241 protein-coding genes, 3 pseudogenes, 4 riboswitches and 2 other annotated features (2 of these 250 running past the window's edge) are annotated in these 229,466 nt (G+C 43.5%); of the genes and pseudogenes, 71 read left to right on the top strand and 173 right to left on the bottom strand.

The window, feature by feature from the left end; genetic code table 11:
• Positions 1 to 35: the start of a winged helix-turn-helix transcriptional regulator gene (locus DESDE_RS08115; RefSeq protein WP_014793557.1), read on the bottom strand. It extends 304 nt beyond the left edge of the window; 35 of the gene's 339 nt are visible here — the first part of the coding sequence; it begins with the start codon at positions 33 to 35; the stop codon falls past the left edge of the window.
• A gap of 131 nt (positions 36 to 166) precedes the next feature.
• On the opposite strand from DESDE_RS08115, the gene DESDE_RS08110 reads away from it, so the two are divergent.
• On the top strand, positions 167 to 562 hold the full coding sequence (locus DESDE_RS08110) for a pyridoxamine 5'-phosphate oxidase family protein (protein WP_014793556.1): 396 nt from the start codon (positions 167 to 169) through the stop codon (positions 560 to 562).
• A 62-nt stretch (positions 563 to 624) separates the two neighbouring features.
• Here DESDE_RS08110 and DESDE_RS08105 read toward each other — a convergent pair whose 3' ends face one another.
• Positions 625 to 1,230: a TetR/AcrR family transcriptional regulator gene (locus tag DESDE_RS08105; protein WP_014793555.1), complete on the bottom strand. Its 606-nt coding sequence runs from the start codon at positions 1,228 to 1,230 to the stop codon at positions 625 to 627.
• 185 nt (positions 1,231 to 1,415) lie between these two features.
• On the opposite strand from DESDE_RS08105, the gene DESDE_RS08100 reads away from it, so the two are divergent.
• From DESDE_RS08100 to DESDE_RS08090, 4 genes are all read left to right on the top strand, one after another.
• Positions 1,416 to 2,201 carry an ABC transporter ATP-binding protein gene (locus DESDE_RS08100; protein ID WP_014793554.1) on the top strand — a complete coding sequence of 262 codons (786 nt, stop codon included), beginning with the start codon at positions 1,416 to 1,418 and terminating at the stop codon, positions 2,199 to 2,201.
• A complete protein-coding gene (locus DESDE_RS08095) occupies positions 2,191 to 3,207 on the top strand; it encodes an ABC transporter permease (protein WP_014793553.1) in 1,017 nt (338 codons plus the stop codon). The genes DESDE_RS08100 and DESDE_RS08095 overlap by 11 nt, the downstream gene beginning before the upstream one ends.
• 254 nt (positions 3,208 to 3,461) lie before the next feature.
• Complete coding sequence (locus DESDE_RS21095; RefSeq protein ID WP_242831370.1) at positions 3,462 to 3,683, top strand: hypothetical protein; 222 nt, start codon at positions 3,462 to 3,464, stop codon at positions 3,681 to 3,683.
• Between the two features lie 163 nt (positions 3,684 to 3,846).
• Entirely contained in the window at positions 3,847 to 4,851 is a 1,005-nt protein-coding gene (locus DESDE_RS08090; protein WP_014793552.1) for an HlyD family secretion protein, read from the top strand.
• A gap of 395 nt (positions 4,852 to 5,246) precedes the next feature.
• Here the strand turns inward: DESDE_RS08090 and DESDE_RS08085 are convergent, their stop codons facing one another.
• The 4 genes from DESDE_RS08085 to DESDE_RS08070 all read right to left on the bottom strand — a co-directional run bounded on the left by DESDE_RS08085 (position 5,247) and on the right by DESDE_RS08070 (position 9,522).
• The gene (locus DESDE_RS08085; RefSeq protein WP_014793551.1) at positions 5,247 to 6,398 is read right to left on the bottom strand and encodes a DUF4179 domain-containing protein; all 1,152 of its coding nucleotides are present in this window, start codon (positions 6,396 to 6,398) and stop codon (positions 5,247 to 5,249) included.
• 2 nt (positions 6,399 to 6,400) lie between these two features.
• Positions 6,401 to 6,973 carry a sigma-70 family RNA polymerase sigma factor gene (locus tag DESDE_RS08080; RefSeq protein ID WP_014793550.1) on the bottom strand — a complete coding sequence of 191 codons (573 nt, stop codon included), beginning with the start codon at positions 6,971 to 6,973 and terminating at the stop codon, positions 6,401 to 6,403.
• Positions 6,974 to 7,213: 240 nt separating this feature from the next.
• Positions 7,214 to 8,929 (bottom strand): methyl-accepting chemotaxis protein, encoded by a 1,716-nt coding sequence (locus tag DESDE_RS08075; RefSeq protein WP_014793549.1) that lies wholly within the window; start codon positions 8,927 to 8,929, stop codon positions 7,214 to 7,216.
• A 59-nt stretch (positions 8,930 to 8,988) separates the two neighbouring features.
• Positions 8,989 to 9,522, bottom strand: a complete 534-nt coding sequence (locus tag DESDE_RS08070; protein ID WP_014793548.1) for an HD-GYP domain-containing protein — start codon at positions 9,520 to 9,522, stop codon at positions 8,989 to 8,991.
• A gap of 232 nt (positions 9,523 to 9,754) precedes the next feature.
• Between DESDE_RS08070 and DESDE_RS08065 the strand changes: the two genes are divergently transcribed.
• Both DESDE_RS08065 and DESDE_RS08060 read left to right on the top strand, forming a co-directional pair.
• On the top strand, positions 9,755 to 11,347 hold the full coding sequence (locus DESDE_RS08065; protein WP_014793547.1) for a helix-turn-helix domain-containing protein: 1,593 nt from the start codon (positions 9,755 to 9,757) through the stop codon (positions 11,345 to 11,347).
• A gap of 108 nt (positions 11,348 to 11,455) precedes the next feature.
• The gene (locus DESDE_RS08060) at positions 11,456 to 12,295 is read left to right on the top strand and encodes a histidinol-phosphatase HisJ family protein (RefSeq protein ID WP_014793546.1); all 840 of its coding nucleotides are present in this window, start codon (positions 11,456 to 11,458) and stop codon (positions 12,293 to 12,295) included.
• Between the two features lie 105 nt (positions 12,296 to 12,400).
• Here the strand turns inward: DESDE_RS08060 and DESDE_RS08055 are convergent, their stop codons facing one another.
• The 5 genes from DESDE_RS08055 to DESDE_RS08035 form a co-directional block, all read right to left on the bottom strand.
• The gene (locus tag DESDE_RS08055) at positions 12,401 to 14,737 is read right to left on the bottom strand and encodes an ABC transporter permease (protein ID WP_014793545.1); all 2,337 of its coding nucleotides are present in this window, start codon (positions 14,735 to 14,737) and stop codon (positions 12,401 to 12,403) included.
• Positions 14,734 to 15,417 (bottom strand): ABC transporter ATP-binding protein, encoded by a 684-nt coding sequence (locus DESDE_RS08050; protein ID WP_014793544.1) that lies wholly within the window; start codon positions 15,415 to 15,417, stop codon positions 14,734 to 14,736. The genes DESDE_RS08055 and DESDE_RS08050 overlap by 4 nt, the downstream gene beginning before the upstream one ends.
• A 63-nt stretch (positions 15,418 to 15,480) precedes the next feature.
• On the bottom strand, positions 15,481 to 16,710 hold the full coding sequence (locus DESDE_RS08045) for a sensor histidine kinase (RefSeq protein ID WP_014793543.1): 1,230 nt from the start codon (positions 16,708 to 16,710) through the stop codon (positions 15,481 to 15,483).
• Positions 16,707 to 17,405, bottom strand: a complete 699-nt coding sequence (locus tag DESDE_RS08040) for a response regulator transcription factor (protein WP_014793542.1) — start codon at positions 17,403 to 17,405, stop codon at positions 16,707 to 16,709. Before DESDE_RS08040 ends, DESDE_RS08045 begins: the two co-directional genes overlap by 4 nt.
• 22 nt (positions 17,406 to 17,427) lie before the next feature.
• Complete coding sequence (locus DESDE_RS08035; protein ID WP_014793541.1) at positions 17,428 to 17,955, bottom strand: methylated-DNA--[protein]-cysteine S-methyltransferase; 528 nt, start codon at positions 17,953 to 17,955, stop codon at positions 17,428 to 17,430.
• A gap of 316 nt (positions 17,956 to 18,271) precedes the next feature.
• Here DESDE_RS08035 and DESDE_RS21905 point away from each other — a divergent pair, with 316 nt between their 5' ends.
• Positions 18,272 to 18,466 carry a hypothetical protein gene (locus tag DESDE_RS21905; protein ID WP_162470823.1) on the top strand — a complete coding sequence of 65 codons (195 nt, stop codon included), beginning with the start codon at positions 18,272 to 18,274 and terminating at the stop codon, positions 18,464 to 18,466.
• A gap of 131 nt (positions 18,467 to 18,597) precedes the next feature.
• Here the strand turns inward: DESDE_RS21905 and DESDE_RS08030 are convergent, their stop codons facing one another.
• Positions 18,598 to 19,167 (bottom strand): bifunctional transcriptional activator/DNA repair enzyme AdaA, encoded by a 570-nt coding sequence (locus tag DESDE_RS08030; protein ID WP_014793540.1) that lies wholly within the window; start codon positions 19,165 to 19,167, stop codon positions 18,598 to 18,600.
• Between the two features lie 464 nt (positions 19,168 to 19,631).
• Between DESDE_RS08030 and erm (DESDE_RS08025) the strand changes: the two genes are divergently transcribed.
• The 5 genes from erm (DESDE_RS08025) to DESDE_RS21830 all read left to right on the top strand — a co-directional run bounded on the left by erm (DESDE_RS08025) (position 19,632) and on the right by DESDE_RS21830 (position 25,482).
• The gene (erm, locus tag DESDE_RS08025) at positions 19,632 to 20,426 is read left to right on the top strand and encodes a 23S ribosomal RNA methyltransferase Erm (protein ID WP_014793539.1); all 795 of its coding nucleotides are present in this window, start codon (positions 19,632 to 19,634) and stop codon (positions 20,424 to 20,426) included.
• A 110-nt stretch (positions 20,427 to 20,536) separates the two neighbouring features.
• Positions 20,537 to 21,298, top strand: coding sequence for an SDR family NAD(P)-dependent oxidoreductase (locus tag DESDE_RS08020; protein WP_014793538.1), 762 nt, complete (start codon positions 20,537 to 20,539; stop codon positions 21,296 to 21,298).
• Positions 21,299 to 21,603: 305 nt separating this feature from the next.
• Positions 21,604 to 23,796, top strand: coding sequence for a catalase/peroxidase HPI (gene katG / locus DESDE_RS08015; protein WP_014793537.1), 2,193 nt, complete (start codon positions 21,604 to 21,606; stop codon positions 23,794 to 23,796).
• Positions 23,797 to 24,317: 521 nt separating this feature from the next.
• A complete protein-coding gene (erm, locus tag DESDE_RS08010) occupies positions 24,318 to 25,184 on the top strand; it encodes a 23S ribosomal RNA methyltransferase Erm (protein ID WP_014793536.1) in 867 nt (288 codons plus the stop codon).
• Between the two features lie 37 nt (positions 25,185 to 25,221).
• Complete coding sequence (locus tag DESDE_RS21830; RefSeq protein ID WP_158309861.1) at positions 25,222 to 25,482, top strand: hypothetical protein; 261 nt, start codon at positions 25,222 to 25,224, stop codon at positions 25,480 to 25,482.
• Here DESDE_RS21830 and DESDE_RS08005 read toward each other — a convergent pair.
• Together DESDE_RS08005 and DESDE_RS08000 are read right to left on the bottom strand one after the other, a co-directional pair.
• The gene (locus tag DESDE_RS08005) at positions 25,465 to 26,289 is read right to left on the bottom strand and encodes a DUF3102 domain-containing protein (RefSeq protein ID WP_014793535.1); all 825 of its coding nucleotides are present in this window, start codon (positions 26,287 to 26,289) and stop codon (positions 25,465 to 25,467) included. The two genes, DESDE_RS21830 and DESDE_RS08005, sit on opposite strands and share 18 nt — an antisense overlap.
• A gap of 15 nt (positions 26,290 to 26,304) precedes the next feature.
• Complete coding sequence (locus tag DESDE_RS08000; RefSeq protein ID WP_014793534.1) at positions 26,305 to 26,712, bottom strand: type II toxin-antitoxin system HicB family antitoxin; 408 nt, start codon at positions 26,710 to 26,712, stop codon at positions 26,305 to 26,307.
• 207 nt (positions 26,713 to 26,919) lie between these two features.
• Here DESDE_RS08000 and DESDE_RS07995 point away from each other — a divergent pair, with 207 nt between their 5' ends.
• Complete coding sequence (locus DESDE_RS07995; protein ID WP_014793533.1) at positions 26,920 to 27,144, top strand: DUF1659 domain-containing protein; 225 nt, start codon at positions 26,920 to 26,922, stop codon at positions 27,142 to 27,144.
• Positions 27,145 to 27,179: 35 nt separating this feature from the next.
• Entirely contained in the window at positions 27,180 to 27,419 is a 240-nt protein-coding gene (locus tag DESDE_RS07990; protein WP_014793532.1) for a DUF2922 domain-containing protein, read from the top strand.
• 149 nt (positions 27,420 to 27,568) lie between these two features.
• Here DESDE_RS07990 and DESDE_RS07985 read toward each other — a convergent pair whose 3' ends face one another.
• Positions 27,569 to 27,850: a sporulation initiation factor Spo0A C-terminal domain-containing protein gene (locus DESDE_RS07985; RefSeq protein ID WP_242831369.1), complete on the bottom strand. Its 282-nt coding sequence runs from the start codon at positions 27,848 to 27,850 to the stop codon at positions 27,569 to 27,571.
• Positions 27,851 to 27,956: 106 nt separating this feature from the next.
• On the opposite strand from DESDE_RS07985, the gene DESDE_RS07980 reads away from it, so the two are divergent.
• The gene (locus tag DESDE_RS07980) at positions 27,957 to 28,265 is read left to right on the top strand and encodes a helix-turn-helix domain-containing protein (RefSeq protein WP_014793530.1); all 309 of its coding nucleotides are present in this window, start codon (positions 27,957 to 27,959) and stop codon (positions 28,263 to 28,265) included.
• Between the two features lie 29 nt (positions 28,266 to 28,294).
• Here DESDE_RS07980 and DESDE_RS07975 read toward each other — a convergent pair whose 3' ends face one another.
• The 3 genes from DESDE_RS07975 to DESDE_RS07965 all read right to left on the bottom strand — a co-directional run bounded on the left by DESDE_RS07975 (position 28,295) and on the right by DESDE_RS07965 (position 31,620).
• Complete coding sequence (locus DESDE_RS07975; protein ID WP_014793529.1) at positions 28,295 to 30,247, bottom strand: DUF2075 domain-containing protein; 1,953 nt, start codon at positions 30,245 to 30,247, stop codon at positions 28,295 to 28,297.
• A 1-nt stretch (position 30,248) separates the two neighbouring features.
• Positions 30,249 to 30,581 carry a nucleotide pyrophosphohydrolase gene (locus DESDE_RS07970; protein WP_014793528.1) on the bottom strand — a complete coding sequence of 111 codons (333 nt, stop codon included), beginning with the start codon at positions 30,579 to 30,581 and terminating at the stop codon, positions 30,249 to 30,251.
• 151 nt (positions 30,582 to 30,732) lie between these two features.
• Complete coding sequence (locus DESDE_RS07965; protein ID WP_041917368.1) at positions 30,733 to 31,620, bottom strand: SPL family radical SAM protein; 888 nt, start codon at positions 31,618 to 31,620, stop codon at positions 30,733 to 30,735.
• Positions 31,621 to 31,835: 215 nt separating this feature from the next.
• Here DESDE_RS07965 and DESDE_RS07960 point away from each other — a divergent pair, with 215 nt between their 5' ends.
• Positions 31,836 to 32,258 carry a pyridoxamine 5'-phosphate oxidase family protein gene (locus DESDE_RS07960; protein WP_014793526.1) on the top strand — a complete coding sequence of 141 codons (423 nt, stop codon included), beginning with the start codon at positions 31,836 to 31,838 and terminating at the stop codon, positions 32,256 to 32,258.
• A gap of 91 nt (positions 32,259 to 32,349) precedes the next feature.
• Positions 32,350 to 32,547 (top strand): DUF4177 domain-containing protein, encoded by a 198-nt coding sequence (locus tag DESDE_RS07955; RefSeq protein WP_014793525.1) that lies wholly within the window; start codon positions 32,350 to 32,352, stop codon positions 32,545 to 32,547.
• 176 nt (positions 32,548 to 32,723) lie between these two features.
• Here the strand turns inward: DESDE_RS07955 and DESDE_RS07950 are convergent, their stop codons facing one another.
• The gene (locus tag DESDE_RS07950) at positions 32,724 to 33,173 is read right to left on the bottom strand and encodes a MarR family winged helix-turn-helix transcriptional regulator (protein ID WP_014793524.1); all 450 of its coding nucleotides are present in this window, start codon (positions 33,171 to 33,173) and stop codon (positions 32,724 to 32,726) included.
• A gap of 35 nt (positions 33,174 to 33,208) precedes the next feature.
• The gene (locus DESDE_RS07945) at positions 33,209 to 33,532 is read right to left on the bottom strand and encodes a DMT family transporter (RefSeq protein ID WP_014793523.1); all 324 of its coding nucleotides are present in this window, start codon (positions 33,530 to 33,532) and stop codon (positions 33,209 to 33,211) included.
• A 211-nt stretch (positions 33,533 to 33,743) separates the two neighbouring features.
• Between DESDE_RS07945 and DESDE_RS07940 the strand changes: the two genes are divergently transcribed.
• Positions 33,744 to 34,436 carry a class I SAM-dependent methyltransferase gene (locus tag DESDE_RS07940; protein WP_014793522.1) on the top strand — a complete coding sequence of 231 codons (693 nt, stop codon included), beginning with the start codon at positions 33,744 to 33,746 and terminating at the stop codon, positions 34,434 to 34,436.
• A 114-nt stretch (positions 34,437 to 34,550) separates the two neighbouring features.
• On the opposite strand, the gene ald is transcribed toward DESDE_RS07940, so the two are convergent.
• Positions 34,551 to 35,666, bottom strand: coding sequence for an alanine dehydrogenase (gene ald / locus DESDE_RS07935; RefSeq protein ID WP_014793521.1), 1,116 nt, complete (start codon positions 35,664 to 35,666; stop codon positions 34,551 to 34,553).
• Between the two features lie 213 nt (positions 35,667 to 35,879).
• On the opposite strand from ald, the gene DESDE_RS07930 reads away from it, so the two are divergent.
• The 3 genes from DESDE_RS07930 to DESDE_RS07920 are packed head-to-tail and all read left to right on the top strand — an operon-like array spanning position 35,880 to position 39,226.
• Complete coding sequence (locus DESDE_RS07930) at positions 35,880 to 36,680, top strand: hypothetical protein (protein WP_174270163.1); 801 nt, start codon at positions 35,880 to 35,882, stop codon at positions 36,678 to 36,680.
• Positions 36,681 to 36,694: 14 nt separating this feature from the next.
• Complete coding sequence (locus DESDE_RS07925; RefSeq protein WP_014793519.1) at positions 36,695 to 37,822, top strand: ATP-binding protein; 1,128 nt, start codon at positions 36,695 to 36,697, stop codon at positions 37,820 to 37,822.
• 6 nt (positions 37,823 to 37,828) lie between these two features.
• Positions 37,829 to 39,226: a vWA domain-containing protein gene (locus DESDE_RS07920; RefSeq protein ID WP_014793518.1), complete on the top strand. Its 1,398-nt coding sequence runs from the start codon at positions 37,829 to 37,831 to the stop codon at positions 39,224 to 39,226.
• Between the two features lie 22 nt (positions 39,227 to 39,248).
• Here DESDE_RS07920 and DESDE_RS07915 read toward each other — a convergent pair whose 3' ends face one another.
• The 21 genes from DESDE_RS07915 to DESDE_RS07815 all read right to left on the bottom strand — a co-directional run bounded on the left by DESDE_RS07915 (position 39,249) and on the right by DESDE_RS07815 (position 59,658).
• The gene (locus DESDE_RS07915; RefSeq protein ID WP_014793517.1) at positions 39,249 to 39,761 is read right to left on the bottom strand and encodes a cysteine hydrolase family protein; all 513 of its coding nucleotides are present in this window, start codon (positions 39,759 to 39,761) and stop codon (positions 39,249 to 39,251) included.
• A 106-nt stretch (positions 39,762 to 39,867) separates the two neighbouring features.
• Positions 39,868 to 40,524, bottom strand: a complete 657-nt coding sequence (locus tag DESDE_RS07910; protein WP_014793516.1) for a hypothetical protein — start codon at positions 40,522 to 40,524, stop codon at positions 39,868 to 39,870.
• Positions 40,487 to 40,849 (bottom strand): PadR family transcriptional regulator, encoded by a 363-nt coding sequence (locus tag DESDE_RS07905; protein ID WP_014793515.1) that lies wholly within the window; start codon positions 40,847 to 40,849, stop codon positions 40,487 to 40,489. Before DESDE_RS07905 ends, DESDE_RS07910 begins: the two co-directional genes overlap by 38 nt.
• Positions 40,850 to 41,196: 347 nt before the next feature.
• Entirely contained in the window at positions 41,197 to 42,444 is a 1,248-nt protein-coding gene (locus tag DESDE_RS07900) for a cation:proton antiporter (RefSeq protein ID WP_014793514.1), read from the bottom strand.
• A 1-nt stretch (position 42,445) separates the two neighbouring features.
• Entirely contained in the window at positions 42,446 to 43,069 is a 624-nt protein-coding gene (locus tag DESDE_RS07895) for a TetR/AcrR family transcriptional regulator (protein ID WP_014793513.1), read from the bottom strand.
• Positions 43,070 to 43,578: 509 nt separating this feature from the next.
• Positions 43,579 to 44,025 carry a MarR family winged helix-turn-helix transcriptional regulator gene (locus DESDE_RS07890; RefSeq protein ID WP_014793512.1) on the bottom strand — a complete coding sequence of 149 codons (447 nt, stop codon included), beginning with the start codon at positions 44,023 to 44,025 and terminating at the stop codon, positions 43,579 to 43,581.
• Between the two features lie 160 nt (positions 44,026 to 44,185).
• Complete coding sequence (locus tag DESDE_RS07885; protein ID WP_014793511.1) at positions 44,186 to 45,733, bottom strand: efflux RND transporter periplasmic adaptor subunit; 1,548 nt, start codon at positions 45,731 to 45,733, stop codon at positions 44,186 to 44,188.
• Between the two features lie 35 nt (positions 45,734 to 45,768).
• A complete protein-coding gene (locus DESDE_RS07880; protein ID WP_014793510.1) occupies positions 45,769 to 47,655 on the bottom strand; it encodes an ABC transporter ATP-binding protein in 1,887 nt (628 codons plus the stop codon).
• Positions 47,652 to 49,385 carry an ABC transporter ATP-binding protein gene (locus tag DESDE_RS07875; protein WP_014793509.1) on the bottom strand — a complete coding sequence of 578 codons (1,734 nt, stop codon included), beginning with the start codon at positions 49,383 to 49,385 and terminating at the stop codon, positions 47,652 to 47,654. Before DESDE_RS07875 ends, DESDE_RS07880 begins: the two co-directional genes overlap by 4 nt.
• Before the next feature lie 35 nt (positions 49,386 to 49,420).
• A complete protein-coding gene (locus DESDE_RS07870) occupies positions 49,421 to 49,855 on the bottom strand; it encodes a MarR family winged helix-turn-helix transcriptional regulator (RefSeq protein ID WP_014793508.1) in 435 nt (144 codons plus the stop codon).
• Positions 49,856 to 50,058: 203 nt separating this feature from the next.
• Positions 50,059 to 50,241 carry a FaeA/PapI family transcriptional regulator gene (locus DESDE_RS07865; protein ID WP_014793507.1) on the bottom strand — a complete coding sequence of 61 codons (183 nt, stop codon included), beginning with the start codon at positions 50,239 to 50,241 and terminating at the stop codon, positions 50,059 to 50,061.
• Positions 50,242 to 50,316: 75 nt separating this feature from the next.
• The gene (locus DESDE_RS07860) at positions 50,317 to 51,687 is read right to left on the bottom strand and encodes an aldehyde dehydrogenase (protein ID WP_014793506.1); all 1,371 of its coding nucleotides are present in this window, start codon (positions 51,685 to 51,687) and stop codon (positions 50,317 to 50,319) included.
• Entirely contained in the window at positions 51,684 to 52,901 is a 1,218-nt protein-coding gene (locus DESDE_RS07855) for an iron-containing alcohol dehydrogenase (protein ID WP_014793505.1), read from the bottom strand. The genes DESDE_RS07860 and DESDE_RS07855 overlap by 4 nt, the downstream gene beginning before the upstream one ends.
• A gap of 198 nt (positions 52,902 to 53,099) precedes the next feature.
• The gene (locus tag DESDE_RS07850) at positions 53,100 to 53,648 is read right to left on the bottom strand and encodes a DUF2680 domain-containing protein (RefSeq protein WP_014793504.1); all 549 of its coding nucleotides are present in this window, start codon (positions 53,646 to 53,648) and stop codon (positions 53,100 to 53,102) included.
• Between the two features lie 175 nt (positions 53,649 to 53,823).
• Positions 53,824 to 54,969 carry a hypothetical protein gene (locus DESDE_RS07845; RefSeq protein ID WP_014793503.1) on the bottom strand — a complete coding sequence of 382 codons (1,146 nt, stop codon included), beginning with the start codon at positions 54,967 to 54,969 and terminating at the stop codon, positions 53,824 to 53,826.
• A 161-nt stretch (positions 54,970 to 55,130) separates the two neighbouring features.
• Complete coding sequence (locus tag DESDE_RS07840; protein WP_014793502.1) at positions 55,131 to 55,838, bottom strand: hypothetical protein; 708 nt, start codon at positions 55,836 to 55,838, stop codon at positions 55,131 to 55,133.
• Positions 55,835 to 56,539, bottom strand: a complete 705-nt coding sequence (locus DESDE_RS07835) for a fluoroquinolone export ABC transporter permease subunit (RefSeq protein ID WP_014793501.1) — start codon at positions 56,537 to 56,539, stop codon at positions 55,835 to 55,837. Before DESDE_RS07835 ends, DESDE_RS07840 begins: the two co-directional genes overlap by 4 nt.
• Positions 56,536 to 57,390 (bottom strand): ABC transporter ATP-binding protein, encoded by an 855-nt coding sequence (locus tag DESDE_RS07830; protein ID WP_014793500.1) that lies wholly within the window; start codon positions 57,388 to 57,390, stop codon positions 56,536 to 56,538. Before DESDE_RS07830 ends, DESDE_RS07835 begins: the two co-directional genes overlap by 4 nt.
• The gene (locus DESDE_RS07825) at positions 57,387 to 57,977 is read right to left on the bottom strand and encodes a TetR/AcrR family transcriptional regulator (RefSeq protein WP_014793499.1); all 591 of its coding nucleotides are present in this window, start codon (positions 57,975 to 57,977) and stop codon (positions 57,387 to 57,389) included. The genes DESDE_RS07830 and DESDE_RS07825 overlap by 4 nt, the downstream gene beginning before the upstream one ends.
• Positions 57,978 to 58,152: 175 nt before the next feature.
• Positions 58,153 to 58,857, bottom strand: a complete 705-nt coding sequence (locus DESDE_RS07820) for a transglutaminase-like domain-containing protein (RefSeq protein WP_014793498.1) — start codon at positions 58,855 to 58,857, stop codon at positions 58,153 to 58,155.
• A gap of 48 nt (positions 58,858 to 58,905) precedes the next feature.
• Positions 58,906 to 59,658, bottom strand: coding sequence for a helix-turn-helix domain-containing protein (locus tag DESDE_RS07815; RefSeq protein ID WP_014793497.1), 753 nt, complete (start codon positions 59,656 to 59,658; stop codon positions 58,906 to 58,908).
• A gap of 207 nt (positions 59,659 to 59,865) precedes the next feature.
• Between DESDE_RS07815 and DESDE_RS07810 the strand changes: the two genes are divergently transcribed.
• Positions 59,866 to 60,207, top strand: a complete 342-nt coding sequence (locus DESDE_RS07810; RefSeq protein ID WP_014793496.1) for a DUF2680 domain-containing protein — start codon at positions 59,866 to 59,868, stop codon at positions 60,205 to 60,207.
• An 82-nt stretch (positions 60,208 to 60,289) separates the two neighbouring features.
• On the opposite strand, the gene DESDE_RS07805 is transcribed toward DESDE_RS07810, so the two are convergent.
• The 9 genes and pseudogenes from DESDE_RS07805 to DESDE_RS07775 form a co-directional block, all read right to left on the bottom strand.
• Positions 60,290 to 60,997: a cytochrome c biogenesis CcdA family protein gene (locus tag DESDE_RS07805; protein WP_014793495.1), complete on the bottom strand. Its 708-nt coding sequence runs from the start codon at positions 60,995 to 60,997 to the stop codon at positions 60,290 to 60,292.
• Between the two features lie 136 nt (positions 60,998 to 61,133).
• On the bottom strand, positions 61,134 to 61,901 hold the full coding sequence (gene lgt / locus DESDE_RS07800; protein WP_014793494.1) for a prolipoprotein diacylglyceryl transferase: 768 nt from the start codon (positions 61,899 to 61,901) through the stop codon (positions 61,134 to 61,136).
• Positions 61,902 to 61,913: 12 nt separating this feature from the next.
• Entirely contained in the window at positions 61,914 to 62,288 is a 375-nt protein-coding gene (locus tag DESDE_RS07795; RefSeq protein ID WP_014793493.1) for a NusG domain II-containing protein, read from the bottom strand.
• Between the two features lie 23 nt (positions 62,289 to 62,311).
• Positions 62,312 to 62,638 carry a hypothetical protein gene (locus DESDE_RS07790; protein WP_014793492.1) on the bottom strand — a complete coding sequence of 109 codons (327 nt, stop codon included), beginning with the start codon at positions 62,636 to 62,638 and terminating at the stop codon, positions 62,312 to 62,314.
• 216 nt (positions 62,639 to 62,854) lie between these two features.
• Positions 62,855 to 63,214 carry a NifB/NifX family molybdenum-iron cluster-binding protein gene (locus tag DESDE_RS07785; protein WP_014793491.1) on the bottom strand — a complete coding sequence of 120 codons (360 nt, stop codon included), beginning with the start codon at positions 63,212 to 63,214 and terminating at the stop codon, positions 62,855 to 62,857.
• Entirely contained in the window at positions 63,207 to 64,055 is an 849-nt protein-coding gene (locus tag DESDE_RS07780) for an Mrp/NBP35 family ATP-binding protein (protein ID WP_014793490.1), read from the bottom strand. The genes DESDE_RS07785 and DESDE_RS07780 overlap by 8 nt, the downstream gene beginning before the upstream one ends.
• A gap of 19 nt (positions 64,056 to 64,074) precedes the next feature.
• The gene (locus DESDE_RS21825) at positions 64,075 to 64,221 is read right to left on the bottom strand and encodes a hypothetical protein (protein WP_158309860.1); all 147 of its coding nucleotides are present in this window, start codon (positions 64,219 to 64,221) and stop codon (positions 64,075 to 64,077) included.
• A gap of 34 nt (positions 64,222 to 64,255) precedes the next feature.
• Positions 64,256 to 64,366 (bottom strand): annotated as a pseudogene (locus DESDE_RS21090) (NifB/NifX family molybdenum-iron cluster-binding protein); the annotation flags it as partial.
• A gap of 14 nt (positions 64,367 to 64,380) precedes the next feature.
• Positions 64,381 to 64,761 (bottom strand): DUF134 domain-containing protein, encoded by a 381-nt coding sequence (locus tag DESDE_RS07775; protein ID WP_014793489.1) that lies wholly within the window; start codon positions 64,759 to 64,761, stop codon positions 64,381 to 64,383.
• Between the two features lie 259 nt (positions 64,762 to 65,020).
• Between DESDE_RS07775 and DESDE_RS07770 the strand changes: the two genes are divergently transcribed.
• Entirely contained in the window at positions 65,021 to 67,264 is a 2,244-nt protein-coding gene (locus tag DESDE_RS07770; RefSeq protein WP_014793488.1) for a HelD family protein, read from the top strand.
• 20 nt (positions 67,265 to 67,284) lie between these two features.
• Here DESDE_RS07770 and DESDE_RS07765 read toward each other — a convergent pair whose 3' ends face one another.
• Positions 67,285 to 67,956 (bottom strand): DNA alkylation repair protein, encoded by a 672-nt coding sequence (locus DESDE_RS07765; protein ID WP_014793487.1) that lies wholly within the window; start codon positions 67,954 to 67,956, stop codon positions 67,285 to 67,287.
• Between the two features lie 299 nt (positions 67,957 to 68,255).
• Between DESDE_RS07765 and DESDE_RS07760 the strand changes: the two genes are divergently transcribed.
• The 7 genes from DESDE_RS07760 to DESDE_RS07730 all read left to right on the top strand — a co-directional run bounded on the left by DESDE_RS07760 (position 68,256) and on the right by DESDE_RS07730 (position 77,274).
• Positions 68,256 to 70,829 (top strand): molybdopterin-dependent oxidoreductase, encoded by a 2,574-nt coding sequence (locus DESDE_RS07760; protein ID WP_014793486.1) that lies wholly within the window; start codon positions 68,256 to 68,258, stop codon positions 70,827 to 70,829.
• A 19-nt stretch (positions 70,830 to 70,848) separates the two neighbouring features.
• Positions 70,849 to 71,424, top strand: a complete 576-nt coding sequence (locus tag DESDE_RS07755; RefSeq protein WP_028305500.1) for a DMSO/selenate family reductase complex B subunit — start codon at positions 70,849 to 70,851, stop codon at positions 71,422 to 71,424.
• A gap of 2 nt (positions 71,425 to 71,426) precedes the next feature.
• On the top strand, positions 71,427 to 72,260 hold the full coding sequence (locus tag DESDE_RS07750; protein ID WP_014793484.1) for a dimethyl sulfoxide reductase anchor subunit family protein: 834 nt from the start codon (positions 71,427 to 71,429) through the stop codon (positions 72,258 to 72,260).
• Between the two features lie 51 nt (positions 72,261 to 72,311).
• Positions 72,312 to 74,888 (top strand): molybdopterin-dependent oxidoreductase, encoded by a 2,577-nt coding sequence (locus DESDE_RS07745; protein WP_014793483.1) that lies wholly within the window; start codon positions 72,312 to 72,314, stop codon positions 74,886 to 74,888.
• Between the two features lie 19 nt (positions 74,889 to 74,907).
• On the top strand, positions 74,908 to 75,483 hold the full coding sequence (locus tag DESDE_RS07740; protein ID WP_041917367.1) for a 4Fe-4S dicluster domain-containing protein: 576 nt from the start codon (positions 74,908 to 74,910) through the stop codon (positions 75,481 to 75,483).
• Positions 75,484 to 75,485: 2 nt separating this feature from the next.
• Positions 75,486 to 76,319 (top strand): dimethyl sulfoxide reductase anchor subunit family protein, encoded by an 834-nt coding sequence (locus tag DESDE_RS07735; RefSeq protein ID WP_014793481.1) that lies wholly within the window; start codon positions 75,486 to 75,488, stop codon positions 76,317 to 76,319.
• 244 nt (positions 76,320 to 76,563) lie between these two features.
• Positions 76,564 to 77,274 (top strand): DUF421 domain-containing protein, encoded by a 711-nt coding sequence (locus DESDE_RS07730; protein ID WP_014793480.1) that lies wholly within the window; start codon positions 76,564 to 76,566, stop codon positions 77,272 to 77,274.
• A 128-nt stretch (positions 77,275 to 77,402) separates the two neighbouring features.
• Here the strand turns inward: DESDE_RS07730 and DESDE_RS07725 are convergent, their stop codons facing one another.
• The 3 genes from DESDE_RS07725 to DESDE_RS07715 all read right to left on the bottom strand — a co-directional run bounded on the left by DESDE_RS07725 (position 77,403) and on the right by DESDE_RS07715 (position 84,995).
• Positions 77,403 to 77,606, bottom strand: coding sequence for a hypothetical protein (locus DESDE_RS07725; RefSeq protein WP_014793479.1), 204 nt, complete (start codon positions 77,604 to 77,606; stop codon positions 77,403 to 77,405).
• Positions 77,607 to 77,834: 228 nt separating this feature from the next.
• The gene (locus DESDE_RS07720) at positions 77,835 to 78,629 is read right to left on the bottom strand and encodes a class B sortase (RefSeq protein ID WP_014793478.1); all 795 of its coding nucleotides are present in this window, start codon (positions 78,627 to 78,629) and stop codon (positions 77,835 to 77,837) included.
• A gap of 51 nt (positions 78,630 to 78,680) precedes the next feature.
• Positions 78,681 to 84,995, bottom strand: a complete 6,315-nt coding sequence (locus tag DESDE_RS07715; RefSeq protein ID WP_014793477.1) for a DUF4073 domain-containing protein — start codon at positions 84,993 to 84,995, stop codon at positions 78,681 to 78,683.
• A gap of 271 nt (positions 84,996 to 85,266) precedes the next feature.
• Here DESDE_RS07715 and DESDE_RS07710 point away from each other — a divergent pair, with 271 nt between their 5' ends.
• Positions 85,267 to 86,679 (top strand): hypothetical protein, encoded by a 1,413-nt coding sequence (locus DESDE_RS07710; protein ID WP_014793476.1) that lies wholly within the window; start codon positions 85,267 to 85,269, stop codon positions 86,677 to 86,679.
• A 20-nt stretch (positions 86,680 to 86,699) separates the two neighbouring features.
• Positions 86,700 to 87,557, top strand: coding sequence for an AAA family ATPase (locus DESDE_RS07705; RefSeq protein WP_014793475.1), 858 nt, complete (start codon positions 86,700 to 86,702; stop codon positions 87,555 to 87,557).
• 129 nt (positions 87,558 to 87,686) lie between these two features.
• Here the strand turns inward: DESDE_RS07705 and DESDE_RS07700 are convergent, their stop codons facing one another.
• From DESDE_RS07700 to ade, 7 genes are all read right to left on the bottom strand, one after another.
• Positions 87,687 to 89,378 carry a methyl-accepting chemotaxis protein gene (locus DESDE_RS07700; protein WP_014793474.1) on the bottom strand — a complete coding sequence of 564 codons (1,692 nt, stop codon included), beginning with the start codon at positions 89,376 to 89,378 and terminating at the stop codon, positions 87,687 to 87,689.
• 250 nt (positions 89,379 to 89,628) lie between these two features.
• Positions 89,629 to 90,513, bottom strand: a complete 885-nt coding sequence (locus tag DESDE_RS07695) for a hypothetical protein (protein ID WP_014793473.1) — start codon at positions 90,511 to 90,513, stop codon at positions 89,629 to 89,631.
• Positions 90,514 to 90,594: 81 nt separating this feature from the next.
• Positions 90,595 to 91,992, bottom strand: a complete 1,398-nt coding sequence (locus DESDE_RS07690) for a sensor histidine kinase (RefSeq protein WP_014793472.1) — start codon at positions 91,990 to 91,992, stop codon at positions 90,595 to 90,597.
• Positions 91,989 to 92,642, bottom strand: coding sequence for a response regulator transcription factor (locus tag DESDE_RS07685; RefSeq protein WP_014793471.1), 654 nt, complete (start codon positions 92,640 to 92,642; stop codon positions 91,989 to 91,991). Before DESDE_RS07685 ends, DESDE_RS07690 begins: the two co-directional genes overlap by 4 nt.
• A 429-nt stretch (positions 92,643 to 93,071) precedes the next feature.
• Positions 93,072 to 94,355, bottom strand: a complete 1,284-nt coding sequence (locus DESDE_RS07680; RefSeq protein WP_014793470.1) for an IS110 family RNA-guided transposase — start codon at positions 94,353 to 94,355, stop codon at positions 93,072 to 93,074.
• Between the two features lie 273 nt (positions 94,356 to 94,628).
• Positions 94,629 to 95,591 carry an alpha/beta hydrolase gene (locus tag DESDE_RS07675; protein ID WP_014793469.1) on the bottom strand — a complete coding sequence of 321 codons (963 nt, stop codon included), beginning with the start codon at positions 95,589 to 95,591 and terminating at the stop codon, positions 94,629 to 94,631.
• A 157-nt stretch (positions 95,592 to 95,748) separates the two neighbouring features.
• Entirely contained in the window at positions 95,749 to 97,449 is a 1,701-nt protein-coding gene (gene ade / locus DESDE_RS07670) for an adenine deaminase (RefSeq protein ID WP_014793468.1), read from the bottom strand.
• An 85-nt stretch (positions 97,450 to 97,534) separates the two neighbouring features.
• A riboswitch (purine riboswitch) is annotated at positions 97,535 to 97,631 on the bottom strand.
• A 128-nt stretch (positions 97,632 to 97,759) separates the two neighbouring features.
• Between ade and DESDE_RS07665 the strand changes: the two genes are divergently transcribed.
• The 4 genes and pseudogenes from DESDE_RS07665 to DESDE_RS07645 form a co-directional block, all read left to right on the top strand.
• Positions 97,760 to 98,251: a GNAT family N-acetyltransferase gene (locus tag DESDE_RS07665; RefSeq protein ID WP_014793467.1), complete on the top strand. Its 492-nt coding sequence runs from the start codon at positions 97,760 to 97,762 to the stop codon at positions 98,249 to 98,251.
• Between the two features lie 333 nt (positions 98,252 to 98,584).
• Positions 98,585 to 99,292 carry an MBL fold metallo-hydrolase gene (locus tag DESDE_RS07655; RefSeq protein WP_014793466.1) on the top strand — a complete coding sequence of 236 codons (708 nt, stop codon included), beginning with the start codon at positions 98,585 to 98,587 and terminating at the stop codon, positions 99,290 to 99,292.
• Positions 99,293 to 99,301: 9 nt separating this feature from the next.
• Positions 99,302 to 99,904 carry a TetR/AcrR family transcriptional regulator gene (locus tag DESDE_RS07650; protein ID WP_014793465.1) on the top strand — a complete coding sequence of 201 codons (603 nt, stop codon included), beginning with the start codon at positions 99,302 to 99,304 and terminating at the stop codon, positions 99,902 to 99,904.
• A gap of 92 nt (positions 99,905 to 99,996) precedes the next feature.
• Positions 99,997 to 100,161, top strand: a pseudogene (locus DESDE_RS07645) (SDR family oxidoreductase); the annotation flags it as partial.
• Positions 100,162 to 100,184: 23 nt separating this feature from the next.
• On the opposite strand, the gene DESDE_RS22030 reads toward DESDE_RS07645, so the two are convergent.
• From DESDE_RS22030 to DESDE_RS07635, 3 genes are all read right to left on the bottom strand, one after another.
• Positions 100,185 to 100,352 carry a hypothetical protein gene (locus tag DESDE_RS22030; RefSeq protein ID WP_014793464.1) on the bottom strand — a complete coding sequence of 56 codons (168 nt, stop codon included), beginning with the start codon at positions 100,350 to 100,352 and terminating at the stop codon, positions 100,185 to 100,187.
• 209 nt (positions 100,353 to 100,561) lie between these two features.
• Positions 100,562 to 100,981 carry a DUF2178 domain-containing protein gene (locus DESDE_RS07640; RefSeq protein WP_014793463.1) on the bottom strand — a complete coding sequence of 140 codons (420 nt, stop codon included), beginning with the start codon at positions 100,979 to 100,981 and terminating at the stop codon, positions 100,562 to 100,564.
• 2 nt (positions 100,982 to 100,983) lie between these two features.
• Complete coding sequence (locus DESDE_RS07635) at positions 100,984 to 101,181, bottom strand: helix-turn-helix transcriptional regulator (protein ID WP_014793462.1); 198 nt, start codon at positions 101,179 to 101,181, stop codon at positions 100,984 to 100,986.
• A gap of 329 nt (positions 101,182 to 101,510) precedes the next feature.
• Here DESDE_RS07635 and DESDE_RS07630 point away from each other — a divergent pair, with 329 nt between their 5' ends.
• The 3 genes from DESDE_RS07630 to DESDE_RS07625 are packed head-to-tail and all read left to right on the top strand — an operon-like array spanning position 101,511 to position 102,687.
• Positions 101,511 to 101,810: a DUF2089 family protein gene (locus tag DESDE_RS07630; protein WP_014793461.1), complete on the top strand. Its 300-nt coding sequence runs from the start codon at positions 101,511 to 101,513 to the stop codon at positions 101,808 to 101,810.
• 2 nt (positions 101,811 to 101,812) lie between these two features.
• A complete protein-coding gene (locus tag DESDE_RS22025; RefSeq protein ID WP_014793460.1) occupies positions 101,813 to 101,980 on the top strand; it encodes a hypothetical protein in 168 nt (55 codons plus the stop codon).
• 29 nt (positions 101,981 to 102,009) lie between these two features.
• Complete coding sequence (locus DESDE_RS07625) at positions 102,010 to 102,687, top strand: YjjG family noncanonical pyrimidine nucleotidase (RefSeq protein WP_014793459.1); 678 nt, start codon at positions 102,010 to 102,012, stop codon at positions 102,685 to 102,687.
• Here the strand turns inward: DESDE_RS07625 and DESDE_RS07620 are convergent.
• From DESDE_RS07620 to DESDE_RS07605, 4 genes are all read right to left on the bottom strand, one after another.
• Positions 102,682 to 103,035 (bottom strand): DUF6198 family protein, encoded by a 354-nt coding sequence (locus DESDE_RS07620; protein ID WP_486599223.1) that lies wholly within the window; start codon positions 103,033 to 103,035, stop codon positions 102,682 to 102,684. The genes DESDE_RS07625 and DESDE_RS07620 overlap by 6 nt on opposite strands.
• 203 nt (positions 103,036 to 103,238) lie before the next feature.
• Positions 103,239 to 103,931, bottom strand: coding sequence for an LrgB family protein (locus tag DESDE_RS07615; protein ID WP_014793458.1), 693 nt, complete (start codon positions 103,929 to 103,931; stop codon positions 103,239 to 103,241).
• Positions 103,932 to 104,306, bottom strand: coding sequence for a CidA/LrgA family protein (locus DESDE_RS07610; protein WP_014793457.1), 375 nt, complete (start codon positions 104,304 to 104,306; stop codon positions 103,932 to 103,934). It abuts the gene before it with no gap.
• A gap of 208 nt (positions 104,307 to 104,514) precedes the next feature.
• Complete coding sequence (locus tag DESDE_RS07605) at positions 104,515 to 105,402, bottom strand: LysR family transcriptional regulator (RefSeq protein ID WP_041917237.1); 888 nt, start codon at positions 105,400 to 105,402, stop codon at positions 104,515 to 104,517.
• Between the two features lie 268 nt (positions 105,403 to 105,670).
• On the opposite strand from DESDE_RS07605, the gene DESDE_RS07600 reads away from it, so the two are divergent.
• From DESDE_RS07600 to DESDE_RS07575, 6 genes are read left to right on the top strand one after another with little or no spacing between them, the layout of a single operon-like run.
• Positions 105,671 to 106,393 (top strand): glycosyltransferase family 2 protein, encoded by a 723-nt coding sequence (locus DESDE_RS07600; RefSeq protein ID WP_014793455.1) that lies wholly within the window; start codon positions 105,671 to 105,673, stop codon positions 106,391 to 106,393.
• Positions 106,393 to 106,740, top strand: coding sequence for a DUF2304 domain-containing protein (locus DESDE_RS07595; RefSeq protein WP_014793454.1), 348 nt, complete (start codon positions 106,393 to 106,395; stop codon positions 106,738 to 106,740). Before DESDE_RS07600 ends, DESDE_RS07595 begins: the two co-directional genes overlap by 1 nt.
• Positions 106,737 to 107,081 carry an EamA family transporter gene (locus DESDE_RS07590; RefSeq protein ID WP_014793453.1) on the top strand — a complete coding sequence of 115 codons (345 nt, stop codon included), beginning with the start codon at positions 106,737 to 106,739 and terminating at the stop codon, positions 107,079 to 107,081. The genes DESDE_RS07595 and DESDE_RS07590 overlap by 4 nt, the downstream gene beginning before the upstream one ends.
• Before the next feature lie 26 nt (positions 107,082 to 107,107).
• The gene (locus tag DESDE_RS07585) at positions 107,108 to 108,382 is read left to right on the top strand and encodes an ArnT family glycosyltransferase (protein ID WP_242831368.1); all 1,275 of its coding nucleotides are present in this window, start codon (positions 107,108 to 107,110) and stop codon (positions 108,380 to 108,382) included.
• Positions 108,351 to 109,052, top strand: coding sequence for a response regulator transcription factor (locus DESDE_RS07580; RefSeq protein WP_014793451.1), 702 nt, complete (start codon positions 108,351 to 108,353; stop codon positions 109,050 to 109,052). The genes DESDE_RS07585 and DESDE_RS07580 overlap by 32 nt, the downstream gene beginning before the upstream one ends.
• The gene (locus DESDE_RS07575) at positions 109,036 to 110,463 is read left to right on the top strand and encodes a sensor histidine kinase (RefSeq protein WP_148269910.1); all 1,428 of its coding nucleotides are present in this window, start codon (positions 109,036 to 109,038) and stop codon (positions 110,461 to 110,463) included. The genes DESDE_RS07580 and DESDE_RS07575 overlap by 17 nt, the downstream gene beginning before the upstream one ends.
• 27 nt (positions 110,464 to 110,490) lie before the next feature.
• Here the strand turns inward: DESDE_RS07575 and DESDE_RS07570 are convergent, their stop codons facing one another.
• The 12 genes from DESDE_RS07570 to DESDE_RS07515 all read right to left on the bottom strand — a co-directional run bounded on the left by DESDE_RS07570 (position 110,491) and on the right by DESDE_RS07515 (position 120,914).
• Positions 110,491 to 111,288 (bottom strand): ABC transporter permease subunit, encoded by a 798-nt coding sequence (locus DESDE_RS07570; protein ID WP_014793449.1) that lies wholly within the window; start codon positions 111,286 to 111,288, stop codon positions 110,491 to 110,493.
• A 12-nt stretch (positions 111,289 to 111,300) separates the two neighbouring features.
• Entirely contained in the window at positions 111,301 to 112,095 is a 795-nt protein-coding gene (locus tag DESDE_RS07565) for an ABC transporter permease subunit (protein ID WP_014793448.1), read from the bottom strand.
• 5 nt (positions 112,096 to 112,100) lie between these two features.
• Positions 112,101 to 112,985 carry an ABC transporter ATP-binding protein gene (locus DESDE_RS07560; protein ID WP_041917236.1) on the bottom strand — a complete coding sequence of 295 codons (885 nt, stop codon included), beginning with the start codon at positions 112,983 to 112,985 and terminating at the stop codon, positions 112,101 to 112,103.
• A gap of 67 nt (positions 112,986 to 113,052) precedes the next feature.
• On the bottom strand, positions 113,053 to 114,192 hold the full coding sequence (locus tag DESDE_RS07555) for an amidohydrolase (protein WP_014793446.1): 1,140 nt from the start codon (positions 114,190 to 114,192) through the stop codon (positions 113,053 to 113,055).
• Positions 114,193 to 114,544: 352 nt separating this feature from the next.
• A complete protein-coding gene (locus DESDE_RS07550; protein WP_014793445.1) occupies positions 114,545 to 115,393 on the bottom strand; it encodes a dimethyl sulfoxide reductase anchor subunit family protein in 849 nt (282 codons plus the stop codon).
• Positions 115,372 to 115,968, bottom strand: a complete 597-nt coding sequence (locus tag DESDE_RS07545) for a 4Fe-4S dicluster domain-containing protein (RefSeq protein ID WP_014793444.1) — start codon at positions 115,966 to 115,968, stop codon at positions 115,372 to 115,374. Before DESDE_RS07545 ends, DESDE_RS07550 begins: the two co-directional genes overlap by 22 nt.
• A 12-nt stretch (positions 115,969 to 115,980) precedes the next feature.
• Positions 115,981 to 118,293: a molybdopterin-containing oxidoreductase family protein gene (locus DESDE_RS07540; protein ID WP_014793443.1), complete on the bottom strand. Its 2,313-nt coding sequence runs from the start codon at positions 118,291 to 118,293 to the stop codon at positions 115,981 to 115,983.
• A complete protein-coding gene (locus DESDE_RS22980) occupies positions 118,271 to 118,525 on the bottom strand; it encodes a 4Fe-4S binding protein (protein WP_019849985.1) in 255 nt (84 codons plus the stop codon). Before DESDE_RS22980 ends, DESDE_RS07540 begins: the two co-directional genes overlap by 23 nt.
• A gap of 176 nt (positions 118,526 to 118,701) precedes the next feature.
• Entirely contained in the window at positions 118,702 to 119,121 is a 420-nt protein-coding gene (locus tag DESDE_RS07530; RefSeq protein WP_014793442.1) for a DUF2292 domain-containing protein, read from the bottom strand.
• A gap of 37 nt (positions 119,122 to 119,158) precedes the next feature.
• Positions 119,159 to 119,722 carry a TetR/AcrR family transcriptional regulator gene (locus tag DESDE_RS07525; RefSeq protein WP_014793441.1) on the bottom strand — a complete coding sequence of 188 codons (564 nt, stop codon included), beginning with the start codon at positions 119,720 to 119,722 and terminating at the stop codon, positions 119,159 to 119,161.
• 186 nt (positions 119,723 to 119,908) lie between these two features.
• Positions 119,909 to 120,187, bottom strand: a complete 279-nt coding sequence (locus tag DESDE_RS07520; RefSeq protein ID WP_014793440.1) for a GNAT family N-acetyltransferase — start codon at positions 120,185 to 120,187, stop codon at positions 119,909 to 119,911.
• A gap of 31 nt (positions 120,188 to 120,218) precedes the next feature.
• A complete protein-coding gene (locus DESDE_RS07515) occupies positions 120,219 to 120,914 on the bottom strand; it encodes a pirin family protein (RefSeq protein ID WP_014793439.1) in 696 nt (231 codons plus the stop codon).
• A 123-nt stretch (positions 120,915 to 121,037) separates the two neighbouring features.
• On the opposite strand from DESDE_RS07515, the gene DESDE_RS07510 reads away from it, so the two are divergent.
• On the top strand, positions 121,038 to 121,373 hold the full coding sequence (locus tag DESDE_RS07510) for a winged helix-turn-helix transcriptional regulator (protein WP_014793438.1): 336 nt from the start codon (positions 121,038 to 121,040) through the stop codon (positions 121,371 to 121,373).
• A 20-nt stretch (positions 121,374 to 121,393) separates the two neighbouring features.
• Positions 121,394 to 122,368, top strand: a complete 975-nt coding sequence (locus DESDE_RS07505) for a DapH/DapD/GlmU-related protein (protein ID WP_014793437.1) — start codon at positions 121,394 to 121,396, stop codon at positions 122,366 to 122,368.
• 51 nt (positions 122,369 to 122,419) lie between these two features.
• Here DESDE_RS07505 and DESDE_RS07500 read toward each other — a convergent pair whose 3' ends face one another.
• Complete coding sequence (locus tag DESDE_RS07500; RefSeq protein ID WP_014793436.1) at positions 122,420 to 122,953, bottom strand: nitroreductase family protein; 534 nt, start codon at positions 122,951 to 122,953, stop codon at positions 122,420 to 122,422.
• 131 nt (positions 122,954 to 123,084) lie between these two features.
• Between DESDE_RS07500 and DESDE_RS07495 the strand changes: the two genes are divergently transcribed.
• Positions 123,085 to 123,411, top strand: coding sequence for a winged helix-turn-helix transcriptional regulator (locus DESDE_RS07495; protein WP_014793435.1), 327 nt, complete (start codon positions 123,085 to 123,087; stop codon positions 123,409 to 123,411).
• Here DESDE_RS07495 and DESDE_RS07490 read toward each other — a convergent pair.
• From DESDE_RS07490 to DESDE_RS07415, 16 genes are all read right to left on the bottom strand, one after another.
• Positions 123,408 to 124,214: an MBL fold metallo-hydrolase gene (locus tag DESDE_RS07490; protein WP_014793434.1), complete on the bottom strand. Its 807-nt coding sequence runs from the start codon at positions 124,212 to 124,214 to the stop codon at positions 123,408 to 123,410. The genes DESDE_RS07495 and DESDE_RS07490 overlap by 4 nt on opposite strands.
• Positions 124,211 to 124,978, bottom strand: coding sequence for an energy-coupling factor ABC transporter ATP-binding protein (locus DESDE_RS07485; RefSeq protein WP_014793433.1), 768 nt, complete (start codon positions 124,976 to 124,978; stop codon positions 124,211 to 124,213). The genes DESDE_RS07490 and DESDE_RS07485 overlap by 4 nt, the downstream gene beginning before the upstream one ends.
• Before the next feature lie 8 nt (positions 124,979 to 124,986).
• The gene (locus DESDE_RS07480; RefSeq protein WP_014793432.1) at positions 124,987 to 125,754 is read right to left on the bottom strand and encodes an energy-coupling factor transporter transmembrane component T family protein; all 768 of its coding nucleotides are present in this window, start codon (positions 125,752 to 125,754) and stop codon (positions 124,987 to 124,989) included.
• Positions 125,755 to 125,816: 62 nt separating this feature from the next.
• A complete protein-coding gene (locus DESDE_RS07475; protein ID WP_014793431.1) occupies positions 125,817 to 126,836 on the bottom strand; it encodes an energy-coupling factor ABC transporter permease in 1,020 nt (339 codons plus the stop codon).
• 192 nt (positions 126,837 to 127,028) lie between these two features.
• Complete coding sequence (locus DESDE_RS07470; RefSeq protein ID WP_014793430.1) at positions 127,029 to 127,511, bottom strand: pyridoxamine 5'-phosphate oxidase family protein; 483 nt, start codon at positions 127,509 to 127,511, stop codon at positions 127,029 to 127,031.
• 301 nt (positions 127,512 to 127,812) lie between these two features.
• A complete protein-coding gene (gene menH, locus DESDE_RS07465) occupies positions 127,813 to 128,679 on the bottom strand; it encodes a 2-succinyl-6-hydroxy-2,4-cyclohexadiene-1-carboxylate synthase (RefSeq protein WP_014793429.1) in 867 nt (288 codons plus the stop codon).
• 127 nt (positions 128,680 to 128,806) lie between these two features.
• Positions 128,807 to 129,055 (bottom strand): hypothetical protein, encoded by a 249-nt coding sequence (locus DESDE_RS07460; protein ID WP_041917235.1) that lies wholly within the window; start codon positions 129,053 to 129,055, stop codon positions 128,807 to 128,809.
• A 76-nt stretch (positions 129,056 to 129,131) separates the two neighbouring features.
• A complete protein-coding gene (locus DESDE_RS07455) occupies positions 129,132 to 130,022 on the bottom strand; it encodes a PhzF family phenazine biosynthesis protein (protein WP_242831367.1) in 891 nt (296 codons plus the stop codon).
• A 17-nt stretch (positions 130,023 to 130,039) separates the two neighbouring features.
• The gene (locus tag DESDE_RS07450; RefSeq protein WP_014793427.1) at positions 130,040 to 130,657 is read right to left on the bottom strand and encodes a helix-turn-helix domain-containing protein; all 618 of its coding nucleotides are present in this window, start codon (positions 130,655 to 130,657) and stop codon (positions 130,040 to 130,042) included.
• 32 nt (positions 130,658 to 130,689) lie between these two features.
• Positions 130,690 to 131,706, bottom strand: a complete 1,017-nt coding sequence (locus DESDE_RS22195; protein ID WP_242831366.1) for a vWA domain-containing protein — start codon at positions 131,704 to 131,706, stop codon at positions 130,690 to 130,692.
• Between the two features lie 68 nt (positions 131,707 to 131,774).
• Positions 131,775 to 132,887 (bottom strand): AAA family ATPase, encoded by a 1,113-nt coding sequence (locus DESDE_RS22190; RefSeq protein ID WP_041917234.1) that lies wholly within the window; start codon positions 132,885 to 132,887, stop codon positions 131,775 to 131,777.
• Positions 132,888 to 132,889: 2 nt separating this feature from the next.
• On the bottom strand, positions 132,890 to 133,231 hold the full coding sequence (locus DESDE_RS07435) for a GIY-YIG nuclease family protein (RefSeq protein ID WP_014793426.1): 342 nt from the start codon (positions 133,229 to 133,231) through the stop codon (positions 132,890 to 132,892).
• Positions 133,232 to 133,388: 157 nt separating this feature from the next.
• Positions 133,389 to 134,147: a class I SAM-dependent methyltransferase gene (locus DESDE_RS07430; protein ID WP_014793425.1), complete on the bottom strand. Its 759-nt coding sequence runs from the start codon at positions 134,145 to 134,147 to the stop codon at positions 133,389 to 133,391.
• A gap of 67 nt (positions 134,148 to 134,214) precedes the next feature.
• Entirely contained in the window at positions 134,215 to 135,807 is a 1,593-nt protein-coding gene (locus tag DESDE_RS07425; RefSeq protein ID WP_014793424.1) for a diguanylate cyclase, read from the bottom strand.
• A gap of 169 nt (positions 135,808 to 135,976) precedes the next feature.
• A complete protein-coding gene (locus DESDE_RS22265; RefSeq protein WP_014793423.1) occupies positions 135,977 to 136,246 on the bottom strand; it encodes a hypothetical protein in 270 nt (89 codons plus the stop codon).
• Positions 136,247 to 136,284: 38 nt separating this feature from the next.
• Entirely contained in the window at positions 136,285 to 137,025 is a 741-nt protein-coding gene (locus DESDE_RS07415; RefSeq protein ID WP_014793422.1) for an SDR family oxidoreductase, read from the bottom strand.
• A 33-nt stretch (positions 137,026 to 137,058) separates the two neighbouring features.
• Here DESDE_RS07415 and DESDE_RS21080 point away from each other — a divergent pair, with 33 nt between their 5' ends.
• Positions 137,059 to 137,262: a sigma factor gene (locus tag DESDE_RS21080; RefSeq protein WP_083838545.1), complete on the top strand. Its 204-nt coding sequence runs from the start codon at positions 137,059 to 137,061 to the stop codon at positions 137,260 to 137,262.
• A 110-nt stretch (positions 137,263 to 137,372) separates the two neighbouring features.
• Here the strand turns inward: DESDE_RS21080 and DESDE_RS07410 are convergent, their stop codons facing one another.
• From DESDE_RS07410 to DESDE_RS07395, 4 genes are all read right to left on the bottom strand, one after another.
• Entirely contained in the window at positions 137,373 to 139,148 is a 1,776-nt protein-coding gene (locus DESDE_RS07410) for an oleate hydratase (protein WP_014793421.1), read from the bottom strand.
• 140 nt (positions 139,149 to 139,288) lie between these two features.
• The gene (locus DESDE_RS07405; protein ID WP_014793420.1) at positions 139,289 to 139,864 is read right to left on the bottom strand and encodes a TetR/AcrR family transcriptional regulator; all 576 of its coding nucleotides are present in this window, start codon (positions 139,862 to 139,864) and stop codon (positions 139,289 to 139,291) included.
• Positions 139,865 to 139,971: 107 nt separating this feature from the next.
• Complete coding sequence (locus DESDE_RS07400; protein ID WP_014793419.1) at positions 139,972 to 140,709, bottom strand: MerR family transcriptional regulator; 738 nt, start codon at positions 140,707 to 140,709, stop codon at positions 139,972 to 139,974.
• Positions 140,710 to 140,825: 116 nt separating this feature from the next.
• A complete protein-coding gene (locus DESDE_RS07395; RefSeq protein WP_083838544.1) occupies positions 140,826 to 141,230 on the bottom strand; it encodes a DUF3102 domain-containing protein in 405 nt (134 codons plus the stop codon).
• Positions 141,231 to 141,305: 75 nt separating this feature from the next.
• On the opposite strand from DESDE_RS07395, the gene DESDE_RS07390 reads away from it, so the two are divergent.
• Positions 141,306 to 141,539, top strand: coding sequence for a DUF1659 domain-containing protein (locus DESDE_RS07390; RefSeq protein ID WP_014793417.1), 234 nt, complete (start codon positions 141,306 to 141,308; stop codon positions 141,537 to 141,539).
• A gap of 132 nt (positions 141,540 to 141,671) precedes the next feature.
• On the opposite strand, the gene DESDE_RS07385 is transcribed toward DESDE_RS07390, so the two are convergent.
• The 5 genes and pseudogenes from DESDE_RS07385 to DESDE_RS07365 form a co-directional block, all read right to left on the bottom strand.
• Positions 141,672 to 143,177 carry a L,D-transpeptidase family protein gene (locus tag DESDE_RS07385; RefSeq protein ID WP_242831365.1) on the bottom strand — a complete coding sequence of 502 codons (1,506 nt, stop codon included), beginning with the start codon at positions 143,175 to 143,177 and terminating at the stop codon, positions 141,672 to 141,674.
• Positions 143,161 to 143,592 (bottom strand): annotated as a pseudogene (locus DESDE_RS07380) (ABC transporter permease); the annotation flags it as partial. The gene DESDE_RS07385 and the pseudogene DESDE_RS07380, both read right to left, overlap by 17 nt.
• Before the next feature lie 128 nt (positions 143,593 to 143,720).
• Positions 143,721 to 144,005 (bottom strand): alanyl-tRNA editing protein, encoded by a 285-nt coding sequence (locus tag DESDE_RS21075; RefSeq protein ID WP_083838543.1) that lies wholly within the window; start codon positions 144,003 to 144,005, stop codon positions 143,721 to 143,723.
• Between the two features lie 179 nt (positions 144,006 to 144,184).
• A complete protein-coding gene (locus DESDE_RS07370; protein ID WP_014793415.1) occupies positions 144,185 to 144,667 on the bottom strand; it encodes a pyridoxamine 5'-phosphate oxidase family protein in 483 nt (160 codons plus the stop codon).
• A 63-nt stretch (positions 144,668 to 144,730) separates the two neighbouring features.
• Complete coding sequence (locus tag DESDE_RS07365) at positions 144,731 to 145,561, bottom strand: prenyltransferase (RefSeq protein ID WP_014793414.1); 831 nt, start codon at positions 145,559 to 145,561, stop codon at positions 144,731 to 144,733.
• 362 nt (positions 145,562 to 145,923) lie between these two features.
• On the opposite strand from DESDE_RS07365, the gene DESDE_RS07360 reads away from it, so the two are divergent.
• Complete coding sequence (locus DESDE_RS07360) at positions 145,924 to 147,336, top strand: hypothetical protein (protein ID WP_014793413.1); 1,413 nt, start codon at positions 145,924 to 145,926, stop codon at positions 147,334 to 147,336.
• A 38-nt stretch (positions 147,337 to 147,374) separates the two neighbouring features.
• Here the strand turns inward: DESDE_RS07360 and DESDE_RS07355 are convergent, their stop codons facing one another.
• Both DESDE_RS07355 and DESDE_RS07350 read right to left on the bottom strand, forming a co-directional pair.
• Positions 147,375 to 148,457, bottom strand: a complete 1,083-nt coding sequence (locus tag DESDE_RS07355) for a DUF1648 domain-containing protein (RefSeq protein WP_014793412.1) — start codon at positions 148,455 to 148,457, stop codon at positions 147,375 to 147,377.
• Positions 148,450 to 148,842: a GntR family transcriptional regulator gene (locus DESDE_RS07350; RefSeq protein WP_014793411.1), complete on the bottom strand. Its 393-nt coding sequence runs from the start codon at positions 148,840 to 148,842 to the stop codon at positions 148,450 to 148,452. Before DESDE_RS07350 ends, DESDE_RS07355 begins: the two co-directional genes overlap by 8 nt.
• A 372-nt stretch (positions 148,843 to 149,214) precedes the next feature.
• Positions 149,215 to 149,363, top strand: a riboswitch (FMN riboswitch).
• Between the two features lie 140 nt (positions 149,364 to 149,503).
• Between DESDE_RS07350 and DESDE_RS07345 the strand changes: the two genes are divergently transcribed.
• Positions 149,504 to 150,466: a DMT family transporter gene (locus DESDE_RS07345; protein ID WP_014793410.1), complete on the top strand. Its 963-nt coding sequence runs from the start codon at positions 149,504 to 149,506 to the stop codon at positions 150,464 to 150,466.
• Between the two features lie 77 nt (positions 150,467 to 150,543).
• On the opposite strand, the gene DESDE_RS07340 is transcribed toward DESDE_RS07345, so the two are convergent.
• Entirely contained in the window at positions 150,544 to 151,206 is a 663-nt protein-coding gene (locus tag DESDE_RS07340; protein WP_014793409.1) for a Dph6-related ATP pyrophosphatase, read from the bottom strand.
• Positions 151,207 to 151,368: 162 nt separating this feature from the next.
• Complete coding sequence (gene serS / locus DESDE_RS07335) at positions 151,369 to 152,649, bottom strand: serine--tRNA ligase (protein WP_014793408.1); 1,281 nt, start codon at positions 152,647 to 152,649, stop codon at positions 151,369 to 151,371.
• A gap of 85 nt (positions 152,650 to 152,734) precedes the next feature.
• Positions 152,735 to 152,930, bottom strand: a binding site (T-box leader).
• Between the two features lie 756 nt (positions 152,931 to 153,686).
• Between serS and DESDE_RS22485 the strand changes: the two genes are divergently transcribed.
• Together DESDE_RS22485 and DESDE_RS22020 are read left to right on the top strand one after the other, a co-directional pair.
• Entirely contained in the window at positions 153,687 to 154,145 is a 459-nt protein-coding gene (locus tag DESDE_RS22485; protein WP_242831364.1) for a hypothetical protein, read from the top strand.
• A gap of 48 nt (positions 154,146 to 154,193) precedes the next feature.
• Entirely contained in the window at positions 154,194 to 154,355 is a 162-nt protein-coding gene (locus DESDE_RS22020; protein WP_014793406.1) for a hypothetical protein, read from the top strand.
• 170 nt (positions 154,356 to 154,525) lie between these two features.
• Here the strand turns inward: DESDE_RS22020 and DESDE_RS07325 are convergent, their stop codons facing one another.
• On the bottom strand, positions 154,526 to 155,524 hold the full coding sequence (locus DESDE_RS07325) for a DUF2935 domain-containing protein (RefSeq protein ID WP_014793405.1): 999 nt from the start codon (positions 155,522 to 155,524) through the stop codon (positions 154,526 to 154,528).
• A 396-nt stretch (positions 155,525 to 155,920) separates the two neighbouring features.
• Here DESDE_RS07325 and DESDE_RS07320 point away from each other — a divergent pair, with 396 nt between their 5' ends.
• Positions 155,921 to 156,163, top strand: a complete 243-nt coding sequence (locus tag DESDE_RS07320; protein ID WP_242831363.1) for a hypothetical protein — start codon at positions 155,921 to 155,923, stop codon at positions 156,161 to 156,163.
• Between the two features lie 167 nt (positions 156,164 to 156,330).
• Here DESDE_RS07320 and DESDE_RS22975 read toward each other — a convergent pair whose 3' ends face one another.
• The 7 genes from DESDE_RS22975 to DESDE_RS07290 all read right to left on the bottom strand — a co-directional run bounded on the left by DESDE_RS22975 (position 156,331) and on the right by DESDE_RS07290 (position 160,833).
• Positions 156,331 to 156,558, bottom strand: a complete 228-nt coding sequence (locus DESDE_RS22975; protein WP_427846209.1) for a hypothetical protein — start codon at positions 156,556 to 156,558, stop codon at positions 156,331 to 156,333.
• Positions 156,482 to 156,955, bottom strand: coding sequence for a Rossmann-fold NAD(P)-binding domain-containing protein (locus DESDE_RS07315; protein ID WP_242831362.1), 474 nt, complete (start codon positions 156,953 to 156,955; stop codon positions 156,482 to 156,484). The genes DESDE_RS22975 and DESDE_RS07315 overlap by 77 nt, the downstream gene beginning before the upstream one ends.
• 29 nt (positions 156,956 to 156,984) lie before the next feature.
• Positions 156,985 to 157,506, bottom strand: a complete 522-nt coding sequence (locus DESDE_RS07310; RefSeq protein ID WP_014793403.1) for a dihydrofolate reductase family protein — start codon at positions 157,504 to 157,506, stop codon at positions 156,985 to 156,987.
• A gap of 198 nt (positions 157,507 to 157,704) precedes the next feature.
• Positions 157,705 to 158,106 (bottom strand): DMT family transporter, encoded by a 402-nt coding sequence (locus tag DESDE_RS07305; RefSeq protein WP_014793402.1) that lies wholly within the window; start codon positions 158,104 to 158,106, stop codon positions 157,705 to 157,707.
• Positions 158,107 to 158,293: 187 nt separating this feature from the next.
• Positions 158,294 to 158,770 (bottom strand): HXXEE domain-containing protein, encoded by a 477-nt coding sequence (locus tag DESDE_RS07300; RefSeq protein ID WP_014793401.1) that lies wholly within the window; start codon positions 158,768 to 158,770, stop codon positions 158,294 to 158,296.
• A gap of 431 nt (positions 158,771 to 159,201) precedes the next feature.
• Positions 159,202 to 159,828, bottom strand: a complete 627-nt coding sequence (locus tag DESDE_RS07295; protein ID WP_014793400.1) for a flavodoxin family protein — start codon at positions 159,826 to 159,828, stop codon at positions 159,202 to 159,204.
• Positions 159,829 to 160,230: 402 nt separating this feature from the next.
• Positions 160,231 to 160,833 (bottom strand): class I SAM-dependent methyltransferase, encoded by a 603-nt coding sequence (locus tag DESDE_RS07290; RefSeq protein ID WP_014793399.1) that lies wholly within the window; start codon positions 160,831 to 160,833, stop codon positions 160,231 to 160,233.
• 291 nt (positions 160,834 to 161,124) lie between these two features.
• Between DESDE_RS07290 and DESDE_RS21060 the strand changes: the two genes are divergently transcribed.
• Complete coding sequence (locus DESDE_RS21060; RefSeq protein ID WP_014793398.1) at positions 161,125 to 161,430, top strand: YmaF family protein; 306 nt, start codon at positions 161,125 to 161,127, stop codon at positions 161,428 to 161,430.
• Between the two features lie 52 nt (positions 161,431 to 161,482).
• Here DESDE_RS21060 and DESDE_RS07285 read toward each other — a convergent pair whose 3' ends face one another.
• The 3 genes from DESDE_RS07285 to DESDE_RS07275 form a co-directional block, all read right to left on the bottom strand.
• A complete protein-coding gene (locus DESDE_RS07285; protein ID WP_014793397.1) occupies positions 161,483 to 162,070 on the bottom strand; it encodes a pyruvoyl-dependent arginine decarboxylase in 588 nt (195 codons plus the stop codon).
• Between the two features lie 476 nt (positions 162,071 to 162,546).
• Positions 162,547 to 163,317, bottom strand: a complete 771-nt coding sequence (locus tag DESDE_RS07280) for a sulfite exporter TauE/SafE family protein (protein WP_014793396.1) — start codon at positions 163,315 to 163,317, stop codon at positions 162,547 to 162,549.
• A gap of 167 nt (positions 163,318 to 163,484) precedes the next feature.
• Complete coding sequence (locus tag DESDE_RS07275; protein ID WP_014793395.1) at positions 163,485 to 163,823, bottom strand: winged helix-turn-helix transcriptional regulator; 339 nt, start codon at positions 163,821 to 163,823, stop codon at positions 163,485 to 163,487.
• Between the two features lie 180 nt (positions 163,824 to 164,003).
• Between DESDE_RS07275 and DESDE_RS07270 the strand changes: the two genes are divergently transcribed.
• Together DESDE_RS07270 and DESDE_RS07265 are read left to right on the top strand one after the other, a co-directional pair.
• A complete protein-coding gene (locus DESDE_RS07270) occupies positions 164,004 to 164,555 on the top strand; it encodes a flavodoxin family protein (protein WP_014793394.1) in 552 nt (183 codons plus the stop codon).
• Between the two features lie 153 nt (positions 164,556 to 164,708).
• Positions 164,709 to 165,899 (top strand): IS256 family transposase, encoded by a 1,191-nt coding sequence (locus DESDE_RS07265; protein WP_085938409.1) that lies wholly within the window; start codon positions 164,709 to 164,711, stop codon positions 165,897 to 165,899.
• 308 nt (positions 165,900 to 166,207) lie between these two features.
• Here the strand turns inward: DESDE_RS07265 and DESDE_RS07260 are convergent, their stop codons facing one another.
• The 6 genes from DESDE_RS07260 to DESDE_RS07235 all read right to left on the bottom strand — a co-directional run bounded on the left by DESDE_RS07260 (position 166,208) and on the right by DESDE_RS07235 (position 169,425).
• Positions 166,208 to 166,657 carry a GNAT family N-acetyltransferase gene (locus DESDE_RS07260; RefSeq protein WP_014793392.1) on the bottom strand — a complete coding sequence of 150 codons (450 nt, stop codon included), beginning with the start codon at positions 166,655 to 166,657 and terminating at the stop codon, positions 166,208 to 166,210.
• 28 nt (positions 166,658 to 166,685) lie between these two features.
• A complete protein-coding gene (locus DESDE_RS07255; RefSeq protein WP_014793391.1) occupies positions 166,686 to 167,204 on the bottom strand; it encodes a GrpB family protein in 519 nt (172 codons plus the stop codon).
• Positions 167,201 to 167,761 carry a GNAT family N-acetyltransferase gene (locus tag DESDE_RS07250; protein WP_014793390.1) on the bottom strand — a complete coding sequence of 187 codons (561 nt, stop codon included), beginning with the start codon at positions 167,759 to 167,761 and terminating at the stop codon, positions 167,201 to 167,203. The genes DESDE_RS07255 and DESDE_RS07250 overlap by 4 nt, the downstream gene beginning before the upstream one ends.
• A gap of 171 nt (positions 167,762 to 167,932) precedes the next feature.
• Positions 167,933 to 168,514: a phosphatase PAP2 family protein gene (locus tag DESDE_RS07245; RefSeq protein ID WP_014793389.1), complete on the bottom strand. Its 582-nt coding sequence runs from the start codon at positions 168,512 to 168,514 to the stop codon at positions 167,933 to 167,935.
• A 74-nt stretch (positions 168,515 to 168,588) separates the two neighbouring features.
• Complete coding sequence (locus DESDE_RS07240; protein ID WP_014793388.1) at positions 168,589 to 169,095, bottom strand: DUF5680 domain-containing protein; 507 nt, start codon at positions 169,093 to 169,095, stop codon at positions 168,589 to 168,591.
• Positions 169,096 to 169,104: 9 nt separating this feature from the next.
• A complete protein-coding gene (locus tag DESDE_RS07235) occupies positions 169,105 to 169,425 on the bottom strand; it encodes a TIGR04076 family protein (RefSeq protein WP_014793387.1) in 321 nt (106 codons plus the stop codon).
• A 368-nt stretch (positions 169,426 to 169,793) separates the two neighbouring features.
• On the opposite strand from DESDE_RS07235, the gene DESDE_RS07230 reads away from it, so the two are divergent.
• From DESDE_RS07230 to DESDE_RS07215, 5 genes are all read left to right on the top strand, one after another.
• On the top strand, positions 169,794 to 170,411 hold the full coding sequence (locus DESDE_RS07230; RefSeq protein ID WP_014793386.1) for a TetR/AcrR family transcriptional regulator: 618 nt from the start codon (positions 169,794 to 169,796) through the stop codon (positions 170,409 to 170,411).
• Between the two features lie 11 nt (positions 170,412 to 170,422).
• Positions 170,423 to 173,092: a PEP/pyruvate-binding domain-containing protein gene (locus DESDE_RS07225; protein ID WP_014793385.1), complete on the top strand. Its 2,670-nt coding sequence runs from the start codon at positions 170,423 to 170,425 to the stop codon at positions 173,090 to 173,092.
• 288 nt (positions 173,093 to 173,380) lie between these two features.
• Positions 173,381 to 174,307, top strand: a complete 927-nt coding sequence (locus tag DESDE_RS07220) for an alpha/beta hydrolase family protein (protein WP_014793384.1) — start codon at positions 173,381 to 173,383, stop codon at positions 174,305 to 174,307.
• 335 nt (positions 174,308 to 174,642) lie between these two features.
• Positions 174,643 to 174,775: riboswitch (molybdenum cofactor riboswitch) on the top strand.
• 88 nt (positions 174,776 to 174,863) lie between these two features.
• Positions 174,864 to 175,019 carry a hypothetical protein gene (locus DESDE_RS22480; RefSeq protein ID WP_019849939.1) on the top strand — a complete coding sequence of 52 codons (156 nt, stop codon included), beginning with the start codon at positions 174,864 to 174,866 and terminating at the stop codon, positions 175,017 to 175,019.
• A gap of 9 nt (positions 175,020 to 175,028) precedes the next feature.
• Entirely contained in the window at positions 175,029 to 175,550 is a 522-nt protein-coding gene (locus tag DESDE_RS07215; RefSeq protein ID WP_019849938.1) for a hypothetical protein, read from the top strand.
• Positions 175,551 to 175,679: 129 nt separating this feature from the next.
• On the opposite strand, the gene DESDE_RS07210 is transcribed toward DESDE_RS07215, so the two are convergent.
• The 3 genes from DESDE_RS07210 to DESDE_RS07200 all read right to left on the bottom strand — a co-directional run bounded on the left by DESDE_RS07210 (position 175,680) and on the right by DESDE_RS07200 (position 179,559).
• On the bottom strand, positions 175,680 to 176,507 hold the full coding sequence (locus tag DESDE_RS07210; protein ID WP_014793383.1) for a DUF3102 domain-containing protein: 828 nt from the start codon (positions 176,505 to 176,507) through the stop codon (positions 175,680 to 175,682).
• A gap of 188 nt (positions 176,508 to 176,695) precedes the next feature.
• Positions 176,696 to 177,826, bottom strand: coding sequence for a response regulator (locus DESDE_RS07205; protein WP_014793382.1), 1,131 nt, complete (start codon positions 177,824 to 177,826; stop codon positions 176,696 to 176,698).
• Positions 177,823 to 179,559 carry a sensor histidine kinase gene (locus DESDE_RS07200; protein ID WP_014793381.1) on the bottom strand — a complete coding sequence of 579 codons (1,737 nt, stop codon included), beginning with the start codon at positions 179,557 to 179,559 and terminating at the stop codon, positions 177,823 to 177,825. The genes DESDE_RS07205 and DESDE_RS07200 overlap by 4 nt, the downstream gene beginning before the upstream one ends.
• Before the next feature lie 356 nt (positions 179,560 to 179,915).
• Between DESDE_RS07200 and DESDE_RS07195 the strand changes: the two genes are divergently transcribed.
• The 3 genes from DESDE_RS07195 (at position 179,916) to DESDE_RS07185 (ending at position 183,129) form a co-directional block, all read left to right on the top strand.
• On the top strand, positions 179,916 to 180,857 hold the full coding sequence (locus DESDE_RS07195) for an HD domain-containing phosphohydrolase (RefSeq protein ID WP_014793380.1): 942 nt from the start codon (positions 179,916 to 179,918) through the stop codon (positions 180,855 to 180,857).
• A gap of 78 nt (positions 180,858 to 180,935) precedes the next feature.
• Complete coding sequence (locus tag DESDE_RS07190) at positions 180,936 to 181,361, top strand: chemotaxis protein CheW (RefSeq protein ID WP_014793379.1); 426 nt, start codon at positions 180,936 to 180,938, stop codon at positions 181,359 to 181,361.
• Between the two features lie 49 nt (positions 181,362 to 181,410).
• Positions 181,411 to 183,129: a methyl-accepting chemotaxis protein gene (locus tag DESDE_RS07185; protein ID WP_014793378.1), complete on the top strand. Its 1,719-nt coding sequence runs from the start codon at positions 181,411 to 181,413 to the stop codon at positions 183,127 to 183,129.
• A gap of 148 nt (positions 183,130 to 183,277) precedes the next feature.
• Here DESDE_RS07185 and DESDE_RS07180 read toward each other — a convergent pair whose 3' ends face one another.
• From DESDE_RS07180 to DESDE_RS07080, 22 genes are all read right to left on the bottom strand, one after another.
• Positions 183,278 to 184,555 carry a 4Fe-4S dicluster domain-containing protein gene (locus tag DESDE_RS07180; RefSeq protein WP_014793377.1) on the bottom strand — a complete coding sequence of 426 codons (1,278 nt, stop codon included), beginning with the start codon at positions 184,553 to 184,555 and terminating at the stop codon, positions 183,278 to 183,280.
• Between the two features lie 138 nt (positions 184,556 to 184,693).
• Positions 184,694 to 185,404, bottom strand: coding sequence for an MBL fold metallo-hydrolase (locus tag DESDE_RS07175; RefSeq protein WP_014793376.1), 711 nt, complete (start codon positions 185,402 to 185,404; stop codon positions 184,694 to 184,696).
• Positions 185,405 to 185,590: 186 nt separating this feature from the next.
• Complete coding sequence (locus tag DESDE_RS07170) at positions 185,591 to 186,649, bottom strand: hypothetical protein (protein WP_014793375.1); 1,059 nt, start codon at positions 186,647 to 186,649, stop codon at positions 185,591 to 185,593.
• 1,017 nt (positions 186,650 to 187,666) lie between these two features.
• Entirely contained in the window at positions 187,667 to 188,857 is a 1,191-nt protein-coding gene (locus DESDE_RS07165; RefSeq protein ID WP_014793374.1) for a hypothetical protein, read from the bottom strand.
• Between the two features lie 154 nt (positions 188,858 to 189,011).
• A complete protein-coding gene (locus tag DESDE_RS07160) occupies positions 189,012 to 189,632 on the bottom strand; it encodes a hypothetical protein (RefSeq protein ID WP_014793373.1) in 621 nt (206 codons plus the stop codon).
• Between the two features lie 453 nt (positions 189,633 to 190,085).
• Entirely contained in the window at positions 190,086 to 192,494 is a 2,409-nt protein-coding gene (locus DESDE_RS07155) for an AAA family ATPase (protein WP_014793372.1), read from the bottom strand.
• Complete coding sequence (locus tag DESDE_RS07150; protein WP_014793371.1) at positions 192,494 to 193,291, bottom strand: ABC-three component system middle component 1; 798 nt, start codon at positions 193,289 to 193,291, stop codon at positions 192,494 to 192,496. The genes DESDE_RS07155 and DESDE_RS07150 overlap by 1 nt, the downstream gene beginning before the upstream one ends.
• Positions 193,284 to 194,864, bottom strand: coding sequence for an ABC-three component system protein (locus DESDE_RS07145; RefSeq protein WP_014793370.1), 1,581 nt, complete (start codon positions 194,862 to 194,864; stop codon positions 193,284 to 193,286). The genes DESDE_RS07150 and DESDE_RS07145 overlap by 8 nt, the downstream gene beginning before the upstream one ends.
• Positions 194,861 to 195,103 (bottom strand): single-stranded DNA-binding protein, encoded by a 243-nt coding sequence (locus DESDE_RS07140; RefSeq protein WP_014793369.1) that lies wholly within the window; start codon positions 195,101 to 195,103, stop codon positions 194,861 to 194,863. Before DESDE_RS07140 ends, DESDE_RS07145 begins: the two co-directional genes overlap by 4 nt.
• Positions 195,104 to 195,214: 111 nt before the next feature.
• On the bottom strand, positions 195,215 to 195,577 hold the full coding sequence (locus tag DESDE_RS07135; protein ID WP_014793368.1) for a hypothetical protein: 363 nt from the start codon (positions 195,575 to 195,577) through the stop codon (positions 195,215 to 195,217).
• A 248-nt stretch (positions 195,578 to 195,825) separates the two neighbouring features.
• Positions 195,826 to 197,067 carry an IS256 family transposase gene (locus DESDE_RS07130; RefSeq protein ID WP_014793367.1) on the bottom strand — a complete coding sequence of 414 codons (1,242 nt, stop codon included), beginning with the start codon at positions 197,065 to 197,067 and terminating at the stop codon, positions 195,826 to 195,828.
• Positions 197,068 to 197,221: 154 nt separating this feature from the next.
• On the bottom strand, positions 197,222 to 197,350 hold the full coding sequence (locus DESDE_RS22725; RefSeq protein WP_282433509.1) for a hypothetical protein: 129 nt from the start codon (positions 197,348 to 197,350) through the stop codon (positions 197,222 to 197,224).
• Between the two features lie 275 nt (positions 197,351 to 197,625).
• Complete coding sequence (locus DESDE_RS07125) at positions 197,626 to 198,159, bottom strand: hypothetical protein (protein WP_014793366.1); 534 nt, start codon at positions 198,157 to 198,159, stop codon at positions 197,626 to 197,628.
• Positions 198,160 to 198,574: 415 nt separating this feature from the next.
• On the bottom strand, positions 198,575 to 199,804 hold the full coding sequence (locus tag DESDE_RS07120) for a hypothetical protein (RefSeq protein ID WP_014793365.1): 1,230 nt from the start codon (positions 199,802 to 199,804) through the stop codon (positions 198,575 to 198,577).
• 52 nt (positions 199,805 to 199,856) lie between these two features.
• Entirely contained in the window at positions 199,857 to 200,399 is a 543-nt protein-coding gene (locus DESDE_RS07115) for a helix-turn-helix domain-containing protein (protein WP_083838540.1), read from the bottom strand.
• A gap of 506 nt (positions 200,400 to 200,905) precedes the next feature.
• Positions 200,906 to 202,165, bottom strand: coding sequence for a recombinase family protein (locus tag DESDE_RS07110; RefSeq protein WP_014793363.1), 1,260 nt, complete (start codon positions 202,163 to 202,165; stop codon positions 200,906 to 200,908).
• A gap of 129 nt (positions 202,166 to 202,294) precedes the next feature.
• A complete protein-coding gene (gene rlmD / locus DESDE_RS07105) occupies positions 202,295 to 203,617 on the bottom strand; it encodes a 23S rRNA (uracil(1939)-C(5))-methyltransferase RlmD (RefSeq protein ID WP_014793362.1) in 1,323 nt (440 codons plus the stop codon).
• 12 nt (positions 203,618 to 203,629) lie between these two features.
• On the bottom strand, positions 203,630 to 204,403 hold the full coding sequence (locus DESDE_RS07100) for a CPBP family intramembrane glutamic endopeptidase (protein WP_014793361.1): 774 nt from the start codon (positions 204,401 to 204,403) through the stop codon (positions 203,630 to 203,632).
• 152 nt (positions 204,404 to 204,555) lie between these two features.
• The gene (locus tag DESDE_RS07095) at positions 204,556 to 205,017 is read right to left on the bottom strand and encodes a hypothetical protein (RefSeq protein WP_014793360.1); all 462 of its coding nucleotides are present in this window, start codon (positions 205,015 to 205,017) and stop codon (positions 204,556 to 204,558) included.
• 97 nt (positions 205,018 to 205,114) lie between these two features.
• A complete protein-coding gene (locus DESDE_RS07090) occupies positions 205,115 to 206,482 on the bottom strand; it encodes a diguanylate cyclase domain-containing protein (RefSeq protein WP_014793359.1) in 1,368 nt (455 codons plus the stop codon).
• A 162-nt stretch (positions 206,483 to 206,644) separates the two neighbouring features.
• On the bottom strand, positions 206,645 to 208,237 hold the full coding sequence (locus DESDE_RS07085) for an ABC-F family ATP-binding cassette domain-containing protein (RefSeq protein WP_028305482.1): 1,593 nt from the start codon (positions 208,235 to 208,237) through the stop codon (positions 206,645 to 206,647).
• Positions 208,238 to 208,305: 68 nt separating this feature from the next.
• Positions 208,306 to 208,917 (bottom strand): hypothetical protein, encoded by a 612-nt coding sequence (locus DESDE_RS07080; RefSeq protein WP_028305481.1) that lies wholly within the window; start codon positions 208,915 to 208,917, stop codon positions 208,306 to 208,308.
• A 236-nt stretch (positions 208,918 to 209,153) separates the two neighbouring features.
• Between DESDE_RS07080 and DESDE_RS07075 the strand changes: the two genes are divergently transcribed.
• The gene (locus DESDE_RS07075; protein ID WP_014793356.1) at positions 209,154 to 209,531 is read left to right on the top strand and encodes a PH domain-containing protein; all 378 of its coding nucleotides are present in this window, start codon (positions 209,154 to 209,156) and stop codon (positions 209,529 to 209,531) included.
• 31 nt (positions 209,532 to 209,562) lie between these two features.
• Here the strand turns inward: DESDE_RS07075 and DESDE_RS22260 are convergent, their stop codons facing one another.
• The 9 genes from DESDE_RS22260 to DESDE_RS07030 form a co-directional block, all read right to left on the bottom strand.
• Positions 209,563 to 209,742, bottom strand: coding sequence for a hypothetical protein (locus DESDE_RS22260; RefSeq protein ID WP_019849919.1), 180 nt, complete (start codon positions 209,740 to 209,742; stop codon positions 209,563 to 209,565).
• 211 nt (positions 209,743 to 209,953) lie between these two features.
• Positions 209,954 to 210,865 carry a hypothetical protein gene (locus DESDE_RS07065; protein ID WP_014793355.1) on the bottom strand — a complete coding sequence of 304 codons (912 nt, stop codon included), beginning with the start codon at positions 210,863 to 210,865 and terminating at the stop codon, positions 209,954 to 209,956.
• Positions 210,866 to 211,300: 435 nt separating this feature from the next.
• A complete protein-coding gene (gene nspC, locus DESDE_RS07060; protein ID WP_014793354.1) occupies positions 211,301 to 212,431 on the bottom strand; it encodes a carboxynorspermidine decarboxylase in 1,131 nt (376 codons plus the stop codon).
• 4 nt (positions 212,432 to 212,435) lie between these two features.
• Positions 212,436 to 213,641, bottom strand: coding sequence for a saccharopine dehydrogenase family protein (locus tag DESDE_RS07055; protein ID WP_014793353.1), 1,206 nt, complete (start codon positions 213,639 to 213,641; stop codon positions 212,436 to 212,438).
• A gap of 76 nt (positions 213,642 to 213,717) precedes the next feature.
• Entirely contained in the window at positions 213,718 to 214,536 is an 819-nt protein-coding gene (gene lgt, locus DESDE_RS07050) for a prolipoprotein diacylglyceryl transferase (RefSeq protein WP_014793352.1), read from the bottom strand.
• 145 nt (positions 214,537 to 214,681) lie between these two features.
• Complete coding sequence (locus DESDE_RS07045) at positions 214,682 to 215,287, bottom strand: hypothetical protein (RefSeq protein WP_014793351.1); 606 nt, start codon at positions 215,285 to 215,287, stop codon at positions 214,682 to 214,684.
• Between the two features lie 114 nt (positions 215,288 to 215,401).
• On the bottom strand, positions 215,402 to 216,595 hold the full coding sequence (locus DESDE_RS07040; RefSeq protein WP_014793350.1) for an ABC transporter permease: 1,194 nt from the start codon (positions 216,593 to 216,595) through the stop codon (positions 215,402 to 215,404).
• A complete protein-coding gene (locus DESDE_RS07035) occupies positions 216,592 to 217,329 on the bottom strand; it encodes an ABC transporter ATP-binding protein (RefSeq protein ID WP_014793349.1) in 738 nt (245 codons plus the stop codon). The genes DESDE_RS07040 and DESDE_RS07035 overlap by 4 nt, the downstream gene beginning before the upstream one ends.
• Positions 217,313 to 218,584 carry an efflux RND transporter periplasmic adaptor subunit gene (locus DESDE_RS07030; RefSeq protein WP_014793348.1) on the bottom strand — a complete coding sequence of 424 codons (1,272 nt, stop codon included), beginning with the start codon at positions 218,582 to 218,584 and terminating at the stop codon, positions 217,313 to 217,315. Before DESDE_RS07030 ends, DESDE_RS07035 begins: the two co-directional genes overlap by 17 nt.
• 283 nt (positions 218,585 to 218,867) lie before the next feature.
• Between DESDE_RS07030 and nagB the strand changes: the two genes are divergently transcribed.
• Positions 218,868 to 219,683: a glucosamine-6-phosphate deaminase gene (gene nagB / locus DESDE_RS07025; protein ID WP_014793347.1), complete on the top strand. Its 816-nt coding sequence runs from the start codon at positions 218,868 to 218,870 to the stop codon at positions 219,681 to 219,683.
• An 11-nt stretch (positions 219,684 to 219,694) separates the two neighbouring features.
• On the opposite strand, the gene DESDE_RS07020 is transcribed toward nagB, so the two are convergent.
• Positions 219,695 to 220,615 (bottom strand): nucleotidyltransferase domain-containing protein, encoded by a 921-nt coding sequence (locus DESDE_RS07020; RefSeq protein WP_041917232.1) that lies wholly within the window; start codon positions 220,613 to 220,615, stop codon positions 219,695 to 219,697.
• Between the two features lie 208 nt (positions 220,616 to 220,823).
• Between DESDE_RS07020 and DESDE_RS07015 the strand changes: the two genes are divergently transcribed.
• Both DESDE_RS07015 and tyrS read left to right on the top strand, forming a co-directional pair.
• The gene (locus DESDE_RS07015; RefSeq protein ID WP_014793345.1) at positions 220,824 to 220,970 is read left to right on the top strand and encodes a small, acid-soluble spore protein, alpha/beta type; all 147 of its coding nucleotides are present in this window, start codon (positions 220,824 to 220,826) and stop codon (positions 220,968 to 220,970) included.
• Positions 220,971 to 221,239: 269 nt separating this feature from the next.
• Positions 221,240 to 221,496: a binding site (T-box leader), on the top strand.
• Positions 221,497 to 221,585: 89 nt separating this feature from the next.
• Positions 221,586 to 222,827 carry a tyrosine--tRNA ligase gene (gene tyrS, locus DESDE_RS07010; protein ID WP_014793344.1) on the top strand — a complete coding sequence of 414 codons (1,242 nt, stop codon included), beginning with the start codon at positions 221,586 to 221,588 and terminating at the stop codon, positions 222,825 to 222,827.
• Here tyrS and DESDE_RS07005 read toward each other — a convergent pair.
• The 10 genes from DESDE_RS07005 to DESDE_RS06975 all read right to left on the bottom strand — a co-directional run bounded on the left by DESDE_RS07005 (position 222,772) and on the right by DESDE_RS06975 (position 229,192).
• Entirely contained in the window at positions 222,772 to 223,350 is a 579-nt protein-coding gene (locus DESDE_RS07005; protein ID WP_014793343.1) for a TroA family protein, read from the bottom strand. The two genes, tyrS and DESDE_RS07005, sit on opposite strands and share 56 nt — an antisense overlap.
• Before the next feature lie 15 nt (positions 223,351 to 223,365).
• Complete coding sequence (locus tag DESDE_RS07000; RefSeq protein ID WP_014793342.1) at positions 223,366 to 224,160, bottom strand: ABC transporter ATP-binding protein; 795 nt, start codon at positions 224,158 to 224,160, stop codon at positions 223,366 to 223,368.
• Positions 224,160 to 225,053, bottom strand: coding sequence for a FecCD family ABC transporter permease (locus DESDE_RS06995; protein WP_242831401.1), 894 nt, complete (start codon positions 225,051 to 225,053; stop codon positions 224,160 to 224,162). Before DESDE_RS06995 ends, DESDE_RS07000 begins: the two co-directional genes overlap by 1 nt.
• A gap of 243 nt (positions 225,054 to 225,296) precedes the next feature.
• Positions 225,297 to 225,782, bottom strand: a complete 486-nt coding sequence (locus DESDE_RS22470) for a molybdopterin-binding protein (RefSeq protein ID WP_242831358.1) — start codon at positions 225,780 to 225,782, stop codon at positions 225,297 to 225,299.
• Positions 225,783 to 225,788: 6 nt separating this feature from the next.
• On the bottom strand, positions 225,789 to 226,301 hold the full coding sequence (locus DESDE_RS22465; protein WP_242831357.1) for a molybdopterin-binding domain-containing protein: 513 nt from the start codon (positions 226,299 to 226,301) through the stop codon (positions 225,789 to 225,791).
• A gap of 36 nt (positions 226,302 to 226,337) precedes the next feature.
• Positions 226,338 to 227,288: a nitrogenase component 1 gene (locus tag DESDE_RS06985; RefSeq protein ID WP_242831356.1), complete on the bottom strand. Its 951-nt coding sequence runs from the start codon at positions 227,286 to 227,288 to the stop codon at positions 226,338 to 226,340.
• Between the two features lie 221 nt (positions 227,289 to 227,509).
• Positions 227,510 to 227,707: a hypothetical protein gene (locus DESDE_RS22460; protein ID WP_242831355.1), complete on the bottom strand. Its 198-nt coding sequence runs from the start codon at positions 227,705 to 227,707 to the stop codon at positions 227,510 to 227,512.
• Positions 227,691 to 228,233 carry a nitrogenase component 1 gene (locus DESDE_RS22455; RefSeq protein ID WP_242831354.1) on the bottom strand — a complete coding sequence of 181 codons (543 nt, stop codon included), beginning with the start codon at positions 228,231 to 228,233 and terminating at the stop codon, positions 227,691 to 227,693. The genes DESDE_RS22460 and DESDE_RS22455 overlap by 17 nt, the downstream gene beginning before the upstream one ends.
• Positions 228,187 to 228,441 carry a hypothetical protein gene (locus tag DESDE_RS22450; RefSeq protein ID WP_242831353.1) on the bottom strand — a complete coding sequence of 85 codons (255 nt, stop codon included), beginning with the start codon at positions 228,439 to 228,441 and terminating at the stop codon, positions 228,187 to 228,189. The genes DESDE_RS22455 and DESDE_RS22450 overlap by 47 nt, the downstream gene beginning before the upstream one ends.
• The gene (locus DESDE_RS06975) at positions 228,434 to 229,192 is read right to left on the bottom strand and encodes a nucleotide-binding protein (protein WP_014793341.1); all 759 of its coding nucleotides are present in this window, start codon (positions 229,190 to 229,192) and stop codon (positions 228,434 to 228,436) included. The genes DESDE_RS22450 and DESDE_RS06975 overlap by 8 nt, the downstream gene beginning before the upstream one ends.
• A gap of 207 nt (positions 229,193 to 229,399) precedes the next feature.
• Positions 229,400 to 229,466: riboswitch (molybdenum cofactor riboswitch) on the bottom strand; it runs 66 nt beyond the window's last position.

Here is a 229,466-nt window from a genome sequence, read left to right as displayed (position 1 = left end):
ACATAGGGGCAAATCCCATATAAATCTTTTTCCATACCTTCTCCTCAGTATCCTATTTTAGACTTACTATACTAAATGATCGTACTTGAATTAACTATCCCATCATGTTTCAATAATAGCGATAAAGGGATTCCTAGTCAATCCCTAAGAAACGGAGGATTCAAGCATGCGGGAAGTCTATGAGTTTTTGAAACAGTGCGGAACCTATTACCTGGCAACTCAAGAGGGCGATCAGCCCCGCGTCCGGCCTTTCGGCACCGTCAACATTTTTGAAAACAAGCTCTATATTCAAACCGGCAAGGTCAAAGATGTCTACCGACAGTTAAAAACCAATCCCAAAATCGAAATCTGCGCCGTCCTCGACGGCAGCAAGTGGATTCGGGTAGCAGCGGTGGCTGTTGAGGACGACCGTCTGGAAGCCAAGCAGGATCTGCTGGATGCCTACCCTTCCCTGCAGGGAATGTATAAAGCGGACGATGACAACACCATCGTCTTTTACCTGAAAGATGCTACTGCGACATTCTCCTCCTTTACCGAAGCTCCCCGGGTGATCACTTTTTAACCTTTTAATTAAACAGAAGTTGAACAAACGGCGGCCGGTTCAGTCCGGTCCGCCGTTTGCTTTTAAGTGAAGATTCCGGCTGCAAAGAGCGGGCCGTGGAAGGTGATGTTGACAAGAATTTTTGCCATTTCCTCCGGTGTTTCCCGCCGTCCTCTATCCAGCCATTCCTGAATCACCCCAAAATGAGCGGAAGCGATATAAGAAACCAGATACTCGCTGGGTACCAATAGCTTTTCTTTTTTGATTAATGTGACATAATTCTTTTCGAATATATTGCTCCACATTAATTTTTTAATTTGAGTTTGTAAAGCATAATTCCCTTTTGTTGATAATATGGCTTGCATTAAGGAGGCATTGTCATTGAAATACTCAAACAATCTGACCACGATTGTCAGGGGTATTCGCGTATCGACAAAATCCGCTGTGGAGAGAGTCGTGATTTTCAAGATAATATTCTCCATGTCCTTGGTGACCTCTTCCAGAGTCTTATCCAGCAGATCAAACTTATCCTTATAGTGGAGGTAAAAAGTACCTCGGTTGATATTGGCTTTCGCTGTAATATCCTTGACGGATAAAGCGTCAAATCCCTTTTCTTCGATCAAGGCAACCAAAGCATTGCGAATGGCCTCTTTGGTCCGGATAATGCGCCGGTCTTCATTCGGATTCATGAGCGATTCCTCCCCTTTGCTTAAAACTTTTGCATATAAATGAACAAATTAAAGCAAAATGTTTATTAACCGTCATAAGGCCCTGTTTTGTCTCTTGAAGGCTTATTATGGTTTGATTATAATCAAATCAGGAAAATAATCAACTCATTGTTCAATAAATAGGCTTGCCTTTAGGGGGGACAGAGATGCTGAAAACACTGATGAAACAGAATAAGAGCAAAAATAATTCTCCCGGTCCGGAAGATCCCCATGGCGTCGTCGTGCAGCATGTGAATAAATTCTTTGGCAAAAAGCATGTCCTCAAAGATATTGACCTGGAAATTCTCCATGGTCAGATTTATGGCTTGCTTGGCCCTTCCGGCTGCGGCAAGACCACCGTCGTCAAAATCATCGCCGGAATCCTGGAAGCTACTTCAGGGGAAGCGTATGTCCTCGGTGAGAAAATGCCCCAGCTGAGCTTAATGAACAAGGTGGGCTATATGGCCCAGTCCGATGCCCTCTATGGTTCTTTGACTGCGGAGGAAAATCTGCAGTTTTTCGGAGCAATTTACGGAATGAGCAAGGGAGAAATCAAAAAAAGGACGGTTGAAGTCATGGAGCTGGTCAATCTTACGGAACATCTCCACAAACCGGTTCAGGCTTTTTCCGGCGGCATGAAACGGCGGCTCTCCCTGGCTATTGCCATTCTCCATAATCCGCCGGTTTTAGTTTTAGATGAACCTACGGTAGGAATTGACCCTCTCTTAAGAAGAGATATCTGGGCAGAATTGAACACATTGGCCGGGCAGGGGGTTACCATCTTGGTCACAACCCATGTGATGGATGAAGCGGATAAATGCCATAGCCTGGCTATGATGAGGGATGGGCGCCTGATCGCCAAGGGCACTTCCCGGGAGCTTCAGGAGAGGATCGGAGTCAACAGCATCGAAGAAGCTTTCATCTATTATGGAGGACAGCACAATGAGAGTTAGAGCTTTAGCCTTCCGGATTTTAAATCAATTGCGGCATGACCGGCGCACACTGGCTCTGATGCTGGTAGCCCCTGTGTTTCTCCTCACCCTGGTTTATTTTATTCTGGCCGATACCGTTCCTGTTGTGAATGTGGCCGTAATCAATGCCCCGGCGGGATTTGAGGATAGACTTGAGGAACAAAACGTCAGAGGCTTACGGTACAGCGAGAGTGAAGCCCGCCGGGCTCTGGAGCAGGGGGAAGTCATTGCCACGATCAGCATCAGCGGCGGGAAATCCACGATTGAAGTGGACGGCAGCAATCCCACCAAGGCCAAAGTCGCTCTGGCCGCATTGGAGCAGGCTAAGATGTCCTCTATGCTCTCCAGGCCGGATCTTAAGTCTGAGGTCAATTATGTCTATGGCCAGGAGGATTTGCCGAGTTTTGATAACTTTGGCGCGACTTTAATCGGCTTTATTATTTTCTTTTTTGTCTTCCTGGTTTCGGGTATTTCTTTCTTGCAGGAGAGAACCTCAGGGACCCTGGAGAAACTTCTTTCCACTCCGGTCCGACGCTGGGAGATCGTGGTGGGCTATGTCCTGGGTTTCGGTCTTTTTACGATCCTGCAATCCTTCCTCATCTCCTGGTACTGTGTCTATGTCCTTAAGGTGATGATGATCGGTTCCTTTGCTTTGATTCTGCTCATTACCCTCCTGACGGCCATGATCGCCCTGACTTTAGGAATCCTGGCCTCCACTCTGGCTAATAATGAGTTCCAGATGATTCAATTTATCCCCCTGATTATCGTCCCCCAGGTTTTCTTTTCCGGTTTATTTGATCTGCCTGCCGGTATGCAGGTCGTGGGTTACGCTATGCCTCTCTATTATATCGCCGATGCGCTGACCGCAGTGATGATCAAGGGCAGCGGTTTTGCGGTCATCGCCGGGGATTTGGGGATTATCCTGGCCTGTTCCGTGTTGTTCATAATTTTGAATACCTTGCTTCTTAAGAAATATCGGCGGATCTAGGGTGAAATGTGTTGTCCGGGTCGGGTAGCTTTACGCACAACGCTCTCTTCATAGCTCCAGGGCTGGTCAACTCGCTTTCTTAACAGCTCCGCCAAACCTCCGGGTAATACCTGATGTAAACCGGTGGCTCCGCTATGTTAAAGAAGCCTCATTGACCTGGACGCCCCTCCGCTAAATCCATTCGCTTTTGTGCGTAAAGCTACGCTTATCGGTCTTTTTCGATTCTTTTCCAGGTCTTTTCAAGTTAACCGTCTATGCCGCAGGCGGCACCGGCTGGGGATGAAAAGTATTGTCTGGTCCGGGTAGCTTATCCTACATCCGCGCCGCTCAAGCCCGAAAGCCAGCCCAAGGATTTTGCTTTAAGGCAGAGAACGGATTCTAAGCGAGCTGGTAAGCAATCTTCGCGAAAAGACTACAGCGGAGTCGGGTTGGAAACAGGACGTTTCCAACCGGCTATGAGGCAGGAGCCGATTTAGCCGGGAACCCGACGGAGCGGAGGTCTTGAGCGATTAGATTGCTCCGCGCAGCTTATGGAGTGAACGCCGAAAGCAAAATCCTGGAGAATCAACTTACATTGATATCTTTTTCAGAGCAGATAATGTGCACAAACCTAATCGAACTGAGGAGGAACATAAGGTTATGAATATGCGAACACTACACTCAGGGCTTATTTTCACCGGACTTATGGCCATGATCTTAACCGCAGTTGGCTGTTCTCCTACCTCCGGCCTGGTCTTGGAAGGAATCGTGGAGACAAGCATCTATGCCCATTACAGCGAAGTGTCCGGGAAAATCAGCCAACAGGCTGTGGAGCTTGGCCAAACCGTTAAAGCCGGTGACGTTCTGGCCGTGCTGGATGACCGCAATGAACGGTATGCTCTGGAACAGTTGGAGCAGACCCTGGCCAGGAAACAGGCGATCCTGGCCGAATTAAAGACCGGAGCTGACCCTGAGGCCTTGAAGCAGTCTGCAAATAGCGTGAAGCTGGCGGAAATAGCCAATGCCAATGCCCAGCTGGCTCAGGACCGGACCAGGAAAGATTATGAAGATGCTCAGGTTCTCCAGAAAGCCGGCGCACTCCCTCAGGCTGAACTGGATAAGCTCAAATACCAGGTGGATCTGGCAGAAGCCGCCGTTACCACGGCGGCCCTGCAATTGGATAATGCCCGCCAGCAAATGACCTTGCTGCAAAAAGGAACTCCCCAGGAAAAAATCGCCGCCGCTCAAGCCGATGTAGCTTTAACTGAAGTACAAATCCGCCAGACCAAGGATAATTTAGCTAAATACACCCTTACCGCTCTTCAGGACGGAACGGTTATCAGCAGGAATTATCTGCCCGGAAATATGGTCTCCCCCGGATTTGATCTCATCGATATCGCTTCGGAAACAGAAAAACACCTGGTGGCTTATCTGCCCAAGGAGTATCTGCCCAAAATAAGCTACGGACAAAACGTGGTCATCCACTCCGGAGAGAAGGAATACTCAGGAACCGTCAGCTTTATTGATGTTAAGGCCCAATATACCCCCAAGGACATGCAGACTTCTGCCAATAAGAATAAAGAAAGCATGAAGATCAAAGTCAACCTGGCCCCCGAAACCCCCTTAAAAATCGGCGAAAAAGCGGAGATCGTCCTTCCCGACTGATTGACTTCGCTGAAAATGCCACAAAACGAGGAAGACCCGTCCTTAGATGGAACAGGTCTTCCTCGTTATCTTGTGTGCAAAGCTAAGCTCGCGGATCTTTCTCAGAGTAGGCTCCACGCCTCTTGCGACATCATCAGATGATGAAAAAGACTCCTCGGATCGGGTAGCTTTATCCCACATCTGCACCGCTCAAGCCCGAAAGGCAACCCCAAGGATTTTGCTTTAAGGCAGAGAACGAATTCTAAGCGAGCAGGTAAGCAATCTTCGCGAAAAGACTGCAGCGGAGGTCTTGAGCGATTAGATTGCTCCGCGCAGCTTATGGAGTGAACGCCGAAAGCAAAATCCTGGAGACTTAACTTTCAAGAGGTCTTTTTCAAGGCAGAATGTATAAGGCTTTAGTTCACAGCGCTAAGGTCTACGCTAATCGGCTTCATCGTCCACTCTCCGGCAGTGACCCCCTCCGGCAGCCCTTCGTAGCTGAACCGGGTTTCATGGCCGTTTTCATCAAATTCCACACCGCCACCCTGGGTAGGAACCAGTTTCAAGGTCGGCGTGATCAACAGGGTTTTCGCCTTGGGATCAAGGCGTTTAAAGGTGATAATATGTTCCATTTCAGTCATTTTATCACCAACTTTGCCATGCCCCCCATTCCCTTCATACTCATAGACATTGCCCAAATCATCCTTGATTTCCCAATCCATCTGGGCTGCATGGGAAAGAGTGTTAGGAACTATCTCGGAGTAGTAGAGAAGGGTATTGATGGGGGTTATGGAGAGGCGGTTTAAGCTGATAGCCACATTCTGAACCTGATCCTGATTGGCATCAATCTTGACCACGGTATAGTCCAGAGTATTTAAGGATACGCTGAAATTCAGCTTGCATGGTGTCTTTTTATTTTCTTTGGGTTCTGCTCCCTCCTCCATGTTTGTCATCCCGGAAATCTTCCAGCGGAAAGAAATCGAATCCCGGGCTTCCTCCTCACTGAAAAATGTATAGTTGCTTTGCCCCACATAGACGCCGGGACTGACTCTCTTTAACTGCTCGCCGCCTGTGGAGCCCTGGGCAAAATCAACATCAACTTCGCTATTCAAATAGGGTCTTTCCCCAAAATCCTTTTCCGTTTTTATGGTATAGGTGAAAGATAAGGTTTTTCCGTCATAAACGCCTTGATTCAGCGTCACTTCGATGCCATTGTCTGCTTTGACCATATCGATGTCCAAGGCCTTTTCCGTATATAAATCATACACCCCCGTACGTCCGTCATCTAAAAATCGAAAAATATCGCCGATGACAGGAACTTCCTTGGCATAAGCGGGAAAAGCCAAACCAAAACCGGAGAGTCCTACCGTCATAATCATGGCAGCAGCTACAGCCACCATTCCCTTGCTTTTTCTCCGTTTCTTCAGTCCGCCCGAATGACCGGTTTCGGCAATCCTTTCTCTTACCCTTTTTTTGACTCTCGACTTTTCCAGCTCATCCACCTCCGCCTCTTCAAACTCATTCAAGTCAATATCTATCTCATTAAAAAATTCATAGAGATCTTTCACGGTTAATTTCCCCCTTCTCCTATGCTCAAAACACCTTTTACCAGCTGTTTTTTACTCCTGTAAATACGATTATCGACAGCAGATTTCGTCAGTCCTAATTTCCTGGATATCTCTTCAGAGGGCATACCCCAAAAGAATTTCATAATAAATATGTTGCGGTCCGTAGAAGAAAAGGAGTTCAGCAGCTTTTTCATTTCCTTTGTGTTCTCCTTAAACAGCACCTGCTCCTCTGCTGATTCTTGGGGCGGAAACAAATCTATCCCCTTACGATCGGAAGAAGGAATTTCAACGCATTTTCTTTCCCGGCGATAAAAGTCAATAGCCCTGTATTTGGCGATGGCGCAGAGCCATTTGCGGAAATCCTCCTCCCCTTCCCCCTTAAATTTTTCCGCATGATGCCAAACGGCAAGGAAAACATCACTGATGCATTCCTCCGCCAACTCCCTACTTCCTATAGGAAGCAGGACTTGACGGACAATCCCCTTCACTAAAGGGAAGTATTCATCCATAATAAATTCCAGAGCATCTTCCTCTCTATTTTTCAAGCGCCCTATGACATTGTTATTGGTCTTCATGGTTTCCCCCTTTTCCTTGTAAAAGCTCTTACACTCTATACAACGAAGTCAAAAGCAACTTTTCGCAAAACTTTTTAAAAAAAATTTACCGTTGTCTGGTACTATTATCATACCAGTAATTAAAATGAATCATAAAGACAAGGAGTAAAAAATTAAAAAACAGCGCCTTTACGATTCAATTGAAACATAAAGGCGCTGTTTAATGCTATTTTAAATCCCTGAGGCCATATCCCAAATTTTCTATATCCTGAACTTCCTAACCGAGCTCTGCAGCTCTTCCGCCATTTTAGCCAGTTCCTCGCTGGATGCCGCTATTTCTTCCATAGATGCGGACTGTTCTTCGGTAGCAGCCGAAACGGTCTGAGTTTGACTGGATGCTTCCTTGCTGATGCGGTCAATATCCCGTACCGAATCCACAATTTGTTGACTTCCGGAAGCCATCTGCTGAATGGCTGCTGAGATTTCCCTGACTTGGGTGGAAACTTCACCGATCAGGCCTACGATCTCGTTAAAGGCCTCTCCGGCAGAGTTCACCACTTCCGATCCGACCTTGACTTCATGGGTACCTTCGTTCATAGCCTTGACCGCGCTATCGGTCTCCTTCTGGATCTCCGCGATCAGATCGGCAATTTGCTTAGCCGCTTCTTGGGATTGCTCCGCCAGCTTGCGTACTTCCTCGGCAACGACGGCGAACCCTCTGCCTTGATCACCGGCACGAGCCGCCTCGATTGCCGCATTCAGTGCCAGGAGATTAGTTTGGGCGGCAATTCCGGAAATAGCATCCACAATCTGACCGATTTCTTTCGATCGCTCCCCTAGCTGCGTCACGACCTGTGCCGTGCCTGCTACCGTTTTTTCAATGTTTTTCATCTGGTTCACGGCGGCGTTCACCGCCTTGTCCCCTTGACCGGCCGCATGGGTTGTCATATCGGCAGACCTTGAAACACTATTGGCATTAGCTGCGATCTGCTGAATGCCTGCCGACATCTGTTCTACAATTGAAGCTGTATCATCAACAGCGGTTTCCTGCCTGGTTGCTCCTGCCGCCACCTCGGTAATGGTTGCGGCGATCTGATTCGTAGCCGAGGCAGACTGCTCGGCACTGGCTGTCAACTCCTCTGACGAAGCTGCGACTTGCTCCGCTGTGTGGGTTATATTTTCAATTAAAACTCTTAAATTTTCCGTCATAGCATTAACTTCCGCAGCCAGTTGGCCAATCTCATCTTCAGAAGATATATCCAATTTTTCAACGGTTAGGTTCCCCTGGGAGATTTCCATAACGGTACCTTCCAACTGAATCAGGGGATTAGAAATCATCCTGGCGATAAACCGACCAATACCCACAGCCAGAACAATGGCAGCCAAAGTCAAACCCACCATAAACTTAGTTGTCATGGATGCCGTCGACTTGCTTTTTATCTCTGCCTCATCGGCAATCTGAGCATTATAATCGGCAAGTTCCTTCAAAACAACATTCACAACATTGATATTGTCTGCAGCATTGGCAGAAAAATATCTAAAAGCCTCATCCTGCTTCCCCGCTATTGCCATATCTACGGCTTTATCTCTTTCGACACGGTAGGCCTGCAATTCATCCATCAGCTTCGGAAACCGTTCTTGTTCGTATGGATCCGTAACTTCCTTGCTAAAGTCACTGAGAAGGGTATCTACTTCCGCGACCCGCTCTTGAATGTCCTGGAGAATCTCTTGCTGCCTATTTTGATCCTGAGTGATAAATAATTCAAGAGTCAGAGCCTCCACTGCCCTGGTTTGTCCCCGGGCCCCATTCAGCCACTTGATAGGGAGCAGGTTATTTTGGTACATACTTTCCATCGAAGCGGCCAAATTATGGGCGGAATATATCCCTACAAAGCCGACAAGTCCAAGAAATACCGCCATGAGCAGTATTAAACTATTAATTTTTGAGGCCGTTTTCATATTGCGAAATCGTTGCATTGTTTGTTACCCCCTTTTGTTTATGTTTCGCGCCTTATAAGCGTGGCTTGCAAGCTGCCCTACAGTGTCTTAATAAATTCCCCCACCAGCTCCGGATCAAATTGTGTCCCTGAATTCCTTAATAACTCCTGGATAGCCGCTTTCTTGGATAGGGCCTTGCGGTAGCTCCGGTTGTTAGTCATGGCATCATAAGCATCGGCCAGACCGATCACACGGGAATATAAAGGAATCTCTCCGCCTTTGAGCTGCCGGGGATAGCCCTTGCCGTCCCAACGCTCGTGGTGATAAAGCACAAATTCCGCCATGTTTTCCATTCCTCTGACCGAACCGAGGATTCTGTATCCTATTTCCGAGTGACGCTTTATCTCCGTATACTCTTCTGTGGTCAACTTTCCGGGTTTTTCAAGAATAGCTCTGCAGACAGCTATCTTGCCAAGATCATGAAAAAGCCCCGCAATACTGAGTTCTGTGATAGCCCTTTCCGTTAAGCCTAATTGCCTTCCCATACTTACACAAAGCCGGGAAACTCTATATCCATGCTGACCAATGATGCCTTCAGCATTTATAGTTTTTATCACGGTTCTGTCTTCCATCTTTATCACCTTAATCATTAAAGTCATCGGGAAGAAAAGTTTGCTTAATGTCGTTTCCAGATAAAATATGTCGTTAATCTTCATATAAGAATCATATTATAATGTTATCTGGAAGAATGAAACGATTTTCACTCAGATGTCATAACCATGGCTATGACATCTGAACATCTTTTTAAGACAAATATCCATAAATCTTTATAATGAAAAAGAAGGAAATAAAGAAGGTATATGCATGAACACATCCGTTGATTTTGCCCATTGTCTGAAATACCTGCTTTCTGCACTGGGAGTGAGTATCAACAGACTTTCAAAAGCTCTTAATGTGGATGGCTCCCTTGTTAACCGATGGGTAAATGGGAAAAGGATTCCATCGTATAACTCGAATTACATAGAAGCAATCACACAGTTTTTATCAGCCAACATTAAGAACTCTTTGCAAATCCAGCTCATTAACGAGCTATTTGAAAGAGTTTTTAGTGTTGATGCTGGAACGGACTGCAATGAAGAAAAGATTAAAAAAGTGCTTTTTGAAGCCCAGGGGATTTCCCTCAGCAATCATAAAAAGCACACTAAGGAATCTAAAAAATTGCTTAAATACAAAAAAACAATGGCGAATCCGCCTTTTTTTAATGAAGTGGTCAGTATGTCCCATGAGGACAAGATCATTGCCGGAACCCATAATGTTGCTTCAGCCTTCAGGCATCTTTTAGGCTTGGCACTGCAAACCCATAAAAGAAAAAAAGTAATATACATCACTTATTTCAATGATGTATTTTTTTATATGTCCAGCGAAGAAGATCTCCGACACTTCCAAACCATGCTGTTGGACTTAATGACTCAGGGCTGTGAAGTCCACTATCTGCTGCGAATCACTCATGACGTACAGCGGATGATGGATTTGCTCAATTTTTTAAAACCTCTAATTGGAACAGACCAACTTTATCTCTACTATCTCAAAAGCTACGACTCCTTGGCTCTCGGCAAGGACTATATTATCGTTCCTGAAACCGGGGTCCTGTCTTGTTTTTTTACTCAGGTCAATAACTGCTGCGCTCTCTATCTCAAAAACCCTCTGGCCATCTCCTTCTATGAAGAGTATTGGGTTAGGCTTACCCAGGCTTCCGCAACCCCTTTGCTTATGAACTATCCGGCAGAAAAAGAAGAGAGTTTCTACAGCTCGTATATGGAGTGCGAAGAAGCCATCGGCAATCGGTTCCTTTATAAAGATGGTTTCAGTACCTTTACCCTTCCTCTTCCTCTCTATAAGAAGCTTTTGCAGAAAAGAAAGGCCTCCCAGCAAGAAATGGTTTCAGCCATAGCTTTCCACCAAAAGTGTCTGGAATCTTTCCAGTCCAACATTGAAATCTACGAATACAAAGATATCTATACACTTGATAGCTTAAGTTATCTCGTGAAAAACCGGCAATTTTTCCTCTATGATTCCATCGGGTTCTCTGCGGTGGATCTGGAAATGGAAGAAGTGGTGGACTTCCTGCAACATATGATCTCCCTTCTGAAGACCTACGATCATTACTCTATCGCCTTTGTCAGGAAGAACGCGATCATTCCCGGATTTGAGAAAAATGTATCTTGCTTGCTTAAAGAAAGGCATGCCGCCATCGTCGAGATCTTGGGACCAGCGAATACTGCACCCATGCGTTTTTCCATTCACGAGCCCATGACGGTCAACGCCGTAGAGGAGTATTTCCAAATACTCTGGCAGCAAATCGCCCCCGTGATGAAAAAAAAAGCAGAGGTTATCGCCTGGCTCCAGCAGGAAATCGATTCTCTCAAATCCGCCTTATATCTGAAATCAGATTCATAATCCTTGAATCCATCCAATTTTAACCGTCCTTTAATAGAACCATAAAGGCCGGTTAACAATGCCCTGCTATAGTAGAAGAGGAAAATAATAAACTATATGGAGGACACTATGTTTTTAATGGATTATCACATGCATTCCCTGAACTCAAGCGATGCCCATGATGAGATTACGACCCTCTGCGATAAAGCCATCGCCCGTGGTTTGCAGGAAATCGCCATAACCGATCACTTCGAGCCCTCTTCAGGTAATGAACAGTATTTGCAGTATAATGGGAAAAAGTATTTTTCCGAGATCTCTGAAGCCCGCCAGCGCTTTGAGGGGAAAATAAAGATCAAGAGCGGAGTGGAGTTGGGCCAGCCTCATCGTTTTTCCAAGCATTCACTTAAGCTCATTGAAGAGTACCCCTATGATTATGTTCTCGGCTCTGCCCATCGCCTGCCGAATAACGTGGATTTTGGAGAAGTACACTACACTCCGGAAAACCTGGCCACCTATTGTGCCATCTACCTGCTGGAACTCAAAACCTTAGCCCAATGGGACCATTACGATTGTCTCGGGCACCTGGATCTGGTCAAGCGCTATGCAGCCAATTACCAGCTGCGCGCCAACCTTATGGATTATCAGGAACAGTTGGCAGAGATTCTTAAGATCGTCATTCAAAAAGGCAAAGGGATCGAAGTGAACACTTCCGGGCTCAGACAATCCTCTAAGGAATGCTTGCCGGGCTTGGATATTATCCGCCTCTACAAGGAGCTGGGCGGAGAGATTATTACGGTGGGTTCGGATGCCCATTGGGCTGAAGATGTGGGCAAAGGCATCCCGGAAGGTATGGAACTGATCAGAAGAGCAGGATTTAATTACGTGACCGTCTATACCAACAGAAAGCCAACCATGATAAAAATAGGAGATAAACCGACAGTCTTTACTAGAGGAGGTTTATCGGCATGACATTATCGCCAAGGTAAAAACCCGGTCAACTTTAGTCGAACCGGGTTTTTTCCATTAATCTTCTTTTTTGAGTCTTCCTTTGATATAGGCAACAAGAGTATCCATTTACTTGGCACTTATGGTATCCACAATCGACATAGTGTGAATTTGTTTGGCCGGACCATGGACGGCAAGAAGTGATGTGATCATGACAATGGCCACGATCAGACTAAGTTCCCCAAGGGGGAGCTGCCAGGGATCACCCCAATGGGAGGTAATCATTTTCTCGAACACCAGTTTATGCAGAGTCACCCCCAAAATGCAGCCGACACTACTTCCGGCGGCGGCATAGGTAATTGCCTCCGCTCTTACCATTTTGACAAGCTGATGGTCACTCATGCCGATAGCCCGCATGGCCCCATACTGTTTCAAACGGGCCGCCACACTCATAGCCACACTGTTCACGATATTGAAGACGGTAATGAGCAGGATCACCGCCAAAAAGCCATAGATGAATAAAGCCATGGAGTAAAAAGCTCCCCTCCCTTCACGGTTGCCGGCCCGCTGATCGGAAAACCGGACATCGGGACCGGCCAAAGAGCGAATCTCATCCACATCTTCATCCGTTGCCCCTGAGGAAAGCTGAATATCGATAATCGTGTAGTTCCTTTCACCAGTCAATTCCCGGAAGGTCCCTTCCGAGCAAATCACCGAATCCACACCCTCCACACTGGAAAAAGGACTGGTGGAAAGCACTCCCGCTACCCTAACCTCTTTTGGGACCTCTCCGAAACTAAGGGCGAGCTGGTCCCCCACCTGCAACGGATTTTCTGAATCGTAAACAACCCATACCTGATCTTTCTTCTGAGCCCCTTCATCCAGAGAACCTTCGATCAGGCTGTCCTGCGCCCATGTGAACTGATAATCTTCATAAGAAATCAGGTTGATGGTCCTCTCTTGCCCCTTCACTTTGACCGGGATATCATAGGCGAACATCCGGCCATATGCCCGCTTAACTGCCCTATGGTCACGCAGCTCTTCCAGAAGACCATTGGATACTGAGGGGGTATTATCCGTGCTCACGATGGAAAGATCCGGTGTCCATGGTTTTAATGGCCTGACGGCATGATGCATAAAATCAACGGTAGCTGAAAAGGAAAGAAAAAGGATAATGCTGAGCGAGAAAGAGCCCACCATCAATAGGAAATTCTTTTTGCTTGATGTGGCATGATGGATACCAAGGGCGGTTTCGATTTTAAAAAGAGTGGTATTGGCCGCTCCGGAGATGGGCTGAACAGAGTTTGCATTCCCTGAAACTGCGGCCAGGGGTGAAACACGGGCCGCTTTTTTGGCCGGGGATTGGGCGGCTAAGAGCACCGTAACGATACCTACCGCTATACCGGACAGGATACTGATCCAACTGATGCCAAAGGTCGGCAGCTCGGAAAAATAACCGGGGCTTAAAATTTTCAGAACCCCGCAAAGCGCCCACACGACCATGATTCCCATGCCTAGTCCCAAAGGGATAGCCGTTTTGCACCATTGCATCCCTTCCCGGCGGACAAACCTCATAATTTGCTTTTGGGTCGCTCCCAGACAGCGCAGCATCCCAAAAAACTCCGTCCTTTGCATGACATTGCTGTTCAGACTGCCGGCAATCATGAGAACCCCAGCCAGCAAGACCACGATGAACAAAACCCCGGCGATACCATAGAGTCCAAGCACATAATTGTTATCGCTTTGGCCCAGCACCGCCAGCAAATTTCCATTTTCCAGGACTTGCTGATCGGCAAGTCCGTATTGCTTTGTTATATCGGCAATCACTTTTTGCATAGTGCAGTAGGGAGAGAGCTGAACCATATATTGGCTTGTGTAGCCCTCCTGGGGAATGGAGGAACGCAATCCCTCGGTGGTAAGGAGCAAGGCATGGGTATCCTGCTTCAGCAATTGGGAAGTCCCTTCAACGAAACCCACCACAGTAAGCTGTACCGGTTCAGAACCGGAATGCTCCAGTGTGATGATATCCCCCAGGTTGATCCCCATACCACTTTTCGCGTTTACAGTCAGGGCAGCTTCATTTTCTCCGGTTGGGTAGACTCCCTCCGTGATCTGCGTAGGGAGCATTTCCTCAAATGTATTCTTATCTAAACCAACGGCAGCCACGGATTTTCCGGAAAGGGTATACTCCTCTTTCTCACCAAGATAGGTATACCAACCCGAGAATTTAACCTCCGGCCTGGCGGCGATCATGGCGGCAGTGTGTTCATCAATACCGGAGAACAATACATGCCAGTTGCCGCCTTTTTTGATCTCCTGCAATTGTTGGCTGCGTAGTTCCATATCAGCCATACCGAAAATAGCGGTAACCAGAAATACGGCCAGAACAATACAAATCCGGGTCATTCTGCTCTGTTTTTTATGAACCTTGGCGGAAATAGGGATGAGGTCCAGATAGCTTTTCATCCCCTCATCCCTCCCAGATCGGCAAGCACACCGTCCGTTACCTTCAGGACGCGATCTACCGAGGAAGTCAGATTAATATTATGAGTAATCATCAAAATAGTCTGCTGATAGTGCCGGGAGGCTTTCAGAAGCAAATCCATGACATCCCGGCTGTTCTTGCTGTCCAGGTTCCCCGTGGGCTCGTCGGCCAGGATCAGCATGGGCTTGGTAATCAAAGCACGGCCAATAGCCGTCCGTTGCTGCTGACCGCCGGAAAGCTGGCTGGGAAGATGATTCCTGCGTTCCGTCAGCCCCAATACCTCTAAAATCTCCTTGACTGAACCGGGATCAGGTTTTTGATAGTCCAGCAGAAGGGGAAAAATAATATTCTGCTCCACCGTTAATTCCGGGATCAATTGAAAGGACTGAAAGACAAAGCCAATATTTCTACGTCGGAAAACGGTCCGCTCTCTTTCCTTCATACTGAAGAGATTTCTGCCCTCCAGAAAGACTCCGCCGGAGGTGGGGTTATCCAAACCGCCGATGCAGTTCAGCAAAGTGCTTTTGCCGGAGCCGGATTCACCGACCACCGCCGCAAATTCCCCTTTTTCCATAGTAAAAGAAACCTCTTTTAAGGCCTGGACCTGGGCTTCTCGTGTTCCATAGGTTTTACAAAGCTTTTCAACCTTCAGAATGTCCATAACTTCCTTACCTCCTTCCCTTAAAAGATAAGGGATACAGCTTACATTGAGGTGAATCTCACCTTACAATTCCGTAAGGAAGGATATCGTAAAGGTTGTGCCCGCATTTTGCATGCTTTGAACGGACAGGACTCCTCCCTGCCCCTCAATAATGGCTTTGGCCAAGGCCAGGCCGAGACCGGCTCCCTGGGTATCTTTGGCCTGTTTGCTGCGGTAAAACCGTTTGAAAATATGGTGAAGATCCTCCGGAGCAATACCCGTTCCATCATCGGCAATAGCAATCCGCACCATGGCCTGAGAGCGTTCCCAGGAAATGTGGATATGACCGCCGGGAGCGGTGTGATCCAAGGCATTCTTGATAATATTTCCCACAGCCTCCCTCGTCCACTGCAGGTCACAGCTAAGCTCTTCCTCCGGTTGTCCGCTTACACTGATCTTTTTGTCTTCACTCCCGGCACGTGTGGTTAATTCCTCAACCGCTTGAGCTATGATCTCAGAGATCCGCCGGGGTGCTTTTTCAAAGGCTATACTTCCTGCATCAAGGCGGGTGATTTTGAGAAGGGACTGGATCAATTGCTCCATACGGCTGAGAGCCGCCTTTGTTTTTCGGGAAAACTCTGTGATGATGGCGGGATTATCCGGCTCTTCCCAGATAATCTCGTTGTACATCGTAAGGGCGGTCAGGGGTGTTTTCAGCTGATGAGAAATATCCGAGATGGTGCTTTTTAAAAACTCCTTGACCTTGTATTCAGTTTCCCCCTTGGCCTGCAGTGCCGAGGCAAGGCTCTCCACGGCAGCAAAGAGCCGGGACAAAGTTCCCTCATCGGAGCGCGGCAAATGGGCTGTAAAATCTCCTTCGGAAAACCCGCCGATGACTTGTAAAGCCTGACGATACAGCCGTTCCCTTCTTATAAGAAAAAGCCAGCAGAAAGCAAGGAGAAGGAGGATAAAGATGAATGTACCCGAAAGAACAAATTGAAAGGTAGCTCCTGCAAAACCGGAGACGGCGGGCAGGTAATGAGAGGCGGTTTGTTCTGTATAACCCAGCTGTCTGAGTAAGCTTTTCCCTGCTCCATCATCTTGGGTGCTCCCCACCGCGGAGGCGATCACATCCGGTGGTACACCTTGCTTCAGAAGAGCACCGACCATGGCACTATCGTGGGACAAGAGCATTTCCTTGGCAGCTTGGGTCTGACCCATGCACAAAAGCCAGCTCCAGCCCAGCAAAAGAGTGGAAAGAAGGATTAAACCATAACAGAAATGACGGGATTGTTTTTCTCGCCAAAAACTCATTCCGACACCTCTCTCCATTGGTAACCGAAACCCCGGACCGTTATCAAATGTTCAGGATGGGACGGGTCGTCCTCCACCTTTTCCCGCAGACGGCGGATATAAACGGAAAGGGTATTATCGTCCACAAAGTCCCCGGTGCCATCCCATAATTCATTCAATATAACGTTGCGGGTGACCACACGTCCGGCGTTGCGCACCAATAAGCATAGCAGCCGGTATTCGGCATGGGTTAATTCCAGCGGTTTGCCTTTAAGGAGAACACGGCTGCCCAGCAGATCAATGGAAAGATCGCCACAAGCAAGGGTTGATGATGGAGAGGGCTGGGAAGCTCCGGCACGGCGCAGAAGGGCCCGGATCCGCGAACATAATTCCCCCAGCTTAAAGGGCTTGGTAATATAATCGTCCCCGCCGCTGTCTAAGCCGCGGATGACATGGACTTCTTCATCCGCAGCGGTCAGGAAGATAATGGGGACCTGACTCCCCTTCTCCCTCACCTCTTCGCATACCGAAAAGCCTGTCCCGTCCGGCAAGGTAACGTCAAGGAGCAACACATCGTAGTGCTCCTTGGCTAGACATTCCCTGGCCTCCTGGACTGTACGGGTGATTTCGACCTCAAATCCATTTCTTTTCAAAGCATATTGCAAACCATCAATCAGGCTTATATCATCTTCTAAAAGTAAAATCTTCTGTTTCATCACCGCTTCTCCTCTGATTTCTTCAGACTTCAAACAGCTTTCTGGATGTAAGGTCCGCCTCCTCAAGCCGGAGCAAAGCCTTCTTCTTTTCCAGACCTCCCGCATAACCGGTCAGGCTTCCGCTAGCACCCACCACCCTATGACAGGGTATAAGAATAGAGATAGGATTATGCCCCACCGCACCACCTACAGCCTGGGCGGACATGGAGGATAACCCCCTGGTGGCGGCCAGCTTTTTACCAATTTCCCCATAGGTGGTAAGGCGGCCATGGGGAATCTCCAGAAGGATGTCCCAAACCGCTTTTTGAAAATCCGTCCCTTTGGGGGCCAGCTCGGGAAAGGGGACGGCAGCACTTTCTCTGCCGGAAAAATAATTGTCCAGCCAGGTCTGCAGAGTCTGAAAAACCCGATGCTCCGGTTCATTGTCCCAGGCATCCGTTTGAGCGGGATAATATTTTTGTCCGATAAACCAAAGCCCGGTAAGGGCTTCTTCTTCAGCAGATGCTGTGGCGGGGCCGAGAGGGGTACTGATGGTGCATGTATAAATCATTTCTTAAATCACTCCTTTAGAAGGTGAAAAAGTTGCTTGGGGAGAGTAGCTTTACGTACAACGCTCTCTCCATAGCTCCAGGGCTGGTCAATTCACCTTTCTTAACAGCTCCGCCAAACCTCCGGGTAATACCTGATGTGAACCGGCGGCTCCGCTATGTTAAGAAAGCCTCATTGACCTCGTCGCCCTTCCGCTTAAAGAAAGCTTGGCTTATGGTGAGTGAAGCGAAGCAGAAGCCTTAGCTGCCTTATACACAGTGAAATCCGTTCGCTTTTGTGCGTAAAGCTACTCTTGCGGGTCTTTTTCGGCTTTTCTTTTGAGTTCTTTTTGTGCTTTCTTCAGGGTAGGCGGCCATGCCGCAGGTGGTGGCAAAAGACAGCCCAAGGATTTTGCTTTAAGGCAGAGAACGGATTCTAAGCGAGCAGGTAAGCAATCTTCGCGAAAAGACTGCAGCGGAGTCGGGTTGGAAACAGGACGTTTCCAACCGGCTATGAGGCAGGAGCCGATTTAGCCGGGAACCCGACGCAGCGGAGGTCTTGAGCGATTAGATTACTCCGCGCAGCTTATAGAGTGAACGCCGAAAGCAAAATCCTGGAGAATCAGCTTTCAGGCCAATCCCCCCACAGCCACTAGCACCAATGCTCACCGACTTTCCTCCCTCCGGAGAACGGAACAACGATATTCTTTGGGCGACACCCCGGTCAACCGCCGAAACTGAGTGTAAAAGGTGGAAAGACTCTCAAACCCGCTTTGCAGAGCAATTTGCAAAGTGCTGCCCTGGGTATGGATCAGCAGCTTTTGAGCAGAGGCAATGCGCAACGTATTCAGATACTCCCCCGGAATCTTCCCATAGTGTGCATAAAACACCTGACTCATACGGTTCCGGCTGACGCCAAGCTTTTTCAGTTCTTCCCGTACCCGGCCGTGATCGGAATAATAAAGGTCGTATACCCCTTTGATTTTTTCAGCCAGCTCTTTTTGCGGTTGGAATTCCGCCAAATCAGGCCGGCAGCGTTTACAGGGCCGCAGTCCCCAGGCCCGCGCCTCGGCAGCGGTGTCAAAAAAAATCACATTCTCCCGCTTAGGGTTTTTAGATTTACAGGAGGGACGGCAGAAAATCCCCGTGGTTTTTACGCCGTAAAAAAACTTTCCATCATAGATCGGATCGCAATCAAGCACAGCTTTCCATCTTTCTTCTTCACTGAGCGTCATCCGGACACCTCCTTAAGTTACTTGCGTTACATAAGGTGAATCTGTCTTTCGATTCCTGGTCCACCTGTTTATTATGCCACACTTCCCCATTTCATGGCATGACATCTTCACTCACTTTTGTAGCTTTTATATAGGAAGGGAAATTTGATTTCAGCCACTGGGACAAACGGCGGCTATTCCACCTCCACTATAATCGATTTTTGGGGAGGCTGTCTTCCGATATTGCATCATTCAATTTTTGCATAGAATCCGATATGAACAAGGATTGTATTGACAATACCTTTGTTTTTTGTATAATGATCCTATAATTTGATTGGGAGGCTTCAATACACCTATGTTTGGTATTTGGTTTATTCGGATTCGTTAATAAGGTGTGCGGAACAATAAGGGAAGTATAAACACTCTTCCTCTGTTTTCGTGCACCTTTTTTCGACTCGAATAGAACAAAAAGAGGTGTATTTTTTATGTCCAAAAATAGAAGCCAAGGGCAAACCTTGCCCCTTTGGGTATCTCAAAACTACTTGACCAGATATAAAACCATTAAAAGCCTGCTCTCTCGAACCACAATCGGCGCCAATGATCATGTCATTGAAATTGGTCCGGGAAAAGGCCATATAACCGGCTTGCTTGTTGAAAGCTGCCGGAAAGTAACCGCTATTGAGATCGATGAAAAATTATATGATAGGCTTCACCAAAAATTTAACGATTCTGCAAATCTGCACCTATATCATCAAGACTTCCTGAAATGGCGGCTCCCCGCTTCTGGAGACTATAAAGTCTTTGCCAATATTCCTTTCTGTCATACCACCGCTATTCTTCGTAAGCTGACAGAAAGCCGAAATCCGCCGGCAGAAGCGTGGCTGACCATGGAAAAAGGTGCAGCCAGGCGCTTTATGGGCAAACCCCATGAAACACTGAGATCGCTCATGATAAAGCCGGTGTTCGATCTGAAGATCGTCTACCATTTTCTTCGGGAGGATTTCCATCCCAAGCCTGGTGTGGATGTGGTACTGCTTCACTTAAAGAAAAAGACACAGCCGGATATATCCCCCGCTCAATGGCGCAATTATGAGCACTTTATTACACGCGCTTTACAAGGCAATCGGGCCGGACTCAGGCGTATATTTACCCAAAAACAGTTATCCCGGGTTTTTCGGGAAGCAGATATTAGTGATTTTGTAACCGGCGAAATCCTTTATGTGCAGTGGCTTTGCCTTTTCCGCTCCTATTGCAAGCATGTGCGTTGCAGCAAACAATAAACATGGATAATCTAATTATTAATCCTTCTTCTATCATTACTTTTGTCCTTGCAGTGCATACTAAGTTCACAAATACAATGAATTACTGTTAACTATAGGAGGATAAGAACATGTTTAATTTGCAAGGCCGTGTGGCTGTTATTACCGGAGCGTCCAGTGGATTAGGTATGCAAATGGCTCATGGGCTGGCTGAACAAGGTGCCGATGTGGTGCTGCTGGCCCGCCGTGAAGACAGATTGCGTAAAGTCGCAGAAGATATAGAAGGTCAATATGGTGTTAAGGCTTATCCAATTCCTTGTGATGTGACTCAACTGGCTTCTGTCCAAGCTGCCGTTCAAGCTGCTCTAAACCGGTTCGGCAAAGTGGATATACTCATTAACAACGCCGGAATCGGCTCCGTTATGCCCGCCGAAAAAATGGACGATGAAGTATGGGAACACAATCTATCCGTCGACCTGACCGGTGTCTTTCGTACCGCCCGTGAATTTGGTAAAGTCATGCTGGAAGCCGGTTATGGGCGCATTATCAATATTTCCTCCATGTACGGAATGGTAGGAAACTCAGCTACACCTGCTTCCGCCTATCATGCAGCTAAAGGTGGGGTCGTCAACCTCACCCGCGCCTTGGCAGCAGAATGGGCTGACCGTGGTGTCACCGTAAATTGTATCTGCCCAGGTTATTTTGAAACGGAATTGACCGCCGATACTCTGAAGACGGAAGAATTCAAGGCTTATATGGAGCGTACCGTCCCCCTTAAACGTTACGGAAATTCCGGTGAATTGAATTCAGCCGCTTGCTTCTTAGCGGCTGATGAATCATCCTATGTAACCGGAGCCATTTTACCCATTGATGGGGGTTACACCTGCGTTTAAATTTAGATGCAGATCGTAGACTACATCACCCTTTCTTCTCTGCCTGCCCAAGCAAAAATCCTAAACTTTAGTACCAAATGAACAGGAGAATAGTAATGGGATGGAGAAGAAATATAATCAATAACACATAAATCATCAGTTCATCTGATGATTTATTTTATAAGTTTTAAATTTATCTTTACCATCTTGTAATCCCCAAATATTAATATATAATATAGATTGTAATGATTATAATTTGCATTTATCTCCCAAGTGATGAGATAATGCAGTTTTTCTCAAGATTATTTATAGAAGGAGGTAATTTAATGGATGAAAAGAGATGCCCGGTGACCGGCCACACACAAAACACCAATGCAGGCGGTGGCACTAAAAACAAAGACTGGTGGCCCAATCAGCTGAACCTCAGCGTTCTTCATCAAAACTCCGTTCTAGGCAATCCCATGGATCCTGACTTCAATTATGCTGAAGAATTTAAGAAGCTTGACCTGGAGGCCGTAAAGAAAGACCTTTATGCCCTGATGACCGACTCTCAGGATTGGTGGCCTGCCGATTACGGTCACTATGGTCCCCTCTTTATACGAATGGCCTGGCATAGTGCCGGTACATACCGCCTGAACGACGGACGAGGGGGCGCAGGGAACGGAACCCAGCGCTTTGCTCCCCTCAACAGCTGGCCGGACAATGTGAACCTGGATAAGGCCCGCCGTCTGCTCTGGCCCATTAAGCAGAAATATGGGAAAAAAATCTCCTGGGCTGACCTGATGATCCTGGCCGGGAATTGTGCTCTGGAATCCATGGGATTCAAAACCTTCGGCTTCGCAGGCGGCCGCGAGGACGTTTGGGAACCCCAGGAAGATATTTATTGGGGTTCTGAAGGAGAATGGCTGGGCGACCAACGCTATTCCGGGGACCGGGATCTTGAGAATCCTCTCGCCGCAGTGCAAATGGGCCTCATTTACGTCAATCCGGAAGGTCCCAATGGACAACCCAGCGTCCTTGCTTCCGGCCGGGATGTGCGGGATACCTTTAAGCGCATGGCCATGAATGATGAAGAGACTGTGGCACTGGTTGCCGGCGGGCACACCTTCGGCAAATGCCATGGTGCCGGTCCCGCATCCCATGTTGGTCCTGAACCTGAGGGCGCCGACCTTGAAGATCAGGGTTTAGGCTGGAAGAGCACCTTCCGCAGCGGCAAAGGGGGCGATACCATCGGCAGCGGTATCGAAGGTGCCTGGAAACCCAACCCCACCACATGGGATATGGGCTATTTAAACACCTTGTTCAAATACGACTGGGATCTGGTGAAAAGTCCCGCCGGAGCGTGGCAGTGGGTTCCGACTGACCCAGCTGCGGTAGATACCGTGCAGGATGCCCATGATCCTTCCAAACGGCATGCACCCATGATGACCACGGCGGATCTCTCCCTGCGAATGGACCCGATTTATGGACCGATTGCCAAGAGATACCGGGATAACCCTGCGGAATTCGCCGACGCTTTCGCCCGGGCCTGGTTCAAGCTGACCCATCGCGACATGGGACCCCGCTCCCGTTATCTCGGTCCGGAAGTTCCTGAGGAAGAACTGATTTGGCAGGACCCGGTACCCCCGGTGGATCATAAATTAATCGATGAACAGGATATCGCCACTCTCAAAGCTAAGATCCTGGCCTCCGGCCTTTCCGTCTCCGAGCTGGTCTCCACTGCCTGGGCATCCGCTTCCACCTTCCGGGGTTCGGATAAACGGGGCGGCGCCAATGGAGCACGGATCCGCCTGGCACCTCAGAAAGATTGGGAAGTCAATCAACCCGCTCAGCTGGTCACGGTACTGGCAACTCTGAAAATAATCCAAGCTGAGTTTAATAGCTCCCAATCCGGTCAAAAGAAGGTTTCCCTGGCTGACTTAATCGTTCTGGGCGGTGCCGCCGGTATTGAGCAGGCCGCCAGGAATGCCGGCAGCACTCTGGTTGTTCCCTTCAAGCCAGGCCGCACCGACGCCTCCCAGGAGCAGACCGAAGTGTATTCCTTCGCCGTCATGGAGCCTAAAGCCGATGGTTTCCGCAACTATCTGAAAGGTAAATCTTCCGCATCGGCAGAGGAATTGCTGGTTGACCGGGCCCAACTGCTGACCCTGACCGCTCCGGAAATGACCGTTCTCATCGGCGGTCTGCGGGTTTTAAATATCAATTACGGACAGTCTCGGCACGGTGTCTTCACCCAACGTCCGGAAGCCCTCACCAATGACTTTTTCGTCAATCTCCTCGACATGAGCACTGAATGGAAAGCCGTATCGGAAGAAAGAGCCCTGTACGAGGGCCGGGATCGGGCCACAGGAAAACTGAAATGGACCGGCACCCGGGTGGATCTGGTCTTCGGCTCCAACTCCCAACTCCGGGCCCTGGCTGAAGTCTATGCCTGCGGTGACTCTCAGGATAAGTTCCTCCAGGACTTTGTATCGGCCTGGAATAAAGTAATGAACGCCGATCGCTTCGATCTGGCTTAAGACAACAGCAGATTAGATCTGAAATAACCGCCATCCGCTAGGGGCGGTTATTTCTTTTGGGTATTCGGATTATCAGCAAGTAATGTTTTCATTGACTTTATCTATAGTTAAAATTATAATGTACACGGCATTTAACGTAATTAAACTAAGGAGGGTTGTTAAAAACTATGGGTGTTATTATTACTTTCCGTGCTTTGAACTGGTAATTTAATAAGTTCGAAGGCTCTGTTTTCGCTTACAGAGTAAACGGGATAAGTCCGCCCATTTTTAACAATCTTCATTAAAATATTTTTGTTAATGAGAGGAAAGACTGATTATTCAATCTTTCCTTTTATATTGTTATGAGCACTTTCTTTAGCTTTTAAGCTATTGAAAGTCTATTTGGTGCTATTCAGTTTTTTAATACGCCACAATTCATTTTGTCTTACCACAAAATTGATCCTGTTTACTGGAAGCCACAGACGCCTATGTCTGTGGCTTTTTTTGCGTTCAGAGCCTTAAAGTAAGAAAGGGTTGTTTGAATGACAAGAAGAAGGAAAAAGAATCAAAATAGAAAATTTACCACTGGGAATTCCCCCAATTTTAGCGGGCAACATTTGATTCATAATAAGAAGCTGATTAATGAGATTGTAGATCAAGCAAAAATCAGCACTCATGATATAGTTTTAGACTTAGGTGCCGGAAAAGGGGGATTGACATTGGTTTTAAGTAATCAAGCAAGAAAGGTTGTCGCTGTTGAATACGATCAAAAGTTTATAAAGAAATTAAAACAGCTTGAAATGAAAAATACAGTGATAATCGAGCAGGATATATTAAAAATTTCGCTACCTCGAGAGCATTTTGTAGTTGTTTCAAATATTCCATATGCCATTACAACACCGATTATGAAAATGCTTCTTAATAACCCATCAAACGGTTTTCAAAGAGGAGTTATCGTAATGGAAAAAGGTGCAGCCAAAAGATTCACGTCAAATTTTGTGAAAGATCCATATGTAATCGCTTGGAAAATGTGGTTTGATATTCAGTATGTTAAAGCGATTTCAAGTAAGAATTTCTCTCCACCACCAAGGGTTGATTCCGCAATGATTACCATAAACAGAAAAGCTAAACCGATTGTACCTTATAGCGATTATTTAATCTTTTGGGGATTAGTCGCTTATGTGCTTAAAAACCCCCAATTATCTATCGATTTAGCATTGAGAGGTGTATTTACACCACCTCAAATTAAGCATTTAAAAACTAGTCTTCGCATAAAGAATGAGGTTACAGTTGCGACTTTATCGGAACGGCAATGGGGACTCATATTTGAAACAATGGTGAAGCATGTTCCAAAATTCAGATGGCCGAAGATAAAAAAAGCTGTGTTGCTCCTCTCCCCCTCCAGATAGTGCGGCTGCCAGCATTGCCGAATATTATAGCGATTATGTGACACCCGAGCTGCTGCAACAATGGCAGGCTGATCCGCAAAGGGCTCCGGGCCGCATGGTTTCCTGCCCGTGGCCCGACCGTATCGATATTCTAACAACAGAAATGCATGCTATAGACCAATGTACAGTTCACGGGGAGATCATCGAGGTCACCAGCTTGGAAATGGTACAGGGTGGAGCTGAAATAAAATACCCCTTTATCCGTATATTTACCATTCGGATAAAGGGGTTTCATTTTATTTTACATTTTCGCTTTTAAGCCCTCCGCCAAGAAATTTACGATCTTATCTTTGTAGACTTTATAAGTGTCCGGCTCCTGCTTGGCAAATTCCTTCAACTCCCACAAAAGTTCCCTGAAGTTCCGGTCCAGGCTCTCGTATAAAAAGGCAACTTTATTGGCCTTGCTCTTGTGGTAAGCCTGATCAAGCCTGTTGCTCATCCGGTCGATGGCCTGGGCGGAAGTATCATGCTTAAGGTTTTTCAGATCCAGGCTTAGCTTCTCGGCCCTGGCCTCGCTCTTTGCTTTGGCTTGATTCAACTCTTCCACTTTTGTTATTAGGTTGTCCCGTTCGTCGCTCAGCCGAGTTATCTGGCCGTCCTGGTCCGCCAGGGCTTGCTGAAGTTCTGTCTTTTCTTGCAGGGCCCGGTCCCGTTCTTCCGCAGCCCGGTTCCGCTCTTGAACCGCCTTTTGCAGTTCCCTTGTTGACATGCTTTCCAGATCCAGCTCTGCAATAAACTGAGCCCGTTCCTCCTCCGGGACGCCCAGAAGAATGATTCCCTGGGTGTAGTTCAGTTTGGCAAGCGCTTGCGAATCTTGTAAAGCAGGCTGATTGGATCCATACTCCTCAAACAGGCGGATCAGGTTGTTTGCTGTTCTCTGAGAGTAACTTACTGATTCTTCCAGCCACTTGCCCCATTCCCCATAGGGGATCAGACTTTTGGCCTCCGCCAGGCGGCAGCCGATCTCGATGGCACTGAAGAGAAGAACTTTGCTCACCTGATGTTTAATCGTATTTATTTCAGCCGCAATTAAAAGCGGCGTGCGTTCTATGCTCAAATCCTCCATCAAGGTTCCCTGCCTTTAATCGGGAATTCCCAGCTCATCCATTAACCCTTCCTTCAGGATTCGGACGAAATCCACACCATTTTCTTCCCCCAGATCCTTTAACCATTTAGGAATCATGATACATTTGGAAACCGATTTCTTATCAAGGGCCCGCCGGACCTCCAACATATCAGCTTCCAGCACAATGACCACGGCGTCCTCCCGCTTTTGCCAGTTTGCAGGATCGGAGGCTTCCGGGACCTGTTTCTTGTCCTTTTCCATACGATATAGATAAATCTCCAAAGAAAGCTCCGCCTGGTGAAAAGCGTCTTCCGGTGTTTCCCCCTGGCAGATAAGGTCCGGCAGATCCGGGAAAATGACGATATACCTGCCCGATAGGGCATTGTACTCGACGATGGCCGGAAAGACATAGTTCATGATCATGATTACCGCGTCCTTTTTGGTTAATCTATTCATAGACTATGCGGTCAAGGTCTTAAGTGTGACGAACCAAATGATATTTTTAAGAATAACCCTTCCTTAACAAAGCCGTCCTTGCCTCTGTCACCTCCGGATGAACAAGCCCATAAGATAAACGGACAGGACGGGTTCTCCCGGCCGGTCAATACTGCAGAAAGGAGGGTGACGCACATGGGTGTAGTAGCTTATCCATTGAGTTCGACGGTAGTGATAAGATATCAAGTGGGCGAAACCCCCTCCGGCACTCCGATCATCAGGCAAAAAAGCCTGAACAATGTCAAAGCTAACGCCACGGACCAAGATATTTATGATGTGGCGGCAGCTTTATTCGGCCTGAGCGAACGCCTGGTGATTCAGACGATTCTCAGGAAGAATTTCGATCTGATAGACGAGTAACTCTCGGAAGCATTGACCAGAAAGGAGGTGCAGCGATGGCCATCATAAACAAAACGGTTCTGCGGTTGACCTTTAATACGACGGGTAACAAAGCGTTTTCCTTCAGCCTGGATGACCCCAGGCCGGACTTGACCAAAGGTGAAATCGAAGCCGCTATGGATACGGTTATTGAAAAGAATATCTTTCTTTCCGCCAGCGGAGAGCTGACCGGAAAGAGAGATATTCGGATCGTGGGAACGATGACCAATGACATGTACGATCCCCCTCAAGCTTAAACGGGGGCTCAGCAGGGTCATTGGTCGTGCTCTAAATCAAGAGGCGGCCGTCTGGCCGCCCCTTGATCTTCTTAAGCTGCTATTTTTCCGAAAGTCGTGCTGTCTACCTTTTCCGCCTCAGCATCTCCAGCACCTTTTTTAAGTTCAATTCAGCCTCTCTCAGCTTTTACCATCTCCTTTAGCAATTTATGAGCTACAGATTCAACAAATTCACCCGCTGTAGGTACTTCACTCCTACGAGGTATACTCTCTTGCATCATCTTTTCACGATCGGATTTGTCAGTTTTTGTGTAAGCAAGATCAATAGCTGCCTGCATGCCCTTTTTAACTTCTGCAACAGTTACACCATGTTTTTTTGCAGTTTTACGATATATATTTCTCATATTCATACCGGTTTGCCACCCTTCACGCCTTCTAATATTGTAATTCATTCAATATTACAATATTTAATATTGTACGTCAATTAAAACAGGACTTCAGATATTGTGAATATATCTTTAATGAAATGTACAATATTGTATATAGGTGGTGGTACATATGTATGAAAAATTTCTATCTGAGCGAATTGCCAAACTGAGAACTATGAAAAAGGTTTCTGCCCGTGATATGAGCTTATCCATTGGGCAGAATGAAAACTATATCAATCATATTGAAAACGGAAAATCCATGCCCTCTATGCAAGTATTCTTTTATATCTGCGAATACTTCAAAATCTCCCCCAAGGAATTCTTTGACGAAAGCACAAGCTATCCGGCTTTAATAAGGGAGATCATCGAGGATTTAAAGACCTTGGACGAAAAGCAAATAACCAACATTCATGAAATAATCAAAGGCCTAAAAAAATGAAGCAGTACTAGCACCTGCTTCATTTTTTATTATTCTCTTCCTTTATACTTCTTGTTAGGCTCTTCTGCCGCCATTGAATAGCTCTTTTCATTACAGCTATAACGGGGACCACTAATCCTGCTTTTCAGATATTCGGCTAATTCTCTATTACAGCAGTAAACATAACACCCCTTTTGCCCTCGCGTCATCAGTACCTTATAGGTATTCCGAATGACCTCATCCGCCATGAGCTTCGCCTTTTCCACAACAGAGGGATCCTTATCCTTTATCATCGTTTTATAGCCTCGAAGGGTTTTATTGGCATCCACTTTGTCACGGGCTTCAGGTTGGGTTACGATCACACCATCCTTAACGATCAGATCCTCACCGATAATTACACCGACGTAATCAAACTCGAGTCCCTGGCAAGTATGAATACACCCTATCTCCTCAATTGAATCTTCCGCAATAGCCCACAGAGATCCATCACTGCTTTTGTTCCATCTGACCTGATAATCTCCGATATTGATATCTGTAGCTATGGGATTTTTCTTGCTGGCCCATGGCCAACAATACCCCGCAACCATTCTCGACCCGCTTCCGAAATTCACCGACACATTTTTTTCGCGAATCAAGCGGTGTAATTCAGCGGGAGAGTCTATTATCCTGAAATCGTAATCAATACCTTCAAGGGTCATATTTGCCGTTTCACGAATGCCAAGCGTAGTGTCAAGCCATGCAAGATAGCCATCAGATCCATTGCAGCGGAACTGAGATGGCAAATCCTTTACCGTCACTTCCGCGCCGAAAGCCTTTGCCTGTTTGACGATTTCCTCTTCACTGCCAATATCCTCGATCAGTACTTTTTGTGCTTCGTCCAGGAAAAATACGGTTAGCTTCGCAGCATTGATCAGGTCCTTAACTTGATTTCCTTTATACGTATTGAGGAGGTTACGAGCACTCAAGCGATGCGCCTCATCAACGATCAATACATCCATGGCATTTTCCTCTAAACCCTGATAAACGGTTGCCCCCTTGAACATATTGGAGATACGGGTTTTGCGCATCTCACCGGATAGTCTCGCCTCGTATATCGCCCGCGGGGCCGCGTTGCTTGTCACGTAGTGAACCAGCTTTTCCCGCTTCGTCAATTCAACGATTAAATTAATTGCAACAACAGATTTCCCTGTTCCCGGTCCTCCTCTGACAATGAGTACACGCTTCTTCTTTCCGGTCACTGTATCAGCTAAAGCCAATGCCGTTTCATAAACGGTTTTTTGTTCTTCGATAAGAACGAATTCCCGTTTGCCCGCCATCAAAGAGGCGAGACAATTGGCCAGATTTTTGGACGGGCGAATCTTACCGGCATCTATTTTATAAAGCACTTCTTTTTTATCGCCATGTTTGATGAACCGTTTGATGAAACTGCGCAATTTTTCACTGTCATTCTTCAGAAAAGCTGGGGCTTCACGCAAATACTCTTCGTAGAATGAATTTCTGATAACCGGTACGTTTTCATCTTCTTTATAGTTATGAAGATAAGCACACGGATATAAGCCAATCTGCTCCTGTTGAATGGTCGTATTGTAATCCTCCATAAGTGTTTTATAGGACCAGGCCTGATATGAAGGATGTCGGACATCACCGTATGGCGCGACTTGAACGTGATCGTTCAATCTTGACAATTTCGCCTCATCCCATTGTTTAAGCTCAATAATGATGACATTTCCGCTTCTATTCTCGTCATATCCCGAAATAATGAAGTCGATTCTTCTTCCGGTCTGCGGAATATTATATTCAATTGCAATTCCCGAATTATCCGGAATTGCTGTGTCGTCGAGAATGTTGCGCATAAACTGCAGGGAAACCTGCCAGGACTGCTGTTCAGATCTTCCAACTCCGCGCCCGAATTTCCGTTTCATAGAATCAAGGATCATATCGGAGATCCGGTTATCCCGAACGTGCTGCATAAAGTCTTTTTTTAATTCAGCATAAACAAGCATGTCATAACTCCGTATACTTTTCTTTTTTGCCAAAGGCTTTTTCAATAGGATATTTTTGGTTATTCATACTGAGCTTTTCCATGATAATATCGTTCAAGTCCAGGCCAACCGCCTCGGCAAACAGCACCGAATAAATCAGCACATCCGCAAGTTCTTCTCTAATGTTAGGAATCCGTTTACTAACAGCCTCTTCGGAAGATGACCATTGAAAGTTCTCCAATAGTTCCGCTACTTCCAGAGAAAGGGATATGGCGAGATCTTTAGGATTGTGATATTGTTTCCATCCACGTTCATCACGAAATTTTAGTATTTCCGCAATTATTCTTTCATCCATTTCTGCCTCCGAAACGCTATACGCTTTTGAATTTCCGTCTTATAAGTATTCATCTAAATTATATCACCCCCCTCCTATTCTGCTACAATATCATTGCGGAAAAGCCTGGTGTCATAGTGGAGGGTTTTGATTGTAAACCATTCAGAAGGGCTTACTCAAACAACGAAAGTTGTTCCATCCGGCAAGACCCTTTGTAACCCGCTATGATGTCCGGCATTTTGTAAAGAATCCCGTATTGGTCGCATTTATCCCGAAATAAACTCCACAATTCCCTGGCCTTAAGGGAACGGCATTCATAAGCGTTCCCATAGCTCTCTATGTACTTTTCTTTAATGGATGGAAATAATTCATCCAATTTTCTATAGTACCATGCCCTTTGATTCTGTCTTAAGGTTACTCCGAAAGCAGGATAGATAAATTTTGCCCCTTTTTGATGAGCAAGATCAATAATCCGGCTGATATTCTCCTCTGTATCTTCAATAAACGGCAGCACAGGCATTAATAATATACCGGCAAAAATCCCTTCTTGAGTCAGCTTTTCAATTGCTTCAAGCCGCCGGGATGAAAGGGCTACATGAGGTTCGATTTTACTGCACAGCAAATCATCGGCAGTGGTAACCGTTATCTTTACCAGCACCGGTGAATGCTTGCCTATCTCCTTAAGAAGTTCTATATCCCGGACAATCAGATCACTTTTTGTAGCAATCGCCGCACCAAATCCATACCGGTTGATCAGCTCCAAAGTACCTCTTGTAAGCTCATATTCTTTTTCAAATGGATTGTATGGATCACTCATGGCTCCTGTGCCGACAACGCCCTTTTTACGTTTTGAGTTGAGCTCGCGCTCAATTAAGGCAAGGGCGTTATCCTTAGCTCTTACCTCATCGAAATGATCCACTCTGTAGCATTCGCTCCGGCTATCACAGTAAATGCAGCCATGACAGCAGCCTTTGTAGATATTCATAGTATAATTGCAGCCAAACCAAGGGTTGTTTTCAGCATACCCGGATAGAATCGTTTTGGCAGGAATGAATTCCATCATAATCGCAGCTCCTTAGGCAGTATCCTTGCATTACCCCCATATCTATACCCTTTACATATATTCCAACATCATTATAGCTTTTTTACCTATGATGGGACAATAATTTAAGGGTTAATTGCTTTTATCGGCTAACCAATAAAAGCGGGTAATTTACCATTTGGAAATGATGAGTTATAATTGCCTCAAATAGACTGATAAGGGGCTGATAGAGGATGATGAAGGATATAAAGCAGACCATCGGCAATTTAATTGATAAACAAAGTGTTTCTTTCATAGGTTCGGTTGATGACGAAGGCTTTCCAAACTTAAAGGCCATGTTGCCGCCAAGAAAACGAGATGATATCAAAACTTTCTATTTCACAACCAACACTTCATCAAAGCGTGTGGCTCAATACCGTGAGAATCCCAAAGCATGTATATACTTTTGTGATAAAAGATTTTTTCGTGGTGTCATGCTTAAGGGTGTGATGGAAGTATTGGAAGATGCGGCCAGCAAGGAAATGATATGGCAAGAGGGTGACACTATGTACTATCCGCAAGGTGTTACCGACCCAGACTATTGCGTGTTAAAATTTACGGCAAATACAGGACGGTACTATACTAATTTTAGTTCGGAAGATTTTATTATTGAATGAACCACTCGGGATACACGGTTTACAGTTTATTTATTATTATGTTTTGGGGTAATATGTCATTTTAAAACAGCTATAATTGGAGCGTGAGACTATGGAAAATTTCGAGTACAAAACACTGTTTACTGATGCTAAAGGAATATTAGGGGGTAAAGTTGACAAAAATACATTCCAAAATGAACTGAACCAATTAGGTTCACAAGGATGGGAACTAGTAAGCACAGTGGCTGCCGCTCAAAGCTATGGCAGTACAAGGTGGATTATCTCGACATTTAAACGCAGGATAAAATAAGTAAACCTATTTTGTTTGGCAGCTATCCTGTGAATTATAAGGATAGCGTTTCTTTTTGAGGTGATAGCATGAATATTTCTCAAGCGGTAATTCGCCGTATAGAAGAGCTGATCCAACCTCTAGTCTGAGAATAACCTTCTCACATTAACCTTATAAATTAAACCGCTTGGAATGAACTATCCCAAGCGGTTTAGAGAAGCTTTGCTTAAAGACCCTGCCAGCAAAGAAAATGTTTCCGATATCGCCAGGCGCTTTTCCGGCGGAATACTGGCGAAGGCTTCTAATTCCATGGCTCTGAGTTCGTCAAGTATGCCGCGTGCATAGTGAGCACCTTGTTCTGTAAATTTAACAATCTTGTTTCTGCGGTCGCTGGGATTGGGTTCCCTCACAATATATCCCTTTTTCTCAAGTCCGGAAAGGACGATGGAAACCGTTTGTTTCGGCAAAAAAAGTTTATTTCCGATTTCATTCTGGGTACAAAAAGGTGCGCCGGCATCAATGACATGAAGTATAAATACCGTCGTTTCATTGGTATTATGTTTCTGTGCCCAAACACGATAGATATCGTTAATCTGGAACCAAAAATCATAATAAGTATCAATCTGTTCCAGAATATTATCATCCATATCCATAATCTCCTTCATGAATGATGCTAAGCTGATTAATGAGCCGTACCGCTTAAGTTCAAACCCACCACTCCCGCTACAATAAGGACTATGGATACAACTTTCAGGGTGTTGATGGTTTCTTTGAACACCAGAATTCCTATCACCGATATAATTACAATTCCCACTCCCGACCATACGGCGTAGGCCACGCTAACGGGTATTTTCTTTAATGCCAAGGCCAAGGAACCAAAACATAAAGCATAGGCCAGGAACATTCCTGCGGTGGGCAGCATTTTAGTCAGTCCATCGGACATTTTCATTAGTGTTGTCCCAAAAATTTCAAGTAAAATAGCCAGGGCTAAATAAACCCATTGCATAGAAATCCTCCTCATACAAAAATAGTCCAACTATGGACTATATTATCATATGATTTGATTGAAGATTTGTCAATGCGCGCCCCCCTTTCTATCCCCTTTTTCAAAATCGTTTACGCCATGAAATGAAGTCGACTAAAAGCTCACTGAAGAAGGAATTAAAAAGCAAGAAGTAGAAACTTAAACTTAAAAATAAGACAGAGGGTGATCACCAATGAATAAAGCACTTTTTGACCCCGTTGCAGCACATTATGATTCCTGGTATGATACCGAGCTTGGCTCCGTCTCCGATCAAGTCGAACGTCACCTGGCCCAGTCCATGTTCAAAGCCCCAGGTCCCAAGGTTCTGGAGATCGGCTGCGGTACCGGACAATATACAAGCTGGCTCGTCCAAGAAGGCTACGAGGTCACTGCTATAGATATTTCCGGAGAAATGATGGATCTGGCCCAAAAGAAAATCGCGGCTCTTCAGGAAACCACTCCCCAAACCAAACCTGTGCACTGGTGGCACGCGGATATTACCGAAATTCTGGATCAGCTGGAGACCTATGATGGGATTTTTTCCATGACCGCCTTTGAATTCGTCCCGGAACCGGAAAAGGTCCTGCAAAAACTGTTCAATCATTTAAAGCCCGGGGGTTGTCTGCTGATCGGACTTATCGCCGGTGAGAGCGCCTGGAGCGACTACTATGAGGAGGCAGTCCGCAGGAAGCCGGATTCCGTCTTTGCCCGTGCCGCCCTTTATACCAAAGAAGAGATATCTTCCTGGCAGATCGGGGCACCTGCCGAAATCGGGGAATGTCTTTTCTTCCCGCCGAATATTCAAACAGCAGCCGAGGCTCTTCTTCTGGAGAAGAAAAGGGAGGGCAATCCCGGGTTTGTCGTAGCCAAATGGACCAAGGGCTAATCCAATAAAAAAACTCAAAAGGACCTATGGAAAACCTTTTCTCATCAAGGTTTTCTACAGGTCCTTTGCTTATCGGTAAGTCATCTAAAGATAGTGCGAAATTTTTCTTAAAATCTAAAAGAGTTCTTCACTGGAGGTATACTCTAAGCCTTGAGCCTCCGCAACCGTCTTAATCGTCAACTTTCCTTTGTATAAATTAAGTCCTTTTCTTAGTGCTTCATCTTCAAGCATCGCTTTTTCAGCACCCAAATTAGCAATTCTCAATACATAGGGCAAGGTTGCATTCGTTAAAGCCATGGTCGATGTCCGAGGCACTGCTCCAGGCATATTGCCTACTGAATAGTGGATCACATCATGCTTAATGAAATAGGGATCATCAAGGGAGGTAACACGATCCATACTCTCAATGGCTCCACCTTGGTCAATGGCCACATCGACCAGTACCGCACCAGGCTTCATGGTTTTTACCATCTCTTCAGTAACCACCTTAGGGGTCTTGGCACCGGGAATTAGTACGGCACCAATAACTAAGTCGGCTCTCCTAACCGCTTTGGCAATATTATAATTATTGGACATCAAGGTAACGACCCGACCGCCAAAAATATCATCCAGATAGGCCAGTCTGGCGCCGCTGACATCCAGCACGATAACCTGAGCACCTAATCCGACTGCGATCTTCACAGCATTAATGCCCACATTACCGCCGCCGATGATAACGACCTTAGCCGGCTCCACCCCTGAGACGCCACCCAAAAGCATCCCTCTTCCGCCATTGGTCTTTTCCAGCAAATGGGCACCTACTTGAATGGCCATGCGACCGGCTACTTCACTCATAGGTGCCAGCAGCGGCAATGATCTATTAGGAAGCTCTACTGTTTCATAAGCTATACCGACTACCTTAGCCTCCAAAAGGGCTTGTGTCAACTCATGATTCGGAGCCAAATGAAGATAGGTGAAGAGGATTTGGTTTTCCCTTAAAAAAGAATACTCCGATTTTAAGGGTTCCTTAACTTTAACGATCATCTCTGCTCGTTCATAGACTTCTTGGGCAGTATCAAGAATAAGTGCACCGGCCTCTCTATATTCCTCATCCGTAAAACCACTGCCTAAGCCGGCCGATTTTTCCAGATAACAAATGTGACCGGCCTTAACAAGAGCGTCAATACCGGCAGGAGGCATGCCTACCCGATTTTCATAGATTTTAATTTCTTTTGGTATTCCAATAATCATTTTACTCACCTTTTATCCAATTTCTTTTCTATAAAATATTTCACAATAATCTAATCATATATAATAGAAAAGAAATTGTAAATAAAAATATATTCAGACAGGTACACTTTGCTATCTTCAGAGCTGCACCATCATATAGACCCTTATTTAATCCGGTAGTATAATCATACTATTGAGATCCCCTACAAAATAACCACAGAAGGAACGCACATGATGGAAAAAGCAAAACTTATGGAAATAATAAAGAGCAATCCCAACGCCATAGCCTACATCACCGATCCCCCCGATGAGATAAAGTTATTGGCTGTGCAAAAAAACGGCCTGACCTTAAAATATATCGAAAATCCCACCCGGGAGATGCAGGAATTGGCCCTGGCCAATAACAGCCGGGCCATCCAATTTATCGATGATCCAACGGAAGAGATGATGATCAAAGCCATCAAGGATAGCTGGGTTAATTTAGAGCACATTAAAAACCCCGGGGAAACGATCATTAAATTGGCCATCGATCAAGCCGGCTGGGCCATTAAATATGTTAAGAATCCCAGTGAAGAACTGCAGCTCTTAGCCGTGCGCAAACATGTCGACTCGATCAGATTCATCAAAGCCCCCTGCCCCAGCGCCCAGAAAGAAGCTGTCCGAATCAGCCATGATGCCTTAAGGTATATCGATTCTCCCACCCCTCAGGCTGAGCTGCTGGCGATCAAAAATCACGAAAGCGCCATCACCTTTGTTAAAGATTTGACCAAAGAGAAGATTCTGGAATTCCTGAAAGTCAATATTCTTGTGATTAAATATGTGCTGAAAGATATCTCCAAAGCCGAACTGGAGCAAGTTCTAAAGGAGACCTTAGCCCAGGAAGACGTCGAGGAAAAATACGTGCGGGATTTTCTCAATTCCCATACTATCCATAAAAGCAGCAGTCAGATGCCCCTGGACAAGATCATGTTTATTTATCAATATGGCAGTAAAAAAGCAAAAAAAGTAGCTGTAGATGAAAAACTGAAGGTATAGGAGATGGAGCCATTATGAATTATACAGACACTCTCAAAAGTGTTGACTTAGTCCTGGCCACGGGAGAGGTCCCCTTGATCATCGGGGAAAGCGGCATCGGCAAAACAGCCTTAGCCAAGGAACTGGCACAGAAAAACCAGTGGAGCCTGGTGGTTATCAACGGGAATCTTCTGAAAGAAGGTGAAATCGGCGGCCTGCCAACCATCGAAACTTACCGAGCAGGAAATGAGCAAGACAGTCCCCTGGAAAAGAAAAGTACGATCTATGCCGTTCATCATAAACTCCGGGAAATCGATGAAGAAATAGCTCAGGGCAAAACCGTTCTTTTGTTTATCGACGAGATCAACCGCTGTGAACATACGGTCCAGCAGGAACTGATGAATCTGATCCTCAACCGGGAGATCAACGGCTATAATTTACCTGAAGGAGTCAACATCCTGGCCGCTATGAATCCTTCCAGCAAATACGGCTCAGATTTTGATTACCAGGTGGTGGATATGGATGCCGCCCAGGAAAATCGCTTTGTCTGGCTGACTATGGAACCTGAGCATAATCAGTGGATCGATTGGGCCATCGGAGCCGGAATTGAGCCCAAGGTGATTGAATTTATCTCCACCTTCCCTGAATATCTGCATAAGATCAACGAAGATGATCTCCGGGCCACCCCCCGCAGCTATGAACGGATTTCCAGCAGTTATAAGATTTATAAAGAGAACAAGGACTCTATCCCCCGCTCTGTGTTCCTCAATGTGGTTAAAGGGAATGTGGGACGGGTGATTGCCGAAGAATTTGTGAGCTTTGTAGAATCCGATTATTCCCCGCTTATCTCTTATGACGACGTTTTTTCGGGAACTTCCCTGCCGGAATCCCTCCGGGACAAGGTCAAAGGGGAAAGCCATACCCGGCTTTATCTCTCCGCCAGGAATATTCTCAAAACCCTGGAATCTCATCTTAAAAAGTCTCCCGATGACGCTCAGTTCTCTATGGATAGGTTGGTTGCTTTTTTAAAACTCTACCCAGTGGATTTAAAGATCGGCATCATGAAGGATATTAAAAACAGCTACCCGGAAATCTATCTGCAGGCCATTGAGAATGAAGACTTTGTCGATTCCTATTTCGAATCCTATGGTTCAATCAGGTGATTTCTTATGACAAGTAATTTTGAGAACCAGGTTCAAACGCTTTATGAAAAGGCAACCCTCATTATGGAGGAGTTTTATCACTCACAACGCCAGGGACAGCAGACCGGGGTCCCTATCCCCCAGGAGTTCAAGGAAGAATTCTTCGGCCTGGTGGATAAAGTCAATCTCAGCCTGCTGGAAGACAAGGATAATTTCTATGGCTATTTTTTAATGCAGATGTCCCGGGAAATCCGCTTTGATCTCGCCAGCCCAACCGGGGTGAATTTTAAAGGGGCTAAGTATGTTCTTCATTTTAACCCCATGCTTTTCCTGAATCTCAATCTCAGGCAGATGGAAAGCACCATCAAACATGAAATACTCCATATCCTGTCCGGGCATTTATGGCGGGCCAAAGAATTGAAAAGCCGCTACAACGCTTTAGCCATCAATATGGCCATGAATATCGTGGTCAACGCCTATCTGGAGGATCTTCCCCCCTATTCCGTGACCTTGGAATGGGTCAATCTGCATTATTCTTTAAAACTCCTGCCCTTTAAACCTTTCGAATATTATGTAGAAGAAATTCAAGCCCTCCTGGACTTATTTGAAGCCGATGAGCCTGATGAGAACAAAGATGCTGATGAAATAAAAACAGAGGTTGATCCAGAAAAGGCCCATGACCTTTGGGAAGAATCCAGCGATACGGATGATAAGACCCTCCAGGAGTTTACGGAGAAGTTTATTGCCCATGCTCAAAAAGGGAGCGTTCCCGGTTATTTGGAGAGCATGATCTCCTCCCTGAGCAACAGCCAAGGGGAACTCCCCTGGAATTTTTATCTTAAACGGCTGATGGGAACAGTTCCCAGCAATCATAAAAAGACCGTCACCCGCAGAAACAGGAGACAGCCTGAACGCTTGGATTTAAGAGGCCAACTAAGAAGTCATAAAGCTAAAATCCTCGTCGCCCTTGATATCAGCGGCAGCATCAGTGATCAGGAATTTAATCAAGCGATCAAAGAAGTTCTGGCCATCGTTAAAAATTATAATCATGACATCACCATTGTCGAATGCGACAATGACATCAGACGGGTGTATAAGGTCAAAACCTTAAAAGATGTTAAAGACCGGCTCAATATCCGCGGAGGCACCCGCTTCACCCCGGTTTTTGAATATGCTAATGAGCATAAGATCAACCTGCTGATCTATTTTACCGACGGCCAAGGAGAAGAAAAGCTCTACACCACCCCCCGGGGATATAAGACCCTCTGGGTCCTATCCGGGAGAGGAAAAGAGCTTTCCTTAGAAAAACCTTATGGGGCTGTGAAGAAGCTGAAGCAGGTGGAAGTAAAAGATAATACGCTGAAGATGAGTGATGTAAAAACAGAAGGGTTTTCCATGCAGGATCAGGAAAGAATCTATAATTGATTTATAGACAACACCTTAATTCTCAGATCACCTCAATCTGACAGGTCTTCATGGCATATAGGGCGTTTTGGTGCCCTTCCAAAGTCGCACCTGCACAACAGGATGAATCAACCACCATCGGAATCTCCGGCATTTTTGCCTTCAAAATCATTGCATTGGAAATAATACAGATATCCGTACAAAGGCCGATCAGCTCGATAGACTGTATTTCCTTCATCCCTGTAATCAATTCAGCAAGCTCTATTGAACCGAAAGAAGGCTTTTCAATCACCTGACATCCGCTCACATACACCTTTTGGGAAATCTCCCAGCCGGGCGTCCCTTTTATACAATGCTCTACGGGCAGCTTTTGTCCTTCTTGTGTCTGAAGGTAGGCCTCAGTATGGGTATCTTGTGTATAAATGACCTTGTCACCAGCAGCGAGATAACTATCAATCTTCCTTTTTACAGTATCAACAATTTTTACAGCTTCCTTCGTACCAAGTGCTCCGTCAATAAAATCATTCTGCATATCAATGACTATTAGAACCTTCATTCTTAACTCCTCCCTACTCATTACTTTTTCGCAAAAGGCAGTCTCTTGATACAGCCTCCCCCAATTATAACGTGTTTCAGGATGGCTTGTGTAATAATGATAAGATTTATCTATCCACTATTCTCTTAATAAGAAAAATAGCCAAAACAAGGATAGCCGCCAGAGTTAAAGGAATCTCTAGAACAGCTGTTGTAAAATATACTTTGCATAAGACTAACAGACCAATGACAACAAAGGAAACTAACCAAAGCTTCAAAAATGAGATTACCCTCTTTTCCTTCATCGTCTTAAAGGCGGTCTTAGAAACATAATAGTAGATTGCAATTGCTGCCAAAACAATGATTGCTGCATTAATACTATCTCCTACCGTCAATATGAACCTAAAACTTTTAGTCTCCGCCAATAAATCAGTAATTAGATTTTCCACTAGAGCTATAACCCCCAAGACCCATAAGGCACTAAGAATAATGGCTACAAAGTCCATTATTCTTTCTTTTGGGGTTTTCCTCGGCATGGCAGCGATGATTTCATCACATACCTCCTTATAATTACCTCCCATTATCTTTTGAATAGTATCCCCCCGCTGCTGACCATCTAATATCATATTGATAATATCTTCTCTTACAACTTCCTGATTATATTCGGTCATATTAGAACTTCTAATGTAAACAATCATATTTGTATAAACTTCTTGGTTTTCTTTAAAAATCTCTTTTTCCCGTAGGTTATTTTTCTTCAATGATTCCTTCGTGGCCTTCTTCAACTTCCTCCACCTCCATAAATAGTTGATTTATAGCAGACTCAAGCTCTTGCCAATTTTCCTTAAACTGGGCCAGAGCAGCAACCCCTTTTTCCGTCAAATGATAGTATTTCCGTGGCGGCCCACTCTTGGAATCCCGTAGGGTTGCTTCGATCATCTCGCTTTTCTGTAAACGTAAAATAATCGGATATATAGTTCCTTCTGATATGGTTCCAAATTCATATTTCTCTAATTGCTCCGAAATCTCATAAGCATAGGTTTCCTTTTTGCGTATGACTTCTAGGATACATCCTTCTAACATTCCCTTAAGCATTTGTGAAGGAATCATAATTAGTCCTCCTCAGGTATCTTGCAATACATATTACTGCTATATTGTATCGCAAGTTACTTGTTCTGTCAATTGGCTTGATACAAAAGGGTTCAGTTTTTTAGCTGTCAAACTCAGCTCTATGATAAATTCGGCTGAAACAAAACCGACACCGCTGTTAAGGCGATGCCGGTTACAACTGGGCATGCTTATTCTCTTTGGAGAGGTCTAAGTCCTCCTTCAATGCATTGTAAATCTTCATGATCTGCTCGGCTGCCTTCAACACCTTTTCTCCCGCCTCTCAGAGTTTTCCACAGCCACAGTATTTATCAAATTATACGCTCTTGCCTATAATTGAACATATGTGATTATAGTTGCAATATGTCCTTTTTCGACTCCATCTCTCCAGCCAGCTCAAAGCCCTTCTTGGCCATCAAAACAGCGATAATCTCATTGATTATGGCAGCAGCCGCTATCGTGCCTTGAATGGTCTTTGCTTCTTGCGGGGCGGGTACGGCCAGCATAGAAACGGCAATACCTGTAAAGACAAGTGAAACTCCGGAATGGGGCAGTAAAGTAAGGCCCAAATATTTCTTGACGGTCTCCGGCGCCTTGGTCACTGTCGCACCCCAATAAGCCCCAAAGTATTTGCCCAGTGTCCTTGTTAAGATATAGACAGCCGTAAAAACTCCTGCTCCTGAAATCAGATGATAGTCAAGGGGGGTGCCGAGATTGAGCATAACAGCAATCATGGAAACACCCAAAATTGGATAAAATAATACCATAAGCTCTTTCAGCTTTTCTTCTGAAACAATATTGGCAAATACAGTCGAAAAAGCTATGCCGATCAGCATAAAGTTAAGCATCATTCCCGGAAAAATCAAGTTGACAAAAATAAACCCCATGCCTGCTGCTGCCAAAATGAACCCAATAAGGGTTGCAAGGCTTAGCCTGGGGTTTTTCTGTTTTTTCAGCACCTGCCCTGCGGGTAATCCTACCCCAGCGCCAATGATGAGCGGTAGAAATGGGGTCAGGACAATCAGGTATAACGGCATTTTTTCACTCGTTATATTGGCGGACACCACAGACACCGCCGAAAAAAAGACCACCACGGCCACAATATTGTCCAGTGCCGCCATCGGCATCAGGGTTTTGGTTACTGGCCCATTGGTGTTAAACTCACGAATGATGGACAGGGCGGGAGCCGGTGCGGTAGCAAGCGCAATGCTGCCAAACAAAAAGGCGAGATAGAGCGGAATATCGGTCAGGTAAAAAATAGCCCCAAAGGAAAGTGTGACCAGCACGAAAGTACCCATCGATTCGGTAAGGGTGGTAACAATAATCTGCTTACCGGATTTTTTAATGGTTTTCCACACAAGCTCGGTACCTATCATCAGACCTATCCCACATTCCAAAATACGCATAAGCGTTTTATACCAGCCAGCATCAAGCAACGGCTGATGGATGAGTCCTAAGGCATAGGGACCTAAAACCATTCCGGCTATCAGCCAGCCCAATATGGACGGTAATTTGATTTTTGCAACCAGCCTTCCCGCAAATACAGCCAGGACAACTGCTGCCCAAAGGCGCAGGATCATCAAAATAGTGGTCATCATTTCATACCCTCTCTATGATTCCGTAAAATAATATGTCCACAAATTTTCTGCAGTTTTCCTCGTGAAGTTTGGGCAGAGCTTTTATATCCGGACATTCCTCAAGCGCCCTTTGATATTCCAAATTAAAATAATTTTGGAACCGGCAAAGGTTTTCTACGGCTTCCTCCAGACTGATGCCATTTCTTAGCGTGGTCCGGCTTAAAATTCTGGTGAATATTCGCACATTCAATTCGTCAAAGTCCTTTTTGATCTCAGCAATCGCTGTTTTTAAATGACCTGGAGGATTGGTAATCACATCACAGAAGATCTTAAAATAGCAGGGGTTTTGGCTGAAAAATCTAAGCCTTGCATCAAAGTAGCTCTGTAGCCCCTTTTCAAGTTCTCCGCCGTCCTCACACCCTATTTTCCTCAGAAAAACGATCAAAGCCGCAAAGCACTCCTCCACACAGCCAAGATACAGCTCATCCTTGCTCTTAAAGTAGTGATAGATGATGCCTTTGGAAAGGTTATGTCTTTTGCAGATATCATTCAGCGCTGCCTGTTCGTAACCTTTCTCACCGAACTCAGCTAACGCGCCTTGCATAATTTTTTGTCTTGTCCTCAGGTTTTTTTCTTCTCTTTTCACGAAAAGCCTCCAAAAATATAGACCGCTCGGTCAATTATTATCATAACAAAATTTGACCGAGCAGTCTATATTCTTAAAACAATTAACTTCGTATGGCTGAAAAAGACTCGCTTTTTTCGCATTTGGCAAAATGTGTTATACAGACGGTACAGGCTGCTTGGGACGGTTAGCCTCTTCCTTTTCAGGAAAGGGGTGGTATGATGACGGTTTACGAAGCATTGACATTTGCAATTGCATTTGCCACGCTTATGGTATTAGTCACGACCAAAAAGAAATAACCGCCCCTGCTCAAAAGCGGCGGTTATTTCTTATATAACCAACAAATTGGGCTAACCGTTTTCCGGTTAGACAGCCTGTAGGGCTGGCGTGTCGCAAGCACGTCAGTCCTTTTCTTATATTAGACCTATCGTCACAGGAATATGCAAACTAAGGAAGGCAATTTTTCATAACGTTTTTGCCCCTATTCGACGAAGGTGATCTTATCCTCCATAGATACTAAGCCGGTTTCACTATTCCTTTTCCTCATGAATATCTTCCTTCATGATCCGATGGAGTTTATCCAAGAGGGCGATCAAATTCTCCATATCCTGTTCCCCCATCTTCTCCAAATAAATCTCCAACTTCCCCTGCATCTCATGAAAGGCTTCGGCTAAGGCTTCTTCCCCAAGCTCAGTCAGACGAACATATACCATGCGGCGGTCACTCTTAGTAGTAATCCGCTCCACATAATTCTTGTCTTCCAGGGCGTTAATCATTTGCGAAACCGCCGGTTTGCTGATCTCAAAATGCTCACTTAAGGTCGAAATGGTTATTCCTCCCTTGCCTGAGTGATGCTTAATCAGCTTCAGCATCATAATTTCCCGGTGAGGAATTTCCCCACTTCCCCGGAAATTCAGGCTCAGCCTGCGGAATTTTTTGATAGTCTCAAACAGTCTCACTGTCTTACTTTCCTGCATGAACTTTCCCGCCCTTTCCTTTTGTTTTTCTTTTATTTCTATATTTAATTTAAATTACCCTTTTTTATCCCGGAATAGAACATCGGACCGTTGCCAAACGAACACTAATTCGCTGCAACGGTCCTTTTGCTTAAGATGAGCTCACCGCTCCGCAAAGACCCTACATTAGTTCCACATCACAGATCATCCCCGCTTTAAACAGGCTATCCGGATTCTCAACCAGAATTTCGACTTGGAACATGCCGGTCTTGGCATCTGAGGCAGGGGCGATATTGACCACTTTACCCTGGGCACCAGCGTTAATGGCTTGTACTTTTACCTCAGCTGTACTTCCGATTTTTATCTTGGAAATATTCGTTTCGGTAACATTGATATGCACTTTCACCTCTTGAGTATTGATCAAGGTCATGGCGGCTGCTTGTGGAGAAGCCATCATACCTACATCAATGGTTTTGGCAGCCACTTCTCCAGCCATGGGAGCTCTCACGATACAATCGTCCAATTTCTTTTGGGCAATGTCCAATCCGGCCTTAGCACTGGCCATTTGTGCAGAGGCTGCATCGACAGCTCCTTTAGCTGAATTCTGAGCTGCCTGCAGTTGGGCATGGGTGATATCTACTTTGTCTTTGGCTTGATTCAGTTCAACCTCTGATACCGCCCCGCCATCATAGAGTGCCTTGATGCGGGTATAGTTATCCATAGCCTCATTGTAGGCAATCTGGGCCGGGGTAATTGCGGCTTGGCTGTCATAGGAAGCTTTATTATGATTATAGGAAGTAACTGCCGCGTTATAGCTGGCTGCGGCCTGCTTCACCTGTAACTCCAGATCCGTGCTGTCCAGTTGGAATAACACATCTCCCTTTTCGACACGCTGGCCGATGCTTACATTAATCTTGCTGACTTTACCGCTAACATTGGGGATGACCCCCATTTGATCTGCGGCTTCAATGACACTGCTGTAATGGATGGCTTGCTGAGAGTCAGAGGTTTCGCCCCCTTGATCTCCTACAGGAGTGTTCACAGGTTCTTCTTTAATGTGAATTTTCACCGTGGCATTCATCCCAAAGGTCAAAGGAAGATTGTCCTTGTTCTCAATAACCACTTTGACAGGGATCAACTGAGTTACCTTGGCATAGGTACCGCTGGTACTGAAGCTTGAGGTGCCGGAGAAATAAGTTTGGGTAGCCCTGTCTATCTCCTGAACCCTCCCAGGAAAGGTTACACCCGGATAGGCGTCCAGCTTTACGTCCACCCGTTGACCCACCTTAATCTTGACGATATCTGTTTCTTCGATATTAACCCCAATGTAGAGATTATCTGTATCCGCAATGACCGCCAACTGTGAAGCAGGAGTTACGGCTTGCCCTTGAATGGTGTTGTTTTTAATAACCGTGCCCTGAATCGGTGAGGTGATATAAGGTAAAACCGCCTGGCGTCCGAGAACTTGATTCTTCTCTACCTGATCGCCCTCTTTTACCTTCCACTCCAGTAATTCTCCTGAAGCGTTGGGGGTAATGGTAACCATTTTCGCTGTCACTTTAGCATTATCCGTTGAGAAATAGCGGCTGTTCTCATTAAAATAGTAGAACCCTGCACAACCGGCAACCAAGACGATGACTGTTAAGATGGTTAGAAATACCCCTTTCTTGCTTTTTTTGCCCTTGGCTTTAAGCTGTTGCTGTTCTTCGGTTTTTAACTGCACTCCCATGATACGCTCCTCCTTTTTTTCAACCCAAACGAATCTTAAACTGCTTCGGCCTCTTCGAACTGGCTCTGATAAAGATCGGCATAAAATCCATTCTTCGCTAACAATTCCTCGTGATTTCCTTGTTCCACGATATCACCGTCTCTTAACACTAAAATCATGTCCGCATCCCGGATCGTGGAGAGTCTGTGGGCAATGACAAAACTTGTTCGGTTACGCATTAAATTTTCCATGGCTTTTTGAATCAATATTTCCGTTCGGGTGTCCACGGAACTGGTAGCCTCGTCTAATATTAAAATCTTCGGGTCGGCCAGGATCGCCCGGGCAATGGTAAACAACTGCTTCTGTCCCTGGGAGATATTGCTGGACTCTTCATTCAGAACCATATCATACCCCCCTGGCAAAGCACGGATAAACTCATCGCAATGGGCCGCGTTGGCTGCTTCTATGACCTCTTCATCCGTTGCCTCAAAGGTACCATAGCGAATATTGTCCTTAATTGAAGCATTATAGAGCCAGGTATCCTGGAGCACCATGCCAAACAAGGAGCGCAGGTCATGGCGGCTAAAGTCATAAATGTCATGATCACTGATCAGGATTCTTCCACTGTCAATTTCATAGAAGCGCATTAAAAGCTTCATGATCGTGGTCTTACCCGCCCCTGTGGGACCCACAATGGCGACTCTCTGTCCGGCTTTGATATCCGCGGAGAAGTCATGAATGATTTGTTTATCCTTGCTGTAGCCAAAATTCACATGTTCAAAACGAACATGGCCGCTGAACTGATCTAAGGTAACCGGATGAGCTGTTTCCGGAGTTTCTTCTGCTTCCGCTAAAAATTCAAAGACACGTTCAGCCGCAGCCGCTGTGGACTGAAGGGTATTGGATATGGAGGAGAGCTGGGCTATGGGCTGGGTAAAGGAACGCATATATTGAATGAAGGCTTGAATATCTCCGATGTCCACAACTCTTTTAACAGCCAGATACCCTCCGAGAATACTGACCACCACGTAGCCCAGGTTACCTACGAAACTCATCACCGGCATCATAATGCTTGTGACAAATTGGGATTTCCAGGCAGAATGATAGAGTTGGTCATTGACCCGCTCAAAAAAGGCTACGGATTCAGCTTCTCCATTGAAGGCCTGAACAATATTATGGCCTCCATACATTTCTTCAATATGGCCGTTCAGCTCACCCAATGAGTGTTGCTGCTCTCTAAAGAACCGCTGAGAGCGTTTAATCACCACTCCCACAATCCCCAGAGATAAGGGGATAACCAGCAAAGCGGCCGCTGTCATCATCCAGCTGATGGACAGCATCATGATCAAAATACCGACGATGCTCGCCGCCGAAGTGATGATTTGATTTAAACTTTGATTGAGGGTTTGGTTGATCAGATCCACATCGTTGGTAATCCGGGACAGGACGACTCCATGGTTTCTCGTATCATAATAATTCAAAGGGATCCGGTTCATCTTTTCCGAAATCTCTTTCCGTAGTCTGTAAGTGACATCCATGGCCACCCCAGACATCAGATACCCTTGAACGTAGGAGCAAATGGAGGAGATCACATAAAGAACCACCAAGGCCCCAATAATTTTACCGATATAATCGAAATCCGTTAGGAGCCCCGTTTGGTTATACCAGGCGAATAACCCTTCCGCCAGTTTCGTGGTGACTTTGCCCAGTAATTTAGGTCCGACAATCGTGAATACGGTGGAGAATAGGGCAAAAAAGATCACGATGGAGATCGTTGTTTTATGGGGGGTTAAATACCCCATCAGGGTTCGGAGCGTCTTATTAAAGTCCCTGGCCTTTTCACCCCCGCCAGGCCCCCCGGGCGGACCGCCAAAAACCCCTCTGCCTCCGCCCGGACCCTGACGACCAGGCCCGGACCCTGTTTGTTTTTCTGTAGCACTCATCTCGCCAGTTCCTCCTCACTTAATTGCGAATAAGCGATTTCCTGATAGACTTCGCATGTTTTCAAAAGTTCATTGTGAGTCCCTCTACCCACAATACGGCCATTGTCTAAAACAATAATTTGTTCGGCATTCATAATCGTGCTGACCCGTTGGGCCACCAGAAGAATCGTACTGTTCCCGGTTTCCCGATTCAAAGCCGCCCGCAGATTCCGATCGGTCTTGAGATCAAGAGCGGAAAAGCTATCATCAAAAAGATAGATTGGTGCATTTTTTACCAAAGCTCTCGCAATGGATAGGCGCTGCCTTTGACCTCCGGAAACATTCGTTCCGCCTTGGGCAATGATCGAGTCATAGCCCTCTTCCTTGGCCTCGATAAATTCGGTGGCCTGAGCAATCTCCGCTGCCTTGGCCAAGGTTTCCTGGGTAGCGCTCTTATCTCCATAGGCTAGATTGGAGCGGATGGAACCCGAGAAAAGAATACTCTTTTGGGGAATATATCCGATTTTTTCCCGTAGGGATCTCCGGGTGACGGTGCGGATATCCTGACCATCCACAAGGATTTCACCGGCAGTCACATCATAAAAACGCATGAGCAGGTTCAGCAGGGTTGACTTACCGCTGCCTGTGGAACCGATAATGGCCGTGGTCTGACCTGCTTTGGCAACGAAGTTAATGTTGTGCAGGACATCATCTTCCCCTCCGGGATAAGCAAAGTTCACATTCCGGAATTCAATCGTGGGCTGAAAATCTTCTCTGAAGCTGACCGGCTCCTTAGGGTCGGCAATGCTTTCCTCTTTCTCCAGAACCTCCGCAATCCGATCCGCTGCCACCGCTGCCCGCGGAAACATAATAAACATCATGGACATCATTAAAAAGGCCATAATGATCTGCATTGCATATTGCATATAGGCCATCATGTCGCCAATACCCATTTGAAAGGCTGAAACATGTTTAGCACCTACCCAAACGATAATCACTGTTACCAGATTCATAATGAGCATCATAACCGGCATCATCAGTGCCATAGCCCGGTTGACGAAAAGATTCGTCTCCAGCAGGTCCCGGTTGGCTTTGTCAAACCGGGCACCCTCGAACTTTTGGGTGTTGAATGCCCGAATCACCAGCATTCCTTCGATGTTTTCCCGAGCCACCAAATTCAAGCGGTCGATCAGGGATTGAATGATTTTAAACTTAGGTATGACCACGATAAATAAGATGATCACGACCCCGATTAGACAGAGGACGGCAATCCCGATAATCCAGGACATGGACGGACTGCTGGAAATGGCCTTGATAACCCCGCCCACACCCAGAATCGGAGCATAAAACACCAGACGAATCATCATGACTAACACAGTTTGTAATTGGGTAATATCGTTGGTCGTCCGTGTAATTAGGGAAGCCGTGGAGAAGTGATCGAACTCAGCATGGGTAAACCGTTCTACTTTCTTAAAAACGTCCGAGCGCAAATCCCGGGCGACCCCTGCCGCCGTCAGCGAGGCAAAATAGCCCACCGTCACGGAAGCGGCTGTTCCTAAAAGAGTGATCAGGAGCATGGTCGTCCCCGTTTTTAGGATATAATTCGTATTTCCTGTCATGACTCCGGTATTGACGATATCCGACATATAATCCGGTAAAGCCAAATCGCAGTTGGCTTGTAAAAACAGTAAGGCAATGGCACCAAGAATAAATCCGTAATAGGATTTTAAATACTTAACTAATTTAATCATGTAGCCTCCTCCACCCCATGGTTAGATCTTTTGTCTTAGTCCTTATCATTGACGATGTCATAGAGTTTCTCTAACAGTCGAAGCAATTCTTCCGTATCTTTTTCTCCCATGCGGTTAAAGATCTCGGTCATGGACTGCAGGAATTTCTGGTATCTTTGTGCCATATACTGCTCGCCCTCAACAGTCAGACGAACATAGACAAGTCTTCGGTCATTCTTCGTAAACAGCCGCTCAATATAGCCTTCATCCTCCAGATGATTAACCATCTGTGATACCGCCGATTTACTGATTTCTAAATGATCACTCAGAGATGACATGGTTGCCCCTTGCTCTTCAATGCTGTTCATTTTGATCACCTTGAGTAGATTGAGCTCACTGCGCGGAATCTCACCGGTCTTTTTTTTATTGATCCTATTTCTACGAAATTTCTCCATAATTTCATTGATTTTCTCAGCATTGCTACTATGCATTTCTCTACCTCTCTTTTGTTATTTGGTAAGTATATTAAATATTAACTAGCTTAACAATTGACATAGTAAAGTTTAATTCTCTTATATTCTTTTGTCAACAGATTAAGATATGTAAATTTTAGGTTACATGAATGATGCTTGAGTGACTTCTTCCTATAAAAATATCTCCTGCTTACTCACCGAGAAGCAGGAGATATTTTTGTTCAGGCTTTATTGATTTCCCAAAAGCACCTTTTAGGTGAAACGATTTTCTCTTCTTTTTTGAGGGTATTCATAATCTTTTCAACCTCTTTTTTGTCGATTCCGATGGCCTCCGCCACATCTCCGGTGCGGGCGGGCTGACCGGCTTTGGCGAAAAAGTTCAAAACGGCTTCATAATTATCCATTGTAAATCCTCCTGTTTTTTCAGTCTTTTGAGATTGTTGCGCTTGATCTGACTACTACTATATTGACCAATCCGCTCATTTCATAATCTTCTTCAACAGACTCAGGTGATTCTTGAAAGGCGGATAGCGCAGCGGAACATCCAGGAGATTGCTTTTCTTCAGGATACTTTTGCTGTGGGAGAAGGTCCGGATACTGGCCTCCCCATGGTAGCCGCCCATCCCGCTCTCCCCCACGCCCCCGAAAGCCATATGGGAAGTCGCCAAATGAACCACCGTATCATTAATGCAACCGCCCCCGAAAGAGATACGGCTGAGAATCTCCTGCTCGTGAGCCGCCGAGGTGGTAAAGAGATAGAGGGCGAGAGGCTTCGGCCTGGCATTGATCAGCCCGATGACCTCTGATACCTCTTCAAATTCCAGCACCGGCAGAATAGGGCCGAAAATCTCCTCCTGCATCACGGGTGAGTCCCAGGCGACTGCGTCCAGGACAGTGGGTTCAATCTGGCGGGTTTCCCTGTTAAAGCGGCCGCCGGCTGCCACGATCCCGCTGTTCATAAGACCAAGGAGACGGTCGAAATGTTTCTCGTTGATGATTTTGGGATAATCTCTGTTGTGATGGGGCTCTTCTCCATAGAACTGCCGGATACTTTTGCGGATTTCTTCGATCAAAGCTTCCTTTTTGCTTTTATGGACCAGGACATAGTCCGGGGCCACGCAGGTTTGCCCGGCATTCAGATATTTTCCCCAGGCGATGCGTCGGCCCGCCAGGGCCAGATGAGCCGTTTCATCCACAATGCACGGGCTCTTGCCCCCCAGCTCCAGGGTAACCGGGGTCAGATGCCGGGCCGCCGCCCCCATCACGAGTTTACCGATGGCTACACTGCCGGTAAAAAAGATATAGTCGAATCTTTCCTCCAGCAGCGCCTGGTTCACCTCACGCCCCCCTTCCACTACCGCCACATAGCGTTCGTCAAAACACTCGCCAATGATCTTTTGGATCACAGCGGAAGTATGGGGGGAATAAGCCGACGGTTTCACCAGAACGCAGTTCCCAGCCGCTATAGCCCCGATCAAGGGGGCCATGGTCAGTTGAAAGGGATAATTCCAGGGAGACATGATCAGGACAACGCCGTAAGGTTCCTGGTAAACCGTGCTGGTGGAAAGGAAATGGGCCAGCGGCGTTCTGACTCTACGGGGCCTGGTGAAGCGGTCCAGATTTTTCAGCATAAACCGCAATTCCTCCAGAACGATGCCGATTTCAGTGGCATACCCTTCGAAGGAAGATTTGTTTAAATCCTTTTGCAGCGCCGTCATGATGGCAGTCTCACTCTCCTGTACGGCCTTTTGTAAAACCAAGAGCTGTTTTTTCCGGAAGTCGCGTTTCAACGTCTCCCCGCCGGCGAAATAGAGATGCTGTTTCTCCAAAATCTGTGCAGTATCTTTCATTCCGTTGCTCCCTCCTCCTTACGGATCATTTGGACAATCTTGACAAATTCCATTTTACTCAAAATTTTAGGCACAGGGTAAAAAGGATTGGCTTCCCGATAGGCTCTTGCGGCGATGGCGTCCAAATCCTGTTCAGCGATTCCCTCTATATGATCGGGAATCTGCATTACCCTGTTCAGCTCTTGAATGGCCGCGATGAATTTAGCGGCCTTGTCCGCTGTACTATCTCCTGCTGCCACGAGACCGGCCCAATCAGCCAGCTCCGCCAGGGAGCTCTGAGCAGCCGGACCATAATATTCCAAAACATAAGGCATCAGCACGGCATTGGCCAGACCATGGGGGATGGAGTACAACGCACCCAAGGCGTGGGCAATGGCATGAATATTGCCCACATAGGCCCGGGTAAAAGCCAGCCCTGCTTCATGAGAAGCCTGGAGCATGCGGCCACGGGCCTCCAGGTCGGTGCCGTCGGCGTAGGCTTTGTAGAGATTTTCGAATATCAGGGCGGTTGCCCTTTTGCTGTATTCTTTCGTTTCCCGGGTGTTGCTTCGGCCGATATAAGCTTCAACGGCATGGCAGAGGGCATCCATCCCTGTAGTGGCTGTGAGGGATGGCGGCAGTTTAAGGGTCAGCACCGGATCCAGTACGGCCACATGGGGAATCAGGGCCAGGTCGTTGACCGGATACTTTTCCTTGGTTGCGCTGTCCGTGATCACCGCAGTAAGGGTGGTCTCACTGCCCGTCCCCGCAGTAGTCGGCACGGCAAAGAGGGGCGGTATTGCCTTTCTGATCTTCAGGGTTCCCCGCAGTTGGGACATTGTTTTATGGGGTCTGGCCAGACGGGCCCCCACCCCTTTGGCACAATCCAAGGGCGATCCCCCGCCGAAAGCCACAATCCCTTGGCATCCTTCCGATGTGTATAACCCCAGGGCCTCCTCAATATTATCCACCGTGGGATTGGGGACAGTCCGGTCATAGATAAAAAAAACAATCCCCGCATCCCTTAAACCGCTTAAAAATCCCTCCATCAGCCCCAATGCGGAAAGACCTTTGTCGGTTACAACCAGGACCCGTTCGATTCCCTTCTTCTTGATAAGAGCAGGCAGCTTTTGTAGGCTGTTCTCTCCCTGCAGAAGTTCCGGCCGGCGCCAGGGGAGAACATAGGCGGCCATGCGAAATAGGGTCTGATAGAGGCGGCAATAGAATTCATACATGCTTTTCGCTCCTTTTGATTGGGCGTTTTTGCAATTATTCTCCAGGCTTTTATCATATTCCTGCTTATTCCAATTCCCTTGGGGGCTGAGTTTTCCGGTAACTTAAGGGAAGATTACATAGAAAAAACGCCCCCAGGGGGGCGTTTCAGGGAATGAGCGGTATAATTATGCCCATCATCCCGAATTAGAGCGAATTTTTTACATTTGATTTTTGTCATGCATCCCTTTGCCAAAGCTCCTGTCTCCAGGGGCAAAGGTTCCGTTCTTCATTGCCTCGGCTTGCTCATCCAGGCGGGCCTGAGCCTTGGCAAGCCATTCTGTGATCTGCTCATCCGTAAATTTTCCGGAACTTTTCATGGTTTCTTCCTGAGCCTGCAAACGGGTCTGGGCTTGTTCCAGCCACTCCGCGATCTGATCTTCGGTCAGCGGCTCACCGGCTTTAAACATTCCGACACCGTGGTGTTTCTCCAGACCCAGTCCCAGTACTTTACCATTGTCCAGAGCCTCTTCACTGCGCCGTTGCTTCTGGCTGATAGATTCTTTCAGATGATCTGCCTGCTCCTGGGTCAGGAGACCGGCTTCCACTTCTTTGTCCACAATCTGCTGTTGAATCCCGTACATCTGCTGAGTCAGACTCTTGATTTCCGCCAGCTTGGCGGAGTCGACCCCGTCCGCTCCGAGCACAGTCGTTGCCCCGACCGTCAGGAGTGCTGCACTCAATACTCCTACAATAAGTTTTTTATTCATTGAATTCCCTCCTTTTTCGTCTTAACCCTCTATGTACACCTTGGTCAAGACTACTCCTTCAGCATAACCCTCTTAGCTGAGAGAATCCTTAAAGCAACCTGAAAGTCTCTTTAAGGCCTGCTGAAACTTTGCTGAAAAAGCAATGGAACTCTTCCCCGTTCGGGGGTTCTCAGTATTAATCAAAATACTTCTTATACTTCAAGAACTCATCCTCTGCCAATACATCCAGCTTACCTCCGGTCTGCTGCCGTATTACCTCCCGGCAAAGCCCCATACGGTGCAGCATCGGCGCGATGATGGAGTTGGTTTGATGCAGGTAGGCCGAAATATCTTCTACGCTTATAGGCAGTTTATACCCTTGGGGGCTGCTGGCCAGAACGACCCGCGCGTCCCTGAGGGGAGCGACGATCTTCCGATACAGGAAATCTTTGCTGATGCGGGTATCTGCATAGTTGGACAGGATAGACAAGATTTGCTTCGAAGTGATGAATTTATAGGGATTGCCATACTGAGCTTCAAAGATCAAATACTTGAGAAAACTGACCTGCAGCCTCTTCTCGATCTCTTCATCTCTTTCGTGTTCCCGGATATAGGCTCTGGCCTTGCGGAAAGCCAGGTCGGCAATATCCTGATTAAACTTCCGATTATCGGCGGCAGGATTCAAATTCACGGCATTGTCACCGGGAATCTTTTCAATGTTGAGGATTTTCCAATAGAGAATATTGAGATAATCCGAAGTATTTTCTCCCTGGAGCTGCCTGCTGATCGTTCCGCTGATCCATTCCGCCAACTGAGACGGTCCGCGGTCAGGGCCGGCCACGAAGTCAAAATTATACTGGTCAAAGAGATTCTGTACCGGCCGCTCCCTTCCGACATAGTCCTTAAACCCGGCCAGAAATTCGGAAATCCCTGTCTGATCTTCTGCAATCTGCAATGTCGGATAGGCATGATACAGGCTCTTATAGAGTCGATCATAGAGATGTTTGACAAACGATCCTTTAAAGTTGGTCAGAGGAACATCCTGAAAGAAACGAACTTTATCAGCGATTAAAAGAATCAGAGTAAAATCCAGCTGGATGATCTCATTTAAAGTCCTGACCCGCACTTGGTCCTCATCAGTGAGGCCTATCTTTCCCAGGGATTCTTCCAACTGGGAAAGATTTGAGTCTTCCACGATGACTGCACACACAATGTAGAACTTAGAAGTACCTTCTTGGCCGAAATCGAATTCAAAGTTGCCCCACTCTTTTATGAAAGCAGTGCGCCCAGGTTGATTGTTCAGTTCTGCCCTATTCAAATCATCCAATGAGATTTGTTTCATGTGTACCTCCCCCGCTTTTTACTTCATTATCTATCCCGGCCAATCTTCTTGATTTTTACAATGATTCTCCAGTCTTTTATTATATTCCTGCTTATTCCAATTTCATTCCGGATTGCCCTTCAGCCCCATTCCAGCCAGACACACAAGGGTTTGGAGAGAATTCAGATTTTCCGTAAAAATTTCCGAGTAAAAGCAACGATCCATGCGATACACATCATGAATCCTGCCAGAAAGGAAGACCAATTTACCCCTTGCTGTACTATTTCCCCAATCCAATAACCAGGCAAAAAAGCCCCTAGGTATTGATAGGGCATAGGGACAAACCAAGCCATCAATAATCCCAGAACATTGAGAGTGGCCAGTTTGGATATCGCCAATCCCTCGACCCGGTTGCCGGCTAAGGATACGACCATCATAGCCAGCGCTGCTCCTGTTAATGTACTGATCAACCCGGCGGCAATGATCTGTAAAAAGGTGAGATTGGCTATGCCGAAAAGCATGGTCACTATCATCATACAAAGAAAAGACCACACCATAGGCAAACCTATCCTCGCCACAAGATAAGAATATCCCTCTAGAGGAGTTATTTGATAATAAGCCCCGGTTCCTTCATCCCTTTCTTCAAGCAGTAGAAAGGCACTAACCATAGATAACAGCATCGAAGTTAAGGTCATCATCATTCCATCGGCTAAAGAATACCATGGCTTTATAGAAAAGGCCCAATGCTGATATAGCCAGGCATCTGCATTGGGAAGGCCCATCTTGACCATCAAGCCAAATAAGAAGGGAGCGGCAAGCAGGACTAAAAGCATGCCATCATAAGTTATTTGCCGCAAGCCGATTTGAAATAACTTAAAGGTTTGTTTCATTTCTTTCCGCCCCCTTCCGATTGCAGTGCTGATGGGACACGAAGCAAGGCAATAAAAGTGGAAATTCCCAGCCAAATCATCAGTCCAAATAAGAGCACTATACTTCCAGGTTCAACTTGACCCTTAATCGAAAGATCAATCAACTGCCAGAGGATCATACCCGGTAGAATTTCCAAAGCCGGACGGCTGATATGAAAAGCTACTAACATTGGCGGGAGTATCAATACCATTCCCACAGGAATCCCCCTGACCATATAGCTGTTTACCGAGTTTGAATAGGTGGCCATCGTCAGGCCCAACAGAGTAAAAATACAGGAGCCCGCGAAGATGCTGACAAGCAGCAAAGGATAGTCTGCGGAACCAGGGTTGCTGAAACGAACAATAAAAAAAGCGGACAAGGTAGAGATCATCGCCAAAGATAACGCTTTGGCCAAAAGATATTCAATAGGCTTTAATGGCGAAATGCCATAAAACCTGTGTATCCCTTCATCTTTTTCCAACAACCAAATACCCCCGACAAAGAAGAAGCCCAGGGTTGCAGGATCGGTCAGCAGAATGAGAGAGGCGCCAATTGACTTGTGTTGATCGGGCAAAAAATACAGAATGGCACTATACACTACAGTAATAAATGCATACAGGAAGTAAAAACCGTATTTTGCCTGATAGCGTATATCATTAGCTGTCGCCATTAAAAGCCTCATTGCAATTGCCTCCCGGTCAAAGATATAAAAACCTCCTCCAAGGTCCGCTCTTTTGAGTGGATGCTTAGAAGTGAGCCGCTTTGCAATGCCTTAACAAACTCATCATCTTTGCTCAGTTGGGTTAGGGTGCTCCGCCTGTCTACCGTACGGCCATCCCTTCTATAGGAATAACATACCTCCGTAGTGCCGCGACTAACCTGAAAAGCCTGTGGCGTATTCAGTGCTTTAATTTTACCGTCCACAATAAACGCTACGCGATCGCACAATTCCCCTGCATCATGCATGTTATGGGTCGTAAGAATCATTGTTTTTCCCGCTTTTTTCTGCTCCAGCATCATATCTTTTAAGATTCTGGCATTTGAAGGATCAAGTCCGCTGGTGGGTTCATCCAAAAAAAGCAGTTGGGGATTGTGCAGCAGGCATCGCACAAAACCCAGGCGCATCTTCATCCCTTTCGAATAGCTGGATACTCTTTTATTGGCGTCATGTTGCAGCCCCACCTGCTCCAATAACTTCATCGGATCCAGTGTTTTTTTATGGTAAAGGGAAGCAAAATACTGCAGATTTTCCAGTGCTGTAAATTTACCGTAGAAATTGGGGAATTCAAAATCCACGCCAATCGTTTCATAAAATGAACTTTTACGGTGTTTCATTTCCGTGCCTAAGACATGAACCCTGCCTTTATAGTCTCTCAATACTCCTGTCAGGATTTTTTGCAATGTGCTTTTCCCGGCACCTGACGGCCCGAGAAAGCCAAAAATTTCTCCCTTCTTCACCTCGAAGCCGACATCCTGAATAACATCCCGTTGTGCGCCTGGATACTTATAGAACGCACTTTCAACTTTAATCATGGATTGTCCCTCACAATCTGTTCAATCAGGCTATCCAGCATCAAGTTTATGACACCATCATGGTCAGATCCTTCTTGCTGTAGATAGGCAATGGCCACATATAAGGCCTGAAGCGCCTTAGCGACAACAGGAAGTTCATAAGCAAACAGAACCCCGTATTCCTGTAATTTGGCTAGTGCTTTGCTGTCCTCAAACACATGGGCGGCCAGCACATCCTGGGGCAGCTTACGCTGCAAATAACTAATGACAGAAGAATCTGTTTTAACCAGTATCGGATAGTCTTTTACCCCATTGAGCATCTGGCAAAAGGACTGCTTCGTCAGCTCTTTCGGCTTCAGATCATTATGGTTCTCCAAAAAGTCGTCCAGTTCTTGCCATAGCTTCATCTGGCACTGTTCAATAATATCCATATATAAATGTTCCTTATTGGTGTAGAAAGCATAAAAGGAACCTTTGGCAATCCCAGCCGCCTGGACCAAATCATCGACAGTTACTTTCTTCACCCCATAAGCAACAAACAACCTTTCTCCTTCCGCCAAAAGTTTCCCTTTGATGATTTCTTTTTCTGCATCAGAAAATCTAGGCATCTTTTCACCTCATATGATCTATATGACCAAAAACCTATTTTAGTCATATAGATCATATTCTTTTAGAATTCAGAAGTCAATATATTTTTATAAGGCTTCCGGCCCACTTCTTCTCACACACGAAAAAACGCCCCCTGAGGGGCGTTTTAAGGAATAAGCATCATGATTATGCTCCTCATCCTGAGTGAGAGCGAATTTTTTCGACATTGCGATTCATAAGTTTACGCCCAAAATTTTGATAAACCCACTTTCTCAGCGGTGATAACTGCTGCTGATGGATGGCAAAGAATTCATCCGGGGAATCAAATACCCCAAAATCCTGGTTAATCCCTTCTTTTTGAATATAAGTGTCATTGGCATTCCACTCGATTTGCGGGTTTTGTAAGTTGTCGGTAGCGGCACCATACCCGCAAAAACCGCCTTCATTCTCAGAGAATTTTTTCTGTAGCTTTTTCAAATAGTCCTTATCCAGAATGAATCCCTCTAAGTTATACCACTGCCCCTCGTATTGGATTTCAACCCAGCTATGGATAATGCTTTGGGGGGCAAGTTTGTAAATCAGACCTGTCATGGCCCCTTTCTGCAATTGCTTATCAATCGTAAAGCCATGAATCCTGCAAGGTATTCCAACTGCTCTCAGAAGAGCCATAATGAGCGTTCCTTTTGTATTGCACTGGCCATAGCCATCCCTCAGAACCTCGGATGCCGCAATAGTGTCATCCCTATTATAGCCAAAGGCGATTTCGTCCCGGACAAAATTGTAGATTTTCTGGATCTTATGAAAACGCTCTTCGTTTGCCCATTGTTTTTCTTCAATCAATCTCTGTATAGAACTATGACGGAAGTTCAGCATATTTGTTTCTTGCAAGTATTGAGTCATTGGTGCAATCCTCCTTAACCGTTTGATTACACATTACCGCACTACTCGTCAGAAAGCTTTCAAAAACTCGCTATCTTTTATGATGTTCGTCGCAGACATTCCTGTCATCATTTTATTGGTATAGGCCAGATGGGACGGACTGTCGAATCCGGCTTTAAGGGCCGCTGCCGTTATCGTTTCACTGTCAAAGATCGACTCGTATGCTCGCTGCAATTTATGCAGAACGAGATAACTTTTTAAAGGAATCCCCGTTTCATCTTTGAACAGATGGGCCAAACGACTTTCGGAAAGATGAGTTTCCTTAGAAAAATACTTCAGCTGATGATACTCGTCTTCATCCACACAGTGATCCAAGAGATTCAAAACGTTCATGATCCGATCATCGAAACTTATGCTATCATGAGAGGCAAAATAAGATATCATATTCCGCACAAAGGACAATAGGAAACCAGGGTCCTTCTGGGCAAGGGCTTTGCCAAAAGCCTGCTGCATAAGGGCCGTATCTGCCTGGGGCAACACATAAAAAGGCTGTTCCTTTAACAGGTGCCTTATCGCCCGGCCCAGTTCTGTTGTCGGGTCAATCAGCATCGTAAAATGGACCTCACCCTTTGTGTTGAAGGCATGCTCTGTATCCATATTGACCAGCAGGGCCTTGCAAGGGATAAGCTCTCCCTTGACTTTAATATCCAGTTCTTGTTTACCGGAAAGAAACATTTGCAGCAGCCAATGTTTATGGGAATCCGCTTCTACTCGATCTGAAATGGCCGCAAAATTTCTACCGTATTTGATAATGTAATTCATGCTATCACCAACTTGTTTCTATTATACTACTCCCCTCATACTTAATGATAGGCATTTGCTCACAGGGCAAGGCACTGTGAAATAAAACCCTCTAAATTCACAGGATCTTCAAATCATCTTCCCAAGCTTTTCATAACTTTAGGCTAAGCTAATAGGTGTTAAGACAATCCAAAGTATTGGATACACACTTATTGGAGGGATAGATAGATGAAAAAGAAAATCGCCTTAGGACTCCTCACCATAGCCCTTTTGATCGGCGGAGCCACAACAGCTTTTGCTCAAACAGACTTATCTAAAGCCGGTGAACTTAAAGACCTTTACAGCCAAATGTTTAGTTTACAAAAACAAATCGTGGAAAAACAAGCAGAAGCCGGTGCAATCACTAAAGAAGAAGCTGAATCCGCCAAAAAATTCATCGACCAAGACCAAACTTATCGCAATCAGGCCATTGATAACGGGGATCTGGGAGGCTTTTATGGCCAACATTGCGGAGGCTACGGTTCTAATATGATGAATCAAGGCCTTAGCTCTACTAACTACAACCTTTAATACATCACCCTCTAAAAATGGCTGCAGCCTAACCAAGGCTGCAGCCATTTTTTTAATCTGTTCAATTGTTCCTGCAGTATTTTTAATGTTGATGCCCTGATACTGAATGTTCAAATCCAGGTTGTGTCACCAGAATATAGCCTGAGAGCAGAATCAAGAGAATGCCTATAACCGGGCGCAGCTGTCGGGTCCACCTGTTCATTTTAAATAGTCCTCTTACCCCGGGGAGAAAGGCCATGGCTAACAGGAGACTATGCCCCAGTCCAAAAGCTCCTAAGCCTAAGGCAGAGTAAATAATTTGGCCGCTGGCCATCGCCGTGCCGCTGATCATAAGGATAACCGGTGTGGTGCAGGGGGAAGGAGCTAAAGCGAAAAAACTTCCCAGCATCCAGGGACTCAAGCCTTTTGGGAAAATAGGTCGGGAGGGGCCTCTTCTCTGGGTAACATAAAACCCCGAGACCTTGACCGGAAACCTGAAGCCCAGCATGATCGCCCCTGCGACAAGATATAAAGCACCTAAGAATATCGTCCAGTACATACCTGGTAAACGGAAGAGTATCCCCACTCGTGCAGCCAAGGCACCGATCAGCATAAGGGTTAAGGCAAACCCTAATATAAATTGTACAACCCGGCTATACCCTTCTTGACGTGATCCGCCTAATACCAAGGGAACCATTGCCCCCATGCAGGGATTAATGGATAAAACAATTCCCCCCACAAACATCGAAGCCATGAACCACCAAGATCCATTTTCCATACCAAGCATTAAAGAGTGAACCAACGAATCCATTCTTCCCCCCCCTCTCTCGACCTTCTAAGGTATTTTTATGTCCAAGAGAGGGGTTAAAGAACTGAATTTACTTGGAGAGATTCTTAAGCCTTGGGAATAACCATATTCAAGTATTCTTAGCTTCTTCCTTTAAGTTCTAAGCATGGCACTTGTTTCTCAAAAACAAAACAGCTCCAAGACTTATGATCATCATCCCCACACTGGTCCATTGGCCCGAGGTCCAATTAAGCCAATGATAGGGGCTGTCCCCGCGGAGGAACTCCAGCGCAAACCGGCCAATCGAATAAAGAATAATGTAGGCCAGGAAAATAATGCCTTGAGGCCATTTCCGCCAACGAGTAAGGATGAGAAGTATGACAAAAACAATAACATCCCATTGTCCTTCCCATACTTCTGCCGGCCAAAGGGGCTGACTCCCATACGCTGCATAGGCGGGTGTCCCTTCAGGGTAAACGATTCCAAAATTCGATCCGGTAGGCGTTCCATAGGCATCTCCATTGAGAAAACAGGCTATCCGCCCGATGGCCTGACCCAGGATTAATCCTGGTGCCGCACTATCTGCTAAACGCCAAAAGTTAATCTTCTTAACCTTTGCATAAATGACTGCGGCAAAGAAAGCACCTGCCAGGGCTCCTTGAATCGCCAATCCCCCATGCCAAATCATAGGAATCTCTGCTAAGTTTTGCGAATAATAATCCCATTCATAAAAAAAGACCTGCCAGGAGCGGGCCCCGATTATGGCACCGATGATCCCATAAATAAGCACATCGAATAAATAGTCCCTGTAGTCCTTATCTGATGTAAGAAGATAAGCAACTGCCAAACCGAATAGGATTGCGAAAACGACAATAACTCCATAGGAGCGGAGCGAAAAATTCCCCATCGTAAATAAAATCGGCGCCATATTCAACCTCCCCTATTCCCTTGTATCATTTTCTAATCCCTGTATGGTGACGATAATTTTATTGGGTAAACAAACAATGGCCTGAGTTGAACTATCAATCCAGCCTGTTTTAGAGCAAATCCCTTCGGGGCAAATCTCCTTAGGCATCTCAAGCATTCTTACTTTACCGTTTTTCACTTCAAGATAACCAGTTTGATCCCTAAACTTAAATTCATGGGTTTGAGTTTCCTCTTTGACCACAAGGGGAATCCTTTCCTTGACCTCATTTTCAATGACAATGACAATATTGGCATTGGCTTTATCGGATTTTGCCAGGGTCATCGTTCCCACCAAAATACTGCTTACAATCAGTATGCCGATCATGAACAGCTTCTCAAATTTCTTCATCTTTAATCCCTTCACACTTATACCTATTGAAGTACATCCTGTAAATCCAATTCAATTGTTTCACTGAATTTCTCCTGACACTCTGAGCACATATGGTCCTCATCGCTGTCCGTGCCCCTGGGAGGTGAGAACCATTTGCCGCAGCCCAGACAGCTATATTCACCATCTATGTAGTGAACCATAGCCTCTAATTTGTCATAGGCATAATTCAAATCCAATCTGATCTCTTTCATTTCAGTATTAAAGACCATTTCGTCTTCATAGAACTCTTTGCATTCCCCATAAGTAATGGAGTATAATTCATCTCTTAATTCTTTAGTTTTGACTACCAATTCTCTGATTTTGTCCATGCTTTTCTCCTTTAAAAATGTTATTCACAAACTATATGCATTATAACAAGCAAATTTGATGACTCAGTGAATGAGCTATGAATAACTTATGAAGAGGATTAGTCCCTATTGGCTCATAACTTACCAAAAAGAAGAAGTAAGTGAGTGTACTCAACTTACTTCAATCAAGATATATTATTCAGTTACTAATAGGAACACCTTTGCCTATATCTGAATTTACTCTCCGCATTCACCATGATGCTGATGTTCATGGCAAACGGAACCGGTGGATTTAAGGGTTCCCTTAAGGTACTCATTTGCAGCATCTTTGGCATTACCGGCTGCTCCAGTGATGACGTCAATACCCTTCTCATTAAAGATTTCAATGGCACCGCCACCCATACCACCTGAGATAATCACATTGACACCCATCTCATTGAGGAAGTTGGGAAGAAAACCAGGCTTATGCCCAGGGTTGGGTATGCACGCTCTCTTAACAATCTGACTCTTTTCAGCTTCAAAAATATTGAAGTTTACGCAGTGGCCAAAGTGCTCCGCCACTCTTTCCTCTTCACTAGCTACCGCAATTTTAAGCATTTTTCTTTCCCTCCATTTTTTCTAAGACTTCCGCTGCCGGATCAAACCAATTTCCCTCAAACAGCTCTATGGTCCCCTGATCGCAGGCAGCGGCTATTTTCGGTTCAATAGGTAATTTGGCCAGAATCTTTAAATTATGCTCGGCAGCGATCTCTTCAATATGGCTGTCTCCAAATATCTGATACTCCTTGCCGTTGTCAGGACATTTAAAATAGGACATATTTTCAACCAGACCAAGGACGGGAATAGTCATCACCTCTGCCATCTTAACTGCTTTGGTCACAATCATGGATACAAGCTCCTGAGGAGAGGTTACGACGATAATCCCATCCATCGGTATGGATTGAAACACAGTGAGAGGAACATCACCGGTTCCAGGCGGCATGTCGATGAACATAAAGTCTACATCCTCCCAGATAACATCCGTCCAGAACTGCTTCACTACCCCGGCGATAACCGGCCCTCTCCAGATGACAGGATCCGTATCCTTTTCCAAAAGCAAATTGATCGACATGATATCTATGCCTGTCCTGCTTTTAGCAGGGAGCAGGCCGGATTCACCGCCCCTGGCTTTTTCCTTGATGCCAAAGGCTTTCGGGATCGAAGGCCCTGTAATGTCTGCATCAAGAATAGCCGCCTGATAGCCCCTTCTCCTCATAGTAACCGCAAGGAGGGAGGTAACCAGGGATTTGCCGACCCCTCCTTTGCCGCTGACAATACCGATGACCTTTTTGACGCTGCTCTTCTCATGGAGCTTTGCGGAGAAATCAGGTTTGCCTTCTTTTCGTTCTGCACAGTCCTCGGCACAACTGCTACAGCTTTCAGTGCATTGTTCGCTCATAATTTTGTCTCCTTTATCGTTAGATTGGTATTTCTTCAAACAGCAAATTTATAACTTTGCCATGAATCTCTTTTACTGCTGATCCTGATACACAGTCACTATCTACGATGCTTTGTCCCCTATTAATCGCTTTTACCGCATCGGAATCAAAAGGTATTTTCCCCACAAAGGGCAGTCCCTCCCTTTGGCAATGCTCCTCATGCACTTTCTTTCGTTTCCGTATCATAAATAAGAAAATAGGGAGCCCGTCCAAGGGATACACATACATTGGTTTCCAGGTTCTTTTCATCTACAGGTATCGCTATCTTCATCAAGAATCCTCCTTTCAATTGTCTCCTTGTTCCTCTTCACCTGAGCAACCCATTCTGCGTCTTCGCTTATGGCAGCCCTGGCCGCAACCATTTCCCAAACCGTCGCAAAGCCGGTATTCCCCTCCTTCAATTAACAGCACTTTACCGTTCACCAAGGATTCAGCCAGCTTCTTTCTCGCTTCAATATAAATACCTTGAACCGTAGTGCGGGCGATATTCATCTTTTTCGCACACTCTTCCTGGGTAAACCCCTCCAGGTCAATAAGTCTTATGGTCTCATATTCATCAACAGTCATTCTTACATGATTCTTGTCCTCCGCATTGAAGTCAAGAGGACCGAATCGATTACTTTCAGGCAGACAGCATACTTTTCTCCATTTCATGGGCCTTGGCATTAAGTTCACCTCCCTTTGGTTTAATGACATATGTCAATTACATTTTTATTATATCTCGTTTATGACATATGTCAATAATATTTGAGGAGATTTTTTCTGGAATCAATAAAAAACGCCGCTCCATCTTCCGGTGGGCGGCGTTTATCCTCCTAATTTAATTATACCATCAAAATTTTTGAAATAATATTCTTATAATTTTCCTTTAATGTGTGTAATATAGGTGAGTAATAATCGTCAGCATTGACTGGGGGGTTGGACTTTGGAGCATAATCAGGCGGAACTGGATTTTGAATACCGGCGTCTGGAACAAACCCTATCCATTGCTAAAAAACACTTATCTTCTGTCCGATTAAGGAGCGAAGATAATAAAGCGGCCATTCTTTCTGCTAAGCAAGAGATGCGGGAAGATACCTCTCATTCTATATCCGGCCTTTGGTCCATGGATAATTTTCATGAGCTTGTGGAGTTAAGCCAATACGCCAATCCCGTATCGGAAAAAGTCTCAGAATATGAGCGGGATGCCAACAAGATCCTGGCCTTAGAGAGATTGATTAATTCACCCTACTTTGCGCGGATTGATTTCAAGTTCGATGACGAGGACTCATTTGAGACTATTTATATCGGACGGTCTTCCCTCCAAGATGATGAGACCCATGAAATCTATGTTTATGACTGGAGATCTCCCCTATCCAGTGTATTTTACCGTTTTGGCACAGGGAAAGTGTTCTATGAATCTCCCGGCGGAAGAATAACCGGAGAGGTCAATTTAAAACGTCAATATGAAATCAATAAGGGAAAACTGGACTATTTCTTCGACGCGGATATTCAGATCATTGATGAATTCTTGCGCAAGCTGCTTTCCCAAAATGCTTCTTCCAAAATGAAAACCATCGTCGAGACCATCCAGCGAGACCAGGATATGATTATCCGCGATATGGAAATGGATTTGCTGATGGTTCAGGGAGCTGCAGGAAGTGGAAAAACCTCTGTTGCACTCCATCGCGTAGCCTATCTGATGTATCAGGGTCTCGCGGCTAAGTTATCCAGTAACGATATCGTCATTATCTCTCCCCATACCCTCTTTGAAAAGTACATCGCCAATGTCTTGCCCGAACTGGGAGAGAGTAATGTCCATTCTCTGGTATTTGATGAAATACTTCGCAAGGTTTTACAGTGTGAAGCTATCCAAACCAGGAATCAATTTTTGGAAGCTCTGCTCTCTCCCGGCGGCATCCAAGACAGAATGCTGTTGAAAAAAAGCATGGCATTTAAAGGTTCAAGCCAGTTTATAGAGATATTAAAACGTTTTATTGATGACTTGCCTCATCGCAGGATTCAGTTCAGTGATATTTATTATGACGGGAAGACCATGGCCAGCCGGCAATTATTGAAAGCTAAACTGCTCAAAGACTATAAACAAGCTCCCTTGAGCTCTTCCTTAAAGCAATTGGAGAAATCCATTTTAAAATCAGTCCACCAACAGCGAAAAAATCGTCTTGAAAAGCTAAAAACCTTTATCAGCGAACAAACTGGACAGGATTTTGCTGTAGAAGAAGCAGCCCGCAGGTTATCCATTCTTGAAAGCACCGCTTTGCTTCATCAAATACGGAAATTTACCGAGTTCGACTGTACCGAACTTTACCAAAAGCTCTTCAGTGATAAAAACTACTTTTATCGTTTGGCAAGAGGTATCCAACTGCCCAATTGCATAGAGGAGATTATCGACTTCACCTGTGACAATCTTAAAAAGGACTATTTACCCTATGATGATGCCTTGGCCTTAGCCTTTCTCCACTTAAAAACAAAGGGCTATACCGATTATAAAGATATAAAACAGGTGGTCATCGACGAAGCTCAGGATTACTATCCCCTTCATTTTGAAATACTCCATGCTCTCTTCCCCAAATCCCGCTATACTATTTTAGGAGATATAAAACAAACCGTAGGAAAACAGGAAGATTTATCCCTCTATGACCAGGCAAGCAAAGTATTCAGCAAGCAAAATTCAGCCCTTGTGACTTTGGATAAAAGCTTTCGTTGCACCAAGGAAATATTGACGTACAGCACTAAATTTCTCGACCCAGGCTTTAAACTCAATAGTTTCAGCAGAGAAGGAGATGAGCCGGCAGTCTTTACAGCCCCCAATCAAGCGGCTCTTGATCAGCTGATGATCCATGAGATTAACACTTGCCGGAAAAAAGGTTATCAATCCATCGGGTTAATCTGTAAAACTGAACAAGACGCCGGTTCCCTGTATCAGCGGCTGAAGGATCAGATCCCTATTCAGGTGATAAAAGATGATGTTCAGATGGAGTTAAACGGAGTATTCACTATCCCTGTCTATTTATCGAAAGGCCTTGAGTTTGACGCCGTACTCATCTGTGATGCCGATCAAGAACATTATTACAGCGAAGACGACAAAAATCTTCTCTATATTGCCTGTACGAGAGCCCTTCATCGGCTCAACCTGTTCTACACCAGGGATATCAGTCCCTTACTCTAATGCCATTGCCAATACTCATATCATTTTTTTCTTTTCTTTACACCCGCCGCAATCCAGTTCGGAGCGTAAGCAGAGGTACAGCCTTTCGCCACTTTCAAATCCCGGTATACGCCCAAGGTTTCACCAAGAGCAATACACCGCTCCGTAAACTGAGGATAGCCTATCCCTATTTCACACAGAGCATGGTTCATCGCCCATTGTTTTCCTGGGGTCGCCGTTTGCAATTGGGCTTCAATCCTTGTAAGAAGCTCTTCCAGTGCATCATTCGTTAATTTACCACTGGATACTTTATAAACAATCAGGTCCCAGCCTGCCCGTCCTAAATTATCCTTACCCGAAGCTGACCATTCTTCCGCAAGACTATCTGCATCCTTGTGATTGCGGACCACTGCGCCGATAAATTTATCGATCATATCAGCATAAGTTAATTGAGAAACCATGCTCTGTATTTCATCCGACGTCAGTTTCTTTGCGTCAAACAGCATACAGGCAAGCCATTGTGCATCCGTGTTTCCACTCTGCCAAAGTTCCAATGCCAACTCATGGTTTGTCCCTAATTGGTTGGCCAGTTTCCGCAGTTCTCCCAGTAAAACGCCGTAAGTATTTTCACCGGCACCGTTCTTAATAACCATCTGTTTTCGTTTTTCATTACCTAAATCACGAAGCATTGCCAGTATCTCATTTTTGATCATTTTTATCACGCTCCTGAATTTACCTTCTACTGCGTGAGCTTAAACTATTCCATAGAATGTTAACCTAGGACTGGTAATCTAATGCATACTCCTTGTCCTTTTATTTCACCTGTCTTAAATTACGGATTTAATACTATGTTAATGATTAATAATAAACTATTAATATTTTACTGCTATAATTTAACTAGTCAAACTTTTCACAATACCACATCTAGAACACTGCATAAGAGAAAGGAGGTCATCTATAGTTCGGCTTGCACTTCATTTCACTATTTTATAGTTTAAGGAGGCTCAAGAGTATGGATTTCATTGACCAAATTACGAATGCCAAGGTAAGTCGACGCTCCTTCATTTTAGCCAGCGCAGCAGCCACAGCAGGCTTATCCCTTACTGGCTGTGGAAGCAGCCTAACCCAGGCCACAGCCGATCAAGCTGCAAGCCCGGAAGGAAAATGGATCACAGCAGCCTGCTGGCATAATTGCGGTGGCCGATGTCTTAACAAAGCCTATGTGGTAGACGGTGTGGTCATCCGGCAAAAAACCGACGATACCCACCCGGACAGTCCGGACTACCCCCAACAACGGGCTTGTGTGCGGGGGCGCTCCCAACGTCAGCAAGTCTTTGGTGCCGATCGCTTAAAGTATCCGATGCGAAGAAAAAATTGGGAACCGGGCGGCGGCAAGAAAGAGCTCCGCGGCCGGGATGAATGGGTCAGAATCACTTGGGAAGAAGCCTTGGACTCCATCGCCGGTGAAATTAAACGCATCAAAACCGAACAAGGCAATCGTGCTTTCTTCGCCGATGGCGGCCCTGCTGCCAAAGTTTTGGCCCTCTATGGCGGCTATGTAGCCAATTGGGGGACAACATCACTGGGTTCATGGACTTATACCCCGGAACCCGTCGGTTTTAGCGGCTCCAGCAATGATAGCATCAATGACAGACTGGATATGCGCAATTGCGACACTGTGATTATGTTCAACATGAATCCCGCCTGGAGCTCCGCCGGAAATCCAGTGTATCATTTCCTTCAAGTTAAAAAAGCCGGAGCTGATTTTATAGCCATTGATCCCTTTTATAATGATTCCTACGCTCTGCTGGAAGCCGATTGGATTCCCACCAGGCCGGCTACGGATACAGCTCTAATGCTTGGGGTGGCCCATACTTTAATCGTCGAAGATGACCCCATCAAAAACCCCTTAATTGACTGGGATTTCCTCAAAAAATATACCATAGGCTTTGAGGCCGACACCATGCCCGAAGGCACCGATCCTAAAGACAACTTCAAAGACTATGTTCTTGGAACCTATGACGGTGTTCCCAAAAATGCTGAGTGGGCTTCCGAGATCAGTGGAGTAGCCCCGGACAGAATCCGTTATCTGGCCCGGGCCATGAATAAAAATAAAAAAGTAGCCCTCCTCTATGCCTGGTCCGCCGGAAGAACGCAAAATGCCGATAACTTACCGCAAATGGCTATGATTCTCGGGGCAATGACAGGTCATATGGGAAAATCAGGACATATGTGTGGGGTGAGCTGCCACAGCGGTGCTGCTAATGGTGGTGATGCCTTAGTATCTGCTGGTAAAAATGGTTTACCTACTGTAAACAATCCCGTCAAAGACAGTATCAACCATACCGAAATGTGGCGGGCCATCGTGGATGGCAAATACAATTTCACAGGCAATAAAAAGTTCCTGAAGGGTGAAATGAGAGATATCGACATCCGCCTCATCTATCATGATAATAATGCCCGGCTCCAATCTGCGGATGGCATGACCAAGGGCATCGAAGCCCATCGCAAGGTGGATTTGGTCGTAAGTCACGGTCAATTTCTAACCACAAACGCCAAGTATTCCGATTTTGTTCTCCCTGTAACCACTGAATGGGAAAAAATCGGCGGTTTCTTGACCGGTAATCGTGAAATATTGATCATGTATTCCCAAATCACCGAATCGCTGTACGAATGTCAAAGTGATGAATGGATTGCCAGAGAGCTGGGCAAACGCCTGGATGTAGATGTCTCCAAAGCCTTTCCCATCGATGCCAAGCAGCAGTTCTTCAATCAAATCGCTGGCAGTACCGTTATCCTGCCCGACGGTAAAACAGCAGCCCCTCTTGTCACCATTACGGAAGGGGATATTGCCCAGTGGGGTGTCCAAGGCAAACCACAGCAAGGCCAGATCCCTCTCAAAGAATTCCAGGAAAGAGGACTCTACCAGATCGAGAGAAAACCGGGCGACAACTACAGCTACATCGCCTTTAAGGATTTCTGCGAGGCCCCCGCGGCTAATCCCCGTCCTTCCGCCAGCGGTAAATTCGAGATCTACTCTCAAGTTTTAGCCGATACCATCAATGATATGGGTTATAGTCAAATCAAGCCCATCCCCACCCACATTCCCCCTGTGGAAGGCTATGAAGCAACCTTTAAAGATTGGAAAAGTAAAATCAAGGGGGACTATCCTTACCAGGTGATCAATCCCCACTACCTCCGCCGTTCTCACACGGTCTTCGATAATGTGCAGTGGCTCAGAGAAACCTGGCCCAATCCGGTCTACATCAGTACCCAGGATGCCAAAGAAAAAGGACTCGCCGATGGAGATACGGTCTTATTGACCAGTCAACACGGCAAAACCCTGCGTACCGCCTGCATTACCGATCGCTTTATGCCTGGAGTCATTGGTCTGCCCCATGGTTCCTGGGTCGATATGGATGAAAAAACCGGTATCGATACCGGAGGAGCGGACAATATTCTCTGCGGCCCTGTCTCCACCGGTCAAGGGGTCTCCGGCTGGAACAGCTGTATCTGCAACATGGAGAAGTACACCGGCGCCTCCCTGATCCCCGATGTGGAAAAGCCTCAACGGATTATTTTTTGAGAAAGGAGCGTGAAGGATGATGAGTCAATATGGATTTTATTTTGATATGACCTCTTGTATAGGATGCCGCACCTGCCAGGTTTCCTGCAAAGATAAAAATGATTTGAAAGTGGGAACGATCTTCCGCCGGGTAAAAGCTTTCGAAACAGGTTCCTATCCGCAGCCAGGGATTTTCCACTATTCCAGTACCTGCAATCATTGCGAAAGCCCCAAATGTGTCGAGGGCTGTCCCACCCAAGCCTTACATAAGTTAGAAAATGGCATTGTGGATCACGATAAAACCAAGTGCATTGGCTGTCGCTACTGTACCTGGAGCTGCCCTTACGGGGTCCCCCAATTCATTGAAGAGCTGGGGCAAATCAGCAAATGCAATATGTGCAAGGATTTAATCGAAAAGGGAGAAAACCCCGTCTGTGTGGATGCCTGCCCCATGCGTGCCTTAGAATGGGGAGAATTAGAGGACCTTAAAGCAAAACATGGGGATAGCGTCAGCGAATTACCTCTCTTGCCTGTTTCTTCGGTTACCAAGCCTGCTCTCCTGATTAAAGCGAAAAACATCGCTAAGCAAAAAGGTTTCAGAGAAAAGGAGATTTAACTATGGGAGAAATCAGTTTATTGATCTTTTCCTTTTGCATGCAAGCTGCGATTGGGATAGTATTCTTTATCACGATCAGTAAGCAGCTTTACAAAGAAAAGACGTTCAAAACAGCTTCCTATGCTGCCGCAGGGTTAAGCGTTATCGGCATTCTTGCCTCCTTGCTGCACCTGGGCAGGCCCATGGCTTTCTTAAACTCACTCTCTCATCTTGGCACTTCCTGGTTAAGTAATGAAGCCCTTTTATGCGGTTTCTTCGCCGGCATTGCCGTCCTCTATGCCCTGGTGCAGCACTTTAAGCCTGGTAACGCCAGCCTGGATCTGCTCATGCGCTGGGCGGGCAGTCTTGTCGGTCTGATTGCCGTCTTTTCCATGGGTAAACTCTATTCCTCCACTACGGTTCCGGTCTGGCAAGGGGCCAATACCTTCATTGATTTCTATACCACTACCCTAGCCATAGGTGCCCTCCTCTTTATCGCCACCAGTCTCAAGGAATTGCACAATGTGGATAAGAAAATCTACGGAGCCATTGTCTTAGCCGCTGTGATCTTTCAAGCTGTCTCTGCCATTCCTCACGCTTTAAGCTTAGGCAAGACGGGCATGGCCGCCCAAGCCAGTGCAGCGATCTTAAGCGGCATGACTATGGTCATCGCCCTCAAATGGCTGCTTATCCTGGGTGGAACCGCACTTCTCCTCTGGCCTGCCAAACAAGAAACCGTCAGCAGCTTCAAATCCGGCAATGCTTATCTGGCCTGTGCGCTCTTGGTTTTTGGCGAACTGATCGGACGGTATGTCTTTTACGCAGCGATTGTGACAACGACTATCGGCATAACCTGATTGTTATGATAATCTTTCACTATTTTGTAGATTTAAGGGAGGCTTAACAGTATGGATTTCATTGACAGAATCACCGGAGCTAAATTAAGTCGGCGCTCCTTCATCTTAGCGAGTGCCGCCGCCACAGCCGGCTTATCTCTTACCGGCTGCGGAAGCAGCTTAACCCAGGCCACAGCCGATCAAGCCGCCGGCAAAGAAGGACAATGGATCACCGCCGCCTGCTGGCATAACTGCGGCGGGCGATGTCTTAACAAGGCCTATGTTGTGGATGGTGTGGTTATCCGGCAAAAAACCGACGACACCCACCCGGACAGCCCGGACTATCCTCAACAACGGGCCTGTGTGCGGGGACGGGCTCAACGACAGCAGGTTTTTGGCGCTGACCGTCTGAAGTATCCGATGAAGAGGAAGAACTGGGAACCGGGCGGGGGCAAGAAAGAGCTCCGGGGCCAGGACGAATGGGTGCGGGTATCCTGGGATGAAGCCCTGGATGCCATTGCCGGAGAAATAAAAAGAATCAAAACGGAAAAAGATAACCGATCACTTTTTGCTGATGGCGGCCCCGTCTCCAAGGTTTTGGCCTTATACGGAGGCTATGTGTCCCATTGGGGAACCACATCCCGGGGTAACTGGACTTATACTCCCGATGTTATCGGCTACAGCCCGGAGTCCAATTCAGGGATCAATGACAGGTTGGATATGCGCAACTGTGAAACAGTGATCATGTTTGGCCTCAATCCGGCCTGGAGTTCAGCCGGCAATCCCGCCTATAATTTCCTTCAGGTGAAAAAGGCCGGGGCCGAGTTTATTGCGGTTGATCCTTATTATAACGATACCTATGGCTTACTGGAGGCGGATTGGATTCCCTGCCGGCCCGTTACGGATACAGCACTGCTCCTGGGAGTTGCCTATACTTTACTGGAAGAAGACGATCCGATCCACAATCCTTTAATTGACTGGGAATTCCTGAAAAAGAATACCCTCGGTTTTGATGCTGAGAGTATGCCGGAAGGCACCAATCCCCAGGACAACTTTAAAGATTATGTTCTCGGCACCTATGACGGTGTCCCCAAAAATGCGGAATGGGCTGCCGAAATCAGCGGCGTCGCCCCGGACAGAATCCGCTATCTGGCCCGGGCCATGAACAAGAATAAAAAGGTGGCCATTTTAACCGGCTGGGCCTCTGCCAGAACCCAAAATACGGATAATCTGCCCCAGCTCTTTATGACGATCGGAGCCATGACCGGACATATGGGGAAATCCGGCCATATGTGCGGAATCAGCTGTCACAGCCGCTCCAGTAACGGGGGTGATATGCTGGTAAAACCCGGCTCCAACAAATTGCCTTCCATTAAAAATCCAGTTGACGACAGCTTTAATGATACGGAAATGTGGCGGGCGATTGTTGACGGCAAATATAACTGGACAGGTGATCAGAAGTATTATAAAGGGGAAACACGAGATATCGATATCCGCCTGATTTATCACGACAGCGGTGCGGCCTTGCAATCCAGAGACGGCATGACCAAAGGGATTGAAGCTCACCGCAAAGTGGATTTTGTCGTCAGCCATGGTCAATTTCTGACCACCAATGCCAAGTATTCCGATTTTGTCCTCCCCGTCACCACGGAATGGGAAAAAATCGGCGGCTTTTTGACCGGTAATCGTGAAATGGTGATCATGTATTCCCAAATCACTGAACCCATGTATGAATGCCAAAGTGACGAATGGATTGCCAGAGAACTGGCCAAACGCTTAGGGATCGATCCGGCCCAGGCTTTTCCCATTGATGCCAAACAACAGTTTTTCAATCAAATTGCCGGTGCAACCACCACCCATGAAGACGGGAAAAGCAAAATCCCCATGGTCACCCTCACGGAGGCCGACATTGCCGAATGGGGTGTTCAAGGTAAGCCTCAAGAAGGGCGGATTGGTTTAAAAGAGTTCCAAGAAAAGGGTATTTTCCAAATTGAAAGAAAACCGGGAGATAACTATGGCTTTATTGCCTTTAAAGAATTCAGAGATGACCCGGTAGGCAAACCCCGTCCCAACTCGGCCAGCGGCAAGATGGAAATCTACTCTCAAGTGCTGGGAGATACCATCAATAACCTGGGTTATAGTAAAATCAAGCCCATCCCCACCCACATTCCCCCTGTGGAAGGGTATGAAGCAACCTTTAAAGATTGGCAAACTAAAGCCAAAGGCGACTATCCTTACCAGGTGATTAATCCCCACTACCTCCGCCGTTCTCACACCGTCTTCGATAATGTGCAGTGGCTCAGAGAAACCTGGCCCAATCCAGTCTACATCAGTACCCAGGATGCCAAAGAAAAAGGACTCGCCGATGGAGATACGGTCTTATTGACCAGTCAACACGGCAAAACCCTGCGCACCGCCTGCATTACCGATCGCTTTATGCCTGGAGTCATTGGTCTGCCCCATGGTTCCTGGGTCGATATGGATGAAAAAACCGGTATCGATACCGGAGGAGCGGACAATATTCTCTGCGGCCCTGTCTCCACCGGTCAAGGGGTCTCCGGCTGGAACAGCTGTATCTGCAACATGGAGAAGTACACCGGCGCCTCCCTGATCCCCGATGTGGAAAAGCCTCAACGGATTATTTTTTGAGAAAGGAGCGTGAAGGATGATGAGTCAATACGGATTTTATTTTGATATGACCTCTTGCATCGGCTGCCGCACCTGCCAGGTTTCCTGCAAAGATAAAAACGATCTGAAAGTGGGAACGATCTTCCGTCAGGTCAAAGCGTTTGAAACAGGTTCCTATCCGCAGCCAGGGATTTTTCACTATTCCAGTACCTGCAATCATTGCGAAAGCCCCAAATGTGTCGAGGGCTGTCCCACCCAAGCCCTGCACAAGCTGGAAAACGGCATTGTGGATCACGATAAAGCCAAGTGCATTGGCTGCCGCTACTGTACCTGGAACTGTCCTTACGGGGTCCCCCAATTCATCCCCGAACTGGGACAAATCAGCAAATGCAACATGTGCAAGGATCTCATCGAAACAGGTGAAAACCCTGTCTGCGTGGATGCCTGCCCCATGCGCGCCTTAGAATGGGGAGAATTAGAGGATCTCAGAGCCAAACATGGGGATAGCGTCAAGGAATTACCCTTCCTGCCTGCTTCTGCGGTCACCAAGCCAGCTCTTCTGATTCAAGCCAAAACCATCGCCAAGCAAAACGATTTCAGAGAAAAGGAGATTTAACTATGGGAGAAACCAGTTTATTGATCTTTTCCTTTTGCATGCAAGCCGCAATTGGGATCATGTTCTTTATCACGATCAGCAAGCAGCTTTACAAAGAAAAGACGTTCAAAACGGCTTCCTATGCTGCCGCCGGGTTGAGCATCGTCGGCATTCTTGCCTCCCTGCTGCACCTGGGCAGACCCATGGCTTTCTTGAATTCCCTCTCTCATCTTGGCACCTCCTGGTTAAGCAATGAAGCCCTTTTATGCGGCTTCTTCGCAGGCATCGCCGTCCTCTATGCCCTGGTGCAGCACTTTAAGCCTGGCAATGCCAGCCTGGATCTGCTCCTGCGCTGGGCGGGCAGTCTTGTCGGTCTGGTCGCAGTATTTTCCATGGGTAAACTCTATTCCTCCACCACGGTTCCCATTTGGCAAGGAGCCAATACCTTTATTGATTTCTATACCACGACCCTTGCCATCGGTGCTCTCCTCTTTATCGCCACCAGTCTAAAGGAATTGCACAATGTGGATAAAAAAATCTACGGGGCCATTGTCTTAGCCGCTGTGATCTTCCAAGCAGCTTTTGCCATTCCTCACGCTTTAAATTTAGGCATGGCGGGCATGGCCGCCCAAGCCAGCGCAGCCATCTTAAGCGGCATGACTATGGTCATCGCCCTCAAATGGCTGCTTATCCTGGGTGGAGCGGTGCTCCTCTTTTGGCCGGCCAAGCAAGAGTCCGGCAGCAGCTTTAAAGCCGGAAATGTTTATCTGGCCTGTGCCTGCCTGGTTTTTGGCGAACTGATCGGGCGGTATGTCTTTTACGCAGCGATTGTGACAACGACTATCGGCATAACCTGATCATTAGGTCAAAATCTAAGGGGGATGGGGTGGTTGCCCCTTCCCCCTTAGAGCCTCCAGGCACCTATTATTCTCACCTCACCGACCAGCCCAAACTTTCCTGTTGGATGTTAATTGGAAATCCACCTGTTCAAAATTAATAGGAAGTCTATTCTCCTTCTCAAGATTCCTGCGGTCTGCATGATCTACCGGCCTTTGGGTTCATAATACTATAACGAGTATAAAAACGAAGGAGTGAATAAGTTTGCTTTACTTAATCATCACGCTCCGAATTATATCCGTTATGGCATTGTTCCTGTTTTTGATTTTGAAAACCGGTAGACGCAAGATCGCCGAGCTTCCTATCTATGACTTTATATCGGTCATCGTGATTGCCAGCGTTATCGGCGCTGACATTGCGGAGCCCAATATTCCTCATCTCCCCGTATTGTTTGCGGTGGTACTCATCGTGGCCCTGCAATATCTGGTAAGCTCTCTCTTGATCAACAATAAAAAAATTGCGCGTAAAATCACGTTCGGTCCCACTGTCATTATCCAGAACGGCCAGTTTGTCAAGTCCAACATGAAAAGGCTGAAATACCCCATAGAAAATGTACTGATGGCATTGAGGGAAAAGGATATATTCGACTTAAATGAGGTTGAATACGCTATTGTAGAGGGCAGCGGCAGTATCAGTGTTCTTAAAAAGCCTCAGTTTCTGCCCTTGACTCCTTCAGACATGAAGCTTAAGCCTAATACCAAAGGCCTATCTCTTCCTCTGATTATTGATGGACAGGTCCAGGATAGCAATCTTCAACAACTTAAGCGTGACCGATCCTGGCTCGCTTCACAATTGGATCAGGCCGGTATCCATGATTTCAGTGAGGTGTTTTACGCGGATTGCACTATGGAAGGCCGATTCTTCGTATCAAAAATATTGCAGGCAAAAGACTTCAATGATAACTTCACTTTGTAGTATCGCGTAAACCGCGTGGAGATGCATCCTGCTTCACCCTGCACTACAAAAACCACCTGTCAAGTGATTCTCCGCTCCTTGCGGTCAAAGCGGCTATGCGGAAGCAGTTTTCCTGCCATCCGCCTTTTCTATGTAAAATTGGTGATGGAATAATTCCCCTGTTCCCCGCTTATGGACACACAGGTAACCTCATCATTAGGATCGGTTATATAGCCGGATACAGAACCGCTATAAGGATCACCGTTCAAATCATAGAGCCTGAAATGGATCGCATCCGAAGAATCGATAACCGTTTGCGCATCCCCTGCGTCGACGATTAAATAAGCCAGCACCTGACAACTGCCACCCGAATTAGAGATATCCTCTTCGGTTATGAATCTTCCCTAAGCTATTTTGATGCTGCGGATATCGGCATACTCTGCAGTCGTTCCTATAATGCTGGTGGAGGTATTTCCTGCGCAAGCGGACAGGAAGAACGTAAAAATGCTGCCCATCCTAGTGAGCAGCGTTTTATTTTCTCTTAGGTTATCGTCTATTTGCCGATCTGTATTTTAACATCCTCATTGACGTTTGCGGGCGATCACCGCCAACCGGCCGTTTTCGGTGGAGTATTCGCATGTGGACAGTACCACGAGCTTGTCGCCATATTGAGCCGTCACACCCGTGTCATAAAGAGCGAGTTGTTTAACATTTTGAATATACGAATCAAATTCAGCAGGTGTTCCCACCTTCTCAACCTGATAATATTTAAAGATTTTTTCCGCTTTGCGGTAAACCTTGGAGAGAATCACAGCCACAATCTCATAGTCTGCCGTTTCATAGAGGGTGCTGAATTGGAAGGTGGGATGCTCCTGATAAAAGCGCTCCTCCTTGTACTTCATCAAATCTGCGAACATCATGCCGTTTTTTATATAATGGCCGTGAATCAGTAAAATGTCCCCATCATCTATCTGACAATGAACGTCCAAAAAAGGCAGTCCATGCTTGCTTTCCTTCTTATCAAAATCATGGCTAAGATAGTACTCCCCATCCTGGGGGTTCTGCATGACCGGATAATCAATGACCGTATCCTCAATTTTCAGCCAGCCGACGATATCCGGGTTCCGCCTGTAAAGCTCCTGCAACTTCGAAAGCATGACAGGCTCATCCTCCTTCACCTTCTCGTCAGAAAGCGGGGGTGCCGTCGCACCCCCACCTGTGCCTGATCCTATTGGTGAATCTTCCGGCTGCCTTGCCAACTCTCCCATGTGTTTCCGTGCCTGATAATCCTCCAGGAGATGGCCGGCGGTAGCGGCCAGAGAAAAGACCAACAGAACAAGAGAAAAGGCGATAAGAATCTTTTTTGCTTTGTTCATTTTTTCTTATCACCTTTCCTCGTCTTTAATAGATTAAATCGATCCAATCGGTTAAATGTTGCTTTGCTTCCTGCGGTTTGGCAGACAAATGCCCAATAGGATTAAGGACATCAGCCCCAGAGCCAGATAAAAGCTTAAGGGTGCGCTGTTATCACCTGTTTTCGGAACATCGTCCAATTCGTTGCCGGCAGTACCTTTAGCCGTAAAGCGCAGGGTAGCCATCTCACCAGCTGGGGTAGTGTCCGTTGCCTTGGTCCTGACCTGTACGGTGTGGTTGCCGGGCAGGCTCGGAGGATTGGCCGGGTCATAGGTGTGCCAGCTGCCGCCGTCCACAGAGTATTCCATAGTTGTGTCCATGCCCACCAGGATATTCTTGGTATCGTCGGCCTTTACCTGGGGCGCAGAGGGAGTTTGGGGTGTATTGCCGCTCTCACTGCTGCTGCCATTGTTACCATTGTTACCATTGTTACCACTGTTACCGCTGTTACCACTGTTAGCGTTGTTCCCAGAACCTTTGACAGTGAAGTTAAGAGTGGTTATCTCACCAGCCGGTGTACTGCCCTGAGCCTTCAGTCTGACCCTCACGGTGTGGTTGCCGGACAGATCCGGAAGATTGGCCGGATCATAGGTGCGCCAGCTGCCGCCGTCCACAGAGTATTCCATATCGATGTTCATGCCTACCAGAATATTCCTGGTATCGTCGGCACTGACCTTCGGCGCAGTGGGAACCTGGGGCGTATAGCCGCCGCCAATACCCCCATCGCCGCCTCCGCTGTTGCTTACAGGGGTCATTTGCACATCATAGCGTACGATATCGGTGCCTACTGAGATAGTACCGCTCGTGTAGGTTTCATACCCAGGTTTGGTAACTACCAGATAGTAATCCGTATCCGGGAACACCATGTAGGCATATTCTCCGTTTTCGTCACTGTTTTGACTGGGGCTACCGTTATCGTTAGGTGCAAAACCTGGAATTAAAGGCAAGGTTACTTTCGTACCCGGAGTAATTCCTTTGCCTTGGTTCCGCGGTGTATCCGCATAATAGAGCGTCACTTCTGCACCTTCGATGACCTTACCGGTGACTTTATCTGTAATCGTACCGTAGGGATCAACAAGCTCTTCTGAAATATTCAGTTCGCCGTCTGCCTTGACTTTCAGCTCTGACTTGCTGATGACCAGTTCTTTTCCCGGCTCAACTTCGTAACGCACTTCCATGGTGTAGGTTTGCTCGGTTAAACCAGGGGCCGCAAAGGTACCATACAGCGGATCCAAGGGGAATGCCTTAGGAACGCCGCCTTCCTCAATGTACTTGCCCGTCTCATCCTTTAGGTAGACCTTCAGATTTCCGGCAAACGTCCCCTGTATCATTGAAGACTTTCCATCAGGCTGCTTGAAGAGCACGATACCCACAGCTGTAATCTCTGCCGGAATATCCTTACCCTCTGTAGTCGTACTGCCCTCAGTATCCGCCTTTTGGGTGAAGGGAACAGGCGTTGGAACACCGCCGATGTTTACCATCTTGTTGTAGGTGATGGTGTATTCTTCGTTCCTATTGACTGGGTGGTGGTATACACCGTTTTCATCGGTTGTGATTGTCACTGTTTCCCCGGTTTTTACGTTTTCCACTGTAATTACTGCATTTGGAATCACTTCTCCGGTTGTGTTGTCACGCAGAATACCGAAGAGTGCCGCAGGAGTTGCGATGACCTTCACTTCATTGGATTCCTTATAAGGAACCCCTGAAGGACTTTTAGCCGTGGTGGTCGCGGTGAATGGATATGTCTTCTCGTCTGTATCCATCACCTTATCCGCTTGATATTCCACTTCAGCTTTCCCATCTTTGTCGGTAACTGCTGTGCCTACCACAGTGCCATCCTTGTCTTTGAACGTCACCATTGCACCTATGACCGGTTTGCCACTCTCATCAATAAGGCTGGCAATCAGCTTAGCCGGATGTGCTCCGTCACCAGGTACTTTCGCAACATCTTTCGGGTCACCCGGATCACTGGCCGGCTTTGTTTTAAGCTCAAGGGTCCCTGGCAGCTGACGGTTGTTCTTAAAGGGTGCTTGTGCTTCAACAGCATTCACAATCTTTCCTTCGAACTCCAGCTCTCCTGTGAAGCTCAGCTCTCCCCCCGGGTTGGTTGTGTAGCCGTCGTCGGCGTAACTGGTTTGGCTGACGGTGTAGGTCACGCCGTGAGGAATGTCCTTAACGACGATATACTCATCATGCTTTAGGCTAATTGTGCCGCCTGACGCTATGTTGACAGGTTCGCTGCCGCCATTCTTTGTGTAGGAATAGGTTCCGCCATCACTAAAAGCGATCTTGTATTCAAATTCCTTCCCATTGTCACTACCACTGCCTGTCACAGTGTTGCTTATGCGCAGACTGCCAAACCAATCCCGCGTATTGATAAAGTCCGCTTTATGGTCACCATTATAGACAATGGTTTCTGTGTACTGCAGCTCTGCCGGGTCAGTGATGTGTCCGTCTGTGTTCTCCTCCTGAGTGACGAGATACTTAACCCCCGCCAACAACTTCTCAATAACGAAAGTTGCTCCGTCTTGGAGTTTAAAAGTTATTCTGTCTTTGAGGGTGAAGGTTCCCTTGGTGCCATCCGGGTTTGTATAGGTATAAGTATTATCGTCTTCGTCTTCAACTTCAAAGGTAATGGCGTAGACAAACTCCTTGTTTGTGTCGCCGTTGTTGCCTTTCACGACGTTCTTGACGGTCAGCTTGCCTGCAGCAGGGGTGGGTACAGTCAGCCGATTCTCACTATCTACTTTTACACCGTCTACCCAGATGGGCTTCCCAGGGGTATTTCCTACATATACCTCATAAATTTTTATATTGGGTAGATAAGTATTTTCGTCATAACAAGTTTCTTTTAGCTCGTAATACCCTGGATCTGGGAATATCAGATTGAGTGTTCCGTCAGTCCCAGTTTTTCCTGTTCTAACTTCTGTCCCATCACTCGCCTTATATAATGTGAAGCATACGTTTCCTAGCGGTTTACCATCGGGATCCACCTTTTTCAGTGGCAGCAGAGCATTAGAACCTGAACTGGCGGCTACGTCCGAACTGTCCAGAGTGCTTTCGCTTTTGGCACTGATAGATTTCAGTTTGTCATCACCCATCAGCTTTACCTCGTTGCCCATTTTGTCGCCGGCTTTTGCTTTAGTGGAATCAACTTCCGTCTGGTACACAAACTGGTAGAGCTGATTGGGGTTATTCATCATGAACTTCAGGACTGTAGTGCCACCCTCACCCGGTTCGGCTTCCACTTGCACTTCGCAATTGGGGGCGCTGAGGTTCAGTGTTACGCCCTCTCGTTCCAGAGCACCACTTGGAGTCAGTTTGGCACGATAGACCGCCATACTGGGTAGTGTCAGTACGAGCTTTCCGCTTTCATCCTTGCGTAGGTTCATACCCGCACCCAAGGTATCCTGTAGATAAACATCTTTCGCCATGTTAAATGGCGGAGTATAGTTCACCGTCCACTCCAGCACACCAGGGGCCGGTTTGGTCACTGATTTTCCTAGTGTTTGGATGGGTACAATAACCTTACGCTGTTCGGTGACTACCTTTTCCTCTCCGCCCCATGTCATGTAAAGATCGGCTTTGTTATACAGCACCTGCTTGTTCGTGCCGTTTGTGATATGGTCGTGTAAATATTGCTCCAGGGCCACATTGGATGGTCTTGCCTTGACCAAAATGACATAGGGGCTTTCCAGCTTGGAGAAGGTAAATGTTCCCACGTTTCCGCTATTGGAGAACTCTACCACATGAGCGTTGATGCCTGGCTCAATAAGTGTTTGGGCATCGTTCCTGGTGCCATAGCCGGTGCCGCTGCCATTGTCCGAATAGCCTCTATAAAGCTTATAGGTTTGCCCATCTTCAAAAGGAACGAACTCCCAGTCTTCGGGCAATGTGTCTACCAACCTAATGTCGCTAACTACTCGATTCCCGCCATTCTTTGCAAGTTCCTCTGTGTTATATCCCGGCATATTGATGCCTAAACGGAAGGTGACGGTCTTTGTTGTTCTGTCATAGGCAGAAATCGTCCATGCTTCGTTACTATCATTTGAAATGTAGCTGCCAATGTTATTGGGGGTAAAGTTTTCAGGCGTACCATCTGCCTTCAATGGCTTTGACGCAAAGAGCATATCCTTATTCAGCATGCGAATATGAAGATTAGTTGAATTTTGCGCTGATTTTATGACCTCACCATCAAACAGCAAGGCTCGATTCCATCGTGCTTTATCAGCATTAATGTCCTGTTTAAATAGGAAGGCTGGATTGGTTTCAAGTGCACGGAAGCTGAAGGAAGTAGGTTTATCAGTGTTATATCCGGTCACTTTGATCAAATCTGCCACCACTTCACCATCTACTGTCAAAGGAATGGCCTTCAAGCTCAAGCCAGTGGCATTCGTCACGCCCTTCAAGCTATCCACATGATACTTCTTCCAAAGCTGTGCAGTATTTACATTGGCTTTTATTTTTGCAATGGTTGATGTACTCACTTCTCCAGTTGCATCCACAGCGTTATCCAAGACATTCAGATCTCCGCCATGAATTAATACGTCATATACCACCGCATCCGGCAGGGCATATTGTGGCGTTAGGTTGACGGTCCATGTAACGCTGCCAAGGTTGAAATCCGCCTGTAAAACACTGCCGCTTTTTGTAAAGGCGTGTGCACCGATGGTAACTTCTGCCTCGTCGGTTACCGCTGTGGGTCTGATACCGGTCTTCACATCATTGTATTGTATACCGCCTGGTGTGTCCAATTCCCAATTAGCCCGGGGATCGATTCTAAAACTAGAACCGGCTTTCACCTTCGTTCTAATCACAAGTTGTACTCTACCATTGATATCCCCGAAAGAGTAAACACTGTTTGAATCGGGCTCAATGGATTTTACTTCAGATGCAACACCGTCTACCCATGTTTGCCATGTGGCCGACTCAAGCTCCAGCCCAGCGGGGAGTGCATTTGTGATGGTAAAGTTTTTCAGACCTTTTTTATTATATTTCTGGTTAACATTGATTGTCCATGTGATCTCTTGGTTAGGATGGTCATAGGAGGCACTGGCTTGAATCCAGTCAGGTGCAAAAGAAATCTCTTGACCTGCCTCTACCAACTTAGTACTGCCCTCTTTCAGTTCTACCCTACCAAACATGACTCGATAGCTGCGACCTAGATTGCCCGGCGGGTCCCTGTGCTCATAATAGTAACCTGCCTTTGGAATCCATGTTTTATACTCAACCTTCGGATCCTTACCTGTTCCCTCTGGGAAAGTGTAGCTCAGGCTTCCATCCTCACCAATGGTCGGGGTTACCGCAGTATTGTTTACTTTGAATGAACCTTCTACATAGACACCTTGGACATTGCCACTGTTAGCGCCAAATTTTGTATTATACTCTGTAGGGTTCGTAAAAAACGTCTTCCCGTCCAGTGACAGCTTGATTGTATTATCAAACTGATCGAAAGCAGATACGGTTGACTGCCAAGTAATCGCTCCCTCAACAAATTGTGCGGCTTGAATTCCCCGATAACTATATTGATCCCAATTTACTTGTCCGGGCGAACTCAATGTAATGCTGTATGCTGGCGTAACATCCGAGTTTTTCAGCTGATATGCTGTCCCGAAGATGCTGATAGGCTTTGTATCACCATAGCTCATTCCCGTTACATCCGCATCGGCGGTGGTTTCAAAGCTAAAAGTAACACCTTTTCCGACACCATTAAAAAAGCTATCGTCACCATCAAATACAACCTTGATGCTGGCCGGGGTGAAATAGACAGTGCCAAGCTTTTTCATGCCAGTCTCCGTCATTGCATTCAGGTCTCTGGTAGCTGTCGGCAACACCACTTCCTTGAAGTAGCTCTCACTTGTCAGCTCGATCCAGTCACCCCTCTGAATGTAGTTTTCGGGATTCGCATTCGTCGGATTCGAATCATCACCATTTACGGGCACCTTAAGTCCTTCTGATTTTAGCGTAAATTGCTGCCTACCCTGGATGGTGCCGTTAGGCTCAATACGAACCAAGGGATCTCCCTGCTTCACCTCCAGCGGAAAGGATAAATTAGCAGTCATAAACACCGCGGTTTTATCCCCGGGTACAGCCGCCATAGGCATCGGCAGGGCCATGGGCTGCACCCCTATCGCCCCGGGAGTCGTCACTTCAGACTCTGTCACCTCAAGTCCCGGCTCGCTCCCTTCACCGATCGTTGTTATCCCGGAACCCTCCGGTGCGCCCTGTGCATAGGCTGCTGCTGGATTGAGTGGCAAAGTCTGAAAAACCAGCAACACCGCCAGAAATAAGGCCAGCACAGTTCTATATGCGTTTCGTTTTCGTTTCACTCTGATGCATCCTCCATTCCTCGAAATATCGTTTGCGGATGTCACGCAGAAAACTATATAAGCGCACCATTATATAGTCTTAAACAAGACACCTTCTCTCATAGTATAAATTCTTACTTAAAAGCAACGCTTGAAAAGTCTAAGCCCAAACATCTTTCTAAATGGACAAAAAAAGAAAAAATTATAAAATTAATTTCCTATTTGGAACAGTGACCAGGCCAAAATTATGTATAATTAGAAGGGTATCATACATAAGAATGGGGAACGTGATATGGGAATCGGTATACTATTGGAAGAGCTTATCGATATAGCACAAACCTCTAAAACTGATTTTGCGATAAGCATGAATATGACGCCCAGTGGATTAAGCAAAATCCTGACCGGGAAAAGACTGCCTTTGTTCAGGGAAAAAAGGATCTTCTGCAGGCAAGCTGCTAATTATTTTGCTGAAGCCATCTATGGTCGGGGGTGTTATCTCAAATTCGAAACGATCTTTCCGGTGATCTATGATTTCAGCTCGCACTATGAACTGGAGATGTTTTTGGCCTATGCCATCGAATACGAATTGGATAAAGTTTTATCCACAGAGAACAACATCAATCTGGATTACCCGGAAAGAGAATTCGGTTTCCTGGGCAAGAAAACGATTCTGAATATGTTTTGTGTGATTGTTTCAGATGCCATCGTCGATAAGGGCGCCGATCCTTTAGAGTTTTACAGCACCCTGCCTCTGTTCAACCGCTATTACTCCGATATCTTCCAGCGCATCAAAATAGTAACCTCTAAAAAACGCAAGAACATCTCCTTCAATCACTTGTTTAATATGTCATCTCTTGAGACCACCTACGACGCTTCCTACAGTAATGTTCTTTTTCCTCTTGTCGCAGCCCAGCAGTATGTTGATTTGAATTTATGGCAAATCAACAAAGAAATTGATTCCTCCTTTTTATTAATGAAGGGACAATTTCTCCTGCTGTTCAGTATTCAGATTGATGGAACACCTCTTATGGTAGTGATCACTCATAAAGGTTATTTAGCTTCTTTTTTTAATTCCCTGATGAAGAAGGACGTTAAAAAAATCAGTTACAGCAGAAAAGAAGCCATTGCCGCCTTAGAGGCCAATTCGCCCCTCTCTGACCGGCTGATCAATACCCCCATCGATGCTGTCTATAATTTTATATCCATCGGCTATTTAGTTGAAAAGCGGGATTTGGAAACTATGGAAGGCCATGAACTCGTCAAAGAGAAGATCTTGAAGCTTTTTAAGAATATCCTTGTCAAAGAAACTACTTTTTTCGTCACACTGGATGCCATGATGAGTATTTTCGCTACAGGTAAAGCCATCGTCCCCCTCATGGGCGCCGTGGATATTGCACCTGAACAACGTGTTTCCTATCTCCAGCGCTTTGATTCCTATATAAACGAGGAAAGTCGTGATAAAATCAAGATTGTGAACAGCGAACAGCCTAAAGTCGCCGTGCTCTGTTCACAAGGATTAAGCCTGATTTACTGGATTGATCATGACTATGAGTCCGAGAAAATTTATTGTTTTGAAACGGATGTGATCAATAACCTCCTGGACCGCGAAGTGGCTGGGAGTACTTTGTCCATCATGGATTTCAGCCCTGAATTATGGCAATCTTATCTTGACGAGTTATTAAAGACCAAACTACATAACCTGTGATACACTCATGAGGTGAAACAATGATGTATTTAGATCAGTTTACCTTTCCCGACGGGGACAGGGAGTTTGGCTTCTTCCTGGACAATGTCAAACGAACCTGTTACGACTCCTATTATCCTTTTCAGGTCCTTCCGGGACGGGGGCTGGAAAGACTTGATTTCGATCCCATCACCATTTTATATGGAGGAAACGGCTCAGGAAAATCAACCCTCTTAAATGTGATTGCCGAAAAAGCGGGAATTCCCCGGGATTCCATCTATAACAAATCCAATTTCTTCCCCGACTATGTCACTATGTGTGGGATGGAGCTTAAAACTGCCCTCCCGGCAAACAGCCGGATTATTACCAGCGATGATGTCTTTGACTATATGCTCAATATACGCAACTTAAATGAAGGAATTGACCGGAAACGGGAAGAGCTTTTTGGCGACTATCTGGAAGCGAAATATTCCCAGTTTCAATTAAAATCCCTGGCAGACTACGAGCAGTTGAAAAGAGTAAACAATGCCCGGTTTAAGACTCAGTCCCGTTTTGTCAGAAGTGAATTGATGGATAATGCCCGTGAATATTCCAACGGGGAAAATGCCTTCCGCTATTTCACAGAAAAAATAGAGGAAAAGGGCCTTTATCTACTGGATGAGCCTGAAAACAGCCTTTCCCCAAAACGTCAGCTGGAATTAATGAAGTTTATTGAAGACTCGGCACGGTTTTGGCAATGCCAGTTTATTATCGCTACCCATTCCCCCTTTCTCCTTGCCCTGAGGGAAGCCAAAATCTATGATCTTGATGAAAATCCCGTGACTGTAAAACGATGGACAGAGTTGGAAAATGTCCGCATCTACTATGATTTTTTCAAAGGACATCAAAACGAATTTTAATCCTAATGGCGCACTAAGCGAAATCTCCTGCAAGCCAATGCTCACAGGAGATTTTTTGTATAAAGAAAACATCTACCGGCAAATCCGGCAGATGCAATGATCATTTCGATATTCTTTTCCCGGTCAGGACTAATCAACTTTAAACCTGCCGATAAGTCCCTGCAGCTCATTGAACTGCTCTGACAAAGTCGAACTGGCCTTAGCAATTTCCTCGATGGAAGCCGTTTGCTCCTGGATCGAAGCCGACGCCTGCTCCGCTCCGGCTGCATTTTCCTCTGCCACAGCCGCCAGGGTCTGAATCATATCCAACACTTCATTTTTCTTGCTCTCCATCTGTTTTCCTTCCTCACTGATGTGACGAACAGATTCCGAAGAGTGCTTTATGGCTAGGGCAATCTCCTGATATTTGCTTTCAATCAGGCCGACCTTCTCGGTCTGTTCCTGCAGAATCAACTCCACCTGACCCATGGTCTTTACGGCACCGTCGGCGTTTTGCTGCAGGTTCCTCACCATCTCGTCAATAATCATGGTGGAGGAGGCGGACTGTTCCGCTAGTTTTCTTATCTCTTCGGCTACAACACTAAAACCTCGGCCATGCTCCCCGGCTCGGGCAGCCTCTATCGCCGCATTTAAGGCCAGCAAATTGGTTTGACCGGCGATGGCGGTGATCAGGCTGCTGGCTTCGCTTATTTTATCCGAGCTCTCGCTCGTCTTCAGGATACGCTCCGAAGCACTTTGGGTAGCAGCGCTGCTGTCCTTGGTCCTATCGGCCAGATCATTAATGATCACTAACCCTTGACCGACAAGTTCATTCACTTCTTGAGAAGAAGCAGCAACTGCTTCAAGCCCCTCCTCATTTTCTTTAAATAACTTGCTAAAACTCACCATATGGGCAGAACCCTCTGTTGTTACCGCGGCCTGTGAAGAAGCTCCCCGCGCAATTTCGTTAATCGTCTGTGCTATTTCTTCCGCAGCCGTGGCAGACTGCATGGAAGATGCCGTCAGCTCTTCGGAAGCAGAGGTAACTTCTGATGCCAACTCTTTTACCGAAGCGATAATATTGCGTACGGTGTCAGTAAAGGTATCAAAGTATAATCCCATCGTCCCCAGCTCATCTTTAGAATGAAGATTGACCCGTTTGGTCAAATCCCCATTTCCTTGGGCAATGTCCTTCAGAATTGTAATCATACTATTCAGAGGCTTAACCACTATCTTTTGAATGACGAAGATCGTGGCGATACTGATTAAAATGATCATGCCGAATAAGAGCGTCGTCTCAATAAACATAGTACTAATTCTGGTGGCGATCGTTTGATTGCCCTCATTATAATTCTGCCGGACACCATCAATTAACTTATCAATGCTGTCTTCCATCTGTGCGGCATAGGGATCAAATTTTTCCATATAGAGATTACCTGCTTCAGTCCCATCCTGGATATAGGTCTGAGCCATGGTCACTCCCATCTGATAAAATCCATCCAGATCCTGAGTCAGAAGCTTTGCTGTTTCAGCTTCAAGCCCCAGCTCCTGCAACTGCTGAATTTCTTCCTTTGCACTTGCATAATGTACAGCCGCCTCATCAAAGCCATCATCAAAACCGGGCATCCCCCGAGTCGCGGAAATATCCGTTAGCCACTGCTGAATCTGGATGATATCTTTTTGCAGGGCCAAAGAAGTCAGCAGTAGAGGAACATTTTTGTCCTCATGTTCCTGCGTTGTCTCTTTAATGGCATTTAAGCCGCCTAGGGTAAAGACCATCGATAAAACTGTAGCCACGACAATTCCCAACATCATTATCCCTAATTTTGTTCTAATCTTCATTCCTCAATCCACTCCTTTCCACGGGCTCTTCCCTTTCCAGCCTTCGGAAGTTCTCCCCCATCAGCAGCACTGCAGAAATGGGGAACCCCTCCAAACTTGCTCCCCTATTATACGTCTGCAAATTATATAATTCAATCCTAATTAAGAATTGTTATACAATATACTTGCAAATTTATTTTGAGTTCTTACCATATCAAAAGCGGGGTATCTTCGTCAGAAAATACACCCGCTCTTTTTTATGCGTTGTGACTTATGGATGGGTCAGAGGTTTTAAAATGGCTTCACCCTCTCCGGTTATCGGATGGCTGCGGTTAGACAGCTCGCGCTGTAGCTCCTGTTCAATTCTTTTAATGTACTCCAATGTATACTTATACTCCGCATTGTAGCTGATGCCGCATAAGGTTTTATCATATCTGGAGAAAGACATCAACGCGGCCTCACCGTTTTCACCCTTAATATCGAATTGGATGCTTGGATCGTTGTTTCCGTAGCCCTGACCATTGTATTCCACCGCTGCCACTGCGCCATGCACCACATTGAGGGTCTCTGCAGTTTTCTTTGCCAACTCTATATATTCCTGGGGATTTTGGGCGAGGGTTGCATCATAAGCTACTGAGACCTTTTCTTTTAAGGTTCTCTCTCTTACTACAGAAAATAATTCACCTGTCACAGAATCGACAGTGAAGGAATAGCTTCGCTCGCCGTCGATCAGTACATCGGCATACCAGCTCGAGCGGGGAAGGTTCTCGTTAGCCTGCTGATACCCCATTTCCACTACCTGTCCCTCCAGGCTCACCCCGTATACACTCCAAAGAGCCTGTGCTCCGATCTCTGCCGCCGCTTCCTTTGCTATATCCTTAGAGGTTGGAGTTTGCTTCTTATAATACTCAAGGTCAATTGCCCCCACCCTATAATTCGCTTTCTGGTAGCCTTCCGGCAAGCTGTTCTCCGCAGTAGTGGATGACTGTTCCATGGAGCCTGCATAATTGGTGGGAATGGCATTTGTTTTGTTATATTCTGCCGCTACAGCGATTTGGGTTATCCCCTGGAATACCATCGTGGTTGCTCCGATAAGCAATGCGGCTGCCAAAACCGTCTTTTTCAAACGTTTCCCTTCTGAACTGCTCGTTTTCATCTACATCTCTCCTTTATTGATTAATTTGTGATCACAGTAAGCAGTATAGGAAACCTGCATTATCGAATCGTTATCGAGTTGTTATGAAGTTGTAAAAGTAATTTTCGCTGTTGTCCCTTCCCCCGGACGACTGGTAAAGCTCAACTCCGCATGATGACTCAAAGCAATTTGCTTGCAGATGGCCAGCCCCAATCCGGTGCCGCCGTCGCTCCGGTTCCGTGATTTTTCTCCACGGTAGAAGGGTTCCGTAATCTGGGTGAGGACTTCGGGGATCATGCCCTTGCCGTTATCCTTAACGGTGATGACTTTCCTACCCCCTTCCATGACAGCACTCACTATAATGTGCCCCCCTTTTTCACAGGCCTTGATCCCATTGTCAATCAAGTTGATCAATAAGCTTTCCAGCAAAGCGGCGTCTCCCCAAAGCGTTCCCACTTCCATGATGAATTCTATTTTTATGTCTTTACCGGCAAGCCTGCCGTAAAGGGTTTGGCTGACCGCCTCAAAGAGGCTGGCTACTTTTAGTTCTTCCCAGTCGATTGGATTATTCTGCAGATTGGCCACGGCAAGAAGCTGCGATGCTATGGTTTGCAGGCGGCGGCTTTCCGACATGATGTAGTTTAAGGCCAACAGCCGGTCCTCTTCCGACAAAACAGCCTTTTCCATGTATTCGGCATAGCCATAGATAGCGGTCAGGGGGGTGCGGAGTTCATGGGCGAAATTATCAACAAACTGCTGCTTTTTATCTGCGGCATCCTTAAGCTCTGTCATTTGGCGCTGAATTTCCTCCGCCATGTGATTAAAGCTCTGTGCCATTTCGGAAAGTTCATCCTGTCCGGAAACGGTCAGCCTGGTTTCATATTCCCCGTTGGCGATATCTCTTGAGGTCTGGGAAATTTGTGTCAGAGGCCGGAATATCCGGTTCAGTACCAGCAGAAGGCCGAGAGCCAGTAGAACAGAGAGCACAAATCCTCCGAGAAACAGCATATTTTTCAAATGATTCCACGCCGTAATCCCTTCAGTTGTATCGTAGAGGTAGACCAAGGTATAAGAATCATAAGGAAGAGGGAGCTTTCCTGAGACGATGACATAGGTTTTATCGTTTGCTTTCCGTACCGTTGCCAGCCGGTTACCGTTCTCCGGAGGCTCCAGGAAATTATTCTGCACTATCATGGCATCCTTGTTGGAATAAATAAGCTGACCCTCCCGGTAAAGTGCAAGCCCCGCCTTGTTATCCCCAGAGAGATAGCTGTAAGGCTGAAGTAAGGAAGTAATGGAACTCTTGACATCTGTCCCCCGGCTTTCCACAGCACGGAAATCCTTGATCAGAGCGGAGGCAATAAAGTAGTGTTCGCCCAAGCTCCTTTCCTCAGCCCGGTTTATCGTATCCCTGAACATGGTATTGGAAACAAAGAAGATACCAAGGTTAAAAAAGATCAGGAAAAGCCCCAGGGTTGTTAAAAAGGTTCGCTGTTTCACCGGCTAACCTCCAGACGGTACCCAAGCTTGTATACGGTTTTTATCCGCTCTTCCCAGCCCAGCTTTTTACGCAGCTTTTGGATGTGTACATCCACGGTCCGGGTATCTCCCTCGAAATCATAGCCCCAAACCAGTTCCAGCAGCCTTTCCCTGGAGAGTGCGATATTCCGGTTGTTGACAAGCACTTCAAGGAGCTCATATTCCTTGGGGGTGCACTCCACCAACTGTCCGTCATGAAATACCTGACGGCTGTCAAAATCGATCCTTACTCTACCTGCTTCAAAACAGCTTGCAGCTTTCTGAGTACGCCGCAGAACCGCTTCAACGCGAGCCAGCAGTTCCAGCATTTCAAAGGGTTTTGTCAGATAATCATCCGCACCCATTGACAAGCCCTTGAGCCGGTCCGGCAGGCTATCTTTGGCTGTCAGAAAGATAGTGGGTGTGTTTTTCGCATGCTTTATTACCTCAAAGCCGTCCAGCCCCGGCAGCATAATATCTAAAATTATCAAATCGTAGGATTGGCACTGTATTTCCGATACAGCGGTTATCCCATCGAAAACAGAGGCACAATGATGACCTACAAGCTGCAGATTTCTTTTAACCAGCTCATTGATTGCCTCCTCATCCTCGACGATTAAAATGGATGCCATTGATCCACCTCCCTATAATATCTTTTGATTTTCTTTGAATATCTCGCTTTTTCATAGAATTCCTTACCAAACAAACTAGCTCACCACGGATAGAATTCGCATAGAATGCCTAATTCAGAGAATTTGGGTATAGCAAAGCAAACGTCTGCTTTTTTGGCATATGTTGGCCGTTGTAAACCCATTATTCTCACGGTGGTAAACCTCCCATGTCTAACAGGGTCAAGGTTAAAACCTGCCCTAAATTCCTTCGTTCCACCTATCCATGATTGGGTGTCAGTTATGCTCCTCAACCGAGTCTTTGCTCTAATGGTGAACTATGCGACTGACTACCAGCTCTTTTGTCTTGCTAGGTTACCTAGATTATTCGCTTCTGGGGTGACGCTTTAACCCAAAGATCGTTTGTTTCTTATGGTTTCGCTACTATTCCTCTTACGCAGCTAAATACTCAGCTGGGCGATGTATGTCTGTAATGAGCTTCTTCGGGTCATAGTCTGTACCCTTTGTTAATATGGCGTAGAACACCCGAATCAGTTTACAGCTTAAGGCAATTAACGATTGTTTCTTCTTCAGAGGGTTCTTACTCCTGGTCGTATAGTAGTTGTGTATCTCTGCAAACTCTGCGTTTTTTGCGACGAGTGGCATTACTGCCTGAAATAGAATCGCCCTTAGTCGTGCGCGGCCGCGCTTGCTGATCGTGGTCTGTCCTTTGTGCTTACCCGAGCTACTCTCTCGCAAGGCTAAGCCCGCAAGTTTTTGAATTTGCTTTGGAGAATTAAAACGCTTGATATCCCCAACTTCGGAGAGAAAACCTGCCACAGTAACAAGGCCAACACCTTTAATTTCAAGTAACTTGGCTACTTCGGGGATTTGACAACACAACCCATCAATGGTTTCAGTGACTGCCTGATATTGTGCCGTTTTAGTGTGATAGTCTTGGAGTAATAGCTGAATTTCCATTCGGGAACAAGACTCTCCTTCGGTGCAACCAATGCTCTTCTGAGCAGCTTCATACAGGCTCTTAGCCCTTTTCATTCCCACTGCTCTCAACTTGTTGTCTCTCCAAATTCGGTTGATTCCTTCTACTCCAAGCCTTTCAATGTCCTTAGGTAGCGGAGCAACTTGCAATACCAGCATGCTACTCGTGGCATCAAACTTTCCAAATACCGTTTCATGCTCGGGAAAGTAGATCTTCAGCCACCGCTGAATGCGATTTTTTATACTGTTCAATTCCTTTTGGATGCGCATCCTACAGGCCATTGCTATTCGCAGTTCTGCATAGATTCCTTCCGGGATATAGGGCTCATTGTATCTGCCCTCGATGACCAGCTTAGCGATGGTCTTGGGATCCTTAGCATCCGTTTTGCTGGGGTGGTTGTCATCAAGCTCCTTACTACGCTTTACATGGAACGGGTTGACGAGGACCAGCTTAATACTTTGCTCTTTTAGGTAAGATGCCAGGCTAAACCAGTAATGACCGGTTGGTTCTGCGCCTACCACTATGCATTCCTTTTGTGCTTGCCTTTTTAAACGTTCAATCCATGCATGGAAATCCTTGAATCCTTCAGCGTTGTTTTCAAACTTGAAGACCTTGCCCAGCTCGACTCCTCGCCAGTCAAATGCCCTGGCATAATGAAGCTCGCTGGCGATGTCCACTCCGATCACAATACTTCTTTCAGATAGTTGCTTTAGCTTCTCGTTTTGTGTAAAATTCATTGGGGATGACCTCCGTTATTTTGATTGGATTCTGTTGGCCAACAGTCCTTTCAAATTGTAACGTGAGGTCTTCTTTTTGACAAAGCTCATTTTTGACTACTACAGGAATGCTCCTTATTACTCGATAGTATCACTATTATGTTATAGAGTTGTAAAGTCAATTCTATTTGGGAAGTTCATATTCAAATTAGTAAATATCATTAATAACTACAAACAGATAAAAACGGGCTGAAAAATGTACTTTTTCAACCCGCTACACGACAGCCACTCAGCCTAATGCACAACTTTATTCTCCAAAAAAGAGAGAACTTTTTCGCAGTATTCCGTATCCAAATCTACGTTTTCTATATCATGATTCAGAATAATGAAATGCCCCGCTAAATCAGATTCACGCAGCCATCCCTCACATTGTTCCGGCGCCGCTTTTAGTAGACGATTCATATTTTCGTATGATACTTCCGTATCATTAGCACTTGCAATAAACAGAGCAGGTCGTTCACCAATATTCTCTACTTGTTTGATTGGCTTTATATCATTTACTTTATCACCAAAAACAGTTTGCAGTGACAACCTGACAAGGGGCTTTTCAATGTCACAAATAAACCTGGGGATATTATATTGCTTCATCGTGTCAACGACCACATCTTCAAAGCTGGAATAGGCAGACATTGCAATCAAACCTGTTATTTCGTCTATCTGGCCAAATGAATTTATAGCGATAGCCCCTCCCATAGACACACCGTGAATGACAATTGGAACACCTTTATAACGCTCCTGTTGTTTAATGTAATCCACAACAGCTTTTACATCGGCTGCTTCTTCATAACCAAGGCAGACCCTGTCTCCGCTGCTGTTCCCATGTCCACGAACCTCTAAAAGAAAAGATGCATACCCCTCACTTTTCATCCATTTAGCGTGACCATAAAAGTAAGTTACGGATGGTTGTCGGATCCCAGACAAATAAATGATAACTGCTTTCGGACTTTCAACTGTTACCTCTGACGCCCAAACCTCGTAATTATCCTCTGTTGTCAATATCATATCATTAGATGTCAATACAAAATCCGACGAGGTATACATTTTCTGAAGCGGGTGATCCTCAATAACACCATAATCAACATGTCCGTTAGTAGTTAAGTGAACAGCGACAGGCGGCGCAACCAATAACATTAATACAAAAATAGCTGCAAGAGCAATAATCACCATTGCCGCCGTCTTCTTAATTATTTTATTCACAGGATTATGCCTCCCAAATAAAACAAGAACTATGATCAATAGCTTGTTCCTAATTACACAACTTTTTCCCATAACATCACAATCCTGCAAAATATCCTTTTTACCGGTCTACCTCTTACTAGAACTATCTAGGGGCATATAGGCAAAATTCAAGGAATTACCCGATAAACTTCTGTTCTATTACATCATACATTCCACGGGTGGTTATGCGTATTTCCGGGATGACCGGCAGCGCGATAAAGGACAGGGCTATAAAAGGATGGGTATTGGCAGGTACCCCCATCTCATGAGCATAACCTATCATTTTATTCAAGGTATTATCCACAGATTCGTATCCGGCATCACTGATTAAGCCCATGATGGGCAGAGGCAGAATTGCCAGCACCTTCTTATCGCGGACAATGGTATATCCCCCCTGAACTCTCTGCAATTCCTGCAAGGCGAGAAGGAGGCTTTCATCGTTGTCACCAATAGCCACGATATTATGAGAATCATGAGAAACGCTGGTGGCGATAGCTCCATTGTGAAGGTTAAAACCAAGAACAGGAGCCACAGCGAAGTGTCCCGTATGTTTATGGCGTTCAACCACAACCACCTTGTTGTATTGGGCATTGGGAACAAAATAGTTATCTTCGGAGGGCAAAACACCCTGCAGATGCTTGGTTGTGATTTGGCCTTCGATAATTTGAATCAAGGAGGATTCAGAGGTATTGACGGCTAATTTCAGATCATCCGCGCTGAGGTCGGGAATGTGAACCGTCTTGCATAGATGTTCTGAACAGGGCTTAATTGTAATTTCCTTTTCAAAATTAACTTTTTTCCCCTTGTGGTAAACAGAATGGACCGATACCTCTTCCAGGCTGTCCAGTACCACAAAATCCGCCTGATATCCCGGTGCAATAGCCCCCAGTTCCGTCAGGTTGTAGCACTTAGCCGTATTGATGGTCGCCATTTTGATGGCTTTGATAGGAGGAATACCTAAGGCAATGCTCTTCTTAATGTTATAGCTGATGTGGCCTTCCCTTTGAATATCATTGATATGTTTGTCATCGGTACAGAAGGAAAAGCTCGCTGTATCCATGTTATCTTCCAGAATCCCCCGGACAATCGCCTCAAGATTTCTAGCGCCGGAACCCTCACGGATCAATACCTGCATACCGTTGCGTATTTCCTCCAAAGCATAGGCATAGTCGACGCATTCGTGGTCCGTCTTGATTCTTGCCAGGGCGTAGGCCGCCAGTTGCTTGTCCTGCAGATAGGGAGCGTGCCCATCTTTTATTCTATCCTGGAAAAGACGGAGTTTTTTTACCATCTCTTCTTCTGCTTCTATGACCGACACATAATCCATGACCTCACCTAAGCCCAAAATACGCGGGTTAGCCAGGTAGCGTTCCATCTTTTCCGCTGAAAAAATGCAGCCGTTTTCTTCAAAAGATACCGCAGGAACACAGGATGGCAGCATCAAAAATACATTAGCATCCAAATCCTCGGTCTGGTCAATCATGTAATCAAGACCTTCTTCACCTGCCACATTGACCACTTCATGGGGATCAATAATGAAGGTGGTTGTTCCCCATTGCAATGCGGAGTGAATGAGTTCCGGCGGAGCAACCAAAGTTGATTCCAGATGAAGGTGTGCGTCAATGAATCCCGGACACAAATATTTGCCGCTCAAATCGATTTCTTCCAGGCCATCGTATTTCCCGACCCCTACAATCATCCCTTCTTCAACGGCCACATCTCTGACAAGGATTTCCTCTGAGAATACATTGACGACCTCGGCATTTTTTAGTACAAGCTGTGCCTTCTCACGTCCCAGCGACTTTGAGGTCAGCTTTTTTAAATTGTCGTAGTTCATACACCATACCTCCTTAAAAAGTAATAAAAAAAGATCATAAAACATCTCAAATAAAACACAGCCAACAATTAAAAATCGCCGGTTGTATTTCATTCAAAATTCTTATAATCAACTATTTACGGTAGCTGGTAGAAACGTTCAACCTATTATGAACTTATATAAAAATTTTACTATTAAATTAAGTTTTCCTCTGGTCTTTATAACCCTTGTCGATAATTTGTTCTAAATTATAATCAGCTAAAGTGCAAATGTCAAGGAAAGAACAGTATATGTTATAATAGACGGTAGATGGAAATCAGGAGGATAGATTATGAGCATCGCCGTCAGAGAATTCACCCATGAGGATATTCCAGCTATGATTATGATCTGGAACGAGGTTGTTGATACCGGGATCGCCTTCCCCCAGATAGAACCCTTGGACGAAAAGAGCGGCCTGGAATTTTTCGACAGCCAGTCCTTTACCGGAGTAGCCATCGAACAGGATACAGATAAAATGGTCGGATTGTATATCCTCCATCCGAACAATGTGGGCCGATGCGGACATATATGCAATTCAAGCTATGCCGTAAAAAGCGAAGAACAGGGAAAACGTATTGGGGAGACTTTAGTGAAGCATTGTATCGCCAAAGCTAAGGAAATCGGGTTTCAGATATTGCAATTCAACGCCGTCGTAAGCACCAATACGGCAGCTCTTCATTTATATGCTAAGCTGGGTTTTGTCCAGCTTGGCGTCATTCCGAAGGGCTTTCTCATGAAAGATGGAAGCTATCAGGATATCATTCCTCATTATATAATGCTATAAGAAAATGCGCTGGTCGGCTGATGGTTAAGCCGGCCTGTTTTGTAGAGAAAGGGGTGGCAATATGAGCCGTGAACGGGGAAAAAAGCTGCTCTTTGGCGCCATAGCTGCCTGCGCTGTTCTGGTGGCCGGCCTTGGGAGCGCTGTGCTTTAGCAAAATTTCTTTCCTTCCGGCGGCATGGTCGGAGGCGGCGGCAGTCGTCACAGGCACTTCCCCGCAGGAGATCATCCGCTAAAGGATTTAAAATAATATCTTCTTATGACGATTTATTACTCTTGATATTCCTAATCACATTAGGTAATATACTAATATGATTAGGAAGGAGTGAAGTTGGTATGAGACTTATTCAGTTTGAAACGGTTTATCAAATTACTTTTATGCCACGTATCTTTCCTGTAAACTGTTATCTAGTTGAAGAAACAGATGATTTAACCTTAATCGATACGGGATTGAATTTTTGCTGGAAGGGTATTTTGCATGCAGCTTCTGCCATAGGAAAGCCCATTGCGCGCATAGCGCTGACACACCCTCATGCAGACCACATAGGATCATTAGATAAATTGAAGGAACAATTGCCTCAAGCTGTCGTGTACATATCCGAGCGGGATTCATCCCTTATGTATGGTGACTTTACTTTAAAAAAAGGCGAACCGAAGTTCCCGGTACGTGGCGGGTTCAAAAAGAATTTACAAACACGGGCTGATCTATTGGTTTCTGACGGGGATTTCATTAAATCACTAAGAGTAATTTCTGCACCCGGTCATACCCCCGGTTCTATCGCCTTTTACGATATACGATCAAGAATTCTGATCGCCGGAGATGCCCTTCAAACCAGAGGCGGATTAGCTGTCGCAGGAGATACGAGAATCCTGTTTCCATTTCCTGCCGTAGCAACCTGGCATAAGAAATCGGCAGTAAGAAGTGTTGAACGACTGAATGAGCTGGATATTCAACTCTTAGCTGTAGGACATGGAAAGGTACTCAAAACCCCTGGTCCCCAAATTGAACGCGCCCTTCAACGAATAAGAGAAAAGCTGCGGTAGGTGAAAAACATGGTGAAGAAAGGGTTAGATAGGGAGACCGTGCTTCAAGCCGCTGTGAAAATCGCGGATGAAAAAGGTCTCAACAATGTAACATTAAAAGAACTTGCAAGCCAACTGAAAATCAAAACGCCTTCCCTATATACTTATGTCGATGGTGCGCAAGGATTGAACAGTATGCTGGCCATTTATGGACTGAACTGTCTCAGAAGTGAGATGGCGGAAGCTGCCATTGGGTTATCCGGCAAAGATGCTGTTCATGCCATAGGCAAAGCCTATGTTAATTTCGCCCGAAACCATCCTGGGCTCTATGAAGCTACTCAATGGGTAGATAAATGGCAAAGCGAAAAGGCCGCGCAAATATCTGATGATATTTTGAGCCTTGTTGCAAAAGTCATGTCCGCATTCCCTCAATCCAAAACTGATATTACTCATATCATTAGAATGTTCAGATGCGTATTGCATGGATTTGCTTCTCTCGATCAGAATCATGGTTTTGGTAATCCGGTCAGCGTGGACAAGAGCCTCTCTATTGCAATAGAGATAATGCTGTCCGGTATGCAAACCGATCTTACAAATATAACTCATCAATCAAATTCCGGTATACTCCCTTGAAAAAGCGTGATTTTCAAGAAAGAGGTGGCAATTATGAAAGATAAAAAAGTTGCTATTGTAACATGTGGCAGTTCAGGCATGGGGCTTGCCAAACAGAGATACGCTGTGCAGATCGTATCCCTTTAAAGCGGATCGGAAAGCCGGAAGATATTGCAGATATGGTGGCCTTCCTAATAAGTGAAAAAGCCGGTTACATAACAGGAAGCTCTTTTCCGGTTGATGGCGGGGTATCTTCCTCAAGTATATATTCAAAGTAACTCTTTATTGGTATCTTCTCAATTCATTTGTTTTTATTGGGAGGTTCCTTTTCCTCTTTCCTGTCTTTTTCCGGGTATTGTTGGCAATGGTCAAGAAGACAATTCCCTTTTTCGTTAGCCATCATACAATGCTCCCTATGCTTGACGCACCTGTACCAGCCATCGTTTTCACTTACGAATGCCCTGCTCATTAAGAACCATCCTCCTTTCTTTTCATCATGTTTCTTATATTATATCATCATCGTATATAACTTCATCGGGGCGCTGGAATAATCACCGCGTTTATAGGTTGAACGAGATAAAATGGTAAATGCCAAATGACGACAGCGAGCCAATTTAGGCTCGCTGCAATTACACTTATCACGATGTGTCATAAGCATTTGTACTCAAGATAAAAATATTACATTTCTTCGCTATAACGTATTGTGAGATATATTTGTACGCAGAACCCAAACACATAAAGTGCGACGGTAGCAAGTATCATCCATAGTGGTAAATCGATAAGGATCATTAAAAATGGAATAACAATTAAGATTCTTATCATGATATCAAAGGCCTTAGCTTTTGCTTTATTGGTAATGGCAACAGTACGCTCATCCTTTGATTCAATATCACTCTGTTTTTTTATAGCTGGGTGCTTTTTGTAATAAAGATTCATAATTAAATTCGCAACATTCATGCCGATTAATCCTGCACCTATACCGATACATAAGCCAGCAATAGTTTTTAAGTTATCGTCTATCCCAAAAATCCCAACAGCTAAAACTATCACTCCTAACAGTATAAAAATTATATAGCGGGTGGCATGATTATCTTTCATATTTATTCCTCCTCATAGATAAAAATTTCCTCAATAGACATTTTAAAATATCGAGCAATTTTGAATGCAAGTAGTATTGATGGATTGTAACGTCCATTTTCTAAAGAACCTATCGTTTGCCTGGAAACTTCCAAAGCCTCCGCAAGCTCTTCCTGCTTTATGCCATGTTGTTTCCTGATCTCTTCTAGTCGATTCTTCACTATAACACTCCCCTCACAGTATAATGGAAAGCTCACTTTACATTCATGCTACACCTGGAGACTTCAAATGTCAAGTATGCTTTCCATTATAATTGGTCAATAATCTGAAAGCCTTAAACGGAGCCCTCCCATCGCAGAAATAAACTAGGATGAAGGGCTCCGTTATCTTTTAGAAACTCTTAATAATCTGAGCAGTTAGCAGGAACCCAGACAGCAACAGACGGGAAAATTATAACAAAAATAAAAGCAAACTTCCCTATTGACTTTAACAATATTAAAGAGTACCATTAACATAGTTAAAATCACAAAGAAAGGCGTGGATTAAAACTATGGAAGTCATTCCTGAGTGGATGTCAAATCTGGATGATGAAGATGTCGCTTTCACAAAAAACTTCTTGCTTACATCCGGTTCACTAAAAGAAATAGCAAAAATCTACGGTGTAACCTATCCAACTGTGCGTTTACGCCTAGACCGTCTTATTCAGAAAATCAATATTAGTGAAGATGCTTCAAATGACCCCTTTGTTTCCCTGATCAAAAGATTGGCCGTCAATGAAAAAATCGATTTTGACACTGCAAAAATATTGATCACGGAGTACAGAAAACACTCTAAGAAATCGGAGGAATAACTATGTTTATAGCAACAATCATGTTATTTATTAGCGGGATTCTATCCATCGCTATTGTTGTTGGAATCTTTTTTGCGATAAAGTACTTTATAAAATATAATGCAGATTTGAAACGCGGCAAGACGCAACAACAAGAAGAACTTGACCGTATGAAAATTGATGATTTGTAATACGACTTGCTGTTCAGGAGGATTTCTTAGTGTACAAAGCTTTATTTTTGGATGTAGATGATACCCTTTTAAATTTCGAGCAATGTAGTCGAGAGGCACTGTGTAAAACATTTCATCATTTCAGCATCACATACGATGACAAAACTTACGACTTATTTCGGAGTATAGACGATCAATTATGGCTTCTCCAAAAGCAAGGCACACTCTCGGTTCAAGATGTCCTAAAGCTTAGATTTCAACAATTATTTGAGCAATTAGACCTTCGGCATGGCCCTACTGCATTTCAAAATGTGTTTCAAGAAAAATTATCGGAAGAGTATTTCATGGAGCCCTATGCAGCGGAATCTGTACAGTGTTTAAGCGCACATTACAAGCTTTTTGTGACCTCCAACGGCATTCTGAAAATGCAACTGAAACGACTGGAATTAGCCGGTTTATTGTCTTATTTTTCGAATGTATTTGTATCTGACGATATTGGGCATGAAAAACCCAGCGCAAAATTTTTTGATGAATGTTTCAAAAGAAGTCAGCTAAAGCCCAGTGAAGTACTTCTCATAGGAGATAGCATTAAAGCTGATATGATAGGGGCCAAAAACAGTACTATTGATTCTTGCTGGTATAATCCAAAGCACAGAAGCAAAGATTGTGATGTAGAAATTGATTATATTATTTCGGATTTGTCACAGCTAAAAAATATCTTGCTATAACCGCCTCGACCCTCTGTTGAATCGCTTTACTGTATGTGACTTTTCGTAGATTTTCTTGGTAAAGCTGATTGCTGCCGTCAGCAGGAACAGGCTGATGACGGTGCCTTCCCGCGCAAAAAGCGGCAAGGAGAAAATAAGCGAAAGCAGAACCGAACCGGCTACCGATAGGATATCCACTCCATAGCGGATACGAGAAAACGCAACTCCGGTCTTTTCCGCCAGCAGGGCACAGGCGCTTTCGATGGGAAACGTCATGACCTCCAGATTAAGCACCATTCCAATAGAAGCCCCCGCTATGCAGGTGCCCAGGACAAAGACCAGCAGTTGCAGGGGATAGCCTTGAACCAGCCAGCTTCCAAGCGGAATATCTGGGCGTAAGCTATCTCCATTTATTTTACACCATTCGGCAGCTTAAAGAAGAAGGCATCCTGATCAAGCAAGAAGGAGCCTATTTTATTGCGACCCCCAAGCCCTTCAGGTGCTGGCTAAGGACATACGGGCTTAAGCCTGCCGGGGGCAGACCGTTTCAGGCTGAGGCTACAACCCTTCGCTTACAGGTTTAATAAGTGATTGACTAAAAACGGAGCGGCAACCGACATATAAATTGCGGCAATTCCCATGGCCACACCGGACATGGAACCCTGAATCGTTCCCTCTGCCAGCGCCGATGCCGTACCCTGACCATGGGCAGTCGTTCCATAGGCTAATCCGCGCACCAGCGGATTGGTCACTTTGAACAGATTCAGCAGAACAGGGGTCAGAAAGGTCCCGATCATACCGGTAGCAATGACAAAAACCGAAGTAAGGGTCGGATCACCGTTTAAGATGCTGGAAACGCTGACGGCAATGGGAACGGTCACAGATTTAGGCACTAAGGATGTCACAATGAGCTTATCCAGCCCTAAAAATTCTGCCACCAGAGCCGTCGTAACGATATTGGCCGTAGTTCCCACTACGATCCCACCCAACACCGGAAGGATATTTTGTCTCAATATCTCTCGGTTCCGATAGAGCGGGATAGCTAAAGCCACTGTCGCCGGTCCTAGAAAATAAGTCAAAATAGTCTTGGTATCCTGGTACTGGCTCACCGTAACACCGGAAATCCAAAAGACAGCGACGATTAAGGCAGTACTCAGAAATACCACATTGACCAATGGACTTGGATAACGCTTATTTAAGAAACGGCTAAAGACATAGGCACCTACCGTAATAACAGTCGTAATCAATACAAGCAGCAGGTTCATTTAAACTCCTCCTTTAGGCGAACGAAACCGGACCAGCATTGTGGCCACTGAGTTCATAACCATGATGCATACTGCTGTGCCAAGAATAATTGACACGAGAAGCTGGACTCCGCTTAATTGGAATAGACCAATCCATTGCATCAATCCTACGGCAATGGGAATAAAGAAAAAAGCAAGATGTTTAAGCAGAAAATCTGCTCCTTCTTCGATCCATTCGATCCGAATAATTCCCATCAACAATAACAAAAACAGGATAATCATTCCCAAAACATTTCCCGGAATGGGAAGATGGCTTTTTTCCGCCACCCAATTTCCCAATTGATAGATTACCCAAAGCAAAGCGATCTGCACGATAAAACGTAACCCCTGAGTCAAGAATTCTCACCTCTTTCTCTTTCTATGCTCGATTGTATAACCATTCCTTGCATTTGTAAAATAGATAGTTGTCATGCAATCTATCGATATAATAGATAGTTATAATTATGCATTCGCAATATCATTTGCTCGGCAAAATAAAAAAGGCTTTTTCCTTCCTAAAGAAAGGTAAAAGCCTTAAATATGTATATTTTCCCCTCGCGGCAGATCAATTTTCGGCAAAGGATTTGGCGGCAAACTGCAACCACAAATTAGCTGCATGGGACATCGAACGCCCTCGTTTCCAGATAATGAACATCTGGTGAATAATCTGCGGGTTAGTCACCGGTATAACCGCAAAACGCCGCGGGTCTAGTTCTCGGCAAGCAGCCCCCGGCAGGAAAGCGATTCCCAAATCAGCAGCCACCATCTGGGTCATCAGTTCAAACTGGGACGTCTCAAAAATAATGTTGGGCGCAAAGCCTTCATTTTTACACTTACTGATGATCTCGTCATGCAAGCTGAATTCACTGGTGTATAAAACAAAGGGTTCATCCGCCAATGATTTAAGATCGAGGGATGCTGATTTGCTGATGGGATTCTGGGCCGAAACGATAACATATAGAGGATCTTCGGCAAAAGCAAAGGAGTCAAAATACTGACTGTCCGGCACGCTGCAGACGACTCCCACATCTAAGGTTCCGTCTAAAATATCCATGATAACTTTTTTCGACCCATGCTCGGAAAGGCTGATTTCTATTTGCGGGTACTTCTTTTTAAAATCTCCCAGCAATTCAGCAAATAGAGTGGTTCCGGTAATGGGCAATAGGCCAATAGAAACTTTTCCTCGTTCAAGTTTAATTCGATTTTGAAATTCGTGGGTTAAATTTCCGAATAGGGTTACGATCTCCAGAGCCTGATCCAGAAATATAGCCCCTGTATCCGTCAATTGCACATATTTGGATGTCCGGTTAAACAGCGAAGTGCCCAGTTCCCTTTCCAGATCTTTGATCAATTTGCTGATGGTTGATTGAGTAACGTGGCATTTTTCCGCAGCCTTACTGAAACTCTTCTGGCGAGCCACTTCAACAAAATACTCCAAATGCTTGATTTCCATGTTTAAACCTCCGAACGCCTGAAAACTTAGGGCTAAACCGCGGTGCACCTCCATTATAAGGCAAAATGAAGGTAAAAAACACATTAGACACCAACCACTCCTCATGGTTGGTGTATTTTTATGCTGCACCTCCACCCAACCTTCCTGCTTCAGTATCTCTTCTCCGGTTCTTCAGAAAGTCTTCATCAACTCTGAGGCTTTTCTTAATTTCCTTAAGTTACAATTAAAAGTGCTAAAAACGAATTCAAACATAGCAGGAGGCCCCGTTATGAAGATACTCGCTGTAGTCCCGGCATATAACGAAGAAAAAAACATACGCAATGTTGTTCAATCGATACAATCGTCTTGCCCTGAAATCGATGTGGTTGTAATCAATGACGGTTCTACCGACAACACCTATCTTGAGGCCGTAAAAGGAGGAGCTTGGGTTATCAATCTGCTGCAAAACCTTGGGATAGGAGGAGCCGTTCAAACCGGGTACATTTATGCCCAGAGGAATAATTATGACCTGGTTGTCCAAGTGGACGGAGACGGGCAACATAACCCCCGGGACCTGAGAAGGCTTGTTGAACTCATCCGTAAAAACGAGGCCGATATGGTCATTGGCTCCCGTTTTATAAAAAAGACCGCCTATAAACCAACCGGCATGCGCCAAGCGGGAATTTTGTTTTTTTCCAAGCTGGTTTCCGTTCTCTGCCGGCAAAAGTATTATGATACCACCTCGGGTTTTCGGGCGGTAAACCGCAAAGGCATCGAGCTTTTTTCCCAATACTATCCCAAGGATTATCCTGAAGTTGAAACCATTGTCTTTGCCTTTAACAGGGGGATTCGGATTACGGAAATTCCCGTAAACATGGACAAGCGCCAGGGAGGGAAGTCGTCGATCACTCCTCTCCGCTCCCTCTACTACATGTTAAAGGTTACCTGCGTCTTAATGCTGCAGCCTAAATTGCATTCTAAAACAAACATCAGGCTAAAGGAGAATATCTAATGAGTATTTATACCTATTGTTTGATCCTGTCCATGCTGTTTTTGAGCATTACCCTGTTCTTCATTAAAAAAAGAGTACTAGAGTTTAAATACGGTATCCTTTGGATAGTAACCGGGATCATCATGGTTGTCCTTTCCTTGAATAAAGACCTTACAGAAAAATGCGCCCATTTATTAAACATTTCCTATCCCCCTGCTTTCTTATTTTTAACAGGCCTAATCTTTATCCTGCTCTTGATGTTTTATCTTACTATCGTGGTTTCCACTATGCAGGAGAAAATCACCCGGCTTATTCAGGAATTCGGGGTACTCCAAATGGGCAGCGGCAAGGAGAATTACCTCAAATGACCTATCTTTTATTGACTGTCAATATAGTGTTATTGGTTACCGGGCAAACCCTATGGAAGCTCGGAATGCAGGGAGCCTCCTTTAAGCTCGGGCTCGAGAGCGTTTTAAGGTGCATGCTGAACCCTTATGTCTTAAGCGGCCTTTTGGTCTATGCCGTCGCCACGGTTATCTGGCTCTATCTTTTGGCACAAAACGAATTGTCTATGATCTACCCGCTGCAAAGTCTTTGTTATGTAGCGGCGGCGTTTGTCGCCATGTTTGTTTTCCGGGAAAACCTGCCCCTGACCAGATGGTTTGGCCTATTCCTGATCATTGCCGGGGCCTATTTTGTTTCAAGATAACTAAAATAAATCAATACTAGGAGCACATGATGTTTAGTTTAAAAAGCGAAGAAAAAAAGATTAAAATAACCCTTTATACGATATTGGCCCTATTTTTTATCATCTGCCTGTCTACGGTACTTCTTTATGGTGATTCCTGTCTTTTAGGTAGTATTGAAAAAGCGAACAATGACGATGTCAAGTACATAAGGAGCGCGTGGACATTTATGGATACCGGCATGCTTACGTATCACGATACGAAAGAACCTACGGTTTATATCATGCCGGGCATCACGTTTGTTTTGGCCTTTTTTATGACGATTTTCGGAAAAGCGGCAGGGATCGTCGCCTTCCGAGTCTTTCAGGTTATTTTGCAGACCCTTTCCCTGTACCTTCTTTTTCTCATCGGCAGAAGAATTTTTAACAGCCGAGTAGCCCTTTGTGCATGTGTGATCGACCTCTTTTTTGTTGCCGAATATTATGCCGCTACCCTTATTCTTACCGAAGTAATTTTTAAATTTTTGCTACTGCTCTTGCTCTATCTATCCATATTCGCCATCACAGAAAGAAAAACTCACTATTATATCTTAGGCGGTTTTATCTGGGGGATTGCCTGCCTGTTCCGCCCTACCGCCGCCGCCTATCCCGTCGTTATTCTGGTCATGTGGCTTATAAAAAGATATCAATTACGCGATATGCTAAAATTGACTGCGGTAGCCCTGGTTGGATTTACACTAATCATGAGCCCCTGGTGGGTCAGAAATTATAATGTTTTTGACAAATTTATTCCCCTGACTTTCTCCTCAGGAAATCCGTTTTTACAGGGAACCTATCTGAATTATGACCAGACTAAGGATTATACCCCCTATAATATAGGCCAGACAGCCTGGGAAACAAATCAAAATGAAAAGGATACCGGCATTTACAGGCTCAAAACCTATGGGGCAAAACAGCCCCTTCACTATATACTATGGTATACTTTGGGTAAGTCCTGGCACTTTTGGAATTACCCGTTTTACTGGAAAGAGATCCTGGGAGTGAGCTTTACCCGGGCCGGATCTTTTCATTGGCTGGTCCTGATTACCGCAGCCTTAGGAACCGTTCGACTGTTCAAAAAAAGGCGGGAGTCTTCCCTGCCCTTCATCCTACTTTTGGTGATCGGATATTTTAATATCATCCATTTACCCTATTATACGTTTAGCCGCTATGCCTTCCCCATCATGCCCCTGGTGGGAATTCTCAGCGCTTACTGGCTGGACAATCTAATCAAGATATTGAAGGGAGCTGGCTATGGACAACTACAAAATACTAATAGCCGATGACGAAGACGAAATAAGAGATTTGCTGGCGATTTATTTAAAATGCGAAGGGTTTGAAGTAACTACAGCGGCGGATGGAATCGAAGCCCTGCAAATGCTGCAAAAAATTGATTTTGACTTGATTATTTTGGATATCATGATGCCAAGACTGGACGGTATACAGACCTGCATAAAAATCCGGAAAGACAATGGCATTCCTATTATCATGCTGTCCGCTAAAAGTGAAGATGTCGACAAAATCCTGGGATTAAACACAGGAGCTGACGATTATGTGACAAAACCCTTCAACCCGCTGGAGATCGTAGCCAGGGTCAAATCCCAGCTCAGGCGCTATACCAGACTAAACGATTTTACCCCTAAGTTAAAGGATGAATTTGAGATAGGCGGGCTTGTCATCAATACTGCAAGCCACCAGGTAAAAGTAGATGGAAAGGATATCAAGCTTACTCCAACGGAATTCTCCATACTCGAGGTTCTTGCCAGGAATAAGGGCAGAGTCCTTAGCATTGAAAGCATTTATGAAAGCGTGTGGAATGAACCCTTCTATGAATCGGAAAACACGGTTGCGGTTCATATCAGAAATATCAGAGAAAAAATCGAAATCAACCCGAAAGAACCCAAATATATTAAAGTCGTATGGGGGGTAGGCTATAAAATTGATAACGAAAGCTAACACCAACATGATCAAGGCAACTATGATAAGGCTTGCCCTATGCCTAAGTTTATCAATTTCCGCCTATTGGATAGCCTTTAACAGTTATAAGTGGTTGTCTCAATGGCAGGAAATAGCTTTTACCGCCGCAGCCATTGTTTTCGTTATCATGTTGACAGTCACAAGCAACTTAAAATCGAACATTTGGAAAGGGATCATCAGCTCTGCCCTTTCCCTTGTTGTCGGTATAGCTGAATTCTCCTTTACTGATGACATCTTTCTCTCCTTAGGCCTAGCCTCAGCCTCTTTTCTGATTATTTTAGCTTGCACAGGCAGATACGAGAGGTTTCTGGTCTTTCTGAATAGGTTAATTTCCTGGATCAAAGGGGTTTGCCTAAAAAGCCTGGGCCTCGAGCTTTTTATATTCAACTTGGCAAGTTTGCTGGGAGCAGGTCTTGTTTATACCGCCCTGGGACTTCTCCCACCCGGGTTACTGCCGTCTTTCTGGTTTCTGCCCTCTTCCGTTATCCTCTCAATATTTGCCTTTTTTATTTTCAATAGTTTGCTTATCAAAAATAAAGTGAATTATCTTAAAGAGATTGCCGGCGGTATTCTGGAAATATCCAAGGGCAATCTCGATTTTACCGTAGCGGTAAAAGGTGATGATGAGTTTAAAGTCCTTGCTCAAAACATCAATTATATGTCCGCACAATTAAAAAGCAAAATTGAGGATGAAAAAAGAGCGGAAAAGACGAAAAATGAACTGATCACCAACGTTTCCCACGATTTAAAGACCCCTCTTACCACCATCATCGGCTACCTTTCGTTGTTAAATGATAAAAAATATGAAACCCAGGACCATCTGGATGAATACCTGGGAAAAGCGTATACCAAATCCCTAAAATTAAAAAAGTTAATCGAGGACTTATTTGAGTACACCAAACTCTCCAACGGAATCATACAGGTTAACAAATCCTCCATTAATCTCATTGAACTTATCGAGCAGCAAATTGGCGAGATTTCCCTTCTCGCCAAACAGAATAATCTATGTTTTGTAAAAAGCTTTTCCCATCCCACTATAGAGGTTGAGGTCGACTCCGACCTGATGGCCAGAGTATTCGAAAATATTTTTTCCAATGCCATCAAATACAGCTATAAAGATCTTCCCGGGGATATTGCCGTTCACATTAAGAAAGAAGGGAACAAGGTAACCGTTCTCATCGAAAACCAAGGCGATACAATACCCACGGAACTCCTGCCGCTTTTATTCGAGCGGTTTTACCGGGTTGACGAATCCAGGAATTCGAGGATGCCAGGTTCCGGACTTGGACTGGCTATCGCCAAAAGTATTGTTGAGCTTCACGACGGCGATATCTACGCCGAATCTGAAGCCAATAAAATACGGGTATGTATTGTTTTACAAGCAATATAACTTAGTCATTTTAAAAAGTGACTGTTTTTAAACATGCAGGTCTCTCCTTTTGTAAGAAGCATAAGTAATAACAAACAGCAGCACAATGATCACCGAGGACAAAAGCAGAAATACCGGTTCGAATCCTCCGCCCTCCAGCAGAGTTTCAGCCTCGAAATAAGCAAATGGGGTTAGATATTTCAAAGGGGCAAGACTGCTGTTGATCTTGATCACCGACGAAATAAGGAAAGTCACCAGTAAAATTGCCGTCGCAACCGAGGGAGCGGATTTCGGACGCTTGCCGGCGGCTGCCGTCGCGGTGCCGATCAGTAAGAAGATCAGCTGCACAATAAACATCCCGGCCATCAAGATCCCTATCTCTGCCGTAATATCCTCTCCCTTGGCGTACTTCCCTATCAGAGCGATGGAAAGAATCAGGGTAACCAGGTTGAAGACCACACTATTGAAAAGGGCCGCCAAAAGTTTGGCGGTTATAACTTGTGTTCTGGAGACAGGCTTCACCAGCAAAAACTCTGTGGTTTTGTCCCGCTCTTCCTTGGCGATGATATTGGCACCCAGCAAAGAGGCGTGAACGGTGGCCAATAAAAGAAGATACAAATATAACATCCCATAAAATCCGCTGACTTTGGTCAGGTCAAAATTCCCCATCCCCAAGACCGCTTTGATCGAACTGGGGATTTGTGACAATAATGCGTTCATGGATTGGCCTGTTTCGGCATAAGCTGTAAACTTTCCGATGGAGGAAACGATCATTAGAAAGATGACGATACTCCAAATGATCAGTGATCGGCGCTGGGCCTTCAATTCTCTCAGAAAAATATTCATCGCGATCCCTCCTCAAACAGTATGGATATCTTTCTTCGCATAGACCAGACAACTTACCCCGATAGCGGCGATGATCAAGACCATACCGGTTACGACAAAAGAGGTTTCATAAGCGGCATGGTCGATGATATACACCGGATCAAAATACCGGAACGGCGAAAAGTACCGAACATTCTCTTCCCCAAGAATCGAGCCGAGGGAACCCAGGACATAGAGCCCAAAAACAGTGCTCAGAGATACGGAGATCACTGACTTTATTTTTCCGGCGATCACCGCAATCAGGATGCCCAGAGCCAGAAAGAGCAGTTGTACAAAGAACAGCGTCAGTGAAATCAGGAAGAATACTTTCAGATTAAACCTGCTGACCACCGCCACCGCCGCGAAAGTCGTCAAGCCCAGGTATATGATATTGGTCATCACCAAAACAACTAAAGCCGCCAGCAGTTTGGACAGGATGATCCCGATCCTGCTTACCGGTTTGGTCAGCAGAAAATCCGCGGTTTTATCCCGCACCTCCTTGGACACGATAGCGGTTCCGAGATTCATCGCCTGGATTGCCCCGCATAATAGGACAAAGGAGAAGACAAAAGAGTAGAAGCCTTCCAGGGTGGAGATGCTCTCAACCAGTATATTGAAGCTCTTTATCATCACATCCGGCATGTTGCTGAGAAATGCCTTGAAATCTGCAATATCCCGACCCAATCCTTGAAAAAGGAAAATATAGGCCACCGCCAACAGGGTCATGGCACCTGCCCAAATCATGATGGATTTGCGGTAGGCCCTAAGCTCATGCCAAAAGATGTTCATCAGCATCAGGCCTCCTTTTCATAATAATGGATAAAGATTTCCTCCAGGCTCGGCTCTTCGATCCAGAGATTGTTTATTTCCAGTTCCGCAAGCTTCTTTATAATGTGATTGATATTCCCCTTGAACAAAAAGCTCACTTTCCCATCCTTGATCTCCAGGTTATTGATCCCCTCCAGGGCGAAGCGGTCTTTGCTCATCTCTTCCTTGATCTCGATTTTGAACTTCTTATAATTGTTTTCCGTTAAATCCCTTATCTTTTCCAGCCTAATAATTTTGCCATCCTTGATGATGGCTACCCGGCTGCACAGCCTCTGAACCTCGCTTAAAATATGGGAAGACAAAAGAATGGCAGCGCCTTTCCTGTTTTCTTCCAACAGCAGATCAAAGAATTTCTGCTGCATCAACGGGTCAAGGCCGCTGGTCGGTTCATCCAGAATGATCAGCCTCGGCTCATGCAGGAGGCCCTGAACGATTCCCACCTTCTTTTTGTTGCCAAAGGATAAATCATCAATTCTCTTGCTCAGATCCAGCTCCATAATCCCGGCAAGTTCCTTGATTCTTTTACTGCAGTCCTTCTTATAGAAACTCGCCGCGTAGTTTAACAGTTCACCCACCTTCATTTTGTCGTAATAAAAAACTTCAGAGGGTAAATAGCCCACATCCCTGGCAATTTCCGGTGCATATTTAATGGAATCCTTGCCGAAGATCGTTGCGCTGCCGCTGGTGGGATAGAGCAACGATAGCAAAGTCCTGATCGTCGTGGATTTCCCTGCCCCATTGGGCCCGATAAAGCCGAAAATCTCCCCTTCCTCCACATTAAAGCTGACATCGGTGATTCCTCTGGACTTGCCATAGTATTTAGTCAAATTCTTGATTTCGATGACATTCACGCCGCAGCCCCCCATCTATGCTCACAAACAGATATACTTATTCTGGCTTGGCGTCCTCTGTTTATACTTATCCCCTCTTAAAAACAACGTCTCCATCGATCAGCACCCAGGTCGTTCTCGCCTGAACGTCCAAGGGATGTTTATCAAAGACCACAATATCTGCGTCTTTATCAACCTCAAGGGAACCTACCCGCTCCGAAATCCCCAGGATTTCGGCGGGATTAATTGTTATGGCCCTGAGGGCGGTTTCTTCATCTAATCCCGCTCTTACCGCCAGGGCGGCGCAAAAGGGCAGATAATGTACGGGAACTACAGGGTGGTCGGTCATTAAGGCTATTTTTACCCCGGCTTCATGCAAGATCGCCGGCGTATCAAAGGTCAGCTCCTTTAACTCCACTTTCCCCCTGGGGCCAATGAATGGCCCGATGATTGCGGAAAAGCCTTCCCCTGCCAGTTCATCAGCAATTAAATGTCCCTCAGTACAGTGTTCCAAGGTCATCTTAAGGCCAAACTCTTTGGCTATACGAATCGCCGTAAAAATATCATCGGCTCTGTGAACATGGGCTTTGACATTCAACTCACCCTTCACCACCGGGATTAGGCTTTCAAGCTTCAGGTCAAACCCAGAATTATTCTCTTTATGGTCCAGATAATTTTGGGTTTTAAACAAATACTCTCTTAAGAGAGCCGCGGTGGCCATTCTCGTAGAAGGTATTTGTTGCTTGGCACTGTATCTTGTTTTGGGATTTTCGCCAAAAGCAACCTTCATCGCCGCCCTTTCCTGAAGGATCATCTTGTCTATCCTCATCCCTTTGGTTTTAATCGTGGTAAATTGCCCCCCTATAACATTGGAGCTGCCGGGACCGGTGCAGATGCAGGTAACACCATTTTCATAGGCTTCCGCAAAAGATCTGTCCCTTGGGTTAATGGCATCGATGGCTCTAAGCTGCGGTGTCACCGGATCAGTCCCCTCATTGCCGTCCGCTCCCTCAAAGCCCAGTCCGTCCTCCCACATCCCCACATGGCAGTGAGCATCAATCATGCCAGGCATGATAAAACCGCCCCCAGCATCTATTGTTGCGCAATGTTCAGGTATGGAAATACCCTTTCCTATGGAAAGGATTTTGCCCTCATCCACTAATATTTGTCCATTTCCAATAGGGTCACCCGTCATAGTAAGAATCGTTCCATTTTTAATTAATAGCATTCTGATCTCCTCCTCATTTTAAATAGTATAGAATTGAAATTATGCAAAGAAAAAAGCGCTGTATCCTGTAAAGGTCAGCACTTTTTCTGTCAGCAGTTAATTCTATATCCCCAAATTCAAAAGAGATATCCAGCGGCACCGCCCCTGAATATCTCTTACTTAGATTATAACACATTTAAACCATGAAATAAACTCAATTTAACACGAAGAAAAGGATGATACCCATTGGTCATAAACAACTGCCAGGCTTTATCCGCCTCCTCGTCATTGCCGCAACAAGAAACAAGGCAATCCGGGATTTTAAAAGTACAATCCATTATTTAATAGTTTACTATCGCTTTCCCGGCAAGTACTAAAAAATCGTCTTTAAATCACTTTCATATTGAGGGAAAAACTTAATATGCTTGCCGGCAAGGAAGAAGAACATCCTCCAGAATACCAATCCCAAGAGGGCGCTGAGCAAAAGGGCCAGAGCTATAGAGCCGCTGCCTCCGGACAGAGCGGCATAAGCAATCAACGCCAGGGGCAAGACCACTCCCGTGATAACCCAGCCCAGATAGGGCATTTTAAATTCCCCGCTCAGGACATTGATGGCTACTCCGTACCCGAGCCTTCTCACATAGGCCGAGTAGTAAAGCTGACCCAAAATGATCAGAATCTGGGTCACTGCACTAAGATACAATAAAGATGTCACATTGTCTAAACCACTTAAAGCTCCCCAGGCATAAGCGCCAATGGAGCCAATGGCCAGGGACGAAAGAAAGAAATTGACGCCGACCATTTTACTCTTCCAGGCCGGCCGGGCAAATAACTGATAAACCAAGCCGGTGGAATAAATAAAGGCGATAGAAAATAGGAACGCCAGGACCTGCACCAGCACCAGCAAGGCTGAATTTAAAGCTATCAGCCAGCCGTCCAAGGCTTGCAGGAAAAGAAACAAGGCCACAAAGGGTGACAGGATTCCTTCCTGGGTCAGATGGGATTGGGGGTTGGCAAAGGAATTCATGATCCTGTTCGGTCTGCCCAGGTGAACGAGAGAAGCAAGAAGTCCGGCACAAAACACCACTAAAGCCGCCAGGGCAATGGCGGACAGATTGAATTCCACTCCCAGAAAATAAACGGCGATCAAGCTCATCATATAGGTACCCAAAGCCAAACGCTGGCACAAGGTTGAAAAAACTAACGGGAATTGGACTGGCATAATCTTTTGGCCCCCTTCCTTGGTCTTAGATAAATCACCGACGGTTTCGTTCCGATTTCAGGGTGAATCTGGAAGGCCCTGTCCTGATGTTCGGCCAGATACATGGATATCTCCGAATTCGGGTCATTGATATCCCCAAAGATACGGCAAGTGCCAAGACAAGTGGCCACACAGACCGGTTTTTCGCCTTTCTCCGTCAAATGAGCACAGAGCATGCATTTTTCCACCATACCTTTTTCCTTGTTTAAGGTTCGGGCATCATAAGGACAGGCCCAGATACAGTAGCCGCAGCCATAGCATTTATTATGGTCCACTAAAACCACGCCGTTTTCCGTTTTATAGGTCGCTTTGGTGGGGCATACTTTAATGCAGAGAGGGTCTTCACAGTGCATACACTGCCTGGGAAAAAAGAACATATCCAAATTATCGGGAAACTGTCCTTCCGGCCCCATCTTGTATACCCTGTTCCAGAATACTCCATTATCTACTCTATTCTCTATTTTGCAGGCCACTGTGCAGGCCATGCACCCGACACATCTGTCCAAATCAATCAGAAGCGTGTCATGTTTACTCATGTCTCTCCCCCCTTAAGCCTTATAGACCTTGCACAGGGATGAACGGGAACCCGGTGTGCCAAGATCTTTGTCATGGTATTTGTCACTGATGAGACAGTTCGCATTGGCAATGTTGTCCGGATACCCCGGCAGGCCAAGTTCGGGACAGGCTTGCCACCAACCGTGGGGCAAAGCAATCACCCGTTGGTGAATCCCATCGGTGAGCTGGGCTTTCATCTTGATTTTTCCGTGGGGAGATTCAATCCAGACCTCCTCATTTTCCCCTATGCCTAACTTTTTGGCCGTTTCTGAATTGATAAACACTCTCGGCTCAGGGGCAAGTTCTCTGAGATAAGGGATGCCCCGGTAAGCCGAATGATAGTAATTGGGATAGCGGCGTCCGGTCGTTAAAATAAAAGGATAATCTTTGGCTACTCCCGGTTGGCTGTAAGGACTTTCCGCCGGTTCTTCATAGTCCGGAAGGGGATCGGAGTCCGTGGACTTAAAGATCAGGGAATAAATCTCCAGTTTTTGGCTTGGCGTCGGGAAACCGTTTTGTTCATAGCGTTTTTCTATAAAGGGTGTATTTTCAAAGATCCATTGCTCTTTTAATTCAGCCCAGGTTATTTTATAGGGCTCTAGTTGGAAATCAAATAATTCCTCATTGGTTTTCCAGGGCCACCACTTGGGGTCCAGTCTTCTGCCCAGCTCTCTCATAAAGGTAATGTCCGAACGTCTTTCATACAAAGGTTCCACCGCTTTTTGCTGACCAAAAAACCAGCGTCCGCACAATTCATCGGCAATATAATCTCTTTCCGTCCAATGAGCTGAAGGCAGGACAATGTCCGCCAGATTGGCCGTCGGGGACATAAAATAATCCATGACCACCAAAAAATCCAGTTTATGAAGGGCTTCCACCACCTTATTGGAATTTTCCGACCAGGAAATCGGATTCCCCTGGACGGAGATATAGGCCTTGATGGGATAGGGTTTGCCTGTGAGGATCGCATCCCAGACCTGGGTAGGATGGCTGTTGGGATAATGCTTAAAGTTGCTGAGTCTTTTTTGGGCATGGGACTCCGGCGGCATTCCGGCCAGACGCGGTCCTAACATTTCATTCCAAAAAGGCACCCACATATTTCCGCCGTAAACATCGATATTTCCGGTGATGGCCATGATCGTGTTAATGGCCTGAATGGTATGCTTACTGTTAGTGTGCTCTTCAATGCCCTGGAACACGGTGATAGCACCGGGTTTTGTTGTGGCATACATCCTGGCCGCTTCTTTGATTTTGTCAGTCTCCAGCCAGCAGAGTTTGGCCGCCTTTTCCGGAGGCATCGCAGCCGCCCGTTGACGCAGAATCTGCCAGGCTGTGGTAACCGTAATCTTTCTGCCATCCGTTAAGGTTATCTCTTGGGTTATATTCAGGGCAGGACTTGCTGTGGTACTGCCAATGGGTTGAGGGGAATGGGTCATCTCATCCCAAATCATCAATTGCCCTTTATTGCCTTCCTTCTTAAAGGCTGCTTCCGTAATGGGATCCAGGGTTTCCGCATCGATGAGCATGGGGGCATTTGTCCACTTTTTAACAAAGTCGTGGTCATAAAGATCCTCTTCGATGATGACATTAATCCAGGCCATGGCCAAAGCACTGTCGCTGCCCGGCCGCACGGGAAGAAAATGATCAGCTCTGGAAGCCAGGGGATGTTCATAGTTGGGATCGATGACAATAATCTTGGCTCCCCTATTGCGGCTGCGGCCCACCTCTCCCGCTGAAATCGTGGCTTCGGTCCAGACCAGGTTGGAACCCCAGAATACCATACATTGGCTGCGTTCGAAATCACACCCGTCCCAGATGGGTAGCATGCCGAACATATACAGGGAAGTGGTCATAAGGGGCAACAAACAGATATGGGCCGGTGAACACCAATGATTGACTCCCAGGGTATTGCCCAGCCGGTGGTTCCATTGGTTCGTCCCTCTCCCGGTTCCCTGTCCGAAGACAACCGATTCCCCGCCGAAATTTTTCTTATACTCTTTCAGGCGTTTTTCTATGGTATCCATGGCTTCATCCCAGGAAATCCGCTCCCATTTGCCCTCCCCTCTTTTGCCAACTCTTTTCAGAGGATAATTTACCCGGTGGGGGTCATTTAAAATCTGGACCGCCGAACGTCCCTTGGGACATAAGCGGCCCTGGTTGCGCGGGTCTTCCGGATTTCCTTCAACTTTAACCAATGTTCCGGAGCTGTCCACGTGGGCGAGAACACCGCATTTGGCGTGACATTCAAAGCAATTGGTCTTGACAACCTTGCCACCGTCTGGTTTAGGAATTATGGATGCCGGCATAGTTAATCTCCTTTCTTTCTCCACTCTTAGCGATTTTAGGTTTTAATACTTTTGAGATGGCTCTAAAAGCACACTGAGGCATACATTGGCCGCACCGAATGCAAATTTCTTCTTGGATGCGGAGAGGACCATGTTCAGGCCGAAGGATGGCCCCCGCAGGGCATGCATCCAGGCATTTCAGACATCGTTTACATCGATCGGAAATAATAGTATAGGACCACCACACAATCATTTAAATTTTTGACTCCCTTCTAAAAAATGTTTGATTTGATTTTTTGACCTTTCCTATTTTCTTGGAGAAAATAAAAAGGGAGCATAAATATAAAGGAGAAATCCTTGCTATTTAATGCTCCCTGCGGTCTTCCGCTCGGGAAAATATTAGGTTTCTTTATGATTAATCATTGGAGTTTATATCAATTTCACCTGTTTTTTCAGAGACTCTATTAAAACAGGATTGCCGTTTTGCACTTTTAAAATGATCTCCCCATAAGAGAGTTCCCGACAAATCTTCTCGATTTGGCTGAACTTGCTGTTTTTAACCTGTTCCAATTCCTTCCGTATTTCAATGATGTTCTGATAGGGTTCCAGATAGCGTTTAATCATTAAATACAATTCCTGACTCAGGGTTTCATTCTGCAAGTCATCTTTATTCTGCAAACTATCTTTATATTGAAGATAGGCTTCATTTAAAAGAGTCTTGCTAGTCTGAACCGATATTCTGCTTGTTTCATCGACATTTAAAGCTTCGGCGATAACCCGGTTGATCGATTTAAGGTAAGAATTCAGATTCGTGTGATTGCGGTCGATTGTACTTGAACCCTCTTTCATTTACAATCCCACCTCTTCTTACGTAATAGCTAAAGGATTAAATCCCCACTCCATAGATATAAATATCCACCATCTGTTCCGCCAGCTTAGGAATATCCGTCTCCTTTTTGTTAATCACATGCCGATAGGCTATCCCTTCTATACCTGAAAGGATTGATTCGGCCAGGATCTCAACCGCTACGCTTGTTCTCAAAAAGCCATGGCTTTGTTCCTTAATCAATATTCCCATCAAATGTTCAAAAATATGCTGCCTGGTTTCTTCAAAATAAGGGGATTTAAAGTATACTGCCTTGGAATACTCAGGGTCCTGGGCCATGAATTCAATGATTTGAATCCACCGGTTTAAAATATTTTGCTTATAATCCTTCTCATCTTCGATATCAAATTTATTCGCTAACCGTTTTTCCCACTCCGTCAATAACTCTTTAAAAATGGCGTCCTTACTTTCAAAATAAATATAGAACGTTCTTTGGGAATAACCGGCGGAAGCCACAATATCGGATATTCTTGCTTTTTCAAATCCTTTTTCTGAGAATTCTTTAATCGCAGCCTTTAAAAGCAGTTCTCTGGTATCCGGTCTTTGCTTTGGTTTAGAACTCAATTTGTTCTCCTTACTATTATTAATTTTTTCGATCATTTCGAATTGAGTAACTCGCGAGTAGGTAACTGAGGAGTTAGTAACTCATCAGTTACCTAAATTATATCTCCCTTTTTCATATAAGTCAATAAACATAGAAATTAAAAAACGGGATCGCTATTTAGCGCTATTCCGTTCCTGTCTCCACAGTTATTTGTAGATCATATCATGATGTTCTGGGTTCTTTTCCATTTGTGCCTTTGCATAAGGGCAAATGGGATTGATCTTTTTATTTTCCTTCCGCGCCCAATCCACAAGTTCTTTAAGCAGCAGTTTACCAATCCCTTGACCATTTAATTCTTCGGAGACATAGGTGCGATCAATGATAATAAGATGATCATTGGAAAGAACATATGTCATTTCTGCCAATGGCTTCTCCTCCGAATCCCCTATATAAAAACTTTTCGTTCCTTTTTTTATTTCTAACATTGGAACACCTCCCAAACATAGTATGACAGACTTATTTCTTCATTTCCACCACAAGAAAATGCGACGTTTCCAGTGCTTTTATTTTGATATCTTCTTCTGTAATCTCCAAGGCATCTTGCATATTCAAAACGATACTGTTTATATCAGAACTTCCTTCTATCTGCACTAAATAGGCCTGTCTGTCCTTACCTACTTTAAAATCTATTTCCTGATCCTTATCTAATTCCAAGGCAAATAGATTGGAATCCTGATTGATTTTTATGGGGGCATCGCCTTCTTTAGAAGAAACAATATGAAGCCATTTGTTTTTCCTGTCATTCCAGTCAAATAGATAGTCCCCATAGTTTGGCTCGTAGCCTTTCTTATTAGGGATAATCCATATTTGAAGAAATCTTAATAGCTCTTCTCCAAAATTGTGCTCGCTGTGCAATACTCCTGTCCCGGCGCTCATATACTGGACATGCCCCCGGGATAATGTTCTTTTATTGCCCATGCTGTCACCATGGGTCAGCTCCCCATTCACAACATAGGATACAATCTCCATATCCCGGTGAGGATGGGTATCAAATCCTGTACCTGCCTCTACCAAATCATCATTGATGACTCTCAACGTCCCAAAATTAAGGTTGGATGGGTTATAATAGTCTGCAAATGAAAAGTGAAACTTACTTTTCAGCCAGCCTAAATCACTGCTTCCCATTTTAGTATGGTCTATTCTTTTTAACATGTTAATGTTTACCTCCAATGTTTCATTCTTTATTTTCCCCTTATGCTATAATAGTATCAAAAACAATACCTGGTACAAGTATGCACTTTTTAGTAGGATACTATATAAAAGGAAAGAGATAGAATGGATAACAAAAACGAAGTAAACTATAGCTGCCCCATCGAATACACCATGAATTTAATAGCAGGCAAATGGAAGTTGGTTATCTTATGGCATTTGTCTCAAGAGAAGGTTATGCGCTACGGTGAAATCAAAAAATCTCTGAACAACATCACCCATAAAATGTTAAGCCAACAGCTTAAAGAACTGGAAGCAGACGGCTTTATCCATAGGAAAGCCTATTCACAGATACCCCCTAAGGTTGAGTACTCTCTTACCAGTTTAGGGGAATCGTTTTTTCCCATCCTGGAAAGTATAAGTAAATGGGGCAAACATCATTTTAAAGAGAATGAAAAATAAATCTATGCAAGAGGTATGTTATGCTCAATTTGAAAATTGACGATTCGACAAGGTTAATCGGCAAGATAAGACTGGGGAATAATGTTTATATCGCTCAGGGTTCCATTCTCCGTTCCATCAATGATTCCATAACCCTTGGCAATTCGTCATGGATTCTTGAAAATTCCGTCTTGATCGGAACACCTGAGCACCCATTGAAAGTAGGCGGTAAGACTATTTTTGGTCATAAAAGTATCGTTATTGGCGCAGAAGTCGGTGATCTATGTGAAATCGGAAATGGTGTTATTTTTCTTCCGGGCTCAAAAATAGGGAATATGTGTATATTCGGAGAAGGAACCATCATTCCGGAGGGTTGTGTTATTCCTGATGAGTCTGTAGTTGTGGGAAGACCAGGCAAAACAATAAGAAAGCTGACTCAGGAAGATAAAAATATGATCTCCAGAATGAGAGGCAACGATATTTCACTGAGCACCTACATAGAACATATCATCCATAACGAGGCAAAGGAAAGTGAAAAAATGGGGAAATTATATGAATATGGTGCCAAGTATCCCATAGTCTCTGAATCTGCTTTTATCTATGATTCAGCTGAAATTACAGGGGATGTTACAATAGGGCACCATTCATTAATCGCTTCAGGTGTAAAAATCATTGGTAACTCACACGGTCCTGTAAGAATCGGCGATAACGTTCAAATACTGGAAAACTCAGTCTTGCATTTATTGCCTGACAATGAATTGATTATTGAGGATAATGTCACTATTGGTCCAGGCTGCATCATTCATGGCACAACGATTGGTTCAAACACTATCGTAGAGTCCGGCTCAATCGTTTGTGACTACAGCAAATTAGGCAAAAATACCTTGGTTAAATCCGGCAGCCTGGTTAAACAGAGAAGTGTTTTTGATGATAACCAAATCATAGAAGGCTTCCCTGCCCAAAGTATCGGCGAAAATACGAAAATCCAGAATAGACCTCCTTGGGCATTAGCATAATAATACCGGCCAGGCTCCTCTGGCTTTTATCATAGGCTATAAGCGTTTAGATTACTTTTCAACTTCAGGGAAAGATCCATAATAAACCGTCTGAGCTCTATCCAAGCGTTTATAGTGATTTGGATTGGGCGATGACTCGTGGCTCGGATACCCCAGCAATAGCAATACCACCGGTTCAATATTTTGTGGAATTTGAAACATTTCTCTTGTGACTTGCGGATCGAAGTGTCCCACCCAGGTGGAACCGATGCCTAAATTATAGGCCTCCAGCATCATGTGGGTTGCGACAATGCTTGCGTCAACCTCCCCGCTGTCTTTGTTGTCAAATGATCTTTTCCAGCTTTCATTTTTATCATAACAAACTAACAAAGCCAATGTCTCCTGAAAGCGATAGGGGATACAGGGCTTTAGTTTAGCCAGATCTTCCTCGTTTTCAAGAACGAGTATCCGTTGCGGCTGACGATTTACCGCAGTAGGCGCCACCCTACCGGCCTCCAATATTAAGCTTAATTTCTCTTCCACAATCCGATTGGTGCTGAATTTCCTTACTGAATATCTGCTTTTTGCTAATTCTAAAAAGTCCATACCCTGAACCTCCAGTTCATTATCGAAGCTAAATTGACTTTACATGATAAATTGTATATCTTATAACCAGAAATACAAGTATGAACATTTTTGTTATATACTATCCCTTTTGTTAGTAATGAGGTTCAATCATGGATTTTGAGAGTAAATACGGCAACTGTCCGATCTACTATACCATTACGAAAATGGACGGCAAATGGAAATGGCTGATTTTATACAAATTATACAAGCTAAACATCATACGCTATAACAAATTGCGGGATGAATTACAGCCCATCGCCCATCGGACACTCAGCAACCAGCTTAAAGAATTGGCAGAGGATGGCTTAATTCATCGTGAGCAATATAATGAAGTCCCTCCCAAGGTGGAGTATTCTCTCACTGAAAAAGGTAAAACCCTTATTCCCATTCTGGAATTGATGTCTGAATGGGGCCGGAATTCTATGAAAAATAATTAAATAGAAATTTCCAGTCCGGCGCCCACTTCATTGACATTCAGTTTATCCATCATTTTGGCCTTGGCTTTCAAGGATACACAATGACAAGGATAGAGCTGTTCGATATGGCGCTCCTCAAAATAATGGATTGTTTTCATTAAACGCTCATCCGTCTCAAATAGGTGAAACCCTCCCAAAACACCAAGAATTCTATGGTCTTCACAGACCTTTGTGGCATACTCCACGATATTGCAAATTCCTCTATGAGAGCACCCCGTCAATATAAAAAGCCCTTTTGAGCTTTTACATACCAGTGCCGAATCGTCCATAACATAATCATCGCACCATTCCTGACCCATCTTCTGCTTGCCTATAGAATTATTGATTTCAAAATCAATAATCTGGGGAATTTCACCAAGAAACAGGCAATTTTCCGATAGGGCATAGGGCTTAATACTCGGGTGATAATGCATCTTCTTTTGAATTTCTTTTTCTGTATAAGGTGCTCCAATGTATTCCTCCCCATCGTACTTAGGAATAAAACAATGGGGATGGGCAATTAAGCTCACCTTTGACATATCCATGCTTTCATTTAGAATTTTCAATCCGTTGGAATGATCATTATGTCCATGGGATAAAACAATATGGGTGAGTTGACTCAAATCGATTCGCAAGGCTTCAGCATTTTTCAAAATCACTTCTGAATATCCCGTATCAAACAGGATACGCTTATCATCAATCTCCAGATAATAGCTTACCGCTGGCTCACCCAAAAAATAGTGATCTATAAGGGTGTTATTATCAACCAATATCTTTAGTTTCATCTCTTTCCCCCTTTCATCGTTCCACACACTGGACAATCATGCAAGGAAAGAGGGATCTCCAATCCACATTGCTCCAACAATTCCCCATTTTTTAAAATCTCTGACGTTGTGCCGCTCGCCGCAACTTCACCGTCTTTTATAATTAAAATACGTTCACATGTTTCCAAGACCATATCCAAATCATGGCTGGTTATAATCCTTGTCTGATTAAAACCGTTCAAGATGTTAATCAATCTGCGCCTTGATTTTGGATCTAAACCTGTTGTGGGTTCATCCATGATCAACGTATCAGGCTTCATTGAAAGTACACTGGCGATTGCCGCAGCCCGTTTCTCCCCACCCGAAAGCTTAAAGGGCGCTCTTTCTATCAAATGAGGTATACCAACCATGGCCAACGCTTCTTCGACTCTGATTTTAACTTCCTCTTCGTCCAGATGATAATTTCTAGGTCCAAACGCTACATCATCAAAGACAGTGGTCATGAAGAGCTGATCATCCGGGTCCTGAAACACCATCCCAACTCTCTGTCGAATCGTCGATAACGTTTTTTTCGTGACGGTAATATCTCCGACTTTCACTTCCCCCTTGTCAGGAAAAAGAACCCCCATAATCAACGACAAAAGCGTCGATTTTCCTGACCCATTCGCGCCGATGATGCCCACAGATTCACCCTGATAAATTGTGAAAGAAATATCCTTGATGGCTTCATGACCATCCGGATATGAAAAATGAAGGTTTTTTACTTCAAGTTCATGATCACTCATCGATTAACTCACCTCCCAAACAACGAACCGATCATTACAGGTATATCGTAGACTCTTGCTATAATGAAAAACAAACTCCAGGCTCCTAGATAGATACTATCCTTAAATAAAATCTTAGATTGGCATCCCATAGGATACTCTCCCTCAAACCCTCTCAGCCTCATAGAATCATAAACACGTTGAGCTCTATCGAAGGTACGAAGGAGCAGTTGTCCAGCGAAAGAACCGCAATCTTTCAGACGGATCCCTTTCTGCCCAGGGGCACGCAGAGAATAAGCCCTCATCATTCTTGCGAGTTCCTCCATTAATACGGAAATATACCTAAATGTCAGAAGCAGCTGCAGCACGAAAACACTCGGCACTTTCAAAGCTCTCAAAGCTTGCGCGATTCTTTCCATGCCCGTCGTTGCTACTAAAATCAGGGATACGGTTACAGTCAGTCCGCATTTAATCATGATCGATACAAAAGTAATCCACCCTCTTGGATCAAACAGCGGATTCAGAATCCCAATACCAATGATTAACGGCTCCACCATAAGCAACCTTTTAAAGATCGGCTTTGCCGGTAATTCTGCCAGAAGAATAAGGATCATAGGATAGAACACAAACGGTAGAAGTCCGCTTATCTCGTATCGATCAAATGACACAACAACAATCAAATAGACGATTGTTGTTAGAATCTTTATGACTGGAGGTATCCTGTGTATGGATGTGTCTTTGCGAGCCAAGTCATCCAGTAGTCTTACATTATAGATCGAATCCACAATTTTTGACATATCACTATTTCCTTCTCCTAATCGAAAAGGGGCGGTCAGTTCCGCCCTCCCCCCTTCATTTATTACCCTTCAATCTTCGGTTTCTTCTTTTTAAATATACTTATAAGCAAACCAATCAATCCTGCCAAGCCAAGAGTCAACGCTCCGCCCACAATTCCAGATATACTGGTTCCTGCATAACTGTTTGAATCCGCTTCACTTGCCGACTTAAACCTATAATCCGGTAAAAATGCCGTTTTGCTTTGTATATTGGCCAATGTATCATAGACACTGTCTGAAACTTCTAACTCGGCTGTTCCAGCAGTTCGTTCCATGGACCATTCCAACCCGTCCGGATCTGAAGATGCAAACCAGGATACAAATCCACCAATAATTAGCGCCCCTGCCAAAATCCCCGTCAGTACCTTTTTGATTGAGATATTGCCAATGGGGTCGCCTGCGGCATTGCGTTCAAGGATCTCCGGCCGTGCCTTCCAAACAAAGGTTACGATCGCCGCTGTCACAATCCCCTCAACAACTCCAATTGCTAAATGGATCGGCTGCATCAATAGGATAAAAGTATGAAAAGGCAATTCTGTTTTCCCAGAAAACAAGGTCTCCAACACAACACTAAATGCGCCTAACTGCAAACCAATAATAGCTGAAAGCATCGAAGCTCCAACTATCCTGCCGGAAGTAAGTTCTTTTCGAGTCATCCACTTGTAAATCAGAGGATACGCTATAAAACACGTATAAAATCCAAGGTTGAATACATTGCATCCATAGGCAAGCAATCCTCCATCTCCGAAGAACAGCGCCTGTATAAGTAAAATAGAAGCCATTGTTAAAAATCCCGCATAGGGGCCAAGTAAGATCGCCAGCAGCATCCCACCCCCAATATGACCGCTCGATCCCGTTGCCGGTATCGAAATATTAATCATCTGGGATGCAAATATAAAGGCGCCCATGACTCCCATCAAAGGAACTTTTTTGTCGTCCAAATCATTTTGGACTTTTTTGATTGAGTAAGTGGCTAGGCCAGCGGTGGCAACCAGCATTATTCCACCAACCGCAGGTGAAATCAGAGCATCTGCCATATGCATAATCTCTTTCTCCTTTTTCATAAATTTGATTATTACAAAGGATATATGATGTTTTATCATGCCACAAGCCTGTATGGGGGATAATTAATGCATTATTTATCTTTATTGGGAATTTAAGTATGCCATCTAAGCAAATCGGGGTATTTTTCTGTAAGGTATCCCCCGGATAGGGATATAGGGCTGAATCTTCTATTACCTGTTTGCCTTCCCAGTTATTTGGTCAATCTCTATTTTAACAACACATGTATCTTGAATAGACCTGTCAATATATTTTCCCCCCTGCTTTTCATAGCCCGAGGAATATTTATTGATAAGTCCAATCAGAGCTTTCTTTTTTTCATCTTCATCGGCAATAAAGGCTCTTCCAAAGATTAACACGCTTTCATACTTTGAAGTGAATTTTTCAGGAGCCAATTCGGTTTTTCCTACAACACAAAAGGAAATCTTATTATTCAGTGCTATGTTATCCAGCTTATGGCCTTCAATTGCGCAATGGAAATATATCTTATCATTGACATAGACGTAATTTAACGGAATGGCATAGCTGTAGCCATTTTCACCGTTTGTAGCCAAAATTCCATATTCACCGTTAATCAGCAGTTCCTTGGCTTCCTCAAGTTTTAATTTTCTTTTTTTATTTCTTATCTCTTTAAACATAATTTCTCGTTTATCCAAAAAAGGATTCTCCTTCTATAATTATCGTATCGTTATATCCTAATAAGATTTATTGTAGCACAGATAGATAATTTTCGTTCAAAAAATTCAATCATTTCAGTATAAAAAAATAACCCGAGGATGCATTTCCCCGGGGTATCCGAAAGGAGGATAGGTATTATTCTTCTTTATCATATCACTTTAAACTGAATTGGGCCTGATTCTTGACTGAAAATGAGCTGAAAAATTACTGTATACTATTAAAAAAGAGCGTCCTCACTCCCACTATATCGTGAAGGAGAGGACGCTGACCCTCGTCATCTTAAGAACTAAGTAATCCTCCTAAGAAGCCATTGACTGCTTCCTGGAAAGCAGCGGGATTCTCAATATGGGAATTATGTCCTACGCCAGGGATAATTTCTCTCTTTATTTGGGGGTTTAGCTTAATAAAGTCTTGCCCAATTTTCTTATACTTCTCATCGTATTCCCCATTGATGTACAGAGTCGGTATAGACAAATCCGTGATTTGATCTTTTAAACAGGGGAATATCCCTTGTCCGCTTCCCAGCAGAGTATTGGCAAGTCCATGAGGTGCATTCTGCAGGCGTCTTGCGTTGATTTTAGAGCGGATTTCTTGGGGCAATTGATTTTGGGAAGCAAAAAGATCGAGGTTAGACCAGTACTGGTTAAACCACTCCACCCCCTTTTCTTGAATCGCTTCGGCTAGCCAAACATCCTGTTGCCGCCGCCGAGCCCTACTATCCACATGGCATACACCATAAGATGAACTCTCAAGGATCAGCCCTTGAACTTCCGACGAATAAGCTAACCCATAGGCTAAGGCAATACGTCCACCCATGGAATAGCCCAGCAAAAAGTACCTTGTGAATCCTAAATGGTCAATCAGTTCATGGAGATGCCGTAGAAGGTTGGGCAAGCTATAAGGTTCAGGAGAATGGGGCTTTTCGCTGTGACCATGTCCGATCAAATCCACAAGCACCATTTGACAGTCATTCAGTTGAATAAATTCCCAGGTGCTTAAGTTTTCGGCAAAACCATGAAAACAGATTATCGGTTGCCCAAAGCCCTTTACTTCCGTGTAGTATTTAAGATTTTCAATCGTAATTAACCTACTTGTCCGATGTTGTGGATTAGTAATACGCGCTGAATCTTCTGCAAAGACTCCCATGTTGTTCCCTCCGAAATTAAGAATTCGTATCTGTGGAAGCTTACTCCTTGCGGGAAGTCGTTTATCAACTAATAAACGGCTGTTTTTTCATTTTGCAAACCTTTGATACGCCCAGTATGGGACATCATTATCCCGCCAACCATCGGTAAAAATGACATAAACGCCCCCCGATAGGCGTTGCAGTACCGTTCATAGGTCTTCGGAGTAGCCCATCCAGTAAGCGAAGTTTTCCCTTCATATGAGGAAAACGTGCTTCTATTGCCTGAATGACCGCTTCTCCAATTCGCGATTTTTCCCGGCGATAGGACTTGGGATCTTCAGCAAGGGCATCCCATCGATCATAGTCGGAATGAAATTGGTTAATGCTGCAGATCATCAAAGTGCATCCATCCGGGGCAAAGTCCGGTTCATAGCCATAATGAGTTTTTGTTAAATAATTTTACGTTATTAATTTAATACTCTATAAGAATATCTCCCATGTATACCGCTTTTCCCGATATACTAATATTGATTAGTGAGTTCTTTTTTTCCACGTATACCCTGACTATTCCCTTCCGCCCGATCTCATTCCCCTGCTCTATGAGAAATTCCGCTTGATTAGAAGGTTCAATATAGGATATATAGTAAGCGCCCATTACCCCGGAGGCAGTACCTGTAACCGGATCTTCTATGGTTCCTGAATGTGAAGCTGAAAAATGCCTGCCATGCATTCTACACGTTTTATCGAATGTATCCAGACATACCGGATGGATTGAAGCAGTCGGTATTTGAGTTAAAATCTCTTTAAATCTTCTATTGTCCGGCTTCATACGTAAGAAAGCATCGAGCTTCTTAATCGGGAGAATTAAAGTCCAGATACCTGTGCTCCCATAAACAACTGGTAACTCCAAAGCAATATCCTCGCTTAGTAGTCCAATAGAATCTGCCAACTGGTCTAAATCCCCGTGAAACTCCTTAAATTCAGCTGGTGCTTGAGCCATTCTAATCTCCTGTTGTTCATGATCATACTGAACATTAAGGATTCCTGCCAATGTCTCGATGCTCAAATCCCTTGAGGACGTAGTATTATTTCTTTTCATCAGTCCAAAAATTGATGCAATAGTACCATGTCCGCATAAATTCATTTCATGCCCCGGCGTAAAATAGCGTATGCGCAAGTCTGCTTTATTTGACTTTAATAAAAAAGCGGTCTCATTAAAGCCCACTTTTTTTGCTATACTCTGCATCTGCTCTTCTGTCAGCCTGTCAGAATCAAAGACTACCCCTGCGGGATTCCCTTTGTTAGGAATATCGGAGAATGCCTCATAGTGAAGAACATTTATTATATTATTTTTTTCTAACAAACTCTCATCCCCTTTTATCATTCATCATAAGCAGCTCCTTCTTTAGGATGCATAGACTGTACCCACAGCCCATGCCGGCTGCAATAGCCATAAAGTTTTCCGTCACGTCCCATAACCGGAATATAGATATTGGCACTCTGCTCCGGATAAAGTCGTTTTAAGAGAACCATATCGGGTCCCACATAGGCGATAAATCTGATAAAATGTGATTTTATCATTTCATGATCCATGGATATATAATTGTAGATATCGATTTCCTCTACGGTCATCACATGATGCTCCAAGTGTTCCTTTGGCACAAGGGGCACAAGCTTTCTGCCGCAGCAGGAAATCGATGCTTTATTTGAGCTGGTTAGGACATTGCCGCAAGTCGGACAGACATAGAAGCGTATTCTGTTGATGTTCCCATTATCCGGCCTGTTGGGATCAAGTTCCCCTTCCAGCATCTTTTCCATATCCGCTCCTAAGACCTCGGATAGTTCTGCCAAAAGGGAAACATCCGGACATCCAAGTCCACGTTCCCATTTCGAAACAGTTTTGTTGCTGATGTTTAAGGCATCAGCAACATTTTTTTGGGTAAGGCCCCGTTCTTTGCGCAGATGTAATATCAGCTTTCCTACTTTAGCACAGTCCATCTTTCACTCCCCCCTGTCGATTGAACTTGGACTCATAAATAACGTGTGATCATGTTTACCAATTGTGTGGGCAGATGATTCAAATCAGTAATATCCAAAAATCGGTCTTTCCCGTAAATCTGACTGATTATATCCTTATCCTGCCCAATCGCAGCCGCTATAAAAGTGATTCCCTTCCGGCTATATTCCTTTATGGTATTTTGCACATCCTCGACAGCAAAGCTGCCGGTATAATCAGGGGTTGCCTTCGGCTGCCCGTCACTGATGCTTATTAGCAATTTGGTCTGCTTTGGGGCGGTCAGCAGCTTCTCGGACAGAATCCGTAACGCCAGACCATCACGGTTATTGCTTCTGCCCTGAATATGCATCAAGCGAAAGCGGTCATCGGCTTCTTTTTTCGAAAAGTCACTGTATGCATAGACCGACATTTGCTCCATTTTTGAGCGGTCTGCCGTATCACCATAGATCAGCAGAGGAATATCACACTGGTCGCAAAATTCGTATACAGCAATAGCAGCACCTTTCGCTGCACCCAGCCGTCCAAATGCAGACATGGACGCCGATTCGTCAATCCGTAATGCCACCGCCAGGGATGGAGCTTCCTCCGGAGGCCGCTTCTTGGCAAAGTAGCGAAAATCCTTTGAGGCTATGCTTTCGGCATGAAATCTACTTCCATAAACATGGTGCCTGGCAAAATCCACCGATACCTCATGCTCCAATAGTGGCTTTGCTTTTCTCACAAGCTCCCGGATAACCGGCATGATCTCTGAAGACAGCCGATAGTATTCTTCTCTTTGCTGCAAGATAGCCTCAGGGCGGTGAACAATAAGCTTAATCCCCTGATGGATTGTCCCGACCAGTGTCTTGCGGGCATCCTGGTTCAATTGTTTCCGGAACTCCTGCTTTTTGCGTTTATCTTCCTGGTCACATGAATTCATTTGATGGTAGTTTGGGTTTCCGTATTCACCCAAATCAGAGTTTCGGGTGTTTTGTGTTTCTTCCGATGCTTTATTTGATTGTCCCTCACTGTTGGCAGCCTTCCTCAGCATGACAGCATTATCATCCTTTTCCGGCTCATCCTCTCCGGAAGTCTGGCCGTCATCCCATATACGGATTTCTATGACGTCGGAATCATGTTTTTTTTTACATTTCTATTACTATTGATATCATTCAGCTCTGAAGTGATGCCTTGTGCCTTCAATGCTTCTTCCAAAATACGAATTTCGTCCGGGTCGGTAGTGATTTTATAAATTACCTTATGATAAAGAGACTCTTTTACATCAGCTCCATAAGCAACGGCATCGATCCAGTAGAAATAGGAGCGCATGCCCGCCACACCTTTTATGGCATTTGCCCTCGCTGTCTGATCAAGCACAAAAATTGCATTTGCCAGCACAGACAAAACATACCGATCTGTATAGCCTGTTTTTGCAATAGCCCGCTCTATCATTACCTCTATAGAGGGCATATCCATTCTTTCAGCGTGCTGAATACGGTCACGTAAGGCTTCATTCAAGGGGCGGCAACCATTATAGCCCCTGTTTGTAGTAATCACCGCAATAAAATCGGGATGCCGATGGATAATTTCAGTCGGTAAATTGATGATCCCATCGGGTTCCAGTGCCGAATTTAAGGCCATCAGCATTGCCGCATCCCGGATTACTGTTGGTTCCTGTATCTCTAAAAGATAACCGTTACGGAATGCCCGAACAATTTCGGAAGGGTAAAAACGGTATTTGACATTTTCCGTCTGCGGCAGCTGTTCAAGGACTTTTACCATCTGCCTTATTCTAACCCCTGCCTGCTTCTCCGTGATGCCAAGGGTCTTGACTAATATCCCGACAGCAGCAGACAAATTATCACTTTGATATAAAGCCTTGAGTGCTTCTTTTTCTTCACGACCCATACTTTCTTGCTGTTCATCAGATAGAACCGGCAGAATTGCGCCGATGATATCCGACTTATCCATATCGGCAAAGCAGGTTACTTTGGTATAAGGCAGTCCGAAGTTGGCGGACAGGGCTTTGGCCAGTTGCGTTTTGCCTGAGCCGGCATCGCCTTCTAAAAGTATATTGGCGATTTTCATTTCACTTTGATTCCAGCTACGCTTTATTTCATTACAAATTCTGATTTCTTCCTCACTGTCCTTATGAGAGGAGGGCTTGCACCAAACAAGAGTCTGCTCTTCTTCCGATAACCTTCTGCCAGGAGACAGAAGCCATTGATCCATTCTTAAATCCTCCTTGCCCTCTCCATATTTCTAAGGTAGCGGTTACACATTCCTTCCAATTCCTTGGTGTAATCTTCTTTCTCCTTATCCTTTTCATCATAAGGCAACACTTCCAAAACCCCAGTTTCAAAAGCAGATTCCCCATATTGATTCCACAACTTCTGCAATTCAGAATTACGGTGCAGATTTGCCCCCAGCTTAAAACAATTGCTGTTGATATAGGCTTTAGTATCCTGTGAAAAACCAATAAAGCTTTCCTTTGTTGGAATACATAGAAACGAAATGATCCCCATCTCAGTTTTCCTATATTTATACTTCATCAGAAGTTGTTTTTTTCTGTCCATTTTTTTCACCTCATAATCAGCATAATCCTCTAGTTTTAAATAGACAATCCACGTTCCGTAGACTATGCGATGTGGTCCGCTGATTCAAGATGTTTCACCCGTTATTTCGAAAACAAAAAGAGCATAGTCACATAGCTATGCCCAAGCAACTCCAATTTTATTGAATAGCGACAGCCTCAAACGTAATCATCTGTTCAGAATCTGATGGATAGTGTCCCAATCTGTAATCTGAAGAAATCATAATATCTTTAAAACCTATACTTTCAAGTACTAATCGAAACTCTTCCACTCCATACCAGCGCAATGGGAAATATTCCAATTCTGTTTGCAGAAGTACCCCTTCACGCCACTTTTCATATCGTCCATGAGAAATAGTATATTGATTTATAGAGTCGACTTCCACAATTTTGTTTTCTAATGTAATGATATCACCATTAGAACACTTCCAAGTTTTTGTAGAAACTGTACCTATTGAAAAATCCGTTTGTAAAAATATATCAACAATTAATCGGCCGCCATTCGATAAATGCTTAAAAAAGTTTTGTAATGCTTTTATTGAATCTGCTCTTTTATGCAGCAGAAGAAATGTTCCCGTCGGCACGATTATCGCATCATATTTTGCATCTTGTGAAAAAGACTCCATTTTGGCCTCGAAAAGTTTCGGATTCAGATCTCTTTTCCTGCAATGATTATGACATATATTGAGCATATCTTTTGAACTGTCAAATCCAGTAACATTTAATCCTTTTTCTAAAAGCGGAATTAATATACGGCCAGTTCCTGTTGCAGGTTCAAGAATAGGCCCTTCACACGACTTTAATCGATTGGCATAAAATTCTACATCTCCAAAAGAATGACCGATAGGCTTATCCATATCATATACTTCAGAAGATAATCTGCCATAATAACTCAGCATCTTTTTATCCGCCTTTCTGTCCCAGTTGCGCCTGTTTCGCAGATCATCAACGGCCTTTCCTCCCGGATTATGTATCAGCAATTTTGCTGTTATCTATTGAATCACCAAACATATGATCCTGTTTAAGATAATATTTTAAGGAAGCAGTCAAAATCGAGCTTTCGTTATAACAATCAGAGAAAATGGTCGTCTTGTTCTTTCCGCTGCTTTTGGAATTATACATAGCCTTGTCCGCTTTAACTATCAGCTCCTTAACCGGAGCCGCACCTTCAACCAAACCGATACTCAGCGATATTTTCAAATTTCCATAGTGCTTCGAAAAATCAAGGGCATATACCCTATTTCTTATCCTCTCTGCGGCTCCATATACCTCATTTATCTCAGCATTTTCAAATATAACAACAAACTCGTCCCCGCCAAACCTTATTCCTTTTGCATTACTGCTTAATTCATCTTTAATACATTCTGCCACAGATTTTAGGATACTGTCTCCCACTAAATGGCCGTGAAAGTCATTGATTGATTTAAAATCATCTATATCCATGAACAGTAAAACTAATTTTCTATCGGTTAACTCCGGCTCTTCCATACAATAATTGTCAATAAAATATTGTTTATTAAACAAACCTGTATGTTGATCAATTGACGTTCTTTCCATCAGCATTTCTTTTTCCTGCTTTAGTTTTAATGTTGCCGCGGTTATATCGTTGATCATCAGTAATTTTTCAGAATCCTGATCCTCAGGATCTATTGTATGCTGCGTGATAGATAGGTACTTTTCCCGACCGTCAGCTACTATAGTTACCTCATACTGTTTATAATTAACTTCAAAATCATACTCTTTTATAAAGTTAGTAATTTTATCCCCTGATTCTATATCTTCATTCTGCAATATTTCTCTTGCCAAATTATTAATACTGATAATTTTAGAATTTCTATTGACTATAATAATTCCATCATTGGAGTTTAAAAATAATTTTCTATAAATATAGTCAGACTGTATATTCAAAAATTTACACTTTATTATTGAGACAAAAATATACATTACAAAGATAAGAATTGCAAAATACATTAGAAACAAATGCGTATCCAAACCAAACCAGGTCGGCAGAATGTATTCAGATATTATAGAAATCAAGCATGCCAAACCAGTACCGATAAATAAATTCCTTAATTGGGCTTTCAATTTACAATCCTTTGTTAATCTATAGTGCTGTATAAGAAGAAACAAGGCAAATATAGCCGGAAGGCTGAATATCAGAGACATGACAGGCGCAACCACCGGAGTATTTAAACGCCAGAATGTGGGGTCTGAATAATCGATCGGAAACAGATATCTGGATAAAATAGTGAGGGTGTTGATCGTTACTGCTATATAAAATAATCGATCTAATTTTCTCTTAATAAACTGATAGACAAACAACAGAAAAGCAATGGACATATTCAACATACTGTAAAAATATAATGTTTTGATGATCAGTCCGAACGTTGAAATATCATCACTGCCATTGCTTATACTTAAAATCATCCACACAATGATTACACTTAAAAAAACTAAAAAAGCCTGATTGATTTTATCTTTACTTTTGTTTAAATAGACAAAACTCCAGATAAACATCATAATACCATAAACGATTGAAAATATAATATATTGCAACATTCGGACTCCCCTCCCTTTGCTGCTAAAATGTAGTCCATCTGTCTCTCATCTAATCCATTATAGACTTACAATGATCAAGATTAAAGGCATTCCACATGTTTTTTATATCTCCGCCCAGTTTAGGCAACAGTTCTTTCCTTGTGCATTGATTTCTTTAAAATCGTCTATGTCAATCAACAAATAGGCAATTGGCTCCAATCAAGGACGCAAATAGTATTCTGATATTATCCGGGAAACCATAGGCTGTTGCCCCAATAAATATGATGATACAAACAATAAGTAAAGCGGTATAATTCTGTTTCACCTTCTCGGTGTAATTGTTTTTCAGTATCATGAAAGCATAAACAATGATAAGTGCGCCTGTCAAAAGATGACCTAAAATAAGAATGAATAACATTGTCGCCATGTTAATGTTGAAAAGGATCATCATTTTCAACATTTCATTGCTAAAGTCATGAACTCAGTCTTTTCTTGACATTAGTCGGTATGATACTGCCAATTCCAGTCACCGTGATAGATCATTCGCTTATTCATTCCGCCATCAATCGTGATGGTTTCCCCTGTCAGAAAATCATGATTGCAAAGATACATAACCATGCTTGAAATATCGTTTGGATTTCCGACCTTACCTGCCGGGATGGCAGCTTTATCGGTTTGAGTGTAATCCTCCTGTGCACTAACATTGATCCATCCGGGTGCGATACAATTAACCAACACATCAGGACCTAAGGAAATGGCCAAAGCATGCGTTAAAGCAACGATACCGCCCTTTGCACTTGCATAAGCTTCGCTATCAGGTTCAGATTGAAAAGCCCTTGAGGACGCAATATTGATAATGCGACCACGGTTTTTGATGAGTTCATCTTTACACAGGCGGCTTAATTCATAGGGCGCTTTTAGTCCTACCGACAGCACATAATCAAATCCATTATAATCCAAGTCGGACAAAATTCCGTGATTGCCTCTACACGCATTGTTTACTAGTACATCAATTCTCTGCAGCCTTTCCATTGCAAAATCAACAAACTCTTTCAATCTTTCGGGGTTGGCGACATCACCACAATAATAAAACAAATCTGTATGTTGAGCCGCGAATTCACTAGAATGTTTTTCATCAAAGTCCATAAAGCAGACCTTATCGCCTGCCGCTAAAAAATCCAAACAGATTTGTTTTCCTATGCCATGTCCTCCTCCGGTTAGGATAACACCTCTTTGCATATGACGTTTCTCCTCTCATTAATGGATGAGTAGTTGCCTATTTGCACTAACCTCCAAAATCAACTATATATAAATGAAGACTCTTCCCATATCACGGTAACCAGCAAAAAATACGGGCGATTTTCTAAAAGTATTGCTTATCATATTTTATCAAATCACGAGGATGCTGACGAGTGTATCAACGATGCTTATCTTGGTGTATGGAATGCCATCCCGCCCCAAAGGCTCAAAAAGTGATCGGAGATTGCGACAATTACTATAAAAATAACATTATGGGACATTCTAAGCCGATAGCAAGAGGAAGCTGTCAATTTGACAACTTCCTCTTAAGAGTTACATGGATAAAATCAGATCATATGATATTCCTTCAATAGCTTCTCGATATCGGTGCCGCTCACTTTTTTAAGGAGTGTTTTGAGTGCCAGTTTTTCGATCAGGCATTGATCCATCTCCGTGATTTTTTTGCCGTCGCGCAGTTGGATGGTCGCATTCAGCAAATCGCGGATGTCATAGGTGCTTCCCCAGACCTCCGGCACAGCGCGGTCAATATTTAACAGGGTGTAGACAGCTTCCATACCGGTACGGATAGAGTATTCCGTTGTAAAGATGGTATCCCGTACCGTTTCGGCAAACTGCCCAAGGAATGCAAAGTTCGCGCTACCCTGCGGTACAACGGCAGGACGATCTCCCGCGCTGCGGGGCATGAAAAAGGCGGTGATATAGGGCATCATGCAGGGCACGGTATTGGCGCTGTGTTCTGCCATATCCTCGATCAGGTTTTCAGGCACTCCCATATGGTACAGCCATTCCATGCAGATCTCTTTACCAGTGCACTCACGCATGGTCTTTTTCACATAATTACCGGGTTTGTCGCTGAACAGTCCGTAAATCCATCCTACCAGTTGATCCTTGGGCTGGCTGCGGAACTGAGGCTGGCGGTTGAATGTCCAGCTAAGGAGCCAGTTGGAGTCCTTAGCGGTGACGATACCTCCGGTAACCACCTTGCCGCTGAAAGGATCACGTTGGCAGATTTTCCGGATATAAGGAGGAATACGGTCATCCAGCGTTGTCACGGTCGCGGACATCCAGTTGCTCTGCTCCGGGTCATAGCAAAATTTGTCCGGGTGTCCAAAGGCTGGGTCCTGTGCCGCGATCTTACGCCACATATCCCAGCCCCCGCCTTCCTTAATCTCCCTATTGAAAGGGGCGGGATGATTCTGGTCACCCAAGGAGGAATTTTCAACACATCCGCCATTGGTGATAAAAACCAGATCATTTTCGGTAAGATCGATGTTTTCCTTGCTGCCATCCCGGATGACTGCAATGCGTTTGGCAATCTTTTTATCCTTCTGGATGTCGAATTCCACATTCACGACTTTGGTATTGTAATGGAACTGAACATTATTGGCTTCCAGATATTTGATCATCGGCAGGATCATGGACTCATACTGGTTGTATTTTGTGAAGCGAAGGGCAGTGAAATCCGGCAGACCGCCTACATGGTGAATGAATCGCTTGATATAGAGCTTCATCTCCAGCGCGCTGTGCCAGTTCTCAAACGCAAACATGGTGCGCCAGTACAGCCAAAAATTTGAATTCAGGACTTCATCATCAAAGATCTCATTGATTCGCTTATCATATAGATCTTCATCCGGTGTAAAGAAGAGCTTCATGATTTCCATAGCTCCCTTGTCAGAGAGGCCGAATTTACCATCGGTGTGAGCATCTTCCCCTTGATTGACGGTAGCCCGCATCAGCGAGAAGTTCGGGTCGCGTTTATTGAGCCAATAGTATTCATCAAGGACGCTGACCCCTTCAGTCTCGATGGATGGAATAGATCGAAACAAATCCCACATACACTCAAAGTGGTTGTCCATTTCACGGCCGCCGCGCATCACATATCCCAGGTTATCATACTGGTAGCCATCGCAGGCGCCGCCGGGGATCGGGTCCTTTTCAATAATGTGAACCCTTTTCCCGCTCATTTGTCCATCGCGGACAAGGAAGCACGCTGCTGCAAGAGCAGCCAGTCCGGAACCGACAATATAAGCGGATTTATGGTCGACTCCTTCGGGCTTTTCAGGGCGTGCGAATGCTTCATAGTTTCCACTGGAATAATACATAGTCATACCTCCGTCTGTGTTGTTATTTAAGCTTCTTGTGTCTTTAATTCTATTCTCTATAACCAAATTTACTATAATCAATAAAAACGCCATGATAAAAGTTTTATCATGGCGTTCAAAATGTAAAGATTCTTATCATATTAGGGTGTTTGATGAGTTTTATCAATGCGATACTTGTTCAAGGCTCTTGTAATATCTCCCTCAATCAGGATGCTGAGCCGGTCGATAATCTGCTGCGGATCTTTCCGCATTCCGTCCTTGATCCAATCCAGCATCAGACCGACAAAGGCAAATTTATAGAAATTAGCAATAAACTCCTTATCTGTATCCCGAACCTCCATCCCCACAGCTTTTTCTTCAATCACTCCGATCAATAAATTGTGAGTAAGGGTATACAGATAGTTTTCTACCTGTTCCCGACTGACCGACTGATACACATTCTGAATGAAGGGCTTATTATCCAAAACTGCTTGAAAAATCTGCAGGAATCCTTGCTGCCAGGTGTCATATGTTTTCTTACCGTCAAGTGCTTTTCTGGCATCTTCTATACAAGACCACTCCACCAGATCGTAGATATCCTTAAAGTGATAATAAAATGTCATACGGTTGATCCCGCAATCCTCCGTAATATCCGAAATTGTGATTTTATTAATCGGCTTTTTTAAAAGCATTCTCTTCAAGGATTCTTCCAATGCCCGCTTGGTTGTTTGTGACATGCTCTATTCCCTTTCCTGGAGCCAATTCATACTATGCCCTATATCATAATCAAAATTTCCTTTTCAATCCTACCATTGTACTCGTTTTAAAATGAACATCCCCCCTTTTATTTAGCCGCGTAACTCTCTGCTGCAAAGCAGATATAATAGCTTAATCCTGTCTGCTGCCCCTCCATCATTTCCCTGTGAAAATCGTCCGTCATTAAAAATCTGGTTTGAGCTGCAAAACCCATTGCATCAATGTTCATATCCTGCTGCATAAACTTAATATGCTTCTCCATGGCATCTAATACACTTTTGTCATTGGCGCTTACGCCATTCTTCAGTGAGGCTGCCATAAACGACATAAATTCAACGGCTTCACTGGCTTTTGGGTTCATTACCTCCGCATCGATTTCACTTGTATCAATCTCATAGCCGTATTCTTTCTGCAAATGTTCATTCTGATAAGCAATAGTTTCCTCCCATTCCTTTTGGTTTAATCCGTTAAACATTTTTTCCTTGCTCATAGGTACTCCTTTCTCTTCATGTTGGATTGTTTCCTCCAGCGTACGCAAAATGTTGGCAAGCCTTTGCTCTCTTGCTTTTAACAGTGAATACTGTTCGTATAGACAATTCAGCCGATCCGATTCATTGTCTAATGCGTTCTTTATATTTTCCAAAGAAAAATCCAACTCACGATAAAATAAAATCTGTTGCAATCGTTTTAATTCCTTATGACCATAATAGCGATAACCATTTTCAGCTACCCTTTCCGGCATTAGTAACCCAATTTTTTGATAATGGTACAATGTCTTAATGGTTACACCAGAAAGTTCAGCTACTTCATGTACTGTATAGGACACTTGACTTCACCTCGTTATTAAGTATAGACTTACCTGCCTTCATTCAAAACACCTCCCTGTTTTTTTTCCAATTCATTGGCTCGAATATAACTCTAAGGTGTGTCCTTAGGTTGGAGTCAAGTGTTTTTCAATAAAAAACATAGCCGGGTTCGGAATATAACTTTTCCTTCCCCAAAGATGTTACCCATCTGCCCTTTTATAAAACCCCTAAAGAACTCCTTGATTGTCTGCCGCAGCTCCCGCTGGCTCATGCTCCCCACATCATTGTCCTCTATAAATTGCTCCCGGTCCTCTTCCGGAATCCCAAAAAGGATGATCCCCTGGGTATAGTTCAAATGTTGCATCGATGCACCATTTGAGCCCTCTTCCCCATCGACTGAAAAATGTTCCGGCCCATACTCCCGGAAGATCTTCATCAATCTACTGGCTGTGCTCCGAGAGCAACTCACCGACTCAGTCAGCCATTTGATCCACTCCCCATAGCCCCAGACAAGCGTGAGGACTCTCCCAACAGTAACCATAGTACAAGCAACTCCATACACTATACAACCATGCCGAGCCTATCGGCCTCTGGATCAAGAAAGGAGGAAAAAGAAGTGGCTGTCATTGGCAAGCCGTTGACTTCAACCTTAGTGTTGAAATATGAAGACGGGCTGACACCTGCCGGCGCTCCCCGAATCAGACAAATGGGCTTAAAACACGTTAAGCCCGATGCTGATCATGCAGACCTCCACGACATTGCCGTCGCATTGTTCAGCCTCTCCGATCATCCGCTCACTGCCGTGATTCTACAGGATAGTACGGAGTTAGTGGAAGAACCGGAGGGATAACACCCTCTCCAACCTGAAAGGAGCTGTGTCGAAATTTTCGCACAGCCCCTTTCCCAATGTCAAATTTATTGGTTACATCAAATCAGTTATATATTCGGAGTGTTTCGGGGAAAGTGAGAAATTTACTGCGCCTTATTCTTTATAACTAATAATCGGGATTCCTTCTTCTATATTATCGAAAATCGCTTTTGCCACATACAACGGTGTATTTATGCAGCCATGGGTTCCATTGTTTTTATAGATCTGTCCTCCAAAAGAATGCCTCCATCCGGCATCATGGATTCCTATATTCCCGAAAAACGGCATCCAATAGCTTACTTGAGTTGAATAATTCGCTCCCCTTAAGGTTGCGCCCTTTTGTTTATAATTAAGCATAAAAGTTCCGGTCACCGTGGCATTTCCCTTATTGGGATCTCCCGTTACGATAGGACTCTGGGTAATAAGCTTTCCATTTTTATAAAACCATAAATACTGTCTGGTTATATTAATCTCTACATAAGTGCCGCCGATTTCATCTACACCCCTGGATAAGGCCTTTTGAGCATAGACAGGTTCTTTTTCAATTGTTTCACCAAGATCTATATGTTCCAATAATGCTTTGGCTTCAGCATCCAAGTCAATTTTCCATCCATAAAGCCCGCCCTCAACCTCTATTGTTTTGCCTACGGATGTTTTAAAATTTCTTTTGATCCCGACCGTATTATATTTTCTGCTTAATTCTTTTAAATATTTCATGACTTCTGTTTTGCTGATTGCCACATCTAAATTTTCATCTACAGTAAGCCATTCATTTATTTTTTCTCCATTCAGTATCTCATTTTCACTACCGAACTTATAATTTATATTTGTGGATACATATTTATTCAACAAAGATAATGTTTCCTGGGTTTTGCCGGAATTTACGGTATGCTTTGGATTTTCATAGCAAAGCTTTTCATTTATATCTAATTTTAAATCTCCATTTGCTATGCCCAATTTTATAGCTTCATACAATTTTTCTTTCAATATCTTATTTCCCTGCACTTCTTTAATCAGTGCATAGGAGCCGTTCAAGTACTTAAAATCAACACTCCTGGGCTCAATCATATCCTTTTGCAAGCAATTCAGATTATTTGTTTTACTATCCAAAGCATTTGCATTATAAATAAACAGATCCTTTACATAATATTTTTGTTTTTTAAACAATGAACTTCCCCAGGTAAGCGGCTTTTTCTTACGTAATATTTCAGGAATGCCGTTATCTTTATTGTATTGCATCTGTATGGCCTGCCCTGTTATTTCTTCTGTCTCACCATCTCTTTCTATCAATTGCAGTTTATAGTTTTTTACGTAATTCCTTACCACATGGTCCGTGTCTTTATGTGCTTTGCAGGAAAGGTCTACCCCATTTATAACTGTATTAAAGAAAAAATGGTTCACAAAATATAATAAAAAAAGCAAATAGATCAATACAATGAAAAATACCGGAATCAGGATATTTTCTGGAACCTTATTCTTAAAAATCTTTTTTGTCCTAATACTTTTCATACGCGCTTTCCCTGCTATCAAAGTTATACTTAAACGATTATATGTTGGTGTTACCGATTTTAAAACCCGAACTGCAGATTTATGATGTTGTCTTTTATCGATTCTTCTCACTCCTGGCAAAGAAGAAGGTGCCGATGACCAAGCAAACCACCGTCAATCCGACAATGGCGGCAAAATTGACAGCCGGATTCAACATCACCACACTGCCATATTCCGGTGTGCCCCTATACACCACCGCCCGCACCAAGTCAAGGCAGTAGGTCATGGGCATCATCCGGCTCAAAACCTGCAAAACCCCGCTGGAATGATTAATGGGGATAATCGCGCCCGACAAAAACATTTGCGGCATGGTGATTAGCATAACTGCCATGTTCGCAGTCTTTCTGTTTTGAATCAGCCCAATCAGAATCATGGCCAACGCCCCGGCCGAAAGACAGATTAAGGGGGATAGCGCCAAAATCAGCAACAGCTGGGGGATCGGTAGAGTAATGCCCATGAAGAACCCAACAATCAGCGTTCCCGCCATATCTTCAAGTCGATAAAAAGTCTGCCATCAAGACCTGATTGCTCCTTGATGACAGACTTTTATTTTGATTAATACCCCAGGGATTTTCCACAATAATTTTTCGAAGTCATTAGGCTTGCAGGTAAATTTCAATTCTTTCCTTGCCACCGCCCAAATTGTTTCTTTTCATCCAGGTTGGAATCAATGAGTTGGTTTATTTTGCTCATAAGCTCAGGAAAGATCTCCGAAATATTCCCCTTCCAAAAGAAATCCACCCTGGCTTTTTCTTTCGTGATGTTTGCACCGATTTTTTCAGGATGGTCATACCCCTGATAAACCAGCTCTAAAACAAGTTCAGCCGCAAAATGTAGTTTCATCAATCGATATCTTTTGTCCCAATCGATTTTTACCATAACATTTTGATTCTGTTTCAAATCATGGTTTCCCACAAGTGTATAGAAGATTTCTTTTCCGTCTTTCCGCGCTTCTACTATTTCAAATCCACCTATCGTTCCCGAGTCAGATTGTTGCCCTCCGGAAAAGGCAAAACACCTTCTTAACAGCCATATTACCCCTCTTTTCTTCTAAGATGTCCACACCAGCCTGGGTATGGCTACTTAGCTTTGACGTATTCAATGGCCTCCTTGCCGGTTATGTGTTCGACATCAATGGCAATAAGATGAGCTCGGGTACATCCGGTTATTTCTTTATGTTTGGCTTCTTCTGACTGATCCCCTGAATACTTTTCAACCAAAGCCTTAAAAGCTTCCAGCCATTCATCACCTTCTACAATTCTTGTTTTGCCAAAAGCTATAACACTACGGAAATAGGTCGTATATTCTTTACTTACTATCGTATCTTCATCTATTACTGAAAAAGACACCTTCGGGTTCTTCGCAATAGCATCGATTTTATGTCCAGCTTTTGCAGAATGAAAATAGATTTTGTCATTAAAATAAACATAGCTTAGGGGAACAGCATAAGGATAATCTTCATCACCTAAGCACGCCAGGACGCCATTTGTGCATCTGTCCATGACAGCCACAGTATCTTCCCTTGATAATAATTGCTTACTTCTTCTCATTTCTCTAAACATTAGTATTTCCTCTCTTCATCCCATCCTGGGTAGCGATCGCAATTACCCCGGCTGCCGGCAATTTCAGCCCAGGTTTCTCAATATCTCATGGTAGCGTTTTGTCGCTAAGTCGCTCGGTTCTCCTTTTTTACAGAAAGCAAGCCCTGTTAATCCCCGATTCAGCCGTTCCACTACAATTTTGCCCTCAACCAACTTTGATTGCAAAACCTCCAGCGCCTCCGCAAACCGCTTGTCCTTTTTGGCTCTGTCATAAAAGGAAAGTACGTAAACATAAACAAAAATATTGTAACTGGCAAAGGGATACTCAGCCTGCATAAACAGAGTCCCAATTCCATAATGACATGGCCCGAGGGGCTTACGTATCCTCCAATGCTCCAGCAGAAATTCCACTGCTTCATCAAGAGCCGGCTCTGTATTAAGCAGCTCTGTAAAGCGAAACGCGTTCAAAGCTGTCAGCGTCGGGCCGGGATTTGAATACTCCGTTTCCGGACCTTTCCCGTAACTGAACTTATTGCATCGCCACCCTCCGTCGCTTTGCTGAATATTTAAAAGGTAATCAAAGGTTTTTTGGAGTCTTGAATCAGACGCATACCCTAAGTGACAAAGAACATTAACGGCATTAATGGTGTTACAGGGGTATATGGCACCCTGTGGGGACAACTTGAATCGCCCATCCTCACGCCAGGAACTGAAAAAAAGACCGGCAATCTCCTTCAGCACCGGTTCAGATGGCTCCACGCCCAATTCCAGCAACATATGGGCACAATTTAGGGTGGAATACGGACTTCCTTTACAAAGACGTTTGTCAGGAGTCGTCCAGAAATCCGCACCGTTATCATAACGTTTGGCCAATATCGCGTTAACATCATCCTCATATTGTTTGATCACTGCCATCTCTGCCACCTCCTACTCCAATCGTTTCTTCAGGGTCTTTTCCATCTCTATAAAAACATATCAGTCAATGCTATCTTCAAGCCCCTAGAAGGAATTCTCATGATAACTCTCCATTTTAGCTATATATATTCCTATTATGCATGATTTTGGTTAATCTATCAATTTCTTCTTAAGATTAGCTAATCTCCTGACGATGGAACTATTTTTAATAAATTTAAGCAACGCTTGAAAAATCCGAACGGATATATTCTAGAAATGGACAAAAAAAGATAATATTTTAATATTATTTCCTTTTTAGAAACGTAGCAGTGAGAAAATCATGTATAATTAAGAGACATTATATTCGGATTGGGAGGAGTACAATGGGAATCGGTGTACTGTTAGAAGAACTTATCTGTATAGCACAAACATCTAAAACTGATTTTGCAATAAGTATGAATATGACACCAAGTGGATTGAGCAAAATCCTGACAGGGAAAAGGCTGCCTCTTTTCAAAGAAAAAAGAGCATTCTGCAGGCAAGCCGCTAATTACTTCGCCGAAGCTATATATTGTCTGGGGTGTTATTTAAAATTCGAGAATATTTTTCCGGTCATCTATGATTTCAGTTCGAAATATGAATTGGAAACGTTTTTGGCCCATGCGTTAGAATACGAATTGGATAAAGGATTGTCCACAGAAAATGACATAAATCTGGACTATCCAGAAAGAGAAACAAGCTTTCTGGGGAAAAAGACCATTTTGAATATGCTTTGTGTGATTGTTTCAGATTCCATCGTAAATGAGAATACTCCCTTAGAGCTTTACAGTACTCTGCCTCTGTTCAGCCGACGGTATTCCGATATTTTTCGTCGAATTAAAATAATAAACTCAAAAAAGCAAAAAAATATCTCCTTCAATCACTTCTTTGATATGCCATCCTTTGAGGCCACATACGAGGAATACGATATTGACGCTCTTTCATCTATCGTCAAAGCGCAGCAGTATCTTGATTTGAATTTATGGAAAATCACAAAAGAGATAGATTCTACCTTTTTGTTATTAAAAGGACAATTCCTCTTGCTTTTCAGCATTCAGATGGATGGGACACCCCTCATGGTACTCATCATTCATAAAGGTTATTTAACCGTGTTTTTCAATTCCCTTATGAAAAAGAACGTAAAAAAAATCAGCTATAACAGAAATGAAGTTATTTCCGCCTTAGAAGCTGATCCTTCACTCATCGATAAGCTGACTGATAGGCATATTGATGCCGTGTATAATTTCATATCCATAGGATATTTGATTGAACAGAAAGAATTGGAAACTATAGAAAGCAAAGAAATCGTAAAGAAGAGCATTCTGAAACTTTTTAACGATATCCTTTTAAAAGAGACTACTTTTTTTGTAACGATAGATGCCATGATGAGTATTTACGCCACGGGTAAGGCCATTGTACCTCTCCTTGGTGCTGTTGATCTTGCACCTGAGCAACGCATCCCCTACCTTAAACGGTTTGAGTCATATATCAATGAAAAAAGCCATGATAAAATCAGGATTGTGAACAGCGAACCTCCTAAAGTCGCGGTGCTCTGTTCACAGGGGTTAAGCCTGCTTTATTGGATTGACCATGACTATAAGTCCGAAAAAATACATTGTTTTGAAACGGATATGCTCAACAATCTATTGAACAGCGAAGTGGCAGGGAGTACTCAGACAATCATGGATTTCAGCTCCGATTTATGGAAATATTATATTGATGAGTTATCAAAGACCAAAATCCATAACGTGCAATAGATAGAAGGTATTCCTCCATCTCTTTAATACACCTCCGTTTATTTCAAAATTAATGGCAACACCATAAGTGCAACAATTAAAATAATAAGCATGCCAATAGCCATTAAACTTTTTGGATTTCCAAAATTCAAAGTATAGCCCATTCCAAATCGCTTTTCTACAAAAAGAGATGGGTCGTTTTTGTTGCAGTATAGAAATCCACCGAGCCAATAACGGTCGTCATCCACCGTATTTACCAGCGCATCATCCGTTGTTTTCAATCGGCTTCCGCCCTGACCTACTTTTACCGCAAGATAAATGCAGATAATAAATGTAGCAACCAAAAAACCAATCGGCAAAAACATCATCAATTTTTCATTTAAGATGGTTAGCATGGAAAGCTGAATGCAGGTAAACATCAGCATTACCAGAAACCCGATGACAAACAAAGTAATGCTCATGACACCACGGAAAGCGCTGCTTCTCTTAAAATCCCGCTGACGCTTGGATGTGCCGATGGCAAGGTTGATTCCTGCAAACAGCAAACCCATTAGAAGTTGCATCACCGGCATTAGGGCAAAGGTTCCGACGGATTTTGCAGCATAGCGGTCCACCTCGCCGGCAATATTATAATGCATAGGAATTTGTTCAGGCAGAGATGGGTATTTCAGCACCGATGCAAAAACGGTGATAGCAATGACAACAAGATACAAAAGGTACCACGCAGTACGGATGGTTTTATCGGATTTTTCGCTGATTTCTGCGACTGTCTTAGTTTCAATTTCCCAGTCGCTATTTTGTTTAATAGCCTTAATCTTTGTACGCATAGAGAAATATACCAGTATGCTGATTATAAAATACAAAAACAGGCCGCCGGTCTGAATCCACATTGTATTTTCTGCCGATGTCCAGATATAACAGAGAGAGCTTCCGATTCCCAAGATCAAGCCTGCCCAAAGACAGCCTATACTGTAATTGCGCCTTAATGTTTTCAACTGTGGATTGTAATATTCACTTTCTGGAACAGAAATACCAAAGCAGATGTTTCTCCGTACAAAATAAGGAGTAAAGGCCGTGACAAGCACAACAAGAAGCCAGGAGAGTCCCATAACTCCAATAATAAAATTCAAACTATTATTCATGATGGTTTCCTCCTTCTATACTTTTCTCCCAGAGATCCTTCATTAAAGCTGCAAACCGTTCTTCACCAATATCTCGGGCACGAAGCTCAATGACAATGGGCAAGAGAAGTTTCTCAAAGACCGACAAATCCTCTTTATTCAACTTTGGCGGACTGCAAATCTCGGCACCTTTGCTTCGATGAATTTTGATATACCCTTCGTCACAAAGCATCTCATATACCTTTCGCACTGTATGAAGGTTGATCCCCAGGTCACTTGCAAGCTGCCGGATCGATGGTAAATTATCTCCTTCATGTAGTTCTCCAGATAAAATTCCACTTACAATGGCTGTTTTCAATTGCTTATAAATCGGAATTGAACTGTGCATATCAATTTCGATTAACATTAATATGCCCCCTTCACATGTATGTTATATATCGACTATAACACATATAATGAGGATTCACAATCTCATTTTATTTCCAATTTTTCCCATCCCCATACATAGCTTGAACCCTTATCTATTCTACAGATATGTCTTTTTCTTTTTCTTTTTCTTTTTCTTTTTCTTTTTCTGACATTTTATCATCCCCTTTCAGAAGTAAAAAAAATCGCCCTTCAGTTTCGATTGAAACCAAAAGACATATCTTCTAAGCCGGCCTGATGTCGGTACTAGAATTTCCAATATATTTATCCTTGCACCTTGATTGGTTTTAACTTATAAAAAATTTATCTACCACTAAGAATAATTTTGTGCTATACTTTTTTTCAGTTGAATATGAACCTTCGAGGTAGGGTGAAATTCCCGACCGGCGGTAATGATTGCCTGTGCAATCCAGCCCGCAACTCAGTGCAGCATATTGCAGCATTGACTGACTTGGTGAAACTCCAAGGCCGACGGTATAGTCCGGATGGGAGAAGGTACAAACTGGATTAGACCAAGCGGTCATATTTCTGGTTGTATGTATATGCCTTGAGGAAACATTATCTCCTTGAGGCATTTTTTAATTCTATCACATCAGAAGGCTTTTATTCTAAACACCAATTCACTAATGGAGGATTTTTAAATGTTACAATCAAAGAAAGAATCAAATAGAGGCATATGGTTAATTGCCCTCGGAGCGGCCTTGTGGGGACTCGACGGTGTCCTCATTGTAGCCTTACTACAACATGTAACATCTTCTCAGATAGTATGGTTGGAGCACCTGTTATTATCCTTATTCGCCGTACCTGTGCTCCTACTGAAGCGTCATGAGCTGAAACGACTCAATCCTGGGGACTGGCTCGCTCTTTTATTTATCGCATGGGGCGGATCGGCTTTAGCCTCGATTTTGTTTACCGCCGGATTTACTTACGGCAATCCAAATGTCGTCCTTCTCCTGCAGAAAGTTCAGCCCATCTTTGCTATTCTTCTCGCCTCCTGGTTGCTCAAGGAACGCATGCGAAAAGACTTCTATGCTCTATTTGTTGCAGCACTTATAGGCGCTTATCTACTTACTTTTGGTTTGCACATGCCAACTTCCGGAGTCAGCTCCTCAGAGCTTATCGGATCATTATGTGCCATCGGTGCAGCCGCGCTATGGGGCGGATCGACTGTTATGGGAAAGCGTCTTGTCGGAAAATTGTCGTTCACGACCTTAACCGCACTTAGATTTGCTATAGCTCTGCCACTATTAACCATCATTGTATTTGCACAGCACCCGAACTGGGCTAATATCGGTCAGGCTCTCAGCCTGGCTCCGGTCTGGGCGAACCTGTTATTCCAGACTCTCGTGCCAAGTCTTATAAGTCTATTGCTCTATTACCGCGGGTTAAATGGTGTGCGAGCCTCTTATGCCACCATCGCCGAACTCGCATTCCCTGCAACCGGCCTACTTTTGAACTGGTTTATTCTGCACCAAACCATAGATCTAGGGCAATGGATTGGGTTTGCCATAGTCTGGCTTGCTGTACTGCAATTATCTCGGATGCCTAACGATCCTAAGTCAACGGTGAAAACTTCCGACGGAGCGAACTTCGCCAGCTTATAACATTTTCTCCAAACCGCTTTCTAAACATTAAACGGCTAATGGGGTGATCGATTGTACCCCCTTAGCCGTTTTTATTTTCATTCTAATAAAAGAGGCAATATTGCATAATTACCATTTCTTATTATTTCATTTAATTTAAAATTTACAGGTTCTTTAAAAAGTGGTCCATCGTATACAAAGGTGTGGTATTCTCCCTCTTCTCCACAAATGTCTGCACCTTCGGCTACAATTTCTGCCATAAGGTCTTTGGTTAAGGTTCTTCCTAGAAACCTTTCACTAAGCCTGGATGAATCCACAACAGTTATAACAGCTTTAAAACCACTTTCTATAAATTCGTAAACCAATTCTTTTCTACTTTCATTCCAAAGTGGAAATATACTTTCTATCTTAGCAACTTTACAACGAGCATCACACCAATCGTAATGAGCCTGGATATCAATATCACCAAAAACACAAGCATTAATGCCATTGTCTTTTAGTTTTAAGAGTGCCTTTTCAAAATCTTTAGTATAGTCATCACCCACTCCTGTTTTTACAAGTTCTAAAGGGATATCCATAAGCTGTGAAACTCTATTCAAAACCTCTACTGGAACCCCATGAAACCATGAACGACCGGCGTTCTTGTTATAAGTAGTCAGTAAACTTACCGGCTCACACCCACTCTTTATAGCTCGATACAGCGCAAGTACACTATCCTTTCCTCCACTATAAGATGATGCGAACTTTATCTCTTTATTCATATTCACTCTCCTACTTTATGCTATTTTTTGCTTAGCTTCATAACTGTCTATATATATCTTAGTGTACAAGCAGATACCCCCTGAATCCAGTGAATCTTGGCGACTGAGTAAAATCACTCCCCCAATAAAAACCGCCACAAAAGTGGCGGTAACAAACAGCAATTATTTGATTAACTCTTTACCCCCCATATACATTTGCAATGGTTTCGGTATTGATAGGGTACCATCTTCCTTCAAATTATTTTCTAAAAATGATATCAACATTCTTGGAGGTGCTACGACTGTATTGTTAAGAGTATGCGGGATGTAGTTTTCTTTGTTTTTACTTTTTATCCGGATAGAAAGACGTCTTGCCTGTGCATCCCCCAAGTTGGAGCAACTACCAACTTCAAAATATTTTTTCTGTCTCGGTGACCACGCTTCTATGTCTATACTTTTTACTTTTAGATCTGCCAAATCACCCGAACAACACTCCAAAGTACGTACAGGGATATCCAAAGTGCGGAAAAACTCAACCGTATATTGATATAGTTTTTCGAACCAACCTGCACTATCTTCCGGTTTGCATACCACAATCATTTCCTGTTTTTCAAATTGATGAATTCGGTATACACCCCGCTCTTCAATGCCATGGGCACCAATCTCTTTACGAAAACACGGCGAATAACTGGTTAGTGTTTGAGGAAGTTTTTCTTCATCTAGGATTGTATCAATAAATTTACCAATCATAGAATGCTCGCTCGTGCCGATGAGATATAAATCTTCACCTTCAATCTTATACATCATATTTTCCATTTCTGAGAAGCTCATAACACCGTTTACAACATTGCCTCTAATCATAAATGGGGGGATATAATAGGTAAATCCTCTGTCAATCATGAAGTCCCGCGCATAGGAGAGAATCGCAGAATGCAAACGTGCTATATCACCGCAAAGATAATAAAAACCGTTTCCACTTGTTTTTCTTGAACTATCAAAATCGATACCCTTAAACTTTTCCATAATATCAACATGATAGGGTATCTCAAAGTCTGGTACAACAGGCTCACCAAATCGTTCAATTTCGACATTTTCGCTATCATCCTTACCGATTGGTACTGTGGGATCCATAATATTGGGGATAATCAGCATCCTTTCGCGAATCTGGATGTCAAAGTCATCAATTTTTCTCTCCAATTCTGCGAGTTCATCTGCCATAGCAACTATGTCTGCCTTCGCTGATTCAGCTTCATCCTTTTGTCCTTTTAATATCAATACACCAATTTCTTTACTGATTGAATTTCTTCTGCTTCTGAGATAATCACGTCTTGATTTCGCTTCCCGATTTTGAGTATCTAAGGCAATAACTTCATCTACAAGGGTGATTTTTTCATTCTGAAACTTTTTTCTGATATTTTCTTTAACGATCTCAGTGTTTTCACGCAGCAACTTAATGTCTAACATTATTTTCCTCCTCATCTATATTCTTTTCATTAGAGATAACAGTATGAGTTTAGAAAAATAAAAGCCTTCCGAACCCATACAAATAATATGGGACGGAAAGCATCCGCGGTACCACCCAAATTGTCAGATAACACTGACCACTCTAAAGTGCTGTAAAGGGCACACCCTTCGACTCATCGCCGACAGCTCAAAAAATGGAACGGTTTAATTTCTCACCGGTTCGCACCAACTACCGGCTCTCTGGGAGATTTATAAACCTTAGTTTTTATCATCGCTATTAAATGTATTATATGCATCTATAAATAAATTTACAAGAAGAATTGTTATAGTTTGGTCGTGTGTATACATTTTCCTACTTTACGAACAACACCGAAGTCAATCCATATAATATCAAAAAAGGATGATATTGGTGTATGACTTTGCGTTGCGCCTAGTCCAATATTACTGGCTTATATGGTTGTTTTTTTCCTTTCTTTTCTCTTCTATTCTGGGTTACGTTATCTTTAGAAACTATTTGACCTTACCATCTTAACAAAGGTGATGAAGATATGAACAGCATGGGCTTAACGGACAATACAAAAACGACAACTAAATTTTGGGGAATATGGTTGCCCGTCCCTACCGTCATAGCCATCATAAACTCTTTATTCTGGACATGGTTAATTCTCCGAACAGTAGGGTATGTTGAAAACCCAATTGAAAAATCAGTGCCCCAAATAATTGACTCCTTTTAGTTTTGCATAGGAATAAAAAGGGGGGGGGGGATTTTCATGTCATCCGATAAATCTATTAATAGATTTCCGAATTGCTATTATTTTCTAAAGAGATACTGGCAGAGTGAATTCCATTCCAAACTCTGTCGAATAACTCGAAAATACTTCCATAACCGCTTAGATCCTTTTAACTTGTGTCCGCGTACAATTCTCTTTTGGTTTTTTATCCCCCCCTACAGAGCAATTGGCATTTCAATCCTTGACCTTCAGAGAATAGCAGTCTACGGACGCCAACAGATAGAACCAAATCAGACCATCTATCTAATGTTTAAAATATTAGAATTAAATTCTCCAATCCCTTTGACATTGCTCATCATGTTTGCTTCCTTGGGGTTAGTCTTAACCGACGGAGCGAATAAAATTGTTCAGGCTGTTCGTTCAGAATACGAAAATATTGTGCCAACAGATGAGTCAGTGACGCCGTCTTTAAATCCCTTCAATTTAACTCCACGCATGTCTATATATTTTCCTATCATTGATGATCACACCTCAATCGGTTTTTTGACAATCGATTTGCGACACATAGAATTTAGTATTAAACAATCCTTAGAGCCCAATGAAAATATCAAAAGTCTCATTCGATTTATAGATATATATGCACCTTTTCCCCTGCAACTTGGAATTATGTTTCTGTCTGTCGGACTTTTTCTCTGTGGCATTATTTTTAAATTTATCCTAAGCCTAAATCAGGAGCTCCTTGATGAAATAAGGTGCAGTTTATAATCGCAGAGTTACGATTTCCAGCTTATGCTCGCCAAGAGGAGAGATACCATGACTTTATATGATTTATGGGCACACGGCACACTTTTATACGCACAACCCTTTGCCTATTTCTCTCCGTTGGTATCGCTGGGGGCATTTATCTTTGTTGTTTTCATAATTACTGCCTTGAAAATGATTTTAGAGCATAAAGAACAACATGTTCTATGGTAATATAAGCTCCTTTAATTCTGGCGGGTAAGAATGGGGGATTTCATTAATTATCAGAATCAAATGTTTATCGCCGATTCTTAAACGATGGTGTTTATATAAATTTTGAGTTGGCCTTAAACAAGCTTTAAGGCCAACTCATATTGTTTTTTAACTACTTTTTGATCGTTAGATTAGAATAAAGAAGGTGTACGAATTTTTAATTGTCCTGACAACTCGTTTTTCAAACCAAAGATTCTCCCAGAAGTATCTAGTATTCGTAAGAAGTGATTTGCCTCCCGTAGGAGATGATCGGCAAGCAAAGGAAATATGATTGACTTTATGCGGTTAGCTAATATTAATTCTTCTGCAGTAGCTTTAAAATTACGCAAATTGCTTGTAGCCGCAATTTCTTGGCCAATCAATTGACCTAAAGGATTTGCACCACTCTCTGTTTGGGCACGTAAATTAAAAAATAACCTTGCAAAATTATTGGCTTGATCTATCAAGGCAGCTTCAGTCGGGTCTAACAAATGGGCAATGAATTGGGCATGTTCAGCCATTTGCAGATCCCAGAATACTTTTTGGCAAATTACTTCTTGTGTCAAGTCGATTGATCCCCTTCTCTGCAGCAATCTTAGTTGCTCAATAAAAAGGAGCGCTTCGCGTCGAATGTGGACAATAAGAAGTGGAAAGTTAAAAGTAAACAACCGACCAGATAACATAGCATCCAAGACTTGGGTTTTAAATTTAACTAATTCTCTCGTTAGCACGATAGCTCTTTCATTTAGGCTTTGAACATTTCCTTCAATAGCTGGGTTCACATTTTCTGCTGCAGGTAAAAGTCTTAGCTCTTGAACAGTTAGTGACGTATCAAGTGGAACTCCACCTAATCCTTGCGTCTTCTGTTCAGCCCTTAAAGTCATATTCGTTGCAACTTCTCCAGAACACAATACAGCGGAATCTACATTGCCATTCGCTAAAAGAACAGCCTCAGTTAAAAGGGCATTAAAGGAATTCATGAAATGAATCGCCTGTTGTGACAAAGCTTCATCTTTAGAAAGAAATCCCGCTGCTAAGAAGAAGGAGTGTTCCTTCATAATACGCAAAAAGAAAAGATTTAAATTTAGTGACTGACGAATAAAGACATTTGTTGGTAATAACCCATCAGTAATTCCCGAATTAAATAACATTATTCGGTAATACCTCCTTTCTTTGACTATTTAGTACATGTTATTCCAGGATTGTACTGACGGTTACACTAGTACAAATGAATTTCATTGAACTTTTAGAGAAGTCGCTCATTTAACACTTTATAACATGCCAAAACTCCCAAAATATATAATCGGTCTTAATACCTTATGTCGGCGGAGTAAAATAAGCAGCATCCGTTAATACAGGCAGGAATGTTCCCTTCCCCTGACCGCTAAACGATCATTATGTCAGACTGACCTAAATTACACAGAAAACCCTCTGACAACTTTCTTAGACACCCCCTGTGGAATATATTACCATCGAGAATGTATTAAGAGGTGATCTATTTAATGTACTATCCTACAACCATACCCGTCTATGCACCATATCCCCGGATGGTAGCAAGATATCCATTGACTCATATCGGTAGTTATGAACCACCGGAGTGGGAAAGATTTGAAGAACAGTTTCATCCACTTTGGCTGAAACAACTTGAACGTCGTATGGGTATAATACCGGGTCGTGAACCTATCTGGTGGGAGCTTTATGAAGAACAATTCGAGCCGCCTTGGTTACAACGTTTAGAGAGAAGGATGGGAATTCCTCAACCATTTAACCCGCTTTACGATCTTCCATGATCGGCGAGACATTTATATCTTTAGTTAAACTTCAACGGCCACAATATCGGCCGTTTTCTTATTCGCTTATACTAGATTCTGTAGACTCTGTGCCTTATATTGATATTTTTAACAGGATCTAAAAGAAATCGGGCCGAAAAATCCACTCTTTCAGCCCGATTTTTGTTCTAAAAAATCCAATTCTTTTTTATTATTGGTGCTCTTGATGGTGTCACTGTAATTATAATATCACTTTCTTTCACTGCAATTTCCAAATCTTCTACTGCTTCAAATAGGATATCTTGTGTACTAATTTCAAATTCGCTTTGAAGCTTATATCTAATACCATTGACAAACTTTTTTGCATTTACTGGATTTAACGCAGCTACCTGCACTTTTTTTATGGTTGGCAGCACCGTGAGTGTCGCCGCAATTAGGAAAGTCGATTGATTGCCTGCGCCCACAGGCGATTTCCTCTACTAAAATTTTGTCATAATAATATCCAAAGTTAATACCTGGCTTTTCCCGATAAGGAAATCGAATATCTCGCAAAGGAGATTTTTCTGTAAATGGAATCGGCTCAATCGGAGCGGAGGATAGTTTATTGAAAACTTCAAAGCCCTTATAAACATCGACACTGGAGATAAGCAGAAGTTTTATTCTCTGGCCCTCGAGAGCTTTTTCCAGTGCCTCAATATGGCTTTGATACATAGCGATCATATGGATGATCATATCAGGACAAGTTAATTCAATAGCTTTTTTTAGGGCATCCGGAGAGTCACAATCGCCCTGTATTTCAGCATAATGTGACAAATGGGATTTCGCTCTATGAAACTACTATGTTATCGTTTTGAGTAATGAAACACAGCAATTCCATCGCTAACGGTGTATTTATCAAGATGAAGCTGTATTGTCGGGTTGTTTCCTAAAAACAGCGGACGGCCTTTTCCGAGTATCGTTGGAATGATTCCCACAATATATTCGTCAATAGCATTGGTCTTGACAAAATGATCTATCAGACCGCCGCCACCAAACAGAAATATATTTTTACCGCTGTTCTTTTCTTTTTCAAATTTGCTGACAATATCACCACGTATAAAACGGATATTACCCTCATCTTCTTTCTTTTCACTGGTAGCTACATAAACCGTTTTTGTTGGGTAATCTTTAGCAAAGCCCTGCTCATAGCAGTTCTTGCCCATAACAACAATATCAATACCCGCAAGAAACTCTTCAAACTCACTTCTTTCGACTGTATCAATAGCGGTATCGCCTTGCCCCACAATCCAGTCAAAGCCGCCGCTTTCATCAGCAATATATCCGTCAATGCTGATGGCTAAGTTCATAATAATTTTTCCGCTCATTGTATCTTCTCCTTTATAAATTCTTTCAAGTACTTTCCGGTTAAACTTAATCTCGAAACATAATATATCCGCTACACCCTGTAACTTTGGTGTAGCGGATTTTGCTTGTTATAAACCGAAAATAGTCCAGTTAGCATAGCCCTCGGACCCTATCATCAGCACAAACATTTCCTTGATTTTTGCATACCTCATCGAAGATTACAAGAACTTAACAAATATTATTCCAATAGTCGTCAATACCAGAGCGGCAATTCTTCTACTATCAATTTTTCTTTTTTGTAAGTTAAATATTTCAAACTGATCAATTGCTAATGCCATAATCTTTTGTCCCAATAGGAAAACCATAGTAGTTAGAACCGATCCAGGTACAGGTAACAACAAAATGTTGCCAGATACAATAAAGATGCCAAATATACCACCCATATATACCCAAATCGGAATACGGTTTTTTTGGATGTCATACAAAGGAAACTCTAAGCGACGTTGAGTAATCAATATCAAAATAATCAAGATAATCACGCCGACAAAAAAAGAAATAAATGTAGCCCCTAAAAGAGAGCCTGTTGCAATACGAAGCATTCCATTAATAGCGGTTTGCAATGGTTAATCCTTGATTACTTTCAACAATAAGCTTTCCACTCTCAGCTTCTCGCTTTATAGCCCTACCACACATGCCTTAAGATATAAAAAAGATGCCGTATGAAACTGGTATTCCATCGGCAATCTGGTATATTGCAGAAAACACTCCATGTTAAGCTACGAAAAAACCAAGCTGTCCATTACTTAGCTAACACTCATTAAATAATCCTCTTCCTAGTTTAAATAGTGGTCGCAGCGATGTAAGTGTTGCAGTCGCAATCACAACAAAACCGATTACCAATTTGTTAACCTCGAGCTGATTACCATATTGCCAAAATATCAAATACAATCCGATCGGCAAATTTAGAAAAACACCCGTTAATGTTCCTGGAGCATACCTCTTTAGAAATATTGTTGCTATCAGGTGGGGGAATATTGAGTTAAAGCACATCATCATTATAAAACCGAGATATAAGTACTTTATTACCTCATTTGAGTTTTCTGCTACTAAAAAAGCAAACGTTAAAATATATCCAAATACCGTCACGACCATGACTGCAAAGCGAAACTCATTATTTCCTACTTGTTGATGATATCTGCCCGCGTTCTTTGACCACTTTGGCAACCAAATCCCTTCTTCAAGATTATGCAATGTGAAGGACATCAAAAATAATAATTCAAACATTTCGTTTTCCCTAGCCTTTCTATTTGCATATATCAAACTTTGATTATTTAGCTGACAGAATTCCGCTACTGATAACAGAAGCTAGACCTTCTGGGTTTTCCCAAGCCGTGGAATGACCGGCATGGCTTGTCACTGTAACCGTAACCTAAAGACCCGGAAGAATGCGACGATGATTCTTTTAACGAATCCTGTGCTGACCCTGTAACTAACATTAATTATATCAAATAAAAATCGTTTTTTTCCATATTAATGGGCTTATTCTTTAATATGTTTTAAACTTGTTATTTTCCTGCTTTAGCTTTTTTTCTATTTCATTACTGACGTAAATAGAGTGCAATCCCTTGTTCAAGAAATGCACTCTATCCATGTTCTGCATATTCACTTATTTAACGATATAAGGAACGCAATCATAGTGGTTCCCTTCTGATTTATTATCGTATGAAATTTGTCCTAACACGATCTTCTTCTACAGGAACAGGTATTTTTTCTTTTCCAGCGTCAATTGTCTTAAGGAGCCAGGCCATTGATCTGGCATTTTTACGAAGGGTCTGAATACCTTCTCCGTCCTGAAGAACTTCTCCTTTTTCCATACCATACGCTACTGTCCAGTATTGGGACGGCGGTATGACTGTCTGAGCTAAGTTAAGATAGTTATTGAGCTGGTGTACTACATCTACACCACCGGCACGTCTTACAACAGAAATGGAAGTTGCAACCTTATATTTGAAATAGCCTGAACTTGTGTAGAATACTCTGTCCAGAAAAGCCTTCATTGTTCCTGCTATTCCTGCATAATAGGTAGGGGATGCAAGAATAAAGCCGTCCACCTCCCGCATTTTCTTTGCAACTTCATTAACAATATCCTCTTTAAAAACACAGTGATTTTCCTCAGAAGTCCGACAGTATCCACAACCAATGCACCCATGAATACTCAGCTGGCCAATTTGAATGATTTCAACTTCTATACCCTGCTGTTCCAACTCATCGGCCATAACCTTGAGTGCCTGGCTTGTATTACCATTTTTACGGGGACTACCATTAATAGCTATCACTTTCATAAATCCACACTCCTATCTCTGCTATACAACAAGTATAGACCCTATACTTAACTGTAAGTCAATAGTATGCAAAAAGAATTTTCATATATTAATAAATTTATACTCCCTAGGATACAGTAAGTATAACCTTATATAAAATATTTTCATAATCATCCTTGACTTAGAGTTAGGTGTAATTTATATAATAATTCTTTTTGGCAGCTACAACATAAACGCCATGGGGAGCGACCTTATAGCCAAAGGGGTAACGGTTGGAGAGCAGCCGAACCTTTAACTTTGCAGGTGTTGAAGAAAATTATTTTGCAGCGGAAGAAATAAACAGCTAATTTGGTGTTGTTTATTTTCTCTCCTACCATATGAAGGCCTTATGATCGCTCTAGCAGGCAATTAATATTTCTAACTTTATTTCTGAGAATCAAGAATAAACAAAGATGCATCATGCCCCATGAATATTTTACTTCCAGTATAAAAAGTTTTAGATTGAATATCCTTGTATCCTATTTTTGTCATAATATCTGCTAACTCTATTTGATCAAATCCGTTATGAACCATATCTGGAACTATTTTTTCATTTTTATTAAAATCTACGATTAATAAATGTCCTCTTTCATTTAGAACCTTATACAATCTTGATAAAACTAATTCAACATCATTAATATGGAGCAAAACCTGTGCCATAAAAATATAGTCAGCATGTAAATCCGGAAGACTATCTTTTTCAAAGTCAAAGCATAATGTTGCTGCATTCTGTATATTAGAACCAGAAATTTTTTGCTTTATTTGATTAATCATATTTTGTGATGTATCCAGAAAAAGCATAGAATTAAAATCGTTTAACAAGTTCATTCCAACTAGACCAGTTCCACACCCAAAATCAATAGCATTCTTACCTTTAGCATCAACTAAATATTCACGAATGGCATTTGATGATACCTTTGCAATTTGGATTCTTTCAGAAGTGTCATATATATTAGCTATCAGTTCAAACTTATCCGTATTTCCCATTATTACCTCTCCAATCTACCTTATGTCATCTGTTTTATCTGTCTCAACCTTGTTTCCGTATTACTTATTATAAGTAATAAAGCCTTTATTTAACAGCGCAATATACACCCCCCGAAAATAAACGCAAGCAGCCAGGTACGTTTCACTGGCTGCTTTTTCTTAAAAAGTACTAACACGGTAATATTTGGGTTTTCCTATTAAGTATTTTGCACAAAGCATTGACATGAATTAGAGACAAATCATAACCTATATTGGATGTATTTTCCACAGAAAGGAGCTGAATGTAAGAATATGAAAAAACCTCACGTTCATGACTTTTGTAATGAAACCACTTTTGATTGTGGACATTCCCATCGAATGCGCTGTACTACAGGATATGATATACCTTGTGGTAGCTCACATGTCCATCCTTATAATGGAGTAACAACCGTTGACCATGCCCATGTCCACTCCTTCTCCGGGACTACAGGTCCCGCAATACCCTTATCCGGCGGTGGCCATATCCATCAGTACCAAGGTACTACTTCATTTGAACATGGCCATACTCACAATTACAACTCCTTAACAGGAAATGAAAAATACTCCCGACTCTTCTAAATTTGCTTATACCAGAAAGCCTATGCTTTCTGGTTAATTTACACATGAAAAATTATAAACCACCTATTACCGGATAAATATTATTTAAGAATCCAATCACAGCAATTACAGTACCGTATTGATGTTTTACTATATGTTCCTGAATACACAATCTTTCATTAAATACGGTAACATCCCGTGGGTTAAAGCGACGGAAAACCATGCTGAGTAATGACTCGTGCAAACTTCTTTTTGCCACCTGCTCATCCCCATCGCCTAAGTATTCCGCCGCATAACCTGCAATATAAAGACCATCGTAATTTCTTCTTACTTGAATTCTTCCCACCCCTGCACAGATCCGCTCTCCTTTATAACCATTAACCTGAGCCATAATTGTTCCCATTACCGCACCAGGATGATATAAAGCCCTCGCTTGCTCCATAGGGATTTCTGTAGCTTCCGGAGGCAGTATGGAAGTATATTTAACGATATTAAAATTCTCAATACCGGCCATAACACAGGCCGAGTCAAAAGACCCTGTCTTCCATGGATATTTGTTGCCTGAATTTATATCAGTATCCCCGTAGCCTTTCGTGACTACATAATCCTTCGGAATCATATTTCCGATAACCGGAAACTGTCCATAAATTCCTTGATTCATAGAACCTTCTACCCCTTCAATATTTTCTACAAAATATGCTTCACACTATCTTTTGTTACTTATTGAAGAAGTATAAAAATTTGTTTCAGACAGAGTATTTCTCAACAAGCTGTTTCTTATCGGTAATTATCTGACTTAACGCTTGAAGGAATCGACTAATTTCATCCTTAGTATTATAAAAAGCTAAACTAATCCGAACCATTCCAGGATGAGGAGGGCGGTAACTCGTTAAAAATTCATTAAAAACTTTAGGATTTCGTTGCGACATAATCTTGTGCGGAAAGATAGCCGTTTCTAACTATATTCGCACGATGTTCCATCCTGGAAAGAAGAATAACTCCAAAGTATAGTATTCTTTAAAATCCATTAATTATCAATCAATCGAAAAATACTTTTCTGTATGCCATGAAGATATAAAAAACGCCGCCTAAGCCTGATGGGGCCTTGGCGGCAGTACTCAAAAACCAAAGACATCCTTATACAAATAGTCTTAGCGCTGATAGTGCTGTCATGCAGATAATCAGATGCCTGAAAAATTTCTCATTTATTTTTTTAATTATAAAGAATCCTAAAACCGCTCCCAAAGCGATTATTGGTGTCATCACCGCCGTTAGTATGAATGACCGTAGCTCTATATTATGCCATGCAAAAATCTGAACGGGAACCTTGATGAAATTTATGATGAAGAAGAACCAGGCATTAGTTCCCATGAAATCATTCTTCTGTAATCCGAGCGCCAATAAGTAGACGCTAAAAATCGGACCGGCGGCGTTTCCAATCATGGTAGCGAATCCGCTTAAGATTCCCGCTGTTATATAGAACCATGTCCCCGTAGGCACTGTAAAGTTCTTCCCCATCTTTTCCGTGTACATTAAAATCCCTAAGCAGAATATAATAATGATTCCGATCAAGATGATAAATACCTGATCATTGATAACTTTTCCAACGACAGCACCAATGAACAGGCCGATCAAAGCCCAAGGCAGAGGCGCAAAAACCTTTTTCCAATCAACACTCTTGCGATAGGACCATACAGCAAACACATCTCCGACTAACAGTATCGGGAGCAGAATCCCTGTGGAATCCTTCCCACCAAAGGCACTCGCGAGAATAGGTATCACGAGCATTATCACACCGTTAATCCCTGTCTTTGAAAAGCCTACTAAAAATGCAGTTATAATCACTACTACACATTGTATCCGGGACAAGTCTAACATTTGTAGAAAATAATCCATATTAAGTTCCATTTATGTGTATTAGCCTCCTGAATTCTTTCATCCTTTCATGTCAAGGATAACTTCAAAAACAAGCAAGGCACCCTACAAAATCAAGCTTAGGGTGCCTTGCTTGTGGTCAAACTGGTAATCACTTTAACTCAAAAAAAGCATAATCCTTTAGCATAATACTTAATGTATTAGGTCATTCGATTGGTATTGCCCCATTCACACATGGTATCAAGAATTGGAATTAAGGATTTGCCGCGCTCGGTTAAGCTGTATTCAACCTTAGGCGGAATTTGAGGATATTCCTCCCGATGCACAAGCTTGTCAGCTTCTAATTCCTTCAACATTGTACTCAATGTCTTATATGATATTGTTTTGATATATTTCCTCATTTCATTAAATCTTACCACCTCAAACTCCATCAAACAATATAATATTACCATTTTGTATTTTCCATTTATCAGGGATAAAGTATAGCTAAATCCTGTCTTTTCCAAATCTTCAGCTTCTGAAATACACGAAAAACTCATTTCACACTCTCCTTTGGGTAAGTACTAAACCTTAATTATAGTATTGAACATTAATGTGCGTACTTGAATAACAGCTAGTTTATAATAAAATTAAAGCAAACATACCGATTGGTGTCAACATTATATTGCAATTAACACCGCTCGGTTTCGTCATCAATCAATTGAAAGAAGGTAGATTATATGAAAAAAAGTAAAAAAATCGTTATCATAACCGGCAGTCCGCGAAAAAACGGCAATAGTTTTGCTATGGTGGAGGTATTCACGAAGGAGGCCGAAAGGAACGGTCACAGTATCACGCGCTATGATGCAGCCGATATGACTATTAAGGGCTGCACCGCTTGCGAAACCTGTTTTAAGACAGGTAAGGCTTGCAGTTTTGATGATGATTTTAATAAAATAGCCCCTACAATTGAAGAAGCTGATGCAATTGTTTTTGCCACACCGCTATATTGGTTTACATTTCCGGCAAAAATTAAAGCCGTAATTGATAAGTTTTACGCTTTTCTAGTTAGCAAGAGAGCTGTTGGAAATAAGGAATGCGCACTCATTGTCTGCTGCGAAGATAATGATCTGCCTATGTTTGACGGAATCCGCTTTGCTTACAAGCAAACCACTGACTTACTTCAATGGCAATCAGTTGGTGAGGTTTTAGTTCCATCGGTTGCCGCACCTGGTGATATTCACAAGACAAACGGGATTGAACAAGCCATAGCATTAGCAGATAAGTTCTAAGACAAGGAGGAGCATTTTAACTGGGTATCAATTGAAGTAGTGAAACCAAGAGAGACTGACTAAACACCTGTGTAAATGGCAATAATCTCCACATACAACAAAAGTGGAGGTTATGAAATGAAACAATCGAAAAACATTCTTACTGACAAGGAAATGGAACTGATCAGCCTACTGATGCAAGACTGCCAAAGCACAGGGGATATTCAGTCGAAACTAAAAAGACTGTTCGCCGGAACCATCGAGCAGATGCTGGAAGCCGAGATGGAAGACCATCTGGGCTATGAAAAAAACAGCATTGAGGGAAACAACTCTGGCAACAGTCGCAACGGCTATAACCGTAAGACGATCATCAGCGATTACGGCGAAAGTGAAATTGCCGTACCTCGCGACCGAAACGGCGAATTTGAGCCGAGAATTCTGGAAAAACGGCAAACCCGAACCGATGAAATTGAACAGAAAATCCTGGCTATGTATTCCAAGGGAATGAGTCAGCGCGATATTGAAGATAATCTGCGGGAGATTTACGGAGCAGAGATCCCCCAGACACTGATTTCCAAAATCACCGATAAAATTCTTCCCGAAGTCAACGAGTGGCAAAACCAGCCACTGGAGTCGCTCTACCCCATTATTTACTTTGATGGGATCGTATTCAAAAGCCGCAAGGACAGCCAAATCATCAACAAATGCGTCTACTCGGTGCTGGGCATCGATATGAACGGACAGAAAGATATTCTGGGCATCTGGATCAGCGAAAACGAGAGTGCAAGTTTTTACGCCTCGATTTGCTCCGACCTTAAAAAGCGTGGCGTACAGGATATTTTCATCGCCTGTCATGACAACTTGAAAGGACTTGGTGAAGCTATCAACGCGGTGTTTCCCAAGACGAAACAACAATTATGCATCGTCCATCAGATACGGAATTCAACAAAATTCGTACAGTACAAGGACAGAAAGAGCATCTGCGCTGACCTGAAGAAAATCTACGGTGCGGTCAACCTTGATGATGCGGAGTATGCCAAGGAGGAATTCAGGGAAAAATGGGATAGAAAATATCCATCGATCCTGAGGTCATGGGATGCCAATTGGGCAGACCTCACCACATTTTTCAGCTATCCCGAACAAATTCGGCATTTGATTTATACGACCAACGCCGTGGAGGGGTATCATAGAATGGTGAGGAAATTTACGAAGACCAAATCCATTTTCCCTACGGATGATTCCATCCGGAAAGTGGTCTTTCTTTCGACGAAGGAAATCACGAAAAAATGGACGCAGCCTTCAAGAGACTGGCCCATGGCGTACAGCCAGATGATGATCTTCTTTGCAGACAGGATTACAGCGTAAGGTGTTGAGGGCTCTGCCCTCAAACTCCCGAGGTTTATCCGCTTAGAGCTTACCGATGAACAAAAAACGGCGGAAGACACTCCACCGTTCATCGTATAAGCCGCGATAGGCGTTGGGTCGCTCCTCAGCGTTGCCCGATTTATACCGCAACCATAGTATTGTCAATCGTCTGGATGATTATTCCATTTACACTGAAATAGATTCACACCCAACCAAGAGGCTTAGTCTTTAGGTCATTGAAGCCGACCTAAAAACTTAGCCTCATAATTTCATATTAAATTTTGTTCAAATAATAAACTTTTTCTTACTTATCTAAGTTTCATCTTTAAAATTGGGAATGAATTACCCTGTTCGTCAAATTCTGTACGCTCATATACCACAAAGCCAAAGCGTTTATAGAAATCCACTGCATGAGGATTTTGCTCATTTACATCTACATATGACACTTCATGCTCATGAATGGCCTTTGTAACAAGATTTTTCCCTATACCTTTGCCAATACAAGCTGGTTCAAGAAATAACATTTCAATTTTTCCTTGGGCTATCCCCATAAAGCCTATGGGCTTCTGATTCTCATACGCGACAATTAGATTGTCAACTTCTTTAATTCCTGTTTCTACAAAAGAACGTAAAGCAATGATGTCTCTTTCATTTAGAAACATATGAGTAGCTTTTACAGATGCTTCCCAAACTGAAGCTAATTCACTTATTAACTGCTCTGTTCTATTCGGATTTTCAACAACCATTTCATCGCTCATCTCCATACCTTCTTGTAAATCTGCTATGTCATCTTGTTTGGTGATACCATTCTAACGCTTTTCTTTCTAATTCCTTAACGAAGTTATCTTTACCATCACAATAAGCCTCAATGTCCAAAGGAAACATCGTAGCTAATCTGCTTTTTAATTCGCCATACTCAAGCGCATCCTCTGGGTGTGTTCTTAAATAATCGCGAACAGCTAAATGTCTTTCAATATCATTAGTATTTCTTTTTTCGAACACATGAATTTGATGGGTTCTGTCTTCCAGTCCTTTTCTAAAATATCTTCTGCCAACCATACCGAATTCACCTTTTGGCTCGTAACCCAAAGCTTCAAACTCTTTATTATATTCATCAACTTTCTTAATGTCCTTTACTACAGGCATAATATCTATAATTGGCTTAGCTTTCAAATTCACCACTGATGTGCTTCCGATGTGGTATATATCAACTAATTCATTCCCGAGTATGTTTTTGATTTTTTCAGCTTCTTCCTGATATAAATTAGCCCATTCGCTATTATATTCTACAACTTCGACTTTCATAAACAATCTCCTTTTTCGGGTTCTAGGATTTTGCCGAAAAGCAATGCATCATAATATTTATCTTCTATAAAATAGTGGTCTTTTAATCGTCCCTCTAACTCATACCCATTTTTTTTAAGTATATGGGCAGAACCAATATTTGCATCCACTACACTGGCATGGAGTTTGTGAAGATTAAGTGATGTTAAGGCAAAATCACTCATTAGTGTAACACTCTCTGTGCCATAACCCTTGCCCCAATATTCTTTATTAAAAATATAACCAATTTCAGCATGGTTTGCTTTTTGGTTAAAGTTAAAAATCATGGCGGTCCCAATAACTGCTTGGGTTGATTTTAGAACAATAGAGGCATATAGATGAGTACCTGCTGACTCACGTTGTATCATTGTTTCAATGTGTTCACGAGTTTCCTTCAAGGTATTCATTAAGTTCCAGCCGATAAAACGTGAAACCTCCTCATCTGACGCATAATTATGTATATCCTTAGCATCATTTGTACTTAGAGATTTAAAGCAGATATTTTCACCTTCCAATGAATGAAATAAACTTGTGTTCATCTTTTCTCTCCTTCAACTTCCTCTTGCTTTGAATATTAATGCTATTTTACGCTCTTGCCACCTGGTTTTACATAGCCTATATTAAATAAACTTTTTTCATGTGGAGTCCTCCCCCTCTGTACATCACTGGGTTAAAACTAAATATATATGAACTATTCGCATTGCTAAATCTCAAAAATTGATGCCCCCTTTACTACCTTTATCCTCGTGCTTATTATTTAACCTTTTATTTACAAACTCAAAGAAATACACTATCATTTTGGAGCAGATAAGTCCCAGCATAATCCCTGCAATTATATCTGCAGGATAGTGGACAAATAAATACATCCTCGAAAAAGCAATCAGCAAAGCTAACATTACCACATAAACCCTGTATTTCCTCATCATTTTGGAAAGTACCCCTGCTGCTGCAAACGCTGAAGCTGTGTGCCCCGATGGAAATGAATAGGTTAGGGGCTTTGATATTAATAATTGAATCGCTGGAACAACAGTAAAGGGCCTTGGTCTCTGTACCAAATGCTTCAAGAGCCCCTCCCCCAAAATTGAACTTAATAGCAATGCGCAAATGACCATCGTCCCTACTTTTCGATATTCTTTGCTTGCAATTAAAGCCACCGCTATGATGATCCAAATCAGTCCCTTATCCCCTAAGAAGGTTATAATGGGCATAGCTTTGTCAAACAAGGCATTTTGTGTATAATCGTGGATTAATTTAAGCAGATTCATATCTATTTTACCAAATAGCTGCATCATGATGAGCGTCTCCCCTTAAATTGGTCTGATAGGCAAGTACGTCTGGATGATAGTCCATATGCTTCCAATGCTTCTCAACGTGATGGGTTTCTCAAAAGCTGTTCGTTTAATCTTCCTGCTGAGAGCTGTTGGGCTACAAGCTTATTTTTGTAGAAAAACTCTTCCTTTTGCAATAACCCGGCCAAATTCCCTTGAAAATATGTTTTATATCGGAGGAATTCATTTTCGTACTCATAATCGGAAAAAAGGTTCCCCTGACAGTTCATCAAATGTATGCCTCTGGCTTCTTTTAGAAATGCATATATCGCTTCTGCAGACATAATAGAGTCTAGATTTACATACCCGATATAGTCGCAGGACCAAATGGGCAATTTAATTTGATCCACATAGATATATTCAACGCCGCTATATGGGTTAAAGCCCTGATATGCATCTGTGAAACTATAGTTATCAATGGGAAGGGTAAATTTCCAATCATACAAATCTGACTTTACATATGGATTATAGTCAGTGCTTTTCCTTGCGTAGCATTCATACCGTCCTTTAATAAGAATTTGCATGAGCCTATCCTGTGTGATCATTGATTCCTCCTACTCTGTCTCATCATTGACTGCTTCGACTAAAAATACGACTGGTCTGATACCATCAGTGCAACAGAGTATCTGTACCCCGTCTTGATTGTTCCACGGTTTATAGGTTGCCCCTGCAGAGAGTGCATTTACACCCCGATAAATGTCAATCCATGCCCAGGGGCAAAATCCTTTCGGTATTTCAGCTCCTCCTTCATACAGGAATATATCTCCTTCGTTCATCAAGGGGCAGGGACCGACATTCTTACCTCCCGTTAAATATCTGTCCGCAAATTCAGGATAAAATTCTTTTCGAATAACTGTAATCCTAACCTTCTTCATTTGTTGTCACCCCCGAATTTCCCCAATTAACATCTTTTTTGTTCGTAATTACTGCGAATTAATATTAACAAAAAAGACGGTGAATAGCATAAAACAAGCCTCTCAGCTTGTTTCTTCTGCGTTGGGTTTTTCCCCGTTCAATCTGTGCCGGAGGCTTTATCCTCCATTCTTGTTGACAATAATTAGTATATCATAGGTTCAGTAATCCTAGGAATAACCTTTTCCCCTGTGACCCATTATTGTTGAAAGCAGCTCACCGGCAGCATCCAAGGAGAATATATACTCCTTTAAAATACCCTCTTTACCTGATGGTGAAAAAGTGCTATCTTTGAAGTATAGAATATCATTCTACACTTGGAGCTGATAAAATGGCGTATAAAACCCCCAAACATATTCAGGAGAAAAAGGATGCCAAGAAACATCATATTCTCGATACCGCTTTAAAGTTATTTGCGCTAAAGGGTTTCGAAAACACCTCGATTCAGGACATTTGTCAGGCAGCGGAGGTATCTGTGGGGTCAATGTATTTTTATTTCCCCAGCAAAGAACACATTTATGAAGAAGTATACTCCCGCATCAACAATGAATCTCTCCAGCACTTGGAACGGGCTATCGATGGTGTTGCAAATCTTAAGGAAATCATTCAAAGAGTAATCGAAACAATCGTATTGTCTGCTCTACCTGACCGTACAGAAGCACAGTTTTTTCTTGCCAATAGAACCATGAGCAATCTAAAAATTAAGCGTGACGATTCCTTGCAAGAGTTCGCCCGCTGGTTTAAGACCGTACTTGATGAGGCTGTTGAGAATGGGGAATTCAATCCTCAAAATACGGAACTGGCTGCAGTAAGCTTTATTTACGGCACATACCAGAGCGTCCGTTACTGGAATGTTTTTCAGCTTGAGACATCTCCGGAAGAGATGATCGATACCCTTTACACTTATCACAGCAAAGGTCTTGGCTTAGAAAACTGCACACAAAAGTGAGGGAGCAACCCATGATGTTTATTAAAGAATTTGGGCAAATCGATATCAACAGTATTCAGGAAGTCGGAGGCAAGGGCGCTAACTTAGGTGAAATGACTCAAGCCGGACTGCCCGTTCCGCCGGGCTATTGCATCACCGCCGAGGCTTACCGTCAATTTGTGAGCCGGGCGGGCTTAGATGAGCTCTTAGCTCAACTTGCCGAGCCCTCAACTATGAAGAATGAGGATATTGCTCTCCTTTCCCAGGAGATTTCCCAACGCATTCTGGAAACTCCCCTCCCGGAAGAAGTGGCGCAGGAGGTTGTTCAGGCCTTTACCCAAGTGATCGGCCACGGGTCTCTGGTTGCGGTCCGTTCCTCGGCCACAGCGGAAGACCTGCCTGAGGCCTCCTTTGCCGGGCAGCAGGAATCGTATCTCAATATCCCCCTGTCTGAGCTGAGCAATCATATTAAGCTGTGCTGGGCTTCCCTTTGGACGGAGAGGGCCATTCATTACCGCATAAATAACAGCTTTGACCAGCGCCAAGTTTTTTTGGCTGTTGTCGTTCAGCAGATGGTGGACTCGGAAGTTTCCGGAGTCGCCTTTAGTGTCAACCCTTTGAATGCCAAGGAAAATGAGATCGTCATCGAATCTGTCTGGGGGCTTGGGGAAGGTATCGTTTCGGGTAAGGTAACCCCGGACCACTATGTGATTAATAAACAAAATGACCCTATCATCCGTTACATCATCGCTGACAAAGAAAAAATGGCAGTGCACCCTTTGAACGGGCCTGGTACAACTTTTGCTGAGGTTGCAGAGGATCAGCGGCAAAGGAGTTCGTTAAGCAAAAAGGATATCCTGGAGCTTACGGAGCTGATTAAACGAATAGAGGAACATTACCAATTCCCTCAGGATATTGAATGGGCAAAAACAGGCAACCGTTATTACATTCTTCAAGCGCGCCCGATCACTACCCTGCATAAATCCACAGAGCAAGTTGATGAGCATATAGGAGAGAGTGAATTCTTTAACTTTGATCCGGAGCTTGAGTGGACAAATCTCGGCGGAGTCAAGGAGCGGTACAATAAGCCGTCCTCGGTCCTGGGCTGGTCGATTCTTGAACCTTGTGACACTGAAGGAGGGCTGTATGCCTACCGCTCAATCAGCAAAAAGGAACTTCCCTCTCCCATATTTGCTGCCAATATCTATGGTTATTTATATCTCAACTTCACCAACCTTAAGTCCCTTCAACCGCTAAAAATGCTCGAGCCCTATTCTTCTGTCCCGGATTGGCAGCAGTTCGCACCAAAGCGGACCTGGTTCAAGGAACTTACCCTCACCATCGGGTCCATAAAAGCCGGGAACAAACTTATAAACTCTTTGGCTAAAGCTTTTTATGCCATGCTGCCCGATTATCTGGATAATATAGACAAGCATAAAAAGACGGATGTCAAAAGCCTGACTATGCCGGAACTCCTGGATTATATCAAGAATAATCTGGAGCTGGCCAAACAGTTCTTTCAGCTTCAGCTGCCCAGCTTATCTGTGACCGAGGCTCTATATAACATGCTGACCGGTTTCATGAAAAAGTGGCTGGGAGACGAGGATTTATCCTTAAGTTCCAAGCTGGTCTCAGGCCTGCCGGATAATCTGACAGTCCGGACCAACAACAAACTATGGGAATTGACTGAGACCGTTGCCTCATCGCCTTATTTGCGGGAATTATTGGCACAGAGCACTATTCCCGAGTTTTTAAGCGGGTTGGATGATTCTGCAGAGGGGAAAGCTCTTAAAGCCCAGTTAACTAATTTTCTACGGGATTATGGGCATCTCAATGTAAACATGGATATTGCCGAAGACTTCTGGTGGGAAAACCCGGGGATCATATTAGCCATGGTGAAAGGCAGCCTTACCGCTGACAAACGGATTAATCCGGAAGAAAGGGAGCAGCAAAAGCAAAAAGAGCGGGAAGAGACTGAAGTCTTAGTCCGTAGCAAACTAAATTTTGTGCAGAGGGCGATCTTCGATAAACTACTTAAATCCACTCAATCCTATATGCTTCTGAGAGACAACCGCCATTTTTACGTCACCATGCCCTTCTCCTTAATCAAAAAAGCTGTGGTCACCCTTGCGGAAAGACTTACAGCGCAAGGATATTTGCTTGATCCACGGGATATCTACTATTTGACACTGGAAGAGCTCGAGGGATTGCTGTCCCACAGGCTGGCCTGGAGCCAGGGCTATGAAAAGATCAACAGAAGGAAATCGGCCCCCCGAGTTGCGCTTGATGATTTACCATCCTTATTTAAAGGCTGGCCCAAATTAAGCGGAGATGCAGCAGCCAGGCAAACGGGTTCTGTCCCATCAAAAAACAGCGGGCGGGGATTTGCTCTTAAAGGTGTGGCAGGGAGTCCGGGGCAGGTGCACGGCCAGGTCAAAATAATTTATTCTCCCTCCGATTTCTCACGATTTCAGGCCGGAGATATCCTGGTTGCAGAAAATACCGATCCGGCCTGGACCCCGTTGTTCTCTATTGCCAGTGCGGTAGTAACTGAACATGGCGGGCTCTTGAGCCACGGAGCAATCGTCGCCAGGGAATACGGCATCCCTGCCGTTCTGGGGGTGAAGAACGCTACCAAAATCTTCAGGGATGGACAAACCATCACTGTGGATGGTAAAAAAGGTGCTGTCTATCTTGAGTGATAGCAGTGATTATCCATTAGTACATAACCATTTTTCTTGATTCGTTGTATTTTTGCCCAGTATACTATTTTAAAACACAGTTCATCCTACATGGAGAACTGTGTTATTTTATAGTGTTTCCTTGTAGTTGATTTTTCCCGGATTCAGGCAGAAAGCGACGATGTTCAACTTGCCTAAGAAACGGTTTTATATCAGGCCAAAAAAATGGAGGAGTTTATAGGAAGGTATTAAGTTTAAACTCATTCCGCTGTAATAGCGCCATTCTTTATCTAATCGGAGGTTATGGATATGAATGAAAAAATAATCATTGGCAGAGGAACAAAATACCCTTTGAATGGGATTTTGTCGTTGCCGGATAATTGTTCTTCACGGGTTCCAGCTGTGGTACTGGTGCATGGCTCCGGTCCTGCGGATATGGATGAAAGCATCGGCGCGAATAAGCCGTTTCGCGATATTGCCGAAGGGCTGTCCACTAAAGGAATCGCCGTACTCCGCTATGACAAACGCACAAAGATTTACGGAAAACAGATGCTGAAAGCAAGCCCCGGCGATGTGACTGTGAAAAGCGAGACCATAGAGGACGCCATTCTTGCCGCCGAACTGCTTAAAAATGACGGCAGAATTGACCCCGACCAGGTATATATTTTGGGTCACAGCCTCGGAGGTATGCTCGCGCCGCGTATTGACGCGGAGGGCGGCGATTTCGCGGGTATCATCATATGCGCAGGCTCGCCGCGCCTTTTTAGCGATATTTTGTTGAGCCAAAACGAAGATATGCTCGGCCAACTCCCAAAGTTGCTGCAAAGAATCGCGAATAAGCAAATCACAGGGCTCAAAGCCAAATTCGCTGCCATCGCCGGTATGAATGAAGAAGAAGCAAAACAGATGAAGGTTTTTGGCAAAACCTATGCATGGTATTTTAAGGAGATGGATGCCCATCCTGCTGCAGATTACCTTTCCAAGACGGAAAAGCCCGTTCTAATTTTACAGGGTGACAAAGATTTTCAGGTCTCCACGGAAAAGGATTTCGCACTCTATCAGCAAATCTGCATCGATAAACCTAATATCTCTTTCAAGCTTTACCCCGGACTGAACCACCTGTTTATGAAGTCGGTTTACGGCAGGGTCAAGGATTTCAAAAAAGAGTACAAAATCCCTCAAAAAGTGTCTGCAGAGGTTTGGGCGGATATTGCAGAGTGGATATTGAGCCAATAAAAAATAGATGCCCCGTTTATCTCATCGTCAGTCGGTCTTGGTCGATGAACAACGGGGCTTTTCTACATCGACGCATGGGTTAATCAGCGAAAGCCAAACCACTTACTCCAGAAACCAACAAAAACATTGATAAACAGGAATGGTGTGCAGTATAATATCATTGGAAGACTTTAAATTATGTTTATGTTGGTTCTACAACAACATTCACAAACCTCATCTTCTCACCAACACTAACACAAACAAACAAAACAAACGTCTACATTTAGTTGAATATTCCCGAACTAATCGGATACCAGTCAATCGCGCTGGTTTTGACGGTAAATTTAGATTAAAAACTGAAAAACGATCTCCGAGCCGGAATGAACCTAAAGAACAATTCTATGGACACCGGACAGGGTCTAGGCCCTCGGGGTATACTTGGAAACAGGTATGCCTTCACGTTTGAAAAGGAGGTGGATTAAAGCCAACTGTATCTAAAATCAGTTATGGCTCCGCTTTCTATTGGCGGAGCCATTATTTTTTTATAAATTTTATAATTGTTAGGTGGTGAACTTCATTGGCAAGTATAAAAATGAAACAAGTCATGGAATTTTTTGCGGAGAATTATGATATAAACCTCAATGATGCTGAAAAATATTTCATGGCCATTGTTTCTGTCGGATTGTCTTTAAATAAGGAAATGAGAAAAGATATAGCTTCAATCTATAATTAGAATAAATTAATGTTTTTTGAAAGCGTTAAGAATTTTCAGGATACCTTATCAGAGCAAAGCAGATTTTATGAAGCACAAATCAATGAGTTAAATAAGGAGATCGACAGACTTAAAATAAACCTGGATACTGAAATGAAAAATAGAGAGGAACTTTTTCAGCTTCGGGAGTTTTTCATCGATCTTAAGAACGATTATTCACCCACAGATACCTCATTGGATCTATCGAGGTTTATCGCCAACAAGAAGCTCTTAATCATCGGCGGGACCCCAAGTTGGAGAAAACGGTTAAAGGCTAAATTCCCCACCATTCTTACCGTAGATGGCTTTAATGACAAGATTGAACTGAGAAGTTTTGGTGAGGTGGATTTTGTTCTCTTCTATTCAAGATATATGAGCCACAAAACCTACTATAAAACCGTCGATTTCATCAGAGCGAATGATATTCCGGCAGGTTATATTGGTAAAACAAATATGGATTTAGTCGAATTTGAAATAGCTGAAGAATTAAACAAGCGATTAGCGGCTCATTAATGGATTTTTAATCATGTTCTCGGTTTGAGCATAAAAAGACGGTATGAATCTGTACATTTCATCAAAATGTTCAGGTCTCATACCGTCTTTCATTTACTGTGGAGATAATGGGACTCGAACTGTTTTACATTAAGGAAGCGTAGTGTTCCCATGAATCTTCAAATTCGTCTTAATCCTGGGCGGATACTCCTTCAGCGTCGTCGCCATGTTGGTCGCGATCTTCAAGGCCTCTTTTCTGTTTCTTTCCTTCTTCACCGGGTCTGTTCTGTCCAGGGCGACAAGGGTTTTCAGCAACTCTGCGTAAGCGTTGAGGATGTTATCACGGTGCATAGCGTATTGGGTATCGTACCTCTCGCTGTCGGGATGAACACTTTCGGCAGGCCGCACAGGTTTCGGCATGATGACTTTCGTTACGACTGGAATCGGTTCCGCGGCCCTTTCCAACTCTTGTTGCTTGCCAGTTTCCAGTCCATTCCAAGGCTCCTGAATCTTCGCTGTCCCCGGGCTGGCTTCGCTGTTTTGGTCATTTTCCTCAGACGCCTGCTTCCTTTCTTTGACGGTCTGCTGCAATTCGCGGGCGGACATAGTTTCCACCCCGTTGTCTGCCACAAATTGCTCCCGTTCTTCATCCGGGACTCCAAAGAGGATGAGTCCCTGCATATAGCCCAAATGATGCAGCGCTGCAACATTTGAACTGTCTTCTCCATCGGGTGAGGTAAGTTTGGGACCGTATTCCCGGTAGGTTTTCATCAGTCTGGCCGCCGTGCTGCGGGAATAACTGACTGATTCCTTAAGCCAGTTGATCCACTCCCCATGGGGTACCAATTTCTTGGCCTCCGTCAGACGCCGCCCAATCTCGACGGCATTGACCAGCAGCATTTGACCGCTTTGTTCCTTAATCAGATTAATCTCGGACGCGATTTGCCCAGGCGTCCGGGCGGATATTACATCACTCATATTATGACCCATCCTTATCCGGCATGTCTTTTTCAGACTACGCTATAGAATATGCCGGGCCTCCGGACAGGTGTGCATCAGAAGCAATCTTATTCAATTCGTCTGTAACCATGATACAGGATTGACTATTCTTCTCAGATAGCTCCCTTGAATTCCATCAGTTTCAGGCTTTCTTCCAGACTGAGCCTTTACAGAAGGGATTTCTTTAGGCTTAGAAACAACTGTGCCGTCCAATTGCTTGGTGAGATTGCCAACTCCCGCTGCAGGAGTTGGACATAACGATCATAATGCCTAATAAGCGCGGGCAGGTCGTTCTGCGCAGCGTAAACTTGCATCAAAAAGCAGTGGGACTCTTCATCCAGTTCATTTATGGCCACAAGTTTTTTAAAGACTTGCAGCGCTAAGGTCAAATTCCGATTCTCCAAAAGGTATCGGCCCAGCTTTTTAGCAAAGCTGCAATAAATATCCCATAATCTCTCTTTTTCTGCTAAGGACCATTGGTAATCCTTATCTCCAAAAAGTTCTCCGGCAAACAAGTTAACCGCTTGGATGGCTTCTTCGAGATTAGCCTCCGTGATCCTCTGCAGGGTACGCACTTTGTTTTCGAACTCGATGAAATCAATATAGAAATCCTTCGTTTCCATGACATAGCTCTCATTGGAGACCACGATGGCTGATCGTTTTCCATATTGCTCTAATACTTTTCGTAATTTATAGACGGTGGTATTAAGGTAGGTTTCCGCATTCTGAGGGGACATGCCATGAAAAACATCTTCCATGATTCTCCATTTGGAGGTCAATCTTTCTCGGTTGATTAAAAGATAGGCAAATAACTCCTGCCCTTTGGATGAATTAATCATCACAAAGTCATGGTTAGTATTTCTAAGATCCAGTCCACCTAAACAATAGACGGATAGGACATTAGAATGTTGAACAGGTTTCAGCGAGGAAATCTCGGAAGCCTTGCGCTGCAGGGCGCGGCTTACCGTCCTTTCAAGCCTTTCCAGTTGGACCGGCTTGACGATATAGTCAAAGGCCTGGACTTCAAAGGCCTCCAGGGCATAATCTTTATAGGCGGTCAAAAAAACCACATACAGGTCTGGGAATTCCGCCAGGATTCTCCATGCAAAATCAAGTCCGCTTTCCTCCGGCATTCTGATATCCACAAAGGCCAGATCCACAGGATTGTTCTTAAGAAAATGATAAGCATCTCCTGCGCTCAGGAATTCACCTACGACCTCCACCCTGGGGATCCTAGCCAGCATTTTGTTCAGAATAAACAACGTAGGTTTATCATCGTCGATAAGAATTGCCTTCATTCTTCTCCCCCTACAAGAATTGATTTTCCGGATGTTGAGAGAGAAAAACTAAACGTGCTTCCTTTTCCCGGTTCACTCTCAACCCATATCTCCCCGCCGTGACTCTGCACGAATTCTTTACAGAGCATAAGTCCCAGTCCTGAACCCTTTTCACCTTCTGTTCCTCGGGTTGATAGGGTGGGTTTCTTAAATAGGGTTCTTAAATTTGCCGGGTCAATCCCTATTCCGGTATCAGTGACTGAAATAATCACATCGGTTGCGGATGAGTGTGCCTGAATGGAGATTGTCCCGCCTTTTGCAGTATATTTAAGCGCGTTGTCCACGAGATTGCGCAGAACAAATTCGATCAAATCACTGTCTGCATAGACATTCATGGTGGCTCTGATCCTGTTTTTGACTACTATCCCCTTCCCTTCCGCTCGTTTGGCATAAATCTCAATGGCTTTTTGAGTGTTCCGATACAAGTTGATCAGGGAAGGGTTTAGAATTACGTTCTCTTTCTGTTGTTGAAACCACTTCAACAAATTTTCGACCATGGTATAGGTATATTTCACCTGTTCCGACACTGTCGTTAAAAGGTGGTGATATTCAGGGTCATGTTCCTTTTCCTCAACCAATTCCAGCAGGCTGACCAGGGTTGCGATGGGGTTGCGGATATCATGGATAACCGCCTGAATGAGCTTATCCTTTGTCATATTAAGCTCTGCCAGATTCTGTGTCACCTGTGCCAGTCGCTTACGAAGGATTTGATCTGTGATGTCCAGGGTAAAGAATATAGCATAGGTCACGTTTCCTCTTTTATCATAAATAGGAGTCCCGTTAAACAGAAAATGAGTCTCACCGGTTTTCCTCTTCATCATAAAGGGATATTTGGATACTTTCTCTCCCCTGAGAACTTTTATCTCCGGGATATCACAATAGTCCATCTCTGTTCCGCAAGCAGAAAAATACAATCCTTTCCTAAAGGCCGAGCCAATCGTGAGATCGGCATCTGCTTCGACAAATTGGAGTTTGACGGCCTCGTTATATAACACGTAATTGCCGTTCCGATCCACAATGGATAACAATGCCAGGTCCGATATCGTGCTGAAAATCGTCTCCATTTGCTGCTTAAGCAGCTCCAACTCGTTTTCAACCTGTTCTTCGGCCCATTCTGCACCAGCGGCGTCCTGGGCCCGGATTCTGTTGTTTGTAATATCCGTAAGAACCGAAACCGTTCCGTTTTTCCGGAAATTATATCCTTGAAGAGGATACACTTTTACCCGGAAGAATCTTGCTTTCCCCCAAGTCAAAAGATCAATCTCAAACTCATCTTCATGTACATTCTTACAAGCAGATTGCCATTGGGGCCAGGCAGAGAGCACCCGCTCGATGTTCTTTCCGATTACATTGCGCTTTACACCGATAATGTCGTAGATAAGCCTGTCTACGGCAATATTATTATCAACGACTCTGCCCTGTTCATCGATGATGATTATCCCTTCCTGAATCGCATCGATTGCTGCTGCTCTTGCCATGGGCAGCCATGGAAACAAACGATACCTGGATATACCTAAAAAAACACCCATGCCTGTAATAGACATAGTGGGCAGCATTTGAATTCTTTCGGCAGGGTCAAGAACGGTTTCTATGGCCAAAACAACTATTCCGACATCTTGCATCCTATACCCATAGATAATTACCCCTATTGTAACGATCGCAAAAAACAAGGTTAACGGCTGATGAAATTTCACTGAAACAAACTCCAATCTAACTTTGGAATCCATCACTCAAATCAGTCTGACGTTGTCAAAAATATACAGTTTAAAAGGATGTCTGCACTATATCGTAGCATCACACTTTGGTTTTGCATAGCCATGAGCAATTAATGACTCATGGCTTCCCTCTTTTTTAGGAAGCTTCGCAAAAAAATTCTTCCGAAATTCATGGTACTAAGGCAATTTCACATGGGTTGTCATAATTCTATCAGATCGCTATAGTATCATGTTACGAAAAAGATCTTTTATTGTCTATTAATGCAAATAAATGCAACCTAATTGTGTGTTTTGAAAACTTTTAGGGAAAAGTATGTGCTTTTTCTGGAAAGGTGATGGAAATGTACGAAATGTATTACCTTGCTTTCAACAAATCGTTGGCACCTATGTTATTCGCCGATCCCAACACAGGAAGGATCTTCGATGTCAATCAAGCCTTTCTTGATCTGTTGGGTTATCCAAAGCATGAAGTCATGGGCAAAACGGCTTTTGAGCTGGGATTATTATCAAAAGAAGGCAGCTGGCCCATATCCATCAAAACAAAAAACGGCTCCTTAAACTATGGGATGGCTTCAGCAAATAATTTATTGCATAACGAACAAACGATTCGCTTTATGGTTCTACAGGAACAAACCGATTTACCCAAATCCGATTTGGTCCGGCAGGAGAGCGAGAACGGCAACTTTACCCTTGAAGAAATGCTGACTCAAACCATCAGCCTCATCTCCAAAATCAGTGAATTTCGGGACCCCTATACTTCAGGACACCAAAAAAGGACGCAAAAACTAGCCTGCGCCATTGCCTCGGAGATGAAACTTTCCGTGGAAGCGATCAATAATCTTTCCATGGCTGCTGCGATACATGATATCGGAAAAATATATATCGGCACCGATATTTTGAACAAACCGGGGGCGTTGACCCAACTTGAGTATCAGATGCTCCAAACCCATGTGGAAGTCGGTTACGAAATTATTAAAGATTTCAAACTTCCTTGGAAGATCCCTAAAATCGTCAGCCAGCACCACGAACGGTTGGATGGCTCAGGGTATCCCAAGGGCCTGACCTCCTCACAAATCTTGCTTGAAAGTAAAATCCTCGCCGTGGCAGATGTTGTCGAAGCTATGAATTCACACCGCCCTTACAGGCCGGCCCTCGGGATCGAGGCTGCCTTTCAGGAAATCTGCAGTTTTAAGGGTAAAAAATATGATTCTGAAGTTGTTGAGCATTGCGTGAGACTTTTTAAAGAAAAACACTTTGACTTTAGTTTCAGCAGTTGACTATCTGCCGACTCAAAAGCACGCGATGCAAATTCACTTCAAAATATGACTTTTATGAGCAAAGGAGGGATACCGTACATGCAGGTTGTCGTATTTAAACTCAATGATCAGGAGTTCGCCTTCAACATCCAATCGGTCAAAGAAATCATTAAAATAACGACTATAACTCAGGTTCCAAATGCCCAGGAGTATGTCAAAGGCATTATCAATCTCAGAGGAATGGTTACGCCGATTATTAACTTATCTGAGAAATTCGGCCTTAAGGAGAAACCGATTACCGATCATTCCCGAATCATCATTCTTAATATTTCCGAAAGTACGGTTGGCGTTATCGTCGATAGTGTCACCGAAGTCTTAATGTTCAAGGACGAAGATATTCTGGCCCCCGAAGACGAACTGTTGGTCGTTGAACAATTCATTTATGGCATTGGAATGCTGGCAGATCGATTGCTGATTCTTTTGAAGCCTGAGGAGATTCTAGGAGGAATACCTCAAGGCGCTTAATTTCTTGACATGCCACCTTTATCTGTGAATTTCAGAAGGGAGTACAATAATGAAAGCTTTACTCAATCTCAAGGTAGGAACCAAAATAATCACTCTTGTGATGTTAATGGCAGTCTTTCTTTCCGTGGTGGGTTACACAGGATATTACAATAATCTGAAGTCCAATGAAATTATCAATACGCTGTACACCGACAAGCTTAAATCCATATCTTTGCTTAAAGAAGCTCGGGCAGTTAACCGTAACGTTCAAGGCATGTTTTACCGGCTGCTGACCGCTCCTCTCACTCAAGCTGAATACCTTGAACTGAAAACTGAGATGGAGACTCAAATCAATCAATTCAATGAAAACTGGACTAATTATAAGCAGACCAATCCGGATACTTATGAACAGGATAGATTCCCAACCTTTGAAACAGCGTTGGAGCAATATCGGGCCGAGCGGGAAAAGGCGCTGGCCATTGCCTCAGCAGGGAATGGAGAGGAAGGATTCAGGTATTTTACAAGCGAAGTCACCCCCCATATGGAGAAGGTTAACTCCATCCTGCTGGAAATATCCGATTACAACGATCAGACATCCAAAGAAATGATGGATCAGGCCAATGAAGATTTTAAAAGTTCTACTCGGACCATAATCATCGTCTTAGCCGCAGCGGTATTGTTGGCAATCGCCGTTGGCACGTTTATAGGAAGACTTGTTTCAGTACCCTTAAACAAGGTTGTGGCCAATGTCAATGAAATTGCCCGGGGCAATCTTACCGTTGAAGAGGTAAGGCTGGATACGAAAGATGAAATCGGGATCTTGGCCAAGGCGGTAAACCAAATGGCTGCCAATCTTAAGAACCTGATCCAACATGTCAGTGTCTCGGCGGAACAAGTGGCTTCTTCCTCAGAAGAACTCTCGGCAAGCTCTGAGCAGCAGGCACTTGCCACAAGCCAGGTCGCTGCAGCCATTACGGATGTGGCTACCGGTACGGAAAAGCAATCCATGGCCATTGATGAAACTTCCACGGCCATTGAACAGATATCTGCAGCGATTCAACAAGTAGCCGCAACCAGCAGCGAGGTGGCAGAGCAAGCCAGCAATACTTCCCTGTCCGCCAAAGATGGTCAAAAAATAATTGACCAAGCGATAAAACAAATGAATAAAATCGGTCATGCTACAGACGTCACCCAAGGAGCCGTTGACAAACTGGCCCTGGGCTCACGAATGATCGGCGAGATAACGGATGTGATCTCCGACATTGCCTCTCAGACTAATTTACTGGCTCTTAATGCCGCAATTGAGGCTGCCCGTGCCGGTGAGCAAGGCCGCGGTTTTGCGGTTGTTGCTGAAGAAGTAAGAAAGCTGGCCGAGCAATCTTCCAAGGCAGCGAACCAAATCGCCGAGTTAATCAACGAAAATCAAGCCAATATCAATAACGCTGTAACTGCCATGCAGGCTGGAAATCAGGATGTGAAGAATGGAATTGAAATGGTCTCTTCTGTCGGTGCGACTTTTGAGCAAATTGCCGGCTCAGTCAACGAATCCGTCAGCAACATCCAGGAAGTATCCGCCAGTGTGGAGGAAATGGCCAGGGGAAGCCAACAGATCGTCAATTCCATCAACCAGATCGACACGATCAGCAAACAAAATCTCAGCCAAAGCCAAACCGTTTCAGCGGCCACCGAAGAACAAAGTGCTTCCGTGGAGCAGATCTCTTCTTCCAGCCAGAGCTTAGCGAAAATGGCTCAGGATCTTCAGATTGCTGTGAGCAAGTTCAGCGTCTAGACAAAAACAGGCGGTGGAAATACTAATCACTGACACCAATTCATTAAAGGGTTGGTGTTATTTTTATGCAATCGGAGTACTCAGATATTGAATAAGCCGTCACCCCTGTGACGGCTAAGCAATCCCTGATTTTAGTCCTGGACTAAAATTACAAATCACTTTTAGTGGACAACAATTTATCCAAATAGATGGATTTGAACTGTTTGCTGGCCAGCATCTGCTTTAACGGCGGTAACTTAAGAATAACTCCGAGTACTGCCGCCATGGCACGATGATTAGCAAAGGCCTGGTTATCAAAGATAAGATTTTGGAGGGTTCCTTTTTCGATGGCTTGCAGTACAAATCGATGGGTACTATTCACCGGTGTAATGATTTGAACCTCTCTTCGCACTAATTCAATGGCCTTTTTGGGGCAGTTACGCACACATACACCGCAACCAAGGCATACCTCATGATCTACTAGAGCTACCTTCTTACCCTCTGTGTTTTTTGACATGGAAATGGCTAAGACCGGGCATACCTTTTCACATTTACCACATCCTATGCATTCTTGCGAAATCTTAGGGATATAGTTTGTCGTAGCCACCGGCTGCATGGGGCTAAATTTTCTCGCTGCTTGCAAGGCTTCACAACAACAACCACAACAATTGCATATAAACGCTGGGGACTCACGAACATTTTCGCCCATTTGCACCAGATTAGCCGCATAAGAACGTTCTAATACATCCATCGCCTCTTGTTTGTCAATTAACCTCACGTGCTGCCCATGTTCGGCAAGGGAACGGGCCACATCTCCCAAGGTGAGGCAAACATCCCAGGGGGCATTTATTTCGCAGGGTTGGTCTTTATGGGACATCTTATGCCTGCAATAACACAGGCCAAGGCCAATATGAGTGGCTTCTTCGATAATATGGCTTGCTCTTTCATAATCCAAAATATGAATGGTATTCTCACTGGTCAGAACTGGCTCCTGCACATAAACCCGCCCAAGACGGGTCTCTGTTGCGAAAAATAAGTCCTTAACAAAATCTTCTTCCACATTCATATATTGATAGTACAATTCACTTAAATACTTTTGATCAATGTCCCCTCGGGTACGCATCAAGGCAAATTCAATAAACCCTGCCATGGGTGGTGGCATTACAAATTGACGCACCCCGTTATAAAATGAATCCACAAGTAACGCCTTCTGGCAAAGTTGCTCCAAAAAAGCTTCTGCTTTCCCTTCACTGACATTCCAGATCTTTGCCGCTTTTTTGGCCGTAAATGGACGAACCGGCAATAGGGCCACCCATTTGGCTTCAGATTCTGTATAGAGAACCTGCAAAATATTATACAGACTCTCCGATGGCGGAGCCCCTTGTGTAAACCAATTGATTCTTTCTTCTAAATTCTTATAGGCATCCTTACTTGTAATATGTCCCATGGATTCACCTTCCTAGTATCAAGATCAACTTGGTGTTTCTCGTTTATATAGCAGACAGACAGTCTCCACATGCTTCCGTTTTTTCCGATAGAATTAACTCACATTTTTCATATGCTACTTTTACACTATCATATTTTCCTAACGTTCCAGAAGAGAACCCATGATATTAAGAATATCCAGTTTACTTACTGGTTCGGCATGTCCCATTACACAGAAATCAAATTCTTCAATTGCTGTAATTAAAGAACATAATTTATCTTTATCTAAATAACAATTATTATAATAATCCACTCCAACAGCATCACCAATAAATAACACTCTTTCTTGAGGTATAAATATGCATGTACAATCTTCACTGTGAGGAGATTCTATATGATGTAATTCTACAACAACATCTCCTAGATCAATTTCCATATTTCCATTGAAAGAGATATCGGAAGTCGTTACCCGTATCTCCGAAAGTAGCGGATATTCTTTCCGGATACAAGTATCAGCAAATTTAATCTCAACCTTTGCTTCCAATCTCTTTTTCATTTCAGAATCTGTCCATTTCCACTTTGCCATTTCCGCTAGTTTATTATTCGTTTTTTTGTGAGCAATTGTAACCCCTTCCACTGCATTCATGCCAAAAGTATGATCCCAATGCCAATGAGTAATAGCAATAAGGTTCGGTTTTCTTAATCCAAAATTACTTATAGCTTCATTAAATAATTCAACATGTTTTTTAGAATTACCTGAGTCCACCATTAAAGAATACTTCTGCCCGTTTATATATTCAAGAATCGGCCTATCAGCCTCTTTATTATACATACTATAAAAAACACAATCTGTAAGCTGCCTCAACTCCATAAAATAAATCCTCCTGTTATATCTAATCCCATCAGCTTTATAAAGCCCAAAACCCTTTATTTTTACCTACATTTCACCTTCTCAATTCTGACACAGCATCTATTTGCCTATTTCTGAGTAAAAAGTACGCCCCCTAACAAAAATTTCCCTGAACTATCCGCCCAAAGGAACATTTCCCTTACCGTGTTATTTGATTTTTTCCCAAATTACATTCCAAGATTCTAAATTACATTCCTTTTTCTGTTCGGCAAAGCGTGTTGAAACTAAATAATGAAATGAAGCGTTACTAACTTTATCCGGCTCGCAATAATATATAACTTTTTTTATTAAATGATTATTTCGTATAGCTTCATTAATATGTTGATCATTCTCACCACTATATCCCAAAATATGAAGTTCATCCAGATCTTCTGAGGCTAAGTTATTCAAATACGACATAAATAGAGTTTGATTACTCTTTTTATGTTTCATTAAGCCCAGTTTTTGTGTTCCATTAACGCCAAGTACTATTATGTATTCAGACTTATTTGATGATGAATAATCAACTTGATTAAATGATTTACAACAAAACCCACCATGAAGATGCTTAACTTTATTATGAAATATATCATCCAATATTAAATCATAATTTGTTGTATATATGGTTTTAAACTTCCGAAAATACCCTTCCAGTTTCTTTTTATTTATTTTATCTGTATGATCAAATTGTTTTTCATCATCACTATACTTTAAATGAAAATCGCCGTTATTATATAAAATCATATTTATTTCAGATGAAAACTTTTCATATAAAGAATCAGGAATCATTTCTATTTTTCTTGCCATATCAATAATTTTCAAAGGTGACTCAATACCTGAAATATTACTTTTATATATCTCATAAACTAGTCCAGCATCATAAAAATATTCTCGGCAGACACTTTCAGCCTGAGTAAATCCATATTCTTTTAATACATTGATAATATGCATCTCTATGTTAGGTTCTATATACAAGCCAGTAGGCCAAGGTTGTACCCCTTCTAAACTGCCATCATCTAAAGATTCATAGATTCCATGACTATATAGAACTTGCACTGGCTCTACATTTTCAAACTTATTATGCAACCGAAATTTGGAGAAGAAATTTTCTACCTGTTGCAATTCGTCAGGTAAACGATTTTTTAGTTCGGCCATAAGATTTTTACTTTTGTAATACTCAATTATTTGAGAAGAGAAACCATTTCCTATAATAATAGCTTTTTTCAAAACAACACCTCCTTTTGCCCTTTTTTGCTCCAAAAACCACTACTATTGTGGTAGACTTTCTCATTTCACCTTCCTGCACTTTTCGCCATCATTATTAACTGAAATCCATGTGGCAAATCCGAAAGCATATCCTGAGTGCATAAGTTCAGCCATAACGACCTTGTTCTGATATTATGCCGACAGCATTGGTTTGTTCGATCCACTGTTTTGGGGTTAATATGAAACTGTTGAGCCCGTTTATCTTTCTTCCCATACTACCATCTCCTTCCATAAACATTATACAAAACATACGTTCTGTTAACAATATAAAACTAATCCTCACAAAAAAAAACTACAAATAATGAAACCGTGACAAGTCGCCACGGTTCCATTAACCCCTTAAATTAGCCCTCGATAACATAAAACATTTAATCGAAAGTAACCGCCTTGGGGTGGTCAATTTTTTGGCTATCACAGTGGTCAACTTTTCGCTTGACGCTACTACATACTTCCTCTAGTAAATACTACCAAACAATTGCAATTTAATGTTACCATTAATAGTATCATAGGAGAAGAGTTATTAAACATGTATGCTTTTAGCGATGTAATCGACTGAATTATCGCAAAAGTCACTCTATATCAGCTACATCAGTCTTATAAAATCTTTCGTCAGTTAACTTCCTTCAGATTGTCAATCTTCGCATCTTGTTCCGGAAACCCGCCTTCTTTATCTTCAGATTCCTGTCAATCTTTACAAAGATTTGCTAATACTCAGGGTTATAGCTGATGCCATTTATAGAATGTGCAAAAAAACGGGTCAAAAAATGCTTTTTTCGACCCGTTTTTTGCTCTTTTTTTGCTCCCAAAACGCTATATATGGTGTTTAAACCCTCCTATTTTTCCTTTTGACCACTAAACGTCATCATTACTATACTCTCAACGTGCCTTGAGGATACAAAAAAGATGCCGTATCTACCTGGTATCCCCTTAGTGTAAAGTTATATTACAGATACGCAAGAAAAATAGTAGCCAACAGTGCTATAGATTTTCCGACGTTTCATCAATAAACACGATTTTAGATCTCACAAAAGCATTTTCAGTTTCTTTTATCTTCTCCCATCTTTTGAATAAATTAGCATTCCATACTGTAGTAGTTTTACTTACTCCTATCAATTGTTGCAACTCAGACAAATCGAAAACATGAAAAAATGCACCAGCATTCTTTGACCTAGTTAATAACTCTTTCCCGATACTTTCCCAATCAAGGAATGGATACATCTCTGATATAAGAACAATACAGTCAATAATTCCATTTTCTCTTTTATGTGGAATATTAATAATCTCTAATTTTTCATTTAATATCATTTCATTTCTACGATATTTTTTTACAGCACCCTCAAGTTGATTAAGTGCTTTATCCAAATGTTTTGTAATATTTTTGATTCTTTTATCCTTATCAATAATTGGTCTATCTAATATTGATAAGCATTTGGATTCAATAAAACAAGTATGGTACTCGTCCCATGCTAAAATGTCGGTTAATTCCCTTCGATTTTCAGTGTCTAGCTGTGGTGATTTCACGGAATTTCCAATGGCATAAAATGCCTCAACTAAATGAAATACCGAGTCTTCTAAGCAGCCCCCTTCATCTTTATCATCAATCGAAAATCTACCGACTAATGGAATAAAAATCTCATTCGGTTCGCCAAACTGAACTTCTAATTTACAAATAATACAGTCAGCGTCTCTTCCTGCCATACGAGCTTCAACCTGCATTTTATATTCTTCATACAAATCATCATCATTCTCAACATCAATAAAATCATAAATATTATTCATATAAGAATAAAACTCACTCGAGTTAAACCTTGATGTAGCTGAAACTATGGGTCTTACAAGTTCATCAAAGAAATGTATCGGGAGTAACTTCTTCGATATCCCTTCTCGTATTGAATTAAACTCATTTTCTGACCTTATTAATTGATAAGTGATCATAGGGCTGGCTATATCATCCCAAATTATTAAGCCACACGCCAAATATGTCTGATTCCTTACGTTTAACGCAGAAAATGCAATAGCAAGCGAGCAACCCGCATATACTGACTTTAAAACTACTTGAGGTAATTTGATCAACATATATGGATGCTCTGGCTCACCAATTTTGGAGAAAAAAATTCCTGAGCGTTCACTTTTCATCTGACATTGATCTTCATAACTAGGTATAAACATATAATTCTCCTCCCTAACTAACTTCTATATTTAATTTCCTTAATTTATTTTTTCAGAGAATTATAGTCTACACGCCACATGCCTGAGGATCAAAAAATGGCACTCAAAACTGGTGGACCTTAGGGGAAAAGGTAGATATCTCACAAATACTTACTCAACTCTTTGTTTTATCTATTATTGCGTAATGTTTAGCTTTTACAAACAAGGCTCCTAAGTTTAACGGTAATTTTTCTAAAATAGTGGATAGGGTAACTTGACCTAAAGTTTCAGAGCCCATTCTATTACTAAACTGCACAATAGTTGAATTCTGTGCAAAAAATCTAAAGAGTTTTTCAAAAAAGCTGTTAACAGAAGATATTGTTTTATCCTGTAACATTGCATCCAAATGAAATACAAGTATTTTAGAATAGTCAAGCTTTTGGTTGTGGCAATCCAAAAGTATCAGTTCGCTCTCACCCGAATATTTCCATGTGGACTCTTTCTCAAAATCCTCAATGAACTTGGCATACATTGTATTGCTAAATGACCATCTAGTCCCCTCAATAGACACAATATGTTCTTCGTCAGGGTATGCATTATGCCAGTAAGCTCCATATCCGGGCAAATAGAAATTAACATTTTTACCAGAGCGATGATGATAATATGGAAGGCTGTCAACAATAGTTCTACCCGCATCAGATTTAGGCCGTGCCAGTAAAATACCTATGATATCATTCGATAGATCGTTTTCTTCGATATCAGATAAAATATCTTTATATTCAAGTGCTTGTAACATAAGATCACCTCGACGTAATTGAACTTCACACCTATTGCCGTTTAAATATGCAAACTATTTTTGTATACCTTGAGGAGATTTTCTTTAGTATTCATGCTGTGTTTTCACCAAGCCGAACTAGCTTAGCAAACTCAAAAACACAAATTTTAATAAACCATTTAACGATAAATAGTTACCTTTCGGGCTTATCGCTTATAAAATCTTCTAGAAATTCTGGTAGGTAGCACTCACAGATTTCCTTCATAACAATTGCATGTCCACCAAATATACGGAATACAACAGCATCTTCCTTTTCGTTGAGCAACATAGGCCTACCATACATTTGTGTACATTCTTCAATTGCCATGATTGGAATGACAGTTCTCAGTCTCCTAATTTCAACTGTACGTGCCTCATCTATGAGATTGTCCTTTTACTTAAAGATAAAAACCCAAATCGATTCATAATGATAAATTAGTACATTTCATCTTTAACATTGAATGATTGGCCTTTTAGGTTATATTTTAAAAATTTGTAGAGTATATAGTTTTCTTTGTCAGTCTCATGTGTAGATAAAATAATCTGTTTGTTTGGAAAATCATTCCTTAGCACTTCTATGAATGATGCTATATTAATATCATCCATAGTTTGTACCGGGTCATCAATTAGAATAAATCCTATGTCATCTGTTTGTTCTGAAATATACCGCTTATTCATTGCAAACAAAAAGGATAGTACAAACCCAGATAACTGCCCTGAGCTGAATGTGTTGAGTATGTCATGTTTTGCATCACCATTCGAAACAAATCTCATTTCGTCTTTATTAATAAATACACCAAGACCATTTTGATAATCCTGCAATATTTTCCCTGTGTATATTAGGAGTGGTACGCGCAACTTCTTCAGAACTAAGTTCTTGTATTCATCAATTGCAACATTATACAAAGTCTTTAAATCATCGAAGTTATTTCTGACTTTTTCAAGTTTCTTCAATTTGATGATTAATGTCTTGATATGATTTTTAATCTGATCGATCTCATTATTTCTCAGAAGACTATTTTGATATCTTACAAACATAATTTTATTATCTGTGGCAGTTTTGTCATTTAAATTTGATTGTTCCATTGATAATAGATCAGCATTTTCCTTAAATATATTGTCATAATTATAGAGCCTTAAATTCTCTGAGAAAGTCTTGTTTTCATAGTCAGAAAGCTTAGACTCGATAATTCTTTTCAGTTCAATAATTTTGTTTGTCTCATCTAGTTCTCTCCACGAATTAACGGCTCCAACAAATTCATGAATTTTTGAAATATCATCTATTTTCTTTTCTGACTTAAGAAGTATAGAATACTCACTTGCAACGGTACGAATTTTTTCAATTTGGTTGTCATCTATGTTCGCAAGTAATTCTCCTATTGAATTAACTGTTGATTTGGAATAAATAGATAGTTTTTCTTTCTTGCTTTTTATTTCAGCAGAAATATTATCTTGTGAGCTTTTCAACTGAGTACTTAAAGCGCTATATGCTTCTTCCAATAACTCAGGTTTATCAAAAGTGCTATCGCAATAAGGACAGCGACTTGCGTTTGCATTGTTTTCTCTAACTGAATGAAGTTTCTCTCTAGCTTGTATCAGTTCATTTGTCTTCTTTTGGTTCTCTCCGAGTTGGGAATTTAGCACTTTTATTTCGCTAACAATAATATCTACGTCATCAATTACTAACGTCTCCTGAATCATTCCTAATTCTTGCAAAGAAATCATGTCTTCTTTTTTATATTTTGAAATATCCAATCCACTACGGAAGAAAGTACTGTATTTAAACACATCCAGTAATCGGTTAGATTTTTCAATTTCATCTTCAACTTGTTTAAGATTAAACTTATTACCATCCATAAATACATTAAATTTTGTGTAATTTGAGATTGCTTCATTGTCATTTGAGAACATCATTATTTCATTATTTTTCAGGTGTTTCCTATAGTCAGGTAAATCATGATATAGGTTATAGATGCCATTTATTTCATCAATATATGCTAAGAGTTGTTTCTCTGAAATATCCTTTAATTCTAGATTCTCAACATCCCATTTTTTCATTTCATAATTTTGAGGATAAACAAGTAACGGAGTATAACTCGTTTCTTTATATACTCCCCCGGCATCATCTAATTTCATTTTTAAATTAGCTATCTTATTCTCTAACTCAGCTTTTGTAGCTTTTATTTCATCATTAATCAAAACTCCATTTTTTGCCTTTGTTGCTCCAATTAAATTTTTCTCTATTTTATCGATCTTTCCTTGTATAGTTTCTGTTTGAAGAAGTCTTGTCATGCTGTCTTTTCTACTGGATATACTATTTTTAAGAAAATGAACGGATTCAGCTTGAGAAACGTAATAGTAAATATTGAAATGCTCTTTTATGTAATTTAAATTCTTGAAACCTAAAATATCGTCCTTCCAATTTATATCACTACTTAAAAATTCATCAAATTTATTTGTATCAACTTCTCCTTCAATACAAGTGAATTTGATAGCAGTATCAATGGTAAGCTTCGTAAGACTATTATCTATCTTTGCAATAATAGTTATCTTTTCATGTCTTTCATTTATCAATGTTAATATTAAATATCCGCATTCACTTGATGTATTTAACAGAATATTTTTACCAAGGTTGGTTCTTCCATCTTCGATCTCCGAATTTAAACGTGTGATTCTTTTAGTAAAAATCAGCTCAATGGCATCAAAAAATGTTGTTTTTCCAAATCCATTAGGTCCCGATAAAATAGTAGGATTTGTATCATGTACAAAATAAAATTCATAGAATTTCTTATAGTCAAAACACTTAAAATTGCGTACTTTTAGACTTTCAATTTTATAACTCACTATTTTACCCCTTTCAACAATTTTTTGATTTCTTTTTCCAAATCATCCTCATCAACTTTAAGGTCATCTTCTAATAGAAGTATCTCCTCAATGTTAGATTCAACATTATTCAAAATTTTATGGTACTTGATTTGCTTGTCTATTAAACCACGTTCAACCTGTTTTTCAATAGGCTCAGGTGCTAATTCAGTTTTAAACTTATACTGCAAAAATGGAAGTTTAGAGAACATTCGAATTACCAAGCCATATGTACTATCTAAATCTTTACCTTCAACCAACTTAAAATAATTATCCTCATCATCTGCAATTTGACACAATGCATCTACTAATGATCTGTCACTAAATTGGGATAGCGAATTTTTCAATTGCTCTAGTTGTTTTTGTGTATAAGGCAAAACATACCTTTTGAAATAATTGGGTGATTCTTCTATTGAATAAACAGCATTTCTATAATTGCTCATATTTTCTATGTTTTCAAATAATAATAGATAGATTGCCGATGTATTCTTATCTATCTGGCTGGCTTCTTTTACGTTACCAAAGGATTCTATTATTTGTTGCTTAAACGAAATGTTGTCCGAATGGATGCCTTTTGAGTATTCATTTTCAAGCTGTTCTAATGCATTAATTACTTCTGCCTCATCTTTTTCAATTGCCCTACAATCTATAGAGTTAATGATGAAATAATTTGCTATTTCCGTGTGTTCATGCTTGTAGAATTTTATATTTGTTCTGCCAACACCGGTTACCTTAATATAATTGTATGAGTTAAAGATTTTATTAATCAAATCATCCATTATCTATCAGTTCCCCCTTTGCAATATCTTTGCTTATTATTCTCATGACTTTTGATTTGTTGTAATTAATTTTTTGCCGTTCAACAGAATCAGAAGTTATATCCACAATTTCATCTAATTCATTCGCCCCCATAACATTAAAGTTATTTTGATTGTATCTATAATCAAGCTTATCTAATCTGTCGGTAATTAAGACATCACTTTCATAAATAAGAAATTTATCTGCATTGTTTAAGCTTAATTCTTTACGCAATTGGGCTTCAAAATCTTCAATATACTCATTTTCATCCAATGTTAATCGATATATTTCTTTGTTTTTTTCAGCCAAAATAACATTGGAATCATAACACTTCAAACATTCAATTTCTTTCAATAATGTAATGAATAAATTGTTAATAACCGCTTCTCTTGGCAAATTATTCTTAGGAGTTCTTAAGAGCAGCTTATATAAAAAATCCTTTTTATCTTCGTAGCTCTTATTGCAAATTTCTATCATCTGATGATATAAATTACACTCATCAAAAGTGGTGCAACTCTCGCAGTCACTACAAACACAATCCGTTCGGCTGCTATTAGGATATTTTTTAAATGTATCGTTGATCAACTGAAGCAACTCATAATACTGATATTCTGTTGTATTACTCTCTGCCTTATGATCTTTTATTATCAGATCAAGCATTTCGGAAAACTCCACTTTACAAGAATTCTTTTTACTGCGAGTATTATGAGAACGTATCACTTCTTTTGAGAGCAAGACTAACTTGTCATATATGAATTGATAATACGTTTCATTATAGAATATACTTCCCTCGGGTTTTGTCTTTTTTAATATCTTCTCAATAATCTCACACGAATTTTGAATGACGTTTGTGGGTGCAGCAAATCTCTCGCTGAATACCTCCCATATATCTGAATCAGATTTACCATTCAATTTCTCTCTGTATGAAGATAACTCTGATATAACTTCATTTATTTTATTAACCACATTCGTTTTTTCTTTATTATCTGCACAAACAAAATCTAATATTTTATACACAGAACCCTTAGTCGTATTGGAAGTAATATGACTAATTACGATAAATCTTTCTTCAGTTTGTTTATATAGAGCATCGCCTTTTTTTATTTTTTCCCCATGAGCAGTTTCTAAAAGTGTTATCTCCCCACCAAATTCTTCCTTTGTCTTAACTTCTTTATTTAGTTCAGATATAAGATAATCAATGCTCTTTATAGTTTTTTCTATAAAATCAGACGAAATATTAGCTTCTGGGACAATATGAAAATAGGCACTTTCAACCTCATACTGCAAAGCAGATAAAATAAAACACATTTTATCATTATCATCTAGATTAACTACTGCACCCTCTTTTACTTGATGCAAACTGATGTAATGATCGTCTTTTATAATTGAAAAGTCCTCTGCACCTTCAATTCCCAATTTATATAGATTGATTTCCCCCTCATTATCTTTTTCAAATTCATCCCATATATGTTTCAAGGCTATAAATAAGGCTATATGCCGTTGGTACTCAAACCCCTCCCAAGACGGAATGGCACTAATAGGTGCTATTATCATTCGCTTTCTCCCTTCTTATATCTCTGCTGCCCCGACGAAGTCTTTTCTATCGGTACAACCCCTATATCATCTGTCTTTATATAGTTGAGAAATAAGGTGCCAAGGAGCAATCGATCACTTCTAGAAATCCGGTTCCATTCGTATCCCTTGAACAGATCTCGTAAAAGGAACACTTCTCCAGATAATAGATTTGATAATTCAGTCTTTACTTTATCTAATAATTCATTCACAGTTGGCATTTTCTTACCTCCCAAAGGAATAACATCATCAACAACATTGTTATATCAATTTTACTCCCGTGAGAAGTTTTCAACAAGAAGATTCGACCAAATATTTGGTAACTATCCCATTTAAAACATCCAAAATTCTGCCTGCATCACTGCCTCTTCTTCAGACCAAAGTTCTTCCATTTCTTCTCTGGTTGCCACCGGAAAGTCTATAGATTCTGCTTCTCCCATCTGGATTGGAGCTAGGTGTGGAATAATATCATGACATAAATCCTGATCTGGGCAATTCATTAGAAATCCACCAAAAACTGATTCACAAATCAATCTATCACAAATATCTGTCATAATAATCTTGTCTGCTATATATGCGTTCTTTCCAATAAAATTAGCAATGTTTTCTGCCGTCATCTTGAACATATAATCGGTATGCATTCCTTGATTTTCTCTTTTAAAAACACAGGCATATCCAAGGTTACCGTCTTCCATTAGCTCATAGTTTTAACCATTTGATAGATAGCATAGCCATCGGTGTTGATTCCGTTCAGATGCATCTTCTTGAAATCAAAGCGGTCCAGGTAGATGTGATCCTTTGCAGTACACCACAAGTTATCATCTGCAGTCAGTAAAAACAATGTTGCCAGATAGGCTGGGCTTCGATTTTCAGTGGCTTCATTTTGTATTCGACAGACCGTTTGGGGTCTGTAAAGAACTTTGTGCTTTTAGTATCCAACCTATCATGGTAAATATTGAGCAACCCGATCTGGGAAAAATACAGACATCTGCAACAGGATTTGTCCCCAATTATGTACACGCCCAGTCCATTTTTTCATCACGTCCTGGGTGACCAGGTAGAGCATTTTGAGTAAAGCATCGTCGGTTGGAAAAATCGTCTTCCCTTTGGTTACTTTCCTGAGTTGGCGATGGTAGCTCTCAATGATATTCGTCGTATAGATGATTTTCCGAATTTCAGGGGGATACTTGAAGAAGGTTGAGAGTTCAGGCCAGTTGTTTCGCCAAGAATTCATAATCAGGGGATATTTGCCTCCCCAGGCTTGATTGAAATCTTCCAATGCCTCTAATCCCGCTTGTTCTGAGGCAGCGGAATAAATGGGCTTCAAGGCCCCGGTTACTTTTTTCAGATCTTTATAATTAACAAATCGTACACTGTTCCTGATTTGATGAACGATGCACTTTTGGATTTCGGTCTTGGGATAGCACGCTTGAATCGCTTCATTAAAGCCTTTTAGGTTATCGACGCTGATGATCAGAATATCTTCAACACCTCGGTTCTTAAGCTCGTTCAATACGACCAGCCAGAACTTCGCGGTTTCATTTTCCCCGATCCAGATTCCTAAAACATCCTTGCGCCCATCCATGTCGATGCCGATGACCATGTAGGAGGCTTTATTGACAATCATGCCCTCCTGTTTTACCTTGTAGTGGATCGCATCCAGAAAGACAATCGCATAGGTCTTCTGGAGAGGACGGCTTTGCCATTCTTTGATGGTCGGCATGATTTTGTTCGTTACATTCGAAATCAGAGTGGGGGATACACCGATCCCATAGAGCTGTTCCAGGTGGCTCTGAATGTCTCGGGTGCTAACCCCCTTAGAATACAGAGCGATGATCTGATCTTCAATTCCGGTGACATTACGCTGGTTTTTCTTCACGATCAGCGGCTCAAATTCGCCTTTACGATCTCTCGGAACCTCGAGTTCCACTTCACCATAATCGCTGCGAACCGACTTGGAACTATGTCCATTTCTCCGATTGTCGGTAGCTTTGTTGGTATCATCATGCTTGGTATAGCCCAGCTGGGTATCCAATTCGCCTTCCAGCATGCCCTGCAGCGTTTCAGCAAAGAGATTCTTAAGGACACTTTGGATATCCTCAACCGTCTGGATGTTGTTTTCTTTGATAAATTCCTTCATCTGTTCACTGGTCATGATTTTGGGAGTCTTGTCTTTTTTAGCCATTCTTTTAACCTCTCCTCATGCTTTAAATTATATAGAGAGGATCGCTAAAAGCACAATTTATTTTACACTCTCACCGTTTGGAATCTGGAACGATGCTTTGGACTTAAGAAGAGCTCTCCATCGTGGTTCCTGATTAAATCCCCGAGCCGCACGTTCAGATGATGAGATTCACATTTCTCGAAGCAGTTGCTGACAATCTCTTCATAATTAATGACTCCACCAGCAATTTGATTTGAGACTCTACCGGATGCATTCGAGCTACAATACGCTGTGATGTGTTCATAGTCTCTTTCAAATCTTGTTGACCCTTCCTCACTTCTAAATCTCTGCACAACAATCACCCCACTTCTTCTTGGTAAAAAATTCGGTACAAGCACCATTAGCTATTCAATTTCTTGAAGCTCTGAGCCATACATAAAAAATTTCGACATACTTGTCTTCCTCTCTTTCTGATTTTGGGTATAAAAAAAGAGGCGGAGTCTATAGATCATTTAAGTTGATCTAAAAACTCCGCCTCATATTTTTTCACTTATTCAATTCTATTACCCGCAATGTCTGTTACGGCAGCATTATTCCTTTTGATGCTAAATACATCTTTATCGAAGCATATATAACAGGTGCCCCAGCGGTAACTCCAGCTACTGCAACATCTCCGCCTTTATCTTTAACATAATCCCATAGTGGATGGCTTGTATCTATTTGATCTTGAATAAGTTTCATGATTTCCTTTTCAACAATAACTCCATCTTCTCCTGATGCAAAGATATTATTAAGAATTCCCAATTGCTCTTCATTCAGTTCCATTTGCTTCTTCTGCGTAGCCAACTGCTCTTTCAATATATCAATATATGCATTTTGATTATCCACTACTTTCTGTAATTTAAGATTTGTTTCTGCTGTATTCATTGCGGTTTGCTCAATGGCTTTTAACTCTCTTTGACGATTATTATATGCTTCCACGGCAAGTTGCATGGTTCGTCTATTACTTTCATCAATTTGAGCCTGTACACCTGAAGCCAAATTAATAGTTTTAGTCAAATCAAGATTAAAATTATCAGGTAATTTTATACCACCAAATTTATCATTCGTCATTATTTCACCCTTTCCCTACTTGAACTTTCACAAATTGCTTTTTCAACTATTGAAGTCTCTGAATCACTCATTTTCCTATGAATTTATAATGTCATCTATATTTTCGCCCTTTTTCCGAGGTCAAAAAACGTCATTTTTTGCTGTTTTTCGGCCCTGAAATCGACCCAAAACCACTATATGTTGTGGTCAACCTCTACTTTTTCTCGCTCGAACCACTACGCGTCATCAGAATTATCGCTTCCACATGCTTTGAGAATACAAAAATGATGCCGGTAGAAGCTGCCTATCTTTTTTCCGGATTGGGTTAACTCAATATTACCCTGATGGTTGATTCTAAAAGCACAAAGTTCATTACAGCCCCCTATAGAAAACAACTTATTTGGCAGCATTATTTTGACTTAGGCTATTTGCATTATCAATCCAGATTATTTATTAAATCAAACAGATGTCGGCTCTTTCCTAACAATTCATCTTCGTTTTCAGTCAGAGGATCAAGCCAATCTGCCTTATCCCTTGCCCATTTCAGCCACCTAACAAGCTTTGCTTGTTGCTTCTCGTCAGCAACCTGGCTGATTATTGACTCCATAGCGTCAGTAAACCTTCTTATTTTTTGAGCATTGTCCCAATCAGAAGCAGCCTGTTGCAGCAGTTTCACCTCTTCCAATTCGCCGTTTCTCATCTTTTCCAGCCGTCGCTGCCTTTTCCATTCTTCTTCTTTTCTATGTGCTTCTCTTTCCTCCATTTTTTCTAAGGCTAACAATTTATTTGCAACGGCAAATATATCGTAGATGATATTTCCTACTTGGTCTTCCAAAGGTTCGTTATTCTTGTCTTTATATTCCAGGCTATATTTAAATTCATGATCAAACCAGCTTTTTGCTAAAAATGATAATTCCATGTTGGGCAGTATTTCAGTACTTTCTGGCGAGGATCTCTTCTTGCTTTTCTCTTCTTTCAATTCAAAACATAAGTTTGAATGCATTACCGTAAAATTGGCTTTATCCTTGCCCGAATCTTGTCCAACCTGAATATACCCTTCCATATCCTCAATGGCATGAATTAACGTATCCAATATTCTATAAGCCCTATTTATATTGGCATCAGAAACATGGATAGGAAGAATTCCCACGTTATCGCGGTATTTTCTTTTTACTATTTCATGATAATCCGAATTAAAACTAGCCTGTTGTAAATCCCTGTCTCTCTTTTTTCTATATGCTATTTCTTCTTTATGTTTTGTTATTAAATCATGAGGATTTCTGAGTTGACTTTTAACTTGGATTTGAGAGCATGTTTCGCGAATAAGAGTCCTGGTTTCTTCGGTTAATAAGCTTAATTCTTCTTCAGACATTAACTCAGCATCTGTTATTTGATCAATATCTCCTCTGAATTTAATAAAATAATTACTAACATGCCTTTTTAGTTCTCCCCTGACTTTTGGCAATTCCGGCTTTGGCACCTTTTGCCCTGCTTTAACTCTTGCCCAATAGCCGTTTGGAGGCAATGGAATCCAAAGTCTCCTGCAATGTTTCCTTAAGCCGTTATCGGACATATTATACCTTTTTGCAACTATGGTTACAGGGTCTGTCCACACTTCGTTATATATTGCCTCTCTCTCATCCTGCGTTATATTACGAAAATCCATTGAATCACCTTCTAAAAGCATCTTTCAAGGTTAACAAACTTGCCTATATTTTTCATTTCGTCTTCGGAGTAAGGCTTCTTTTGCGGCTACTTGAGGCATAATACTGTCCTTTTCTTTGTTGTTCATACTCCGCGTCCGCTCTAGCAATCTCTTCTTTATACTTATTAATTCCACCACTTTTCACCCATTGAATCAACTCATCTCTTGGTATACGAATGCTGCTTCCCATTCGAACTGCCGGAAAGAATTTGCCTTGCCAACGACGTTCCATTTCTCGTACTGTTGACTCTCCCACATTGAGAAATTCAGCTGCTTGCTTAACAGTCATCATTGGCGGATAGTTAAAAAATGCTTCATTTGCTACATGGGCTGAAGATATTTCCTCTTTTGATTCCGCTGAGGTCGACAATCCCTCGGAAAGCAATTTTGCGAGTTTTGGGGCGGCCAAATGAATAGCAAACTCAATATATGCTTGACGTTGTTCAGGGCTGAGTTCTTGTGAGTCAATCACCACACCATTATCCAGTTTAAGCATTGAAATCACTTTTACTGTATCTGATAGAGCATTATTATCTTCTGGCATTTTTCTTGACATCTCCTTTGGTTTTTGTTTAAACTAAAAATTTCTCATATCTACCTAAAATGGGGTTGTTTTTTCGTTAAGTCGGTGGAGTTTAAACCCTACCCCTTTTTTTATTAAAAGAATAAGCTCTTATCTTTTCCGCACTTATTGACGACAAGCATTGCTTTCTCTGCTCTAGTCTGCTCAGCTGTATACTCATCACACTATAAACGAAATTACCTTGACTTTCTGCTATGATCTTGTTGAATTTTGAATCGATTTCCTCATCAAAATGGTCCGTGTTTTACAAAATGTACATAAGAAGAATCACTCCCTAGAGTTAATTTTATATACACATCTTACCATTCCGGAGAAGATAATACATTATTATTCATTATTCCCAATTAACTTTTCCCTTCTGGCCAAAATAAAAACCGAGTGGAGTGTATCAATCTGCTACGCTTCACATCAGTTTTATTTTGGCTGCCTATCCGGTACAACACTTCATTATTGCCGTCTCGCTGCCCCTTACAAATCTTTCATCTACCATTTAATTTGATATTGATACACAACTTATCTTTATAGCAAATTAAAATATGCTCTTCAAAAACCCGTATATTTTCAATGGTATTCCTGACGAAAGTTTCCTCATAAATACCATGTTCACAAACCGCTTCACCGAGACAGCTTTTGATCCACTCTTCATCCAATGTAGGTGAATTGAAACATGCTGCTGTTCCTTTCTCCACCCTCGTAGCACATCTCCAAACCACCTTGCCTCTTTCTGTTCTTCTCCGATAAGATGCTCCGCAATTACCACACATGAGCAAATTCCCCAAAAGATATTTACCGTTGTATTTGCTTCCACTGGATTCTACCGTGCCATCCTCTTTGTGAACTAATCCTCCACGCCTTGCCATTTCTTCCTGCACTTTATTAAACACTTCGGCAGAAACAATCGCCGGATGGCTGTCCTTTACGTAATACCGATAGCGTTGGCCAATATTTTTTCTTTTCTTACCGGTCATAAAATCCTCGGTAAAAGTCTTTTGTAACATCGTATCGCCCTTGTACTTTTCGTTCTTCAGCATCTTCTGAATCGTTTTCTTATCCCAAACCTCTTTACCCGTTACAGTTTTAATCCCCTGAGACTCCAAATAAGCCTTTATTTGTCCAAATGACAGACCCTGCAAATACAAGTCAAACATTTTTCTGACAACCTCTGCCTGCTCCGGGACAATGACAATTTCATCGTCTATGCAGGTATACCCCATAAAACTTTTATACTTCGTAAAAATATCGCCCTTCTCAAACTTGCGTTGGAATCCCCACTGGATATTCTCGCTGGTATTCCGGCTCTCGTCCTGAGCCAGCATTCCTCTCAATGTAATCTCAAATTCCTTACCTATTTCGATTGAATCCAGACCCTCGTTTTCAAAATGCATATTGATCCCTCGCTCTCTTAAAAATCTTATAATTTTCAATACCTCCAGAGTGTCCCTCGATACCCTGCTGATTGACTTGGTGATAATGTAATCGATTTTGCCTTTCGCCGCTTTCTTTAGCATTTTATCCAGTCCACTCCTTCCGCTTCGCCGCAGTCCGCTTTTACCCACGTCAAAAAATACGCCGGCAAAAATCCAGTCAGGATGACTTTGTATCATCCTGGTATAAGTTTTTATCTGAAGCTCCAGGCTGCGAAGCTGCGCCGGTCCATACGTGCTCACCCGGCAATAGGCGGCAACCCTAAGCTTTATATTCTCTTTAGGTATAGCGGGAATAATCCTGACAGTTTTCATCTACATTCCTTCATCATCTAATGTAAAATAGGGCAACCTCATGAATATTTTGCAAAAAGAAAAGACGTGAAAGCATCGTCCTTTCACGTCAAAGCATATTTCAACAACAACCCCGCGAACCCGCTTTTATCAAGCGTTTTGACGTTGCAACAGGATTGTGGTCTCCACATGGCTCGTCCACGGAAACATATCCACCGGCTGTGCTTCCCGCACTTGATATCCGCCATTTTGGAGTATCCCCAAGTCCCTGGCCAGCGTCCCCGGATCACAGGAGACATAGACTATCCGTGGCGGCTGTAATTCTATTAGCTCCTTAAGTACCCTGAGATGAGCACCGGCACGGGGTGGGTCGAGGACGACAATATCCGGGGAATCACTGATTTGACTCAAGGTATCCTCTACTTTACCGGCAAGGAACTTAACATTGTCCATACCATTAAGCTCAGCATTGAGTTTTGCGTCATGAACGGCATAGGGGTTTTCTTCGATTCCCCAAACTCTTTTAGCTATTGCCCCTAAGGCCAAGGTAATGGTTCCGATACCAGAGTAGAGATCCCAGACCACTTTATCCGGTGTCAGTTCTGCGTACTGAAGGGCCTTAGTATACAGGTTTCGTGTCTGTATCGGATTGACTTGGAGAAAAGCCAGAGGTGAAATTTTAAATTCCCTTCCCAGAATTTCCTCAGTAAAATCGTCTTTTCCCCAGAGAAGTTCCGGCTTTCCCTCGAAGATGCCCCAGACAGCCCTTCCCTTACCTGAACATGGGGTATTTCTTGCCAGGAACTCCCGAATCTCTTGTAGATCGGAGATCGGGTCAAAGATCAGCATCCCTTTCCCTTGGGAATTTTCACGAAAGGTGAGGGTCTTGACTTCAGGTGCGAACTCTTGCAGAGATTTCTCTATATCCTTAACCCAATGATTCATGGATTCACTGATTAATAAGCAATCGGTAAAGGGCACGGTTGCGTTGCTTCTTTCCTGATAATAGCCCAGCCTGCCCTCTTCTCCCCGGTGAAGCCGGGCTTTATTGCGATAACGCCAGGGCTCAGCCATGCCTATCGTGGGATGAATCCTGACCTTTTCCATATCAATCTTGCCTATTCTGGCAAGGTTATCCTCCACCCAGCGCTTCTTCCACACTAAAGTCTCCTCATAGCTTAGATGTTGCAGCTGGCATCCGCCACACACCCCGTAGACTGTACAGGGAGGATTCACTCGATGGCGGGACTCTGTTTCTTTGACTATGGATAAAAGCTTTCCGCGCTGCCAGTTCTTTTTCTCCTCCAGGATCTGAACCTGGGCCCTTTCCCCTGGCAAGAGTCCGGTTACAAAAGTGGCTTTCCCTTTATGATAACCCACTCCGGACCCATCGGAAGATAAACGTAGACATTCCAGCTCAATTAGCTCCCTGGAAGAGAGGGCATCTCTCCTTAGGCGATCTTTTGAATTCACTGTGATTCCTCCTTACCGTTGTATCCACACCATTAAAGCCATGAGTGTGTTCCACGTTCCGTGGGCGATAATCGAAGGCCATAAGCTGCCTGTTTTTTCGTAGAGCCAAGTTAAAACCACTCCCCCTACGAGTAATGGAATAAAGCGGAGAACATCAAAATGCAGTAAAGCAAAAAGCCCTGCAGTAAAAAGAATCCCTTTCCCCCTGCCATATTCCTGGCGGAAGGGTGGGTAAAAAATCCCCCGGAAGAAAACCTCTTCCTTGATCGGGGCAATCAATCCCCCGAGGATAATAAGCAAAATCAGCTGCCAATCGTATTGAGCGCCCATAAGTACGAGAGTGAAGCTTTGGGGAGCAGGTGTCCCTAATTTATTGGCCAGGAAATTCCCTATCATCCCCACGACCACCAGGAGAAAAACACCCATCATGAGTCCCAGTACTACAAAGCGACCATGCGGTCTGACCAGACCTAATTCCCTAAGGGGACGATGAATGAGCTTAAAAAAGCATAAAATAATAACGAGATAAAGCAAAGCCTCTCCCATACCCACGGTTAAAAAGCGAAAGAACCCCTCTAATTGATCTAAATCCTTAGGAGTTCTAAGCCAACCGAAAAAGAATTCAATTCCGTAGATAATGAGCAGCAAAAAAAGTCCTTGCCAAACATTCCATACAGGACGACGTGGAGGAATTCTATTATCTTCTTTATTCATAGTTTCTTTTATATCTCGATCTTGACTTTTCTTATTTCTTTTATGCGCTTTTCGGTATGTTTTATTGTCCATATATAAATTCTTCCTAACTTTCTCTATGTAAACTCATTATGTCAGGCAAACCTCATTTTATATTGTAAACGAAAGGGGTAAAACTGTCCACAAAGCATGACAGCTCCGCCATAGCCTGAGAAAAGGGCCTCACCAGCCCTTTTCTCTTTTCCCTATTCAACATGTTTTCTTAAACCTTGTATCAGCCGCCTTACGCTACCACGCACCCCTGAATTAGTCGGGGCTCTGCCCTCGGATGGGGCCAGCGCTGTATCCATTTCCACAATTTTCAATTGGGGTATAGTACTTCTTTGCAGGGAGAATGTTGTCCTGCGGGGAGCTTGGCTTTCCGCACTCCCGGAAAGAACATCAATCTGTACCGAGCCATCCTGACCTTTGCGCAGATTCGTAACTCTTGAAATAAGCGCAAAAGCTATAGGTCCCAGAACATTAGGGGAAGTTAAGGTCGTATTCTTATCAATCACAAATTGAACACTTCGACTGCTTTCACTCCCCTGCCCAATGTTAATAGTGACTGGGCGGTCTATCGGGCCGGTAATATTAGAGTGACTATCCGAGGCTGTATCCAGTACGTCGGTCAGGGCATTCAAAAGGTTGGCTATAACATTTGTCATAATTACCCTCCATTCTTTAAGAAGACAAAAAGCTACACCTGTCCCCTTGTACACTATATGAAGGGCAAATAATAGGTGCTACAGGTTATCTAATAGATTATGCTGAACACACACGATTTCTTCCGCTTTTTTTTGCTTTATATAATGCCAGATCGGCCTTTTGCAACAGTTCCTCCAAGGAGTTATCATCTGAAGGCAACATAGTCGCTGCCCCAACACTAACCGTCACAACTCGATCCACATCAGAAACTTGGGAAGGAATATTCAGGTTTACGATGGCCTTGCGTAGACGTTCTCCCACCAGGATTGCACCAATCCGATCCGTATCTGTAAGAATACAGGCAAATTCTTCGCCACCCCATCTTGCCACTAAATCTGAAGAACGCTTTAAATTCAACTTTAAGGTTTGGGCAATTTTATATAGACAATTATCACCCTCTAAATGTCCATAAAAATCATTGTACTTTTTGAATAAATCTGCATCGATCATCAGCACAGACAAATAACTCCCGTTACGCCGGGCACGATTCCACTCAATAGCCACACTTTCATTGAATTTCCTACGATTGGCGATTTGAGTCAATTCATCCATATAGCTGTTTTCCCTTTGCCGGTCCCTATATTTTTTTTGCTCCACATGATTTTTAATCCGGCCTTTGATAATGGGTAAGCTGAAAGGCTTTGTGATGTAATCCACCACACCCAATTGAAGAGCATATTCCTCATTCTTCTCATTTTTGAGAGCTGTCAGAAGAATTACGGGAATATCTCTCGTTTCCGGCATTTCTCTCAGGCGAATGCACACTTCATAGCCATTCATTACCGGCATAATAACATCCAACAAGATAATATCGGGCTGGCTTTTTCCTGTGGCCTGTTCCAGGGCTTCAACTCCGTTTGCGGCTGTCATAACGATATAATCCTCTTTGAGAGCATTCTCTAGAAGCTTTAAATTGAAAAGTTGGTCATCCACAATCAACACTCTCGGTTTGGAGATGTCCTTACCCCTCAGTTCGCAGGATGTATCTTTTGGGGAACCGGGCTTTTCCCGCCAATTCATCCCGCTCCCTTCGGGATGAATTCTAGGGGTATCCAGAGATGGGCTTGGGAAAATTCTATGTTCTTTCGACAAGTCTTTAACGATACCGAAAATACAAGGTTCGTTATTCCACTTCCCATGCCAGACTCGTGTTTTTCCAGGCAGGAGGGTTCCATCCTTTCTGACCAGGGATAAAGTGGCGCTTTCTCTTTTCCCTACAAACATATCACCAAAGGCCTTTTCTGCCTCATCCATCTTATCTGGAACAGTCATAGCCAAGATATGCATTTCCGTCAATTCTTCATGAGAATAGCCCAACTTCTCGATCAATGCAGTATTTGTATATAATAATTTTCCTTCCCGATTAACAATGAAGATCATATCCTTTATCGTTTCCAGAAAATCCCTCATATCAAATTCTTCCATACTATGCATCTCCTATCAAGCACTCATGAAGCTTATGAAGGCTCTATCTAATCCCAGTATCTTGATAATTCGATATATTTTAGGAATCACCTCTCAATTTCCGGGGAAGACCGATTAATTTTCGGAAAGCAAAAAGGAATGCAACTGCATTCCTAATTTTTATTATCCTATAGCCATACTATCCAGAAACTCATCATAGGTCAGCCGGACATCGATCATCTCTGTAGGAGTGATCTGAATAATGCGGTTGGCAATGGTCTGGATAAACTGGTGGTCATGAGAGGTGAAAATAATATTGCTTTTATAATCCGTCAAACCATTGTTTAGGGCTGTAATGGATTCCAGATCCAAGTGGTTGGTTGGCTGGTCCAAAAGGAGTACATTGGCCTGATTAAGCATCATTTTGGCCAGCATGCACCTGACCCGCTCTCCGCCGGAGAGGACCTTGAGGGATTTCAGTGCTTCTTCCCCGGAAAAGAGCATCTTGCCAAGGAAGCCACGGACATAGGTATCGGTTTTATCCGTAGAAAACTGCCGCAGCCAATCCACCAGGCTCAAATCCACATCTTCAAAATACTCCGTATTATCTTTAGGAAAATAAGCTTTGGTAATGGTTACGCCCCATTTATAACTTCCGCTGTCCGGCTCCATTTCACCGGCTAATATCTGCAGCAAAGTGGTATAGGCCACTTCGTTGGTTCCTACTAAAGCAACTTTATCTCCTTTGGACAAGATAAAGCTGATATTATCCAAAACCTTGACCCCATCGATGGTCTTGGTCAAACCTTCTACCGTTAGGATATCATTACCCACTTCCCGCTCAGGCTTAAAGGCTACATAAGGATATTTACGGTTGGAGGGTTCGATATCCTCGATATTCAGCTTCTCCAGCATCTTTTTCCGAGAAGTAGCCTGCTTGGATTTTGAAGCATTGGCGCTGAAACGAGCGATAAACTCCTTGAGCTGTTTTGCTTTTTCTTCTTTCTTTTTATTAAGGTCCCGAGTCATTTGCAGGGCTAACTGACTGGATTCATACCAAAAATCATAATTGCCCACATACAGCTTAATCTTGCCAAAGTCCACATCCGCCATATGGGTACAGATCTTATTGAGAAAATGCCTGTCATGGGATACGACGATGACCGTCCCCTCAAATTCAATCAAGAATTCCTCCAGCCAGCGGATAGATTGAATATCCAGATGGTTGGTCGGCTCATCCAAAACAAGTATACCTGGATTACCGAAAAGAGCCTGAGCCAAAAGGACTTTAATCTTTTCCACACCGGAAAGCTCAGACATTTTCTTATCATGCAATTCCGTACCTATTCCTAAACCTTGCAAAAGGGTGGATGCTTCGGATTCCGCTTCCCATCCGTTCATCTCCCCGAATTCATGCTCCAGTTCAGCTGCCTTAATCCCATCCTCATCCGTAAAATCAGCTTTCGAGTAGAGGACTTCCTTTTCTTTCATGATTTCATAAAGCCGTTGGTTTCCCATAATCACTGTGTCTAAAACCGTATAGTCATCATACTGATAATGATCCTGCTTGAGCATGGACAACCTAACTCCTGGTGCGATCGTAACATCTCCAGAGTTCGGTTCAATCTCCCCCGACAGAATTTTAAGAAAGGTACTTTTACCGGCACCATTAGCGCCAATAACTCCATAACAATTACCTGGAGTGAATTTTAGCGTTACATCTTCAAAGAGTTTCCGTCCACCATATCTTAAGCTCACGTTGTTAACACTAATCAATTTATGCCCGCCTTTATGATCTATATTTTTGTATATGCATACATCATAAGAGTATAGCACAAATAAGATCATAATGCATTAATCTTAAGCCTTCTCCTTCTAATCTCCTGTGCATACAAATCGATGGCAGTTTGCGGTTTCACGGCCTTAAGATCCCCTTGATAAATTATCCTGCCTTCAGCATGAAGCAAGTTTTGCGGTCTTACCAAATTTCTCGGCATCTTTAAGTCTGTAATACCGCTTTCTTTTAAGACAAAGTACACAAACTCCGAACACAAAAAGCGATTTTCATTAGACAGGGGCTTGTCCAGTAAACTATAAAAAAGACCCCGATAATTATATCTATAACGATCACTATGGACGATAAAGTGGTTCAGTAACTCTTTCACCTTATCGTATTGCTGCTGAGTTACCTCGACTTCAATAATTGCACCGGGTAAATTCTCACAGAAGCCATAAACCCCTTCATGGATATCTTCCCTTCTGAACCGTCCGATAAAAGGATTATAAGGATTCCTTCTTCCAAAACTGTACATATGATTCAGATCGCTGTCCAGGGATAGGGCCGCATGGGTATATTCGTCTTGTTTAAACATGTGGATAAGCTTTGATAGGACTGTGTTGGTTCGAGTCAAAACGATATATAGATAATATGTTTGCATAATGAGTTCTTCCTCCATGAATTTAAAATTAAATAACATGCTCATTATGACATATAGATTTAAAGAACTCCTAAATAAAGTCTTAAAAAATGATTAATTTTACTTGCTGGTATATCAGGGCTTGAGTCCTAATTTTTGTGTATTGCGCGTATACCATACAACTGAAAAAGTAGTAACCCACCATTGACGGGCAAAAGAAGGACATACACTTTCCCTCTCGAATTCTTAAATATTACAGTATGGGAGGGAATATTGTGGGAATATTTAGCGGGATTATGGGTAATGCCTCTGAGATTGACACCAAAGAAATCGAGAATGAAATAGGCCCTTTGCTTTATGACTCTGAACAAATAAATAAGGCTTTCAAACTCATCAGAGACTTAATCGTGTTTACTAACAGCAGACTGATTCTAGTCGATAAACAAGGTATCACCGGCAAAAAGATTGAGTATCATTCAATCCCCTTTAAGAGCATTACACACTTTGCTGTCGAGACGGCTGGTCATCTCGACCTTGACGCCGAATTAAAAATCTGGATTTCTGGAAATCCATTACCTATCACCAAAGAATTTAAAAAGGATAAGAACATATTCGAAGTTCAAAAGGCATTGGCTAATTCTATTCCCAGATAGTTTTCTTCTGCAGCCGTAATGGGCTGCTTTTTTATATCCCCCTATTCCCACTCATCATCCTATCCATCAGCCCGTACCTCTTTTGCTCCTCAAGAAGCAACTCCGCCTCATTCCCGCATCTCTTCCCTGTCCGTCTGCGACAGTTCGCCCAGTTAACCTTAGCCGCCTTGTCTATAGGATCATATAATCTGGACAGCTGCATCACCGCCATAAAAAAAGAAAGGCCAGGCGAATTGCCCTGGCCTTTTTGTTGTCATAAGCGGCTAGTTAATGTTTTACCTAGCCGCTTTAAATGGAAAAGAAGGAACATTAATACGTTTCAGGATTAAAGCAGAAAAACCGGACCTAATATAATCTATGCATGTCACGAGGACAAGGTGACATTTTCCCATGAAGAATTGCTTAATTTCAATTTTTAAAGCTTAGTTCACTTTATCATACTGAGGTGAATAGAGAATCTTTCCCTCACCGTCCATGATAACGACCTCGCCCATCCATATCCATTCATTTCCACGAACAGGTTCAGCATTTTCATCCAATGTGAATTTATCTAAGATTACCTTATGAATCAAGCCAAGGCTATCCGTTGCCAACACCGACGTGGTTAAGGTTTGACCTGCGGAAAGGGTAGTGCTTTCGTTAATCTCAGCCCACAGACCGCTAGTATTCAAAGACTTTTCTGACACAATATTACCATCCACATCCATAACAAAGCGTGCGTTCTCTATCGTATTATTCTGTACCGGCTTTACCTCCAAACTCAAATTCCCTTTGCAGCGATACTCACCAGATAGTTCACCAGGTGTCTTTCTATAGATCGTTCCGCTTTCACGTTCCAATCTTGCATAGATATCCGGCAGTACCCTTGTACGCAGATTCTCCCACGTTTCCAGTTTTTCAGTTCGCTCAGTGCCGTCATCTGCTATAACAACCTTAGCTTCAATTACATCAAAAATATTTACCGGAAGAGTTGCAGAAAAACTGGTCCCGCTTCGAGTCATCCCAGTGCTTTGACCTGATACATATAATGTGGCAAGGGTATCCGCCTTCGTCTCCTTAGGTGTGATGTTAAATGTTACGGGAACAGTGAGACTCTCCCGATTAAACGTACCCAATGAATAATCATAGCTATCGATGATACTTGATTGACGCTTCAGCATCGAATCAATATTCGAGTAAATACTATCAATCTGGTTCGACTGGAGAGATGTCATATTCATAAATTGATCCCGGGTATTTTGAAGTTCGTCCTGTAAATTTCCTATCCGAGCCAGGGTCACCACCTGCAAAAGGATGAGCAGCGAAATTATAATAGGGATTATGTTTCTTTTCATTATTTACCTCCGTTGTTACACCTGTAAACTCTTCCCCTCTTTAATTCGACTCACCTTAGCGTCTCTCCTTTCTAATTCACCCTCCCAATTTAAAAAGGCCGGAAAGCAGGTCTCCAGGATTTTGCTTTCGGCGTTCACTCTATAAGCTACGCGGAGCAATCTAATCGCTCAAGACCTCCGCTGCGTCGGGTGTCCGGTGGACAGTTTCGCTCAAGGCGGCACTCCCCAAAGCATACTCATCCGCCGCTGATGCTGTTAAGAAAGCGATTTGGCCAACCATAGAGCTATTGAGTGAGTGTTGTGCGTAAAGCTACGCGACCCGGACATCTTTTTTATCCTCTGCCGGCACACCGTCCAAAATCATGAAAATCTAATAGCAAAGGACCTGCCGCCCCACGTTTTCAAACGTCCTGGCGACAGGCCCTTCATCTTCCTCTAAGACAACCGATTCTTAAAATCTTCATAGCCAAAACGGCGAATCATTTTAAAACCTTCTTCTTCATTGTAGAGCATAATATTAGGCAAGTTCACTCCATTGAACATATTGTTCTTGACCATAGTGTAATGGGCCATATCGCAGAAGATGAGCTTGTCCCCAGGCTTTAAGGGTTCGGCAAAGGAATAGTCCCCGATCACATCTCCGGCCAGACAAGTATTGCCCCCAAACCGATAAGTATAGGGGTATTCCCCCGGTTCTCCCCCATTGATAATAGCCGGACGATAGGGCATCTCCAGGACATCAGGCATATGGCAGGCAGCGGAAGCATCGAGGATAGCAATCTTCATCCCATTATCCACAATATCCAGAACCTTGGAGACTAAGAACCCCGTATTTAAGGCAATGGCCTCTCCAGGCTCCAGATAGATCTCCACCCCGTACTTTTCCTTCAAATAAAGAATGCAGCGCACAAGGGTCTCAAGATCATAATCAGGACGAGTAATATGATGACCTCCGCCCAGATTCAGCCATTTCATCCTCTTGAGATGTTCACCGAACTTTTCTTCCACCACTTTGATCGTGCGTTCAAGAGTGTCCGAGTTCTGCTCGCAGAGAGTATGGAAATGCAATCCATCTATTCCCTCAAGCTCTTCGGGCTTAAAATTGGCCAGAGTCACTCCCAGCCTGGAATTCCGATAGCAGGGGTTATAGATGTCCGTGGCAATCTCCGAGTACTCCGGATTAACCCGAATTCCGCATTCAATTTTTCTGGGATGTTTTTTTACCTTATCCCTGAATTTGCGCCACTGATCAAAGGAGTTAAACACCATATGATCACAATACCCCAGAAGCTCGTCAAACTCCTCTTCGATATAGGCCGGTGAGTAGACATGAACTTCCTTGCCCATCTCTTCAAAGCCAAGTCGCGCCTCAAACAAGGAGCTGGCAGCGATGCCCTTTAGATATTGTCCTACCAAAGGAAACACGGCATGCATGGAGAATCCTTTCAAGGCCAACAGAATATTGCACCCTGTCCGGTCTTGAACGGATTGTAAAATCTCCAGATTTCTCCTCAGCAGCTTTTCATCCACAACATAACTGGGTGTGGGAAGTTCTTTTATATTCATGACTTTATTCCTCATCCAATAATGTGGGGGCAAAATCCTCTTTCCAAGGCAATCCGTACTTATTCAGGTCTTCCATAAAGGGATCGGGATCAAACTCTTCAATATTATAGACGCCAGGTTTTTTCCATTTTCCTTCCATAATCAACTTAGCGCCAATCATGGCCGGTACCCCGGTGGTATAAGAAATAGCCTGAGAGCCCACTTCAGCATAGCATTCCTGATGATCGCAAATATTGTAGACATAATAGGTTCGGGGCTGACCATCTTTAACTCCTTGGATAATGCAGCCGATATTGGTTTTGCCCTTGGTTCTCGGTCCCAGGGATGCCGGATCAGGCAGGACAGCCTTGAGGAATTGGAGGGGAATGATTTGCTGACCCTCAAACTCGATAGGCTCGATAGAAGTCATGCCCACATTTTCCAGGACCTTTAAATGGTTCAGATAATTATCGGAGAAGGTCATCCAGAAGCGGATCTGTTTGATTCCCTTAATATTTTGAGCTAAAGATTCCAGCTCTTCGTGATAGAGCAGGTAGATGTTCTTGGGCCCAATCTCCTCAAGATCATAGACCTTCTTCACGGAAAGGGGATCGGTTTCAATCCACTCTCCCTCTTTATAGTAACGACCCTTGGCGGTGATTTCCCGAATATTGATCTCCGGGTTAAAATTGGTGGCAAAAGGATAGCCATGATCTCCGCCATTGGCATCGACAATATCGATGGTATGAATCTCATCAAAATAGTGCTTTTGGGCATAGGCACAGAAAACACCCGTTACCCCGGGATCGAACCCACTTCCCAATAAAGCCGTTAACCCGGCTTGTTCAAATCTTTCCCTGTAGGCCCACTGCCATTTGTATTCGAACTTCGGGACATCGGGGGGTTCATAGTTGGCCGTGTCCACATAATGAACGCCGGTGGCCAGGCAGGCATCCATAATGGTCAGGTCCTGATAAGGAAGGGCTACATTGATCACCAGCTCCGGTTGAAACTCCTTAATGAGCCGGATGACTTCTTCTGTATGATCGGCATCAACCTGAGCGACCCTGACTTTAGTCCGGCTGCCGGTTAATTTATCTCGTATATCCTCGCATTTTTTCAGCGTCCGGCTCGCAATGCAAATTTCCTCAAACACTTCAGGAACTTGACAGCATTTATGTGCGACCACATTGGCCACACCACCGGCCCCAATAATCAAGGCTTTTCCCATGTTAAGACCTCCCATTAAATAAATTCACAAAGATGATTATAAAGAATGTCGAAGATATTATCAACAAGATTTAATATCACTTAGGGCTTCTATCCATCCGATATTTCCCCTCATATTCCAAATGTTCTTTAAACAACTTTTTCCGAAACACAAACATAAGGATGCCTATAATAATGAGGATCAAAGAAAAGACTTGAGATACCCGCAATCCCGGAATCAGGTAGAGACTATCTGTGCGCAGTCCTTCTATCCAAAATCTCCCCAACCCATACCCCATGAAATAGGTGGCTAAAAGCTGCCCTGTGAATTTTGTTCTCTTTCGAAAATAGATGAGGACGGCAAAAATACATAGATTCCACATGCTCTCGTAGAAAAAAGTGGCTTGATGCCATTCTCCTAACCTTTCAATAAACACAGCATAGGGAAAAAACTGCAGGTTAGGATTTGTGACAAGGTTACCAAAAGCCTCTTGGTTAACAAAATTACCCCAGCGCCCAATGGCTTGTCCTAAGATTAAACTGGGCACTACAATATCAGTCAACCTGAGTAACGGAAAGCGGTTTATTTTCGCAAAGATCAGAGCACCGATAAAACCGCCTATAACCCCACCGTAAATTGCCAGCCCACCTTCGCGAATAGCAAAGATTCGCATAGGATTATCCACATAGTTCGCCCATTCAAAAATGACATAATAGGCCCTGGCACCAATGATGGCCAAGGGCAAAACAATAATCAAAAAGTCAAAAATCATCTCCCCTTTTATTCCCTGCCGCTCTGCTTCCCGACCGGCTAACCATACTCCAATGATGATACCAAAGGCGATAATTGCTCCATACCAAGCAATGTCCAGTCCTTCGATCCCAAATAGATTTTGAACTAAAAAACGATTCGTCATTAGTGTTCACCTTTCTGTGATTCTTTAACATTGCATGTCGTTAACATCGATAGAATGTCCCTCCCAAAAGTGTACCACAACACTATTTTTCACACAAACAACAAAAATCCTCTGCCGGTTTAATTTCAGCAGAGGATCTCGATAGTTACTTTACATTATTCTCTATCCACTCATCAAATTTCTTGAGAGTCTCTTCATAAGTCTTTTGACAAATCTCAGGGAGTTCTCCTCCCCAAATCTTCTTCGCCTGTTCGTAGCCTTCGATTACAGCATCCTTCATCGCTTGGGCCTTGCTGGGATCTCCACCTGTTAAGGCTATAGCAAAGGAAAACACCCTCTCTGAGGTCTGTTTTACTCCCCAATATCCATCCTCAGAAATCTCTTCCCGGGCTTTGGCCGCCGTTTCAGGATCTACCTCTACTTTCCCTTCACGCAGAAGTTGGTAAATATCTGTCGCATCGTTAAATTTATAACCTTGCTTTAAGAGGAGCTGCTCCACAAGACTTCTTAAATTCTCAGTACGCCGATCCACTTCAGCTTTTAGCCGGGCGATGGTCTCCGTATCTTGGGAATAGGTCTTCCCAAGAGTATTATCTGTCCCCGAATTGCCAGGTTCATATACAGCAGCCGCGGAATCCACAGGGAGCTTACCTGCTTCTTGGCCGGGTTGAGTAGGGCTTTTCTCTGACCTTGAGGAATAGTCTGCATTATTATAATAAGCCCCTGCCGATGATAGTCGGTTCACTTCCATAAGGCACCCTCCAAATCTTTCTGTACTTTCCTATTAATACCGTACTTACTTTATATATCGACGGGGCTGAGAAAAATCTTTAGGTTTTTTGCCCACTCTTCTGAGGCATCCACATCACTCATAACGCAAAGCTTCAACAGGACTCATCTTAGCCGCTTTGCGCGCCGGGTAAAGACCGAAAAAGAGCCCAATCGTAGTGGAAAAGGCAAAAGCAATGACAATGGTCATGGGGGATATTGCCGGTGGAATCTTAGCCAGCCCAGCGGCAAGGACACCGCCGCCGATACCGAGCAAAGCACCGATCGCCCCGCCTATAGAACAAATGACGACTGCTTCAATGAGAAATTGGATCATAATATCCTTATATTTGGCCCCTAAAGCCTTGCGAATGCCGATTTCTCTTGTCCGCTCAGTCACTGAGACCAGCATGATATTCATTACCCCGATCCCTCCTACCAAAAGGGAGATGGCAGCGATGGAACCAATCACCAGCTGCAAAATGGTCATGATGGTATCAATCTGTTCCACATCTTGCTGCAGACTGTAAGCTTGATAGCTATTCTCCGTATGGTGACGGCTGTTCAGGATCTTTTTAGCCTGGTTCATAGCACTTTCAGTTTTATCTTTACTCACGGCACTGGCTTCTATATAAGGAACATAATCGATATTAACCATGTTTTGCAAAGCGGAATAAGGGATATACACAGAAGAAGGCTGATTGGGTCCTCCCATCAAGAAGCTTTCATCCCGCTGAGTTATTCCGATGACCGTATAGGAGGTACCAAAGATATTGATTTGTTTTTTCAGAGCTTCTCCCCTGCCAAAAAGGTCTTCGGCCAGTTTGCTGTCAATGACGACTACCCTTCTCCCACCTTTTTCATCCTCTTCGGAGAGAAACCGGCCTTTATCCAGCTTAATATTTCTAATATGCTTATACTCAGGCCAAACCCCATAAGTATAGACCCGTTTGCTTTTTCTTTCATACTGGGCGGCAAAAGACCAGGAATCCGCCGGGGAAACATATTGAATATCGGTCGCTACATTCTTGATTACTTCTAAATCCTGAACCGTTATCATATCGCTTTGGGTAAGAGGGGATTGTTCATCGCTGCGGGGATAAACAGTAAACAAATTGGTGCCGATCTTTTCCAGAGAAGACATAATAGCTGCCTGACCCACCTGCCCAATGGCCACGACCGTAATGACAGCCGCCACCCCGATAATAATACCCAGCATAGTCAAGGCTGAGCGCATTTTATTGGCTCTGATCCCTTCGAAAGCTACCTGGATGCATTCTTTAAAATTCATACCGGCCCCTCCTCCATAGCAGGGAGCCCGGCCAGAATATCCCTGGCCTGAACCGGTTCTTCCACCGATTCATCTTCCATGAGCAGGCCATCCCGGAATTTAAGAATTCTCTGGGTATGCTGGGCGATTTCAGGTTCGTGGGTGACCAGGACAATGGTCACTCCCTGCTGATTGAGCTCCTGAAAAATAGCCATCACTTCTTCTCCCGAACGGGTGTCGAGATTGCCGGTGGGTTCATCCGCCATAATAATGGCCGGATTGTTCACCAAAGCCCGGGCAATGGCTACCCGTTGTCTCTGTCCTCCGGATATTTCTGTGGGGCGATGAGCAGCCCATTTGGCCAGACCGACTTTTGTCAGCGCCTCGAAAGCCTTGTCTTTTCTTTCCTTTTCCCCAATTCCGGCATAAATCATCGGCAGCTCAACATTGCGCAAGCAGGATATTCTCGGTAAAAGATTAAACGTCTGAAAGACAAACCCAATCTTAAGATTGCGGACCCCGGCCAAGTCATTCTCCTCCATATGGGAAACATCAAGGCCATCCAGAATATATTGCCCTTCGGTGGGCGTGTCCAGGCAGCCTAAGATATTCATTAATGTAGATTTTCCTGAACCCGAAGGGCCCATAATTGCTACAAAACTACCGGCAGATATATGGAAGGTAACCCCTTTCAAGGCCGTAACGGCAATTTTCTCTGTATGGTAAACTTTAACTAAGTTAGTTGCTTTGAGCATTAACGATCACCTGCACTCCGTCCTTGATTTTCTCATCGGGGTTCAGGATGACCTTTTCTCCCACTTCGAGACCGGAGACAATCTCCATGAACAGTTCATTGCTTAAGCCTGTCTGCACTTCTCTTTCTGTAACTATTCCATCCTGTCCGACGACATAGACTAGTTCTCGTCCATCGTCTTCAACCACCGCTTCTAAAGGAACCAGCAAAGCTTGCTCTTTTTGATGCAGTATAAATTTAAGATTAACATTAAAGCCAGGTTTTAATGGACTTTCCCCTTCAGTAGCAGGGACACTTATTTTGATTTTCACTTGAGTTTGTTCACCTTGAGCCGTTGACACCACCTCAGCCGTAGGCGCAATGGTTTCAACACTGCCGATCAAGGGCTCACTCAGCAGGCCGCTATTGGTTATTTCCACCCTATCCCCTATTGTAAGTTGGGCGGCATCCACCTCATTAATACCTGTTTCGATGAGAAGATCAGCTGGATTACCGATTTGAGTCAGTAGGGTTCCAGATTCAACTTCCTGGCCCTCCTTGACCGCTAAATTCAAGACAGTTCCATCATAAGGGCTAAGTATAGTAGCTTTCTGCAATTTCTCCTGGGCTTTCCGATAGAGCACTTCGGCTTGCTCCAGCTGGGCTTTGAGCAGGGGTAGATTAGCCTCTTGTTCTACTACTAATTTCTCTTCGGCCTCAGTCACCTTTTGCTCAGCCTCCTCTAATTCCTTAAGGCTGGCCGCTCCGCTTTCCATAAGAATTTTCGTATTGTCATAATCCTTTTGCGCCAAATCATAGGCTTGTTGAAGCAGTCTGATATTCGATTCACTATTGATTATTTTAGCCTTGAGCTCCTTGCATTCCAGCCCTTTTTGAGATGCTTCCACACTCAGAGTGCTGGTATCCATCACTAAAATAGCCTGACTTTTGCTTACTTTGTCCCCATGCTTGACCAGGACTTCTTGAACCTTAGTTTTGCTTTCGGCCTTAAATTCAGCCAGATCTTTGACTTCCAGTTTGCCGTTGGCAAAAACATTCTGCTCGAAGCTTTTTTGAACAGCCTCGGCAGTATTAACAGGAATCAAGCCGCCTTGCCGACTCAAGAACTGCGAGGCAATCACTAGCCCGCCAAGTAAGATAAGGGCTGCTATTAATTTCTTGCGGTGCCTCCGAAAAAATGAACCTTTTTTGCCACTAAACCTTTGGGCACTGGGATCTGAATGAACATTGTTTGGAATACTGGTATCTGGTTGCATACTCTCCTCCTGATATCTTACCTTTCTATAATTTACCAAGGTATCAATATGTCCATTATAGCAAGTAATTCCTAATAAACTTATAAAGAAACTATTAATTTTTTATTAGTTTTAAAAAGAGTATTTCTAAAAATCCGCTGTTTTCCTATTATTTCCTAAGAGTTTTGCCTTCTCAAAACTAATTTAATATCTAGACCTATTTATCTTTGCATAGACTTTTAGTAGAATAAATAAATAGATATTTACCATCAATCCTATATTAAGAATGAGCTGGGAGAAAAACATGGATATTATTATCAGGGAAAATTATAAACTAATGAGCAAATATGCCGCAGAAATCATTGCGGGTTATGTTCGATCCAAGCCGGATTGTGTGCTTGGACTGGCAACAGGAAGTACCCCCATCGGCACCTATCAGGAGCTGGTCAGAATGCACAGGGAAGAGGGTCTTGATTTTTCTCAAGTCAAAACCTTTAATCTTGATGAGTACCTTGGGGCAGGAATTGATCTGGAAAAGCCCTACCCTATGGATCAAAGCTATGCCCGATTCATGCACGAGGAGCTATTGAAGAATATTAATATTAAAAAGGAAAATATACACATACCCGATGGCCGAACCAAAGACCCGAAAAAGTTTTGTATATGGTATGAAGAAGAAATTAAAAAGGCCGGCGGTATTGACCTGCAGCTTTTGGGACTTGGTGGTGACGGGCATTGGGGCTTTAATGAACCTGGGTCATCCCTTGGTTCCAGAACGAGGGTCGTGGTATTAACACAACAGACTCTGGATGATAACTATGAAGCGTTCTACAAAAAAGCCAATATCGAACGCAGTGAGATGCCTCATTTTGCCATTACCATGGGCATCGGAACCATATTGGAAGCAAGGAATATTTTAATGATCGTCAATGGCGCCAGAAAAGCTGATATGGTTGCCAAATGTCTGGAAGGTCCCATTACATCCCAGATCACTGCATCGGCTATACAACTGCATGGCGGCGAGATCTCCGTTGTGCTTGATGAAGGGGCGGCTTCGAAATTATTGCACACTGATCATTACCGCCATGTAGAAAGCATTAAGCGTCAATATGGACTGTAAAGCCTTAATTTTTAAAAGAACTCTTCTCTCTCATCGGTTGTATAAAAAAGTTGCTTCATTTCTTTATCGTTGATTGAATCTCTGTATGCCAGGAGCCGCTTCCTGGCATTTTCTCTATCTATACAAGCCCTCTCCTTCAAAACCGCTAATTTCTCAGGTATCCCGCGATCGGCAACCCTATTTTTGACCTCAGCAAACAGTGCATGGTTCCCACATAAAAATTTCCCTTCCTCCAGAACCTTTGCCGCGATCATGGATTCAAATCCTTCAAATGCCAATTGTCTCTCCACTACGGAAAGATCTTTGATAACATAATCTATTTCTTCTTTATAACTGGGATGTTTAAGTAAATAAAACTTCCACTCATAGATGGTAGAATCAATATCTTTAATAATTTCTTCAGACAAATCTTTATAAATAATTACAATATCGAGATCTGACCCCTTGACCATTTTCCCTGTAGAAAATTCAGGTCTTGGTTCAAGATGGGCCATATCATATGCCACATCCCCCGAAATAATAAAACATGTTTTTTCCTGAATACTTTGAGAGTCCTGTTGGGATGCTATGATTTTTTCCATGATATCCTTCGCAACTTCAAATTTATTTTTACTGATCTTCTTGATGGATTGATGGATATGGTCCGCCTTTGCATGAGCTTCCTCAGACTGTTCCTTCAAACTGACAACCGTATAGTTATAAAATTCTCTGATTATGGAGGGGGAAAGCCGGGCAAAACCTTCCACATGTTTATCCAGCCTTAGATACCTTGTTCCAATCGTGCTTAAAATAATATCGGCACACTGATTACACTCCTCCCAGAGATCAAAAATAGTTATCGCGGTTTTTTCATGGATTTCTTTGCCTGTTAGAGGTCCATGAACTTCAAGCAAACGAATAAGATTCTCCATTCTCAAAATCCTTTCAGCCATATTTTAATAAGGATTTTCCTTAATGATCCCCATTTTATTTTATGCTTTTTATCCTCTAATGTAAGGCCTTCCCTCTCCGTTTTTCAATGTTATTCCTATTTGCACTCCATAAATTTCCTGATTATTTGTCCTGAAATCGGGCAAATTAGAATTACTGGTTCAAGCCTCAAAAATCTAAACTACAAAACATCTTGGGAGGTAATCAATCATGGCAAAGTACAATTTACCAGTAGACAAAAACACGGTAGCATCTCAATTCAATGTTAACTTAGGTCCAGAGGCCACTTCCCGTCAAAATGGTTCCGTCGGAGGAGAAATGGTTCGCCGTACATTTGAAAGTTTTGGTAAAAGATAATCATTGTTGCATATAAAAGTTAACATTTAAGTTTTACATTTGTTAAAAAGAGCCTTGTTACATGAAACAGCCCTGTTCTATTAGAACAGAGCTGTTTTTTATTATATAAGTTTTTTATCCACTTTTATCTCCTTGCCCAGCTGTTTGTGCAAATCAAAATTATTACTGATTAACCCTTGACAATTTCCCCTTGCTTTACTACAATATATCCTAATTTAATATCTGCATAACAAAGACTTGCAGGACTTCCTGCATTTCGGAGTATAAGAGCAAAAGCTGTGATAAGAATAAGTAGTAACCTGTACCGCAAACAGAAAGTTGCCGGATGATGAGAGGCGCTTGGCAGGCTGGTTATGAATACCTCTTTGAGCTTCACACCGAACGTTTTTAGTAGGCTGTGACGGTTTCCTGCACACGTTATAGTGCTAGAGTATCACCCATATTTATGGCGTACTCGAAAAGGCGGACAATGCGAGTTGTTCGTAAATGTAAGGTGGTAACACGGGAGCACACTCTCGTCCTTCTGGAAATGAAGGGCGGGAGTTTTTTTATTTCCCAATCTTATAGACCTTGCTTGTATTAAATAATATTTTAATCTTCAAGGAGAGTCAGCCAATGAAAACTGTAGAAGAACAATTTCGGATCATCACCAAAGGGGTCAGTATGCTGGTCAATGAGGAAGAGCTGAAAAACAAACTGGCGGAGTCCCTCAAAAACAACCGTCCCTTAATCATCAAACTGGGGCTCGACCCAAGCGCACCGGATATTCACCTGGGTCATGCCGTGGTACTGCGCAAAATCAAACAGATGCAGGACCTTGGTCACGAAGCCGTGATCATTATCGGTGATTTTACCGGAAAGATCGGCGACCCATCCGGCAAAGCGAAAGGCCGCAATGCCCTATCTGATGAACAAGTAAAGGAAAATGCCAAGACCTATTTCGAGCAGATTTTCAAAGTACTGGACAAGAAGAAAACCACAGTCCGCTATAATAGCGAATGGCTTAGTCAACTGAATTTTGAGGATGTTCTTAAGCTTGCTGCCACAACCACAGTGGCCAGAATGATGGAACGGGATGATTTCCAAAAGCGGTTCAGCAATAATGTCCCTATCGGCATCCATGAATTCTTCTATCCTTTAATGCAGGCCTACGATTCGGTGGCTCTGAAAGCAGATATGGAGCTGGGGGGCACGGACCAGACCTTTAACATCCTGATGGGCAGAACTCTGCAGAAAGCCATGGGACAGCCTCAACAGATCGCCATGTTTATGCCCCTTCTGGAAGGATTGGACGGCGTGGAGAAAATGAGCAAGAGCCTCGGGAACTATATCGGGGTCTATGAGCCCGCCCAAGTGATGTTCAAAAAAGTCATGGAAGTTCCCGATGAATTAATTCTGAAATACTTTGAGCTGGCAACGGATGAACACCCGGACCGCATCGAAGCTTTCCGAAGAGAGCTGGCTCAGGGCAAAAATCCTCGTGATGTCAAATATGCTTTAGCGGAGATCATTACCCGGCTGTATCATACTGAGCAGGAGGTTATCCAGGCCAAGGCATTCTATGATGCTGCCTTCAGCAAAAAGGCTATTCCCGATCAGCTCCCTGAGCTTGGAGTGAAGGCCCAAAGCCGGCTGATTGAGCTTATCCCCCTGCTTGTACAAAAGGGTTTTGCCACCAGCAACGGAGAATTCAGACGCTTGGTTCAGCAAGGGGGAGTACAGCTTAATCAGGAGAAGATTGAGGATTTGGATAGAGTTCTAGCCGACGGCGATGTCTTAAAAATCGGTAAAAAACGCTTTGTCAAAATTGTGTATGACATGATTCAACCCGCTGATAATCCGGCATTTCACAAGTAACCTCCAGATTCATTCCTTCCAGTACCCTGGTCACCTGTTTGCGCTTATCGACCACATAAGCCCCTTCCCCATGTTTTTCAAGTTGTTCCGTCAGGTCGGAACTCATGGTCAGACAGATATCGGGATTGGCTGCCAGGATATTTTCCATGAGCAGTTCGCTGTCCGCGCCTTGGAATGGTTTCAGATCTTTAATCTGCGGTGTGAACTTGTACTGATATTTTTCCCAGCTGGGGCTTTTGACAAAGGAAGGGGAACCTTCGTTAGCGATTCTTTCCCCAGCGCTCAGGGTTTCCACAAAAGCGTTAAGGACACCGATGGAACCGATGGTCCCCACCGTTTTAACTTCCGCAGGCAGAGTGACGGTGCGTCCTGCCATATCGGTGACGGTGCGTTCCGTTGGAGCAGCTTCGCCTCCTGCCGCCGGCGGATTTGAGGAGGCCGGAGTGCTTTGTCCGCAGCCGACCAGGCTCACGGCAAGCATAGCGGCCATGAGCAATGCAAAAAGTTTTGTTTTCAGTTTCATGATACCTCTCCTTTTTTATTGTTCATTATTCATAACCGGGATACACACTTTCATGGTGGTATCCGTAGAATCCAGCCTTGCTTCAGCCACGCAGACCGGCGTGGAGTAAAGCCTGGTCAGATTCCCGGTGGTTACGACATCGTCAGGATGCCCTTGAGCCATGATCACTCCATCCCGCATGAGGACTGCTTTGCTGCAGGCCAGAAAGGCATGATCCGGAAAATGGGAAGTCATTAAGATGGCATAGCCCTGCTCGGCTAAGGTTTTAATGACCTTGAGCATTTTGACCTGGTTGTAATAATCCAGATTGGCGGTGGGCTCGTCCATGACCAGGATTCCGGCCTGCTGGGCAATAGCCCTGGCGATCAGCACCATCTGCTTTTCCCCGCCGCTCATCTCATTAAAGGGATAGCTTCGCATATGCAGAATTCCCATCTTCTCCATGGCTTCTTCAGCCAGTTTTCGGTCCCGGCTTGAGGGCCGGGCCCCCAGGGCCAGATTCGCCACCCTTCCCATCTGCACGATCTCTGCCGCTTCATATGGAAAAGCTACAGTGGTAGCCTGGGGAACATAAGCCATCAGCTCCGCCCGCTTTTTAGGGGGAATTTTATTTAAATCCAGTCCGTTCAGGGTAATCCTGCCCCTTTTCATTTTATGGAGAGAAAGGATGCACCTGAGCAGCGTTGTTTTCCCGGTTCCGTTAGGCCCCAGCAGACAGAGGATGTCATGACTGTTCAGCTCAAAGGAAATATCTCTAAGGATGATTCGCTCAGGCTGGTAATAAAAGCTTAGTTCTTTGACGCTCAGCATCAAGACCACCCCTTTTTCACTCTGGACAGGAGCAGGACAAAGACGGGAGTCCCCACCAAAGCAGTCAGTACGCCAAGGGGGAGTTCAACTCCCTCCACACCGCGGATAATATTATCAATGATCAGCAGGAAGATTCCCCCGATAAAAAAGGAAGCGGTAACCAATTTGGAGTAGTTGGCACCGGTGAGCATCCGGGCAATATGGGGTACGACCATGGCCACCCAGCCGATAATCCCGCAGATGCTGACCGAACAGACGGTCATCAGGGTGGAGCTACAGACCACCACCAGCTTGACCAGGGGTACATTGACACCCATAGTGGCCGCTTCATCTTCTCCGACAGCCAGAGCATTGATCTGATGACGGAACAGGAAGATGAGGGCCATGGAGAGCAGCATAGCCGGCAGCATGAGGAGAACATCCTGATTGGCCCCTTTGCCCAGTCCCCCCATCAGCCAGAACGTAATGGCCGGCAATTGGTTCTCCGTATCGGCTAAAGTCTTGACAATCGAAAGCAGGGACTGGAATAGACTGGAGACAACAATCCCGCCCAGGATCAGGATCGTAATCGTCTGCTTCTCAAAGACATAAGCGATCACATAAGCGGCCACCACGGCAATCATCCCAAAGGTAAATGCCGGGGTCTGAATCTGCCACCATGATCCATCGTTGATCATGGCCAAGGCCGCCCCGAAACCTGCCCCTGCCGACACTCCCAAAAGGTCCGGAGAGACCATGGGATTTTTAAACAGGGTCTGGTAAGAAGCACCGGAAACGGACAGGGCCCCTCCCACCAGAATACCGAGGGCAATCCTGGGCAGGCGCACCTGGAGGACGACGGTTTCCAGGGTGCTATCCCAATACTGGGGGATCGGCAGGAATTTGGAGAGGATAATATCCAGAACCGTCTGGGGGGGAACGGATACCGCCCGACTAGAAATGAGGCGAAAAAAAGTACCACCGTCAAAGCGACCAGCACCATGATTTTCACTGCGAAATACTCACTGTTTGTGTGCTTCAAGATTGATTCTCCTCTATCACTGAATGAAGTCTCGTTCAAAGATGCTCAGACCCGCAAATCAGCTCCACTTCAACCTCTTCCCCGGCTTGATATTCGGAAATACCGATGGGTGCGATCAAAAGAGCGTCCATTTGCAGCAGAGAATCGGGTAGGTTTCGGTCCCAGCCATGGGAGTTGCTTCATAGCCCCCTTCTTTCCTATCCAAAATCAACCTGAAATAAAATTCATAATCCGGCCGCTTATGAAGGGGCTCAGTTAAACGGACTTTAAGCTTCGGCCGCCGGGGGGCCGTCAGCCCATAATTATGATGGATCAGACCGGATACACACCAGTCCATGGCTAGAAAGGTGGCAAAAGTAGGTCCGGGCATATTGATCACCGGTTTCCCACCGATCATAGCAATACCCACCGGCCTGCCGGGAATAGCCCTGATACCGTGCCGGAAAAGATCGGCCTTTTTCTCAAGGAGAGCGGTATTGAAATCCTCAGCGCCTTTGGAGGATCCGCCATTGATCAAAACTAAATCCGCAACGTTCAATGCCTTATCCAGGGCTTCCGCCAATTCCTCAGGTTTATCCTTGATGATCGGATAACAGGTCACCTCCGCTCACCATTGCCGCAGCAAGGCACTTACCATCAGACTTTTGCTCTCGATGGTTTGACCGCGCTCCGGTTTGATTCCTGCATGGATCAGCTCACTCCCGGTGGGTATATAAATGACTTGAGGCTTTCTGATAACTTCCAGGTGATAAATTCCGCCCAGAGCCAGCATAGTCAGATGCAAAGGGGTCAGCCTGACATGAGCTTCCACAATCGGGTCCCCCTGACGAATCGCTGTCCCTGCCGCTCCTACACAATCCCCTTTTTTAAAGGTAAGACCCTTAGCCAATGCCAGTCGGCCCTCGCTGTCATAGTAAATCTCCTCCACCGGGATGACCGTATCGTACTCATCAGGAAAATCATCCCCGGTATCCGCCTGAACATAGTCAACACCTTTCACCCAGCCTGAAGTATCCGGCAGGCCGTTGCTAAAATCATTGGAGCGGACCGCGATTCCAGGCACCGAATACAGCTCCAAAGCCTCTGCTCGGGTGACAGGTAAATGCTTTTTTTCACTCATATCTGTATCTCCTTTTCGCTTAGCTTTATTTTTCATTTAATCGCTCCAACTTAATATGGTCTTTTCAAATTCCTCGCCGATGAAAAGGGGCATATCCTGCCAATGAAGGAGGCTGGATATCGCCGGATGGGGAAGGCTATAACCCTTAAGCCCGGCTGCGGCAGGAAGGCCGAGAATCAAGGGATCGGCGATCATCCTGGTATAAATGCCGCTTCTGAGAAGCTTAATCAGCTGTTTCTCGCTTTTCAGGAGGAGATCCCCAGGCAATGCCAATTCCGGCTCCAGGCCAAAAAAACTGGCTACGGTAATGCTCTGCCCACAACCGGCTTGCCGGAGAGCGGCCCGAAGGGAATTGGCCACGATCTGATCTCCGATGATCAACAAGGCTCCCGCTTTATCGGCCACCGGCAAATCTCCGCCGGCTTCTGCCACGGCGCCCTTGATAACACGATTTTGCTTATCCGCCGCCGTCTGACGTAAAGCCTCCAATACAACCCGGCTGTGCTTCATCCCCAAAGGAGCTGCAGCTACATAGGGAATACCATAGTTTGTGTAGAGATACCGGGCAGCCGCCCAACCAGACTGGGATACCACCAGATTGACCTCCGCAGAAGCGGCACGCCGAACCTGATCCAGCTCCGTCTGCATCCAAAAACTGCCGTTAATCCGGAAGCCGTTATCTTCCAGAAGACGAATCAGATCCCTACCGTTATCGTTGGCCGAGAAATCCAGCGGAGTCAGGCCCAGAATATTTACATGTTTGGAAGCTGTTGAGATTCCGGAAACGGCGAATCGTTTGAGCAGTTTTAAATGGGCGGCAGAAATTCCCTTGTTGTAATAGGAAAATCCCGTGGTAGCAAAGCCTAGTGCCGCAAAACCACTGCGCGCCTCAATTTCCCGGGCGATCCCGTTCATATCCCTGCCGATGATCGCCGGCACGGGGCTGCCCGGCAATGAATTCCGGCTTGAGCTTCTGCGCCGCTTCAATGGTCTGGCTGATCAGCCGTTCTTCATCCCCGAGCACAGCTTCAATGGTTCTCAGATTCGAGCCAAAGGTACTGCGCGTGCTTTCCGTCCAGCGGGGTTCATCTTAGGTGACATAATTGCGGGTACAGCATGAGGCGTCATCAATGATGATCAAACAGTTCAGTTCAAGAGCGTGGAACAGGCTCCGGAATAATCACTGGAAAAAGGCGGGAGATAGATGGCTAACCGTTCCATGGACGCTCGCTCCCCTCATCTCTGTTCACCTTCAGGTCTCCCCAATCCGCTGCCCTGGCGACAGCTTCTCCCATAAGCTTCATCAGCTTGCGAATACCGTGAAACCCATAAAAGGACTCATCATTAAACACATCCACAAAATACCTGGCCTTCAGCAAAAAGGCTCCATCATAACCGATAGCCATGTACTCCTGGTCCAAACCATAAATAGGAAGGGGGATTGAAATAATAAGGAATGTCCAGCTTTTCCGCCATGCTTTGAGCAGCAACCAAGCCCATGGGCACTAGTACCAGGTTCAGCCGACTGGCCGCCATCTTTTGATATTCCTCAAACGTCCGACAAGCAAAAAGCTCCCGTACTCTCTTAATCCCCCAGTCCGCCAAAAGGTCAAAGAGCTCGCTCTCCTGATCAAGAGAAACATAATTGCCGATTAGATTAATACCTTCGTCCTTTTCCTCGGTGTATTCCAGCAGCTCATACATCTGATTATGCTTGCGCATGCCCTGGGATATTTTTTCATCGGCCGCCACGGGATTGATATGGCAGACTGTGAAATGATGTCCGAGAAAACGGCTTTTGAGCTCTCGCAAAAGTGCTTTTTCATCGGTACCCAGGAAATCATCGATACAATTAAAGTAAAGCACAAAGGCCTTAGGCGCCGGCTCAAGCACCTCCAGAAGCTCTTCCACCGCAGCCGATATTCTCAACATATTGTCCGGAAACCGCATCCTCTTCCCCGATATATAAAAAGGAGAGAAACTCTTTTTCCCCGTTTTGCAGGGCACGTATAGCGTTGCGGCGGCCGCAGGCCGTGGGGCATATATGGAGACTATGGCTCTCCGGAATGCGCAGAATAGTCTTAGGTCTGCTCCGGTTGGGAATATAATTGAGAAGATTATTTTGCACCCCCTTACTCATGACCGCATACCTCAATGAAATGCCGGGCCAAAGTGCGGTAACTTTGAGCGATCTCCGTTTCGGGAAATAACTCCATGACTGTCTTGCCCTGCTCTTCCCCTCTCTGTATCTCAGCCGCCCGGGGGATAACGGAAATGAGCTCACCCTGGGTTTCCGCCGATAGCTGCTGCACCAGCTCCATCTCCTTGTCCACATTGCGCCGGTTCAGAATCAGCCCCCCGTAACGGGCATAATCCCGGTTGCGGAAATTGGCCAAAGCTGCGGCGATATTGGACGCTGCGTACATGGACATCATCTCTCCCGAGGTAATTATAAAAACCACATCCGTATATTCTCCCCGCAAAGGCATGGCGAACCCGCCGCAGACCACATCCCCCAGCACATCGTAAAGCACAATATCCGGTTGGTAGACTTCATATGCCTTCATTTCTGCCAAGGTATCAAAGGCGGTGATAATTCCCCGTCCGGCACAGCCGATACCCGGCATGGGACCGCCGGCTTCCACACAAAGAACTCCGTTATATCCCTCTTGCACAAAGTCCCCCACCTGCAGGTCATCCCGTTTGCTGCGCACCAGCTCCAATACGGTTTGAATGGGCCTCCCTCCGGTCAACATTCTTGTGGAATCCGCCTTGGGATCGCAGCCGATCTGCATCACTTTATAACCCATCTCACTCAAGGCTACCGCCAAATTGGATGTGGTAGTGGATTTGCCAATCCCTCCTTTGCCGTAAATAGCTGCTCTGATCATTTTTTATGCACTCCTTATCCGGTGGAATTTCTCCCGCACATTCCTGCCGTTATTTTGGTTCAAATTTGACAGCAGTCAAATCAGTTGGCGACTACGCTGCCTGATCTGTTCGCCATAGTTTTCTCCTATAAAGAAAAAAGCGGCTTGCCTTTCTAAAAGCAAACCGCCCGATAGCGAAAACAACAAAAGCCAGAGCCGACTCTGTCAAATTTGTCCTTTCTGCTTCCTTTTCATAAGTGAAGGCCAGCTGGTTTCCTAACTGACCCCGTGAGCG

The sequence above is a fragment of the Desulfitobacterium dehalogenans ATCC 51507 genome (genome assembly GCF_000243155.2).
Lineage (GTDB): Bacteria > Bacillota > Desulfitobacteriia > Desulfitobacteriales > Desulfitobacteriaceae > Desulfitobacterium > Desulfitobacterium dehalogenans.
The sequence above is the reverse complement of the archived record's forward strand: the minus strand, read 5'-3'. Positions and strand labels throughout refer to the sequence as shown.

Excerpts from the sequence above, each read along its gene's own strand:
- DESDE_RS22450 (WP_242831353.1), bottom strand. The coding sequence starts at position 228,441 with ATGAGTAAGGGGGTGCAAAATAATCTTCTCAATTATATTCCCAACCGG.
- DESDE_RS07580 (WP_014793451.1), top strand. The coding sequence starts at position 108,351 with ATGGACAACTACAAAATACTAATAGCCGATGACGAAGACGAAATAAGA.
- DESDE_RS22980 (WP_019849985.1), bottom strand. The coding sequence starts at position 118,525 with ATGATTGTGTGGTGGTCCTATACTATTATTTCCGATCGATGTAAACGA.
- DESDE_RS07945 (WP_014793523.1), bottom strand. The coding sequence starts at position 33,532 with ATGCAATGGGTTTATTTAGCCCTGGCTATTTTACTTGAAATTTTTGGG.
- DESDE_RS07410 (WP_014793421.1), bottom strand. The coding sequence starts at position 139,148 with ATGTATTATTCCAGTGGAAACTATGAAGCATTCGCACGCCCTGAAAAG.
- DESDE_RS07915 (WP_014793517.1), bottom strand. The coding sequence starts at position 39,761 with ATGAAGGTTCTAATAGTCATTGATATGCAGAATGATTTTATTGACGGA.
- DESDE_RS07045 (WP_014793351.1), bottom strand. The coding sequence starts at position 215,287 with ATGGAAGTGAACCGACTATCATCGGCAGGGGCTTATTATAATAATGCA.
- DESDE_RS07450 (WP_014793427.1), bottom strand. The coding sequence starts at position 130,657 with ATGGACTGTGCTAAAGTAGGAAAGCTGATATTACATCTGCGCAAAGAA.
- erm (WP_014793536.1), top strand. The coding sequence starts at position 24,318 with ATGACAAGAAGAAGGAAAAAGAATCAAAATAGAAAATTTACCACTGGG.
- ald (WP_014793521.1), bottom strand. The coding sequence starts at position 35,666 with ATGATTATTGGAATACCAAAAGAAATTAAAATCTATGAAAATCGGGTA.
- DESDE_RS07805 (WP_014793495.1), bottom strand. The coding sequence starts at position 60,997 with ATGGATTCGTTGGTTCACTCTTTAATGCTTGGTATGGAAAATGGATCT.
- DESDE_RS07940 (WP_014793522.1), top strand. The coding sequence starts at position 33,744 with ATGAATAAAGCACTTTTTGACCCCGTTGCAGCACATTATGATTCCTGG.
- DESDE_RS08045 (WP_014793543.1), bottom strand. The coding sequence starts at position 16,710 with ATGAGTTTTTGGCGAGAAAAACAATCCCGTCATTTCTGTTATGGTTTA.
- DESDE_RS07220 (WP_014793384.1), top strand. The coding sequence starts at position 173,381 with ATGAATGAAAAAATAATCATTGGCAGAGGAACAAAATACCCTTTGAAT.
- DESDE_RS07145 (WP_014793370.1), bottom strand. The coding sequence starts at position 194,864 with ATGATAATAGCACCTATTAGTGCCATTCCGTCTTGGGAGGGGTTTGAG.
- DESDE_RS07210 (WP_014793383.1), bottom strand. The coding sequence starts at position 176,507 with ATGAGTGATGTAATATCCGCCCGGACGCCTGGGCAAATCGCGTCCGAG.
- DESDE_RS07720 (WP_014793478.1), bottom strand. The coding sequence starts at position 78,629 with ATGAACAAAGCAAAAAAGATTCTTATCGCCTTTTCTCTTGTTCTGTTG.
- DESDE_RS07360 (WP_014793413.1), top strand. The coding sequence starts at position 145,924 with ATGGGAATCGGTGTACTGTTAGAAGAACTTATCTGTATAGCACAAACA.
- DESDE_RS07865 (WP_014793507.1), bottom strand. The coding sequence starts at position 50,241 with ATGGATAATTATGAAGCCGTTTTGAACTTTTTCGCCAAAGCCGGTCAG.
- DESDE_RS07680 (WP_014793470.1), bottom strand. The coding sequence starts at position 94,355 with ATGAATTTTACACAAAACGAGAAGCTAAAGCAACTATCTGAAAGAAGT.
- DESDE_RS07505 (WP_014793437.1), top strand. The coding sequence starts at position 121,394 with ATGCTCAATTTGAAAATTGACGATTCGACAAGGTTAATCGGCAAGATA.
- DESDE_RS07705 (WP_014793475.1), top strand. The coding sequence starts at position 86,700 with ATGATGTATTTAGATCAGTTTACCTTTCCCGACGGGGACAGGGAGTTT.
- DESDE_RS07180 (WP_014793377.1), bottom strand. The coding sequence starts at position 184,555 with ATGGGACATATTACAAGTAAGGATGCCTATAAGAATTTAGAAGAAAGA.
- menH (WP_014793429.1), bottom strand. The coding sequence starts at position 128,679 with ATGGGAGTCTTTGCAGAAGATTCAGCGCGTATTACTAATCCACAACAT.
- DESDE_RS22030 (WP_014793464.1), bottom strand. The coding sequence starts at position 100,352 with ATGAGCAGGGCATTCGTAAGTGAAAACGATGGCTGGTACAGGTGCGTC.
- DESDE_RS07055 (WP_014793353.1), bottom strand. The coding sequence starts at position 213,641 with ATGGGAAAAGCCTTGATTATTGGGGCCGGTGGTGTGGCCAATGTGGTC.
- DESDE_RS07490 (WP_014793434.1), bottom strand. The coding sequence starts at position 124,214 with ATGAAACTAAAGATATTGGTTGATAATAACACCCTTATAGATCACTAT.
- lgt (WP_014793494.1), bottom strand. The coding sequence starts at position 61,901 with ATGGCGCCGATTTTATTTACGATGGGGAATTTTTCGCTCCGCTCCTAT.
- DESDE_RS08020 (WP_014793538.1), top strand. The coding sequence starts at position 20,537 with ATGTTTAATTTGCAAGGCCGTGTGGCTGTTATTACCGGAGCGTCCAGT.
- DESDE_RS07810 (WP_014793496.1), top strand. The coding sequence starts at position 59,866 with ATGAAAAAGAAAATCGCCTTAGGACTCCTCACCATAGCCCTTTTGATC.
- DESDE_RS07975 (WP_014793529.1), bottom strand. The coding sequence starts at position 30,247 with ATGCTTGTTTATGCTGAATTAAAAAAAGACTTTATGCAGCACGTTCGG.
- DESDE_RS07280 (WP_014793396.1), bottom strand. The coding sequence starts at position 163,317 with ATGGAACTTAATATGGATTATTTTCTACAAATGTTAGACTTGTCCCGG.
- DESDE_RS07900 (WP_014793514.1), bottom strand. The coding sequence starts at position 42,444 with ATGATGACCACTATTTTGATGATCCTGCGCCTTTGGGCAGCAGTTGTC.
- DESDE_RS07110 (WP_014793363.1), bottom strand. The coding sequence starts at position 202,165 with ATGAAAACTGTCAGGATTATTCCCGCTATACCTAAAGAGAATATAAAG.
- DESDE_RS07795 (WP_014793493.1), bottom strand. The coding sequence starts at position 62,288 with ATGAAGAAATTTGAGAAGCTGTTCATGATCGGCATACTGATTGTAAGC.
- DESDE_RS07120 (WP_014793365.1), bottom strand. The coding sequence starts at position 199,804 with ATGGATTTTCGTAATATAACGCAGGATGAGAGAGAGGCAATATATAAC.
- DESDE_RS07395 (WP_083838544.1), bottom strand. The coding sequence starts at position 141,230 with ATGGTTACTGTTGGGAGAGTCCTCACGCTTGTCTGGGGCTATGGGGAG.
- DESDE_RS22260 (WP_019849919.1), bottom strand. The coding sequence starts at position 209,742 with ATGGCGGTGATGCAGCTGTCCAGATTATATGATCCTATAGACAAGGCG.
- DESDE_RS08055 (WP_014793545.1), bottom strand. The coding sequence starts at position 14,737 with ATGAAAAGCTATCTGGACCTCATCCCTATTTCCGCCAAGGTTCATAAA.
- DESDE_RS07365 (WP_014793414.1), bottom strand. The coding sequence starts at position 145,561 with ATGGCAGTGATCAAACAATATGAGGATGATGTTAACGCGATATTGGCC.
- DESDE_RS07955 (WP_014793525.1), top strand. The coding sequence starts at position 32,350 with ATGGAAAATTTCGAGTACAAAACACTGTTTACTGATGCTAAAGGAATA.
- DESDE_RS07100 (WP_014793361.1), bottom strand. The coding sequence starts at position 204,403 with ATGGACAATAAAACATACCGAAAAGCGCATAAAAGAAATAAGAAAAGT.
- DESDE_RS07115 (WP_083838540.1), bottom strand. The coding sequence starts at position 200,399 with ATGTCAAGAAAAATGCCAGAAGATAATAATGCTCTATCAGATACAGTA.
- DESDE_RS07140 (WP_014793369.1), bottom strand. The coding sequence starts at position 195,103 with ATGCCAACTGTGAATGAATTATTAGATAAAGTAAAGACTGAATTATCA.
- katG (WP_014793537.1), top strand. The coding sequence starts at position 21,604 with ATGGATGAAAAGAGATGCCCGGTGACCGGCCACACACAAAACACCAAT.
- DESDE_RS07245 (WP_014793389.1), bottom strand. The coding sequence starts at position 168,514 with ATGATGCAGCTATTTGGTAAAATAGATATGAATCTGCTTAAATTAATC.
- DESDE_RS07740 (WP_041917367.1), top strand. The coding sequence starts at position 74,908 with ATGAGTCAATACGGATTTTATTTTGATATGACCTCTTGCATCGGCTGC.
- DESDE_RS22725 (WP_282433509.1), bottom strand. The coding sequence starts at position 197,350 with ATGAACACATCACAGCGTATTGTAGCTCGAATGCATCCGGTAGAGTCT.
- DESDE_RS07710 (WP_014793476.1), top strand. The coding sequence starts at position 85,267 with ATGGGAATCGGTATACTATTGGAAGAGCTTATCGATATAGCACAAACC.
- DESDE_RS22190 (WP_041917234.1), bottom strand. The coding sequence starts at position 132,887 with ATGGATCAATGGCTTCTGTCTCCTGGCAGAAGGTTATCGGAAGAAGAG.
- DESDE_RS21060 (WP_014793398.1), top strand. The coding sequence starts at position 161,125 with ATGAAAAAACCTCACGTTCATGACTTTTGTAATGAAACCACTTTTGAT.
- DESDE_RS07500 (WP_014793436.1), bottom strand. The coding sequence starts at position 122,953 with ATGGACTTTTTAGAATTAGCAAAAAGCAGATATTCAGTAAGGAAATTC.
- DESDE_RS07870 (WP_014793508.1), bottom strand. The coding sequence starts at position 49,855 with ATGCATAGTAGCAATGCTGAGAAAATCAATGAAATTATGGAGAAATTT.
- DESDE_RS07015 (WP_014793345.1), top strand. The coding sequence starts at position 220,824 with ATGGCAAAGTACAATTTACCAGTAGACAAAAACACGGTAGCATCTCAA.
- DESDE_RS06975 (WP_014793341.1), bottom strand. The coding sequence starts at position 229,192 with ATGATCAGAGCAGCTATTTACGGCAAAGGAGGGATTGGCAAATCCACT.
- DESDE_RS07030 (WP_014793348.1), bottom strand. The coding sequence starts at position 218,584 with ATGCAACCAGATACCAGTATTCCAAACAATGTTCATTCAGATCCCAGT.
- DESDE_RS07890 (WP_014793512.1), bottom strand. The coding sequence starts at position 44,025 with ATGCAGGAAAGTAAGACAGTGAGACTGTTTGAGACTATCAAAAAATTC.
- DESDE_RS07405 (WP_014793420.1), bottom strand. The coding sequence starts at position 139,864 with ATGTCACAAACAACCAAGCGGGCATTGGAAGAATCCTTGAAGAGAATG.
- DESDE_RS07845 (WP_014793503.1), bottom strand. The coding sequence starts at position 54,969 with ATGAAACAAATCTCATTGGATGATTTGAATAGGGCAGAACTGAACAAT.
- DESDE_RS07460 (WP_041917235.1), bottom strand. The coding sequence starts at position 129,055 with ATGATCTGCAGCATTAACCAATTTCATTCCGACTATGATCGATGGGAT.
- DESDE_RS07530 (WP_014793442.1), bottom strand. The coding sequence starts at position 119,121 with ATGAAAGAGGGTTCAAGTACAATCGACCGCAATCACACGAATCTGAAT.
- DESDE_RS07080 (WP_028305481.1), bottom strand. The coding sequence starts at position 208,917 with ATGGAGGAAGAACTCATTATGCAAACATATTATCTATATATCGTTTTG.
- DESDE_RS07650 (WP_014793465.1), top strand. The coding sequence starts at position 99,302 with ATGGTGAAGAAAGGGTTAGATAGGGAGACCGTGCTTCAAGCCGCTGTG.
- DESDE_RS07520 (WP_014793440.1), bottom strand. The coding sequence starts at position 120,187 with ATGTTAGAAATAAAAAAAGGAACGAAAAGTTTTTATATAGGGGATTCG.
- DESDE_RS22195 (WP_242831366.1), bottom strand. The coding sequence starts at position 131,706 with ATGCTGAGGAAGGCTGCCAACAGTGAGGGACAATCAAATAAAGCATCG.
- DESDE_RS08090 (WP_014793552.1), top strand. The coding sequence starts at position 3,847 with ATGAATATGCGAACACTACACTCAGGGCTTATTTTCACCGGACTTATG.
- DESDE_RS07250 (WP_014793390.1), bottom strand. The coding sequence starts at position 167,761 with ATGAACACAAGTTTATTTCATTCATTGGAAGGTGAAAATATCTGCTTT.
- DESDE_RS07545 (WP_014793444.1), bottom strand. The coding sequence starts at position 115,968 with ATGAGTAAACATGACACGCTTCTGATTGATTTGGACAGATGTGTCGGG.
- DESDE_RS07930 (WP_174270163.1), top strand. The coding sequence starts at position 35,880 with ATGGAAAAAGCAAAACTTATGGAAATAATAAAGAGCAATCCCAACGCC.
- DESDE_RS07760 (WP_014793486.1), top strand. The coding sequence starts at position 68,256 with ATGGATTTCATTGACCAAATTACGAATGCCAAGGTAAGTCGACGCTCC.
- DESDE_RS07485 (WP_014793433.1), bottom strand. The coding sequence starts at position 124,978 with ATGAGTGATCATGAACTTGAAGTAAAAAACCTTCATTTTTCATATCCG.
- DESDE_RS07850 (WP_014793504.1), bottom strand. The coding sequence starts at position 53,648 with ATGAATAAAAAACTTATTGTAGGAGTATTGAGTGCAGCACTCCTGACG.
- DESDE_RS07160 (WP_014793373.1), bottom strand. The coding sequence starts at position 189,632 with ATGTTACAAGCACTTGAATATAAAGATATTTTATCTGATATCGAAGAA.
- DESDE_RS08005 (WP_014793535.1), bottom strand. The coding sequence starts at position 26,289 with ATGGAGGATTTGAGCATAGAACGCACGCCGCTTTTAATTGCGGCTGAA.
- DESDE_RS07755 (WP_028305500.1), top strand. The coding sequence starts at position 70,849 with ATGAGTCAATATGGATTTTATTTTGATATGACCTCTTGTATAGGATGC.
- ade (WP_014793468.1), bottom strand. The coding sequence starts at position 97,449 with ATGAACTACGACAATTTAAAAAAGCTGACCTCAAAGTCGCTGGGACGT.
- DESDE_RS08035 (WP_014793541.1), bottom strand. The coding sequence starts at position 17,955 with ATGATTTATACATGCACCATCAGTACCCCTCTCGGCCCCGCCACAGCA.
- lgt (WP_014793352.1), bottom strand. The coding sequence starts at position 214,536 with ATGACGAATCGTTTTTTAGTTCAAAATCTATTTGGGATCGAAGGACTG.
- DESDE_RS22460 (WP_242831355.1), bottom strand. The coding sequence starts at position 227,707 with ATGGCTATCGGTTATGATGGAGCCTTTTTGCTGAAGGCCAGGTATTTT.
- DESDE_RS07285 (WP_014793397.1), bottom strand. The coding sequence starts at position 162,070 with ATGAATCAAGGAATTTATGGACAGTTTCCGGTTATCGGAAATATGATT.
- DESDE_RS07905 (WP_014793515.1), bottom strand. The coding sequence starts at position 40,849 with ATGATTCCTTCACAAATGCTTAAGGGAATGTTAGAAGGATGTATCCTA.
- DESDE_RS08095 (WP_014793553.1), top strand. The coding sequence starts at position 2,191 with ATGAGAGTTAGAGCTTTAGCCTTCCGGATTTTAAATCAATTGCGGCAT.
- DESDE_RS07665 (WP_014793467.1), top strand. The coding sequence starts at position 97,760 with ATGAGCATCGCCGTCAGAGAATTCACCCATGAGGATATTCCAGCTATG.
- DESDE_RS07150 (WP_014793371.1), bottom strand. The coding sequence starts at position 193,291 with ATGGATGATTTGATTAATAAAATCTTTAACTCATACAATTATATTAAG.
- erm (WP_014793539.1), top strand. The coding sequence starts at position 19,632 with ATGTCCAAAAATAGAAGCCAAGGGCAAACCTTGCCCCTTTGGGTATCT.
- DESDE_RS07925 (WP_014793519.1), top strand. The coding sequence starts at position 36,695 with ATGAATTATACAGACACTCTCAAAAGTGTTGACTTAGTCCTGGCCACG.
- DESDE_RS07540 (WP_014793443.1), bottom strand. The coding sequence starts at position 118,293 with ATGCCGGCATCCATAATTCCTAAACCAGACGGTGGCAAGGTTGTCAAG.
- DESDE_RS07515 (WP_014793439.1), bottom strand. The coding sequence starts at position 120,914 with ATGTTAAAAAGAATAGACCATACTAAAATGGGAAGCAGTGATTTAGGC.
- DESDE_RS07480 (WP_014793432.1), bottom strand. The coding sequence starts at position 125,754 with ATGTCAAAAATTGTGGATTCGATCTATAATGTAAGACTACTGGATGAC.
- DESDE_RS08075 (WP_014793549.1), bottom strand. The coding sequence starts at position 8,929 with ATGCAACGATTTCGCAATATGAAAACGGCCTCAAAAATTAATAGTTTA.
- DESDE_RS07950 (WP_014793524.1), bottom strand. The coding sequence starts at position 33,173 with ATGGATGATAATATTCTGGAACAGATTGATACTTATTATGATTTTTGG.
- DESDE_RS07775 (WP_014793489.1), bottom strand. The coding sequence starts at position 64,761 with ATGCCAAGGCCCATGAAATGGAGAAAAGTATGCTGTCTGCCTGAAAGT.
- DESDE_RS07290 (WP_014793399.1), bottom strand. The coding sequence starts at position 160,833 with ATGGGAAATACGGATAAGTTTGAACTGATAGCTAATATATATGACACT.
- tyrS (WP_014793344.1), top strand. The coding sequence starts at position 221,586 with ATGAAAACTGTAGAAGAACAATTTCGGATCATCACCAAAGGGGTCAGT.
- DESDE_RS07855 (WP_014793505.1), bottom strand. The coding sequence starts at position 52,901 with ATGTATGAATTCTATTGCCGCCTCTATCAGACCCTATTTCGCATGGCC.
- DESDE_RS07785 (WP_014793491.1), bottom strand. The coding sequence starts at position 63,214 with ATGCTTAAAATTGCGGTAGCTAGTGAAGAGGAAAGAGTGGCGGAGCAC.
- DESDE_RS07370 (WP_014793415.1), bottom strand. The coding sequence starts at position 144,667 with ATGTTTAGAGAAATGAGAAGAAGTAAGCAATTATTATCAAGGGAAGAT.
- DESDE_RS07230 (WP_014793386.1), top strand. The coding sequence starts at position 169,794 with ATGGCGTATAAAACCCCCAAACATATTCAGGAGAAAAAGGATGCCAAG.
- DESDE_RS07555 (WP_014793446.1), bottom strand. The coding sequence starts at position 114,192 with ATGCTATTAATTAAAAATGGAACGATTCTTACTATGACGGGTGACCCT.
- DESDE_RS07135 (WP_014793368.1), bottom strand. The coding sequence starts at position 195,577 with ATGGAAGACGGTAACCTTGGATATGCCTGTGTTTTTAAAAGAGAAAAT.
- DESDE_RS07880 (WP_014793510.1), bottom strand. The coding sequence starts at position 47,655 with ATGAGTGCTACAGAAAAACAAACAGGGTCCGGGCCTGGTCGTCAGGGT.
- DESDE_RS07185 (WP_014793378.1), top strand. The coding sequence starts at position 181,411 with ATGAAAGCTTTACTCAATCTCAAGGTAGGAACCAAAATAATCACTCTT.
- DESDE_RS07780 (WP_014793490.1), bottom strand. The coding sequence starts at position 64,055 with ATGAGCGAACAATGCACTGAAAGCTGTAGCAGTTGTGCCGAGGACTGT.
- DESDE_RS07700 (WP_014793474.1), bottom strand. The coding sequence starts at position 89,378 with ATGAAGATTAGAACAAAATTAGGGATAATGATGTTGGGAATTGTCGTG.
- DESDE_RS07965 (WP_041917368.1), bottom strand. The coding sequence starts at position 31,620 with ATGGAATTCATTCCTGCCAAAACGATTCTATCCGGGTATGCTGAAAAC.
- DESDE_RS07590 (WP_014793453.1), top strand. The coding sequence starts at position 106,737 with ATGACCTATCTTTTATTGACTGTCAATATAGTGTTATTGGTTACCGGG.
- DESDE_RS07205 (WP_014793382.1), bottom strand. The coding sequence starts at position 177,826 with ATGAAGGCAATTCTTATCGACGATGATAAACCTACGTTGTTTATTCTG.
- DESDE_RS07065 (WP_014793355.1), bottom strand. The coding sequence starts at position 210,865 with ATGAAAAGAAACATAATCCCTATTATAATTTCGCTGCTCATCCTTTTG.
- DESDE_RS07195 (WP_014793380.1), top strand. The coding sequence starts at position 179,916 with ATGGAAATGTACGAAATGTATTACCTTGCTTTCAACAAATCGTTGGCA.
- DESDE_RS22025 (WP_014793460.1), top strand. The coding sequence starts at position 101,813 with ATGTTTATAGCAACAATCATGTTATTTATTAGCGGGATTCTATCCATC.
- DESDE_RS07750 (WP_014793484.1), top strand. The coding sequence starts at position 71,427 with ATGGGAGAAATCAGTTTATTGATCTTTTCCTTTTGCATGCAAGCTGCG.
- DESDE_RS07325 (WP_014793405.1), bottom strand. The coding sequence starts at position 155,524 with ATGTTATTTAATTCGGGAATTACTGATGGGTTATTACCAACAAATGTC.
- DESDE_RS07695 (WP_014793473.1), bottom strand. The coding sequence starts at position 90,513 with ATGAAAACGAGCAGTTCAGAAGGGAAACGTTTGAAAAAGACGGTTTTG.
- DESDE_RS07040 (WP_014793350.1), bottom strand. The coding sequence starts at position 216,595 with ATGAATTTTAAAGAATGCATCCAGGTAGCTTTCGAAGGGATCAGAGCC.
- DESDE_RS07570 (WP_014793449.1), bottom strand. The coding sequence starts at position 111,288 with ATGAATATTTTTCTGAGAGAATTGAAGGCCCAGCGCCGATCACTGATC.
- DESDE_RS07310 (WP_014793403.1), bottom strand. The coding sequence starts at position 157,506 with ATGAGCGGAAAAATTATTATGAACTTAGCCATCAGCATTGACGGATAT.
- DESDE_RS07425 (WP_014793424.1), bottom strand. The coding sequence starts at position 135,807 with ATGTTGCAATATATTATATTTTCAATCGTTTATGGTATTATGATGTTT.
- DESDE_RS07835 (WP_014793501.1), bottom strand. The coding sequence starts at position 56,539 with ATGAGGCTTTTAATGGCGACAGCTAATGATATACGCTATCAGGCAAAA.
- DESDE_RS07225 (WP_014793385.1), top strand. The coding sequence starts at position 170,423 with ATGATGTTTATTAAAGAATTTGGGCAAATCGATATCAACAGTATTCAG.
- DESDE_RS07875 (WP_014793509.1), bottom strand. The coding sequence starts at position 49,385 with ATGATTAAATTAGTTAAGTATTTAAAATCCTATTACGGATTTATTCTT.
- DESDE_RS08040 (WP_014793542.1), bottom strand. The coding sequence starts at position 17,405 with ATGAAACAGAAGATTTTACTTTTAGAAGATGATATAAGCCTGATTGAT.
- DESDE_RS22455 (WP_242831354.1), bottom strand. The coding sequence starts at position 228,233 with ATGTTGAGAATATCGGCTGCGGTGGAAGAGCTTCTGGAGGTGCTTGAG.
- DESDE_RS08050 (WP_014793544.1), bottom strand. The coding sequence starts at position 15,417 with ATGGACATTCTGAAGGTTGAAAAGCTTTGTAAAACCTATGGAACACGA.
- DESDE_RS07000 (WP_014793342.1), bottom strand. The coding sequence starts at position 224,160 with ATGCTGAGCGTCAAAGAACTAAGCTTTTATTACCAGCCTGAGCGAATC.
- DESDE_RS08105 (WP_014793555.1), bottom strand. The coding sequence starts at position 1,230 with ATGAATCCGAATGAAGACCGGCGCATTATCCGGACCAAAGAGGCCATT.
- DESDE_RS07685 (WP_014793471.1), bottom strand. The coding sequence starts at position 92,642 with ATGGCATCCATTTTAATCGTCGAGGATGAGGAGGCAATCAATGAGCTG.
- DESDE_RS07430 (WP_014793425.1), bottom strand. The coding sequence starts at position 134,147 with ATGCTGAGTTATTATGGCAGATTATCTTCTGAAGTATATGATATGGAT.
- DESDE_RS07355 (WP_014793412.1), bottom strand. The coding sequence starts at position 148,457 with ATGAATAATAGTTTGAATTTTATTATTGGAGTTATGGGACTCTCCTGG.
- DESDE_RS07300 (WP_014793401.1), bottom strand. The coding sequence starts at position 158,770 with ATGTTTGAATTATTATTTTTGATGTCCTTCACATTGCATAATCTTGAA.
- DESDE_RS08100 (WP_014793554.1), top strand. The coding sequence starts at position 1,416 with ATGCTGAAAACACTGATGAAACAGAATAAGAGCAAAAATAATTCTCCC.
- DESDE_RS07960 (WP_014793526.1), top strand. The coding sequence starts at position 31,836 with ATGATGAAGGATATAAAGCAGACCATCGGCAATTTAATTGATAAACAA.
- DESDE_RS21095 (WP_242831370.1), top strand. The coding sequence starts at position 3,462 with ATGCCGCAGGCGGCACCGGCTGGGGATGAAAAGTATTGTCTGGTCCGG.
- DESDE_RS07990 (WP_014793532.1), top strand. The coding sequence starts at position 27,180 with ATGGCCATCATAAACAAAACGGTTCTGCGGTTGACCTTTAATACGACG.
- DESDE_RS07130 (WP_014793367.1), bottom strand. The coding sequence starts at position 197,067 with ATGGCTAAAAAAGACAAGACTCCCAAAATCATGACCAGTGAACAGATG.
- DESDE_RS07840 (WP_014793502.1), bottom strand. The coding sequence starts at position 55,838 with ATGAAACAAACCTTTAAGTTATTTCAAATCGGCTTGCGGCAAATAACT.
- DESDE_RS07970 (WP_014793528.1), bottom strand. The coding sequence starts at position 30,581 with ATGGATGAAAGAATAATTGCGGAAATACTAAAATTTCGTGATGAACGT.
- DESDE_RS07995 (WP_014793533.1), top strand. The coding sequence starts at position 26,920 with ATGGGTGTAGTAGCTTATCCATTGAGTTCGACGGTAGTGATAAGATAT.
- DESDE_RS07340 (WP_014793409.1), bottom strand. The coding sequence starts at position 151,206 with ATGAATAAAGAGATAAAGTTCGCATCATCTTATAGTGGAGGAAAGGAT.
- DESDE_RS07825 (WP_014793499.1), bottom strand. The coding sequence starts at position 57,977 with ATGCCTAGATTTTCTGATGCAGAAAAAGAAATCATCAAAGGGAAACTT.
- DESDE_RS07475 (WP_014793431.1), bottom strand. The coding sequence starts at position 126,836 with ATGCATATGGCAGATGCTCTGATTTCACCTGCGGTTGGTGGAATAATG.
- nagB (WP_014793347.1), top strand. The coding sequence starts at position 218,868 with ATGGATATTATTATCAGGGAAAATTATAAACTAATGAGCAAATATGCC.
- DESDE_RS07165 (WP_014793374.1), bottom strand. The coding sequence starts at position 188,857 with ATGTTTATACCTAGTTATGAAGATCAATGTCAGATGAAAAGTGAACGC.
- DESDE_RS08110 (WP_014793556.1), top strand. The coding sequence starts at position 167 with ATGCGGGAAGTCTATGAGTTTTTGAAACAGTGCGGAACCTATTACCTG.
- DESDE_RS07435 (WP_014793426.1), bottom strand. The coding sequence starts at position 133,231 with ATGGACAGAAAAAAACAACTTCTGATGAAGTATAAATATAGGAAAACT.
- DESDE_RS07735 (WP_014793481.1), top strand. The coding sequence starts at position 75,486 with ATGGGAGAAACCAGTTTATTGATCTTTTCCTTTTGCATGCAAGCCGCA.
- DESDE_RS07790 (WP_014793492.1), bottom strand. The coding sequence starts at position 62,638 with ATGGACAAAATCAGAGAATTGGTAGTCAAAACTAAAGAATTAAGAGAT.
- DESDE_RS07260 (WP_014793392.1), bottom strand. The coding sequence starts at position 166,657 with ATGAGCGATGAAATGGTTGTTGAAAATCCGAATAGAACAGAGCAGTTA.
- DESDE_RS07885 (WP_014793511.1), bottom strand. The coding sequence starts at position 45,733 with ATGGGAGTGCAGTTAAAAACCGAAGAACAGCAACAGCTTAAAGCCAAG.
- DESDE_RS07860 (WP_014793506.1), bottom strand. The coding sequence starts at position 51,687 with ATGAAAGATACTGCACAGATTTTGGAGAAACAGCATCTCTATTTCGCC.
- DESDE_RS07605 (WP_041917237.1), bottom strand. The coding sequence starts at position 105,402 with ATGGAAATCAAGCATTTGGAGTATTTTGTTGAAGTGGCTCGCCAGAAG.
- DESDE_RS22465 (WP_242831357.1), bottom strand. The coding sequence starts at position 226,301 with ATGAGTGAAAAAAAGCATTTACCTGTCACCCGAGCAGAGGCTTTGGAG.
- DESDE_RS07615 (WP_014793458.1), bottom strand. The coding sequence starts at position 103,931 with ATGAACCTGCTGCTTGTATTGATTACGACTGTTATTACGGTAGGTGCC.
- DESDE_RS07175 (WP_014793376.1), bottom strand. The coding sequence starts at position 185,404 with ATGGAGTTGAGGCAGCTTACAGATTGTGTTTTTTATAGTATGTATAAT.
- DESDE_RS07350 (WP_014793411.1), bottom strand. The coding sequence starts at position 148,842 with ATGTTAATCGAAATTGATATGCACAGTTCAATTCCGATTTATAAGCAA.
- DESDE_RS08080 (WP_014793550.1), bottom strand. The coding sequence starts at position 6,973 with ATGAAGACCAATAACAATGTCATAGGGCGCTTGAAAAATAGAGAGGAA.
- DESDE_RS22485 (WP_242831364.1), top strand. The coding sequence starts at position 153,687 with ATGTTTAAAATATTAGAATTAAATTCTCCAATCCCTTTGACATTGCTC.
- DESDE_RS08000 (WP_014793534.1), bottom strand. The coding sequence starts at position 26,712 with ATGATCATGAACTATGTCTTTCCGGCCATCGTCGAGTACAATGCCCTA.
- DESDE_RS07640 (WP_014793463.1), bottom strand. The coding sequence starts at position 100,981 with ATGAAAGATAATCATGCCACCCGCTATATAATTTTTATACTGTTAGGA.
- DESDE_RS07745 (WP_014793483.1), top strand. The coding sequence starts at position 72,312 with ATGGATTTCATTGACAGAATCACCGGAGCTAAATTAAGTCGGCGCTCC.
- DESDE_RS07275 (WP_014793395.1), bottom strand. The coding sequence starts at position 163,823 with ATGAGTTTTTCGTGTATTTCAGAAGCTGAAGATTTGGAAAAGACAGGA.
- DESDE_RS07565 (WP_014793448.1), bottom strand. The coding sequence starts at position 112,095 with ATGAACATCTTTTGGCATGAGCTTAGGGCCTACCGCAAATCCATCATG.
- DESDE_RS07035 (WP_014793349.1), bottom strand. The coding sequence starts at position 217,329 with ATGCTCAAAGCAACTAACTTAGTTAAAGTTTACCATACAGAGAAAATT.
- DESDE_RS07980 (WP_014793530.1), top strand. The coding sequence starts at position 27,957 with ATGTATGAAAAATTTCTATCTGAGCGAATTGCCAAACTGAGAACTATG.
- serS (WP_014793408.1), bottom strand. The coding sequence starts at position 152,649 with ATGTTAGACATTAAGTTGCTGCGTGAAAACACTGAGATCGTTAAAGAA.
- DESDE_RS07190 (WP_014793379.1), top strand. The coding sequence starts at position 180,936 with ATGCAGGTTGTCGTATTTAAACTCAATGATCAGGAGTTCGCCTTCAAC.
- DESDE_RS07095 (WP_014793360.1), bottom strand. The coding sequence starts at position 205,017 with ATGACAAATGTTATAGCCAACCTTTTGAATGCCCTGACCGACGTACTG.
- DESDE_RS07815 (WP_014793497.1), bottom strand. The coding sequence starts at position 59,658 with ATGAATTACATTATCAAATACGGTAGAAATTTTGCGGCCATTTCAGAT.
- DESDE_RS07255 (WP_014793391.1), bottom strand. The coding sequence starts at position 167,204 with ATGAAAGTCGAAGTTGTAGAATATAATAGCGAATGGGCTAATTTATAT.
- DESDE_RS08030 (WP_014793540.1), bottom strand. The coding sequence starts at position 19,167 with ATGACGCTCAGTGAAGAAGAAAGATGGAAAGCTGTGCTTGATTGCGAT.
- DESDE_RS07830 (WP_014793500.1), bottom strand. The coding sequence starts at position 57,390 with ATGATTAAAGTTGAAAGTGCGTTCTATAAGTATCCAGGCGCACAACGG.
- DESDE_RS22020 (WP_014793406.1), top strand. The coding sequence starts at position 154,194 with ATGACTTTATATGATTTATGGGCACACGGCACACTTTTATACGCACAA.
- DESDE_RS07415 (WP_014793422.1), bottom strand. The coding sequence starts at position 137,025 with ATGCAAAGAGGTGTTATCCTAACCGGAGGAGGACATGGCATAGGAAAA.
- DESDE_RS07265 (WP_085938409.1), top strand. The coding sequence starts at position 164,709 with ATGGAACTGATCAGCCTACTGATGCAAGACTGCCAAAGCACAGGGGAT.
- DESDE_RS07020 (WP_041917232.1), bottom strand. The coding sequence starts at position 220,615 with ATGGCTGAAAGGATTTTGAGAATGGAGAATCTTATTCGTTTGCTTGAA.
- DESDE_RS22265 (WP_014793423.1), bottom strand. The coding sequence starts at position 136,246 with ATGTTGAAAATGATGATCCTTTTCAACATTAACATGGCGACAATGTTA.
- DESDE_RS07295 (WP_014793400.1), bottom strand. The coding sequence starts at position 159,828 with ATGAAAGTGATAGCTATTAATGGTAGTCCCCGTAAAAATGGTAATACA.
- DESDE_RS08065 (WP_014793547.1), top strand. The coding sequence starts at position 9,755 with ATGAACACATCCGTTGATTTTGCCCATTGTCTGAAATACCTGCTTTCT.
- DESDE_RS07240 (WP_014793388.1), bottom strand. The coding sequence starts at position 169,095 with ATGATCACACAGGATAGGCTCATGCAAATTCTTATTAAAGGACGGTAT.
- DESDE_RS07550 (WP_014793445.1), bottom strand. The coding sequence starts at position 115,393 with ATGCCAGTCCAATTCCCGTTAGTTTTTTCAACCTTGTGCCAGCGTTTG.
- DESDE_RS07920 (WP_014793518.1), top strand. The coding sequence starts at position 37,829 with ATGACAAGTAATTTTGAGAACCAGGTTCAAACGCTTTATGAAAAGGCA.
- DESDE_RS07235 (WP_014793387.1), bottom strand. The coding sequence starts at position 169,425 with ATGAAGAAGGTTAGGATTACAGTTATTCGAAAAGAATTTTATCCTGAA.
- DESDE_RS07655 (WP_014793466.1), top strand. The coding sequence starts at position 98,585 with ATGAGACTTATTCAGTTTGAAACGGTTTATCAAATTACTTTTATGCCA.
- DESDE_RS07630 (WP_014793461.1), top strand. The coding sequence starts at position 101,511 with ATGGAAGTCATTCCTGAGTGGATGTCAAATCTGGATGATGAAGATGTC.
- DESDE_RS07345 (WP_014793410.1), top strand. The coding sequence starts at position 149,504 with ATGTTACAATCAAAGAAAGAATCAAATAGAGGCATATGGTTAATTGCC.
- DESDE_RS07125 (WP_014793366.1), bottom strand. The coding sequence starts at position 198,159 with ATGACGAATGATAAATTTGGTGGTATAAAATTACCTGATAATTTTAAT.
- DESDE_RS07585 (WP_242831368.1), top strand. The coding sequence starts at position 107,108 with ATGATGTTTAGTTTAAAAAGCGAAGAAAAAAAGATTAAAATAACCCTT.
- DESDE_RS07495 (WP_014793435.1), top strand. The coding sequence starts at position 123,085 with ATGGATTTTGAGAGTAAATACGGCAACTGTCCGATCTACTATACCATT.
- DESDE_RS07005 (WP_014793343.1), bottom strand. The coding sequence starts at position 223,350 with ATGAAACTGAAAACAAAACTTTTTGCATTGCTCATGGCCGCTATGCTT.
- DESDE_RS07765 (WP_014793487.1), bottom strand. The coding sequence starts at position 67,956 with ATGATCAAAAATGAGATACTGGCAATGCTTCGTGATTTAGGTAATGAA.
- DESDE_RS07510 (WP_014793438.1), top strand. The coding sequence starts at position 121,038 with ATGGATAACAAAAACGAAGTAAACTATAGCTGCCCCATCGAATACACC.
- DESDE_RS07090 (WP_014793359.1), bottom strand. The coding sequence starts at position 206,482 with ATGGAAGAATTTGATATGAGGGATTTTCTGGAAACGATAAAGGATATG.
- DESDE_RS07320 (WP_242831363.1), top strand. The coding sequence starts at position 155,921 with ATGGTAGCAAGATATCCATTGACTCATATCGGTAGTTATGAACCACCG.
- DESDE_RS07270 (WP_014793394.1), top strand. The coding sequence starts at position 164,004 with ATGAAAAAAAGTAAAAAAATCGTTATCATAACCGGCAGTCCGCGAAAA.
- DESDE_RS07985 (WP_242831369.1), bottom strand. The coding sequence starts at position 27,850 with ATGAATTACAATATTAGAAGGCGTGAAGGGTGGCAAACCGGTATGAAT.
- DESDE_RS07600 (WP_014793455.1), top strand. The coding sequence starts at position 105,671 with ATGAAGATACTCGCTGTAGTCCCGGCATATAACGAAGAAAAAAACATA.
- DESDE_RS08070 (WP_014793548.1), bottom strand. The coding sequence starts at position 9,522 with ATGGAAGACAGAACCGTGATAAAAACTATAAATGCTGAAGGCATCATT.
- DESDE_RS07820 (WP_014793498.1), bottom strand. The coding sequence starts at position 58,857 with ATGACTCAATACTTGCAAGAAACAAATATGCTGAACTTCCGTCATAGT.
- DESDE_RS08060 (WP_014793546.1), top strand. The coding sequence starts at position 11,456 with ATGTTTTTAATGGATTATCACATGCATTCCCTGAACTCAAGCGATGCC.
- DESDE_RS07595 (WP_014793454.1), top strand. The coding sequence starts at position 106,393 with ATGAGTATTTATACCTATTGTTTGATCCTGTCCATGCTGTTTTTGAGC.
- DESDE_RS07215 (WP_019849938.1), top strand. The coding sequence starts at position 175,029 with ATGTTTTTTGAAAGCGTTAAGAATTTTCAGGATACCTTATCAGAGCAA.
- nspC (WP_014793354.1), bottom strand. The coding sequence starts at position 212,431 with ATGAATATAAAAGAACTTCCCACACCCAGTTATGTTGTGGATGAAAAG.